Source organism: Sinorhizobium prairiense, assembly GCF_029201645.2.
Taxonomy (GTDB): domain Bacteria; phylum Pseudomonadota; class Alphaproteobacteria; order Rhizobiales; family Rhizobiaceae; genus Sinorhizobium; species Sinorhizobium meliloti_A.
On the sequence record NZ_CP104133.1, the window covers coordinates 57672 to 283956 of the forward strand.

Below are 226285 nucleotides of genomic sequence, written 5' to 3' on the forward strand. Positions count from 1 at the left end.
GACCTGCTGGTGGGAAAACCTCACCGTGATGTCGGAACGTCGGGCAAGCGCCTCGGAAAAGCGTTGATGCACGTAGTCGCTGAAGATGCCTTTCGGCACGAAAATCTGCCGAAAGCCGGGAATGGCCGCCGGAACGGCTGTTCGGAACTCATCATTGGCGCAAAGCCAGTCGTTGAAATCGTCGGGCTGGCCGGCCGCGACCGACAGGTCGCGCACCCGGCTGTTGAGGATCTCGCAGCGCTGCGCCGCGGAAAAGGCCTGGCCGCCGCTGATCGATGGATGCGGGTCGTACATGGTGAGGTGAAAAGTTCCCCGCATCGACTTCATCAGCGCGATCGCCATCATGATGCCGGAAAATCCACGGCCGACGATCGCAATTTCCGGCTGCGAGGACGAGGCGGCCGCCGCTGACCTGCCGGCAAACAATCCACGAACGGTCATGTGAGCTCCTTTCGCGAGCTGGCTGTCGCTCCGTGGTCGGGGCAACTCTTAAGCAGGACTTCGAGACACACAAAAGCTCTGGTGAATTTCACGGGCTCGTATACCGCTCGCCCGTCGGGATTTTCCGGAACGACGCGCCAGCCAAGAACGCCTTGCGCCGCCTCCCTCCCGCTTCAAGCGAAATAAAACTCCGGTCGAATACCGCCTAATGCGCGCAATGACCGCTGCAGGACTTCCAGTTCTTGCATGTTGTACCCTCAAATCGGCTCCGACGTAAGAAACATGCAGCAGCGTTTCGGCCTGACGGTCATCCTTTTCGGAAGTAGTCTATAATTTTTGTATTCTATTGCAAATGCACCCCACGGCAAGCTATTTTTCTAAAGGTAACCGCAACAGCGCGCCGTCGTCACGGACAACCCATTGATTCTACCTGGGAAATTTTCATTCCAAAGCGATTCCCCTACCGGGCGTCCACCTGCGCGACCGCCTCCGGGAGGGACTGGAAGAAAATAGCGCCTGCTCCATACTAAAGGGCGGCGGCAATGCTCCACGGAGGGACAAGGATGGGGAACATCTCGCAATTCGCCGGAAAGACCAAGCCGACGCCGCACCGCATCGAGAGCGAGGAAGAGGCCCTGGCGATTGCAAGGGAGCTCGCACTCCGGTTCTCCGACCGCGCCATCGAGCGCGACCTGGAGCGCGTCCTTCCTCACGACGAACTCGACCAGTTGGCCCAATCGGGACTGCTGGCGATCAGCATTCCATCGGAATACGAGGGCATCGACGTCTCCAACGTCGTGCTTGCCGAGATAACCGCGATCCTAGCGGAGGCCGACAGCTCCATTGGTCAGATCCCGCAAGGCCACTTTTACGTCCTCGAGGCGCTGCGTCAGCATGCCACCGAAGAACAGAAGCGGTTCTTCTTCGGGCGCGCCATGGCAGGCGACCGCTTCGGCAGCGCACTTTCGGAAAGCGGCGACGACAAAACCCGGATCACCGGGAATGGCGCCGGGTACCGGATCAACGGCCGGAAGCAAAATTCCACGGGCGCTCTCTTCGCCGACTGGCTCGCCATCTCCGCGCTCGATCCCGCCGACCGCATGACCATGTCGTTCGTTCCGCGCGCGATGGACGGCGTCCGGATCATCGACGACTGGGACAGTTTCGGGCAGCGCGTCACCGGCAGCGGCACCGTGGTCCTTGAGGACGTTCATGTGGATCTCGGTTCTGTCGTGCCGCATCACCGCGGCTTCGAGCGACCGAATACGATCGGTTCCGTCGGCGAGATCATCCATGCCGGCGTCGATCTCGGTATCGCGCGGGCGGCGTTCCGAGAGACCCTCGATCTCGTCCGAAACGCGGCAGCAGCCAAGAGCGATGTGCTGGAGCGGGCATCGGAGGATGCTTTGACGATCGCAAGGGTCGGCGAAGTCGCAATACGCATCGAGGCCGCCACCGCGCTCATCGAGCATGCCGGTCGCAAGGTCGATACCGCTCAGGTCGATCCGACCGAGGAACACGCGGTCGAAGCCAGCCTCTCGGTTACCGCCGCCAAGGTCCTTGCCGCCGCGGCCGCGCTGGAGGCAGCCAATGCGCTTTTCGATCTCGCCGGCTCCGCCTCTGCGAAAGTTGCGCTCAATCTCGACCGTTATTGGCGGAACGCCCGCGCTCACACGCTGCAGGACCCGGTGCGCTGGAAACATCACCTTGTCGGCAACTACCACCTGAAGGGCGTAAAGCCGCGCAGCGGATCACTGTGAGGATGAACGCTCGCATTGATGAGGAACGGACGTACACCTAAGTCTGCCGCGGGGGGACCGCACCCTCCGCGCTCAGCCCGCTTCGCTGAGAAGCGGCGCTACGGCGGCCTCTCTCTCGCTTGCTGCAAATTGCGCGAGCGTCATGTTGTCGAGAATGTCGGCCACGGCATCGCGCACGACGATCATCGAACGGCGCACGTGACAGGTTTCCGGGTCCGAACAGTCATCGCAGACTTCATAGGCGGTGCGGCTCGCACAACGGATCGGCGCCAGCGGCCCGTCAAGCGTGCGGATCACCTGACCGACGCGGATCTCGGATGCGGGCCGCGCCAGCGCGTAGCCGCCGCCGGGGCCTTTCTTCGAGCGAAGAAAGCCGGCATTCCTGAGTTCGAGCATGATCGTGTCGAGAAACTTCTTCGGCAAGTTGTTGCGAACGGCGATTTCCGTGATGAAAGCCGTTTCGCCCGGCTGAAGCTGGGCAAGATCGACCATCGCCTTCAAACCGTACTTTCCTTTTTTTGTCAGCATGAGAACATCGCTTTCGAGACGGATCGCGGCAAACGAGAAAAGAACGCGATCTTCATCCGCGACCGCGCCCCAGACACATCGATCCCGACGACGCGGATCGTCCAATTCTCGCAGAGCCAAGTGCCGTTTCCCAGCCTGCCGAGCCAATCTGCCACGGCTCGCCAACTTCGGCATACTAGGATTCAGTTATAGATCAAGCCTAATTTGGCGGCAAGGAAATCAATTCACCTGCTACATAGATTTACTCTATTAGAGCGGTAGATGGCATCAAAAAACGCCGCAGTGCGAAACGAATCGTGAGTTCTTTTGCTGCCGCCGGAGCTCTCAGCGCCTTTTGCGTGCCTTCGACTCGAAAGGATTCTCCGACGCGCGGAAATGCACGCGGATCGGCACGCCCGGCAGGTCGAAGTCGTTTCGCAAGCCGTTGATGAGGTAGCGGGTGTAGGACTCCGGCACCGCCTCGGGCCGTGTACAGGAAATCATGAAACCCGGTGGCCGCGCCTTGACCTGCGTCATGTATTTGAGCTTGAGGCGGCGGCCCGAGACGGCCGGCGGGGGATGCTGCACCTGCTGCGTTTCCAGCCACCGGTTGAGGCGCGCCGTGGAGATGCGCCGGTTCCAGACCTTGTCCGTTTCGATGATGGCCTGCATCAGCCGGTCGAGGCCGTAGCCGGTGTGCCCGGAAATCGGCACTGCACGGATGCCGCGCGCCTGCGGCAACAGCCGCTCGGTCTTTTCGCGCAAATCTACAAGCAGTGCCTGCCAGTTCTCGACCAGATCCCATTTGTTGAAGGCAAGCACGGCTGCACGCCCCTCGCGCAGCACCAGATCGACGATCTGCAGGTCCTGCTTCTCGAAAGGGATCGTGGCGTCGAAGACGATGACGACGGTCTCGGCGAAGCGGATCGCCCGCAGCGCATCCGCAACCGAAAGCTTTTCGAGCTTCTCCTGAACCTTCGCCTTGCGGCGCATGCCGGCCGTATCGAACATCTTTATGGTGCGGCCGCGCCAGTCCCATTCGACAGAGATGGAGTCGCGGGTAATGCCCGCCTCCGGCCCCGTCAGCAGCCGGTCTTCGCCAAGGAACCGGTTGATCAGAGTCGATTTTCCGGCATTCGGCCGGCCCACGATCGCCACCCGAAGCGGCTTGGTCTCGTCATAGGCGGGCTCGACCTCCTCGTCCTCGGTACCTTCACCGGCAACGGGGCGGATATCCACATTCGTCTCGGCAACGTCTTCCGCCGGCGGGAACGCCCTCTCCTCGCCGAGTGCGGCGACGATCGCGTCACGCAGGTCGAGCATGCCCTGGCCGTGTTCGGCCGAGATCGGGCAGGGTTCGCCGAGGCCGAGCGTGAAGGCGTCGTAGAAACCGCCTTCGGAGCCCCGGGCCTCGGACTTGTTGGCGACGACGACGACGGGTTTGCCCCGGCGGCGCAACATTTCGCCGAGCGTTTGATCTGCCGGCGTCAGGCCGGCCTTGGCATCGACGACGAAGAGCGAGAGATCCGCCTCGTCGATGGCCGCCTCCGTCTGCGCCCACATCCGCCCCTGGAGGCTGTCTGGTGACGATTCCTCGAGACCGGCCGTATCGATGATGCGGAACTTGAGGTCGACCAGCTTCGCGTCGCCCGGACGCCGGTCGCGGGTAACCCCCGGCGTATCGTCGACGAGCGCCAGCTTCTTGCCAACCAGGCGGTTGAACAAGGTGGACTTGCCGACATTGGGGCGCCCGATAATGGCGACGGTGAAGGTCATCTTGACATCCGTGCTAAAGCGCCTCGCGTTCAGTGATCACGCGACGCGCTTTAAGTTTCTGTTTTTGTGCATGTCGTTATCCCAAAACCGCTGCGCACTTTTGGGCGACATGCTTTTCTTGTGCATGTCGTCACCCCAAAACCGCTGCGCACTTTTGGGCGACATGCTTTTCTTGTGCATGTCGTTATCCCAAAACCGCTGCGCACTTTTGGGCGACATGCCTGCGTCAGGCCTTGCCTGTCGACGCGATCACATCCAGCAGCATCTGCGCCCGATTCATGATGCCGCGCGGGCTTTGCGCATCGTCGACGATCTGCTGGAACCAGCTCTTCGCCTTGGTATAGTCACCGGCCTTGTAGGCCGAAAGGCCGAGCGCCTCGCGCGCCGAATGACGCATGGCGTTCTGCGGAACGGCCAGTTGCTCGACCTCAGAGGACACCTGCTCGTAGGTTCCTGCGTCGATAAGCAGATAGGCCGCACGCAGCCGCGCCGCATCGCGAAGCGCGGCCGGAATACGCGTATCCCTGCCGATTTCGGAGAACGCCGCGACTGCCGCATCCGTTTCACCCTTTTGCGCCTGCAGCGTCGCAACGCGCAACTGCGCCAGAACCGGATAGGATCCGTAACCGTCCTTTTCGAGCTCGCTCAGAGCGGCGAGCGCCTCGTCCGACTTGTTCTCCCGGGCAAGGTTGAGCGCCGCGAGGAAGGTGTCGCCCGATTGCGACGAGGAGGCCTCCTGCCAATAATCGTATCCGACCTTGCCGACGGTGCCGAGCACGATCAGAACGGCAATCCCGATGATGATACCGCCGAAGCGCGTCCAGACGGCCTTCATCTGGTCCGAACGGAGTTCGTCATTGACCTCGCGGATAAAGCTGTCGTCCTGGTTTACCATGTCCCGTCCCGGCCGCCCGGCCCTGATGTGAAGAAGTTGGCGCGTTCTACCCGATTTTACGCCTGATGTAAGGGGGAGATCGACATTTAGAGAACGACCGGCTGAACGCCTATCAGAAGTTCATGCAGCTTCCAGACGAAGAGCACAAAGGCGACGAGGCCGATAAGAACCGCCAATACGTCGTTGCGCGTCGATTTAAACACGGGAAGCACCTTCTCACCGGCGCGCTCGCGCCGTTTCAACGAGATGCGCAGGATCACCGCCCAGACGAGAAAGGAACCGAAAAGCAGGACCGAGGACGTCTCGCCATTCGCAAGGAGGTGCGCCAGCGCCCATATCTTGATCGAGAGGACCTGCGGATGCTTGAGCGCGACGGCGATGCGGCCCGCCGGCAGGAAGCCGGCGGCAAGCACGATGAAGGCGACGAGCATCAGCAGAAGGGCGATATGGCGCAGGAATATCGGCGGATCGTAGAGCATGCCCGTTTCGCCACGCGCCTGACCAAAACCGTAGATGATCAGACAGAGGCCGACGAGGCTGACGATCGTATAGAGCGCCATCCAAGTGCCCTTGCCGCGGCTTTCGATAATGCCGGCACGAAAGCCGGGCGCAACCACGCGGACGAGGTGCATGCCGAGAAATATGATGATGCCGAGAACGAGTATGGCCATGGGTCACCGCTTGTTCGAGAATGTCGGACCGCTACAGCGCCGAGCTTTGCCGATCCACCTGACTACGCACTACCTTCGATAGCGCCTGTTTTCCAGCCCAATCAAAGGATTGCCGCAATTTCCGGACAACTGCGACGAAACCAAACGTCACAGTTGAAACATGATTCGTATTTTCCTGGCTTTATCACTCGCTCTTTTTCCCGCTCTCGCCCTCGCCGATCCGCCGCCGGCACCCCCGTCGCCGGACGGCAAACAGCTCGTCGTCATCTCCTTCGACGGCGCGCACGACAATGCGCTTTGGGAGAAAAGCCTTGCCATGGCAAGGCGAACGGGAGCGCATTTCACCTATTTCCTCTCCTGCACCTTCCTGATGACGAAGGCCGACGGGAAGCAGATCTACCGGGCGCCCGGACAGAAGCAGGGACGTTCGAATGTCGGCTTCGCACAGAGCCGCGAAGAAATCGCGATCCGCGTCGGCCATATCTGGCAGGCGCATCGCGATGGCCACGACCTCGGCAGCCACGCCTGCGGCCATTTCGACGGCAAAGGCTGGAGCAAGGCCGATTGGGAGCGGGAGTTTTCAGCGTTCCGCGCGGCGCTCGCCGAAGCCTGGAAGAGGGCCGGCAAGCCGGAAGCCGAGCCGGAAGGCTGGGCCGATTTCGCGAAGAACGGCATAAAGGGCTTTCGCGCCCCCTACCTGTCACTCAGCGACGGCCTGGTGCCTGCACTCGAAGCGTTCGGTTTCAGCTATGATGCGAGCCTCGTCACCAAAGGGCCCGGCTGGCCCAGCTTCGCCGACGGTCTGCCGCGCTTCGGCCTGCCGCTCATTCCCGAAGGCCCTTCCCACCGGCCGGTCATCGGCATGGACTACAATCTCTTCGTCCGCCATTCGATGGGAGTCGAGAACAGAAAGGACAGCGTCCGCTTCGAGGAGCGGACGCTTGCGGCGTTCCGCAATGCCTTCTGGAAGGAATATGAAGGCGAGCGGATCCCTCTTCAGCTCGGCTTCCACTTCGTCGAGATGAACGGCGGCGCCTATTGGCGGGCGCTCGATCGCTTTCTCTCGGAGACCTGCAACAAGCCGGACGTCGCCTGCGTCAGCTATGCCGAGGCGTTGCCGATTATCGAGGCTGCAAGAAAGAAGGCGGATCGCTCCGCCTTCTGATGCCCGCTGTTACAGAGCCAGCTCTTCCTTACCGCCAGCGTCGATGAACTGCCGGTCGATCTCCGGCAGCGGTTCGTCGACCAACACCGAACTCGAAGGCTTTAAGACGTTTGTAGATCGACAGGAGCTCGACGATGGTCGTCCAGGAGCCGACCAGGTATTGGAAGGACTTCCGAACCTGCCCAAAAACGTTCAACACCTGATTCATAACGCCGAGCGTGAGTTTTCCCGCCACGATCGCAGGTATCAGCACGAGCGTGCCGAATATGTTGTCGGCCTGCAGGTAGAAAATGCGCGCGATATTGAAGTACATATAATGGAAGTAGAGGCGGAAATAGTTGCGCCTGACATTGTCGAAAAGCTGCGCGAGCGTTATCGGGTCGGCGCGGTCCTCATGATCCTCGCCATAGACGAGTTCCTTCCGGTATGCCGCTTCGACGCGCTGATTGCGAAATTCGAGGCCCGGAAGCTTGATACCCACCACGGCGAGGAAGACCGTTCCAAACAGCGACCAGGAGACGGCGGCCCAGACGAGCGCATGCGGTATTTCGCCGACGACCGGCAGCACGTTTACCTGCTCGGAAAACCTGAAGAGAACCGGGAGAAAGGCGATCAAGGTCATAACTGAGCTCACCAGGCCGACGCCCAGCCTTTCCATCGTGCTGGAAAATCGCATCGTGTCTTCCTGTACACGCTGCGAAGCGCCTTCGACTTGGCGCAGCCTCGGCCAGTGCGAGACATAGTATTCGTTCATCGCGGTACGCCAGCGAAAGATGTAGTGGCTGACGAAGAAGAGGTTCAGCACGCCTACGGTCACCGCCAGAAAGGCAATGCCTGAGACGCCGATCATTCCCATGTAGAGTTGTTCGGCAGTGACCGGTGCCGTTCGCGCGAGCGCCTGCTGGATCATATCATAGAACGGGCCGTACCAGGCATTGAAGGCGACACTGACCTGAACCGAAAAGTAGGTGTTGAAGATGATCAGCGCCGTGCCGAGAACGGACCAATACTGCCACCGATGCGGGCTGTAGACGAACCAGAACGCGGCGAATATTCCTACGACCACCGCATAATAGATGTAGAACCAAAGAAAGGGCGTCGACCAGAAGACGGACACCCCGATGATAGGTTCCTGGCCGGGCGGCAGCTGCGGCAAACCGAGATAGGCGCCGATATCCCGTCCGCCGCCATACCATACGAGAACGGCAAGAAGGCTCCAGACGGCGGAAGATATGAAAAACAGCTTCGGCTTGGGAAAGAAGGATTGGAACAAGGGACGGCACTCTCGTTTCGGGGAGGTCAAGGACTTGCCTCCTGATGCGCCGAAACTAGGGCAAATCACATTGCGCAACAATTACGGAATGCGAATGTTACTGTTATTTCATGTGGCTGCCGACGCTGCCTGCCCGGCTTAGTGAGGACCCGTCATCGTGCCAGGGCTTCACTTATCCGGCGCAATTCGGCGAGGACGACGATCCCGCAGATCATGAGAACGACGGCGGCGACCAGGGTCGGCAAAGCGTAGCTTCCGGTGCGCTCGGCAAGCCAGCCGGCGACCAGCGGCCCGACGATCTGGCCGACCCCGAAGGCAGCGGTCATGAAGGCGAGGGCCCGGCGCGGACTTTCGGGGGCGAGTTGTCGTCCGATCTGAAGTCCATAGGCCGTGACCATCATGAAGGTGGCGCCCAGCATCAGCCCGCCGACGAGCGGCGCAAAGGGGGAAGGCAACGAAACCGTCAGAATGAGGCCTGCCGCCTCGACCAGCAATCCGGCCGCATAGACCCCGGCCAATCCGAGACGCGGCAAGGCGAAGCGCCAGAGATAAACCGACAGGGCGGCGCTCACTCCGGTGATCAGCCAGGAAAGAAACTCGATGCTGTGGTCGCCGCTCGCGTCGCGGGCCATGGCGACGAGGAACGTGGCAGTGATCACGTAGCCGAACCCGAAAAGGCCGTAGGTCAGCGTCATCGTCATGAGCGGCCGAGATCGGACGAGCCGCGCCTCCGGTGGACCGCCGATGGCGGCGTGACGGCTCGACGGCAGCATCGCGGCCACCAGAACCGTACCCGCCAGCGCGACCAGACCGCCAGCGAACCAGTCGGCCTGCGACTTCGAAAGATCCGCGACGCCTGCGAGCGGCGCGATCCAGACCACGACGGAGGAAAGCGCGATGCCGAAACCGACGCCGCCGAAATGCACCGAAGGCACGTGCTCGGATCTGGCGGCGAGCCCCTGCCCCAGCACTATCCCCGAGATGAAGATCATCGCAAAGGCGCTCGCCAGACCCGCAAGAAAGCGGATGATGGAATAGGCGAGCACCGAGGATGTAAGTCCCATGGCGGCAAGCAGCACGGTCGTCGCGACGAGAGCCGCGAGACCGACCCCGCGCTCGCGGCCGTGCGCCCAGCCATAGCCGGCAAGCACCGCGCCTGCGAGATATCCGATGAAATTCGCCGAGGCGACCAGGCCTGCATCAGCAGGAGAAAGGCCGGTGTCGATCATCATCGCCGGCAGGATGGGCGTATAGGAGAACCGGCCGAAGCCCATGGCCACCGCCATGGCGACCGCACCGGCGATCGCGGTCGCTGCGAGACTTCCGCTCGAGCCGCTGCCGGCGGACTCGAAGCCGCTCGGCTCTGTCGAGTGCCTGGGCGCCGGTTCGCTACGGTCCTGCCGTCTCTGGAGAGTGCTCATGCCCCCTTATTGCATCGCAGCAAGAGAGCGGCAAATCATTATAATTGAACGGTTCATTGATGGAATCGAATGATCTGCGCTGAGAAAACCGGGAGCGGGTGTGATACCCCCTCTGCCCTGCCGGGCAGAGGGGGTGAGCCTTCCTAAGTTGCCTAACCCGGCAGCGTCACGACCAGCGGCCCGCTGCGGGTGACGACCACCGTATGCTCATATTGTACAGTCGGTGCGCGCGGTTCGCTGTAGAGGGTCCAGTCGTCGTTGCCTCCTTCAGCCCATTGCGCGCCCATCGACAGGAAGGGTTCGACCGTGAAGACCATGCCCTCGGTCATCCGCCGCCGCTCGGACGGGTCCGGCCAGGTTGCAATTTCGCTCGGTTCCTCGTGCAGCGACCGGCCGATGCCGTGGCTCGCCAGATTGGCGACGAGGGAGTAGCGGTTCTTGCGCGCGAACTCGCCGATCGAATTGCCGATCGCGGCAAGCGACTGGCCTGGCTTGACCTGTTTCAAACCTACCCACATCGCCCGCTTGCCATCGCGGCAGAGCCGGTCGATCTCGGTCTTGACCGGCGGCACGGGAAAGGACGCCCCCGTATCGGCGAAGAGCCCGCCCTTTTCGGCGGAAACGTCGATATTGACGAGATCGCCCGGCTGGATCACCCGGGGGCCCGGTATGCCGTGGGCGATCTCCTCGTTGACGCTGATGCAGGTCGCGCCGGGGAAATCGTAGCAAAGCTCGGGTGCCGAACGGGCGCCCGCCTCCTCCAGCACCTTGCGGCCGATCGCGTCGAGCTCGGCCGTGGTAATGCCGGGTTCCAGCGCCTCGCCCATCGCCTGTAGCGCATTGGCGCAAATCCGGCCGATTTCCTTCAGCCTTTCGAGGTCTTCGTCGTTGTTGAGGGTCATGGATGTCTCGCTTTCGCGGCCACATTTAGCGCTACGCCGCCGCATATGCCAGTGCCGACGGAAGCGGCCGGCTTAGGAAGCGCGCTCCTCCGCCAGCATCTCGCGTACCAGAGGCGCGACCTTGGTGCCGTAAAGTTCGATGCCGTGCAGGATCCGATCATGCGGCATCGGGCCGATCGCCATCTGCAGCAGGAAGCGGTCGTTTCCGAAGAGCTTCCGATGCGCAACGATCTTCCTGGCAACGGTTTCCGGATCGCCGAGGAAGAGATTGCCCGTCGGGCCGATCGCCTGATCGAAATGGGCTCGGCTGGTCGGCCCCCAGCCGCGTTCGCGTCCGATGCGGTTCATCACCTCGGCCTGCGGCCCATAGAACTGATCTGCAGCTTCTTGCGTGCTATCGGCGATGAAGCCGTGGACGTTGATGCTCGTCTTCAGCTTCGACGGATCCTGCCCCGAACGGCGCGCAGCTTCGCGGTAAAGCTGGAAGAGCGGCGCAAACCGTGCCGGTTCGCCGCCGATGATAGCAAGCGCCATCGGCACGCCGAGCGCACCGGCACGCGCAACCGACTGCGGCGTTCCGCCGACCGCAATCCAGAGCGGCAGCGGGTCCTGCAGCGGGCGCGGATAAACGCCCCGATCATTGATCGGAGATCTCAGCGCACCCGACCAGGTGACCCTTTCACGATCGCGCAGCGCCAAAAGGAGATCGAGCTTTTCGGCGAAAAGCTGGTCGTAATCGTCCAGCGACTGGCCGAAGAGCGGGAATGATTCGATGAAGGAGCCACGTCCGGCCATGATCTCGGCGCGTCCGTTCGACAGGAGGTCGAGGGTGGCGAATTGCTGGAAGACGCGGACGGGATCGTCGGAGCTCAACACCGTGACCGCGCTCGTCAGCCGGATGCGGCTGGTGCGTGCGGCAGCCGCCGCGAGGATCACCGCCGGTGCCGACGCCGCATAGTCGGGCCGGTGATGCTCGCCGAGGCCGAAAACGTCGAGGCCCACCTGATCGGCAAGCTCGATCTCCTCCAGGAGATCCGCCAGACGCCGGCGCCCCTCGGCTCCCTTGTCGGCTGCATTTGGATCGACATCGGCGAATGTATAGAGTCCGAGTTCCATGACTGACTTCCTGCGAGGTCTGCGCGCGATGAGGAAAAGTGAGTGAGGCTCCCCGCCCGCATTCCGCGCCTCAACTTATTGGATCTAGCGTGAGGCTAGAGATAATCGGCGCAGGACCAGGTCGCAAATGCACCTTTGGGAAACGCACTGTTTCCCGCTGAGGTCCGCTGGAGTCAGGCGCTCTTCGGCTTCTTCTGCGAACGGGCGCTTGTGCGTGCTGATGTGTTCAGCGCCACCGCGGCACGAACGAGCGCGATGAACGCCTCTTCATCGATCTTCTCGCCCTGACGGAAATCGATGGCACGCCGCGTATTGCCTTCCAGGCTGGAGTTGAAAAGGCCCGAAGGGTCTTCCAGCGAGGCACCTTTGGCAAAGGTCGTCTTCACGACCGCCTTGTAGACTTCGCCGGTGCAGATTATCCCGGCGTGTTCCCACACGGGGACCCCTCTCCACTTCACTTCCTCGATCACTTCCGGGTCGGCCTGCTGGATGAGTTTCCGGATCCTGGCGAGCGTCTCGCCGCGCCAATCGTCAAGCGCATCGATTTTCGCATCTATCAGTTTGGAGGGAGACGCTTCGTTCGAACCGCTCGTCCTGTTCTCCATGGCCGTCACTTTCCTGATGGTTGTGGCTTACATACGTTCGCCGGGCAATCGGCTGGCTTGCCTTACCCAAGCGGAGAATTGAGCTTCGTCGAGTTGCCCCTCGTAAACATCGAGGTAGCGGACTTCCGGATATTTGGACTTGCCGGGCGGGACAGGATCGAGCGCCGCGCCGCGGAAGAACGTCACCTTGATGTATTTGGTGAAGCAGTGGAAGCTGAGAAACCAGAGATTGTCCTCGACACCGTAGAAAGGCGAGTTCCACTTGACCGCCTTGTGCACGCCGGGAACGGCCTCAACAATCAGAGCATCGAGGCGCCGCCCGACATCGCTCTTCCAGCCCGGCATCGCCGCGATGTAGGCCTGCACGGGAGCATCGCCATAGCCCTTCGCGATCTGGGGATTGCCGCCCGAAAGCAGGGTCGGCCGTCCAGAGGCCGGCTCGGCGGCGGCCTTCTTCGCAACATTCCTGCTCTTCCCGGGCGTCTTGCCGACCATCGTCTTCACCTCATTGCGCCGCGGGCCGGCCGCTGCGCCTCCTCGCGGCATAGGGTAGCACGAACATATAGAGGCCGGTGAACAGCAGCAGGAAGAGCGGCAGCAACGGGGAATAGACCACCCATGCAGGAGGTTCTCCCAATCCCATGGCCGCGAAGTTGGCGATGACGGTTACCGTGAAGACGATAGACAACCACCGGTGGATCTGACGTATCCAGGCGTTCCAATCCATTGAATGATCTCCCATTGACATGAAGCGAGCGAGCCCCGATCGGCCCGACGGTCGGGTTTCAGTTCATACCCGCGAGAACGCGCTCCAGATTTTCGAAGAACTGCTGCCACCCGGCCCTGGCGCCGCCATAGGCCTGTCGCTGATCCGGCCGGAATCCAACCTGCTCCATGCGCAGCTGGGTTCCCGTGCTTGTCGGGACGAGGGTGAAGGTCACCACGCTCTTCAAGTCGTAGGCCGGATCCTCATGGGCGAAATTCCAGGCGTAGCTCAGCCTTTTGTTCGGCTCCACGACGAGGACCTCGCAGTCCAGCACGCCACCCCACTCGCCGCGCAGGTTGAAACGGTGCCCGACGACAGGACTGAAGTCGTTCTTCATCAGCCACTCCTCCATCAGGTGTGGTTGGGTGAGCGCGCGCCAGATCTTCTCCGGCGGATGAGCGATCTCCCGCTCGACGACGACGGAACGTGTTTCGCTCGACGTTTCGTTCATTGGTCCATCCTTTTCAGTAGGTCTTCGAGATCGTCGAAGCGGCTCTGCCAGAAACCGGCCATCTCACGCGTCCAATCGACCAGCGGAGCGAGCGCACCGAGTTGCGCGCTATAAAAGGTGTGGCGGCCTTCGTGGCGGTCGCGCACCAATCCAGCCTGCTTCAGGACGCCGAGGTGTTTGGAGACGACCGGCTGCGAGACACCGGCGCGAGCCGTCAGAGCCCCGACCGTCCTCTCCCCTTCCCGGCACAGCCGCTCGAAGAGAGCCCGCCGCGTGGGATCGGCAAGCGTTTTGAAGAGCATGTCGTGCGCGTCGGACATCTGGGATATATACCCGGTTGGCTATGGGTTAATCTATAGCCAATGAGCTATGGATGAGTCAAGGCGTTCGTTCGAGACTTTACCCAGCTTACCGCGGAGCACTGGAAGCAATACCCTGATAGCGATGCGTTGAATGTTATCGATATCCTACCCCCTGCCCTGCCGGGCAGAGGGGGTGCCGCCTTCGCATCGTAGACAGACAGCGGCCTATTCAAGCCGCAATCAACGTCCGCTTGACCGCGCTGCGCCAGCCCTTGAGCTTCACCTTGCGCGTGGCCTCGTCCATATCCGGTTCGAAACGGCGGTCGCGGGCCCAGGACTTGGCGAACGCTTCCTGGTTCGGCCAGACGCCGGCGCGGCTGCCCGCAAGCCAGGCGACGCCAAGCGCCGTGGTTTCGAGAATGACCGGGCGGTCGACCGGAGCGTCGAGCAGATCCGAAAGGCGCTGCATCGTCCAGTCGGAGGCGACCATGCCGCCATCGACGCGCAGGACCGTATCATTGCCGTTGCGGCGCCAATCCTTGTGCATGGCCTCCAGCAGGTCGCGGGTCTGGTAGCAGACCGCCTCGAGTGCCGCCCGCGCGAACTCTGCCGGGCCGGTATTGCGCGTCATGCCGAAGATCGCGCCCCGCGCATCCGGATCCCAATGGGGCGCTCCGAGGCCGGTGAAGGCCGGCACGAGATAGACCTCCTGCGAGGGATCGGCGCTTTCGGCAAGCGAGCCCGTATCGGGGGCCGCCTTGATCACCTTGAGCCCGTCGCGCAGCCACTGGACCGCAGCACCGGCCACGAAGATCGAGCCTTCGAGCGCGTAGGTCGTTTCGCCGTCGAGGCGGTAGGCAATGGTGGTCAGGAGACGGTTCTTCGAGCGGACCATGTCCTTGCCGGTGTTGAGCAAGGCGAAGCAGCCCGTACCATAAGTCGATTTCAGCATGCCCGGCTTGAAACAGGCCTGACCGATCGTTGCCGCCTGCTGGTCGCCGGCAACGCCGAGGATCGGGATCGCGGCGCCGAAGAGGGAGGGCTCCGTGACGCCGAAGTCGGCCGCGCAGTCCTTCACTTCGGGCAGCATCTCCTTCGGCACGCGCAGAATGTCGGTGAGCTCCTCGTCCCAGGCATTCTCGGCGATATTGTATAAGAGGGTACGCGAGGCATTCGTCGCGTCGGTGCAGAAGCACTTGCCGCCCGTCAGCCGCCAGATCAGGAAGGTGTCGATGGTGCCGAAGCAGAGTTCGCCCCTGGCGGCGCGCGCCTGCGCGCCCTTGACATTGGAAAGCAGCCAGTTGAGCTTCGTTCCCGAAAAATAGGGATCGAGCAGCAGGCCGGTCTTCTTGACGAAGGTCTTTTCCAGTCCCTTCTTCTTGAGCTTGTCGCAGAAGGCGGCAGTACGGCGATCCTGCCACACGATGGCATTGTGTATCGGCTTGCCGGTCTCGCGATCCCAGACGACCACAGTCTCCCGCTGATTGGTGATGCCGATCGCGGCAATATCGTTCGCGGTGATGCCGGCCTTCTGGATCGCTTCCTTGACCGTGCTGACGACCGTCTGCCAGATCTCCTCCGGGTCGTGCTCCACCCAGCCCGATTTCGGAAAGTGCTGCTTGAACTCTTTCTGCCCGACGCCTGCGATTTTCTGGTTGCCGTCGAAAACGATCGCGCGCGTCGACGTCGTGCCCTGATCGATCGCGAGAATAAATCCGCCCATATGCCCCTCCTCGGCACGCGATTGAAAAGGCCGACCGGAATGCGAGCGGAAGCCCGCATACGCTTTCCTTATACCGCCCCCTCGCCCTTCCTCGAGGGCGACATTCGAAAGACTTCAATACGATAGAAAAACGAATGTCAAACGAAAACAAAACGCAACTTTTGCCAAGTGCTCCCGGGGACAGGGACTCTGCTTTGCGGGGCGGAAAAACACAATTGTCACTGCCGCGCATTTGCGCGTAGGCTGATGCTGTTGCGTCGCAATAACCTGTGCGGCATCAGGACGGAGAGAGCGGGAATGACCAGAACTGCGGTGATAACGGGTTCCACGAGCGGCATCGGATTGGCGATCGCCCGGACCCTGGCAAAGACCGGCGCCAATATCGTCCTGAACGGCTTCGGTGCGCCGGACGAGATCCGGACCGTCACGGACGAAGTCGCAAGCCTGAGTTCCGGTACGGTGCTTCATCACCCGGCCGACATGACCAAGCCCTCCGAAATTGCCGACATGATGGCGACTGTTGCCGATCGCTTCGGCGGCGCCGATATCCTCGTCAACAATGCCGGCGTGCAGTTCGTCGAAAAGATCGAGGATTTTCCAGTCGAGCAATGGGACCGGATCATCGCCGTCAACCTCTCCTCCTCTTTTCACACTATTCGCGCCGCCATTCCGCCGATGAAGACAAAAGGCTGGGGCCGGATCATCAATATCGCGTCCGCACACGGGCTCGTGGCCTCCCCCTTCAAGTCCGCCTATGTCGCCGCCAAGCATGGTATCATGGGGTTGACGAAGACCGTGGCGCTGGAGGTGGCGGAGAACGGCATCAGTGTGAACTCGATCTGCCCCGGCTACGTTCTGACGCCGCTCGTCGAAAAGCAGATACCGGATCAGGCGAGAACGCGCGGCATCACCGAGGAGCAGGTGATCAATGAGGTGATGCTCAAGGGACAGCCGACGAAAAAGTTCATCACCGTCGAACAGGTTGCCTCCCTGGCGCTTTATCTTGCAAGCGACGATGCCGCCCAGATCACCGGCACGCATGTCTCGATGGATGGCGGCTGGACGGCGCAGTAATCGACGGCTGAGGGACAAGGAAGTGGCATGGCACAGGCATCCGACAGCATCCGCTTCATCCTGAACGACACCGAGATCGCCCTTTCCGACGTGGCGCCGACAGCGACGCTGCTCGATTTTCTGAGGCTGGAGCGGCGCCTCACCGGCACCAAGGAAGGCTGCGCGGAGGGCGATTGCGGCGCCTGTACGGTGCTCATCGGCCGGCTTTCCAGGGATGGCAGCGGAGCCGAAAACCTCGTCTATGAAAGCGTCAACGCCTGCATCCGCTTCACAGGATCGCTGAATGCCACGCATGTGGTGACGGTCGAGCACCTGGCCGCCGCAGACGGCACGCTTCATCCGGTGCAGCAGGCACTGGTGGATTTTCACGGTTCCCAATGCGGCTTCTGCACTCCGGGGATCGTGATGTCGCTTTACGGGCTCTGGCTTACCACTGAAAAACCAAGCCGCGGGGCGATAGAAAAGGCGCTGCAGGGCAATCTCTGTCGCTGTACCGGCTACGAACCGATCGTGCGCGCGGCGGAAGCCGCGGCGGCGGAGCGCCCGGCCGTTCTCTTCGACCCGATCACCCGCACGCGGGAAGCGGTTACGGCGCGCCTCCAGGCGCTGGGGCAAACGGAGAGGATCGTCGTCCGCAGCGGCGCGGACTGTCTGATCGTACCCGTGGATGCCGCGGATCTTGCAGGCGTTCTCTCGGATCATCCGAGCGCGACGATCGTCGCCGGCTGCACCGATGTCGGGCTCTGGGTGACGAAGCAGATGCGCACCCTCAATCCGGTGGTCTTCATCAACGGCATCGCCGAACTGCAGCGGGTCGAAAGCTCGAAAGCAGGCCTGACGATCGGTGCAGGCGTAAGCTATACGGCGGCGCACGAGGCCCTTTCCTCAGCCTATCCGTCCTTCGGCCGGCTGCTCGACCGCATCGGCGGCGACCAGGTGCGCAACATGGGCACGATCGGCGGCAATATCGCCAACGGCTCGCCGATCGGCGACAGCCCGCCGCCCCTGATCGTTCTCGGCGCGACGGTTACCCTGCGCTCGAAGGACGGTCGGCGCACGCTTCCGCTCGAGGATTTCTTCATCGCCTATGGCAAGCAGGATCGCAGGCCCGGAGAATTCGTCGAGAGCCTCTTCGTCCCGGCTCTGCCCGCGGACGAGCGTTTTGCCGCCTACAAGATCTCGAAGCGCCGCGACGAAGATATTTCCGCCCTACTCGGCGCCTTCCGTATCTCGTTCGACGGCGAGCGGGTGAAAGCCGCACGAATAGCCTTCGGTGGCATGGCGGCAACGCCGAAGCGGGCGAAAACCGTCGAAGCCGCCCTTGTCAGTCAGCCATGGAACGAGGAGACGATCCGCAAGGCGCAAGCCGCCTTCGAGACCGATTACCAGCCGATCACCGATTGGCGCGCCACCGGCGCCTATCGCATGTTGGCGGCGAAAAACCTGCTGATGCGCTTTTTCCTCGAGAGCATGGGGGAAACGGTGCAGCTTCAGCGGTTCGAGGAGGTGGCATGAGTACCCGTCGCAATATCGGCGAGTCGAAATTGCCCCTCACCGGTTGTTGGGAATGGCTGCCCACCCTAATTCTCTCCCCACTGGCGGGGAGAGCGGACGAGGGCGGCGCGGCAACGTCCCTTCTCCCCGTCAAAACGGTGAGAAGGTGGCCGGCAGGCCGGATGAGGGGCCTCTCCATGCATGGGAGCTCGCGGCATGGATAAGTCCACCCTCGAAGTCCGCACCATCACCGGCCCGATGCACTCACCGCTCCGTCACGATAGCGCCCACAAGCATGTGGCGGGCACCGCCGATTATATCGACGACATGCCGGAACCCGCCGGCACGCTGCATGGCGCGCTCGGCCTCACGGACCGGGCGCATGCGGAAATCCTGGAGATGGACCTCTCCGACGTCGCGGCGGTGCCCGGCGTCGTTTGCGTGATCACCGCCAGGGACATGCCGCATTCCAACGACATCAGCCCCACCCATCTGCACGACGAGCCGGTGCTAGCCGACGGGCGGGTGGAGTTCCATGGCCAGCCGGCCTTCGCGGTCATCGCCGAAACGCGCGACATCGCCCGTCGCGCCGCGCGGCTCGCCAGGATCACCTATCGTGACTTCCTGCCGGCGATCGATGTCATCGATGCCGTGGCAACCGGCGGCGAACTGGTGACCCCCCCGCTGACACTCGAGCGCGGCGACGCCGAAGGCGAGCTGGAGCGCGCGCCCCGCCGCATCCAGGGGCACATGCGAATCGGTGGCCAGGAGCACTTCTATCTGGAAGGCCATATCGCGCTCGCTATTCCCGGCGAGGATGACGAAATGACAGTCTGGGTGTCGACGCAGCATCCGAGCGAAGTCCAGCGTATGGTCGCGCAAGTGCTTGGCGTTCCATCCAACGCCGTCACGGTGAATGTCCGCCGCATGGGCGGCGGCTTCGGCGGCAAGGAGACGCAGGGCAACCAGTTTGCGGCACTCGCTGCCGTCGCCGCGCGTAAGCTTCGCCGCGCCGTCAAGTTCCGCCCGGACCGGGACGACGACATGACCGCCACCGGCAAGCGGCACGATTTTCTGGTCGATTACGATGTCGGCTTCGACGAGGAGGGACGCATCCAGGCGGTCCAGGCGAATTATGCCGCGCGATGCGGCTTCTCCGCCGATCTCTCCGGCCCGGTCACCGACCGCGCCCTTTTCCATGCGGACAACGCCTACTTCTATCCGCATGTGAAGCTCACCTCGCAACCGCTTAAGACCAACACGGTCTCCAACACTGCCTTTCGCGGCTTCGGCGGGCCGCAGGGCATGCTCGGCGGCGAGCGGATAATCGAGGAGATCGCTTACGCCCTCGGGAAGGACCCGCTCGAAATCCGCAAACTGAACTTCTATGGCGACGCGCATTCCGGCCGCAACGTCACGCCCTATCACCAGAAGATCGAAGACAACATCATCGGCCGGATCGTCGATGAGCTGGAAGCGAGCGCCGACTATCAGGCGCGCCGGGCGGCAATCATCGAGTTCAACAGAACGAGCCGCGTGATCCGCAAGGGGATTGCATTGACGCCGGTGAAATTCGGCATCTCCTTCACCCTCACCCATCTGAACCAGGCCGGCGCCCTCGTCCACATCTACACGGACGGTTCGGTCCACCTGAACCACGGCGGCACCGAAATGGGCCAGGGCGTCTATACGAAAGTGGCGCAGGTGCTTGCAGACAGTTTCCAGATAGACATCGACCGGGTGAAGATAACCGCGACGACGACCGGCAAGGTGCCGAATACGTCTGCGACCGCCGCCTCCTCCGGCTCCGACCTCAACGGCATGGCTGCCTTCGATGCGGCGCGTCAGATCAAGGAGCGGCTCGTCGCCTTTGCGGCCGAGCGCTGGCAGACGACGGCCGAAAACGTCAGCTTCATCGCCAATCATGTCAGGATCGGTGACGAGCTCGTGCCGTTTGCACAGTTCGTGCAGGAGGCCTACGGTGCACGTGTCCAGCTCTCCGCCGCCGGCTTCTATGCGACGCCTGGCATCCACTGGGACAGGGCCGCCGGCCGCGGCACACCCTTCTACTACTTTGCCTATGGCGCGGCCGTTTCCGAGGTCTCAATCGATACGCTGACAGGCGAATACATGGTCGATCGCGTCGACGTGCTGCATGACGTGGGCCGTTCACTCAATCCGGCGATCGATCTCGGCCAGATCGAGGGCGGCTTCGTCCAGGGGATGGGCTGGCTCACGACGGAAGAGCTCTGGTGGGACGAGAAGGGACGGCTGAGGACGCATGCGCCCTCGACCTACAAGATACCCCTTGCCTCGGATCGGCCGAAGATCTTCAACGTGCGCCTCGCCGAATGGTCGGAAAACGCGGAAAAGACGATCGGCAGGTCGAAGGCCGTGGGAGAGCCGCCCCTCATGCTGCCGATCTCGGTGGTCGAGGCCCTGTCGATGGCCGTCGCCAGCGTCGCCGACTATCGCGAGTGCCCCCGGCTCGATACGCCGGCAACGCCCGAGCGTGTCCTGATGGCGGTGGAGCGGCTTAGAGGGACCTGAACCGCCTCGAGGATATTCCCCCTATCGCAGGATTTCATCGTCTATCCGCGGTTCGCGACCATCCATGAAGCCCAAATCTCTCTTCATGTAATCGGATGTCGATTCCAGATCGAGTCGCGCGCTGCGCCCTCGCACCCGCCGCAGGGCTGATGCGGCAAGCCGCATCGCCCCGTTCAACGAGAGGAGCGGTTTTCTTTCAGTATATTCCAATGTATCGCAAGACATCTGAGCACCCTTTGCAAGCGGTGAAGTTGACTTGCAGGATGCCGGGAAAGATGCTCGAATTCCAATCGAACATCCGTCTGTATGCATCAAGAGACCTTATCCATGAAGATGTCGAAGCAGTTCCCGCTGAATGCGCTGAGGGTCTTCGAAGCCGCCGCCCGGCTCGGCAGCTTCACCAAGGCCGGCAACGAGCTCGGCATGACCCAGACGGCCGTCAGCTACCAGATCAAACTCATCGAAGAGAGCGTCGGCGAGCCGCTGTTCTTGAGGCGTCCCCGCCAGATCGCACTGACCGAAGTCGGCCAACGCCTGGCGCCGAAGGTGACGGAAGCCTTCGAACTGATGCAGGAGGCGGTCGCCTCCGCGCGCGGCGATGCAGCGTCGGCCCTGCTCATCAGTTCGACTGCGACCTTCGCCTCGCAATGGCTCGCCCGCCATATCGGCACCTTCCAGCTCGCCCAGCCGAACATGGCCGTTCGGCTGTCGGCGAATGATGCGATGATCGACTTCACCAAGGAGGCAGTGGACGTGGCAATCCGGTCCGGGTTGGGCGTTTGGCCGGGTCTCGTCAGCCATCGGCTGATGAAAGTGGAATTTACGCCGATGCTCAGTCCCGCGCTCGCCGCGACGATCGGCGGCGTGAATGAACCGCGCGACCTCCTGAAGCTGCGCATCATCGACCCTCAGGACCGCTGGTGGCCGCAGTGGTTTCGCGCTGCCGGCGTCCACGACGCGGACCTCGACGGTCGGGTTCCGACACGGCTCGGCGCCCAGTCCTTCGAAGCAGGCGCCGCGATCGCCGGGCAAGGCGTTGCGATCCTCACTCCTCAATTCTATACCGATGACGTCGCGCTCGGTCGGCTTTATCAACCCTTCGATTTGCGCGGCAGCGATGGCCACGACTATTGGCTGGTCTATCCGCATGCTCGACGCAATGTCCCGAAGATCCGCAATTTTCGCGACTGGATTCTTTCAGAGTTCAATCAGGATTGCGGCGCCTGAACCTGCAGAGTGGATTGCCGAGAACGCCCCTTTCCCGTTTCGGCTTTTTCTCGCAAGCTGCGTCAACGGAGAGAAAAGGGACCCCGAATGTATGAATTCGCCATTGCCTGGGAATGGCTGGCCTTCGCCGTCCGCTGGCTGCATGTCGTCACCGCCATCGCCTGGATCGGCTCGTCCTTCTATTTCATCGCGCTCGATCTCGGTCTCGTAAAACGCGATCATCTGCCTCCGGGCGCCTATGGCGAGGAGTGGCAGGTCCATGGCGGGGGGTTCTATCGCATCCAGAAATATCTGGTGGCGCCGGCCGCCATGCCGGAGCACCTCACCTGGTTCAAGTGGGAGTCTTACGCGACCTGGCTCTCGGGCTTCGCCATGCTCTGCATCGTCTATTACGGCGGCGCCGACCTCTTCCTCATAGACCGGCATGTCCTGGACATTTCGGCCACCACCGCGATCCTGATCTCGCTGGCCTCGCTCGGTCTCGGCTGGGTCTTCTATGACCTTCTCTGCAAATCGCCGATCGGGAAGAGCACCTGGGGACTGATGGCGCTGCTCTATCTGGTCCTGGTCGCCATGGCCTGGGGCTATACCCAGGTCTTCACCGGCCGCGCCGCTTTCCTGCATCTCGGCGCCTTCACCGCCACCATCATGTCGGCCAACGTCTTCCTGATCATCATCCCCAACCAGAAGATCGTGGTCGCCGACCTGATCGCCGGCCGCATGCCGGATCCACGGCTCGGCGCGCAGGCGAAGCAGCGCTCGCTGCACAACAACTACCTGACGCTCCCCGTCATCTTCTTCATGCTCTCGAACCACTATCCGCTCGCCTTCGCTACGGCCTTCAACTGGATCATCGCGGCGCTCGTCTTCCTGATGGGCGTGACGATCCGTCATTGGTTCAACACCACGCATGCGCGCAAGGGCAAGCCGACCTGGACCTGGCTCGTCACCACACTCCTGTTCATCCTGATCATGTGGCTCTCGACGGCGCCGAAAATACTGACGGGAGAAGAGCGAGCCGAGACGGCACCGGCCTTCAGGCGCTTTGCGGAAAACGCGCATTTCCCCGCAGTCCGGGAAACGATCTCGACCCGCTGCAGCATGTGCCACGCGGCCGATCCGGTCTATGAAGGAATCGTTCGGGCTCCCAACGGCGTCATGCTCGAAAGCGACGCCGAAATTGCTGCCCGTGCGCGGGAAATCTATATCCAGGCGGGACGCAGCCATGCCATGCCGCCCGGCAACATAAGCGACATGACGGTGGAAGAGCGCAGGTTGGTGACGGCCTGGTTCGAAAGCGCCGTCGGGGAGACACGATGACATCCACCCTCATTCGCGGCCGCCTGCTGAGCTTCCATCGCGAACCTCAAGGCATCGAAGACAGTGCTGCCTATGCTTACGAAAGCGACGGCGCCCTTCTCGTCGAGAACGGCGTGATCATGGCATCCGGCGCCTATGCAGCGGTCAAGGCGGCAGCACCCGAGGATGTCCGCGAGCTCGATCACCGCCCGCATCTGATCGTGCCGGGGCTCATAGACACGCATCTGCATTTTCCGCAGATGCAGGTAATGGCTTCTTACGCGGCCGATCTGCTCGAATGGCTGAACACCTACACCTTTCCCGAGGAATGCCGCTTCGTCGAAACGGCGCATGCGGAGCGGATCGCCCGCCATTTCTTCGACGAGATGATCCGCCACGGCACGACGACGGCGACGGCCTACTGTTCGGTGCACAAGACCTCCGCCGACGCCTTCTTCGCCGAGAGCCTGAAGCGCGGCATGTGCATGGTTGCCGGCAAGGTGATGATGGACCGCAATGCGCCTCAGGGCCTGCTCGACACGCCGGAAATGAGTTATGACGAGACCCGCGCCGTCATCGCCGACTGGCATGGCAAGGGCCGCAACCATGTGGCGATCACCCCCCGTTTCGCCATCACCTCGACGCCGGAGCAGATGGAGGTCGCAAAATCGCTCGTCGGCGAGTTTCCCGACCTGCATGTGCAGACGCATCTCTCGGAGAACCGCGACGAAATCGCCTTTACCTCGCAACTCTTTCCGGAGGCGACCGACTATACCGACGTCTACGCCCGCTATGGTCTGCTGGGACCGAAAAGCCTGTTCGGTCATTGCATCCACCTCTCCGAGCGCGAGGCGGATGCGATGAGCGAGACCGGCTCGGTGGCCGTCTTCTGCCCGACCTCCAATCTCTTCCTCGGTTCCGGCCTGTTTCCGCTGCGGGCGCTGAAGCGCCGCCAAAAACCGGTGCGCGTTTCCGTCGCCTCGGACATCGGCGGCGGTACCAGCTACTCGATGCTGAAGACGCTCGACGAGGCCTACAAGATCCTGCAGTTGCAGGGCGAAAGGCTGAACCCCTTCGACAGCTTCTACATGATGACCCGCGGCAATGCCGAGGCACTGTCTCTCGCCAACCGCATCGGCACGCTCGAGCCCGGATCCGATGCGGACCTTACGGTGCTCGACATGGCGGCGACGCCCGCAATGGCGCTCAGGGCCGAAGTGGTCAATTCGCTGGCCGACGAACTCTTTCTGCTGCAGACGATGGGCGACGACCGCGCCGTGGTCGAGACCTACGTCGCCGGAAGGCCTTGCAAATCGGCCCTTCGCGCAGATTGAGCAGCCCTGAAAACAAGAGGTAAGAATTTTTGACCTCTTGTTTTCTGCATCTATTACAAGTCCTCCGAAATCATGGTAAGGGCTCGCCTGTCATTCACTCGATGAGGCCGATCCATGACGCAGATTCTCGAAATACGGGACCTCAAGGCCCTGGCCAGACGGCGCGTGCCGAAGCTTTTCTTCGATTATGCGGACAGCGGCGCATGGACGGAGGGAACCTACCGCGCCAACGAGGAGGATTTCGCCGGGATCAAGCTGCGTCAGCGGGTGCTGGTCGACATGTCCGACCGGTCGCTCGAAACGACGATGATCGGGCAGAAGGTCTCGATGCCGGTCGCGCTCGCGCCCACCGGCCTGACGGGCATGCAGCATGCCGACGGCGAGATGCTGGCGGCCCAGGCGGCCGAGGCTTTCGGCGTCCCGTTCACGCTGTCGACCATGAGCATCTGCTCGATCGAGGACGTTGCCTCGGTGACGACGAAGCCGTTCTGGTTCCAGCTCTATGTCATGCGCGAGCGCGAATTCGTCCTCAATCTGATCGACCGGGCCAAGGCCGCGAAGTGTTCCGCGCTGGTCCTGACGCTCGACCTGCAGATCCTCGGCCAGCGCCACAAGGACCTTCGCAACGGCCTGTCCGCGCCGCCGCGACTGACGCCGAAACACCTCTGGATGATGGCGACGCGGCCCGGCTGGTGCATGAAGATGCTCGGCACCAACCGCCGTACCTTCCGCAACATTCTCGGCCACGCCAAGAGCGTAACCGACCTCTCCTCGCTTCAGGCCTGGACGAACGAGCAGTTCGACCCGCAGCTTTCCTGGAAGGACGTCGAGTGGATCAAGGAGCGCTGGGGCGGTCCGCTGATCCTCAAGGGCATTCTCGATCCGGAAGACGCGAAAATGGCGGCTAAGACCGGCGCCGACGCGATCATTGTCTCGAACCATGGCGGCCGTCAGCTCGACGGCGCGCATTCCTCGATCAGCATGTTGCCGCGCATCGTCGACGCCGTCGGCGGCCAGATCGAGGTACACCTCGACGGCGGCATTCGTTCCGGCCAGGACGTCCTGAAGGCGATCGCGCTCGGTGCGAAAGGCACCTATATCGGCCGCCCGTTCCTCTACGGCCTCGGCGCGCTCGGCAAGGAAGGCGTCACGCTCGCGCTCGACATCATCCGCAAGGAGATGGATACGACCATGGCGCTCTGCGGCAAACGCCGCATCACGGAGGTCGGCCGCGACATCATCGCCGAGTAGCACGCGCAGGAAGCGTGTAGCGGTTTCCGTCGGGAGTGCGTAGCTTCAAAGACTTCAGGGCGGAACCGCACGATCAGCAAACGACCGAGGCAAGCATTTCGCTGATCTGAACGAGCTCCCCTGTCGGCTGGGCCAAAGTCCCTCGGGAGGCGCCTGACGTCTCCACCCCTGCCGCAATACGCTCACTTATCGCGTCAAGGCCGCGCCATCGTGATGGAGCAAACGATCGTCAGCGGTGGCTCCCGGCGTGAAACCGCCTAATGCCTTTACATCCGCCCCTCAGGCTGGCGGCGCATCGCGGGACGCTGAAGCCCGCGTGATCGAGAACGAGGTCCGATCGCGAAGGCAACCTATCCTGGAGGATAGATTTCCCCCCTCCGAGAGTTCTTATATTTTCCCCTGCATCACACAACGCGCGAACAACCAAAGCACCGCGACATTGCTCGCGACATTGGGGATATCATGGGCAGTAGGACTGGCAGTGTCGGCCATCACATGCGGATGCCCATCGATCCTGCAATTGTTGGCGGGGTCATATGTGAGCACCGTCAGTCGACGAGCGCGCAGTCATGAGCGCGCCTTACTCCCGCAATTCCCGCGAGAGCGAAGCGAATGCTCCAACCCGGGCGACCGCGGACGGCATGCGGGTTGCCGATCACGCACCTGCAACTGAGATGTCGCGCGTTCTGCGGACAGCCCCTATTCATCTTGCGGCGGATTCCTCCGGCGGTGCAATTGCCCATTGGAATCATGGCCCCTTGCATGACGTCGTCGAGCCCATGACCGACCACGTCATCATGGCTTACAACGGCACGGTGCAGCGCATGGAACGACGGTCAGGAAGATCGGTCGAGAGTGGCACGTTTCGTCGTGGGGTTGTGATAATCATCCCGGCCGGGTCGAGCTCCCGCTGGGATATTCCAAAGCCGGTCGATGTCGTTCAGCTCTATCTCCCTCACACGACACTGACACGCATTGCCGAGGCAGCCGATACTTTCACGCCGACCGATCTTCTGGAGCGAACGGCGCATCCGGACCCCATTACGTCTCGGTTGCTCCTGAGCGCAGCCGATGTCCTGGAAGGCAATAGGGCACTGGATACACTTTTCAGGCAACAGCTAACTGATCTTCTGGCCACACGCCTGCTGGCTGCGCATACCGGCAAGGCGCCGAGCTATCAACCAGCGCTCGGCGGCCTGGCGCCGAATGTGCTGCGCCGGGCCATCGAACGATTGCGGTCCGATGCCGATGCGGACGTCTCCCTCGCAGCCCTCGCAGCTGATTCCGGGCTGTCACGTTTTCATTTCTGTCGCGCGTTCAAGGAAAGCACCGGGCTCTCCCCGCACAACTGGCTGCGTCAATATCGGCTTGAGCAGGCCATAAACATGCTGCGCAATCCAGCAAATTCGGTGGCTTCGATCGCGGCCGCCCTCGGTTACGCCTCGCAAACTGCATTCGCGGCTGCGTTCCGTAAATTGACCGGCGAAACACCGACCGATTGGCGGCGCAGCCACGCTGACGGTTAAGTTCCTCTCGTCTTCGTTTCCGAAACCGTTCGTTATTCTTCGATGCACTCGGCTCGACCGCGTGATTACTATGTCCGCACGCCCCCGTTTTTCCTGCGCGCCCAGTTTCGGCCACTCTTTCGAAAGCTGACCGATAAGGGACCGGGCGATGTGCGTCGGCGCAATCGCTAAACCGCAATTGCGCTTTAACGGCGCCAATCCCTCTGGCGCAGCCGCAGTCCTGCTTCGCTAAACCATCATTGCGCCCAAGCCAAATAATCCTGGCGACACGGGATGGTCTGGGCTCGGACTGCGGGTCGATCGCGTGCGGCGACCTGTAGCGGCCAGCATGGCCGATTTTAGCCACTGCCCCTTCACTTCGATGGGCGGCGTAAAACAAATATGTGCAAAGGATCAATACAATGGCCTCCATTACAACCAGCGACGGCGTTCAGATTTTCTACAAGGATTGGGGACCGAAGTCCGCGCAACCCATCGTCTTTCACCATGGCTGGCCCCTCAGCTCTGACGATTGGGATAATCAAATGCTCTTCTTCCTCGGTAAGGGCTTTCGCGTGATCGCTCACGATCGCCGCGGTCATGGCCGATCGAGCCAGGCGAGCGAGGGCCACGACATGGATCACTACGTCTCCGACGTCGCCGCACTGATCGACCACCTCGATCTTCGTAACGCGGTCCATGTCGGTCACTCGACCGGCGGTGGTGAAGCCGCGCGGTATGTCGCGCGCTATGGCAAGAACCGCGTTGCCAAACTCGTTATGATTGCGGCAGTGCCGCCCCTGATGCTGAAGACCGCCGCCAATCCCGGCGGTTTACCGCTCGAAGTATTCGACGGACTACGCAGCCAACTGGCCGCCAATCGTTCACAGTTCTATCGAGATTTTCCGAGTGGCCCATTCTACGGCTACAACCGCCCGGGTGCCGAGCCTTCGCAGGCGGTCATCGCAAATTGGTGGCGTCAGGGCATGATGGGCGGCGCCAAAGCGCATTACGAAGGTATCAAGGCATTCTCGGAGACGGATTTCACCGAAGACCTGAAGAGCATCTCCGTACCGACATTGGTGTTGCATGGCGATGACGACCAGATCGTTCCGATCGGCACCTCCTCTCTATTGTCGGCGAAGCTGATCAAGGCCGCGACACTGAAGATTTACGAGAAGCTGCCGCATGGGGTGTGCACGACCCATGCAGATATCGTCAACGCCGACATACTGGCCTTCGTCACGGCCTGAGCAACGTCACTTCAACAACCCGCGCTGCGTCAACCGTCTCCCATTCGGAGCGGCAACGGTGGCGCGCAAACCCCAGGACACGGAGTAGACATTATGAGACTTGTGATTGTAGGCGCCGGTTTCGCCGGCATGTACGCTGCACTTTCCGCAGCCCGTCTGCGCGATATCGAAGGCGTCTCGGCCGAAGAGCTTGAAATCGCGCTGGTATCCCCGGAACCGACGCTTGTCATCCGCCCACGGCTTTACGAGCCGAATCCCGAGACCCTGACGGCGCCTTTGCAGAATGTATTTGACGCCGTCGATATCGCCTACGTGCAGGGTAGTGTCGAAGCGGTTGATACGAAGGCCTGCACCGTAGAGGTCGTCAACGCCGCGGGAGAACGAAAGTCCCTTCAGTATCATCGCCTTGTGCTCGCAACCGGCAGCCGGCTGTTCCGCCCGAATATTCCGGGCCTCGCCGAATACGCCTTCAGCATCGACAATGTCGATGACGCCATTGCCCTCGATCGCCATCTCCACGAGCTTGCTAAGCTGCCGGCCTCGGCCGCGCGTGACACCATCGTCGTTGCCGGCGCCGGGTTCACAGGTATCGAGGCGGCGACCGAGATGCCTTCGCGGCTGCGGACCCTATTCGACAAAACCGCCAATCCGCGCGTCATCATCATCGACCGCAGCAGCGCGGTCGCCCCCGACATGGGTGAAGGCCCTCGCCCGATCATTGAGGAAGCGCTGCGCAGCCTCGGCGTGGAGACGCGGCTCAACGCTGGAGTTTCGTCGCTCGACAAGTCCGGCGTGACGCTGAGTACTGGCGAGCATATCGAAACCATGACCGTGATTTGGGCGGCAGGCATGCGGGCCAATCCGATTACCACTAAAATTCCCGGCGAACGTGACAAGTTCGACCGGCTACTGGTCGACGGCTGCTTGCGTGTACCGTCCGTGCCAGGCGTCTTCGCCACCGGGGATGCCGCGCGCGCTGCTTGCGACGACTGCGGCAACTACGCACTGATGTCGTGCCAGCACGCCACACGCATGGGCGCCTTCGCGGGCAACAATGCCGCTGCCGAACTGTTAGGCGTACCGGCACGGCAATACCATCAGAAAGCCTATGTCACCTGCCTTGACCTCGGCGATGCCGGGGCCCTCTTTACCCGGGGTTGGGATCGAAAGGTGGAGATGGTCGGCGAGAAAGCGAAGGCGACAAAGCAGGAGATCAACACCGTCTGGATCTATCCGCCGAAGCCCGAGCGTGCCGCTGCACTGGCTTCTGCCGATCCGGAGCGTGTGACGAACCTCTGATTGCGAGCTGCGCTCTGAGCAAGAGCGCAGCTTTCCACATTCGGCCCTGCTCGTGAGGCACCCCGTCGGTTCATGGATAAGCTTCTGTGGCCGATCGGGGAGCATCTCGTGGATGCGATTCCAGCTTTGCGTGCATCACCGGCATCTCTATCCGTGGCTGCACCTACAACCATCGACATCGCAGGCAGGCCAGGGTTCGCGGCGAGACCTTCACTCCGCTCAAACTGGCCATATTGACGCGTTTGACAGCCCACAATCCCCCGACCGCTTTTTGCAGGTCGCACCGATGCTCACCAAACGGGCCATCCGCAGGGCGCATTTGCCGCGACGGCCTCCGAACATCAGTGACCCGCGTAATTCGGTTAGACTTCCTGTACCAGGGCAAGCGAGATCGCTACAACTGGCTACGATCTTATGAGCCGGTGACCCGGACCGGCCGGGATGATTGATCGTCGATCGGTGAAGGCATGAAGGCAAGGCTTTCAGCCGGTATAGCGAGCGAAAGCCCGTTCGCTCCGCATCGGTCATGAAGGAGGTCGATGATCTCATTCTTGGCAGGAGTTCGGATTGCCACGTTGTCCACGCGGAATTGAAGTTCTATTTCGATGGCGATGGCATCGATTGCTTTCAGGGCAGCGACCGGCGGCGGGCTCTTGTTGATGAGGACACTGGATTGCAGCACAGACCGCATGATTTCCTCGACGACGCGCGGTCTTTGCGTTGCAGCGACGCGCACACGGAGCGTGATCAGGTGGGTCTCGTCGGGGCGGCTGAGATTTGTCATGCCCTGCTTTGCCAAGACGCTGTTCGGTAGCACGACGACATTGTGGGTAGCGGTCAACAGGTTGGTGGAGCGCCAGTTGGTTTCGATGACGCGTCCTTCGGTTCCGTCGGTCAACTCAATCCAGTCCCCTATCGCATAGGCTCTGCCGAGTGTCAGCGCGATGCCGGAGAAGACATCGCTGAGCGTATTTTGTAACGCAAGGCCGAAGATAACGGCGATGACGCCGGAGGTCGTGACCAAGGTGCCGACCGGCATGCCGAAGACGAAGCCTACAACGGAAAGCGCCACACCAAGATAGATGGTGGCAATGGCCATATCCTGGATGAGGTGTGCTTCCCGCGGCCTGCGGTTCAATCTGACGTAGATCTGGATGAAACCGATGACGGCCCAGGCGAGATGGGTCCACCACAGGATTCTGGCCGATTTTGAAAGCAGCGCTTCAATGCCCTGCAAATAGACGCCATCAGGCCGATACGGAGCGATACCCCCAAGGTAAAGCGCCGCGCTCATGGCGCTGAAGAATAGAATCTGGACGATCAGACGGTCCGTCGGTCGGGTGACGCCCTGGATGTGCCAGACGACAATCCCGGCAACTCCCAGAAAGTTGACCAGGACAAGCGGTACGGCGTTGTCATCACCAAACATGGCACAGATCACCGATTGTGGTTGGATCAAAGATCAGGCCGGGCGCCAACAGTGGAGGCCCGGCCTGATGGTCTATTCCTTGATCGGGAAGGTCAGTTCCGTTTCAGCGGTATCGACCACAAAGACGGCGAGCAGCTTTGCCGGCTTGGTCTTGCTGACGTTTTCGCTGATTCCGTGGCGATCGCCTGGCAATTCCGAAAAACTTTCACCCGCGCTATAGACAGTGACGGGACCGTCATTGACCTGACTGCGGATCGCGCCCTCGAGAACGGTAGCGTAAATGAAGGCGGATACTGGATGCGTATGGCCCTCCGAAAAGCCGCCCGGATCGTATTCGACGAGAACGCCCTTCACGCTCTTGCCAGGAACGTTCGGCAATTCATGCTCATAGACGAGCGTAACCTTCGCGCCCTCATCGCCACCTGGCGAATCATGTGCGAGCGCCGCACCTGAGAGAAGAGCCGCCAAGGCGACGGCAAAATGCAATGTCTTGATCATGTCTTCCATCCTTTCGTGACTGGGGCACCGGGCTGCTCAATAGACCGCCAGTGCGCCGATCGTTACTTGCTGCGCGTCGTCGCAAACCACTCATCGAAACCGATGCGGCCGACGCGAGGGTGCTTGTCGGAGACGAGTGAACCCTCTTCCAGCTTTGCCCCAAAATACCGGGCATCCGGATCTGCGATGACGGTGCGGGAATCTCCGATCGCCTTGAGATAGCGCGCGGCAAAATCGCAAAGACGAGCGTGCTCGGGCCCGCAGATTTCGATGATGCCGTTCGCCGGCGCGGCAACGGCCGCCTCCGTCACGAAATCGGCGACGTCTTCGGACGCTATCGGCTGCAACGAACCCGTCGACAGGCGAGCAGTGCCGTTGACCGTGCCCGCCTCGGCGATACCGCCGAGAAACTCCATGAACTGTGTGGACCGCACGATCGTATAGGGTATGCCGGCTGCCCGAATGATCTTTTCCTGAGCAATCTTGGCTCGAAGATAGCCACTTTCCGGCAACCGATCTGCGCCGACGATGGAGAGCGCGACATGGTGCTTTACGCCGGCTGCCAATTCCGCCGCCATCAGGTTCTTGCCCGCTTTCTGAAAGAATTCGAGCACGGCGTTGTCCTCGAAGGATGGGGAGTTCGCGAGGTCGATAACCACCTCTGTATGCTTCAGTGCCTCCGCCAAGCCCTCGCCGGTCAGGGTATTGACGCCGGTTTTCGGGGCAGCGGCAATGACCTCATGCCCTTTCTTGCGCAGGCGCTCTGCAGTCTTCGAACCGATCAGGCCGGTTCCGCCGATGATAACGATTTTCATAAGAGGCTCCATTTGCGAGCGCCTATACGGTGCGCGTCGTTCGACAGGGGAATTTGAGAAAGCCCGATGCGTCAGGGATTTGAAGGCCGCGCTGAACACGGCCTTCAAAGTTGCACGTCTGGTTCGACCTCAATTCCACAAGCGGTCAGTAGTCCCAGAAGACCGGCACCCAACGAAAGGCCTCGCCATCGACCGCGACATGGCCAACGGAAGGAAACGGCATATGTGTTGCCACCAGCAGTTCGCCGGTGGCCGCCAGCTCCTGCAAAAGCCGGACGCGAACGCGAGCCGCCTCCTCGGGGTCGTGTTCGAAACCGTTGTGCCAGTCGGGGTGGTCGAATCCGACCGCGAACACGGCGTCGCCGGCAAACATGAGACGGTCCTTGCCCGATGCCACGCGGACCACGCTGTGTCCGGGGGTATGCCCGCCGGTGCGAGACACGACCACGCCCGGCGCCACCTCATGCTCATCCTCGAACAGCCGCAGGTGACTCTGATAATCTTTGACGAACCGCTTGGCGGCCGCCCGAAGCGCGTCCGGGAACCCCTCCGGCATCACCGCGTGTGTGAAATCGGGCGACTCCCAGAACTTAACCTCGGCAGCGGCAACGTGGATCCGCAGATCCGGATTCAGCTGCTCCTTCACCCCGTCGACCAGCAGTCCGCCAACATGATCCATGTGCATGTGGGTCAGTACCACGTCGGTTACGGATGCGAGGTCGATGCCGGCGGCCGCCAGCCGCTTCATCAACTGCCCAGCACGCGGCAAGTTCAAATCGGGGTCGAGTTCCAGGCCAGCATCGATGAGAATGGTCTGCTCGCCGCTACGGACCACGACGACGTTCAGCGCCCAGTCGAACGCGTCCTGCGGCAGAAACATGTCGCCCAACCAGGCGGCACGGGCGGCCGGCTCGGCGTTATGGCCCAGCATCGCGGTTGGAAGAGGTAGCACACCATCGCTGATCACCAGGACTTCAATCTCGCCGATTTGTACGGCGTAGCGTGACGGCACCAGTTCCTCGGATGCGGACCTACCGATATGTGAGGCGCTCTCCAGTTTCACGCTTGCCTCCTGAGTATTGCTGCTCATCTGGTTCATCTTTGAACGCTCCTCTGTTCTATGTCGTGGATGGCTTCCGCCTCGTGGGTGGGAAGCGGAGTGAAAGTCGATCGCGACACACTCAATGCCGGCGTGTCCTCTTTGATCTATCGAAAGCGAGCTACGGCTGCGCCAGAACGATTGCTGCCGCTGTAGAGCTATTGCTGCTGTCGCATCCGCATGCGGCGATCGCCCGGTGTCGCGCTCGGTCGAATTCCTGTGCGCGATAAATGTCCGGCGATGATCATTGGGATCGTCATTCGCGTAGCGCTCGGCTGCTTTGCCGGCACATGACAAGGCATCACTCGTCTGGCGACCTGGTGCCTGGGCCTTTCCCATAGCCTTCGTGATCAACGTCGCGGAGCTCGTTGAGGCTCGGCGCTATTTCCCAAGGAGCGCCCAACCATGGATTTCCGCAAGTTGCGGCCGCACGGCTGCCAGACTAGGGTGCGCGCAACCGCCAGCACCAAACTCGAAGCTGACTCGCCCTGACGCTGGTGATCTTATGTTTCATTTGTTTGTCGGAGCAGCCGATGATGCTCATCTGGCCGTATCGTCCCCACCCCCGGCATCTGGGTCTCTTTGTCGTAGCCTACGTCCTGGGCTGCGGCTTTGCGCACGCCCTGGCAATCGTCCCTGGAACCGGGATCTCCTTTTGGGCTCCTAGCGGGCTCTTCATTGCCACGCTCGCTCTTGTCCAACGGCAGAGCTGGCCGTGGTGGCTTCTAGCGGGATGTTTCGCCGAGATGCTAAGCAATGTCCTGTGGTTCCACAGCCCGTTCCCTGCCGCCACGCTGATATATGTCGGCAATGCCCTGGAGGCAGTCATCGGTGCCTCGCTGGTCAATTGGGCCTTAAAGAAATCGATGCGGTTGGAAACCTTGCGGGAGGTTCTCGCTTTCATCGTGCTGGGTGCTGGAATTGCACCGGTGGTGAGCGCCACCGTCGGAAGTGCGACACTCGCCTGGTTCGGCATATTGTCGCAAACCTTCACCGGCGCTTGGCCGCTCTGGTGGATTGGAGACGCCACCGGCGTCTTGATCGTTGCACCGCTGACATTCATCGTAATCCAGAACCGGCGCGACAAGACCGAGCTTTCGGCCGCGCGTTTGGCGGAAGCCTGCGTTCTTGCGCTGATTTTTCTTGGAGTCGCCGCCCTCTCGCTCGGTGGCTACTTACCCTTTGCATACATCATCATGCCGCCGCTTCTTTGGGCCGCGGTGCGCTTCGAACTCGAGGGTGCGGTCGTCGCCCTGGTCCTCCTCACACTGATCACGGCGATATTCACGATATCCGGAACCAGTCCGTTTGCCGGCGACGACGAGACCCAGCGCCACAAGCAGTTCATGCTACAGCTTTTCTTGGCAGTTTCGGCCGTTTCAGCGCTTATCGTCGCCGCCATATCCCGCCAGCATCAACTGGCATTGTCGAATCTGCAACAAAGCGTGGCTGCTTTGCGGGAGAGAGAGCGGGAACTCTCTCAGATCGTGAACATGGTCCCAGTTCATATCCGGCGGCTGACCCCCGAAGGCGAGCCAACGTTCTTCAATAAGCGTCTTACCGATTTTTTCGGCCTTGACCTGCAACAGTTGCAAAAGCCGAATGCAAGCGGGCTGGTGACGGCCGTGCAAACCCTCGTCCATCCCGATGATGCCGATAGGTTGCTGCAAGCCGTTCGCCGGTCCATGGCTACGGGCGAACCGTACTCCATAAAATATCGCATGCGGCGCGCGGACGGCGCCTATCGGTGGGTCGATGGCAGGGCCGAACCTTTGCGGGATGAAAGCGGAACCGTCTTGCAATGGTTTGCAATCTCTATCGACATCGATGATGAGGTCCGAATGCAAGAGGCGCTCAAGCAGAGCGAGCGTCGCTACCGCGAACTCTTCCACTATATGCCCATCGGTCTTGCCCAGATAGATGCAGGCAAGCTTATCCCGATGTTCAAGGAATTGCGGGCACAGGGCGTCGTCAGTCTCGAAACTTACATCGACGAGAACCCCGAATTCCTCAGCCACGCGCTGGAAGCGCTGGAGGTCGAAGAGGCCAACCAGCATGTCGTCGACATGTTCCGCGCAAAAAGCGCGGAAGAAATGGGCGGCTCGATCACTCGCTACTGGCAGCCGTCCCTTGCCACCATCCGCCGCTCCATCGAAGCACGCTATCGCGGCGAAGAGGTCTTCCAGGAAGAAACCAGAGTGGCGCGAATGGACGGCAGCGTCATGGACGTCGTTTTCGCCACCGCTCGGCCCGGCGCCATTGCCGACAAGAGCCTCGTCGGCTTTATCGACATCACAGAGCGCAAGAGGGCCGAAGAGGCTCTGCGCACGCGCGAGCGGGAATTCTCGCTGCTTGTGAACATGGTTCCCAGCTATCTCTGGCGGTTGACGCCCGACGGTGTCCCGAACTTTCTAAACCAGCGACTGATCGACTTTCTGGGCCCGGACGTCGTTAACGCGAATGTTGAAGGCGTTCATCCTCTGGCTGCCATCATTGGGGCTGTCGTGCATCCAGACGACGAAACGCGCATGAGAAAGGCGCTGTTTCACAGCGTTGCGACCGGCGAACGATTCTCCATGAAGTATCGACTGCGACGCGCCGATGGCGTCTATCGTTGGGTGGAGGGGAGCGCTGAGCCGATGCGCGATGAGGAGGGACGTATCCTCCAGTGGTACGGCCTCTCGCACGATATAGACGATATTATGCAGGTAGAAGAAGCGCTGCGGAACAGCAAGCAGCAGCTGGAGCAGATGATCGAGGCCATGCCCTTCAGCACCTTGAGCTTCGCGCCAACGGGCGAACTGACCTATGTCAGCAAGCGATATCAGGATCAGGCTGGCGCGCCGGGGGCGCAGATCAAGGACTTCGATGCACTGGCCCGGGAAGTGGCTCACCCCGATGACTTTCCAACAATGTTTGCACGCGCAAGGAACGGCTTTGCGACCGGCCAACCCTTCGTCAATCGGTTTCGTCGGCGCCTGAAGGACGGCAACTATCGCTGGATTGAGGCGCGCGCTCAGCCTTTGCGCAATGCGCACGGCGCAATCGTACAGTGGTACTTTGCTTCAATCGACATCGAAGAGGAGATGCGCGCACAGGAGGCATTGCGCGAGAGGGAACGTTTCCTCTGGCAACTGGTGGAAACCCTGCCGGCCATGATCGATTGCGCTGCGCCAAACGGCGAGCCGGTCTATCGAAACCAGCAACTCCGTGATTTCCTTGGTTACGAGCTTGAAGAACTCGACGGAAGGGCGAAATCCCGACTGGATGCAACGTTCGATGCCGGCGTTCATCCGGATGACCTTGCGGGCGTCAAGGAGCAGTATGCGCTTTCGTTGGAAAGCGGAGAACCTTATCGCAGAAAACATCGTCTGCGGCGTTTCGATGGCGAATATCGCTGGATCGAGATGCGCGCGGCGCCGATGCGCGACGATAAAGGCGCCATCGTGCAATGGAATGTTATTTGTCTGGATGTCGAGCGAGAGGTTCGGATGCAGGAAGAATTGCGACTGGCACAAGAACGGCTTGCGCGCGCCGGCCAGGCAGCGAGCCTTGCCGAGCTGTCGGCTTCCATCGCACATGAAGTAAACCAACCCTTGGCGGCGATCGTCGCCAATTCGCACGCATGCTACCGATGGCTTTCGGCAGACCCCGTCAACATCGAACGCGCCAAGATCACGACCGAACGTGTGATCCGCGACGCCAAGTCAGCGGCGGACGTCGTCAGCCGGATTCGAGCCCTCTTCAAGCAGTCGGTGGAGAATAGAAGCATTCTGGTTCTTTCGGACGTTATCTCGGAAGCGTCTAGTCTGGTCGCCGCCGAAGCCTTGCGCCGTCGCATCCGGCTCAACATCGACGTGGAACCCAACCTTTCGCCGGTTACAGTCGACCGGATCCAGGTACAGCAGGTGCTCGTCAATCTCATTCGCAACGGCATGGAAGCAATGGATCCCATTGAGGACAACAAAACTGTTTATGTGCGCATGCATGAAATGGACGACGAGGTGCGGATCGAAATAGGCGACAACGGAAACGGGATCGCGTTTCCCGAGCGCATTTTCGAGCCATTCTTCACGACGAAGGAAAATGGAATGGGCATGGGTCTCGCCATCAGTCGCTCGATCGTCGAAGCACACGGCGGACGTCTATGGACGGAAAAAAACGAGCCGCGCGGCGCAAGGTTCGTTTTCACCTTACCAGTTGTAGCGAAGGGGGCGACATGACGAGGGAGTATGTGCTTTCCTTGTCTACGACGCGGCAGCATCAATGGGCGCTCGGCGAGCTCCTGGAGCGTACGATGCGGAAGGCATTCTAAACATGCACAAAACAAGACCGATGATCGCGGTTGTCGACGACGATCCAAGGCTGCTTGACTCACTGGAGGAGCTTCTGGAATCCGCTGGATATACCGCCCGTTGCTTTGATTCGGCGAGCGGCCTGCTCGATCACGGACTTTCGAGTCTGGACCTGCTCATAACCGACATCGGGATGCCCCGCATGAATGGCTTCGAACTTCGTGACCGGGTGAAGAGTGCCTATCCGGAGTTGCCGGTATTCCTGACTACAGGTCGCCACGAAATCGCTGACCAGGATCGCGTCCAGGGCGTTAACGGCTTTTTCCGTAAGCCCTTCGACGCTCCTGACCTGCTGGTCGCTGTCAGCAAGGCGTTGCAAAAATCGAGAGATAGAGGGTGACATGAGACTTGGCCAGTCGGCTGGAACATCAGCCCTCCTGTTGCCACAAGGCAAAGAAAGTTCAGCCGAATCAACTGTCGTCGTCGTCGATGACGATGCAGCCGTGCGAGAGGGTTTGTCCGAGTTGATCCTCTCGGCGGGCTTTCAGCCCGCCAGTTTCGCCTCGAACTCAGGAACTGCTGAACGCCGTCGACATATTGGATGGCCCGGGCTGCCTGATTCTCGACGTCCACATGCCAGGAGAAAGCGGGCTCGATCTCCAGCACCACCTGGCCGAGCGCGGCATTGCCAAGCCCATCATTTTCCTCACCGGTCGCGGCGACATTCCGACTACGGTTCGAGCGATGAAGGATGGCGCAGTGGATTTCCTCACCAAGCCCGTGTCGGACCGGACGTTGCTCGATGCGGTCATAGCCGCTATCGCGTTGGATCAGAGCCAGCGAACGGTAGCGGTCGTGGTCAAGCGCAATGTTGAACGTTTGAACACACTGACGCGACGCGAGCGGGAAGTCCTACGCGAGGTGGTGACGCGCGGACGCCTCAACAAGCAAATTGCTTTCGACCTTGGCATCAGCGAGGCCACGGTCAAGCTGCATCGTGCCAACGTAATGCGTAAGATGGAGGTCCGTTCCATTGCCGAACTGATCAGGGTATGGGAAACCTTGCCCCCGACGGTGCGCGAGAGGGCGGAAGCAGGGGCTTGACCACCCGACACCGCTGCTCAGATGACGGCGATGGCTTTTGCCTCCCGGGCGATAAAATCGCAGACTAGTTTTACCCGCGACGGCACCGTGCCTCCAAAGGCGTGCAGGGCACTAAACGGAGCGCTGGGGAACGAAAAACCTGTCGCGAGTGCAACAAGCCTGCCTCCTTCCAGGTCTTTCGCTACGAGACACCGCAAAAGATAGGCCGCTCCGAGCCCACTAAGCGCAGCCTGAATGAGTGCGGTTCCTGAGTCGCAATCGACGCGCCCCGAGGGTATGAAGCTCGTCCCATCCGGCAGACGCATTGGCTGAGTGATACCGCCCAGAACATAGCGGGCGAAGGGCAGAGCTGCCAGCGCTTCGGCGCTCGCAGGATTTCCCCAGGTTTCAAGGAAGGTCGGAGACCCGACAATCGTCATCGGCAGGTCAGCCAGGTGACGAACCATATAATCCCCCGGAGCGGAATTCCCGACGCGCAACGCAACATCGTAGTCCTCCCTGATCAGATCGACAAACCGGTCTGTCAGGCCGACTTCGATATGCAGGTTCGGATAGTCGGCTGCGAAACTTCCGAAGAGACGAGGCAGCAGTAGAGGGGCCATTTCGTTCGGCATGCTGATGCGCAAGCGGCCGGAGGGTCCGATGTCTGATCTGATCGCCTCTTCACTTGCCCCCAAATCCCGCAACAGCGGCGCAACGCGCTCGAACAACAACTGACCATCCTGGGTAAGCATCAGGGCGCGCGTGGAGCGCAGGAAGAGCCGGGTACCGATTTTCTTTTCCAGGCGTGCAACCCCTTTCGACACCGCCGACGGTGTTGTTCGCAGGTCGCGGGCCGCAGCGCTGAACGATCCGGCCTCTACCGTCCGCACAAAAGCCATCAGCCCGGAAATTTCGTTGAGAAGGTTCGGCAATTGCGCCTCCGCGGCACATTTCATGTGCCCGCCCATGATCTAATTATCTCGGGCGGCACCGTTTATCTGGTTTCTCGTCGAAAGGAGATAAACAATGCACCACCTCAAAGACAAGGTCGCCGTGATCACCGGCGGTAACAGCGGGATCGGCAAGGCAACTGCTCAGCTGTTCGCGAAAGAAGGGGCGAAGGTCATCATTACCGGACGGCGCCAGGATGTTGTAGATCGGGCCGTACAGGAAATCGGTCCGTCGGCCATCGGCTTCGTGGGCGACGCGGCCGACCGTGCCGATCATCGCAGGCTGGCGGACACCGTGAAGAGCCGCTTCGGCGGACTGGACATCTACATGGCCAATGCTGCGGTCATCAATCTCACTCCCTCCGTGGACGTAACTCCGGAAGACTATGACCGGCATTTCGCAATCAATACGCGCGGCGTATTTTTCGGCGTGCAGACGATGGCCCCTTTGATTCGCGACGGCGGAAGCATCATCGTCACAAGCTCGCTCGCGGCCACGAAAATTCTTCCGGATCACACCGTCTATGCCGGTTCAAAGGCAGCAACCGCCGCCTTTGCTAAGAACTGGGCGCTCGAATTCAGGTCGCGCAGGATTCGCGTAAACATCCTGAGCCCGGGACCGGTCGAAACCGAAATCCTCGCCAAACTGGGCGTATCGGAGGCCGAGCGGCCGGCTTTCGAAGAAAGCATGGCTTCCTTGATCCCCGCCGGCCGGCTTGGTCGACCGGAGGAGTTGGCGCGCGCCGCTCTTTTCCTAGCCTCCGATGCGGGAAGCTTTGTCAATGGGGTCGAGCTTCATGTCGATGGCGGCATGGCCCTGACTTGAGATGCGGCCCACGAGGGGTTGGCCCCTCCATCGGCCAGCCGCATTTCTCGTAGTGCTGTGCCACTCAGCAGCCATCGTGGGCTGCTTTGCGGCTTGCAAAGGCATGGGCGTCGTAGTCTTCGTCCGTCATGTCCTGCCGGCGACCTTTCCGCCGACGCGTTATCAACTGCCGCGATAGGTGGAATAGCCGTAAGGCGAGAGCAGCAGCGGCACGTGGTAATGGCTGTCGGCATCTGCAATGCCGAAGCGAAGGGGAACGAGCTCGAGAAAGGCGGGATCCGGAAGCGTCACGCCGGTTGACCTTAAATAGTCACCGGCATGGAAGACCAGTTCGTAGGTGCCGGTCGCAAACCCGCCCCCCGTCATGAGCGGCTCGTCGACGCGGCCGTCACTATTGGTATGGACCGTACGGATCAGGTGCCGCGCATCGCCTTCGAGCCGGTAGAGATCGATCTTCAGTCCGTGGGCGGGTCTGCCGAGCGCGGTGTCGAGAACATGGGTCGTCAGGCGGCCTGACTTGCTCATCACGTTCACCCTTTGGATGGATCGGGAATGACGAAAGCCTCGTCGTAATGGAACTCTTCCAGGTTGTTGCCCGGCCCCTCGCGGTCGACGACGATGAACTCGCTGACGGCGCCCACTGACATCAACGGATGATGCCAGACATTGCGGCCGTAATTGACACCCTGCCTGCCATTCGCGAGGAAGACTCTCGGCCGGCCGGGACGGTCGCCTTCATCCTCGGCGACCACAACCAGCCACGGCCGGTCCCGGAGAGGCGAAAAGCTCTGGCTGCCGAGCGGGTGGCGCTCCATCATCGTCACGGAATAGGGAAATGCCCGGGGCTGCCCGCGAAAGATGTTGATGATGACGCCGGCGCCCTCTCCCGCCGCATCGACACGTGCGAGCGCGTGAAACCGCTCGGTATTGCCGCCGTTGATGAAGCGCATCGAGGCCGGGTCGGCCTCGATTATGCTGCCGAACGGCGCGAAAGCCTCCCTGGTCAGAGGCTCGATCGAAAGCATATGCGACATCAGCCTGCCGTTCCGGCTCTCTGTGCGCTGGCGCCCGAAGGCTCGGACGCTGAACGCGTCATCCCCGTCGCGCGGTCGGACAGATCAGGAATGGTGTCAGGCATTGTCGTCTCCCGGAAGCATGGATCGGAGCCGCAGGCGGGCGATCCGCTCCACCTCGGCACAGGCCGTTTCAAATTCCTCTTCCTTGGAATTGTCAATGCGCCTCTCGAAAGCGGCGAGGATGTCTTCCTTGGTCAGCCCCTTCACCGCGATGATGAAAGGAAAGCCGAATTTCCTGGTGTAGGTCGTGTTCAGCCCGGTGAAGCGCGCATGCTCTTCGGCGGAGAGCCGGTCGAGACCGGCAGACGCCTGCTCGGCTTTCGAATCGGCCGTGAGTTCGCCGGCCACCGCAAGCTTGCCTGCGAGATCGGGATGTGCCCGCAATACCCGAAGTCGTTCGGCCGGGGAAGCCGCGCGGAATGCGTTGCAGAGCGCCGAATGGACATTGCCTGCGGTCAAGCCGGAGGAAGCCGCACGATCATAGGCGCGTTCCGCCACCCAGGGCGAGTGCTCGAAGATGCCGCCGAAGCGCCGGATGAAATCATCGCGCCCCGACATCAGCGCGTACCGTTGGGTTTGTGATGTTCGTACCAGTGGCGCGCGATGTCGATGCGGCGCGGCACCCAGACCTTGTCGTGGGACATCACATAGTCGATGAAGCGCGCGAGCGCCGCAGCGCGACCGGGACGCCCGACCAGGCGGCAGTGCAGGCCGATATTCATCATTTTCGGGCTGCCTTCCTTACCCTCCGCATAGAGCACGTCGAACGTGTCCTTGAGATAGGTGAAGAACTGGTCGCCGGAGTTGAAACCCTGATTGGTCGCGAAACGCATGTCGTTGGCGTCGAGCGTATAGGGAATGATGAGATGCGGATTGCCCGGCGTCAGTCCGGGGACCCAATAGGGAAGCTCGTCGGCATAGGAGTCGCAGGAATAGAGGAAGCCGCCCTCCTCCAGTACGAGCTTGAGCGTGTTTGCCGAGGGCTTGCCCTGATAGATGCCGAGCGGACGCTCGCCGGTCAGTTCGGTGTGCAGCCGCACGACCTCGCGGATGTGCTGGCGCTCGATGTCTTCGGGAACGTCCTTGTATTCGAGCCAGCGCAGGCCGTGGCTGGCGATCTCCCAGCCGGCCTCCTTCATGGCGGCGACGGCTTCCGGATTGCGTGCCATGGCAAGCGTCACGCCATAGACCGTCAGCGTCACGCCCCGGCTCGTGAACATCCTCCACAACCGCCAGAAGCCGGCGCGGGCGCCATATTCGTAGATCGACTCCATATTGAGGTTTCGCTGTCCAGCCCATGGCTGAGCGCCGACGATCTCCGACAGCAGACATTCGGACGCCGGATCGCCGTCGAGGATGCAGCTTTCGCCGCCCTCCTCATAGTTCAGCACGAACTGCACGGCGATATTGGCGTCGCCCGGCCAACGCACCTCAGGCGGCCTGCGTCCATAGCCGACGAGGTCGCGCGGATAGGAATTCTCGGACATGATTTCACCCTTCGACTTTTCCGGAACGGTAGCATCCCGCACCGGATTGTCGAGATGGGAAAAATGGCGATTCCGAAGTTACGGCCTGCCGGGAAGCGAGGCGGTCAGCGCGACCGGCGGCGTGGCCCGAGTGTCGGGGCCGGGGCGCTGCCCGATCGACAGTCCTGCCTTGGCGCGCGGGCGCGCGGAAATCTTTCCAAGCGGATGCTGCGAATGCACGCGCATCGGCGCTCCGGGCTCGTGCTCGATGAACAGAGCGAGGCTGCCGATCAGGAGCGGTTCGGTCAGCAGCGGTTCGAACAATCCGCGCAAGGGTGCCTCAACCCGCCGCCCCACATCGGCGTTGAGGGGGCCGGTCAGCGGCATGTGGAAACGATATTCGTCCATCACATGGGGATCGCCCCAGCGATGCAGATTGGTGAATTGCGGAGCCGTGAGCCTGTCCGGGTCCGCCCGCTCGATATCGTCCTCACTCAGCGGAGCGCGGAACCGGTCCAGCGCCTGCAGGACGCGAGCGGCGAGCAGATGCATCGACTGGCTGGGCACCTCCGGCATCAACCCCCAGCACTGGCTGAGGCGTGCAACCTCCAGCCGCTCGATTTGAAACGGCGTCTCCCCGCTCGTGAAGAGCATCATCGCCTTGAGCAATTGCGCTTCGTCCATATCCGGCTTCAGGCGGAAGGGCGCCATGATCATCGCATGAAAGCCGAAGCGGCGTGGAACGGCCGTGTAGAAGGCCATCTCCGAAACGGCGAGGCCGGCAATCGACGGCAGTTCCACGGCCTCCCCGGAATAGACGCTGCGGCCGAGCCAGCTGGCAGCCGCCGCAGAAAGCGGGTCTCCCATCGGCGGGGTGAAACAGATCGCATAGCGCATGGCGCAAGCTCCGGAAGTCCGTGAAGGCGGAATGGCCCGCATCCCGTTCGAGGTCCAATGGCGGCGTGTTAAGTGATTTGCGTGACAGATTGACGAATTTGGCCGGCCGTAACGGGGTCGTGAAGCCTGCCTCGCCTATCGCAATGCCGCGATATGGTGCGCACAGTGGAACGTTTCAGGAAGCGCGACGGCTGGACGGCCGGCAATCTCGTCGACCACGGATCGCGCCAGAGCATGCGCCAATCCGAAGCTCACCTTGAAGCCGCCCGTCAGCACGAAGACCCTTTCGTGATCGGGGTGACGGCCGACCATGGGTTCGCGCCCCGTAGATCTGGGGCGCAGGCCCGCCCAGCGCTCGACCACCGGGGCGCCGCGCAATGCGGGTGCAAGAGCCGTTGCGCGGGCAAGCAGTGCATCGAGCTGGCCATCGGTGGAAAAGGGTTCCTCGAACCGGTTCTCGCTCGTGCTGCCGACCGCCACGTGGCCGCTTTCATGCGGGACGACATAGAGACTGTCGGCAAAGATGATGGGCAAGGCCGGATCGATGTCGGCGCGAAGCAGCGCGGCCTGTCCTTTGACCGCACCGCCGCTCGGCGCCCGCCGCGGCTGGGTCAAACGGTCGATGAAGGAGAAGCTTTCGACGCCCGCGGCGAGGATCAGGCGCTCAAAGGTCAAATCGCGCCCGTCGGCTAGCGCAAGCCGGCCGACCGCCGGGTCGAGCGAGACGACTTCCGCCCCTTCCTCGCATCGGACATGCGGAAACTGGTCCAAGGCAGCCCGCAGCATCGCAAGCAGGCTGCGCGGCGCCAACCGGGCGGCCAGCGTGTCATTGACGACACCGAAGGGCGCCGCATCGGCGGCCGGCCAACCGACTGCGTCGGCATCGCGGACTTGCCAATGGAACGGGCGTGCCGGAGTATGCCAGTTCTGCGCCGCATCCCGCTCGCGACCAAGGGCGATCTCCCGCAGATGCGGCTTACCGAGGGGCATGACACGGCCGCAGCGACGATAGCCTGCCGAGAGGCCCGTGGCTGTTTCAAGCTCGGCAATCTCGCCTTCGAGCGACACCAGGGCATCGAACTGGAACTGCTTCTTGTCGTTCCACCGGTCGGGCATATGCGGCATGAGCGCGCCGAGGAGACCGCCACTCGCGCCGGAACCTATCAGCCTGCGCTCGAGGAGCCGCGTCGCGAACCCGGCGCGGGCGGCCATCACGGCGGCCCAGAGCCCCATGACGCCGCCGCCCACGATCAAAACTTCGCACATCGATTGACCTTCCCGGGCCGGAGAATTATCGGGTTCACCATGACAGGAACCGATCCCGGCCAGAGCCCTTCACCCTCGCGGCAAAACCTCGAATGGCACGAGGGCGATATGCCCTATTCGAAGGAATTTGGCGATCACTTTTATTGCCGCACCGACGGACGGCTCGAATGCGGCCACGTCTTTCTTGCCGGCAACCGGCTGCCGGAACGCTGGCAGGCGGGCGGCCCGTTCACGATCGGCGAACTCGGCTTCGGCACGGGGCTCAATTTCTGCGAAACCTGGCGCCGCTGGAAACAATCGCCGGCCGCGGCCAGGAGCCTCCATTTCGTTTCCTTCGAGCGCTTTCCCATGCAAGCGGTGGAGATCGGCCGGGCGCTGGCGCATTGGCCGGAAATCGACGAAGAGCGGCAGGCGCTCGTTGTCAATTGGCCCACGAACCCGGCCGGCCAGATCGACATCGCATTCAGCGAAGAGGTTCGGCTTACGGTGGTGATCGGCACGGCGTTCGACGGCGTGTCAGCCTCCCCTCCGGACTTCGACGCCTGGTATCTCGACGGTTTCGCACCCTCTCGCAATCCGGACATGTGGTCGGAAGAACTCATGCGGCTGGTGTTCGACAGGACCGTCTCAGGCGGCAGCTTCGCGACCTATGCCGCAGCCGGCTTCGTCCGCCGCAACCTGGCGGCGGCGGGTTTCACCGTCGAACGTCGTCCCGGCTTTGCCGGCAAGCGGGAGATGCTGCGCGGCGACAAAGCCTGATTGCCCGAATCCGGACGTGCTTATCCGGGGAAGACTACGGACTTGACTGTCGCGATCAACTGATCGGTCGGAACCGCGACGCAATTGCGGTCGATTTCGGCAAGGGTCTTTTCCTTGACCTGGTGCGAGAGCAGCTTCCTCAGGTCGCCGAGCGTCCTGGGTGCCGCGCAGATCACGAGATTTTCGAAGGCCTGGTCGTGGGCATAGTGTTCGAGCTTCCCGGCGATCTCCACGGCGAAGCGATGTTGCTCCTCACGTACGGGGTCGCTGCTATACTCCATCGCCGAACGGCCGTGACCGACGGACGAATGGCTGCGTCCGGGTTTGTCGGCCATGATGTCCTGGCGACGCTTGGTCTCGATTTGAAATGTCTCCTCCTCCGGCTGCTGCCTGCCATCCTTCAGCAGGTTGACGTCCTTCACGATGCGCGCCGTGTTTCCATCGGCTGTCAAAATCCAGATCCGGTTCCGCACTATTGTCTCCCCGTGTAGATGGCAGATAGGTTGGCGAGGTTCACGGACAGAACGGCTGAGGCCGCGTCAGGTTCCTTGCCGCCGAATATCTGCGCATGCCGTGTCGCGCGGCCCGCTCGCATCACCAGCCCGTCAGCAGCCGACAATCGGCGAGGTCAAGCGGCTAGATTGTACGCTCAGGCCCTTCTTCTGCAAGGGGAACATAGGTGACGTGCTGCTTCTTTGCCGGCTGTCGCCGCGGATGCCGGCGTGTGGTCCATGCCCTTTCGCCGGGGGCGACGTTTCGCCTGCCGGCGCGACGAGACGGCATGCTTTCGCAGCTGCGAAAAGATGCAGCTTGACTTTCCGGCGCAAAACAACGATCTAAGGCCTGCGTCACCTTCCGGCCGCCGCGTGAGCGCGCCCTCGGCATCACTTCGAAGCCGTGAAGAAGGAAAAGCGCGAAACATCGCCGCCCTCCGCGGCAGCACAGGCGCCTGACGATTTTCTATTAACCCACAAGTTCCCAATTCACGCGGGGTTCTTGACGCCAGATGACACCGGAACCGCATCCTGCTGTTCCGGCGAGAGCGTTTGGCGCCCCGAAAGGTATATGCATTGACCACTTTCAAAGAGCTTGGCCTCTCCGAGCACATTGTGGCGACACTCTCCGCCAATGGTTTCGAAAAGCCGACGCCCATCCAGGCTCAAGCCATTCCGCTGGTCCTGAAAGACCATGACCTCATCGGCCTTGCGCAGACGGGCACCGGCAAGACCGCTGCATTCGGCCTGCCGATGATCGAAAAGCTCGTCGCCGACGGCAGACGTCCCGATCCGCGCAACATCCGCGCGCTCGTGCTTGCCCCCACGCGCGAACTGGTGAATCAGATCGCGACCAACCTGAAGCTTTTCGTGAAGAAGAGCCCGCTCAAGATCGGCCTCGTCGTCGGCGGCGTTTCGATCAACAAGCAGACCGAACAGCTCGCCCGTGGCGTCGACATTCTCGTCGCGACCCCTGGCCGCCTGCTCGACCTCGTTTCGCGCAAGGCGGTGACGCTGACCCAGGCTCGCTATCTCGTTCTCGACGAGGCCGACCAGATGCTTGACCTCGGCTTCATCCATGACCTGCGCAAGATTTCCAAGCTGGTGCCGAAGAACCGTCAGACGCTGCTCTTCTCCGCAACCATGCCCAAGCTGATTGCCGAGCTTGCCGGCGAATACCTGACCGACCCGGTCAAGGTCGAAGTCTCGCCTCCGGGCAAAGCCGCCGACAAGGTCGAACAATATGTGCATTTCGTCCCCGGCAAGGACCTGAAGACGACGATCCTGAAGCAGACGCTGACTGCCAATCCCGATGGGCTGTCGCTGATTTTCAGCCGCACCAAGCATGGCGCCGAGAAGCTGATGAAGCATCTCGACCATGTCGGCTTCAAGGCCGCCTCGATCCATGGCAACAAGAGCCAGGGTCAGCGGGAGCGTGCGCTGAAGGCATTCCGCGACGGTGAGATCCGCGTGCTCGTGGCGACGGACGTGGCCGCCCGCGGGATCGACATTCCGGGCGTCACCCACGTCTACAACTACGACCTGCCGGAAGTGCCCGACGCCTATGTGCACCGTATCGGCCGTACGGCCCGCAACGGCCGCGACGGCATCGCGATCGCCTTCTGCGCGCCGGACGAAATCCGCCTGCTCCGTGACATCGAAAAGCTGATGGGCATCCAGATCGCTGTCGCCAGCGGCGAAGCGCCCGCCGACCAGGCCCGCCCCTCCAAGGGCCGTGGCGGCCGCGGCAACGGTCAGCCTCGCGGCAATGGCGCAGGACAGCGCCAGGGCGGACCTCGCCGCGATCGGCCGCAGCGCCAGGCGGCAGCGGGCGGATTCGCCGGCGACGACCTGCTGCGCGACGAGCGCTCGCACGAGCGCCGCGACCAGCGCGCTGCCGGGCATGGACCGGCGGACGGAAGGCCGGAAGGCCACCGCAATCACAAGGCGCAGAAGCACCATGGGCGGCCCGGACCACAGCAGGCCGGCCGCCGCGGAAGCGAACAGTCCGGCGAACGCAATGGCGGCGGCAATCGACCGCAGCGTGCCGACGGTCGCGGCCATCAGCGCTAGAGCACTTCGAGGATAAGTGCGTAGCGTCAAAGACTTAGAATGTTTGGTGCTTCAATGCATTGAACGCTCTTAGGCGCCAAGCGTCGTCGAAACGGCGGGTAGATCCCCGCCGTTTCGACACCCTGCATCACCTGCGCCGGTCAGCCCTTGGGCCTGACGGACTGGTAGATCGCGCTGGTGCCGTCCCTGCTCACTGCGAACACGTCATAGGATGCGCGCGGGTCGTCTCCCATGCCCAGCGATCCGACGGGCATGCCCGGGACCGCGATGCCGGCAATGTCCGGACGCTCGGCGAGAAGCCTTTCGACGGCATCGAGCGGCACGTGGCCCTCCACGTAATAACCGCCGACCACGGCCGTATGGCAACCCTGCATCTCATCGGGGATCGCATGGCGCTGCTTGATCGCAGACAGGTCTTCGACGTCCTCGATCTTTACCTGGAAGCCGGCTCCCTTCATCGCCGCGGCCCACTCATGGCAGCAGCCGCAATTGGGGTCCTTGTAGACGACCATTTCACGCCCGGCTGCCAAGGCCGGTCCGATCATCCAAACCGACGCGGTCGCGGCCGCGGAAATCAGAAACGCTCTTCTTCTCATCGCTGCTCTCCATTGTACGCGTGTTGTGCGGCATTGAAATGGTCCGCTTTCGTCGATGCACCCGGTGAGGGCAGCCGCCGGCCCTTCACGACGCCATAAACGGCCGGAATGACCACCAAGGTGAGGATCGTCGAGGATACCATTCCGCCGATCATCGGGACAGCGATCCGCTGCATGACCTCCGACCCGGACCCGGCCGGACCCGTTCGACCGCCCCGACCATGAGTTGCGGCCGACGATACCGGGCGGTGCGATCGACAGGGCTTCGAGTGCACCCCGTCATCGAGTTCGTCAAACCGCCTGCGCTTCCTTTGCGCTGTCGCTCGCGGCTGTTCCGTTGGCCGGCTTGCGGTTGGTGAGATAGACCCCTGTGACAGCAATTACCGTGCCGATGATCATCGGCCAGGTCAGCGCTTCTCCGAAGAACAGAGCCGCCTCGCCGGCGGCGAGCGGCGGCACCAGATAAATGAGCGATGCCGCGCGCGATACCTGCCCGCGCCGAATGAGATAGAGCAGGAGTGCGATCGCTCCCATCGAGAGGCCCAGCACCGACCAGGCGAGCGCCGCGACAAGTTCGATATTCCAGGTGACCCGCAGGTCCTCGAGCATGAGCGCCAGAGGGATGGTCACGAGGAGCGCTCCCACGTATTGCAACGCTGCAATCGATCGGATGTCGCCAGTCTGCAGGTACCGTTTCTGATAGAGCGTCCCGTAGGTGACGGCGGCCATGCCGAGAACGTTGACGGCCAGCGGCAGCAGGTGGATCGGCGTTGCGGCCGAGTCGATCGCCAGCATTTTCGGCGCAACCGCAAGCGCGATGCCGCAAAAGCCGAGGATAAGGCCCAGCTTCTGCTGGCCCGCCAGCTTCTCGCCGATCAGCCAAGGCGCGACCGCAGCCGTCATCAGGGGTTGCAAGCCGGCAATGATGCCAGAGATCGCCGCGGGCACACCCTGCCCGATCGCCCACCAGACGGCACCGAGATAGAGGCCGTGGAGGAAGACGCCGGACACGACGGCATGGCCGATCGCCGTCGCCGAGCGCGGCCAGCGCGCGCCGCTCAGAAGACAGAAGCCGATGAAGAGCAGAATGGCGAAGCTATAGCGCAGCGCCAGGAAGGTCAGCGGATCGGCGAAGATGGCCGCATATTTTGCAACGACCCAGCCTGTCGACCAGAGCAGCACGAAGATGGCCGGGGCCAGGCGGGCGAGCATGAAATCGTTCCTGAGCAAATGGATAGGGGACGATCCGGGCAGGATCGCCGCTGCCGCGATAGAGCGGCAACAGCGCCCGGTCAAAGGAATTTTTCTGATCGATACTATCAGCGAATCGGAATGGCCGCTCCACAACCTGCTGAACGCGTTTTCGCGAATACCATGGGCCTAAAATCCGGGCATCAGCCTGTTTTTTCTGCGCAGCCCGAAGTCCGGGCTGTGCGTGCCGCCGCCCCGGTTTTCGCCCGGAAACGCTGAAAACGGCCGCGCCGCCACCCGCCAAATTCTTCGATCGCAAATGTGCACGCTTCTTGCATTGCACTCTGCGTTGTATTCAAATGGTCGAAAATAAGGGGATCACGCCTTTGGTATTTGACGAAATGATCAATGCGGACAGCAGTCCGCGCCAGCCATATTCGACCTATCATCAATGGTATGCCAGTCAGGACAGAAACCGGCTCATCGCGAAATCGAAGGAAGCCGAAAAGATTTTTCGTAAGACGGGCATCACCTTCGCAGTCTACGGACACGCGGACTCCTCCGAGAAACTGATCCCCTTCGATCTCATACCCCGCATCATCTCCGGGCGCGAATGGCGCCGGCTCGCCCAAGGCATCGAACAGCGCGTCATCGCGCTCAACGCTTTTCTCGACGACATCTATCACAAGCAGGAGATCATCCGCGCCGGTCGCATCCCGCGCGAACTGATCGAGAAGAACGACACCTTCCTCCCGCAGATGATCGGCTTCCGGCCGCCGGGCGGCGTCTACACCCATATCGTCGGTACCGACATCGTACGCACCGGCGAAGACCAGTACTATGTTCTGGAGGACAATGCCCGCACGCCCTCCGGTGTCAGCTACATGCTGGAAAACCGCGAAACCATGATGCAGATGTTTCCGGAGCTGTTTCACCAGAACCGCGTGCGGCCGGTGGAGAACTATCCCAATCTGCTTCGCCAGAGCCTTTCCTCGCTCGCCCCGGCCGGCTGCGAGGGCAAGCCGCGCGTTGCCGTCCTCACGCCCGGCATCTACAACTCGGCCTTCTACGAGCACGCGTTCCTGGCGGATATGATGGGCGTCGAACTGGTGGAGGGCTCGGACCTGCGCGTCATCGACGGCAGGGTAAAGATGCGCACGACGCGCGGCTACGAGGCGATCGACGTACTTTACCGGCGCGTCGACGACGATTTCCTGGACCCCCTCACCTTCCGCCCGGATTCCGCCCTCGGGATACCGGGGATCATGGATGTCTATCGCGCCGGCAACATCACCATCGCCAATGCCCCCGGCACCGGCATTTCCGACGACAAGGCGATCTATTCCTACATGCCGGAAATCGTCGAGTTCTATACCGGCCGCAAACCCCTGCTCGAGAACGTGCCCACCTGGCGCTGCTCGGAACCGGAGAGCCTCAAATACGTACTCGAGCATCTCGCCGAGCTCGTCGTCAAGGAGGTTCACGGCTCCGGCGGCTATGGCATGCTCGTCGGCCCGACCGCGACAAAAAAGGAATGTGCAGCCTTTGCCGAGAAGCTCAAATCCCGCCCCGGCAACTACATCGCCCAGCCGACATTGTCGCTCTCGACGGTGCCCATCATGGTCAAAAAGGGCATTGCGCCGCGCCACGTCGATCTGCGTCCCTATGTGCTCGTCTCCGACAAGGTTCAGATCATTCCGGGCGGCCTGACCCGCGTGGCCCTGAAAGAAGGCTCCCTGGTGGTGAATTCCAGCCAGGGCGGTGGGACCAAGGATACCTGGGTGCTGGAGGACTGAGGCATGCTGGGAAGAACTGCGAACGGCCTCTACTGGATGTTCCGCTATATCGAGCGCGCGGAAAACAGCGCCCGCCTCATCGATGCCGGATTGCGCATGTCGCTCACGCGCAGCGAAGCGGCCGAGGACGACTGGGACGGGGTGTTGCAAAGCGCGGACGTGCGAGACCTCTATGACCAGATCCACGAAGGATTGACCAGCGGCGACGCGATCGACTTCCTCCTGCGTGACCGCGCCAACCCGTCAAGCGTGATGTCGTGCATCGAGGCCGGGCGCAACAACGCCCGCATGGTCCGCACGGCGCTCACGCGCGAGACATGGGAAGCGATCAACGAATGCTGGATCGAAATGAAGGGGATCCTCGCCAGGAGGGCGAAGACCACCGACATGCCGGAGATCATCGACACGATCAAGCGGCGGGCCGGGCTTATCCGGGGCGCCTTCCACGGCACGATGCTCAGGAACGAGATCTTCAACTTCTCTCGCATCGGCACCTTCATCGAGAGGGCCGACAACACCGCACGCATCCTCGACGTCAAATATTACGTGCTTCTGCCGGCGGTCTCCGCGGTCGGATCGTCCATGGACAACGTCCAATGGGAATCGATCCTGCGCTCGGTCTCCGCACACCGCTCCTATGGCTGGGTCTATGACGCCGAACTCAGGCCCGCAGATATTGCCGACTTCCTGATCGCAAACGGCCGCATGCCGCGCTCGCTGGCCTATTGCTACGACAAGCTCGTCTCCAATCTCGGTTATCTCGCGCGCGAATACGGCGAGCGTCACGCGGCCCACGAGACCGCCGAACAGACGCTCGGCTTGCTGCGCAGCCAGTCGATCGCGGAAATCATGGATCAGGGGCTACACCAATATCTCAAGGAGTTCATCAGCCAGAACAATCGCCTCGGCCGGGAAATCTCAGATGGTTACCGGTTCTATCAATGAGCTTCAGGGGGCGTAGATGTATCTGAAAATCAGCCACACGACCGAGTATCATTACGACCAACCGGTACAATACGCATTGCAGCGACTGCGCCTCACGCCGGTGAATCTGCCGGGCCAGACGGTGCGGAACTGGGAGACGCTTGTGGACGGGGCCGCCATCGAGGTGAGCTATGACGACCAGTTCGGCAACCGCACGCATCTCGTCAGCGTCGACGCCGATCGAACGACCCTTTGCGTAGAGGCGAGAGGCGAGGTCGAAACGGAAGACCGGGCCGGCGTATTCGGCGCTCACCAGTCCTATGTACCGCTGTGGCTCTACGCCCGCGAAACCCCGCTGACCAAGCCGGGCAAGCGGATCCGCGAGCTCGCGAAAGCCGCCGGAGGCGCCACTGAACTCGAGCGCCTGCACGCGCTTATGGCGATCATTCACGAGACCGTACGCTACGAACCGGGCGAGACCCAGGTCGGGACCTCCGCCGAGGAGGCGCTGGAGCGCGGCAAGGGCGTATGCCAGGATCATGCCCATATCCTGATCTCCGCCGCGCGCACCCTTGGCCTGCCCGCACGCTACGTCTCCGGCTATCTCATGATGGAGGATCATCCGCAGCAGACCGCAAGCCACGCCTGGGCCGACGTGCACATTGCCGGCCTTGGCTGGGTCGGGTTCGATCCCGCCAACAAGGTCTGCCCGGACGACCGCTATGTCCGCATCGCCTCGGGACTATGTTACCGCGATGCTTCGCCGGTGTCGGGACTGGTGCACGGTACAGGCACCGAGACCCTGAAGGTGGCCGTGACCGTCGAGCAGCAAGGACAGAGCCAAGCTCAGAATTGAAGCGGCCCTTAGAGCACTTCCGGGAGAAGTGTGTAACGGGTTTTCCGTCCGCAAGTGCGTCGATTAAAATGGGTAGAGCATTTCAGTGTTTCCATTGAAATGCTCTGTTGTGGAAGAGGTTGGATCATTTCACGTTTCATTGAAAGCGTGAAAGGATCCAGGCAGGCCTTCAGCTCCACTTACCGCGATGCAGTCGACTGCAGGATCCGGCAAAGAGCGACCAGTCCCCGGTCATAGCCGCCACTGACGACATCACGGCAGCGCTTCAGTACCGTGCGCCGCTCGTTGGGGGACATGGCGTTGAAAGCTGCGATCGGGGTCTGGCCGGGGCGCCTATCCCGCCCGCGCCCCCACCGGCGCCCGGTCCGCCACCGCTGCCGCCGTTGCCGGGTCCACCTCCGCCGCCCGCGCTGCCGCCGCCAAGACCGAGGCCAACATCCAATCCGGCTCCGCTTCCGCCGCCGGCATTCGCACTCACATTGGCGTTGAGACCGCGGCTGCCTCCGAGCGAAACGTCCGCATCGGCGTCGATGCCGTTGCCGCCGCCGACATTTGCGCTGACAGTGCTGTTGAGGCCGCGGCTGCCGCCCGCATTTGCATTGGCATTGGCGCTGATGCCGCGGCTGCCGCCGACGGATGCCGTGGCCGAAGTATTGACCCCGCGCGATCCTCCGACGGACGCATCGACGTCGGCGCTGACACCTCTGGATCCGCCAAGCGATGCGCCGACATTGGCGTTGACGCCCCGCGAACCTCCGAGAGACACTCCGACGTTCAGGCCACCATTGCCTCCGACGCTTTGGGCAAAGCCGGGAGTACTGGGAATAAAGGTCAGACTCGTCATGAGACCGACAGAGAGAACGAAGGCTTTCTTCCGCATGTTCACTTCCTCTTGCAACGGAAAGCGATTGCCCGATTGAGGATAATTCCGAACACGCGAATAAGTTTCACGAACAGGCGGAGGCGCACAACTTGTCGAGGCGGCGCAGTGTGCAACCGCCCCGTCCGGTGATGAGGTCGCGGCGGAGATTCGTACCCGAACGCTCCGCCGCGGTTCATCGCATCAGTGGCTGTCGCGCTCGACCACCGATCCACGCGCGCCGACAAGGAAGTCCAGATCGGCGCCGGAATCCGCCTGCATCACGGTCTTGAGATAGAGGCCGCCATAGCCGCCCGTGAGCGGTTTTACCGGCGATACCCAGGCCGCACGGCGTCGTGCAAGTTCCTCGTCGGAAACATGGAGATGCAGCGTGCGGTTCGGGATGTCGACCTCGATCATGTCGCCATTCTCGACGAGCGCCAGGGGTCCGCCTTCCGCAGCCTCCGGCGCGGTATGAAGGATGACGGTGCCGTAGGCCGTACCCGACATGCGCGCATCCGAAATGCGGATCATGTCGGTGATCCCCTTCTTCAATACCTTCGGCGGCAGGCCCATATTGCCGACCTCGGCCATGCCCGGATAGCCCTTGGGACCGCAATATTTCAGCACCATGATGCAGGTCTCGTCGATGTCGAGATCCTCACGGTTGATGCGTGCGTGATAATCCTCGATGCTTTCGAATACGACCGCACGGCCCTTGTGCTGCATAAGGTGCGGCGAGGCGGCCGAAGGTTTCAGAACAGCACCGCGCGGCGCCAGATTGCCGCGCAGCACGGCGATGCCGCCCGATTTCGTCAGCGCCTTTTCCCGCGGCAGGATCACGTCCTCGTTGTAGTTCACGACGGCCTTGACGTCGTTCCAGATCGTGTCGCCGCTGACGGTGATGGCATCGTTGTGCAGGAGGCCCATCTCTGCGACCGCCTTGATCACGACCGGCAGACCGCCGGCATAATAGAACTCCTCCATCAGATATTTGCCGGAGGGCTGCAGGTTAACGATGGTCGGCACATCGCGGCCGAGCCTGTCCCAATCGTCCAGCGAAAGATCGACGCCGACACGGCCCGCAAGCGCGAGCAGATGCAGCACCGCATTGGTCGAGCCGCCGACGGCGCCGTTGACGCGGATGGCGTTCTCGAAGGCCTCCTTGGTCAGGATGTCGGAGGGCTTCAGGTCCTCCTTGACCATCTCGACGATGCGGCGGCCGGTAAGCTGCGAAATCACCCGGCGGCGCGCATCGACCGCGGGAATGGCCGCATTGCCCGAAAGCGTCATGCCGAGCGCTTCGGCCATCGACGCCATGGTCGAGGCCGTGCCCATGGTCATACAGCTTCCCGCGGAACGGGCCATGCCCTGCTCGGCGTCCATGAACTCCTCCAGCGACATCTCGCCGGACTTCACCATTTCGGAAAACTGCCAGATCGCCGTGCCGGACCCGACGTCCTTGCCGCGCCACTTTCCATTGAGCATGGGACCGCCGGATACGACGATCGCCGGAATGTCGACGCTGGCCGCACCCATCAACAGGCTGGGCGTGGTCTTGTCGCAGCCGCCGAGCAGGACGACGCCATCGACCGGATTGCCGCGGATCGATTCCTCGACGTCCATCGCCGCCAGGTTGCGGAACATCATCGCCGTCGGGCGCAACGTGCTTTCACCGGTCGAGAAGACCGGGAATTCCACCGGGAAGCCCCCCGCCTCGTAAACCCCGCGCTTCACACGCTCGGCGAGGTCGCGCAGATGCGCGTTGCACGGCGTGAGCTCGGACCAGGTGTTGCAGATGCCGATGATCGGCCGCCCGTCGAAGGTGTCGGCGGGAAGCCCCTGGTTCTTCATCCAGGAGCGATGCATGATGGCATTCTTGCCAGTACCGCCGAACCACTCCTGCGAACGGAGCTTGCGCGGCCACTCAGCTTTCTTCTTCATTTCTTCCTTCCTTGCGCCCTGCGCGGGCTGGACATGCCGGCTTTACGCCCGGTTTCTTCAGGCAAGCGTGTAGGCTGTCTTGACGTTGGTGTAGAACTCTGCGGCGTATTTGCCCTGCTCGCGCGGGCCGTAGGAGGAAGCCTTGCGGCCGCCGAACGGCACGTGGAAATCGACGCCCGCCGTCGGCAGGTTGACCATCACCATGCCGGCCTCGGCATTGCGCTTGAAGTGCGTCGCATGCTTCAGGCTGGTGGTGGCGATGCCCGAAGACAGGCCGAACGGCGTGTCGTTGGCAACAGTGAGCGCCTCGTCGTAATCCTTGACGCGGATGACGGCCGCGACCGGCCCGAAGATTTCCTCGCGCGAGATGCGCATCTGGTTGGTCGCCTCGGTGAACAGCGCCGGCTGCAGATAGAAGCCGGGCGTGTCGCGCGAGATCACCTCGCCGCCGAAGGCGAGCTTGGCGCCCTCCTGCTTGCCGATCGCGATATAGTCGGTGTCCTGGTTGAGCTGGCTCTGATCGACCACGGGACCGATATGGGTGCCGGCCTTCAGCGCGTCGTCGACGACGAGACCCTTGATCCGCTCGCCCATGGCGGCGACGAACCGGTCATGGATCCCCTCGGTGACGATGATCCGCGAGGAGGCGGTGCAGCGCTGGCCGGTCGAGAAGAAGGCGGAGTTGACCGCCGCTTCTACGGCGACGGACAGATCGGCATCGTCGAGTACGACGAACGGGTTCTTGCCGCCCATCTCCAGCTGGTACTTGCGGTTATGTTCGACCGAGGCGACGGCCACCCGCTTCCCGGTCGCGGTCGAGCCGGTGAAGGTGATGGCGTTGACGTCGGGGCTGTCGAGCATTGCCTGGCCGACGACGGAGCCCTTGCCCATGACGAGGTTCAGGACGCCCTTCGGCAGACCCGCGCGATGGAGGATATCGACGATCGCCCACGAACAGCCCGGTACCAGCTCTGCCGGCTTGAAGACGACGGTGTTGCCGTAAGCCAGCGCCGGGGCGATCTTCCAGGCGGGAATGGCGATCGGGAAGTTCCAGGGCGTGATGATGCCGACGACGCCGACCGGGTCGCGGGTGATCTCGACGCCGATCCCCGGCCGGACCGACGGGACGACCTCACCCGCAAGACGCAGGGTTTCCCCGGCGAAGAACTCGAAGATCTGGCCGGCGCGCACGGTCTCTCCGATACCTTCTGCGAGCGTCTTGCCCTCTTCTCGCGAGAGGAGGCGCCCGAGCTCGTCCTTGCGCGCCAGGATCTCGTCGGCGGTCTTCTTCAGGATCGCATGGCGTTCGAGAATGCCGGAGTGCGACCAGGCGGGAAAGGCGGCCTTGGCCGCGGCGATCGCGGCTTTCGCGTCTTCGGCGCTGGCGCGGGCATATTCGCCGACGACATCATCGGTGTTCGACGGATTGATGTTCGCAACGCCGTCTCCGCCGACCCATTCGCCGGCGATCAGGTTCTGGTGAAGTGTCATGGGCTTCAGCCTCCTTGTCTTCTTGCCGCAAGCGGCCGCGGTCACTGCCTCGCGCTTGCCATTGGAGATATGTCAGAGCTGGTGGACAGCGACCTCTTCCTCCGCCGCGATTGCCAGCGGATTGCGCAGTGGCAGGCCGAATTCCTTGGCTTCGATCTCGAATACGTCTCCCTCCTCCGTGCGGATGCCGTCGCCGAAAGAAAGAGTCGCCGTGCCGAACATGTGGACGTGGATGTCTCCCGGTGCACGGAAGAGGCCGTACTTGAAATGGTGATATTCGAGATTGGCGAAGCTGTGCGACATGTTCGCCTCACCGGAAAGGAAAGGCTTCTCCCACAGCACCTTGCCGCCCCGGAGAATGCGCGATGCCCCGCGAACATCCTCTGGAGCCGCGCCGACGCGGATTTCCGGCCCGAAGCTCGCCTGCCTGAGCTTCGAATGTGCGAGCCACAGATAATTGACCCGCTCGGTCTTGTGATCTGAGAACTCGTTGGCAACCGCAAAGCCGAGCCGGAAGGGGACGCCCTTGTCGGAGATCACATAGATGCCGGCCATTTCGGGCTCTTCGCCGCCATCCTCGGCAAAGGACGGAGACACGAGCGGCTCGCCGGGCGCCACAGCCGTTGTCCCGTTGCCCTTGTAGAACCATTCCGGCTGCACGCCCTTCTCACCGGACTTCGGCTTGCCGCCTTCGAGCCCCATGCGGAACATCTTCATCGAGTTGGTCAGCGTTTCCTCGGCGGCTTCCGTCGCCTTCTTGTGCATCGCGTCGCGAGTTGCAGCGGAGCCAAGATGCGTGAGCCCGGTCCCCGTCAGATGCAGATGGGCGGGATCGGGATGCGTGATCGGGGAAAGCAGCCGCCCCTGGGAATAGGCTTCCTCGAGATCGATCGTTTCGCCAAGGCCCTTGGCGTCGACGACGTCCCTGAGGCTCCTGCCGCTATTGGCCGCTTCCATCGCCAGAGCATAGACGCTCTCCGCTCCCCTGACGGCACGCGCCGTCTCGCCCGGGGCCCGCACGGCGACGATAACCGAACCGTCTTCTTTCCTGACCTGAGAAATCAGCACGTTCTGTCCTTCCTGATGAATTGGCTCCCACAATGCCTTCCCTTGCGGAAAAGCAACGCTTCGCCCGAGAGTGGCTTACGCCACCCGGTTACGGCAAACATGCCGCGTTTTTCTGTTGCGATCATCGGGGCCGAGCGGAAGCCGGTCAGCCCTTGCCCTTGTTCTTGTTGTAAACGTCGAAGAACACGGCTGCGAGCAGCACGAGGCCCTTGATCAATTGCTGGTAGTCGATGCCGATGCCCATGATGGACATGCCGTTGTTCATCACGCCCATGATGAAAGCGCCGATCACCGCACCGGTGATCTTGCCGACGCCACCCGAGGCGGACGCCCCGCCGATGAAGCAGGCCGCGATCACGTCGAGTTCGAAGCCGACGCCGGCTTTCGGGGTCGCCGAATTCAGACGCGCGGTGATGATCATGCCGGCAAGCGCCGCGAGCGCGCCCATGTTCACGAAGGCGTAGAAGGTCAGCCGCTCGGTATTGATGCCGGAGAGCTTGGTCGCCTTCTCGTTGCCACCCATCGCGTATATCCGCCGGCCGATCGTCGAGCGCGTGGTGACGAAGGTGTAGACGGCGATCAGCACGCCCATGACGACCAGGACGTTGGGCAGGCCCCGATAGGTCGAAAGCTGGAAGCCGAGGAACAGGGCCACCAGGCTGATGACCGCCATCTGGATCGCGAAGAAGGCGAACGGCTCGTTCTCCGTGCCGTGCTGGTCGTTGATCCGGCGGTTGCGAATCCCGGCAAAGACCGCATAGCCGACGAGCAACAGCACGGCGACCAGCGCGACCATGTTCTTGATCGTCTCCGGGCTCGGGTTGAGGAAATAAAGGAAGTCGGGAACGAATCCGGTCGAGAGAATCTGGAAATCCTTCGGAAATGGTCCGATCGGGCGGCCGCCGAGGACCACATAGGTCATTCCCCGGAACACCAGCATGCCGGCGAGCGTGACGATGAAGGACGGGATCTTCTGATAGGCGACCCAGTAGCCCTGCGCCGCGCCCATGATGCCGCCGACGATCAGGCAGGCGGGAATGACCACGAAGGCAGGCAAGCCCCATTTGACGAGCATGATCGCCGAAATCGCGCCGATGAAGGCCACGATGGAGCCGACCGACAGATCGATGTGCCCGGCAACGATGATCAACAGCATGCCCAGCGCCATGATGACGATGAACGAGTTCTGCAGCACCAGGTTCGTGATGTTGACGGGCCTGAAGAGGACGCCGTTGGTGACGAACTGGAAGAACAGCATGATGATGACGAGCGCGACCAGCAGGCCGTATTCGCGAATGTTGTTCCTGAGGTAGTCACCGATCGACGGTTTGGTGGTTTCGGTGCTCGTATCGGCGACCATTAGTGTTTCTCCCCTGAACGCATGATGGCGCGCATGATCGATTCCTGGCTTGCTTCCTCCTTTGAAAGCTCGGCCACCATGCGCCCCTCGTTCATGACATAGATGCGATCGCAGGTCCCGAGCAGCTCCGGCATCTCCGACGAGATCATCAGGATGCCTTTGCCCTCGGCCGCGAGCTGGTTGATGATGGTGTAGATCTCATACTTCGCGCCGATATCGATACCGCGCGTCGGCTCATCGAGTATGAGGACTTCGGGGTTGGTGAACAGCCACTTGGACAGGACGACCTTCTGCTGGTTCCCGCCGGAGAGGTTGACCGTCTCCTGATAGATCGAATGGGAACGGATGCGGAGCTTCGAGCGATACTCGGCGGCGACCTTGCGTTCCTTGCGCTCGTCGATGACGCCGTTCGATGCGACCGCGTGCAGGTTGGCGAGCGTGGTGTTGTGCATGATGTTGTTGATCAGCACGAGGCCGAGCTGCTTGCGGTCCTCCGTTACATAGGCAAGACCGGCCTTGATGGCCTTGGGAATCGTGCTCACGTCCACCGGCCGGCCATGCATCGTCACCTCGCCGGTGATCTTGTGGCCCCAGGACTTGCCGAAGAGGCTCATCGCCGTCTCGGTGCGTCCGGCGCCCATCAGTCCGGCGATGCCGACGACCTCGCCGGCGCGGACCTTGAAGCTGACGTCGTGCAGAAACTGCCGGTCGCGGTGATGCTGATGATAGACGTTCCAGTTCTTCACCTCGAGCAGCGTGTCGCCGATCTTCGGTTCGCGGGGCGGATAGCGGTCTTCCATGGCCCGGCCGACCATGCCGTTGATGATCCGGTCCTCGCTGATGTCTTCCTTATGACAGTCGAGCGTCTCTACCGTTCCGCCGTCCCGCAGGATGGTGATCTGATCGGCAACCTTCTTAATCTCGTTGAGCTTGTGAGAGATGATGATCGACGTCATGCCCTGGCTGCGGAACTCCATAAGCAGCTTCAAAAGCGCGTCGGAGTCGTTTTCGTTGAGGGATGCGGTCGGCTCGTCGAGGATCAGCAGGCGAACTTTCTTCGAAAGCGCCTTGGCAATCTCCACCAGCTGCTGCTTGCCGACGCCGATGTCGGTGATCAGCGTTGCGGGAGACTCGTTCAGGCCCACTTTCTTCAAGAGTTCCTGGGTGCGGGCAAAGGTCTGCGGCCAGTGAATGACGCCCTTTTCGGCCACCTCGTTGCCGAGAAAGATGTTCTCGGCGATCGAAAGCAGCGGAACGAGCGCCAGTTCCTGATGGATGATGATGATGCCGAGCTCTTCGCTGTCCGAGATCGTGCTGAACCGGCGAAGCTCGCCGTCGTAATGGATCTCGCCCTCATAGGTACCGGCCGGATAGACGCCGCTCAGCACCTTCATCAAGGTCGACTTGCCGGCGCCGTTTTCCCCGACAAGCGCGTGGATCTCGCCTTCGCGGACCTTGAACGAGACATTGTCCAGGGCCTTGACGCCCGGAAACGTCTTCGTGATGCCCCGCATTTCAAGAATGATATTGTCCATACTCAGCCATTCCAGCTGCAGTCGGAGAGACTGCAGGCGCTCTCCCGTGCTGCGCGGTTCTTTCGACCGGCTCCGATACGAAATAAAACCACGCGGCGGGCCAAAGTGCTACAGCGACATTGCGACGAGACGCATGCCGCCTGGATTAAGAGGGTGCGCGAGCGTGTCGCGCACCCTCCCGGTTCGCCGCATCAGTTGTTGAGCTGATCTTCCGTGTAGTAGCCGGAACCGACGAGAACCTCCTTGGCATTGGACTTGTCGACGGAAACGGGCTTCAGGAGATAGGACGGAACGACCTTGACGCCGTTTTCATAGGTCTTCGTGTCGTTGACCTCCGGCTCCTTGCCATCCATGATCGCGTTGACCATGTTGACGGTGACCTTGGCGAGTTCACGGGTGTCCTTGAAGACCGTGGAATACTGTTCGCCGGCGAGGATCGACTTGACCGACGGCAGTTCGGCGTCCTGACCGGTGACGATCGGCATCGGCATGTCGCCGGAGCCGTAACCGACGCCCTTCAGAGCCGAGATGATGCCGATCGACAGACCGTCATAGGGCGACAGAACGCCATCGACCTTCGCGTCCGTATAGGCGGACGACAGAAGATTTTCCATGCGGGCCTGGGCCACGGCGCCATCCCAGCGCAGCGTGCCGACCTGGTCCATGCCCATCTGACCGGACTTGACGACGATCTTGCCGCTGTCGATCAGAGGCTGCAGAACGGACATCGCGCCGTCGTAGAAGAAGAAGGCGTTGTTGTCGTCCGGCGAGCCGCCGAAAAGTTCGATGTTCTTCGGCTCGGTGGCACTGTCGAGTTTCAGGCCTTCGACGAGCGAGGTCGCCTGCAGCACGCCGACCTGGAAGTTGTCGAAGGTGGCGTAATAGTCGACATTGCCGGAATCGCGGATCAGGCGGTCATAGGCGATGACCTTGACGCCGGCATCGGCCGCCTTCTGCAGGATGTCGGAGAGCGTCGTGCCGTCGATGGCGCCAATGACGAGAACCTTCGCGCCCTTGGTCACCATGTTCTCGATTTGCGCCAACTGGTTCGGAATGTCATCGTCGGCGAACTGCAGGTCCGGCGTATAGCCGGCTTCCTTGAACAGCTTCTCCATGGTCTCGCCGTCGGAGATCCAGCGCGTCGACGTCTTGGTCGGCATGGAGATGCCGACCATGCCCTTTTCCTGGGCGACTGCCGGCGCGGCGAAGCCGGCGACCGTGATCGCCGCAGCCGCGAGAAGCGAAGTAAAGAATTTCATCAGATCTCTCCCTGAGTGTTGAACCGGCAGGCACGGGGCCTCCGTCTATGCGCAGCGACCACCGTCGCGAGCGTGACCCCCGGCGGTGGTTCAAGATAAAGGAAGCCCTCCCCGTCTTATCATACTCCCGCATGCGCTGGCGCATATGCTGGGAAACTGGAATCAATTGCCATAACTGTCAAATACAATATCGCTTTGCATGCATACCAAAATTGATATATCGCTCTAAAAGAGTGTGATTTTTGAAACTCTTGAAAACGGAACCCAATGCGATGCTCGATGGCAGGCAGAATGCAGCCGGGCTTACGGGAGAACTGCTGGAGACGGGGCTTTTCCGCTCCGGCTTGAAGATCAACCACTTGCGGCTCATCCTGGCGATCGACGACCATCGGCGCATCAGCGCCGCGGCCGACTCGCTTGGGATTTCGCAGCCGGCGGCCTCACGCATGCTCGCGGAGATCGAAGCGATCGTGAAGGCGCCGATATGCGAGCGCGTGGCGCGCGGCGTCGAACTGACCCGCTACGGCGAGGCCCTGGCACGCCGGGCCCGCACCATCTTCCTCGAGTTGCGCGAGGCTGCGCGCGAGATCAACGAGCTGAAGACCGGCAGCGGCGGGTCGGTTTCGCTCGGATCGGTCACCGGCCCGGGGCTCAATCTCGCAGTGCCGGCGATCCGCCAGGTGTCGACGGCCTATCCCGGCATCGAGATCAACGTTCAGATCGACAACAGCAACGTGCTGACGCGGGAGCTTCTGGCGGCGCGGCACGATTTCATCGTCGGGCGGATCCCCGACGACCTCAATCCGCGGCTGTTCAACCTGGTCGAAATCGGTTTCGAGGAGGTCTGCCTCATCGTCCGGGAGGGCCACCCGCTGTTGGACAAGGCGTCGGCCGGCGCCCACGACCTCCCGGGCTACGACTGGGTGTTCCAGCCGCCCGGTACACTGCTTCGACGCGCGGTCGAAGACAGTTTCGCTTCCGCCGGCGTCCGGCTTCCGGCGACGGTCATCAATACTTCATCGACCATCCTGACGCTGTCGATCGTTCGGAACACCAATGCGATCGCTCCCGTTGCGCTCGACGTCGCCAGGCTGGTCGCGGGCAACGGCACGGAAGCCGGCGAGATCCGGATTTTGCCGACCGAATTTGCGATCCGCATCAAACCCTATGGGCTGATCACCGCCGAAGGTCGGGCCCTCCCCCGAGCGCAAAGCTGCTTTACGATCTGATCCTGAAGCAGAGCAGGGCGTGATCAGGTCCGCATAATCTTGATATCGCAAGCTCCGGCCAACTCAGTGCCTGCCCGGAGAGACTTGATGTTCGGCATGTCGGTATTCCACTCGGTGCTCGAGCGCCTCAAGGCCGAGCAGGACGACGGGCTGTCGGACGAGGCCAGCGACGGATGGCGGGGCACCGCCATCGGCGCGGCGCCGGGCTTCGTTGCCGAAAACGCGGCCCACACCTGGGCATCCCGCAGCGCGGTGGAGCAGGCCTATCGCGCAGTGGCGGCGGAGGAACGATCCGAACCGTTCTCCATGCCCGATCATCTGAAGCGCACAGGCCTTGCGGAGGTCGCCTCCGAGCTCTCGCTGGGCGAAACGGAAACGGCGCTGACGCTCGCCGCCAAGCGGAGGCGTTTCGCCGCAGCGAATCATCCCGACAGGCTGCCGGTGGAAGCGCGGCTCAATGCGACCTTGCGCATGAAGCTTGCTAACATGCTCATCGACGAGGCTTTGAGGCGGATCGAAGGACGGAAGGTGACTGGATAAGCGTCAGTTCGTTCCGTCGGTGGTGTCGCCGGCGGCTTCGCCTTTGCTCTGGCTCTCCTCCTTCGGCCGGTAAAAGAGGAGAAGGGACGCGCCCGCATAGGCGGTCACGACCATAAAGATCGTCCCCCACATCACCTGCCCGCCGTAGAATTCCACCGCCGTCCACACGGCGCAGAACACGATGATCAGCAGCCGGATCCACAAGGGACGATAGAAGGGGTGATCCGGATCGATGAATTTGATCATCCTGGTTCCTCTGGGAGACTTGATATCGAATTCATCTACTGCACATTTCCGCAATGAGAGCAAATGCAGCAAAAGCGCGCAGAGATCTGCCGTTCGCGGCGCAGAACGAAGCGGACGATTTCCGCATTTCCGCTGCTCGTAACAGAGCGGCACTTCAAATCGTTGGCAAACAGGCCTATAAGCTAGACAGGCTAGCTAGGTTGGAGCAAAATAATGGATTGGCAGCTGCAGGACGCGAAGAACCACTTCTCGAAAGTGGTGCAGAAGGCGCGCAACGAAGGGCCGCAGATCGTCACGCTGCGTGGCGAGCGCACGGCCGTGGTGCTGTCCGCCCGCGACTATGACGCTCTGCGCGCCGGCCGGCCGACCCTGGTCGACGATCTGCTTGGCGGTCCCCCTTGGGACGATGAGCTCGCCGAAGCCATCGAAGCGCGCGCCAAAACGCCGAGTCGCGGCGTGGCCTTCTGATGTATCTGGTTGACACCAACATCGTTTCGGAGGCGCGACGCGGCACGCCTCAGGCGCTGTCCTGGTTGCGTTCCGTCGATCCGCTCAGCATCCAACTGAGTGCACTGACCCTCGGCGAGATCATGCGCGGCATCGCACTGAAACAGAAGTCGGATCCGAAGGCTGCCGCTCACCTCACCGAATGGCTGCGCAAGCTGCGCCACGACCATGGCGACCGCATCCTTCCGGTGACCGACCAGATCGCCGTCGAATGGGGCCGCATCGCCGCGATTCGGTCGCGTGGCGATATTGACGGGCTCCTCGCCGCGACCGCGATCGTCCACGATCTGATCCTCGTCACGCGCAACGTCAGGGATTTTGAAGACACGGGCGCGTCAGTGATCAATCCTTGGGAGACACCGGCGTGAGCGGCTCGGGGCCGCCCGCAACCGTCAGAAGCCGGTTTCTCCCGGCCGCGCCTCTTTCGCTCGATCAGGCCCGGGGTGAGGACTTGGGGCCGGACCGGTGAACCGACCGCGGTTGACACTTGACGGCGCCAAGCCGATTGGAATAAATATTCCGCATAGGCAATAATTAGCCGTTTCATTCCAGTTCCTCCGCGGATGGCCCGCGACGCCTTTGCGCGATGAGCGTCAATCATCGTGTGCCAACCCGGTCGCGCACCGGAATTCAAGGACGACAGTGATGACAGTGAGATTTGGTCTTCTGGGCGCCGGGCGTATCGGCAAGGTTCATGCGAAAGCCGTCAGCGGCAATGCCGATGCCCGCCTCGTCGCGGTGGCGGATGCCTTTCCGGCCGCCGCGGACGCGATCGCCGGCGCCTATGGCTGCGAAGTCCGGACGATCGATGCGATCGAAGCCGCCGGCGACATCGACGCCGTGGTGATCTGCACGCCGACGGATACCCATGCCGATCTGATCGAGCGCTTCGCCCGCGCCGGCAAGGCAATCTTCTGCGAGAAGCCGATCGATCTCGACGTCCAGCGCGTCAAGGGCTGCCTGAAGGTCGTATCCGAGACCAAGGCCAAGCTGATGGTCGGCTTCAACCGTCGTTTCGACCCGCATTTCATGGCCGTACGCAAGGCGATCGACGACGGGCGCATCGGCGAGGTCGAAATGGTGACGATCACCTCGCGCGATCCCGGTGCGCCGCCGGTCGACTACATCAAGCGTTCGGGCGGGATCTTCCGGGACATGACGATCCATGATTTCGACATGGCGCGTTTCCTGCTGGGCGAGGAGCCCGTTTCCGTCACCGCGACTGCGGCCGTGCTCGTCGACAAGGCGATCGGCGAAGCCGGCGACTATGACAGCGTCTCGGTCATCCTGCAGACGGCATCCGGCAAGCAGGCGATCATCTCGAACTCGCGCCGCGCCACCTATGGTTACGACCAGCGTATCGAGGTTCACGGCTCCAAGGGCGCCGTCGCTGCTGAAAACCAGCGCCCCGTTTCGATCGAGATCGCGACCGGCGAAGGCTACACGCGCCCGCCGCTGCACGATTTCTTCATGACGCGCTACACGGAAGCCTACGCCAACGAGATCGAAAGCTTCATCGCCGCAATAGAAAAAGGCGCCGAGATCGCCCCGTCGGGCAAGGACGGCCTTGCCGCGCTGGCGCTCGCCGATGCGGCGGTCCGCTCCGTTGAGGAAAAGCGCCAGATCAGCATCGCCTGACGACCTGCCGCCCTATTGAAAAGACAGGCCGGGCAGTGCCCGGCCTTTTTTCGTCTCATCGCGCTTCAGGCTCCCATCCGATGCGGCACCGTGGAGGATGATGAGGCCGCGTGCACGCTCGGTGCCAGCCCGGGTCGGCCGGTCAGAAAACCCTGGATATGCCGGCAACCCTCGTCGACGATGATCTGTCTCTGCCGCTCCGTTTCGACGCCTTCGGTGACGACCGGAAGGTTGAGGCTGTGGCCGAGCGCGATGATCGCGCGGATTATGGCATGGGCCGCCGGGTCCTTGTCGAGCGAGGCGGTGAAGCTGCAGTCGATCTTGAGCTTGTCGAATGGAAACGTCTGGAGATTGCTGAGCGAGGAGTGCCCGGTGCCGAAGTCGTCCATCACGATCCTGACGCCAAGGAGGCGCAGCCGGACGAGAGTTGCGAGGACGTCGTCGCGGTTATGCATCAGCGCGGCTTCGGTGATTTCCAGTTCGAGCCGCCTCGGTTGCAGCCCCGTCCGCAGCAGAATGGATTCGATCCGGTCGAAAAGGTTCGGGAGGAGGAATTGCACCGGTGAGACATTGACCGAGACCGGCAGCGGCTGGCGCCAGCGCACCGCCTCCATGCAGGCCTCTTCCAGCACCCATTCGCCGATCTGAATGATCGAGCCGCTCTCTTCGGCAATCGGAATGAACACATTCGGGCCGACGAGACCGCTATCGGGATGGCGCCAGCGCAACAGCGCCTCGTAACCGACGATCCGGTCGTCCCGCACATCGACAAGCGGCTGATATTCGAGGAAGAGCTGCCGCCTGACGACCGCATGCCTCAAATCGTTCTCGATCTGCCGGCGCGTGCGCACGGCTTCGTCCATTTCGGCGTCGAAGAAGCAGGCGATACCCTTGCCGGTCTGCTTGGCCCGATAAAGCGCCGTATCGGCATTGCCGTAGAGCCGCTCCGCAGTGGTCCCGTCGCCCGGACAGATCGCTACGCCGATGCTGACCCCGACCGCCATCGGATCGCGCCGCGTATCCATCTCTTCCGAAAAGAGCTTGAGGATACGGTCCGCCAAGAGTTCGCGCGGCTTCCGGCTGCGCCGCTCCGCTCTGGACGATGGCGAACTCGTCGCCGCCCAGTCGCGCGATCGTGTCGGCCTCTCCTGCCGCCGCCCGGAGGATGTCGGCCACCTTCCTGAGGATACGGTCGCCTTCCCCGTGGCCGAAAATGTCGTTCACGGCCTTGAAGCGATCGAGGTCGAGACACAGGACCGCCAGCGCTTCATTGTGGTGGACGGCGGCGGCCAGGGCCTGTTTCAGGCGGTGGTCAAAGGAGCTTCGATTGGAAAGATCCGTCAGCGCATCGTGGTGAGCGAGGTGTTCGATCGTCCGTTCGGCATCCTTGCGCGCCGTCAGATCCCGCACGAAGATCACGTCGCATTGCCGGCCCTTGTATTCGATCGTTCGGCAGACCCTTTCGACGGGCACGTATCCGCCGTCCGCGTGAAGGAGCTCTCCCTCGCTTGCCCCCTCTCCGGCCCCAAGGTCTTGCGCGCTCCGTCTTCCGGGCGCATCGGCGAACAGCTCCCGCCGCTGCCTGCCGATGAGCTCGGCGGGCTTTCGACCACAGAGAGTGACGAACCGTTCGTTGACTTCGATGACCTCGCCGCCGCGAAGGATCACCATGCCCTCCAGCGAGGCGTTGGCGAGCCCCTTGAGGTCCGTCAGGTGCCTGTCGACGAAGAGAGCGCCGAAGGCCATGAGAATGAGCGTGGTTGATGCGGCGATGACGCCCCCCGCGAGCCAGAGCGGATCGAAGACGTCCGTTGCCGCGACGCTCGGGTCGGGGATCAGGACGACGCCGCTCATCGACGTGAAGTGCAGGACGCATATCGCCACCACCAGGAGCAGGATGGATGCGGCAAGCCCGCGCACGCCGCGCAGCGCCTGAAACGAATGGAAGGCGAGCGCGGCGATCGACGTGCCGAGAAGAACGGCGGCGAAACTCGTTTCCGGATCGAATGCGACCCGTCCCTGGACCTCGATGGCACGCATGCCGGTCACGTGCATGGCGGCGATTCCGAGCCCGAGCAGCAAACCGCCGACGGCCGGAGCATGGCGTGAGCCTCCGGCCAGGCCGACCGAGAAGGCAACCCAGGACGTCGCGATCGCGACCGCAATGGAAAAGCTCGTGCCTCCGGCCTCATAGGCGATGGGGATTGCCCCGTCATAGGCGAGCATCGCGATGAAATGCGTCGACCATACGCCGATGCCGCAGGCAAAGGCGCAGACTGCAATCCAGAGGCGCCGCTGACTGCCTGCGCTGCGCCGGGCGCGCTCGAGAAGCAGCATCGTCGCAACGCTGCCGGCCAGACAGACGACCGTCGCCACCACGATCAGGCGCCAGTCATGATCATCGCGTATGCATGCAATCACTGAAAACATCGCCGTCCCCCACGCCGAAGACAGCTTGGCAACGAGACTCTAAATAACCGTAAATTGAAGACTGCGCAGCACTCGCGTCAGCCGGAATTCTGCGACGCCGAGCCGGCAGACCCGCCGCCTCACGGATGTCCTGCTGCTGCAATGTCGCCGTCGATCGCGCCGAGCGCCCGATCGATATGACCGTCGAAAACGAGCCGCTGCTCGTCCGGGACCACCCTTATCTGCGGCATGCCCTGCAGGCGGACCTGCAGTGATTGCGCGAGGCCCTCCTCCAGTCCCTTCTCCAGAAGATCGAAATAGCGCGTGCCCGGCCCCGTCACGAAGATCGGCATCGGCTCATAGAGACTGAGCATCCGCGAAATGCCGTTGCCGAGCGCCAAGCCGGCCTGGCGGAAGGCATAGCCGGCCATCCGGTTTCCCTGGCGCGCGCTCGCGGCGATCTTGTCCATCTCCGAAGGCGGAACGAACTTCGCCGGTATGGTGTCGGAGGGCACCTCGAAAGCCGTGCGCAGTATCCCGTAGAAGCCCGCTGCCGCCTCGATGCAGCCATAGCTGCCGCAGCGGCAAAGCCCCGCGGACGGCTGATGCAGCATATGACCGAAATTCGGCGCCGAGACATCGAGCTCGCCGGACCTGCCCCTTCTGGCAAGCCCGAGGCCGATGCTGTGGCCGAGCGAAACGGCCGCTAGCGCATGGAAGCCGCTCTCGCTTTCCTCTTCTCTTACCGCGAGGGCGTGCGCCACCAGCAGCGAACTCGTTGCTGAGCATGATCCTCGCGCGCCAGGCGGGCCGGAGCAGTTCCACGAAGTCGAGTTGCTCGCTGCCGAAAACCGGCGACCAGATGAGCCGCGCGCCGTCGCCGGCCACGAGCCCCTTGCTGCTGATCGAAATGGCAAGCACCTCGTCCTTCGAGATATTCGAGCGGACGAGCAGGCGTTCGAGCGCTGCTGCCAGAACCTCCCCGAAAACGGCGGTGCCGCGAAGGTCGTGGCTGCGCGGATCCTCGAAACGGTCGAGCAGGATGCCGCCATAGTCCGCAAGCGAATATTGCACGACGTCGGAGGAAATGCGCACGACGATCACGTAACCGCAGCCGCGTCTCGGCTCGAAGAGAACCCGCGGGCGGCCGCGGCCGACCTGGACGTGCTGCTCGGTCTTGGCGATGATCCCGGACCGCTCCAACTCAGCGGTGATGACGGAGATCGTCGCCGAGGCAAGACCCGTCTGTGCCGCAATCTCCGTGTGGGAGAGTGATCCTTTACGGCGGAGCGCCGAGAGAACGAGGGCGCTGTTCTGCTGACGCACAAGCTCGGTGCTGGATTTGGTCAGCATCGTTTACCCTTGCAGCGCCGCGCGCCGGATGAGGCGCTCAAAGGGCGCTGTCGCTCTTCAGGGTGCCGCATGTTCAATCCCTGAACCTGCGCGATCAATTGAAACATGCATCAGCGGTAGCGGGTCCCTCGAAGACATGCCCTTCCCAAAACATCCGGCGGCCTACAAGACAAGGCGCATTTCCATGATTACGCAGCCATTTCAACGTGCTGCGGCAATGATTCACACGCTGCGGCGGCCTTGTTGACAGCTTGCGGAAACTCTGACATTTATTTTCTCGACTGTCGAGAAAAAACGCGGCGACGCGATAGCGACAGCATCTGGAGGCTCGTCGGGGATGCGTGCGGGAGGTTCGTGCGCGCGGCCGGGCCATTTGGGAGGATAGGATGAAATCCATTTTGAAGCTGTTGGCGGGGGCTGCCATCATAACGTCCATGCATTCCGCGGCGATCGCCAAGGATCTGGTCATCGGCGTTTCCTGGTCCAATTTCCAGGAAGAGCGCTGGAAAACCGACGAGGCAGCCATCAAGGCCGCGCTCGAAGCTTCCGGCGACAAATATATCTCGGCCGACGCGCAGTCTTCCGCCGCCAAGCAGCTCACCGACATCGAGTCGCTGATCGCCCAGGGCGCCAACGCGCTCATCGTGCTTGCGCAGGACTCCGACGCTATCGGCCCGGCGATCGAGAAGGCAGCCGCCGAGGGAATTCCGGTCGTCGGCTATGATCGCCTGATCGAAAATCCCGACGCCTTCTACATCACCTTCGACAACAAGGAAGTCGGCCGCCTTCAGGCGCGCGAGGTATTCAAGCAGAAGCCGGAAGGCAACTTCGTCTTCATCAAAGGCTCCTCCGCCGATCCGAATGCCGATTTCCTCTTCTCCGGGCAGCTGGAAGTCCTGAAGGAGGCGATCGACGCGGGCAAGATCAAAAACGTCGGCGAAGCCTATACCGACGGCTGGAAGCCGGAGAACGCCCAGAAGAACATGGAGCAGTTCCTGACCGCCAACGACAACAAGGTCGACGCGGTCGTGGCCTCCAACGACGGCACTGCCGGCGGCGCGATCGCGGCACTCGACGCCCAGGGCCTTGCCGGCTCGGTTCCGGTTTCCGGCCAGGATGCCGACAAGGCAGCGCTGAACCGCGTGGCGCTCGGCACGCAGACGGTTTCGGTCTGGAAGGACTCCCGCGAGCTCGGCAAGAAGGCAGCCGAAATCGCCGTGGCGCTTGCCGGCGGCAAAACCATGGACGAAGTCGAAGGCGTACAGACCTTCAACGGCGGGCCGAAGGGCGTCGCCATGAAGTCCGTCTTTCTCGCGCCGCTGGCGATCACCAAGGACAATCTGAACGTCGTCATCGACGCCGGCTGGATTTCCAAGGAAGAAGCCTGCCAGGGCGCCAAGAGCGACGTTGCTGCCTGCAAATAACCGCAACGACATGGCCGATCTCTGGTCTTCAAGAGCGCCGCAACGCACACCGTTGCGGCGCTCTTGCAAGGTGCGAAGCGGACCGAACGACATCGACAGATAAGTGGGGGATGGCATGGCCATGGCCGACATCACAAAAGCCAACCAGACAGGGGCCGATCAGATACCGGGCACGCAAGCCGGCCGCGCCCGCACAACGGACGAAAACCCGGTGAAACGCTTCTTCCGTGCCACCGAAATCGATACCCGGCTGCTCGGCATGGTCGGCGCGTTGGTCATCATATGGCTCGGTTTCCAGGTGATGACCGGCGGACTGTTCGACGGCCTGTTCCTCAAGCCGCGCAACCTGTGGAACCTGACCGTCCAGACCTCGTCCGTCGCCGTCATGGCGACCGGCATGGTGCTGGTCATCGTCACCCGCAACATCGACCTCTCGGTCGGCTCCGTGCTCGGCTTCTGCGGCATGATCATGGGCGTCCTGCAGGCGCAGGTCCTGCCGCAATATCTCGGGCTCGGCCATCCCGCCATCTGGGCGATCACCCTTGCCTGCGGCATCGCGGTCGGCGGCGCCATCGGCGCGCTTCACGGATCGATCGTCGCCTTCCTCAACGTTCCCGCCTTCATCGTGACGCTCGGCGGCCTGCTGGTCTGGCGCGGCGCCACCTGGTTCGTGACAAGCGGCCAGACGGTTGCCCCGATGGACGCCACCTTCCGTCTCATGGGTGGCGGCACCGAGGGCTCCATTGGCGCGACGGCCAGCTGGATCGTCGGCTTTCTCGCCTGTATCGCCATCGTCGGCGCCATTTTGAATTCGCGCAAGCAGCGCAAGCGCTTCGGCTTCCCGCTGCGCCCCGTCTGGGCCGAGTATTTCCTGGCAATCCTCGGCTGCGCTCTGGTGCTTGGCGCCGTTGCCGTGGCCAACCATTATTACTGGCCGGTGAATATCGCCCGCAGATATGCCGATGCGAACGGCATCGCCTGGCCGGACGGCGGCCTGCAGATCTCGCACGGCATCGCCATTCCCGTTTTGGTGGCGATCGTCGTCGGTATCGTCATGACCTTCATCGCCACCCGCCTGCGTTTCGGCCGCTACGTCTTCGCGCTCGGCGGCAACCCCGAAGCGGCCGAGCTCGCCGGCATCAAGACGCGCTGGGTCACCGTCAAGATCTTCACGCTGATGGGCGTGCTCTGCGCCATTGCGGCGGCCATCTCGACGGCGCGCCTCAACGCCGCGACCAATGCCCAGGGCGAACTCGACGAGCTCTATACGATCGCTGCCGCCGTCATCGGCGGGACCTCGCTCGCCGGCGGCGTCGGCACCATTGCCGGCGCGATGATCGGCGCGCTCGTCATGCAATCCCTGCAGTCGGGCATGGTCCTTCTGGGAATCGATACACCCTTCCAGCGCATCGTCGTCGGCGTCGTGCTCGTCACCGCCGTCTGGCTCGACACCGTCTACCGCGCCCGCGCAAAATAATCAGGAGTTCGAACATGACTGAACAACGCACTCCGCTCGTGGAAATGAAGAACATTTCCATCTCCTTCGGCGGCATCCATGCGGTGGACGATGCCTCCGTCGACCTCTATCCGGGCGAAGTGGTCGCCCTCCTCGGCCATAACGGCGCCGGCAAGTCGACGCTCATCAAGATTCTCTCCGGCGCCTACAAGCGCGATGCCGGCGAGATCCTGATCAACGGCGAACCGGCCGAGATCAACAATCCGCGCGACGCCAAGAAATACGGCATCGAGACGATCTACCAGACGCTCGCCGTCGCCGACAACGTCGACGCTGCCGCCAATCTCTATCTCGGCCGCGAACTGCGCACCCCCTGGGGCACGCTCGACGACGTGGCGATGGAAGCCAAGGCCCGCGAAGTGATGGGCCGGCTCAACCCCAACTTCCAGCGCTTCAAGGAACCGGTGAAGGCGCTCTCCGGCGGCCAGCGGCAATCGGTGGCGATCGCCCGCGCCATCCTCTTCGACGCCCGCATCCTGATCATGGACGAGCCGACCGCGGCACTCGGGCCGCAGGAAACCGCGCAGGTCGGCGACCTCATCAAGCAATTGAAGCGCGAGGGCATCGGCATCTTCCTGATCAGCCACGACATCCACGACGTCTTCGACCTCGCCGATCGCGTCTCCGTCATGAAGAACGGCCAGGTCGTCGGCCACGCCCGCACCGAGGACGTGACCAAGGACGAGGTGCTCGGCATGATCATCATGGGCAAGGTACCCCCCAAGGCCACCCCCGGCCCCGGCGCCATGCAGATGGCGTGAGGCGGTACAAACCCGCCAATGCCGCGTCGACGGGCGCGGCATTTTCTTCGCAAAAGCCGCCTCCCCCAGGCACCAAACGCAAATTTCCGCTGCAAACCCCGTCAATCACCATTGAAGCGGCGCGCAAGCTAGGCTAAGAACCGCTCACAGCCTGCTTCGGCGGCCCTGCCGCCAAACGGATGCACCCGTAGCTCAGCTGGATAGAGTGTTGGATTCCGATTCCAAAGGTCACAGGTTCGAATCCTGTCGGGTGCGCCATTTCCATAGGAAAAATCCAATAAAATCAATGCGTTTCGCCCTTTAACTGGCATTTTGCTACCTTTTCCGCCTGTCGTTTGCTACGTTTTTGCCCCTTCAAAAGCGGCGAAACGGCAGCGCCTTGGAAAAACATTCCACCATTGCGTTTCTGCAAGAATAGAGAATTTGATTTCAGTTTCAAATTCCAAGTATATCTCCGCTTTTCAAAATACCTCACTCCGCGGGTGCGTAGTCGGCATACGCATCTCATTTCATCAGCATTATCGAAGCGGCATCGGTGCGGGATTACCCTGCAATGATGAGCCGGGGCATTGAGATCTTGGAGACGATCAAGAAACCCGACATTGCCGAAATTGCAGCTATCGGCGGTGCCATCGAACCGCCCCGCGCTCGACATGCTCCAACTGTTTGACATCTACGTTGATCTGTCCGGGGACAAGTTCCTTGGCTTGGACAAGCGGGCACGCGACAAGAGAGTGAACCGATACAAGGCAGCGGCTACCGATTTCGTCGCCATCATGGGTGAAATCGATGTCGTCCAGATGGTTCCCAAGCAAGCATTCGAGTTCGCCGCAAATCTCACAAACCGCGTTGCAAACGAAGAAATCGAGCTTGAGACGGCACAGAAGAAGCTTCAGTTCATCAACATGTTCGTCCGCAAGGTTTTTCGCTCGCACTACCCCACCAAAACCAATCCGTCGAAGATGCGAAGATTGAAAGCAATGGTGCTGTCGAGACCGGTAAGCGCCGCTCGTTCACCGAAGCTGAAGTCCTCGCGTTCAATGACAAGCTGGCAGAGTCGGACGCCAATGACCAGTTGGTCGCGATCCTTGCGATTTCCGAATGCACCGGGGCAAGCATGAAGAAATTTGCTTGCTCACGGAATCCGACTTCCACATAGATGGTGTGGACCATCCGTTCATCACTATCGGACCAAACAAACACCGTAAATTTGTGAAGACCGGAAAATCCAGACACCGAGATTTGCCGTTGCTCGGAAAGGCGCTTGAAGCCGCCAAGAAATACGCCAAGGCTTTCCCCGGTATGCCCGTCCCGGTGGTGCTGAAGCTCTTTCAGCGGCGGCAAACAAGCTAATCAAGCCTGTGGCACCGGGGGCAACCACCTACTCATTCCGCCACCGCATGGCGGACCTTCTGCGCAACTCCGGATGCGTGGACACGATGAAGAATTCTCTGCTGGGCCACCATTCACCGGGAAGAGCATGCGATACGGCGACGGATTCGACATGCCTAACAAGCACAAGGCATTGAAGAAGGCGCTTGCCCTTGCAGAGAAGAAACAGAAGCACGTGAAGAATCAAACCCCTAACCGACAACCAAATATGCCCGAAGCGAAATAAAGCGGCTTAATGTCGCCCTACCCTACATCATGAAAGAACGGCATATTCCCATTGAGGAATATGCAGAATTGCAAGGATACAACTACAAAACATTACCCACGAATAAGAAGGCGCGAACCGAATTTCTGGCGCAGCAGAAGCGGCTTATTAAGCTGCTCAAAAGCAAGGGATTCGTCGAAGCAGCGTTGATCCACGGGAGAAAGCGAAAGCAGCTGCAAGACCAGCTAAACGATGATTTGGCACTGTTGGCTGATTGAAGTCCCTTGGCGAAGCTCTTGAAGGGCAGCCATGAGGCGCTTGAACCCGCTTAAGACGAAACCCCGGCACCCGACGACCGGGGTTTTTGTCTAGTCCGTGACTAGCGCGACCAGCTTCCGTTCCACGACGCAAGCTTCGACGAGAGTGGTTTCGTCATTAAGAACACGAAGTAGCGTTTGCTGATCGGGCATTTTCATCTCGCACCGATATACTGCCATCGCAGCAAGTTCGCCTTCGTCGGGATCATTCTCAATGAAGTCGCGACGTTGCTCCAAAGCGGCAGCTTGGCATTGTTCAAGCGTCTCTGTGAAATAGAGTAAATCGTCATTGCCCGGAGAAATCTGGTACGCGTACAGAGTGGCTGTTTCCATCTTTGGGATACTCCCTTTCAAGAATCACCCGCGCAGGTATAGTCCAATCCTCGAGGTTTGAAATTGTCGAATCCTACAAACCGGGTTGGGGAAAGAATGAACCGTCTCGTGGTTTGGCTATGGATTGCGCTCGCTACCGCGGCGAATGCACAAGCAAAAGTCGGTGCGGACTATTCCGGCAGTTACCTATGCAAGACCACAGCGAGCGGCGGTCCTTGTTCGTGGCAACGATGGCGTTTGGCAAGCGACGACGTCCAACGTTGTGGATGATGCCTATGTGATCTCTTGTCTCGTCGACGATCGACGGACTGGCGCCAGACGGTTTGGAGAACTGGGATAGTGACCTCTAAACTTGCTCTGGGCACGCCCCGAAAATGAGCGGCAGCCTTCCGCGCTACCCGCTCCGACAAATCGACGAAGCAGACCGTCCGCCGACTCAGCCTTGAACCATCCGTGATCGCGGCACGATGGGGGGCGGTTGTACTTGGAAGAAACGCGGTGGATCTCGCCACTAAGGGCAGTCAGCTGAGGTCTATCGACGCCAGAAATAACTGGGAACCATCCACGGAGGGCCTCGCCCCGTTCGTGTTCTAACGGTCGAGGCCCCAAACGTCCGGATTTCGTGCGAAGTACTCGATCAGCATTTCTACGAGGACACGGACTTTCCGGGCGGGGTGCTGACCCGGGGGCCGGACGACATACGCGCCTGCCGAAGGTGGGGGTAGCGCCTCATGACCGGGACGAGCGCGCCGGAGGCCACATACTGGTGTGTGATGCAATCGGGGAGCCAGGCGATGCCGAGTCCTGCCGCCGCGGCAGCGGCAAGCGCCGTAGCGTTGTCGGCCTTGAACCTGCCCTGCGGCTGAACCGTGACAACCCTGCTGCCATCCATGAACTGCCAGGTTTCCGTTCCCTGCATGAGGGCCTGATGGTTGACCAGTTGCTCAGGCGTCTCAGGTGAACCGTGCGCTTCGATATAGGCCGGGCTTGCGACAAGCTTTCCATAGATCGGTCCGACGCGCTTCGCGATGAGGTTGGAGTCCTGAAGGTAACCAACCCGGATCGCGCAATCGAAACCTTCGGAGATGAGATCGACGAAGCGATCGCTGTAGGAGGTATGGATGTGCAGCTGCGGGTGTTGTTGCGCCATTTCCGCAAGCACGGGGGCGAAGTGGGTCGGGCCGAAAGAAAGCGGCATGGCAACCCTCAGGCGGCCACGCAACTCACCGGTAGGGAGGATCGTTTCCCTGGCCGCATCGATCTCGGCGCTGGCTCGGGCCGCATGGTCTCTGAACGTCACTCCCGCTTCTGTAAGCGCGGCGCCGCGGGTCGTTCGTGCAAGAAGCTGGACCCCAAGCTCCGCTTCAATCCGAATGAGCCGCCGACTGACGATCGATTTGGAGACGCCGAGCCGGCGCGCGGCAGCCGATACGCCCCCGGCATCGGCCACTGCGACGAATGTCTGCAGATCCTCGATATCCAATCCGGCGTTCCTCGTTTCGCGACACAGCTTGTCTGACTATGGCACTATCGCACCACCAAAAGGAACAGCAAATTGAGTTCCAGGCAACGTCGCCCGCTGGCGCATGTCTCCCGTGAAACCCGTTGCCGTCCATAGCGGCAGAGAAAGGAAGTCTTGATGACCCCTCGTAACGGCCTTGATTCGCTTCTTCGTCCCGAAGACTCGGTCCTCGTTCTGATCGACCACCAGCCCTATCAGCTCACAAACGTGAACAGCCACGAACCGCAGATGGTGGTCAACAATGCGGCGGCTCTGGCGAAGGCCGCCAAGGCCTTCGCCGTGCCCACGATTCTGACGAGCGTGATCGCTGATCGGGGCGGCCGCATCTTCCCCCAGATCACTGACGTGTTTCCCGGCCAAGAAGTGATCGATCGGACGTTCATCAACACCTGGGAGGATGAGAAGGTCGTGGACGCGGTCAAGGCCACCGGACGCAAGCAGCTCATCATCGCGGGCCTGTGGACCGAAATATGCGTTGCGATGCCGACGATCCAGGCGCTCGGCGAAGGTTGGGACGTGACGGTCGTCACCGATGCGTCCGGCGGCACTTCGGTCGAGGCCCATGAGGTCGCCATCCAGCGCATGATCATGGCTGGCGCGAACATGATGACGTGGCTGTCGGTGGCTGCGGAATGGCAGCGCGACTGGGCCCGCACGGAGCATGCCGCCGAGCTTTCGGAGGTGCTCGTGCAGCATGCCGCCGGCAGCGGCATCGCCTTCCTGTGGGAGCAGCAACTGCTCAACACGCCGGTACCACGGGACGCGGGCTGATCCGAGCGGGGATGACGAGAATCTTGACCGGCGCTTTGTGAGCCGATCGTTTGTCGAGCCTCGTCATCCCCATTCTGCTGGGCTGCGTAAATCTTCAGAGAGATTTGCCCCGTACCGGAACAAAGCGGAATGCGATTCGGTTGACTCCCCGGATATACAGGGAGTTAGCCATGGCAGTCTCGGCACGAGCCCAATGGAAGGGCTATCTCCGATTTGGTGAAGTCACTGCGCCGGTGGCGCTGTACACCGCCACGTCGACCTCCGACCGGATCGCCTTCCACACGGTCAACCGCGAAACCGGAAACCGGGTACGGCGCGAGTTCGTCGACAGTGTCTCCGGCAAGCCGGTGGAAAAGGAAGATCAGGTCAAGGGCTACGAGATCGGCGACGAGCGATATGTGGTGCTCGAGCCGGAGGAAGTCGCCTCCGCCGTTCCGGAGAGCGACAAGACGTTGCGGGTCCAGGCGTTCATTACCTGCGACGACGTCGACAAGGTCTATTTCGACAAGCCCTATTATCTGACACCCGACAAGATGGGCACCGACGCATTTGCCTTGCTTCGCGAAGGCATGCGCAAGAAGAAGGTCGCCGCAATCGCCCAAACGGTCCTTTTCCGCCGCATGCGCACCGTTCTGCTTCGACCGCATGACAAGGGACTGATCGCTACGACCCTGAACTTCGACTACGAGGTCCGGAGCGCCAAGGAGGCGTTCAAGGAGATTCCGGACATCAAGATCGAGGGTGAGATGCTCAACCTTGCCAAGCACATCATCGGCATGAAGAAGGGCACCTTCTCGGCCGAAGAATTTGACGATCGCTACGAGGCTGCGCTCGCCGAACTGATCAAAGCCAAGCTCGAGGGCAAGTCGCTGCCGAAACGCGCACCGCCGAAGGTCTCGAAAGCCAATGATCTGCTTGAGGCGCTCCGCCAGAGCGCCGGGATGAAAAAGCCGCCGGCGGCATCGAAGAAGCGCGCGAGCAAGGAAAGCGCGGCAAAGGCCAAGGCGAAACCGGCTGCAAAGAGCGCGCCCGCCCAGCGCCGCCGCGCGAGCTAGAGCAGAATGAGGAAAGTGTGCGCGATTTTCCGCCCGCATCCCGCTCTACTGTTGGAACCGGTCACGTACATGTTTTCAGGTCGAACCGGCCTAAAAACATCATGATCCAGGGAGGTGAACGATGGCGCCGCCACGTCCATATTGGAAAGGCTACCTGAAACTCTCGCTCGTCACCTGCCCCGTTTCGATGATGCCGGCGACCAGCGAGTCCGAAAAGGTCCGCTTCCACACGCTCAACCGCAAGTCCAACAACCGTGTCGTCTCCCGGTACGTCGATGCGGTGACCGGCAAAGAGGTCGACGAAGACGACGAGGTGAAAGGTTACGAGCGCGGCGAAAACGACTTCCTGGTGATCGAGGACGAAGAACTTGAGAGCGTCGCGCTCGAAAGCGCCAGGACGATCGACATCGAGAAGTTCGTTCCGCGCGAGGCGATAGAATGGATCTGGCTGGAGAAGCCTCACTACCTTACGCCCTCGGACGAGGTCGGCCACGAAGCTTTCAGCGTCATCCGCGACGCCATGGTAGCCGAGAAGGTCGCCGGCATTTCACGGCTCGTGATCGGCCGCCGCGAACGCGCCGTGATGCTGGAACCGTGCGGCAAAGGCATCGTCGTGTGGACCCTTCGCTATGGCGACGAGGTGCGAAAGCCGGAGACTTATTTCGCCGATATTGGCGATGGGGATGACGATCCGAAGCTGATGAGCCTCGTCACCTCGCTGATCGAAGAACGCAGCAAGCCATGGAACCCGGATATGGTCAGCGATCCCGTTCAGGAAAAGCTGCTCGAAATCATAGAAAGCAAGCGGAAGTCGGCCAAGAAGGTAGCCAAGCCGAAAGGCAAGGAGGGAGAGCCGGTCCATGCCGGGAACGTCATCGACCTCATGGCGGCGCTCAAGGGAAGCCTCGAGAAAAAGAAACCCGGGGGCAAGAAGTCTTAACAGGCGAGCGGCCTGCGTTGCCGGAGCGATCCGGGTACCCCGGAGGTGGCAACAACGGTTCATCCAATATCGCCGGGTCGTCAACCAGTTTGGCCTGCGCTCTGTGGCGCGGTTATCACGGCGGTCGCAGCCATCCGTGCGGCGGCTATCGCAAGTGTAGCCTTGCCGATATGGTGGGTATAATTGAACGGTTTTCTTCGTATTGTTCCAGAAAGTTGGAAAGTGTCGAATCCAGGAACTCCGACCTTCGAGCAGCTCCGCGTCTTTCTGGCGGTAGTCGATAGCGGAAGCTTTGCCGGGGCCGCGCGCAAGCTCAACCGTGCAGTCTCGGTCATAACCTACGGGGTGGCCAATCTCGAAGCGCAGCTTGGCCTTGAGCTGTTCGAGCGCAAGGGCACGCGCAAACCGCAACTCACGGCCGCGGGGCGCGCAGTGCTCGCCGAAGCGCGCGGCCTCGCCGAGGGCATCGAGGGCCTGCGCGCCAAGGTCAAGGCGCTGCATGACGGCCTGGAAGCAGAAGTGGATATGGCCGTCGACGTGATGCTGCCGACGGAGCGGCTGGGAAAGGTGCTGCGAGCCTTCGCCGAAGCCTTTCCGACGGTATCGCTGCGACTGCATGTCGAGGCGCTCGGAGGGGTGACTGCGGCAGTACTGGACCACAAGGCGATGATCGGCATTTCCGGTCCCTTGGCGACCGGCGTTCGAGGCGTGGAGTGCATCGCGGCAGGCTCCGTATCAATGGTCCCGGTCGCGGCACCCCATCACCCGCTCGGGCGCATGGAGCGGATAGCACCGGGCGATGCCCGCGATCATGTCCAACTTGTGCTGACGGACCGTTCCCCTTTTACCGCAGGCCGGGACTTTTTCGTGCACAGCCCGCGTACATGGCGGCTGGCGGATCTTGGCGTGAAGCATGCGCTGCTGCGCGAGGGAATCGGCTGGGGAAACATGCCTCTTCCACTCATACGACCCGATCTGGCAAGCGGCGCGTTGCTCCGGCTTTCCATGCCGGATCACAGGGGTGGCATCTACCGGTTCGGCGGCATCTGGCGCCGGGATACCCCGCCGGGACCGGCCGCGGCGTGGCTGCTGAACCAGTTCGTGATACTCGGAGCCGCTGACATCGAGGAAGCCGGACTTTCCGACATTTAGAGCACTTCCGGGAGAAGTGTTCCCGTCCGGTGTGGTCTCGGGTGAAGATTACAACGGTCTCAGCAGATGACGCACGATCGGCGGGTGATCACCGATATGAAAGGCGTTGAGCGTCTGCTGGTCGATCTGATCGGCATGGGTGACGCGGGCGTGCTGGCGCTGATGCTCCAGCCAGCTTTCGACCACGAAGCTCTCGACAACCCGCCCGGGCTCGGCAACGTCTTCCCACACATCCCAGCGGATCGCTCCGTCGCGTTGCCGTACCGATCGGAAGCGACGCAGGGCCGCGACGAACTCGGCCGTCCTCTCGGGTGCAATCCGATACTCGATCTCGACCAGAACTGGCCCGCGATCGCCGGCGGGCTGAACCGAGACCACGGGTTCAGCCCAGTGGTGCGAGGGCGCCAAGTCGGCGCCCGCATCCCTGGGAAGACGCCAGATCGCCGCGAGAACGAGTGCCGCCGCCTGGCCGATGGCCGCGATGGTGAGCGCCGTCGTGACATCGGTTCGTGCGGCGACCGAGCCCCACAGGACACTGCCGCCCGTCATGGCTCCCTGGAAGACGAGAAGATAGACAGCAAGCGCGCGCGCTTTCACCCAGCCGGGCGAGGCCATCTGCGCGGCGACGTTGAGCGAAGTCAGCATGGCGATCCATGCAAGGCCGGCAATCGCCATGACGGCGCCCGCCGCCCAGGCGTTCGACGTGATGGCCAGCAACAGGGTGGCGAGAGCGAAGAGCAGCGTCGCGCCGATGGAGAGCGTGTTGGCAGGAACATGCCGGCGCAGCTTCTTGAGCAGCAACGCCCCGACAACCGCTCCGGCACCCATGCAGCCGAGCAGGGCGCCATATCCGGCTGCGTCGAGCCCCAGACCGCGCCGCGCGACCAGCGGCAGCATGGCCCACAGCGCGCTGCTGAAGACAAAGAAGCCGACGGCGCGGACGAGCACCAGACGAAGTGCCGGCGCATGCCGGGCATAGCGATATCCGGCCTTCAGCGCGCCGACGAAGTGCTCCGGCGGCAGGGAGCGCGAGTCGGCCGGACGCTTCCATCTGACGAGCACGACGAGCACCGCAATGACCGATAGGGCATTGAGCGCAAAGACAGCGGCGGTTCCGGCCACGGCAACGATCACACCACCGAGCGCCGGGCCGATCGCGCGGGCGATATTGATCCCAAGGCTGTTGAGTGCGACAGCATCCGGCAGCGTGGGCTGATCAACCAGTTCCGGTACAATCGCCTGGAAGACAGGCGCGGTAAGGGCGGCGGATATCCCTAGCACCAATGTGGCGGCCAGCAACACATAGGGGGTCGTCAGGTCCTGCCAGGTCAGCCCGGCCAGGACTGCCGCGGCAACCAGGCCGAGCGTCTGGCTCGCCAGCAGCATGCGACGTCGGTCGACAGTATCGGCCAGCGCGCCCGCCGGCAGCGCGAGCAGGAACATCGGCAAGGTGGTCGCTGCCTGCACGAGCGCAACCAGCAGAGGACTCGGCGACAGCGAGGTCATCAGCCAGCCGGCGCCGACATCGTGCATCCAGGTGCCGATGTTGGAAACGATGGTTGCGATCCACAGCGCCCGGAAAACCGGAAAGCTCAGCGGCCCGGCCTTACTTGCCGCGGCAGATTGGTGTGCAGTCATGTCAGCTCCGTCCGATGGCTGGAAATGGCAATCGATATGAGTTCCCCGATCAACCAACATGCTCGAGGAGCGTATTGACCTGTCACCGTCACACTGCCCAACAGCCGCAGCCCAATGCACCCCAGAACGTTCTGGAATCGGCCGTGGGAACACTGGCGCCCAGCGCGGCGGCGTGGTCGTGGCCATGCACGGCACAGCCGTTCGCGCATCCGCAGCGCAGCGACAACTTGGCGCGCGCCTCCGGCGTCTTATGGTAGCCGCCGAAGGTGCTGACCGGCGACCAGTCGGGCATCGGTTTAGGAAGCTCCGGCGCAAGCGGGGTGTATTCGCCGTCGCCATGCACAACCTTACCGCCGAGAAGAGTGAGCACTGACCGCAGATGCACGATGTCGTCATCCGGCACAGCGAAATAGTCGTCGGAGAGTACAGCCAAATCGGCAAGTTGCCCGACCTTTATCTGGCCTTTCTTGCCTTGCTCGCCGGAGAACCAGGTGTTGGCCTCGGTCCAGAGCCGAAGCGCGGTCTCGCGGTCGAGGCGATTGGCTTGCGGATAAAGACGCAGACCGCCGACGGTCTTTGACGTCACCAGCCAGGAGAGCGACACCCAGGGATTGTAGCTCGCAACCCGCGTCGCGTCGGTTCCGGCGCCCACGGGAATCCCTGCCTGCATCATTCTCCGGATCGGCGGCGTGCGTTCGGCCGCCTTCGCGCCATAGCGCTCGACGAAATACTCGCCCTGATAGGCCATGCGATGCTGCACGGCGATGCCACCGCCAAGCGCGGCGATGCGGTCGATATTGCGATCGCTGATCGTCTCGGCATGATCGAAGAACCAGTTGATGCCGGTGAACGGGATGTCCCGATTCACCTTCTCGAAGACATCGAGCGCGCGGCCGATCGTCTCGTCATAGGTGGCATGGAGCCTCCACGGCCAGCGGTTCTCCGCCAGCAGGCGAATGACCGGCTCGAGGTCAGCCTCCATATTCGGTGGCATCTCCGGCCGCTCGACGCGGAAATCCTCGAAGTCGGCCGCTGAGTAAACCAGCATCTCGCCGGCACCGTTATGCCGGTAACTGTCATCTCCCTTACCCGGTGAGACTTGCTTCACCCATGAGGAGAAATCGGCGAGTTCCTGCTTGGGCTTCTGCGTGAAGAGATTGTAGCTGATGCGGACAGTAAGCTGGCCGTCGCGGTGCAGCCTCTCAACGATCTCATAGTCATCGGGGTAGTTCTGGAAGCCCCCGCCGGCGTCGATTACGCTGGTGACGCCAAGCGCATTGATCTCGCGCATGAAGTGGCGGGTCGAGTTGAGCTGGTATTCGGGCGGCAGCTTCGGCCCCTTGGCGAGCGTCGAATAGAGGATCGTCGCGTTCGGCTGAGCGAGCAGAAGGCCGGTCGGATTGCCGGCCGTATCGCGCAGGATCTCGCCGCCGGGTGGATTGGGCGTATCCTTCGTGTAGCCGACAACGCGCAGCGCTGCCGCATTCAACAGCGCCCGGTCGTAGAGGTGGAGGATGAAAACCGGCGTATCCGGCGCGGCTGCGTTCAATTCGCCGATGGTCGGCAGACGCTTCTCCGCGAATTGGTGTTCGGTAAAACCTCCCACGACACGCACCCATTGCGGTGCAGGCGTCCGGTCGACCTGCTCCTTGAGCATCGCCATCGCCTCAGCGAGGCTGGGCACGCCATCCCAGCGCAGCTCCATATTGTAGTTCAACCCACCACGGATGACGTGCGTGTGGCTGTCGATCAACCCCGGAATGACGCGGCGCCCTTTCACGTCGATGATGATTGCATCGGGTGCCGCAGCCCGCGCCTCGGCTTCGGAACCGACCGCCAGGAAACGCCCGTTGCGGATTGCTATGGCCATGGCGGACGGGTTTTGACGATCGAGCGTGGTCACCTTGGCGTTGACGAGGACCAGGTCATTATTGGGCATGGGAGTCTCCTTGGCATAGGCTCGGAATGGCGAGGAGAGCGCCGCCGCGGCGACGCCGGCGATGGTCTGGCGACGGGTGAAGCTCATGAGTTCTTCTCCCGATTGTGAGGCATCGGCCCGAGCACGTGCTCCGCGCACCGGGTCTTGACGAACGAAGTCACGTCCTGACCGGCGAAGGCACGCTTGGCGATCGGTAGCATCTGCTCGCCGAGCAGCATGCCGAACAAACCGACGAGGGCGACGACGGGCGGCGCCGGCGAGCGGACGCCGAGCAGACTATAGACTACGCCCACCAGCAGGCCGGCGCCGAGCGAGAGCAGGTAGATCTTCATGCGGTCTCTCCTTCCCTGCGTTTGGATCGATTCCGGGATGGCTCCGCCCGCCCTCGGAAGGCTGCGCGCGCTTTCCGAGGACCACGGTCGGCCTGCCGCCGGATTGCGGCGCTGAGGATCGCCTTCCTCATTCCGCTCTAGCCGTGACCGTCCTCGGAGGCACCGAACATGGCCTTGGCATAGGTGATCCCGATGCCATAGGCGCCGCCCCACTTCTTCGCGATGCCGGTCGTGAGCTCGTAGGTGTCGGCCCGGGCCCAGTCGCGCTGCAATTCGAGAAGGTATTGCACCGAGGTCACCGGGCGGGCCCCGGCCTGGACCATGCGCTCCACCGCACGCTCGTGGGCCTCGGCCGAAACATCGCCGCAGGCATCGGTGATCACATAGACTTCAAAGCCTTGGTCGAGCGCCGATAGCGTCGGACCGACGATGCAAACAGACGTCCACAGGCCGGCGAACACGATCCGATCCTTGCCGATACGGTTCACCTCCTCGATGACGGCCGCATCCTCCCAGGTGTTCATCGAGGTACGGTCAAGAAGCCGCTGGCCGGGAAAGGCGTCCGTGACTTCCGCAAACATCGGTCCCGAGAAGCTCTTTTCGGCGACGGTCGTGAGGATGGTGGGCACCTCGAAGCCGGCTGCCGCGCGGGAAATGAGCGCCGCATTGTTGCGGAGCAGTTCCGGCGCGATGGACTTGGTCGCAAACGCCATCTGCGACTGGTAGTCGATAAGGACGAGCGCATGATCGGTCGGGGACAGCAACGTCTTGCCGGGCGTCGTGGTGGCGGTGATGCTCATCGTAGATCTCCTGCTTTCAACTCGTTTCGGCCGACCCGAATTCTTCAGGGGCGGGACCGTGATCCATGCTTTACAAAGGGACGGAGCCCGCATGTAGTTGTATAATTTCTCTGCATTCGTTCTAGAAAATTGAAAAGCAGCATCAGCAGGAACAAATCGGAAAGCGTTTCAGTTAGTTCGGTTGCTGGACTCTCGGCGGCTTTGAGCTTCTTCAGATGTATCAGCACGTCGACCCAGCAAGGGAGACCATATGGCCGACTCCCTCGACCACGCACCGGCTCGAGCGAACAATCTGCCGCAGTTTCTGGCGCTGGCCATTGGAGCAATCGGCGTCGTCTACGGCGATATCGGGACCAGTCCTCTTTACGCCTTCCGCGAGGCGCTGCGCCCTTTTGGGGCGGGTGGCGTCGGGCGAGAAGAGGTTATCGGTCTCGTGTCGTTGGTGATCTGGACGCTTACAGCCATCGTCACCATCAAATACGTGCTCTTCCTGCTTCGTGCCGATAACGATGGTGAGGGCGGCACTCTGTCCTTGCTTGCCCTGTTGCTGAAGAAAGGAAGCGGGTATCCGGTCATGATGTTTTTTGCCGGCGTTCTCGGTGCCGCTTTATTCATCGGCGACGCGATGATCACGCCTGCGCTGTCGGTGCTCTCGGCCGTCGAAGGCGTGAAGCTCGTGACGCCGGCACTCGACGACTACGTGCTGGCGATCGCCATTGTGATAATCCTGCTGCTTTTTGCCGTCCAGTCACGCGGAACCGGGGCTGTCTCGATATTTTTCGGTCCAATCACCCTGATTTGGTTTCTCGTCATGGCGGCCGCAGGGATTGCGCATATAGGCGACGATCTGGCGATCCTTTCAGCTTTCAACCCCCTCAACGCGGTCGGTTTCTTATGGGATGCCGGTCTCGTGGGCTTTATCGTGCTCGGCGCCATCTTCCTTACCGTAACAGGCGCTGAGGCGCTTTATGCCGATCTGGGCCACTTCGGGCGGCGGCCCATCCAGTCGGCCTGGTTTACGGTCGTGTTCCCCGCCCTTGCGTTGAACTATCTCGGACAAGGCGCGCTGGTGTTGTCCCATCCGGATGCCATCTCGAACCCGTTTTTCCTGATGTTCCCGAACTGGGCCTTGTTGCCGATGGTGGTTCTTGCAACTGCCGCAACGATCATCGCCAGCCAGTCCGTGATCACCGGAGCCTTTTCTCTCATACGGCAAGCAATCCACCTCGGCTTCCTCCCGCGGTTCGAGATCTGCTATACCTCGGAAACCCAGACCGGTCAGATATATCTACCTCTGGTCAACACCACCCTCCTCATCGGCGTGCTCGCCCTCATGCTGGTGTTCGGCAGTTCCGAGGCTCTTGCTCCGGCCTACGGCGTATCCATTACCGGCGCGATGGTGATTGACACGATTCTGGCCTTCGAGTTCGTGCGGCGCCAATGGGGCTGGTCCGCCTCGGCGGCTACAGCGGTTCTGCTTCCCTTGTTCAGCCTTGAACTGATCTTTCTTGGCGCCAACCTGTTCAAGGTTCATCACGGCGGATACGTGCCTATCCTCATTGCCGGCGCCTTGATCACGATGATGTGGACCTGGCGAAAGGGTATCGGCCTGCTGCGCGAGAAGACTGCTCGTCAGGACATTCCGCTCAACCAGTTCATAACCATGGTTGAACGAAAGTCCGAGCATGCTCCTGTCGACGTGCCCGGAACTGCGATCTTCCTGACAGCCACACCGGAGACGACACCGGCTGTTTTGCTGCACAACATCAAGCACAATCACGTGCTGCACAGGCATAACGTCATCCTGACCATCAGGACGGCCAAAGTCCCCTACGTACCGGAGAAAGAGCGCTACACAATTACAAAGCTGTCTGACCGGTTCAGTCTTTTGGAGCTGAGATTCGGCTTCATGGACGATCAGAATGTCTCAAAAGCCCTGGCGCGCTGTCGAAAGGAAGGATTCAAGTTCGACATAATGTCGACGTCCATCTATCTCGGCCGGCGTAAACTTATAGCGGATTCTCAATCAGGATTGCCGCAGTGGCAGGACAGGCTCTTCATCGCCATGGCCGACTCGGCGATTGATCCAACCGAGTACTTCCATCTGCCCGCAAATCGCGTGGTCGAGCTGGGAGAGCAAGTCATCATTTAAGGCCTCGAGAGAATCTGAAGTTTATGACGGCTGCACTGCGCAGGTCTGTCGACGCGCGCGTGATGTGTGCCGCCTTGGCAACCTCTTCTCACAGGTCTAGATTAGCCCGCGGCGAGGGAGGCCCTGATGACATCAAGCTTCAACGTGCATGATGCAGCCGGCTATGAGCAGCTCATGGGCCGCTGGAGCCGGAAGCTTGCGCCGAAATTCATAGATTTTGCCGGTGTCGCCGATGGCGAGAAGGTGCTGGATGTCGGCTGCGGAACCGGCAGTCTCACCTTCGCGCTCGCCGACGCCGCCAGGCTCGAAGAGATCGCCGCGATCGACTATTCGCCCGTCTTCGTGGAGGAGGCGATCCGGCGCAACACCGATCCGCGCATAAAGATAAGAGAAGCGGATGCCTGCGTCCTGCCGTTCGAAGACCGGACCTTCGACCGCGCCTTCGCCCTTCTCGTGCTCCACTTCGTGCCCGAAGCAGGCAAGGCCGTGGCCGAGATGCGCCGCGTGGTGCGTCCCGGCGGCGTCGTCGCGGCGGCGGTGTGGGACCATCTCGGCGGAATGCCCGGCATGCGCATGATGGTCGACACGGTGGCGGCGCTCGGCGAAGGCGGGCGCGCGCTTCGCGCCCGCTACTGCTCCCAGCCGATGATGCAGCCGGGAGAAATGAAGCGGACATTTGTCGAGCAGGGTCTCGCAAACGTCATGGAAACCGAGCTGATGATCCGCATGGATTACCGGAACTTCGACGATTACTGGGCGCCGATCGGCGCGGGCGAAGGGCCGCTCGGAAAATATGTGGCAACGCTCGATGCGGAAGAGCGGGCACGCACCCGTGCCGCCGTGCGCGACGCCTACGAAGCCGGACGGCCCGACGGTCCGCGCTCATTTGCGAACGTCGCCTGGGCCTGCCGGGGCACAGTTCCGTGATCGAGCCGCTCGCGATCGCGTGCACCGACATTCTCAGCCGGTCCGCCTGGCCAGCATAGGCACTAAACTAAGGCCTGTTGAGATTCTGGCCACCCGCGGCGGCTTGTTTGATTTCCTCATTCCTGTGCTTGTCACAGGAATCCAGCCAGACCAAGTCCTTGGGCTGAAAGAACGCTTCCCGCGCCGCAGACGCGGCGCTGCTCTCATCCCTGTGACGAGCACAGGGATGAGGGTGAGGGGAGATTGCAGTCCTCCGATACGTTACCCACAGCGCCGCGCGTCTTGTGAGACGCGCAAAGGTCGCTGTAGCACTTTGAGCTGCTCAACAGGCCTTAATGCAGAACAGGCGGCGCTTGACGCCGGAACAGTGCGATCAGCGAGATACCGTGCTGCAAAAGAAGTTCCGCGGCCGGCAAATCCATTGTCGCGACGTCTTCGGCGCAACCGCTGATAATTCTGGCGAGACTGATCGAGTTTGCTGCAAACCGATCATCGCCGATTTCCTGTGCCTCGTCCGCGGTGGCTTCAAGTGCGTCCGCGACAAGGGTCATCAGGTTTGCGCGCTCGCGAGGCGTCATCTCATTCAGGGTCTTGGCAGAATCCCGCATTGCTGGCTCCTTTGGTCGTTAAGGCGGCCTCCGCAGGCGCGGCCGGTCGGCCGGGCGGACGTATGCCACGTTTATTGTTGGAGTACGGGTCGAAGCTTTCATTGCATAAATCGGTATCAGGCACGGCGAATGCAAGGAATGGCTACTATGCGGCTACCGCATGCCCGGGTTGATACCGGCAACCGCGGACGGAATGTCGCGTGAACAAGGGCGGTCATTGTCCACGTCTTTGGAGCGGGACGAGGCGAACTATGTGCGGTTTTCCGCCCGTATGCCGCCCTGCTTACTAGAATCGATTACGATTTTATGCCGATCCGACCTGCAATCATAGGGACTAAGAGGCCCCTCCCCGCTCCAACCACGCCTTCAGCGCAACCGCATTGTTGTGCGCCTCGTCACGCGCGGCATAAAGCAGCGTCAGCGGCCCCTCTTTCCATCGTTCGCGCAACTCCGCTACCGCCGCCTGCGCGGCCCCGCTCTCGAGCTCCTCCGCATAGGCGACGCAGAACGCATCCCAATCCTGCGGCTTCCCATGAAACCGCTTGCGCAGCGCGTCGCTCGGCGCGATGTCCTTGAGCCAGAGGTCGATGCCGGCCTTTTCCTTGGCGACGCCGCGCGGCCAGAGCCGGTCGACGAGGATGCGCGTACCGTCGGACGCGCCGGGCGCCTGGTAGACACGCTTCAACTGGAGTGATGCCATAGGGTCCCCACGATGCGTGCCGGGGCGGCCGCAACCGTCCCGGGGAGGAAAACTGCTTTCATCCAGCGTAGCGGAGCCTTGCTAATCGTGGAAGAAGCCCTGTATCTCTTCCGGCGTGACCTTGCCGTCGCGGTTGATATCGACCTTGTCGAAAACCCGCTTGTGGATGGTGCTGATCTCCTCGAAGGAAAGGGCGCCGTCATTGTCCGCATCGGTGATGGCGAACATGATTTTCATCATCTGACGGTGCATCGTCTGCCGGTGCATCATCATGCCCCGCATCCGGTCGCGGTGCCGCATCCGGTCGCCGCGCTTCCCGTCGCCACGTATCATGTCCTCGCGCATCATGTCTGGTTGATCGCCTTGGGTGACGCTTCCACCGCCCCCCTGATCGCCGGGTTGCATGTCGGGTTCAATGCCCTGGTCCTGGGCCGGCATTTCTCCTGCGGGCGGAATTGGAGCGGGTGCCTGGGCGGCAGTGGCCGTTGCGGCGCTGATGGCCATGATGGCGGCAAGGGCCGTCACGGTCGGAAATTTCATCAGTGACATGTGAGCTCCTCCTCGAGTTGCACGTCGGTGTGCGGTAGCGGCTGCATTGTCCTCAGACGGCGCGGCGGCTTCGCCGCGGTCATAAAACAGCCGCCCCATCGCCTGCTAACCGCAAGGGCGTGGAGAGGTTCCGACACGGGCCGCCCTTCTTTCGGAGCCGGGCAAAAGCGCCTTACACCTCAGTGCCATCACGAACGGCGCGCCAGGCAGCGATGATCGCCCCGGCGGTCCTCTCGCCGGCGCGGTCGTCCGTCAGCCAGGAGATGACCGAGAGCCGCATCACCTTGCGGCCGCGCCAGACCGCGCCGCCGGCGAACAGGATGCCGTCGGCCTGCAGCCTGGCGATCGTCGCCTGGGTCATCCGGTCGCCTTCATCGCCCGGCCTCGCCGCTTCGAAACGTACCAGGATCTGATTGAGGACCACCTCGTTCAGGACGTTTATGCGCTCTTCGCCGCTCAGCCGCTCGGCGATGGCGCGGGCGACGCGGCAATGCCGGTCGACCATGGCGGCGATGCCTTCGCGTCCCAGATGCTTGATCATCGCCCAGGTGGCAAAACCGCGGGCTCGGCGCGACAGTTCGGGCACGAAATGGCTCGGGTCCCGCTCGCCCTCGGTGGTCGGCGGCAGGTAGCTCGCGGCGATCGTCATCGCCCGGCGATGGGCTTCCTGATCGCGGATGATGGCATATCCGCAGTCATAGGGCGTCTGCAGCCATTTGTGGCCATCGGTCGCCCAGGAATGTGCTTCTTCGATCCCGTCGGTGAGCCCGCGCTTTCCGGGAGCGGCGCGCGCCCAGAGGCCGAAGGCGCCGTCGACATGAACCCAGGCGCCCAGGCGCCGGGCAATCGGCATGATGCCGGCGAAGTCGTCGAAGGCACCGGTATTGATCTGTCCTGCCTGCAGTATCGCAATGCAGGGTCCGGCGACCTGCGCCGCTGCCTCGGCGAAAGCCGGTCCGGTGATGCGACCCATGTCGTCGGTCCGGACGCGCAGCACGCGGTCGTGCCCGAAGCCCAGGAACTGCAGCGCCGAAAAGACCGTCGCATGCGCGTCGTCGCCGATCAGCACCGCGACCGGCGGCGCGCCGAAGAGGCCCTGCGCCTCGACATCCCATCCGGCCTGCCGCAGCACCTCTCCGCGCGCTGCGGCGAGGCAGATGAAATTGGCAAGCGTCGCCCCGGTCGCAAAGCCGACGGAACTCTCCCGCGGGAGATCGAGAAGATCGAGCAGCCAGTTGGCCGCGATTGCCTCGGCGGCGGCTGCGGCCGGCGCCGCGTGATGGTTGCCGGCATTCTGTCCCCAGGCGCTCGTCATCCAGTCGGCCGCAACCCCGACCGGATGCGAACCGCCGATGACCCAGCCGAAGAAGCGTGGCCCCGTCATCGCGTGAAGCCCCGGCTCCGCTTTCGCGGCAAGCTCTTCGATCACTACGGTACCGGCGCTTCCCCGTTCCGGCAGAGCTTCCCGAAACATCTTCAATGCGGCCGGATACGATTGCTCCGGCCGCTGCGGCAGCTCCGTAATTTTCTCGCGGAAACGCGCGGCGTGCTCCGCCGCGCGTTGAAGAATTTCGAGGGTCGTTTGCTCCTTCATGAACTGCCTCCAGGCGTTGCCTTACGAACGAGGCCACCCGCTTCAGGCCGCCCCGCGTTCCTCTATCGGCCGAACGTTCTGGTTCATCCGGAAGAGGTTGAGCGGGTCGTAATGCCGCTTGACCTCGACGAGCCGGCCATAGTTCGCGCCGTAGGCCGCCTCGACCCGGTCCATCTCGTCTTCAGGCATGAAATTGACGTAGGCCGTGCCGGCGGCATAGGGCTTTGCTGCCTCGAAGAGATGCCGCGCCCAGTCGATGCAGGCCTGGTCCATCGCCGCGTCCCGCCATCGGCCGTGCACGTTCATGACGAAGTGCGAGTTGCGCTGCGGGAAAGCGGTTTCCTCTGCCGCAACGCGGCCGGCGGCGCCGCCGACATGGGCGATGAATACCTCGCATTCCGGGCCCGGCAACTGACGGATCGATTCGGTGAGAATGCCGATCGCCTGATCGGAAAGCTCCATGAAGTCGTGGCTCTTCCAGTAGTTGCGGGCACCCGGAGCGAGTAAGGGGTCGAAAGCCTGCTGCCAGCCGACGAAGGGATGCGGCGATACCACGTCGGCGATCGGATTGCCGATCGCCCGCAGCTCCGCCACCGCCTTCTCGCCCGCCTCGAGATCGCCGCAATAGCACATGGCGAGCACGACGACCTCCTTGCCGTGCCATTCGGCCGGTATGAAGGGCAGCGGCGGCGCCTGGCGCATCACCACCCAGCAGGTGAGTTCGTCCGGCGCATTTTCGAGGGCCTGCCTGTATTGCTGCAGCACGCTTTCGGCTTCGGCAAAGGGATGGACGACGAGCCCGGAGAGCACGTCGGGGCCGAGTTCGTGCAGGCGGAATTCGAACGCCGTCACGACTCCGAAATTGCCGCCGCCGCCCCTGATGCCCCAGAATAGGTCGCGGTGCTCGGTGGGGCTCGCGCGCACCAGTTCGCCGTTGGCCGTGACCACATCGGCCGATAGCAGGTTGTCGATCGTCAATCCGAATTTGCGCGTGATCCAGCCGAACCCGCCGCCGAGCGTCAGGCCGGCAATACCGGTCGTCGAGTTGATGCCGGTCGGCAATGCAAGACGGAAGGCCTGCGTCTCCACGTCGAGATCGGCAAGCGTCGCCCCCGGCTCGACCCAGGCCGTCTTCGTTGTCGCATCGACCCGCACCGATTTCATCGGCGTGAGGTCGATCACCATGCCGCCGTCGCAGACTGCGTTGCCGGCGATGTTGTGACCGCCGCCGCGCACCGCGACGAGCAATCGGTTCTCCGCCGCGAAGCGCACCGCATTGACGACGTCGGCCGCTCCGGCGCATTGCACGATCAGCCCGGGCCTTCTGTCGATCATGCCGTTCCAGATCGTGCGCGCCTCGTCATAGGCGGCGTCGGTCGCAATCAGGACGCGCCCGCGAAGGCGCGCGGCAAAGGCCTCGATTGCCGCGGCGCTGATCATTGTTATTCCGTTTTGCAGATTGATGAGGCTCATGTCGTTCATGATTCGCTCCTCCCGCGGTGAACCATTGCCCCCAGCGGCGGGCATTCTGCGCCTTTGCCCTACACCCGGCAAGCAGACCCGCGGTCGCCGCCCCTAGTCCTTTGGGGTTAGCTTGCAGGGCGCCAACACGGCTTCCCGCCAGCGCGATTCTTGCAATCGCAGCTAAAATGCTCCAATGAACCGCCGGCGCGGCAATCCGCGAAATGGCGGTCGAAGGCAGTATGGAGAGGGAAGTCGTGGGCATGAAGGTGGTCATTCTCGCCGGCGGATACGGCACCCGCATTTCGGAGGAGAGCCACCTCAGGCCGAAGCCAATGATCGAGATCGGCGGGCGCCCGATCCTCTGGCACATCATGAAGATCTACAGCCATTACGGCTTTTCGGATTTCGTGATCTGCCTCGGCTATCGCGGCTACATGATCAAGGAGTACTTCTCCAACTACATCCTGCATTCCTCCGACGTCACCTTCGACATGACGACGGGCGAGACAGCCTATCACACGAAGAGTGCAGAACCCTGGCGGGTGACGCTGGTCGATACGGGACCGGAGTCCATGACCGGCGGCCGCTTGAAACGTGTCGCCGGCTATCTCGGCGAGACCTTCTGCCTGACCTATGGCGACGGCGTCGCCGATGTCGATATCCGCGCGCTCACCGAATTCCATTTGCGTCACGGCCGCGAGGCGACCGTGACGAGCGTGGTGCCGCCGGGGCGCTATGGTGCGCTCGCCACCGAAGCCGGGCAGGTCATGAGCTTTACCGAGAAACCGGCCGGCGACAACGGCCGCATCAATGGCGGTTTTTTCGTTCTTAATCGCTCCGTGCTCGACCGCATCGCGGGAGATCACGTCCCCTTCGAAAGCGCGCCGCTCGAGGGCCTGGCGCGCGACGGGCAGCTGATGGCTTTCCCGCATGAAGGTTTCTGGCGCCCGATGGACACGCTGCGCGACAAGACCCAGCTCGAAGAGCTCTGGCAGCAGAACCGCGCGCCCTGGAAAGTCTGGGCATGAGCCGTCTCCCTGATCCGGGATTCTGGGCGGGAAAGCGCGTCCTGCTGACCGGCCATACGGGCTTCAAGGGAAGCTGGGCGGGTGTGTGGCTCCAGGAGATGGGCGCGCATGTGACCGGCTATGCACTTCCGCCCGCCTCTCGGCCGTCGCTCCACGACCTGTTGCATCCGAACGGAGCACCGGGCGGTCAATTCGGCGACATTCGCGACGGTGAAGCGCTCGCGACGATCGCACGCAAGAGCGAGCCGGAGATCGTCCTGCACATGGCGGCGCAGCCGCTGGTCCGCGAAAGCTATGCGGAGCCCGCCGAGACTTTCGACGTCAATGTCATGGGCACGGTCCGGCTGCTCGAAGCGGTCCGTGCGGCGCCTTCCGTGAAGGCCGTCCTCGTCGTGACGACCGACAAGGTCTATCGCAACGACGAGAGCGGGCGGCATTTCCGGGAGAGCGATACGCTTGGCGGGCATGACCCCTATTCGGGCTCCAAGGCAGCCTGCGAGCTTGCCGTCGCAACCTGGCGCAGCGCCTACCTTAAGGAGCGCCGCATTCGTGTCGCCACGGCACGAGGCGGCAATGTGATCGGCGGCGGCGACTTTTCCGACGACCGGCTCGTGCCGGACGTCGTGCGCGCCGCCCTTTCCGGCTCGCGGCTCAATATTCGCAGCCCGCTCGCGACGCGTCCCTGGCAGCACGTGCTTGATTGTCTCAACGGCTATTTTCTCTTTGCCGAGGCACTCTACAAGGGCGAAAGCGATGTCGATGCGCTGAATTTCGGCCCCTCGCCATCCGAGCCGGCAATCCCCGTGCGCGACGTGGCGAACGCCGTGCAGGCCGCGATGGGGCTCGACCCCGAATGGGACGACGTCTCGGCGCTCGAGCAACCGCGCGAGATGCAGACGCTCGGCCTCGATCCGGCTCTCGCCGGCGAGAGCCTCGCATGGCGCCCGCGCCTCGCCCAGAAGCAGGCGATCGAATGGACCGCGCGCTGGTACGACGGCTGGCGCCGCGGCGAAGCTGCGCGTCAACTCACGCTCGACCAGATAGAAGCATTCACGAAAGGCCTTTGATCCACGATGTCCCACTCCTGCCGCTTCTGCTCGACCCCGCTTGAAACCGTCGTGGCCGACCTCGGGGCGACACCCTGGTCCAACTCGTTTCTCGAGCCGACCGAGGAGGCGATCGCCCGGGAGAAGGCTTTTCCGCTGAAGGTGATGGTCTGTTCCGAATGCCTGCTCGTCCAGACGACCGAGACGGTCCCGGCGGACGAAATCTTCAACGCCGACTACCACTATCTCTCGTCATTCTCGACGAGCTGGCTCGACCATGCGCGCCGTTATTCAGAGGCGATGACCGAACGCTTCGCTCTCGACGGCAGCTCGCAGGTGGTGGAAGTCGCGTCGAACGACGGCTACCTGCTGCAATATTTCGCGGCCAAGCAAATTCCCGTGCTCGGCGTCGAGCCGGCGGCCAATGCCGCGAGGATCGCCGAAGGCCGCAACGTGCCGACCCATGTCGCCTTCTTCGGCCGTGACACGGCCAACGCGCTCGTCGCCCGCGGCATCCGCGCCGATCTCACCGCCGCCAACAATGTTCTCGCCCATGTGCCGGATATCGCGGATTTCGTCAGCGGCTTTGCGATCCTCCTGAAGCCGGACGGCGTCGCTACCTTCGAGTTTCCGCACCTCCTGCGGCTGATCGAAGGCATCCAATTCGACACGATCTATCACGAGCACTATTCCTACCTCTCGCTCGCGGCCGTCGAACGTATCTTCGCCGCTTGCGGGCTGGAGGTCTTCGATGTCGAGGAACTGCCGACCCATGGAGGCTCGCTGCGCGTTTACGCCCAGGCGGTGTCCGGAAACAGACCGGCGACCGCGAAGCTCGCCGAAGTGCGGGCCGAGGAGGAAAGCGCCGGACTCACGCAGATGCCCACCTACGCCGCCTTCGGGCGGCGCATCGCCGCGGTCTGCGATGGATTCCGCGCGTTTCTCGCGCAGGCCAGAAGCGAAAACAAGCGCGTAGCGGCCTACGGCGCTGCAGCAAAGGGCAACACCTTCCTGAACGTCTGCGGGGTCACCGCGTCGGATATCGACTTCATCGTGGACCGCAACGATCTGAAGCAGGGCAAGCTCTCGCCCGGCAGCCACATTCCGATCTACGATCCCGCCAGGATCGAGGCTGAAAAACCCGACTATATTGTCATCCTGCCCTGGAACCTGACCGACGAGATAGTCGCCGCCCACGCCTATATCCGCTGCTGGGGTGGCCGCTTCGTGGTCGCCATTCCGGAAGTGCGGGTGATCTAGTCTAAGGCTTGTCGGGATTCATTTTGAGTTTATGACGGCTGCCGCGAGATGGATAGTGGCGTTGAAGCTCTGGTCGGTTTTGTCGGCGCGCATGGCGATGCGCTTGAATTCATTGAGTACCGACCGTGCGCCACTGCATGTGTCCATTGATCGTAGCCGATCAATGGACACAAACATGCAGCAGCTCAAAGTGCTACAGCGACCTTTGCGCGTCTCATAAGACGCGCGGCGCTGTAGGAAACGTATCGGAGGACTGCAACCTCTCCTCCCCTCATCCCTGTGCTCGTCACAGGGATGAGAGCAGCGCCGCGTCCGCGGCGCGGGAAGCGTTCTTTCAGCCCAAGGACTTGGCCTGGCTGGATTCCTGTGACAAGCACAGGAATGAGGAAGCTAAACAAGCGGCCGCGGGTATTCGATCTCAACCGACTTAGGAAGGTCAGTGCGGTTTTCCGCCCGCATCCCGCTCTAACCTCTTGAATCGATCACGATGGCTTAGGTCGATCCTAGATCAGACACTTGCAGGCGGGGCGATCTCCCTCAAAAGGGAAGCGGACCTGTCAAAGCCTCTTCAGGAAGCCATCCGGCGCAACGGTCACCATCAACTTGTTCTGAACCGACCGGTCGATCTCGAACTCAGGATGCGATTTCAGATACTCATGCACGGCGGTCTTCGGATTGTCGCCCACGTCCCAGGGGCGGTCGTCGAAGAATCCCGCGGGCATGTCTTCGACGAGAGTGTCGAAGACCACGCAATAGCAGCCGGCCGTCACCATCGGCGCATAGGCTTCGAGTTCGGCGAGCACATGCGCATGGGTATGCATGGAATCGAGGCATACCATGACGCGGCTGTAGCCGACCGACGCCTCACGCACCTGCGCGACGATGTCCGGATCGATGGACGATCCCTCGAACATCTGGATGCGGCTCGCCATCGGATGGCTCTCGATCGCCGCGCGGTTGTGGGCGCGGATGTCGATGTCGATACCGATGACCTTGCGCTTGGACCGGCCGGGGTCGAATGAAACGCCCGCCTCGATCGCATCGCACATGTCGAGCATGGCGAGCAGCGAGGCGCTCATGATCACCGAGCCTCCATGCGCGATCCCGGTCTCGATCACCAGATCGGGCCGCGTCGCCCAGATCAGTTCCTGCATCGCCAGGATATCCTGCGGATACTGAATGATCGGGCGCCCCAGCCAATCGAAATTATAGACGTAACGCTTCGCCATAGAAGCTTCGCGCCACTGGTTCGACAGCGCCTGGAAATCGCCGTCACGGCCGTAGCCGTCGATCGCGGCCGCCCGCTCGGTGCGGAATTGTTCGATAGGGTCCATGTCAGATCCTGCTTCTTCTGGAGGGCCGCGGGTGGCAACCGGTATCCGGCTCTCCCTCGCCCAGGATTTCTGCGATGCGCTCTAGCACAGGTGCTGCAGCAAAAGCGAACTCGTCCTTCGACCTGTCGACGGAGATCGATGCGAATGAACCTGTCGGCGCACCGTCGTCCACAGCTACGGAGCATTTCGTCCGGGATTGGATGGCTGCGCACCACTCGGCGTGGCTCGTCTGACGGCCGCTTGCGACGTTGTAGACGGAATTGCGGCCCTCCTGCGCGATCCGCAAGAGGAGGTCCACGGCATCGTCGATCCAGATATAGTCCTTGCTCGAATCGAGCGCGGTTTGGAGCTGGATATGGCCGCTGCCCGCCTCGCGGCACAGCGCGCCGAGGAACGTGTCCGACTTCGCCTCGTCAGGCCCGACGACGTTCGACAAGCGCGCGATCCGCACCTTCTCGCGGCCGGAGGCGAGGCAGATCGCTTCCCCCGTCAACTTGGAGAGATTGTAGAGATCCGAAGGATCGAGAGGCGAGACCGACAGCCGGGCTTCCTCGCGTGTATCCTCGCTGCCGGCATAGACTCGAGTGGACGAGAGATAGAGAAAGGACGAAAACGCGTTCTCACGCAGGAGCTTCGCTGCGAGCGAGACATGCGCTTCGATCGTGTCGAATGGCCGAGTGCGGAAATCGGCCGTAAGGCCGATGGCATAGATGACATGGCCGAGGTCCTCGCCGGAGGCCGGCATGTCGGCGCGGGAAGGAACACGCACCTCGGCACCCCGTTCGCGCAATCGGCGGACGAGATTGCGCCCGATGAAACCGGAGCCGCCGAAAACCGTGAACATCACGATCGCACCCCCAGGCGCCTCAGCGGATTGCCGCCGCAGACGGTGTAGGCTTCGACCTCGCCGCGCACGATGGACCCGGCAGCGATGACACAGCCCTTGCGCAACAGGGCGCCGTCGAGGATCACCGAATTCGCCCCGATCCAGACATCCTCCTCGACCACGATGCCGCCGCGGCTCGGCAGGAAGCCCTGTTCCCGGATCAGGCGATCCCGGTCGCCATAGGCGTGATTGACCGGAGCGAAGGTACAATTGGCCGCGATCAAGACATTGTCGGCGATGCTTATGCCGTTACCGGTATAGAAGACGCAGCCGCTGTTGACGTAACAGAAGCGGCCGATCGTGAGGTCGCCGGTGCCGCCCGCCGGTTTGATCTTGACGAAGCTGTCGATGACCGATGCGTCTCCGACGACAATCCGTGTGCCCCGCACGGAATCCTCGATATCGCAGAGGGGGCTGATCTTAGCCGAGGGATGCACCTCGATCATGATGACTCCGATATTTCGAGAGCGGGATGAGGAAAGTGTGTGCGGTTTTCCGCCCGCACCCCGCTCCAGCCTTTGCGCATCTGATGAGACGCTCGGCGCGATAGAGGGTTGTCTCGGTGTCCTCTTTTCCAGTTAGCGCTTGCCGCGTCAACGCCGGATCGTGCAAGAAGCATCGGTCGGGAACGCTGTATCGAGGAATTCATGTCGCGCTTCAATCGTCTCTCCACGTCTCTCGCCGGCCTCACGGTCGTCGAGCGCAAGCAAACCGGCGACGAACGCGGCTTTTTCTCACGCTTCTTCTGCCGGGACGAATTGCGCGATTTCGGCGCTGACGGAACGATCGCGCAGATCAACCACACCCTGACGCGAGCAAAGGGCACGATCCGTGGCATGCACTTCCAGCGGCCACCCCATGACGAGGCGAAGTTCGTCTCGTGCCTGGCCGGCACCGTATTCGATGTCGCCGTCGACATCAGGCCGGATTCGCCCACTTATCTGCAATGGCACGGGGAAATCCTGAGCGCGGAGAATGCCCGCTCGATGATGATCCCCGGCGGCTTTGCCCATGGCTTTCAGACGCTGAGCGAGGATTGCGAACTCGTCTATCTGCACGACAAGCCCTATGCGCCCGAAGCGGAAGGCGGGCTCAATCCGCTCGACCCGCACCTCGCCATTTCCTGGCCGCTCGAAGTGGCGCAGATGTCGGAGCGCGACCGTGCCTTTGCCTTCATCTCCGCTTGAGGCGGCACTTCACCCGAAGGCGAGGGAGTCGTCGACGATGATGACCGGCCGCCCGCGAGAACAGGCTTCGACGCGCGCCTCGACGCGATAGACCGTTTTCAGCATGTCGGCGGTGACGACGGCATGGGTCGGGCCGCTGGCCACGACCGATCCCCCGCTGATCACGATCGTATCCTCGCAATAGCGCAGCGCGTGGTTCAGGTCGTGCAGGGCGATCAGCACCGCCATGCCGGATTGAGCGGCGAGCCGCTTCATGAAGCCGAGCACCTCGATCTGGCGGAAGAGATCGAGCGCCGAGGTCGGTTCGTCCATCAGCAGGACCTCGGGCTTGCGCACCAGCGCCTGCGCGATGGAGACGAGCTGGCGCTGTCCTCCGGAAAGTTCACCAAGGCCGCGAAAGGCGAGATCCTCGATCTTGAGCGCCGCAAGCACGTGGTCGATTTCCGCCAGTTCGCCGTCCTTGACCTTCCAGCCCGAACCCTGTTTGGCGGAAAGCAGCACCGACTCGTAGACCGTCAGGACGGCATTGGCGCCGGTATCCTGCGGCATGTAGCAGATTGCTTCCGCGCCCTTGGCCGTATCGGAAAGATGGACGAGGCCCGGACCGGCGGCAAGGCCGGCGATCCGCTTGAACAGCGTCGACTTCCCGGCCGCGTTCGGACCGATGACGGCGGTGAGTTGCCCGCCCCTCAATGTGCCTGTGTTGATGTCGGAAAGGACCACACGCCGGCCATAGGTGGCGCCGACATCCTTGAGGGCGAGGCTTACCATGCGCGCTTCCTGTTGGTGAAAATCAGCACGAAGAAGAAGGGTACGCCGACGAGCGCGGTGATGATGCCGATCGGCAGCACCGCTCCGGGAATGATCATCTTGCTGACCACCGACGTTACGGAGAGCAGCAGCGCGCCGCAAAGGACGGAGGCCGGCAGGAAGAACCGCTGGTCTTCGCCGACGAGCATGCGGGCGATATGCGGTCCGACGAGACCGACGAAACCGATCGTTCCGACGAAGGACACCGGGATCGCCGCGAGCAGGCTGACGGTCAGCATCGTTTCGAGCCTGAGGCGGCGGACATTGATGCCGAAGCTCGCCGCCTTGTCGTCGCCGAGCCGGAGCGCCGTCAGCGCCCAGGCGCGGCGTGCGAAGACCGGCACCGCGACGAGCAGTACGGCGGCCGTGACCCAGACCTTCGGCCATGTCGCTTTGGTGAGACTGCCCATCGTCCAGAACACGACCGCCGCAAGCGCCTGTTCTGAAGCAAGATATTCGAGCAGCGACAGCGCCGCGTTGAAGGTGAAGACGAGTGCGATGCCCAGAAGGACGATCGTTTCGACGGTGACCCCGCGCATGGTGGAGGCGAAATGGATGAAGAGCGCCGCTATCATAGCCATCAGGAAGGCATTGAGCGGCACCATGTACTGAACGGCGACCGGGAAGACGGCAACGCCCGCGACGAGGCCGAGCGCCGCGCCAAAGCCGGCCGCGGCCGAGATGCCCAGCGTGAACGGACTTGCCAGCGGATTGGCCAGGATCGTCTGCATCTGCGCGCCGGCGAGAGAGAGCGAGGCGCCGACCGTCACGGCCATCAGCGCGATGGGCATGCGTATGTCCCAGATCACGACGCGAAGCTGATCGGTTACCGTCTCGGCATGAAACAGGGCCGTCAGAACGTCCGAAAGGGAATAATTGGCCGGGCCGAGCGCCATGTCGACGGCGACGGAGATGAACAGCGCGGCGACGAGTCCCGACAGCATGAAGAGCCGGCGAAAGACGAGAGCGCGGTACCGACCGCGCCCTTCGATGCCTGCGGTCTCCTCGGCGATAGCGGCCATCATTTCTCTCCGTCGGTGAGCGACACGAAATAGCCCGGCCGATAGGCAACCGGAAGGAATTTCTCATGGAATTCACGGAAGGTCCGGTCCGGATCGATATCCGCAAAAAGGTCCGGATGGAACCATTTGGCGAATTGCTGGATCGGCACGAACTCATAGGGCGCGCCATAGAACTGGTGCCAGGCGGCATAGACCCTGCCGGCCCTCACCGCTTCGAGGCTCGCAAAAGCCGGCCGCTGCATCAGGCCCTTCAGCCGCTCCCGTGCCGCCGCTGGATCGGCGCCGCGTCCGACGCTCACGAACTGGTTCAGGTCCGACTCGGCCGACCAGTTGCTGCCGGTGACGATCACATGCTCGGGATTCGCGACGACGAGCTGCTCGGGATTGAGATCGCCGAACGTGGTCGTGAATACGTCGGATCCGATATTGTGACCGCCGGCCTTTTCGACCATCTCGCCGAAATTCGCCGGGCCGAAGGTCCGACAGCATGGCGTCTCGCCCGTTATTCCGGGCGAGCGCTCGATGAAGACCGTGGGGCGGTCGACCGCTCCGGCGTTGGCCAGCCGCTCGCTCACGACAGCGATCTGGGCGCGCCGGTACTCGATGAACTCGTCCGCCCGTGTCTCCGCGCCGAAGAGCTGGCCCAGAATCCGGATGGATTTCTCACTGTTCTTCGACGGGTCCACCCGGAAGTCGAGATAGACCACGGCTATGCCCGCGGCTGCCGCCTTTTCGATGAAGCCCGACTCCTCGACTGCTTCTTCGGCTTCGAGATTGAGCGTCAGCACATCGGGCTTCAGCGCGATTGCCGCCTCCAGGCTGAAATCACCGCTCGGGATGTAACCGAAACGCGGCAGCTTTTCGATTTCCGGAAAGCGCTCGAGGTAACCCGCATACGAGTTCCGGATCCTTCTTGATCAGGTCGTCGCGCCAGCCGACGATCGTATCGAAGACTGATTCGCGCTTCAGTGCCGCCGCGATGTGAATCTGGCGCGCCTCTCCCAGCAATATCCGTTTTGCCGGGAGATCGAGTTCGATCTTTCGTCCGGTAACGTCGGTGATTTCCGCCGCGGTCACCGGCGCCGCGGCAATTGCGACGGCGGCAAGCGCAAGAAGAGCCTTCCTCAGTATCGGCATCGGAACCTCGCGAACGGGAAATCGGAAGGCTGACGCCTTCCGAACTTGGAGCCTTACTTCAGGGAGACGAAGTAGCCGCTCTTGTAGGGCAATGGCAGGAAGCGCTCGTGCAGTTCCTTGAACGTCGCCTCCGGATCGAGATCCTTGAACAGATCCGGATGCAGCCACTTCGCTATCTGCTGTATGGCCACGAACTGGTAGGGGTTGTTGTAGAACTGATGCCAGATGGCATGGACATTGCCGTCCTTGACCGCCTTCACACCGGTGAAGGCAGGACGGGTGGTGAGGGCTTCGAGCTTGCGCTGCGCCTCCTTCTCGTCAGCGCCGTAGCCGACACCGACCCAGGCACCGCCAGGAACGTAACCCTCCCAGTTGCCGCCCGTGATGATGATCTGGTCGGGGTTGGACGCGATGACCTGCTCCGGATTGACGGTGCCGAAGGTGCCGGGAATGATGTCCTTCGCCATGTTCACGCCGCCTGCGAGCTCGACCATCTTGCCGAAGTTCTCGTTGCCGAACGACATGCAGCAGTCATCCGAATAGCCCCCGGCGCGCTCCATGAACACGAGCGGCTTCTTCGGATCGGCCTTTGCGAGGGTATCGGTCACCTTGGCGATGCTGTCGGCACGGAACTTGATGAATTCCTCGGCCTTTGCCTCCTCGCCGAACAGCTTGCCGATAAGGCGCATGCTCGGTTCGGTGTTCTCCATCGGCTTTTCGCGGAAATCGACATAGACGAGCGGAATACCGACTTTTTCGAGCTTCTCGATGTAGCCCGCTTCCTCGGTTGCGGTCTTTGCGTCGATATTCATCAGCATGACGTCCGGCTTCAGCGCCACCGCCTGCTCAACGTCGAAGGTGCCGTCCTTCATGCCGCCGAAGGTCGGCAGCTTGGCAATCTCGGGGTACTTCGCGAGAAAGGCGGCGTATGTCTCGGGATCCGCCTTGGTGAGGTCGTCGCGCCAGCCGACGACCCGCTTGAACGGCTCGTCCTTGTCGAGAGCGCCGACAAAGTAGATCTGGCGCCCCTCTCCGAGGATCACATGCTCGACCGGCACATTGACTTCGACCTCGCGACCGGTGACATCGGTTACCTTGATGGCGTCGGCGAACGCGGCGCTCGAAACAAGCGTGCAGAAACCCGCGGCGGCAGCGGCCACCATGTTGAAAACCTTCATCGTTCCCTGCTCCTTCGAAATTCGGTGCCTTCTAATATTTCATGACTTTACCAGTCAACATATATCTTTTAGAACGCTTCCAAACAGACGATACCAGGACTGAAAATGAGCGACGTGGCAACGCGGCCCAATTATGATCTTCGCGACGAAATCAAAGCCTATTGGTCGCAACGTGCGGCCACTTTCGATCTCTCTCCCGGCCACGAGATTTTTTCCGAGGAGGAACGCGCCGCCTGGCATCGGCTCATCCTGCGCCATCTCGGCGAGGGTGCCGGTCGCTCGGCGCTCGATCTTGCGAGCGGGACCGGAGTGGTCTCGCACCTTCTCGACGATCTCGGCTTCCGGGTGGCGGGTATCGACTGGGCCGAGCCGATGCTGGAACGCGCGCGGCAAAAAGCGAAGAGCCGCGGACGCGATATTTCCTTCCGCATTGGCGACGCGGAAAATACCATGGAGCCGGACGACCATTATGACGTCGTCGTGAACCGGCATCTCGTTTGGACGCTGGTGGACCCGGCCGCAGCCTTCAGGGAATGGCTTCGCGTCCTCAAGCCCGGCGGCAGGCTTCTCGTCGTCGACGGTGATTTCGTCAATTCGACCCGGCTCGAGCGGTTCTTTTCGTCGCTCAACGCCTGGGGGCAGCGTGTCGGCCTTCTCGGGCCCGAGGCGCCATCACAGCCGCGCGAGATGCTGGAAACGCATCGAAGCATTCTTGCCCGCGTCCACTTCTCGCAAGGAGCGCGCGCCGAGGCCGTCGTCGAATTGCTGCGGGTCGCCGGTTTCGCCGACATCACGGTCGATACCGATCTCGGAGAGATACACCGGATGCAGGCAAAGAACTGGAATCTGTTCAAGGGCCTTGCGCGCAGAAGCCAGCACCGCTTTGCGATCCGCGCAAGCAAACCCCTGGCCTGATGCCGCCCTACTGAAAGGCTGCGCGCGGCGGCGGGCCAATTCAGCACTCTTGAGCTTCGACGTGTCGGTGCTCTATCTCTCCGGGAAGCTGCACTGCCATCGTGGTTCAGCAGCTGGTGCCGACCCCACGTGAGTGGAGTTGCAATTGGATAGGCCCGTACGATGTCGACAGATCTCAATCTCAATCTCCTACGGTCGTTTTTCATGATCGCCGAAGAGCGAAGTCTCACGCGGGCAGCGGCCCGGCTGAACATGAGCCAGCCATCGGTCAGTCAGGCGCTGCAACGACTGGAGGAGCAGTTGGCCTGTCAGCTCGTCCTTCGCGGCAGCCGGAAGTTCGAGCTGACGGCCCGGGGCAGAAAATCTACGAGGAATGCGGTGAGATCTTCCGTGCCGTCGAGCGGATTGGCCAGCTCACGCAGGAAAGAACCGCCGAAGAGTTCGGCGAGGTGCGCATCCAGATCATCTCGAACCTCGAGTCCCGCTCATAAACGAAGCATTGCGTCTCTACCATCAGCGCTATCCCTCCGTAACCTGGGTGATGGAGGTCCAGAACAGCCAGGACACGGTCAAGCGGATTCAGACGGAGAAATGCGGAATAGGATTATGTCTCCTGTCGCGCCCCGTCTTCAGCCTGAATTGTCAGTTGCTGTTCCGCGAAGAATTCAGCGTCTATTGCGGCGCTGAGCATCCCCTCTTCGGCCGCAAGGAGGTGGAGAAGAGGGAATTGCGGCAGGAATCCTTTGTTTCCTTTACTTGCGCCACCGAAGGCATGGGTCTCGAGCCGATGGCGGTCCTCAGCCAAAGCCTCGGTCTCGGCGAACGGATCAGCGGGCAAAGCCCAAATCTCGAGGAGGTGAGACGCATGATCGTCGCCGGCCTCGGGATCGGAATTCTCCCGTTGACGGCCGTTCACGACGAAGTCGCGAGCGGACTTCTCTGGCCGCTCGAAATCAAGGGTTATCCGCTCGGCGCGGACGTGTTTCTGGTGACGCACCCGGAAGGTGACTATTCCCGCGCCGAGCAACATTTCATCGACCTGATGCAGGAGCTACGTTCGCTCTACCCGGAAATGCACTGAGGGCGTCCCGGCGGAAAGCCGGTACGCAATCTTCCTGGAAGTGCTCCGATCGATCAGCGGTCGGCGCGCGCCACGACCGCGTGCAACAGGACATTGAGGCCCGGCGCAAGATCGTCGCGGTCGCAGTCTTCCTCGTTGTTGTGGGTGATGCCGCCCTTGCAGGGCGTGAAGATCATTGCCGTCGGGCAATGTCGCGCGAGGAAATAGGCATCATGGCCGGCCTGGGACTGGATGTCACGCCAGTCGTAGCCCATCCGGACCGCTTCAGCCCGGATTCCATCCACCATCGCGTGATCGAAGATGTCCCCGCCCCAAAACCACTCGTCCTCTATCACCGCGTCGCAGCCGGCGCGGGCGGCGCTTTCGAAGACGGCACGGCGCATCTTTTCACCCATTACGCGCGCGGTCGCCGCATCGGGATGGCGAACGTCGCAGATCGCTTGGGCCGTGTCGGAGAGGATGCCCGGTTTGTTCGGCCACGCCGCCAGCCGGGCGCCTGTCGCCTTGCCGTCGCCGACGGCAAAGTCCCAGCCGATGTCATCCACGGCAGTCAGCCAGCGTGCGCCCGCGATCAGCGCATTGCGGCGCAGGTCCATCGGCGTCGGGCCGGTATGCGCCGTCTTGCCCGTAAAGCGCACCCTCATCCCGTAGCTCGGATATCCGCCCGTCACCACTCCGATATCGCGTTTCTCGAGGTCGAGGATCGGCCCTTGCTCGATATGCAGTTCGTAATAGGCATCGATCTCACCGGCACGACAGGGCTTGTTTCCGTTGTAACCGATGCGCTCGAGCTCGGCGCCAAAACGCGCTCCGTCGTCGGAGACGAGCTCTTTGACCCAGTCCCCGTCATAGGCCCCGACGAAGCAGCCGGATGCGACCATAGGCGGCGAGAAGCGCGCTCCCTCCTCATTCGTCCAATTGACGACGACGATCGGACGGCGGGTGACATGACCGACGTCGTTCAGCGTACGGATCACCTCTAGTCCGGAAAGAACGCCGGCAATCCCATCGAAGCGACCACCGTTGATCTGGGTATCGAGATGGCTGCCGATCAGCACCGGCGGCAGCGACGGGTCGCTTCCTTCGCGCCGCCCGAAGATGTTGCCGAGTTCATCGATCTCGACGCTCAGCCCTGCATCACGACACCAGTTGACGAACAGGTCGCGCATTCTGCGATCATCGTCCGTCAGCGTGAGGCGGGCGAGACCGCCCGGCCGCCCCTGGCCGATTTCGGCGGAAGTCTCGATGGTCGACCAGAAGCGATCGATGTTGGCACGGGTGTTCGATGCGAACGACATGGTTCACCTTTCAAATGCAATTGCGGACGAAGCGGCTCACATTCCGAGCGACATCAGTGTCATCAGCCCCGGGAAGAGAATGAGGAGGAACATGATGAGCGCCATGACGCCGATGAACGGCAGCAGGTAGCGGAAGGACGCCGACATCGGAATGCCACCGGTGCGGCACGCGGCCATCAGGTCGATGCCGAGTGGCGGTGTGTTGGCGCCGATCGCCAGGTTGATGGTCAGCAGTACGCCGAAATAGACCGGATCGATCTCGAAGACCCGCAGCACCGGCAGGAAAACGGGCGCAAGGATGAGAATGATGGCGATCGATTCCATGAAAGTGCCAAGGACCAGGACCGCGACCATCATCAGTATGAGAGCGACCGTGGCGCTCTCGGTCGCGCCGGTGATGGCATTGACGACGAGCTGCGGAACCTGCTCGACCGTCAGGATCCAGCCGAAGACTGAGGCGGCCGCGATGACGATGAGGATGGAACCGGTCATTTCCGTCGTTTCGCGCAAGAGGTTGAAGACCTTGGCGAGCGTCAGCTGGCGATAGACGAAAGCCCCGACGAGCAGCGCATAGGCGACGCCGATGCCCGCCGCCTCCGTCGGCGTGAAGATGCCGAAGCGGATGCCGCCGACGATGATGACCGGCGCGAGCAGGGCAAGCACGGATTCGCGCAGAGCGGTGCCCAGCCGAGTCCAACTGAACGGTTCCCCGCCCTTCCAACCGTTTTTGCGGGAAATCCACCACGCGACGACCATCAGCCCGAGACCGAGCAGAATACCTGGACCGATGGAGTGGATGAAAAGCTGCCCGATCGATGTTCCGGTCGCCGTTCCGTAGACGATCAGGACAATAGACGGCGGAATGACCGTGCCAAGCGAACCGGCGCAGCCGAGACCTGCGGCGGAGAAGCCCGGATCGTAGCCGCGCTCCTTCATGGCCGGCAGCAGCATGGAACCGATCGCCACCACGTCAGCGACACCCGATCCCGAGAGCGAGCCGAACATCATGCAGGCGGCAATCATCACGATGGCGAGACCACCCGTCCGCTGTCCCACGACAGCCGCGCAGAGATTGACGATCCTCGGGGCGAGCCCCCCATGCACCATCAGCAAACCGGCAAGCAGGAAAAGCGGGATTGCAAGCAGCGTGAAGCTGTCGATCCCCGCGACCATGCGCTGCGCGACCACCATCAGCGGCAAGACATCGCCGACCAGCAGATAAGCGACCGAGGAAAGCGCAAGCGCAATCGCGATCGGTGCATCGATCAGGAGCAAAAGAATGAAGACGGCAAAGAGGACGAGAAGGGCAAGGCTCATTTGCGCAGTTCCGCGGCAACGAGGGCACCGAGGGCGGTGGCGCCGGTGACCGGCAGCGCGAGATAGACGAGCCCGGCGGGCCAGCTCAGGACCGTGGTTTCATGCGACCATGTCAGCACCGTTATCTTCCATCCGGACCAGATGACGACGACCAGGAACAGGAGGGATGCCAGACGCGCGAGTACGGCCAGGAAGGAACGGAACCGGCCGGGCGCAACGAGCAGGTCCGTCAGGCCGGCGCAAAGATGCGTGTTGCGGACGAAGGCGGAAACCGCACCGATGAACGTCACCCAGACCAAGAGAAGACGCGGGATCTCCTCCGACCAGCGCGGTGTGAAGGAAAGGGCATAACGGCAAATGACGACGTAGACGATGATGGCGGTGAAGGTGGCGATGGCCAGGCCGCCCGCCGCGCGGGCTACGTTGTCTATGGCATTGGAAATCCGCGGACGCGGTATCGATGCGTCTTGCATGGAAGCCTCGCTGGTGTGGACGGACGGACATGGCCCGGCGATGGGAAACGTCCTGCCCGCAACCGGCGGGCAGGACGACCGCATCACTTGCGGTAGCTGTCCATGACTTCAAGCAGCTCGGGACCGAAGACGTCCTTCTCGCTCTCCCAGATCGGCTTCAGGGCGTCGACGAAGGCAGCCTTGTCCACCTCGTTGAACTGCATGCCTTTCGATTTCAGCTTTTCGATCAGCGCGACCTCGTTATCGGCAACCATCTGGCGCTGGGCGTTGCCCCACTTGACGGCCGCTTCCTTCACGATGGCCTGGTCCTCGGGGGAAACCTGCGCCCAGGTCATGCTCGACACCGTCAGGCATGCGGCGCCCCAGATGTGGCCGGTCATCGAAACGTATTTCTGTACTTCGTAGAACGACGAGGCATCGATGATCGAGAGCGGATTTTCCTGGGCGTCGAACACGCCCTGCTGCAGGGCCGAGTATAGCTCGCCGAAGGCCAGCGGCGCCGGCTGCGCGCCGAGACGTTCGAACGTCGCCAGCCGGACCTTGTCCGGGGTTACGCGGATCTTGATGCCGGCGAGATCTGCCGGCTTGACGATCGGATGCTTGTTGTTGGTGATGTTGCGGAAGCCGTTTTCCCACCAGGCGAGAACCTCGATGCCTTTCGGCCGAAGCAGATCGGCAAGCGCTGTGCCGAGCTTGCCGTCGAGCGCGGCAAAAGCCTGTTCGCGACTGGTCCAGGCATAGGGCATTTCGATGATGCCGAACTTCGGTTCGACGAACTGGAAGGAGCCGCTGCCGATCAGGCCGCCCTGGATGGTGCCGATCTGCATGCCCTCGATGACTTCCTTCTCCGTGCCGAGTTGGCCGGAGGGGAAGATCTCGATCTTGACGCGGCCTTCCGTCTTCTCCGAGACCTCCTTGGCGAAGTCCGTCGAGGCCTTGTGCCAGCTATGGGTGTCGGCAAGCACGTGGCCGAGACGGATCGTTGTTTCGGCTATGGCAGCCGTATGAGCGGAAAGTCCGACGATGCCAGCGATCACGGTGGCGGCAAGACCGCGGGAAATTTTCGAAATGCCCAGTTTCATAGCGCCCTCATTTGTTGCGTTTATTCTGGGCATATTAGGCGGGCATGATGCCCGCAACGCAAATAGCCGGACCCAATGACAAACATTGAGTCCGCTTATGGGAGTGGCTGCGATTTCCTGTGAGAAAAGATCGCATCACTCCACGGTGGCGATACATTCGATCTCGATATCGAAATGCGTCCAAGGCTTGATCGCCACACAACTGCGGGCCGGAAAGCCGCCCGGAAAATACGCGCGATAGACCGCATTCATCTCCGCCGCCAAATCGTTATCGGTGATAAAGACGAGCGATTTGAAGACATTGTCGAGCGAGGAGCCAGCATGGCGGAGGGTGAACGAGAGCGCGTCCATGCAGGCGCGCGTCTGGATGGTCATGTCTCCCCTGACGATCTCGCCTGTGTTCAGGTCGATCGGCGGCATCCCGCACGTATAGAGAAGACCGCCGACGCGGGTCAACGCGGAGGTCGGCGCGCCCAGTCTTCGGATTGCTTCGGAAATCACAGGGATTTCAATAATTTCGTGCTTCATGTCGCATGACCCTTTTATCGGCGCAGATCGTACCGGTTATGTGGGAGATACTGTTTGCGCCACGTTTCGAGCAATGTATAGCCGTAGCGTATATTGCGTTCCAAGCCCCTGCATCTTGTTCCGCATGCCCCGGAGGGAGCCACAAAGCTGCCGCCTAATGGTCAGCAAATTGCCCCGTCGTCGCCGCACCGAGCACTTCCGGGGCGTACATGCTCCACGAGTCGCTTGCGTCGTTTCGACGGCGGAGCGAACGAGCAAGGCGGTATTGCTGCCGATCAAGTCATGCACGTCATGGAGGACAGAACATGATTACTCGCTATACACTCGTTGCATCGCTGACCGTTGCAGCCTCCAGCTTAATGCTTCTCAGCCCGGCTTCGGCGCTGGAAATCGCGCAGGCGCAACAGGCGCAGCCGACACAGACCCAACCCGACGCCGGCGGCACAGGCGCCCCGATCAGCGATCAGAAGATCGAGGCCTTTGCAGTGGCCTATCTTCAGGTCGACAAGGTACGGCAGGAGTACTCTACGAAAATCGGGGCTACCACCGACGAGGCCGCGAAGGCGAAGCTGCAGAACGAAGCCAGTCAGGAAATGGTCAAGGCGGTAGAGACCGCGCCGAACATGTCGGTGGAGGAGTATACGACGATCCTCAAGGCTGCGCAGAGTGATCCGGCGCTTGCCCAGAAGGTTCAGGAAAAGCTCCAGACGTCCACGCCGCAGCAGCCGCAGCAGCAATAAGCACGGCTTCGACACTTTGAGCAGCTCCGAGAAGATCGCGTGGCGATTTTCTGTCCGGAGTTGCGCATTTCAAAGACTTAGATCGTTTCACCATTGCGTGAAACGATCCGAGCTCTTCAGCTGACGAGCCAGAACAGTGCCGCGGCTATCAGAACGAACAGTCCAACAGCGGCTAGGAAACGCAGCGTGCCGGCGTTCGTATTGTCGCCGAGCACCCGATTCCAGTATTCGCCGCCAGTGGCGTCGTTCGCTTCGGCGCCCGCTTCGGTCGGCGTATTCGTAAGCGTCATCGCGACCTTTCCGTCGCCTCCACTAAGATTGCGCGGATGCGGCTGTGGCGGGTCGGGGCGCGCCCGATCCACCTCGCCGAGATAGGGCGCACCGCTTCCAGCATCGCCGGCATCGGCGACGTGATCGTCGGGCTCCGCGGCACCGCCGGGAGCGAGACCAGTCCGGATCGGCATGCTTTCCTGTTTCCCTGCCATAGTTGGCCTCCCTTGTGCAAAATGAGAAAGGGGGCGCCATCGCGCCCCCATCCGTGCTCAACTGCCGGACCGTTCAGCCGCTTCGGTTGGACTGGTTGTGGGATCCACCGGGTTCGGTCACGCCCTTCAGGCCGGTGCCGGCCATTTGCGGCTGTTCACGGGCCGCGTCGGCAAGCGAAACGATCCCGACCAGCTGCTTGTCATGGTTCACCACGGGCAGCCGTCGAACCTGGATGTCGCCCATGTTGCGCGCGACATCGTCCACCTCATCGTCGTCGAAGCAATATTTCACGTCCGTGGTCATGATGTCGGCCACCCGTGCCTGCGGGTCCATCCCATCGGCAACACCGCGCACGACGATGTCTCTGTCCGTTATCATGCCGATCAGGCGGTCATCGTCTCCGACCGGCATGAAGCCGATATCGTTTTCCGCCATCTGCCGCGCAACAGCCGTTATGGTGTCGTTGGGGCTTGCAAGATGAACGTCTCTTGTCATGATCTCCGATACACGCATTTGTTTTCTCCTTCACGTTTCGCCGGCGGCTTCATCGGCTGCCCGGGAAGGCTCGAGCCGCCGTTACGGCCGCTCAGCGCCCGCCGTCCGGGCGGGCCGCCGGATTTCCTTCGGGCGAAGCGGGCGCCCCAGCCCCCGCCGCGGTCTGCTTTTCGCGCCGCCTGCTGCCGTTGGCCGGGCCCCCGCTCTCCGGCGCGGGGCCGTCTCTCTGCGTTTCCGAACCCTGTATTTCCGGTCCCTGCATTTCTCTGGCGGCCTGCTCCCAGTGGCGCTGATGCTGCCCGTCCGGCCGGCCCTCCTGCTCCCAGATCGCATAGGCTCTGCGCCTGATAAGCTCTTCGCGTTCGTTGTCCGTGTCCCTTCGCTCGTCCATGTCCCTTACCTCGCCGCTGGACTTCGTTGATGGCGAGTTTCAAACGGCGCGACCGTCCATTTGTTCCGCCCGCGGCGCCATCCGCGCGGGACCTTCAAATGTGCTTTGGCGGCTCCGGATTTTCGTCCGGATTCAGGGACCGGAATTTCATCCGGAAGGCGGTCCGGATCGGGCTCCTCGATCGGCGGCTCGGGATACCATGGCGGCAAGTCCGGCGGCGGCGGCTCCGGTACTGGCTCCGGCTGACGCGGGTTCGGCATTTTCGTCTCCCTTAGTATGCGGGGGCGACACCCCTCTTCGGGGACAATCCCGACCGTGCGGGATTGTTCCGCCGGCGGCGCAGGGAACGGGGAGAAGCGCGGAACCCTTTGGGCCGATCGCGGGTTTGGCCCAACATCAGCAAGAGCAAAAGCCAGGAGAGAGCCCATGCCCAGACATCCGGACTATGGCAGATACGATCCTTACGGCCGTCGCGATTGGGCCCGCCGCGACTGGGAGAACGAGCGCCAGCGCGACCCTTACACCTATGGGTCCGAGCGCCGCGGTCGGGCGCGCAGCCGCTTCGACGAAGATGTGGAGCCGCGTGGCGCCGACTACGAGAGCTCGATGAACTGGCCGACCGGGAGCTACCGCGGCGGCGAACGCGAACGCTGGAGCGACGACGACTACGATCGTAGGGGCCGCGAGCGCTATTTCAGGGATTATCACGGCCCCGGTTATGGCTATCGCGGCGAGGGCCGTTACCGCGGCTACGGAGGTTACGGCGAAACGCGCGATTATCGTCACGACCGCGATTTTTTCGACCGCGCCAGCGACGAGGTCGCTTCCTGGTTCGGTGACGATGATGCCGAACGCAGGCGGGAAATGGACCGGCACCGCGGCAAGGGCCCGAAAGGCTACAGGCGCACCGACGGCCGCATCCAGGAAGATGTCAGCGACCGCCTGAGTGACGACGGCGCTCTCGACGCCTCCAACATCGAAGTGAGCGTGTCGAACGGCGAAGTACAGCTCAATGGTTCGGTGAGCTCCAAATGGGCGAAGCGCCGCGCCGAGGACTGTGCAGAAAATGTATCTGGAGTCACGAATGTGCAAAACAATCTGCGCATCGAGACGGCGGATACCGGCACTATTCAGCAGAACCCGAACCTCACCGATCTGAGTTGAGGCGATTGCGGGCGTGCGAGCCGAGGGTCGTTTGATCGCCTCGTCCCTGCTCGTCACAGGGATGAGGCGGAGAGATTTCAGTCCTCGGAAAAGTTTCCTACAGCGCCGCGCGTCTTAGCTGCTGCATGCTTTTGTTGTTCGGCTACGATCAATAGCGCACGGTCGGCACCATGAATCTAAACAGCCCTTAGTTGGAAGATCGTCGCTGCTCCGGGGCAGATCTTGCCTGCCGCGCCCTCGAGTGCGCCGAGCGCCGAAGAAAACTCAGCAAGCGTTGTTCCTCCACACGCAGTTCGCTGTCCGAGCGCCCGCGCGCCTGAAGCTGTCGCGCGGAGATCGAGGCCGACTTGTCGGCGAGAGCGAGCGCATCCGGATGAATGTAGCTGCTCCGGCTGATGGCGGGCGTGTTGTGAAGAACGGACGCAGCCGCTTCGCTCATCTGTTTGATCGTCGGCCACTCACCCTGTTCGATCGCGGTGCGAGCGGCCGTGAAAGCCGCGAGAGTGCCGCCCCAGGTCCGGAATGTCTTTGCAGATACCGCTGTTCCGGCCACCTCTGAAAGGTATCGGTTGAGCCGGCCGGAATCGACCGGCCGCAGGGCGTCGTTTTCATCCTTCCAGACGAAAAGCTGTCTGCCCGGCAGATCCGCGATCTCTTCGAGCAACCGCTGCAATTTGGGGCGGCGCAGCAGCCGCTGGACGCGCTTGCCGCCCTTGCCGATGAATTTCAGCTCTATGAAGCCGTCGCCCAGCCTGAGATGCCGCTTCAAAAGCGTCGTGGCACCATAGCTCCCATTGGCCTGCACGTAAGCCTGGTTGCCGGTGCGCAGATGGGCTTCGTCCAGCAGCGCGACCAGCGCGGCGAGCACGGTTTGCATGTTTTCCACGTCACCCTGCATGTGGCGCCGTATGGTGCGGCGTATCCTGGGCAACGCCTTGCCGAATTCCACCAGTTGCGCGAATTTGTCGGCGCTCCTGAGAGCCTGCCACGCGCTGTGATAGCGGTACTGTTTTCGTCCGCGTGCATCATAGCCCGTGGCCTGCAGATGCCCCCGTTCTTCGAGGCAGATCCAGACGTCTTCATAGGCAGGCGGCAGGCCCAGCGCCGCTATGCGGCTTTTGATCGACGGATCGGTAACGATCGAGCCGTCCGGCATTCGGTAGACAAACCCCTTGCCACGCCTTTGCCGCCGGATGCCCGGCTCGCTGTCGCTGACATAGACGAGCCCGGTTTCCTCGGGCACGAGACCGGCCGCCGCCAAGTTCCGCGGGCCATCCACGATCACGCAAGGCGGAGGTTCGAGCACGTCGACCATCGTTGCTCTAGCCATTGCCTCCCTCCTGCGGGACGAAGGCGACGACGCTCTGCGCCGGGATAGTGTCGCGATCCGCGCTGGCGAACGTGCCGAACGGTTCTTCGGCTGCCGTGTCGAGCACGCGTTGCCAGCGCCTGCTTCCGTTTCCGCGGGGAAGGGCTATCTCGCAATCACCGCCTGCATTGAGCACGAGGACGATCTCGCCGGCCGGCGAAGCTTCGCCCTGCCCGACGCGGCATATATAGGCGCAAATCAGGCGGAGCTCGGCGTCGTGCCAGGCATCCTCGTCCATGGGACTGCCATCCGCCTTGTACCAGGCGATTTCGACCCGTCCATTCTCGTCGGGCTCTCCGTCGAGGAATCGCTCCTGCCGCAAGACAGGATGGTCCTTGCGGAAGGCGAGGAGCTTGCGGCAGAAATCCACGAAGCTATCCTCCGCTCCGCTCCAATCGAGCCAGCCGATCTCGTTATCCTGGCAATAGGCGTTGTTGTTGCCCTGCTGGCTGTTTCCCAGCTCGTCGCCGCCGAGCACCATCGGCACGCCCTGGCTGATCATCAGGGTGGCGAGCATGGCCGCCCGCCGCCGTTTGCGCGCCTCGATGATCTCCCCGTTGTCGGTCGGGCCCTCGGCGCCCATGTTGTCGGAATGATTGTCGGAGTGACCGTCCCGGTTCTCCTCGCCGTTCGCCTCGTTGTGCTTTTCGCCGTAGGAGACCGTGTCCATCAGGGTGAAGCCGTCATGGGCGCTCACCAGGTTGATCGACGAGGTCGCGGCACGGTCCGAGTGCCTGAACTGCACGGGCGAACCGAGAATGCGCTCGGCAAGCACCGGAACCATGCCGCCGTCTCCCTTCCAGAAGCGCCGGACGTCGTCGCGGAACCGGTCGTTCCATTCGCGGAACGGCGGTGGGAAGCCGCCGAGCTGATAGCCGCCCTCGCCGACGTCCCAGGGTTCGGCGATCAGCTTCACACCCGCCAGGATAGGATCCTGCCGGATCGCGTCGAAGAAGCCGCCTTCGCGATCGAACTCCATGTATTCGCGGCCGAGCGTGCTTGCGAGATCGAAGCGGAAGCCGTCGATATGCATCACGCCCACCCAGTAACGCAGGCTGTCGAGGACCATGCGCAGCACCAGGGGATGGGCAACGTTGAGCGTGTTGCCGGTACCGGTCGTGTCGTAGGTGTGGCGCGGCTCGTCCGGCGACTGGCGGTAATAGCTGAAATTGTCGAGCCCGCGGAAGCTCAAGGTCGGGCCCCGTTCCGAGCCCTCGGCCGTATGGTTGTAGACGACATCCATCAAAACCTCGATGCCGACGGAATGAAACCGCTTCACCATCGTCTTGAATTCTGTAAAGCGGTCGCCCTTGAGATAGCGCTCGTGCGGCGCGAAGAATCCGAGCGTCTGATATCCCCAATAGTTTCTGAGATTCCGCTCCACCAGGTAACGGTCGTCGAGGAAATATTGCACCGGCATCAATTCGATCGCCGAAACGCCGAGCTTCGTCAGGTGCTCGATGATCGGATCGCTCGCCATGCCCAGGAACGTGCCACGCAGCTCGTCCGGCACGCCGGGATGCGTCATGGTCATGCCGCGGACATGCGTCTCGTAGATGATCGTTTCCGTCCAGGGACGGCGGATCGCTTCTTCGCCCGCCCAGTCGAAAGTCGGGTCCTGAACGACGCCCTTCACCATGAAGGGGGCGCTGTCGCGCTCGTCGAAGGAAAGATCGCCCTCGGGGCTGCCGATCGTGTATCCGAAGAGCGCATCGTCCCAGATGAGCTCACCCGCGACCAGCTTGGCGTAGGGATCGAGCAGCAGCTTGTTCGGATTGAAGCGGTGACCATTGTGCGGATCGTAAGGTCCGTGGGCGCGGTAGCCGTAGAGGGTGCCGGGACCGATACCCTCGATGTAACCGGACCAGATGTCGCCCTCGCGCTTCGGCAGCGGCATGCGCGCCGTTTCCTCGCGCCCGTCCGGGGAAAACAGGCAGAGCTCGATCTTCTCCGCATGCGCCGAGAAAACCGCAAAATGGGTCCCTTGCCCGGTGTATTCTGCACCGAGTTCAGGTTTTATGAAATCGAGTTCGGAAAAAGTCAGGTTCATTCAGTCGCGCCCTCTACCGCCTTGCCCGGCAGCTTTGATGCAACGCAACGGGCAGGCATTTGTTCCTGTTCCCGGACGAGTGCCGGGGAACTTTCCCCGCCCTTGGCCAGTTCCTCGCCTTTCATCTCGAGGGACATATCGATGCCGGCGAGTTCGACACGTGCACATTTCAGAAACAGCTGGGGCGCGAATTTCATCGACGGCGACACATGCCGGTTTCGTTTGTGGGCACCCGACGAGCGGGACGTCGATCTGGTTCTCGGCGGGGCCGCGCATAAGATGCAGTCACTCGATGGCGGCTGGTTCGAAATCACGCTGGAGGCGAAGGCGGGGGAGCGCTATTGCTTCCGCCTTGCCGACGGCACCGAGGTCGCCGATCCCGCCTCCTCGGCACAGGAGCGGGAAGCTTCCGGTAGGTCGATCGTCGTCGATCACGCCGCCTATGAATGGCAGGCTTCCTCCTGGCGCGGCAGGCCCTGGGAGGAGACGGTCATTTCGGAGTTGCATGTCGGCTGCTTCACGCCGGAGGGCACCTTCCGCGCTGCAATCGAGCGCTTGCCGCATCTGGCCGGGGCCGGAATCACCGCGATCGAGATCATGCCCGTCGCGCAATTCCCCGGTGTGCGGGGCTGGGGTTACGACGGCGTGCTGCACTATGCTCCGCATAATGCCTACGGCAAGCCGGATGACCTGAAGGCGCTCGTGGATGCGGCCCATTCGCTCGGTCTGACGGTCCTGCTCGATGTCGTTTACAACCACTTCGGGCCGGAGGGAAATTACCTTTCCCGCTATGCGAGCCGCTTCTTCAATAAGGATCGCCCGACACCGTGGGGAGCGTCGATCGCCTTCGAGGAGGAAGCGGTCCGGCGCTACTTCATCGAGAACGCGCTCTACTGGCTCGGCGAATTCCGTTTCGACGGATTGCGTCTCGATGCGACCGAACAGATCCGCGATACGACCCGGCCGCATTTTCTCCTCGCGCTGGAGCACGAGGTTCGGGAAACGTTCGCCGAGCGCCAGATCCACCTGGTGCTGGAAGACGCTCACCGCCGAAGAAGCCTTCTGCAGCGCGACGCGAGCGGCACGCGCATGCTCTTCGATGCGGGATGGAACGACGATCTTCACAATGCTCTCCACGTCGTGGCGACCGGCGAAACCAAGGGCCACTATCGCCCCTTCGCCGACGAGCCCTGGGGCAAGATCCGCAGCGCGTTGGCCGATGGCTTCGCCGTGCCGGCAAAGGATGACAATTTCTCTCCTGAGGGGAGCCGAGCCCGCGTGCCGCCGCAAGGCCGCGTAAATTTCCTGCAGAACCACGACCAGATCGGCAACCGCGCCTTCGGCGAACGTCTCGCCTCGCTCCTCCAGGAGGACAGGCTGCGCGTTTTGGCGGCGATGCACATGCTGACGCCGCAAATCCCTCTCCTGTTCATGGGTGAAGAATACGGCGAGACGCAGCCCTTCTGTTTCTTCGCCGACTACCAGGGGGAAATAGCCGAGGCTATCCGGCTGGGACGCCGGGACGAAGCCGAAAATTTCGGCGGCCTTCCAGAGGGCAAGACGATGGATGATCTGCCCGATCCGCTTGACCCGGCCGTCTTTGCCGGCTCAAAGCTGCGTTGGAGCCGCGCGACAAGCCCTGCCGGCGAGCGATATCTTGCCTATATGCGCGACCTCGCCGGGATAAGGCAGCGGCACATCGTGCCGCTGATCGCCGGCACCGCCGTACCGGATTGCCGTGCATACGAGACCAAGGACGGCATCATCGCCGTCGACTGGCAGTTCGGGGAGGCTTGCCTGGAACTGCGCGTCAATCTTTTGCAGGAGACACAGGCCGTTCCCGCAATACGCGGTCAGCCGATCTTCACGAGCGACACGTCCGGGAGCGAGACCGTCGACGGCAGCGAGTTGGCCGGTCCAGGCATCGCCGTCGCCATTGCGCGGTGACACGCCATCGGCAGACAGGGGAACATGCCTTGAGCCTCACGGTTAGACGCCGCGGCGAGTATAAAGGGGAGCGCCTCGAGGAACGATGCCGAAACAGCCTGCGAAGCTTGGACCGGCCCTTGCCGGCGAACACGCCGAGGCAAAGACGATTGCCTCTCTGCGGCGGCAGGCGGAGGGTTGCGAGCGCTGCGACCTCTACAAGAACGCCACCCAACTGGTCTTCGGCGAGGGCCCGGTCGACGCCCGTGTCGTGCTCGTCGGCGAACAGCCCGGCGACCGCGAGGACCTTGCCGGGCGCCCCTTCGTCGGACCCGCCGGGCGCGTCCTGGACGAATGCCTGCACGAAGCCGGCATCGATCGGTCGGAGTGCTATCTCACCAATGCCGTCAAACACTTCAAATTCGAACAGCGCGGCAAGCGCCGGCTGCATTCGCGGCCGAATGCCGGTGAGATTCAGGCCTGCGCCTGGTGGCTCGGCGCCGAACTCGATGAGCTCCGCCCCGAAATCGTCGTCGCGCTCGGGGCCACGGCGCTGATGTCCCTGCTCGGGCGAAGCGTGGGTGTCACCAGAAACCGCGGCGAGCTTCTGACGGCGCCCGGGGGCTTCTCCGTTCTCGTGACCATCCACCCCTCTTATCTTCTGAGAATCCGAGGCAGATCCGACCCCGAAGCGGAACGCGCCCGGTTTGTCGACGATCTCGCCAAGGTCAAGGCTCGCACCGGTTGACGGTCAGGACTGCCGGTCGAGTTCCGGATAGTGGCGGAAGACGCCGGATTCGTTGAAGGCGAGCCGCCGCTCCGAGGCCAGATAGCTCAGAATTCTCGGGCGTGCACGAACGGCATCATGCAAGGCGACCAGTCCGGGAATGTTTGCCTCATAGGCATCCATCGCCTTGGGAAAGGCATAGCGGAGGCCTTCGATCACCTGGAAAAGCGAAAGATCGACGTAGCTCAACCGGTCCGAGACCATATGGCTCGGCCCCTTGGGGTTCTGTGTGAGCACGCGTTCGAAATAGCCGAGATACTTCGGCAGGCGCTCGGAGAGGAAATCGGCCGACCGCCTTAGCGCTTCGGGCTTTTGGTCCTCGAAATAGAGAGACAGGCCGATCGGATGATGCGTGTCGTGAATCTCCGCAACGAAATCGGTGATCGTCAGCTGCAGACCATTGGTGAGGGTTCGAAGTCCCTCGTCCTCGGCAACAAGCCCGAGCCTCGGCCCGAGATAAAAAAGGATGTTGGCGACGTGGCTTATGACGAGGTCGCCATCGACGAGGAACGGGGGAGCGAAGGGAGCGGCGGCCTCACCGGGCTCCTTCATAAGCTTCAGCATTTCATTCGTGCCGTCCGGCTGGCGGGCAATGTCGACGTAATCCGCGCCGGCCTCCTCCAGCGCGAGGCGCACGAATTCACCGCGGCCGGGAATGCCGTCCCAGTAATAGAGCTTGTATGGCATGAAAGGTCCCCTTCTTTGCCAGCATTCATCTTTGTTCGCGGCCGGAGTCTTTTCTGAGCACGATTGAAGGAAACATACAGCCGCGCCATTCGTTCCGGTTCGGCAGGGAACGGAACATCCCTGCGCCGAGGAGAAAACCAATGAAAATCGAAGAGCTCATGTTCGCCGAAAGCGGCGGCGTACCGAACAACCCGCGCCTGCCGGTCCTGGTCTATCGTCAAGCGGTCGACGTTACCGAAAATGGAGCCGCACGGATAGAGGAACGCTTCCGGGCCAATGGTTGGCGCGGCCTGTGGCGCAACGGCGTCTTTGCCCATCACCATTACCATTGCGGTGCGCACGAGGTTCTCGGAATCGCGGAAGGCCGGGCACGGCTGCTGATCGGAGGGCCGGAGGGACAGGAGGTCGAGGTCGCAGCCGGCGACGTCATCCTCCTCCCGGCGGGTACGGGCCACCGCCGGAACGAGGCTAGCGTGGATTTCCTGGTCGTCGGCGGCTATCCGCCCGGTCAGGATGCCGAGATCCAGAGCGGCGCCGCGACCGCGGATGACCGCAAGGCAATCGCCTCGGTGCCGCTGCCGAGCCTGGACCCCATTCTCGGCGCAGAAGGACCTGCGGTCACCGTGTGGCAGTCCGCCATGAATGCGGGGCGCGGTCTCGGCGAAGCACAGGGCCACTGATCACTCGCCGCAGTCGTCAGCGCAGCCAGACCGGGAGATCGGCGGCGGTGCGGCAGCCCGCTGCCCGCTCTTTCAATCCCAGTTTTTCCCAGGCGAATTTCTGGGCAGCGATCTGTGCCATTTCCTTGGTCTCGTAGATGTCCGGCAGGACGTATGCCTTACGGCCACACGACAGGAGCGCCCTGTGGCTCAGCAGATCGTAGTGAAGCTCGAGGTATTCTTCGGAATGCATGGAACCCTCCCAAGTGGCGATAAGGAAAACGGCAGCCGTCGCGGGAAGTTCCATGCTGCCCGCCGATTGCTGCGACGGTCAGCGCTGCCGACGGAACATAGACGTCGCTTTCGAGTTGATGACGCTTACGGGAGTTCAGTCATGAGCACGAACAAACATGGAGAACCGCGCCCGGGGGCTGATGCGCGCCCGCTCGACCCACCGAGCGTCGACGAGCCGATCGACGCATGGGGGCGAGATCGGAAGAGCGCGCCGGGGGTCGGGAACCAACTCGACGAACTACGCGAGCGCATCGCCCGGCTACAATCCGAAATCGACGCCATCGCGACCGAGACCCACACGGCCGTAGGCACGGTGCCCGGAGGCGACAGGCTCGAAACAGCAAAAGACGTGGTTGCTGAAAAGCGCGACGAGATCAATCGACTGACCGCGCGTCTCGAAGAGATCGAGCAGACACTTGGCGGTAACGCCTAGTTTGCCGGACCTAAAACACGGTCATCCATACGCCGCGCCAGAAGAGCGAATCCGGGTCATCAAGGCGCTCGCATTCGTCGGTCGAAGGCTTCCGGATTTTTGCAGGCGCCAGCTCGATGCCGGTAAGAGGAGGCACAGGGCGCCCTTCGCGCTCTGTCGCGGGTTCCGGTTTCTTGATCGTAAGCATCGCGAGATCCTTTCCGCCGTAAAGGCATTCCGGCCTCAAGTGCTCCTTCCGCTTCCTCTTCCGAGGTCCGACTTCGGCTCAGTCCCGGTTAATGAATTTACAGAAGCGGCTGGGTTGTCCGTCGTCAGTCATGTCCTGATGGAGGAAGGCCAGATTCTCGTCGTCGAAGATCTTGAAGAATTCGTCCCAGGAAATCTTCTCCAGCGTGTCTTCCGGTTTGCCGAAATCAACGCGAAGCAGACCACCACCGCCTTCGGTCGCGCCCTTCACGCGCGCCGGCTGCCCCTTGCGGGCTTCTATCCAATTGCGGATCGTGTCGTGGTCGATCGTAGTCATCGCAGCGGTCATCGGAAACTCCATCAACTGGCATGCCGGCGGCGCCTCCGTATCCGAAGCGCCATCCTCAGCGGCAGCGAAAGCGGTGTGCGCTCAACGCGCCCCAGCTGTGTAAATCGATCGCTGCGCTTATTGTTCCGCCTCAGCGCCGTGCGCGGTCGCTTGGCTCCGCGGCGGTTGCCTCGTCGTCGTGCGGTTCCCAGCCGAATATGCTGCGCCCGCCGAAACGCGCGGAGTCCCTGAATTCGCCCGCGACGATCTCCTTGAGGTCGGGACCGGTGACGTAGCGCTCCAGCCGGCGCGATTGCTCGTCGAGCCGCTTCAGAGCCGCAAGCTCTTCTTCGCGCCCGAGGCGGCCCTTGCTGACCGCGGACTTCATGATCCTGATCGTCTCGTCGTAGACTTTCAACGGCACGGGGAACGGATGGCGGTCCTTGCCGCCATGGGCGAGCGAAAAGCGGGCAGGGTCCGAGAACCTGCAAGGCGTCCCGTGGACCACCTCCGCGACCATCGCCAGCGCCTTGACCGTCCGCGCGCCCACGCCCGGCACCAGCAGCAGGTCCTTGAAATCCGCCGGACCACGGTCGGCGGCGGCGGCGAAGTTGCCGTGAAGGCGCCGGAGATTGACATCGCTTTCGCGTACATCGTGATGGGCAGGCATGAAGAGATGCGGCAGCATCGGCTGTGCCGGCGAGGCCACAGGAACCCCGGGAGACTCGATCCGGGCGACCTCGCGCAAGAGCCCGTCGGGCCCGAATGACTGGAGGAGATCGAGCTGCGCAGTCCTCGATGCGGCGGCGCGGCGGTCGGCCAGATTGACGATCTCGCCCTGTTCTCTGCCTTCGATCGCGCTATGCGGCGCGTCGACGAAGCTTGTCAGGCCCTCCGAGAGCCAGTGATAGCGCCTCGCCTGCCGGCGGTCGCCGTTCATGCCCTGCTGGACGACCACCCACCTGGCATCGTCCGTGACGACGAAACCGTGCAGGTAGAGATCGAAGCCGTCCTGAACGGCCGCACTGTCGACCTTGGCGACGAGGCGGCTCGCTTCTGCCAATGCGCCGCCATCGAAACCGACACGATCGCCGATCGATATGAGTTCGCCCGGCGTCTTGCGGGAGTGCTGGCCGCGGCCGCCGCAGACATGGATGCCCAACTCGCCGGCAAGCGGGGTAAGACCGCGTTTCAACGCACCGATGACGCTCGTGGTGATACCGGAGGAATGCCAGTCCATGCCCATGACGGCACCGAAGGACTGGAACCAGAACGGATGCGCAAGCCGCCTAAGAAACTCGTCGCGTCCATAGTGATGAACCACCGCTTCGGTGACCAGCGCGCCGAGGCGCGTCATACGGTCGCCGAGCCATCGCGGCACGCGGCCGCCATGCAGCGGGAGATCCGCATTGCCTGCTCTTTGAGCCATAGTGTTTCCGTTCTGCGTCCCGACCGACAGGGCGCGTCGCCATCAGGCGCCGCGCCGATCCACTTAACATAGTGGAAATTGGAGCACGAAGCGAAAAACGCAGGCACGAGGACGCGCCGCGCACGATGACAACCTTGAGAACGAGTGCGAACCCAAGCCGTCGGAGGACGACGCCGCGGATCGAAGGCAATCCGCCAGCCGGAGGCGATGGGAGCACCGCAGTGCGAGCGGTTAAGCCTTCGCACTGCGGCCCGCCTCCTCCGGCGGCCGCCTTCGATCACGACCCTCGATATGCCGTCGCCTGCCCTAGCCGACAAACATCTGGCGCAACCGAGCAAACAGGCCTGGCTGTTTCTCGACAAGCATTGCGCGGATGTGGCGGGCGGCCGTCGATGCGCTGACCGTCGCGCCGAAATGGCAATAGCAGATGACCTTATGTAATTGCTCGTCGCTCAGCTCGAAAAACCGCCTGGCTTCGCCGTAGCTGTCGTTCTCCATCCCGGCGGTCCGGAAGACCGGATCCTCGAAGGCGACGGAGATCGGCGAACCGTCGCCGCGCATGGCCGCGCGGACTCTCGCCGGCTGATACTCTGTCTCGTGCAGCGTCGAAAGGCGTCTGTGAGGATCACGTTCCAGGAGTTCCGCCCAACGCTCAAGGCGCTCCTTGCGCGATAACGTCCGTCGCGGCAGGTCCTGCTTGACCTCGGCGACGCCCTGTAACTGCTCGATTGCTTGGTGCTTCATTGCGACCTCCTACTCTTACGATAGTTGGTCCCCCAATTTCCACCTCGTAGGCCTTATCAGCGTGACTCCAACCGGTCGGGAAGTCCAATCACGAAAATAGATCATGCCAAATTTGGCGCATGGCGTCGCACGCGGCGGCGCTCGTCACCCCTTGACGGCGCCGGACGTCAGCCCCGCGACGATCTTGCGCTGGAAGATCAGGACGAGAACGAGCAGCGGCAGCGTCACCGTGACCGACGCGGCCATGATCTGGCCGAACGGATATTCATAGCGGCTGCTACCCGTCAGAAGGCCGATCGCGACCGGAACCGTCCGGTTCTCGTCGGTCAGGATGAAGGTGAGCGCGAAGAGGAATTCGTTCCATGCGAGGATGAACGACAGCAGACCGGTGCTGGCAATCGCAGGCCCCATCAGAGGCAGCAGCACATGGGTGAGAATGCGCAGGCGCGAACAGCCGTCGATGAGCGCCGCCTCCTCCAATTCGTTCGGCAGGTCTCGGATGAAGCTCGTCAGGATCCATGTCGTAAAGGGCAAAGTGAGAATGAGATAGGAAACGATCAGGGCCGACGGCCGGTTGTAGAGCCCGAGCCATCCGATCACCTCGAACATTCCCGAAAGCACCACCACTTGCGGGAAGACCGAGATCATGAGAACGGCGATCAGAACGATGCGGCCCGGAGGAAAATGCAGGCGGCCGAGCGCGTAAGCTGCAAGAATGCCGATGACGAGGGAGATCGCCGTGCTGACAAGCGCGACCACGCCGGAATTGACGAGCGCGCCCATGAATACCGGATTGTCGAACAATTGCCTGTAGTTGCTGAAATCGAGCGCCGGCAGCAGAGTGAACTGGTAAAGCGCCTGCCCCGTCTTGGTCGAGGAGACGATCGCCCAGTAGTAGGGAAACAGCATGTAGACGAGGACGGCCGCCACGCCGGCATAGAGTCCGGCCGTCTTGACGCGGCGCAAGGTCCGGTACGTCGCGTTCGAATAGCGTCTCGTCGTGGCTGCGCTCACCGTCATCGATACCCCCTCAGCCCGTCGCCCGATCGAGGCGCAAAAGCCCGACGATGACGATGGCGATCAGCCCGATGATCATGAACACCCAGGTGGAAGCAGCGGCTCCAAGGCCGAGGTCCTGAAAGCTGATGAGCTGGTCGCGCGCATAGATCGACATCGTCATCGTGTTCTCGTTGTTGGCCGCAAGCACGTAGCTCAGATCGAACATGCGGAGCGCGTCGAGCGCGCGGAAGAGTATCGCGACGCCGATCGCCGGCGTCGCGAGCGGCAAGGTTATGGACCAGAAGCGTTTCCAGTGCGGCACGCCGGAAACGTCCGCTGCCTCGTAGATTTCCTCGGGGATCAGTTGCAGGCCGGCGAGAATGAGGAGCACCATGAAGGGCGTCGTCACCCAGACGTCGATGAAGATCACCGTCCCGAGGATCAGCGAAGGATCGGCTGTCCAGGCGACGCCCTTTTCGACGAGTCCCAACGCGACCAGGAACTTGTTGATCAGGCCGAACTGATCGTTGAGCATCCATTCCCAGATCCGGGCCGAGACGACCATCGGCATCGCCCAGGGAATGAGGATCGCCGCCCGCACGATGCCGCGGCCGGGAAAAGCGCGGTGAAGGAGCAAGGCGATCGCAAGTCCGAGAAGCGTCTCCGACCCGACGGATACCAGCGTGAAGACGAGCGTGTTCCTGACCGCGCCCCAGAACACCGGGTCTTCTGCAACTTCCACGAAATTCTCGAAACCCACGAATCCGTAATCCGAAGGGGCATCGAGATAAGCGTCGGTGAAGGAGAAAAAAATGCTGCGGGCGAGCGGCCATATCGCCACCGCCACCAGCGTCAGCAGCAACGGGAGCAGGAATATCCATGCGGTGCGGCGTTGCTGCCGCTCCATCCGGCGGGCGGCGTTCACGACGAGGCTCCAAGGGCCAATGGAACGCTCGCGCGGTGATCGATGCGCCGGCCATCCTCTCCGAAGAGATAGAGACTTTCCGGTTGCCAGCTCAGTCCGACGGGGTCGCCGGGGGCGACTTGCGGTGGACTTCCCGTCGAACGAACCGTCCAGACCAGCGTCTCGGTGAGCCGCACATAGCAGACATATTCATAGCCGAGGTCCTCGATCCGCTCGAAGGTTCCGCGGATCGCGCCTTTCGTGTCGGCACCGACAAGCTTCAAAGCCTCCGGCCGCAAGCCGATTTCCGCAGGCCTTCCTTCGGCCGCGAGATATTCCGCGGCGTAGGCGAAGCCGCCTGCCCCCCTCAGAACCGTAGCGGCGGAGCCGGTCGCTTCGAGCGGGGCGAAATTCATTCTCGGGCTTCCGAGGAAGCCGGCAACGAAGCGATTTTCCGGCCGGTCGTAAAGCTCGCGCGGCCGCCCCACCTGCTCGATCTGCCCGTGGTTTAGAATGACGATCCGGTCGGCGAGCGTCATCGCTTCCGTCTGGTCGTGGGTGACATAGATCATCGTCGTCTTGACGTCGGCGTGCAGCTTGGCGATCTCGAAGCGCATTTCCATGCGCAGGTCCGCGTCGAGATTGGAAAGCGGCTCGTCGAAGAGGAAGACTTCCGGTTGGCCGACCAGCGCCCGGCCGATCGCCACGCGTTGCCGCTGACCGCCGGAAAGCTGGCGCGGCCGACGCTCGAGCAGGTGACCGATCTTCAGCATGTCCGCGACCCTGGCGACACGGCGACGGATTTCATCCTTGCCGAGCCGCGCCGTTTCCAACGCAAAGCCGATGTTTCGCGCCACATTCATATGCGGGTAGAGCGCGTATGATTGGAAGACGAAGGCCAGTCCACGTTTGGACGCCGGCACGTCCGTCACTTGGTCGCCGCCGATAAACACGTCGCCGCCGGAAACCGGCACGAGCCCGGCGATCAGTCGCAGAAGCGTCGACTTCCCGCAACCGGATGGGCCGACGAAGACGACGAACTCCCGTCCTCGATCTCGAGATCGATGGAGCGGATCACGTCATAGGTGCCGAAGGTCTTGCTGACGTTCTTCAGGGAGACCGAAGCCATTCCATTTCCCTTCCAGGCCTTTCGCGGCAGCGCGTGGAACGCAGCCGGTTTCGATGAGGCGCCCCCGGCCGGGCCGAGGGCGAGCTCTCGTCATTTCGCCTTCACGTCGCGCTCGAGGCGGCGCTCGAGGTCGGCGAGTTCCTTGGCGACATCGTCCTTGCCGGAGATGATGTCGTGTACGGCCCGGTAGAAGGTGCGGGAAACGCGGTTATAGTTCTTGCCTGTCGCAGCCGACGGACGTGCGACCGATTCCTCGAAGGCGGTCTTTGCCATGCCCAGGAAGGGGATCTTAGCCAGCACATCGGCGTCCTCGTAGAGCGCCTCGACGGTCGGATTGTAGCCGCCTTCGATCGCACGCATCTTCTGGTCTTCCGCGCCGACCATATAGCGCAGCAGCTCCGCGGCAAGCTCCGGCTTCTTGGAATATTTGGAGACGCCGAGATAGGCCGTGCCGAGCGCGCCGCTCGACTTCTGCCCTTCCGCACCGACGGGAAGCGCGCTCACTCCGACCTTGCCGACGAGCTTGCCACCCTCGGCCTGCGACGTTCCCCAAACATAGGGCCAGTTGCGGTGGAAGACGGCATTACCGCTCTCGAAGAGGGCACGTGAGTTTTCCTCGTCATAGTTCAAGACCCCCTCGGGCGAGATCGTACCGATCCAGCCGCGGGCACGGGTGAGCGCAGCCTCCGTCTGCGGATTGTTGATCGTCACCTCGCCGTCGTCGGAAAGAATGGTGCCGCCGCCGGCGGAAGCGATCCACTCCAGAGCATCGCATGTCAGGCCCTCATAGCTCCTGCCCTGCCAGGAATAGCCCCAGATGTCCGGGCTGCCGGCCTTGCGCTCCGCGTCCTGGATCTCCTTGGCTGTCGCCGTCAGCTCATCCCAGGTCTTCGGCGGCTGCTTGCCGTATTTCTCCAGAAGGTCCTTGCGGTAGAACATGAGGCCCGTATCGATATAGAAGGGCATCGACAGGAGCTTGCCGTCGAGGCGCGCCGCATCCGCGGCAGAGGCGAAATGCGCCTTCACCTCGTTCTCGGGTACGAGAGAGGTCAGATCGAGGAGATGATCCTTGAACATGCCGAGCCAGATGACGTCGATATAGAGGACGTCCATGTCGGACGACTGGGCCGCGAACAATTGCTGATAGATCGGAATGGCGTCGTCGAGATTCTGCGGCATCCGGTTGAGCTTCACCTCGTGCCCGGTGTCTTTCGTCCATTTCTGGACGGCCTTCTCGCAAAGTTCGTAATCGGTCGCCGAACAGAACATCGACACGGTGTCCGCCTTTGCCGGAAAGGCCGATGCGACGGCAAAAACGGTCATGCCTGCGAGTGTTTTCAACATATGCTTCATGTTCGTTCCCTCATTTGTTCGCTTGTGAACGCAAGCTATATCGCGGCCTCCCGCCGCCGATATTTCGTCAGATCCTCTTTGAAAGGCAGGTTGCGGCCGCCATATCCCGTCACGGCCAGCGAGCCGCAGATCACGCCGAGCTCGATCGCGCCGCCGATGTCGGGCTCGGTCAGGAGCCCGTGAACGAAGCCGGCGTTGAAACTGTCGCCTGCGCCCGTCGTATCGAAAACCTCGACGGCAAGCGCCGGCACGCGGGTCGTCCGGCCCTTGGAGGAAGCGATCGCTCCGTCCGCTCCGCACTTGATCACGACGGTCGGGCAGAAGCGGGCGATCGACGACAGCGCACGCTCCACGTCCTCCTCGCCCGTCAGCGCCTTCGCTTCCGATGCGTTCGGCAGAAAGACGTCGATCAGTCCCAGCATGTCCTCCATTCCGGGCGTCGAGAGCCGATAGTCGACATGCTGGCAGTCCGAACAGACGGTGATCCCGAGTTCGCGCGCGGCCTCGATCAGCCGCCGTCTTTCATTGTCGAGCGAAAACCCCTGCAGAAGCAGTATGCGCGGCCTGATCCGCGCCAGATCCTCCGGCGTCGGCAACGGGTCCGGCTCTTCGGCATAGCTGATGAAGCCGCGGTCATGCGCGAAAGAAAAGGCTGCACTCACGCGGCGCAGCGGCCTGTCGATATGGATGAAGAGGTGATCGTCGATATTCTCGCGGCGTGCTTCCTCGAGGATCATGCGGCTGAAGATATCGTTGCCGAACTGGCACCACCACCCGGCACTCGTTCCAAGCCGCGCGAATGCCAGCGCCGTCGAATAGGCGGCACCCGGCACCCACTCGAATTCCTCCGCCCAGAGATCGGCGCTGATCTTCGGCACCTCCGGGAGGCCACGGAAGATCAGGTCGAAGTAGTATTCTCCGACCACCATGACGTCATTGCGCGAACCGGGGCCGGCGCCGATCACGACCATTCCCCTGCGAACTCGGCGTGTGCCGCCAGATACTCATCGACGAGAGGCACGGCGCGCGAATAGGAAAGCACAAGGGGGTGAGCCATGAGCGCCTGGACCGCAAGATCGCGGCTGCGTTCCCTGATTGCCCGCACGGCCAGCCGTTCGTAGCGCTTCACATTGTGGACGAGCTGTGACTGCGCTTCCGGCATCGCACCGATCTTCAGCGGCCGGATACCTTCCCCGTCGACCACGCAGCTCACCTCGACGACATCGTCGTCCCGCAAGCCTTCGATGGCGCCTTCGTTGCGCACGTTGAGGCCGGTATAGCAGGGTTTGCCGGTCTCAAGCGCATCGACCAGATTGAGCGCGACGCCGGCATAGCCCTCGCCCTCCTCTCCCGTCTCCGCGGCGGCAAGGCCTTCGACCAGCCGGTCGGCCTCTTCCATGCTGGGGGCGTCCGTCAGCGCATAATGCATATAGGTGGCGTTGCGGCGCCGCTCGTAAGCGTAATAGGCGGCGAGCGCCGCATCGGCGCCGGTATTCAGATCCATCGCGCTAAGCCGCGTGATCAGCGCTGCGTTCAGGTCCTTGACCTCCTCGCCGCGCGTGCGTGCATCGGCCTTGAGCGCCTCGACCGCCTTCTCCGCATAATAGTAGTAGTAGAGATATTCGTTGATCCAGTTGCGCTGGCTTCTGATGAGACTCGCATCGAACATGCGCTGCGAGGTGGAGCGAAGAAAGCCGTCGTCATCGAGCAGCGGCTGAAGGACTTCCTTGCCGTCAATCGTCGCGCGCCTGGTAAAGGACAGATGGTTGAGCCCATAGACCTCGCAGCGCACGTCGTTCTGCTGCACCTTGTGCCAGTGCGCCAGCGCCTCCTGCGCACCGTTCGCCCCGTCACAGATGCCGACGGTACGATGATAGCCCTCGTTCTGCAGCGCCTGAGTCACGAGCCCCGCCGGATTGGTGAAGTTGAACAGCCACGCATCGGGACTGACCTTCTTCAGGATCTCGGCATATTTCAGAATGACCGGAATGCTGCGGAGGGCCATGGCGAACCCGCCGGGACCGGTGGTTTCCTGACCAAGCACCCCGTGGGCCAGGGCGATGCGCTCGTCCTTGATACGCCCATCCTCGTTGCCGGGGCGAACCGTCGTCACCACATAGGCCGCGCCGTCGAGCGCGCGTTCTGCGTCGGCCGCCATGGTGATCCGGACCGGGGACTGCATACGCCGCGCCAGTTCCTGGCTTATACGCCCGAAAAGCTCGAGTTTGCGCTCGTTGATATCCTGCAGGCAGATCTCGGTCAGGCCGCTTCTCTCCGCGCGCCTCAGCGCCGAACCGACAAAAAGGGGTGCCCGGACTCCGCCGCCGCCGATCAAGGTCAGTTTCATTCTTTACTCCGCCGTTCCGATCGTGGTATCGCTACTGGATATAACCAGTTATGTCAATTCGGACGGAAGCCGTTTTCCCGGTTTCCACTGCCGATCGCCGGACTAGTCAGCGGCGCCTGCCGGCGATCCGAAAAGGCGCTTGGTACTTGTCTTCGGTCCGGACAGGTGCAATGCAAAAGAACATCCGGAAACCGGCGGCTGAAACAAGAGAGCATGGCACGACAAGCGAACCTACCGGACGAAAGCCCCATCGATCGCAACCATCCGGATGCGCTTTACGCGCAGCTTCGAAATCTTCTGAAAGGCATGATCGAGCGGCGCGAGCTGTCGGTGAACGATAAGCTCCCTTCCGAGCGGGAGCTGGTGGCCGCCTACGGCGTCAGCCGCATCACCGTGCGCCAGGCGATCAAGGAACTCGAAAATCTCGGCTACCTGCAGACGCGGCCCGGAAAGGGCATCTACGTCACAGCGCCCGCGCCGTTTTACGAACTGGAAGTCGTTCGCAGCTTCACCCAGACGGCCCATGCAAACAATCGCAAGCCCGGCATGCGGCTCCTCAGGGCAGAGATCGTCGGGGCCGATCCGGAGGTCGCAAGACCGCTTTCGCTGCCGACCGGCGCCGAAGTGGTCTTTCTGGAGAGGCTGCGCCTTCTCGACGATTTACCGGTGGTCGTGCAGCGGGACTGGTTCTCCGCCTCGCTCGCGCCCGGCATTCTCGACATCGACTGGACGGTCGAGAACAGGTCGCTTTACGGCGAATTCGAGAACCGCTACGGCATCGTCCCGACGCGCGGACAATCGACCTTGAGCGCGCGGCTTGCATCCGACCTGGAGGCGTCCCTGCTCCAACTCGAGCGGCCGGCGGCCGTCCTGACGCTCGATCAGATCGCCTATGACAATCACAACCGTACCGTCAATATCAGCGCGGCAGCCTATCATCCGACGCGCTATCCGCTTTCGCTGAGGCAGTCGCACCGGCGCTTCTAGCCAGAGCACTTCCGGGAAACGTCCAATACCGCCCGGCGCCGGTCTCAATCTTCCCGGAAGGCATGCCGCATCTGGTCGGTAAGGGGCTTGGTCAGATAGGAGATCACCGTCCGGTCGGCGATCTTGATGAACACCTCGGCCGGCATGCCCGGATAGAGCGAAAGGCCCTTCAGCTTGGCGAGGCTCTCCGCTTTCGGCCGGATGCGCAGCGGGTAGTAGCTGGCGCCGGTGCGCTCGTCCGTGACAAGATCAGGAGCGACGGTCACGACTTCGGCTTCGACCTCCGGCGTAGTGCGCTGGTTGAAGGCGCTGAAGCGGATTTCAACCGGCTGGCCGACACGGATCTGGTCGATGTCGTGGGTCGCTACCTTCGCCTCGACCGTCAGGTCCTCGGCCTCGGGCACGACAAGCATCAGCGTTTCGCCCGGATTGACGACGCCGTTGACGGTATGGATCGCCAGTTGGTAAATGCGCCCGGGAAGCGGCGCGGTGATATCGAGGCGGCGCAGCTGGTCGGTCGCGGCGGTGCGGCGCTCCTCATATTCGGCGATCTTCGCCTCGACGTCCGTCAGTTCCTTCGATATCTCGCTGCGCCGGTCCTCGTCCAGCTGCAGGATCTGCAGGTCGATCTCGCTCGACTTGCCGCGGGCCTGGGCCCGGGCGGCAATATGCCTGCCGCGCCCACCCTCCAGCTCCGCCCGCTGGCGCTTCAGCGTCGTTACCCGCTGCATAGGCACGAGCCCCTGGCCGAAAAGCGAATCGACTCCGGTCAGCTCCTCCGCAATCAGCTTCAGCGCCTCCTCGATCGCGTTCAGCTGCACAGTGAGCCCCTCGACCTCATCGGCGAGCTGCGCCTTTCGCGATTCGAGCTGTCCCTTCATGCCGGAAAGCGCCGACCGGCGGCTGTCAAAGAGCCGCTGTTCGCCCTCTATGAGCTTCGCCGCCGCCGTGCCGGGGATGAACTCGGCAAGATCCTCCTCGATTTCGAAGGATGCGGCGCCGATCCGCTCCGCCTGCAGCCGGGCGCGTCGGGCGTAGAACTGCGCCAGCGTGCTCTCGATGATCGCCAGATTGGCACGCACGGTGGTACCGTCCAGGCGGATCAGCACCTGGCCCGCTTCGACCCGATCGCCTTCCTTGACCAGGAGTTCGCCGACGATGCCACCGGTCAGATGCTGGACTTTCTTGACGTTATCGTCGACGATCACGACGCCGCCGGCAACGATGGCGCTCGAAAGCTCCGTCGTCGCGGCCCAGCCGCCGACACCGGCAACGAGCGCAAGCGCAAGGACCGAGACGCCGATCAAATGGCGGGAGAGCGACCGGCGTGCAGTCGGCCTCTGCTGCTGGATCCAGCCCCTCATTGCTTCGCCTCCTGCCCTTCTGTAACGACTTTCAGGGCATTCTGTCGCTCCACCTGTTGCGGGCGAAGCACCTGGCCGAGAACCTGCTCCTTCGGCCCGAAGGCCTGCATGCGACCCTCGTTCATCATCAGCACGAGATCGACACTTGCAAGCGCGCTCGGCCGATGGGCGACGACGATGACGATGCCGCCGCGGCTGCGCACGCTCATGATCGCTTCGCTGAGCGCCTGCTCGCCCTCCGCATCGAGGTTGGAATTCGGCTCGTCGAGAACGACGAGGAAGGGATCGCCGTAAAGGGCCCTCGCCAGAGCCACCCGTTGACGCTGGCCGGCCGAAAGCGTCATGCCGCCATCGCCGATCTCGGTGTCATAGCCGTTCGGCAGGCGCAGGATCAGATCGTTGACACGCGCCGCCTTCGCGGCGGCGACGATCGCCTCCGATGTCGCGTCTTCCGCAAAGCGGCAGATGTTCTGCGCGATCGTCCCGGCGAACAGTTCCACGTCCTGCGGCAGGTATCCGACATGTTTGCCGAGCGCGTCGCTGTCCCACTGGTCGAGCGCCGCGCCGTCGAGCCGAACGGAACCGCGATAGGCGGGCCAGATTCCGAGGATGGCGCGCGCCAAAGACGATTTTCCCGAGGCGCTCGGGCCGATCACGCCGACGGCGCCGCCGGCACGGACGGTGAAGTTCACATCCGAGACGATGAGGCGCTGTGCCGCGGGCGGACCGCTTGCCAGCCCCTCGACCGTGAGGCGTTCGCGCGGGTCCGGAAGCTGGAGCGGCGCGTCGGCCTCCGGCAGGGCTTTGAGCAATTCCTTGAGACGCTGCCAGCTCTGACGTGCCGCGACAAGACCGCGCCAGTTGCCGATCGCAAGTTCCACGGGCGCAAGAGCCCGGGCCGTCAGGATCGAGCCGGCGATAATGATGCCGGGCGAAGCTTCGCCGCGGATCACCAGAACGGCGCCGGCCGCCAGAACGCCGGATTGCAGCGCCATGCGGAAGACCTTCGACAACGCGCCATAGCCGTTGCCGATGTCGGACGTACGCCGGTTCTCGTCGCGGAATTCCGTATTGCGGCGCTCCCACAGCCCGGTGAGCCGCGCGGACATGCCCATGGCATGCACCACTTCGGCATTGCGCTGGGAGGCCTGAGCGAAGGCGTTGCGCAGCCCTCCGGCTTCGGACGCTTTCTTGGCAGGCGCCTGCGTGCCGCGGTTGGTGAGATAGGTGAGCAACGTCAGGATCAACCCGCCGATGATCGCGATCAACCCGATGACCGGGTGAAAAAGAAAGCAAATCGCGATGTAGAAAGGCAGCCAGGGCAGGTCGAAGAGCGCGGCCGGACCGACGCCCGACAGGAAAGACCGGACCTGATCGAAGTCGCGCAGCGCCTGGAGGCCGTCTCCCTGCATTCTGAGCTTCAACGGCGCCTTCACGATTGCGCGGTAAATGCGTCCATTCAGGCTCTCGTCGAGGGCGCCGGCGATGCGCACCAGCATCCGCCCGCGGATGAGCTCGAAGGCTCCCTGAAAGGCATAAAGCAACAGCGCGAGGAGAGAGAGGGCAATCAACGACGGAATGCTGCGGCTCGGCAGGATCCGGTCGTAGACTTCGAGCATGAAGAACGAACCGGTGAGATAGAGAAGATTGACGAGCGCGCTGGCGATGCCGACGCCGATAAAGGCCGCCCGGCAATCGCGAAGTGCCGCGGCTGGATCGGCATTCCTGCCCTTGGATGTAGCCATGAACTCAGGCACCGGCTGATATCTCGCTATCGGGTTTCAGGTGCATGCGGCTCCTTTTCTCTTCATCCGCCGCCGAACACCGGAGACCGGCCATCCGCATCGACGCTTTTTTGTCCCGTTGTCTGGATCGTGCCGGCTCATACTTCCAAAGCTCGCAAGGAAGAGTTGTTCCCGAAAATATAATGATGTACGCCAAACTTGCTTAATTGACTACCGGTCACTGCGAATGCGCTTGCCGCCGGCATTCGCGCCATCACTCCATCGAAGCTGCGGCCTCGGCCAGAGGGGCGGACACGGTCGGAGGGATAGGCTCGGCCGTCGCTGCCAGAGAGCTTCCCTCGATGCTGCCGCCCCTTCCCCATGTCGCGGCAAGGCTCATCAGTTCCTCCATTTCCCGCCGGAGGCGATGCCATGCGAGAATCTCGTCCGCGTGCGTCTCATTGGTGCGCGGATCATAGAAGCGGCCTATCTCGTCGCCGGCGCTCCTGCGGGCGGCCTCGAGCCGCCCCTTCAAGGCGCCCGCCTCCTCCTTCAGCGAAAAATACCGGCGCATTACCGCAATCAGGGCAAGATCGTTCGGACTGGCGTTCACAAGCATTCCTCCGCGCAATTTCTTCAGCCCGACGGCGCGCAGGGACTCGCGGCCGGCAGGGCCGGCCCCAATTGCCCAAGACTTTGGCACTTTTCCGGCAAGGCAGGAGAAAATGCGGCGCACGAAAAAGAACGACCCGGCGGAATATCCGCCGGGTCGTTCCTCATCCTGATGAGACCTTTCGGCCGGATGTATCCAATGACCCGCGCTTGGCTCAGGCCTCGAGGCGTCTGCGCCCGCGCGTGTCGCCCTCGACCTGCTCCATTTCCCGCCTGTTGTGCCGGATCGAAGACCAGAGCGAAAGACCTATGAGGCCCGCCCCGCCGAGGCCGGTAATGACTTCGGGAATGTGGATCAGCGTCTGGAAGTACATGACCACGGAAAGGATCAGGATAGCGTAGAAGGCGCCGTGCTCCAGGTAACGGTATTCACTGAGCGTGCCCTTCTCGACCAGCATGATCGTCATGGAGCGGACATACATCGCCCCGATGCCGAGCCCGATGGCGATGATGAAAAGGTTCTGGGTCAAAGCGAAAGCGCCGATCACTCCGTCGAAGGAGAAGCTGGCGTCGAGCACTTCCAGATAAAGGAAAGCCCCGAAGCCCCCCTTCGCCGCAGCGCTCATCGTCTGCTGCGAGGCGTCGAGCAGACCGCCGACCACCTCGACGGCCAGGAAGGTGAGGAGGCCGTAAACGCAGGCATGAACGAAGACTACGGCTTCTTCCGCTTCGAGCAGCCTCGAAAAGCCGAGTATGAGCGCCAGCACGAAGGCAATTTCGACGCCTTTGATGGTCGCAAAGCGCGCCATCCGGCTCTCCAGCCATGCAATCCAGTGCACGTCCTTCTCATGATCGAAGAAATAGGTGAGACCGACCATCATCAGGAATGTACCGCCGAATGCGGCGATCGGCAGATGCGCCTCGTGCATGATCCGGGAATATTCCTCGGGCCGGGCCGCTGCGAGAATGACGGCATCGATCGGACCGATACCCGCGGCGATGACCACGATCAGCAGCGGAAAGACGATGCGCATCCCGAAAACGGCGATGAGGATGCCCCAGGTCAGGAAGCGTTGCTGCCAGACGGGGGTCATGTCCTTGAGCTTGTTGGCATTGACGATGGCGTTGTCGAAGGACAACGAGATTTCCAGGACGGCAAGCACGGTGCAGATAAAGAACACCGTCATCATTCCGCCGATGGTGCCGGTCGACTGCCAGCCGAGCCATCCGCCAAGCAGAAGCCCGGCAGCCGTAACGATGAACGCCCATTTGAAATAACCGAGGGCGGTTGTCTGTGTGCTGGATCCGGTCATGGGCGAACCTCCCCTCCACGCGCTGTGGAAGCGTGGGCGAAAGGGAGATTTCCAGAGGCAAAAAAACGCACAGCCGTATGGGCACATGCGTGAGGCATGAGATCAGTTTTCATGGTAGCTATATCCGCCGGCGTGACTTGCTGGCGGTACCGACATCACGAGAGCGCCGTAAACTCTCGCCAGAGGGGCCCGGCACCAATGTTCATCCCGCATTCCGATGTCCAAGAGCGGGACGTCTCTTACTTAGCAATGCCGCGCCTTGCGTCAAGGGGCAGGCGCGTGCTCGCAGCGGAACCAAAAGCCCGTTTCCCAAGTTTCATTTCCAACCGGCAACAACCCCGCGAGGCTAGCGTCATGCATTGTTTCTGGTGGGATAAGAGTGTCGAATTGGAACTCGGAACCGAGGGCAAATATCGCGACGTGAAAAGCACGCGCGAGGCCGTAGAATGCCTGTTGCAGCGATGGCCGCGTCGGGATGGACCGGCGCTGGCCGCAGCCAAGCGCGTATGCCTCCAGGTTCTGGATGGCAAGGTAAAGACCGAAAGGGCCCGCAGGGCCTTTATAAAGGCAGCGGAAGAGGCACATATTTCGATCCGCAGCCATTAGACCAGAACAATTTAGATTCCAACGCGTCGAAAGACGCGGTCGATCAAGTTTCGGAGTGGGACGCGGGAGGCGCCGTGCTGGCGGCCTTCGGATTGGGCGAGGAAGAACGATGTACGAGATTCCATGGAGCAAGCCCGTCAATATCAACATGCTCGACGGTGCCGCACGGTTGTCGGCCCGCTCGACGCGATGCACTGCCTCCAAAGCGAATGGCCGGTGCGGGACGGCGCCTATTACGGCTGCGCCATCCGTGCATGCAATGCGGCGCTCAAGCGCAGAAAGAGGCCGGAAGATGCGCGGGCTGCCTTCATCGCCGCTTTGCGGGAGGCCTTTCTGACGGTCGTGCCGCTGCAGGAGGAAGGTCATGGACCCCGGCCCTTGGAATGAATGCGTCCCCGTGCGGATGCCCGATGATCCGCAGATCCACATGGTGTCGAACACCCGACAGGCGGTCGAATTGCTGACGAAGCGGTGGCCGGTCAGCCACGGCCAGGCTTACCAGGCGGCAATCGACATCTGCATGGCGGTGCTCGAACGCGAATCCCCCGCTTATGTCGCGCGGGCGGCCTTCGTCGCTGCCGCCAAAGAGGCGCAGGTCAATATCGTAAGCTGACCGATACATGCGCGGGAGGACACCGCATGCGGCTTCCCGCGCGCACCCACGATTCAAGGTGCCTACGAAGCGTTGCGCGCCTGACGGAGCTTGGCGTCGGGTGGGAACTCTTCGCCTGCTCGCGTGTTGATCAGCGGATCAACAAACGTGGGATATCCGATGCCAAAGGCCAATGGTTTCAGCAGGTTTGCAAGTGCGGTGGCGGAGTATGCCGGGCGCCCCGCCGTCTTTGTCCTCGCCCTTGTATTGATAGCCGTATGGGCCCTCACAGGCCCGATCTTCGGTTTTTCCCAGACGTGGCAACTCGTCGTCAATACCGGCACGACGATTGTCACCTTCCTGATGGTCTTCGTCCTTCAGAACACGCAGAACCGGGACGGCCGAGCGCTTCAGACGAAGCTCGACGAGCTCATTCTGACGAGCTCGGCTGAGAACAGTTACGTAGGCATTGAGAGGCTCGACGAGAAAGAGCTGAAACGCCTGGGCGAGATACTCCAGCAGCACGCCCACGACGAAGACGATCATACGCTTCGGGAAAAGGTCGCGAACGTTCTCAGCCGGCGGCCGCCGACCCGGAGCTAGGCGTCGGAACCAAAACACACCGCATCCGTTTGCCTGACGAATGGCGGGCGACCGCAGAACCCAATGCGGCATGGAAGCGCCGCAGCGAACGAGGAGGTGCCGTATGCATCTTGTAGGTACACAAGTGATCCCCGAACAGGGCGGGAAAGCCGGCTTCACGGTCGAATTCGTCGGCGACGGCGGTGAGATCGTTTCGGTCTCGATGCGCAACGACGCGGCCGCAAACCTCAACCGGCTCAACGCCATCGAAAAGGCGCAAGCCGTCATGCGTGAGCTCGCGTCCGCCGATTGCAGCGCGATCGAGGAGTCCCAGGAGACCTCGAAAATCCACCGCAGCGCACGTGGCGCGAAAGACACGGATGAAATGGAAAGGCAGCTCGACGAGGGCCTCGAGGACACATTCCCCGCCAGCGATCCGGTATCCGTTACGGTTTCCACGATCCCGACCGACCGCGCGAAGAACGGCCAGCCATGAACCAGTCCTCGCCCGTCGCCTTGATCACCGGTGCCGGGTCCGGCATCGGCCGAGCCACCGCGTTTGCGCTTGCCGCAGACGGCGTGAAGGTCGGAGCGCTGGGACGCACCCGCATGGAGGTGGAGGAAGTCGCCGATGAGATCGTCGGTTCCGGCGGCCAGGCGATCGCGCTGGAGGCGGATATCTCCGACGAGCTGCAGATGCGCAACGCAGTCAGAGATCTTGTGCTCAAGTTCGGTCATCTGGACATCGTCGTCGCCAATGCCGGCATCAACGGCGTCTGGGCGCCGATCGATGACCTGAAGCCTTTCGAATGGGACGAGACGATCGCCGTCAACCTGCGCGGCACGTTCCTCACCCTGCATTTGACGGTTCCCTACCTGAAACAGCGCGGGGGCGGCGCCATCGTGGTCGTTTCGTCGATCAATGGCACCCGGACCTTCACGACACCGGGTGCCACGGCCTACACCGCCACGAAGGCGGCACAGGTCGCGATCGTTCAGCAATTGGCGCTGGAGCTCGGCAAGCACCGCATCCGGGTCAACGCCGTTTGCCCCGGCGAGATCGAGACGAACATCAACGACAACACCAAGCTGCGCCACGAAGCGGAAACGGCAATTCCCGTCGAATGGCCGGAGGGGCAGGTGCCTATCACCGACGGGCAACCGGGGCGCAGCGAAGACGTGGCGGAGCTTATCCGCTTCCTCGTCTCCGAGCGTGCGCGCCACGTGACCGGAAGCCCCGTCTGGATCGACGGCGGCCAGGGCCTGCTGCGATAGTCCCTCCCCTCGTCACAGATCATGATCGACAAGAATGCGTTCCGCGCTCGCTCGCCGGCCGTCTTTCCTGGTCTCGCCTGAGATGCGTTCCCCTCGCGACACTTCGACACGCAAAGCCGCACAGGAAAGGGCCCCGCCCGGGGCGGCGGGGCCCACTATTTTGTTCGTTATTATTGAGGAGCGCGTGGATCCGTAGGGGCTTTGCGGAGAGGGAACTTGATTCCACGCGGTCCGACTATCAAACCGTGCAGCGATGCGTTTGTTCCCTTCGCACCGGATAATGTTGTCGCTTCCGGGTTTTCCCGGACGATACCGCCAGAGGGCAAGCGATGGCGGGCGAATGAATCGTTAACCATCTAGCCGATAGACGTGGCTGGTGATGAACGTAGGGTGATTCGATGGCAGCTGAGTTTGGTGAACGAGCCATGGTCCGGGGCGGCGAAGTGGTCGCGTTTCCTTTGGCGGCACGCGCAGGCGATGTCGACCGCTGCGCACGCGAACTCGACCGGATACACGGGCCCGCTGCCGTCGACTACTGGAAGAGCGAGTGCCGAAAGCTCGCCGAGCAGCTTTCCGCACTCGGTCTACGCGAGGACGATATCCGAAACGAGGTCCTCGCGTTCCAGGCGGAAGTCCAGATTGCTATCGCCGAACGCTATCAGGAGCCTGCGGCCCGGAACCGCTCCGACAGCCGCCCATGATGCCTCAATCCTTGTAACGCCGGATAAATCACCCGGTCCAGCTATGTACGCTGAACTGTGCTTCCTCGGCGGCCTTTATGAAGGCGGCACGTGCGACATCGGGCTCGTCATCGCCGTCGATCACGCGCTCGCATGCTGCGAAGGCCTCGCGCTTTGCGTCTCCGTCGGCAACCGGCCAGTGATTTTTGAGGCAGAGGAAAGCGTCGCGGGTGCTCTGTACCCGTAGGACGCGGTTCTCACCGGCCTCCAGAATCACCGCCTCGCTCCAGAGGCGATCCTGCGTCAGCATGTCGACATTCCTTCAAGTTGGTTATCGACGGGCGCGGGCCGGTTGATTCCCTCGAGAACGAGACCGCCGAGTTCCGGATTGACCCGGCTGATGTCCGCAAGAGCCACGATGCCGGCCGCGTGTCGCTTCCCATTGACGACGACGAGGCGCCGGATTCGCAGGTCGTGCATCTTCTGGGCGGCAAGCAGGAGGCTGTCGTCCTCCTCGCAGGATTCGGCAGCGACTGTCATGAACTCGAACACAGCCGTCGAACTGGACAGCCCCTGCGCGACGACGGAGGTGACGATATCCCGATCGGTGACGATCCCGAGGATCGTTCCGACACCCGGCGTTTCCACCGGCACCGCGCCAACCCCTGTCTCGGCCATGAGCCGGGCGACGGACTGCGCCGTATCGGTGGGAGAAACGGTGAAAACCTGCCGAGACATTACGTCCCGAACACGGACCATCTTGTCCTCATGGCCGGCCATCGATGAGACTCCTCCCATTGATCGAGGCCGGAATTGCCACTTCATCTGCCGTCGACTTCTTTGGAGTGAGGTCGACACGGTAAGGGCCAATGACCTGAGGTTGCCAGGTATTCCGCCCCGATTTCTTCGGATTTGGATTTTCAGGCGGCCGGGCAAATTTCGGACGCTTCTGTTTCAGTCGAACGCGCACGATACGCTCCCTTCTCTTGCGTGGACATGCGGGGGCTGAAAACGCAGCCTTTCGATTAACGCACGAAGGTAGAAGGGGTTCCGGTCTAATTGCCCCGGCAGGCGTGTCAAGGCGGCTGAGGGTCCAGATCCGTCCGGTCCCTCGCGTCCTGCAGCATGGAAGCGATTTCCGTCGTCATCGCGTTCTGCCTGGCAAAGGCTTCCGAGGGTACGACGCCGGGATCTTCCTCGTGATCCTGAACGATCGGGACCTCTTCCAGGGCGCGGTTGACTTCCGCCCAGACGTCCTTGTGGCGGTAAAGCGCGGATAGGACGGCAACAAGGATTTCTCTGTGCGCCGCCAGGCGAAACTCGATGCTTCGATTTTCCATGTATTGCCCTCAAGGGCTTGCGTGGCGGCGCATGCCGCCACGCTCGTGATTCAGGGACAGGAGCCGCACCAGGCAGACTTGCGCATGCATGCTGCGCACATCCAGCGCCGCGTCTCCGTCAGACGCGCAATGCTACTCCAAGACTTCCACGACCGTGTGCGTCTTCGGATTTACCACGACACGCTTTTCGTTGACGATCGCATAGGCAAAATCGGGCTGGTCCGGGATCGTGTGGATCTCCACCGTTTCCGGAATCGGTTGCCCGACGACAATCTCGCCTTCATAGGTGATAGAAGGCGTCTTCTGCTCCATCACATAGGTTCTTACTTCGCCGGGCAGGACGACTGTCGTCTGCGCGACGGCCGATGAACCGATCAAAAGCAGTGCAGCAGTCATAGATGCAAATCTCTTCATGGCGTTCTCCTTCCACTCAACTGGATGTCCCTAGACCACTCAAACTGGTGATGTCGCTTTTGGTTCCCGTGTCGAGCGGCGGAGATCTCTCCCGGTGTAGGCCGCGCGATCAGATGCCGCATTGAGCGTGTCGGGGAAATATCCCCCGGCTCTCAGGAACCAAAGGGCCGGAAAGGCATTTCCCAACGTCACCTAGAGAAATCTTCATAGGCAGAAGGGCAATATTCGACATGCCTGCTATCGGCGGTCACGCATCGCAACAATCACCGCTGCTTGAGGAGCAAGTCGTCGATCTGATTCCCGCTCTGCGGGCGTTCGCTCGAACGTTCACGTCAGCGTCGTTTGAGGCCGACGACCTCGTTCAGGAGACATTGTTCCGGGCGTTGAGAAGCATCGAGCAGTTCGAGCCCGGTACGAGCCTCAAGTCCTGGCTGTTCACGATCATGCGAAATGCATTTCGTACGCAGTACAAGATCCGCACGCGGGAAAGCCCGGGGAGCACCAATTGCGCCGAATTGCCGATTCCAACGGCGCCGTCGCAGGAGTGGTCCGTCCTCAACGGCGAGCTGCGCAGCGCGCTTGGGGCTCTTTCACCGGAGCACCGCGAGGTCCTCGTGCTCGTTGCCGGATTCGGCATGAGCTATAAGGAAGCCGCTGACATATGCGACTGCGCGATCGGTACGATCAAGAGCCGGCTCAGCCGGGCACGTGACGAACTGACGGCGCAAATGCACGGCAATCCGCTGAACTGAGCGGACGAGCGGCTCAACGAGAGCAAACCGGCTTCCGGTCAGCGCTTGCGCTCGTCAAGGGCTTTTTGCAACTCCCGCGCCAGTTCGAGAAGTCGCTCCGGGACTGCTTCCTTGCGCATCTTCTGGACGAGCGACGCAATCCGCTCATCAACGGCTTTTTCCGCGTCCGCATCCGCGGAAACCCTGCTATCGTCCATTCGCCCGTCCTTAACCACGACCCGGATCCTGCTACAGAATATTGTTCCCGCTTGGCGCTGTACATCATCAAAACGGCGGGCGTGAAAGGGCTACAGCCATGGTGAGCTGAAACATTCTTCCGACCGTGAGGGCAAACCGGGACTTTTATACCTCGGCCCGAATACCGTTTACCGGCGCGTTCCGCAAGCGCAATGCGCTTTCAGCATGCGCGGTTACTTGTCCGAGACGTGTTCCTTCTTTCCCTTGCGCTTGGTTGAGGCCATTTCCTCGAGTTCCTTCTCGGTCATGGACTCTTCCATGCCCCTGGAGGCGCCCTTGAGTTCGCTCTTCTTCTTTCGCCTCGTTTGGCGGCAAGGGCCGCGCCGGCAGCCTTCTGCTGCGCCTTCGACTTTGCAGGCATGGCTCCTTTCTCCTTTCGGTGCATGGCACTCACCGCAATGCACGGAGTTCGCTCCCGCACCGCGTCGCTGCCGGAACCGGCGAGACTCGATTATGTTCCCCCGCTCGAGCCAGCTTTACGGTTCTGATCGGCAAGCCGAAACAATGACGGAAGCTCGGGGCGCGCATGGCGGGACGGAAACGAAGGGGCTTTCCGAGCCTCTCGCCTTCGCTCTATTCGTTGTCGATCTCGAGCTTCTTGCTGAAGACCAGCGCGAGGACCGTGCAAAGAGCGCCGGAGAGAAGATAGTAGCCCGCGAAGGCGAGCCCGAAGCGGCTGGTCAGCCCCAGCGCCACCAGCGGCGCAAAGCCTGCGCCGATCAGCCAGGACAGGTCCGAGGTGAGCGCCGCCCCCGTATAGCGGTACGCCTTGCCGAAGCGCGACGCGACGGCTCCGGCGGCCTGGCCGAAGGAGAGGCCGAGGATCGTGAAACCGACGATCACGAAGACGTCGCGACCGGTGGCGCCAGCCTGGAGCAGCATCGGGGCGACGAAGCTGAAAATCGCGATCAGGACCGCGCAAATTCCGAGGTGATTGCGGCGGCCGATGCGATCGGCAATCAGCCCGGAAGCGACGATGGCGAGGATGCCGCAGACCGCGCCGAGAAACTGCACCATCAGGAACGAACTTGCGCCGTGATCCGTGTAGATTTCCACCCAGCTGAGCGGAAACACGGTCACCAGATGGAAGAGGGCGAAGCTTGCAAGCGGGACGAAGGCGCCGATGAGGACGTTGCCTCCATTTACCCTGAGCACTTCCGTGACCCGGGCCGCCTGAAGCTCGTGCATGTCGAGCAGCGTTCCGAATTCCTTCGTCATGACGAGCCGCAGGCGCGTGAACAGCGCGACGACGTTGATCGCAAAGGCTACGAAGAACGGGTAGCGCCAACCCCAGGCGAGAAAGTCCGCCTCGGAAATCGAAACGAGAAAATAGGCGAAGAGGGCGCTGGCGAGCATGAAACCAAGGGGCGCGCCGAGCTGCGGAATCATCGCGTACCAGCCGCGATGGTGCTGCGGCGCGTTCAGAGCGAGAAGCGAGGCGAGCCCGTCCCAGGCGCCGCCAAGCGCAAATCCCTGACCGAGACGAAAGACGGCAAGCAGCGCGATGGACCAGGCGCCGAGCGTCTCATAGCCCGGCAAGAAGGCGATAGAGGCCGTCGAACCGCCGAGGAGGAAAAGCGCGATCGTCAGCTTGACGCCTCGGCCGTAAGTGCGGTCGATGGCCATGAAGACCAGCGAACCGACCGGCCTTGCAACGAAGGCAAGTGAAAAAATCGCGAAGGAGTAGAGCGTCGCCGTCAACCGATCCGGAGCGAAAGGAAAGAAGAGCTGGGGAAAGACGACCACGGAGGCAATGCCATAGACGAAGAAGTCGAAGAATTCCGCTGCCCGGCCGATAACGACGCCGATGGCGATATTGCCGGCAGATACGGAGGTGTCGTCGTGAATGCGCCGCGCGTCGCGCTCCATCGAAGAGGACGACGGTCCCAGGGACTGTTGCATTGCACTGCTCATCAAACGCCTCCCGCGCTCGCACGGGGGCTAGGAACATGCGGTGTTCCGCCGCACCCGCTCGTACTCTCAAGGTGAGAGCGCAAGGCCCCCTTGGAGGGATCTTGACCAATCAACCGCTCATATCAAGGGGAGAAACGCGAAATTATGCGTTTCACGTCCTCGCTACCTGCAAGCGGCGGAAGATGCTGCGTCGCAAAACGACTGCGGCGGATTGCTGCAGTGCGACCATCGACCTCATACCTTTCCCGCCCACTCTACTTTAGTCGCAGAGCCGTCGAAACAAATAGAGCTTCGAGCCGTGCCAGAACTGTTGAAGTTTTCCCGCCGCCTCGCCGTTTTGCCGCTGTTCTTCGTGATGGCGGGATGCGACATGGTGGTGATGTCGCCGTCCGGCGATATCGCTGCGCAGCAACGCGATCTGATCGTCATATCGACGATCCTCATGCTGCTGATCATCGTCCCGGTCGTTTTCTTGACGCTTTTCTTCGCCTGGCGGTATCGGCGGTCCAACACGAACGCCACCTACGATCCGGAGTGGCACCACTCGACGGCGCTCGAGGTGGTGATCTGGTCGGCACCGCTTGCGATCATCATCGCGCTCGGGGCGGTCACCTGGATCAGCACGCACAAGCTCGACCCCTATCGGCCGCTCGACCGGCTGGATGCGGAAAGGGCGATACCCGCGGACGCCAGACCGCTGACCGTCGAAGTCGTGGCGCTCGACTGGAAATGGCTGTTTTTCTATCCCGACCTCGGAGTCGCGACCGTCAACGAGCTCGCAGCGCCCGTCGACGTTCCGATCCGCTTCAAGATCACCGCCTCCTCGGTGATGAACTCCTTCTATATTCCGGCGCTTGCCGGCCAGATCTATGCGATGCCGGGCATGGAAACGAAGCTCCACGCGGTGATCAACAAGCCGGGCGAATATGAAGGCTTCTCGGCCAATTACAGTGGCGACGGCTTCTCCCACATGCGTTTCAAGTTCCACGGGCTCGACCGGCAGGGCTTCGACGACTGGGTGGCGCGGGTGAAGGCGCAGGGGACCGCGCTCAACCGCGACGCCTATCTGAAGCTCGAAAAGCCGAGCGAAAGGGAGCCGGTCCGCTATTACGCCGCGGTCGAGGACGGCTTGTATCGGGCAATCCTCAACCTATGCGTCGCACCCGGCAAGATGTGCATGGAGGAGATGATGCACATCGACATGATGGGGGGCGCCGGCAAGGAGAGCGCCGAGAACCGGGAAAAGCTGGAATACGACAACAGGCATTCCCTTGCGGAAGGAGCGCCGGCCGCAACGCACCCGGCGACGGGCACACCCGCGCGCAGCCAGCACGAGCCGCAGGGCACCGGCGCAGAGGAGCCGATGCAGCACGATATGCCCATGGGGGGACACGAGGGACACTCGATGCCGGGCATGAACCATGAGAGCGATCCGGCACCGCCGCAGCTCAACCATTGAACACGGCGCGTTGCGCCAACGATTGAACAGGTTTCCCATGTTCTCCGATCCAGATTTTCTGAAGCTCATCTTCGGCCGGCTTACCCTCGACGCGATCCCTTATCACGAGCCGATCCTCGTCGTGACCTTTCTCGCCGTCGCGCTCGGCGGCATCGCGCTGATCGGGCTCATCACCTATTACCGCTTCTGGGGGACGCTCTGGCGCGACTGGCTGACGAGCGTCGACCACAAGAAGATCGGCATCATGTACATCATCCTCGCGCTGGTGATGCTGCTGCGCGGATTTTCCGACGCGATCATGATGCGGCTGCAGCAGGCGATGGCCTTCGGCGGCTCGGAAGGCTACCTGCCGCCGCATCATTATGACCAGGTCTTCACCGCACACGGCGTCATAATGATCTTCTTCATGGCGATGCCCTTCGTCACGGGGCTGATGAACTTCGTCGTGCCGCTGCAGATCGGCGCGCGCGACGTCTCCTTCCCCTTCCTCAACAATTTCAGCTTCTGGATGACGACGGCCGGCGCGATCATCATCATGCTCTCGCTCTTCGTCGGCGAGTTCGCGCGGACCGGATGGCTTGCCTATCCGCCGCTGTCGGGCGCGGACTACAGCCCCGGCGTCGGGGTCGACTATTACATCTGGGGCCTGCAGATCGCCGGCATCGGAACGACGCTGTCGGGGATAAACCTCATCGCCACCATCGTGAAGATGCGCGCCCCGGGATGACGATGATGAAGATGCCGGTCTTCACCTGGACCTCGCTCTGCACCAACGTGCTGATCGTCGCCACCTTCCCGGTGCTGACCGCGACGCTGGCGCTGCTTACGCTCGATCGGTATGCCGGCACGAACTTCTTCACCAACGACCTCGGCGGCAATCCGATGATGTATGTCAACCTCATCTGGATCTGGGGCCATCCGGAGGTCTACATCCTCATCCTGCCGGCCTTCGGCATTTTCTCGGAAGTCGTCGCGACCTTCTGCGGCAAGCGGCTCTTCGGCTATGCCTCGATGGTCTATGCGACGGTCGTCATCACCATCCTCTCCTACATCGTCTGGCTGCACCACTTCTTCACCATGGGCTCGGGTGCGAGCGTCAACGCGTTCTTCGGAATCACGACGATGATCATCTCGATCCCGACCGGAGCGAAGATGTTCAACTGGCTCTTCACCATGTATCGCGGCCGCATCCGCTACGAGGTGCCGATGCTCTGGACCATCGGTTTCATGGTGACCTTCGTGCTCGGCGGCATGACCGGCGTTCTGCTTGCGGTTCCGCCTGCCGATTTCGTGCTGCACAATTCGCTGTTCCTCATCGCCCACTTTCACAATGTCATCATAGGCGGCGTCGTCTTCGGGCTGATGGCAGGCGTCGTCTACTGGTTCCCGAAGGCTTTCGGATTCAGGCTCGATCCGTTCTGGGGCAAGATGTCCTTCTGGTTCTGGCTGACCGGCTTCTACTTCGCCTTCATGCCGCTCTACGTGCTCGGGCTCATGGGGGTCACGCGCCGCGTCAGCCAGTTCGAGGATCCCTCTCTGCAGATCTGGTTCGTCATCGCGGCCTTCGGCGCCTTCCTGATCGCGCTCGGCATCCTGTCGATGCTGATCCAGCTCGTCGTCAGTTTCGTGCGGAGCGAAGAACTGCGCGACACGACCGGCGACCCCTGGGACGGGCGCACGCTCGAATGGTCGACCGCCTCGCCACCACCGGATTACAACTTCGCCTTCACTCCGCTCGTCCACGATCAGGACTCCTGGTGGGACATGAAAAAGCGCGGCCACAGCCGGCCGCTTGCAGGCTTCAAGCCGATCCACATGCCGAAGAACACCGGCACAGGCGTCATCCTCGGGGCGATCAGCGTCGTCTTCGCCTTCGCCATGGTCTGGTACATGTGGTGGCTGGTGATCCTCTCCTTCGTCGCCATGGTGGTGATCGCCGTCGGTCACACCTTCAACTATGACCGCGACTTCCACATTCCCGCAAACGTCGTCGCCGACACAGAGGGCAAGCGCACAGAAGTGCTTGCCGCCGAGGTGCAAGCATGACCGAGTTCCGTACCGAAAGCGCGCTTGATGCGGACGAGGCGCCGACCTTCTACCTGACGGAGGAACACCACCCCGAAGGAAGCACGATGCTCGGCTTCTGGCTCTATCTGATGAGCGACTGCCTGATCTTCGCGGTTCTCTTCGCCACCCATGCGGTTCTCGGCCGAAACTATGCCGCAGGCCCCTCGCCCGCCGATCTCTTCGACCTGCCGCTCGTCGCGGTGAACACGTCGATGCTGCTTTTTTCCTCGATCACCTACGGCTTCGCCATGCTGGCGATGGAACGTTACGAGAAAAAAGCGACGCTCGCCTGGATGGCAGTCACCGCGCTCTTCGGCATCGCCTTCGTCGGGCTCGAGCTCTACGAATTCGCGCATCTGATCCATGAGGGCGCCGGACCGCAGCGCAGCGCCTTCCTGTCCTCCTTCTTCACGCTCGTCGGCACGCACGGCCTGCACGTGACAGCCGGCATCGTCTGGATGTTCGTGCTCATGGCGCAAGTCGCAAAACGCGGGCTGATCCCGGAAAACAAGCGCCGCCTCATGTGCCTTTCGATGTTCTGGCACTTCCTCGACGTCGTCTGGATCGGCGTCTTTTCCTTCGTCTATCTGATGGGAGTTCTCGGATGAGTACGCACGCACCTTCGCACGAGGACGCTTTCGAGGCCCATCATGGCCACAGCCATGGTCACGACGCGGGACACGGAACGCTGAAGAGTTACGTGACCGGCTTCGTCCTCTCCGTCGTCCTGACCGCGATCCCCTTCTGGCTGGTGATGGCCGACGTTCTCGACAGCGCCGTCCTCACCGCCGCGATCATCATGGCTCTCGGCGCCGTCCAGATCGTCGTCCACATGATCTTCTTCCTGCACATGAACACCCGCTCTGAAGGCGGCTGGACGATGATGGCGCTGATCTTCACGATCCTTCTCGTCGCCATCGCGCTTTCCGGCTCGCTCTGGGTCATGCATCACCTGAACACGAACATGATGCCGATGAGCCCGGAAATGATGAAAAACATGCCGTGAGTCGGAGCTTCGCCCCTCACCGGACCTTCTCCCCGCTTGCGGGGAGAAGGCGCCGGGAGGCGGATGAGGGGCGCCAGCAGATCGAATTCAAAGACAAGCTTGCAATGGTAGACGTCGAAGCCGCATCAAGACAGCACTCCCGGCTCTCGCTTGCGATCCTCAGCATCCTCGGCCTCCTGCTCATCGCGGCTTTTTCTGCGCTCGGCACGTGGCAGCTCAAGCGCCTCTCCTGGAAGCTCGACCTGATCGCCCGGGTCGAGGAGCGCGTCCGGGCGGCACCCGTGCCTGTGCCGCCCCGCAGCGACTGGCCAAACGTCACCGCCGCGCGAGACGAATACCGGCACGTCACTCTCCAGGGCCGCTTCCTCCATGAGAAGGAAACGCTGGTCTATGCCGCAACCGAGCGCGGTGCCGGCTATTGGGTCGTAACGCCGCTTGCGGCGGCCGATGGGACGACCGTGCTCGTGAACCGCGGCTTCGTTCCGACGGAGAGGCGTGAGGCATCGACGCGGCGGGAAGGCCAGATCGAGGGCGAGGCGAAGGTCATCGGCCTCATGCGCATGGACGAGCCGAACGGTTCACTCCTTCAGTCGAACAAGGCCGGGGAAAACCGTTGGTATTCGCGCGACGTGGGCGCGATCGCTGCGGCGCGCGGCCTCTCCGAGGTCGCGCCCTACTTCGTCGACGCGGATGCTGTCCCCAATCGCGGCGGGCTTCCCGTCGGAGGCCTGACGCGCGTCGTCTTCCCGAACAATCACCTCGTTTATGCCGTCACATGGTACGGTCTCGCGGCCATGACGGCAGGCATGCTGGTGATTTTGTGGAGGACGGCGAGGAGATCGGCCCCGGCGCGGCGTAACGGCCGCGCCGGCCAAGACATCAATTCGCGGAGTTGAGGGTCATCGATGTGCCCGCGGCCGCGACATTGAGACCGAGCTGGCCGGTGACGCTGACCGTCTGGAGGTGGATAGAGCCGGAGGTGCCGCCGACGAGGACGTTGGCGCCCACACCCGCACCGAGCGTCGCCTCGGCGCTCGCGCCCTTATAGATACCGCTCAAAGAACCATGGTGGTAGCCTGCCGTCGGCGCGAACACGGCCCAGATCAACCGGCTGCGCATCGTGAAACCCACGTCGATCCCGAGTTTGCGAATTTCTCCCGTGTAGCGATCCTCGATCACGTCGCCGCCCAGCGACCGGAAAGCGCACTCGACCTCTTTGGACGAACCGAGCACGTAGCCGGCGCCGCCGCCGATGTCGCATTCCAGATAGCCTATCTTCACGCCGCCGCGCGCGTCCTGCACCGCCGGCGGCGGCGCCGGCTCCTGATAGGTCAGATCGGCGGCATTGGCGCCCGCGGCGGCAGACGCGATCGTGACCGCGAAAAACGCCTTGGCGAGAGTCTTTTTCATGCATCTTCTCCTTTTCGGCTCATGGTCGGCAGAAACCCCGGCCGATCGTCCGAAACAAATTCAGTAATGTCAGCCGCACGGAAAGCTATCGTGCCGCTATGCCTGCCACTCAGGCGGGCTCACGTTTTCGTTGCATTGAGACGATTCGGAGGCAGGCTCGACAACAACTTACTTTTGCGCAGAAGTGTTGCCTTTCGGCCAAAGCCTGAAGCGCGACGCCTCGAATGGATTTGCCACGCGCATCAGCCGCCGTTGACGAGATTGAGGATGAGCTGGTGAACATTGCCGCCGTCGCTGAGCTCGGCCCTGTCGAAGTCGCGGCTCTTCTGTCTTTGCGTGCGGGAGATTTCGCCGAGCCGCTTCGTCATTTCGGATTTGATCTTGCGGCATTGGGGATCGTCGGCAACGGTGAGGCCCACGGTGGCGGCCTCGATGGCGCTCACCATCTCCTTGATGAAGTCGCCATGGACCAGCTCATGCTTTCTCACGCCGGCGATGAAGGTCTGCCAGTGGGCCTCAATATTGGCCGGCAGCTTTCCGGCAAGTTTCGGCAGCGTATAGGTGATGGTGAGCTTCGGCAGCGCCGACGCCAATACGCAGGCCCCGTCTCGCTCCTCATATTTCCGCCTCCAGGTGAGCTTGAAGCTCGTATGGGCGATCGCGCGCCCGAGGCCGCCCACCTGCGGTCCTCGTTCGCCGATGGAAGCATAGAGCTCCGGCCCGGACTGACCGGTGATCGCGTAAGTCTCTGTCTTTTCGACCGCCCGCCATTCCCCCGGGCGGCCGCCGGCATCAGCAGAAGACAGGCCAACAGAAAACAAGTTCGACGGCCCGCCAAGCCAACCCCCACGAAAACCTTCATTGAATGCGGGCGCAACCTAACGGGGATGGGTCCGGCTTTCAATCGTCCCGATCTGCCCCTGCGCGGCAGCTGCCGGTCAGACGCTGCTCAACAGGAGACTGGTCTCGCTGTTGGCCACGCCGTCGATCATTCGCACCTCGCGCAGGATCCGGTCGAATTCGGAGAGATTAGCTGCCCGTATGTTGGCGACCAGATCCCAGTTGCCGTTGGTGGTGTGCAGCGTATAAATCTCGGGCATGCCGCGCAGTTTGCGAACAACCTGCGTCGTCGACTTCCCCACAACCTCGATCATCATCACCGCATGAACCGTGTTGAGGTCGTAGTCTTCCCTGACGCGCACCGTGAACCCGAGAAGCGTCCCGGTCTCCAGCAGGCGATCCAGGCGATTTTGCACGGTGCCACGCGCCACGCCCAGCGCGTCGGAAAGTTTGGAAAGAGATGCCCGGCCGTCGGCGCGCAGATGCGCAATGATCCGGCGGTCCAGATCATCCGGGGTGTATTTTGCAACGACTGAATCGCCAACCGCTGTTCTGCTCATATTGCACAATCCGACTGGAAAAATCGCTCAATTCGGTGCCGAAATTAGCACATGTTTGCGCTTTCGACCAGCGCACGCAATCGCTACCCTGTCCTGGAGTACAGCAAGCCGCCAAGAGGAATCCCCATGTTCTCCCCGCTTCCTTCAGCCAAGGCCATGGTGCCCTTCGTCAGCGTCGACAACATGATGCGCCTCGTGCATCACCTCGGTGTGGAAACGGTTCTGGCGGAACTCACGGATGCCATCGAGGCGGATTTCCGCCGCTGGGAAAGTTTCGACAAGACGCCGCGCGTCGCCAGCCACTCGCGCGACGGCGTGATCGAGCTGATGCCGACCTCGGACGGCAGGATCTACAGTTTCAAATATGTCAACGGTCACCCGAAGAACACCGCCGAGGGGCTGCAGACGGTGACCGCATTCGGGCTGCTCGCCGAGGTTTCGACGGGCTATCCGGCACTGCTGACCGAGATGACGATACTGACGGCGCTCAGAACTGCCGCAACCTCGGGAATGGCTGCCCGGCACCTGGCGCCGAAGAATGCACGCACCATGGCTATGATCGGCAACGGCGCGCAGGCCGAGTTCCAGGCCCTGGCGATGAAGGCCGTCTGCGGCATCGACACCATCCGCCTTTACGATATCGACCCGCGAGCAACGGAAAAGGCCGCCCGCAACCTCGACGGTTCCGGGCTCAGGATCGTGTCCTGCAGATCCGCCCAGGAAGCGATCGAAGGCGCCGAGATCATCACCACCTGTACGGCTGATAAGCAGTTCGCCACGATTCTCACCGATAACATGGTCGGCGCCGGCGTCCACATCAACGCAATCGGCGGCGATTGCCCCGGCAAGACGGAATTGCATCGCGATATCCTGAAGCGCTCGGACGTCTTCGTCGAATATCCGCCGCAGACCCGGATCGAGGGCGAAATCCAGCAGATGGCACCCGATTTTCCCGTGACCGAATTCTGGAAGGTCGTCACGGGCGAGGCGCAGGGCCGGCGCGACGCCCGCCAGATCACCCTCTTCGACAGTGTCGGCTTCGCGATCGAGGATTTCTCTGCGCTCCGCTACGTCCGCGATCGCCTCCCCGGAACCGACTTCTATCAGAACCTCGACATGATCGCCGACCCGGATGACCCGCGCGACCTGTTCGGTATGCTGCTGCGGGCAAAAGAGAGCGAAGAAGCCGTCTAAGCCCTGTCGAGGTTCGGGCCACCCGCCGCGATTGTTTGATTTCCTCATCCCTGTGCTCGTTGTTTAGCCCGGACACAGGGACGAGTGCGGAGAGAGTGTGGTCCCTCGGCGCGCTTCATTGCGTCACAGGTTGACTATCCTTCGCATGTTCGCAAGCGAATGTTGTCGTAGCCGCACATCCCGGTCCCTCATTCCTGTGCTTGTCACAGGGATCCAGCCAGACCAAGTCCTTGGGCTGGAAAGGCCTTTCCGCGCCGCAGACGCGGCGCTGCTGGATCCCTGTGACGAGCACAGGGATGAGGTGGAGAGGGTGTGGTCACTCGGCGCGTTTCATAAACCGTGAAGACAACGAGGCGGCGCGCGTCCCTGTGATGAGGGCGGAGAGGGTGCGGTCACTCGGCGCGCTTTCATAAACCGTGAAGATAGCGAGGCGGCGCGGAATGCCCCAAGTCACGCCCGTATACAGCGTCCCGCTTCGCTTCGATGCGAGAATGTAGTAGCCGCACATCCCCCGGTCCCTCATTCCTGTGCTTGTCACAGGAATCCAGCCAGACCAAGTCCTTGGGCTGAAAGAACGCTTCCCGCGCCGCAGACGCGGCGCTGCTGGATCCCTGTGACGAGCACAGGGAGGGTGTGGTCACTCGGCGCGTTTCATAAACCGTGAAGACAACGAGGCGGCGCGCGTCCCTGTGATGAGGGCGGAGAGGGTGCGGTCACTCGGCGCGCTTTCATAAACCGTGAAGATAGCGAGGCGGCGCGGAATGCCCCAAGTCACGCCCGTATACAGCGTCCCGTTTCGCTTCGATGCGAGAATGTAGTAGCCGCACATCCCCCGGTCCCTCATTCCTGTGCTTGTCACAGGAATCCAGCCAGACCAAGTCCTTGGGCTGAAAGAACGCTTCCCGCGCCGCAGACGCGGCGCTGCTCTCATCCCTGTGACGAGCACGATGAGGACGGAGAGGGTGCGGTTCCTCGGCGCGATTCATTGCGTCACAGGTTGACCTTCCCCGCCCGGGCGGCACCGCTTCACCGCGCCTGCAGACGCAACATCGCCTTTCGAGCATCCTCGACGAGCGCATGGCCGGGATGACGGCGGATGAAGCGCTCGTAGGCCTCCACCGTATTTTCCGCCCGTGCGGCCTCGAACTCCGATCGCACGGCCCGCTCGTAGTCGGGTGGCTTCTGCATATCCGCTCCGCTTGGCTTCATCGCGCCTTGCGCCATGGCCGGAGACATTGCCGTCAATCCCAGCACAAGCAACTGCGCAATTTTGCGAAATGTCACGAACCGCTCCTTTTACGGCATCCCTACGATAATAGTAGCCAATGTCGCTGATAATTGCTAATCAGAACATACAACAATAGCGGGAATTTCGCATGAGCGGCGCCGGAAAGTCTCTTAAGTTCGTCAAAGCAACCGGAAACAGCGTCGTTGATTCGTTGCTGACAGGAGACGCATGGATCGGTACAATAACCTATGCATTCCCGACATGGCGCGGAAGCTACGGCTACGGGTTCGATAAATACTACGGGTTTACTTCGATATCGGCGGCACAGGCGAAAACAGCGCTTTTCGCCATGGAGCAATCCTACGGTTCGGCGGCCAATGACGGCTTTTCGGTCGAAGGATTCACCAATGCCAGCTTCAAGGCGGGAAGCGCCAGCACCGCGACGATCCGGTTCGCGCAATCGTGGCTGCCGGACACCGCCTATGCTTACCTGCCGGCGCTCGATGCCTCCGGCGGCGACATTTGGTTCGGCACGGCCTATGCCGGCACGGCGGACGACTACCGCAAGCCGATTGCGGGCAATTACGCATGGCACACGCTCCTGCACGAGCTCGGCCACGCACTCGGCCTGAAGCACGGCCATGAAGGTGACGTCTACGGCGCCTCGCCCGCACGATACGACTCGATCGAATATTCGATCATGACCTATCGCGGCTATATCGGCGCCGACGAGGGCTACTATTACGAGCAGTTCGGCGCGCCGCAGACCTTCATGATGGCCGACATCGCCGCGCTTCAGGAAATGTACGGCGCCGATTTCACGACCGATGCCGGCAATACGGTGTATAAGTGGACGCCGGGCGGCGGCACCACTTTCGTGAACGGCGGGGCCGGGATTTCGCCCGGCGCGAACCGCATCTTCGCAACCATCTGGGACGGCGGCGGCAACGACACCTACGATTTGAGCGCCTATACCAACGCCCTCAAGATCGATCTCAGGCCGGGCAGCGCTTCGACCTTCAGCATCGACCAGCTGGCCTGGCTCGGCGGCGGCCCGAATGGCGGCTTTGCCGCCGGCAACATTTTCAATGCGCTGCTTTACCATGGCGATGCGCGCTCACTGATCGAAAACGTCAAGGGAGGTTCGTCCGGCGACTCGATCATGGGCAACCAGGCAGCCAATGTGCTGTGGGGTTACGGGGGCAATGACAGGCTGAACGGAGACACGGGCAACGACACGCTCTATGGCGGCTCCGGTTCCGACAGAATCTACGGCGGAAAAGGCAACGACAAGCTCTACGGGGAATCCGGCAACGACCTGCTCTATGCCGCCGCGGGCGCGGATCGTCTGAACGGGGGCAGCGGTAGCGACAGCTTCACTTTCAAGGCGCTCTCGGATTCGACGGTGGCAAAGTCCGGGCGCGACACCATTTTCGATTTTACGGCAAAGTCCAACAGGATCGATCTCTCTGCGATCGATGCCAATACGTCCTCCGCCGGCGATCAGGCGTTTGGCTTCGTCGGAAGCGCCGCCTTCAGCGGCAAGAAGGGTGAGCTACGCTACGTCCGCGATGTCTCCGACACCTATATCTACGGCGACGTGAACGGCGACAGGAAGGCGGATTTCGCGATACACCTGGATGATGCCGTCACCCTCCAGAAGGGCTATTTCGTCCTCTAGACCGCCTGAACCGGCTGGACACACACGCACCCACCCCTTGCAGCATCGCATATTACAATCGAAAGCAAGTGACTGCGCAACCGCAGGGGCGCGGCACCGCAGGAGTTCGACACGACGCCTGCGGCCGGCGTCGACAGGCCTCGGAGTATCCCATCGGCCCGATTTGCAGTGACAAACCCGCTTCCCTATTTGCCGCAGCCCCGCTAGCATGAGAAAGAGAAGCAATTTCAAGTTGCGCCGCTCGAAGTGTAGGGGTGGCTTGAGCCGAGATAGATGGTGTGATCCACGCGACGCGTGCGGGGTCCGCTTGACGGGAGCATTGCATGCGTGTTTCGAGAATTCTGGCTGCCGGTCTGACTTGCGGACTGCTCGCCGTCAGCGTCATGGCGGGAAATGCGCAGGCGCAACAGCCGCCTCCCTCGGTTACCGTCGCGCCGGCCGCGGTCATGGACCTGCGCGAAAGCGTCGGCCTGACCGGCAAGGTCGTCGCTGTTCAAAAGGTGGACATCCGCGCCCGCGTGTCCGGATTCCTCGAGAAGGTCAATTTCGAGGATGGGCAGAAGGTCTCGGCGGGAACAGTCCTTTACCAGGTGGAAGACGGTGCCTATCGCGCCGCGCTGCAGGAGATCGACGGTTCGATCGCGGCAGCGGAGGCTCAACGGGACCTCGCCGTTCTCGAACGTGACCGTGCCCAGCGGTTGATCTCCACCAATACCGTCGCGCAGGCGACGCTCGACACTGCGAATGCGCAACTGAAAAAGGCCGAGGCCGATATACTGCGCCTCAAGGGCAGTAAGCAGAATGCCGAGCTCAATCTTTCCTACACGAAGATCCTCGCGCCGTTCGATGGCGTCGTCGGCCTGACCAGCGTCGATGTCGGCGCCCTGGTCACGCCGGACAGCGGAGCGCTCGTGACGCTGACGCGTCTCGACCCGATCTATGTCGAGTTTCCCGTCGCGACATCCCTTTATTTCTCCTACCGCGAGCGCGTCGAAAAGGGTGAGATGTCCGGCGGCGCCAATGTCAGCATCACGCTTCCGAACGGTACCGATTACCCGGAGAAAGGCACAATAGACTTCGTCGCGAGCACGGTCTCGCAAGCGACCGACACCGTTACGGTTCGCGCCGAGTTTCCCAATCCCCGTGGGACGCTTCTCGACGGGACGCTCGTCAGGGTCGTTCTCGAGCAGTCCGATCGGCAGGACGTGCTGGCCGTACCGCAACAGGCGGTCCAGCGCGACCAGCAGGGCGCCTTTGTCATGGTGGTCGACGCCAACTCCAAGGTCGAGCTTCGCCGCGTCGACGTCAGCCGCTCCAGCCGCGGCCAGGCCGTCGTCGCCAAGGGACTGAAGGAGGGAGAAAACGTCATAACCGAGGGTGTGGGCAAGGTTCGGCCGGGCATCGTGGTGGACGCCGTCGCCGCAACCACGACGGTGGCTGAGCCATGATCTCCGGGATCTTCATCGATCGTCCGCGCTTTGCCGCGGTCATTTCCATCGTGCTCACGCTCGCGGGGCTGATCGCCCTTACGAGGCTGCCGATTGCACAGTTCCCCGATATCGTCCCGCCGCAGGTCAGCGTGACCGCGAGCTATCCCGGCGCAGGCGCCGACGTGGTCGAGGCCACCGTCGCTCAGCCGTTGGAAAGCAAGGTCGTCGGCGTCGACAACATGCTCTACATGAAATCGACGAGCGGCGCCGACGGGACCTACTCGCTGACGGTGACCTTTGCCGTCGGCACCGATCCGGATATCGCCACCGTCAACGTGCAGAACCGCGTCGCGCTTGCCGAGCCGGTGCTGCCGGCCGAAGTCAAGCAGAGCGGCGTCAGCGTCAAGAAGCAGTCATCCTCACTCATGCAGGTGATCGCCATCCACGGCGAGAATGACGAGTTCGACAATCTGTTCCTCTCGAACTACGCCACGATCAACGTGCTCGACACGATCAAGCGCGTGCCGGGGGTCGGCGACGCGACGCTCTTCGGTGCCCAGGACTATTCGATGCGGATTGTCCTCGACATCGATCGGCTGACCAATCTGGGGCTGACGCCGACGGATGTGGTCAACGCCCTGAAGACCCAGAACGTCCAGGCGGCGATCGGCCGCATCGGCGCGCAGCCGATGACCGACGATCCGCTGTTCCAGCTGAACATACAGACGCAGGGCCGGCTCACCGATCCCGCCCAGTTCGAGGACGTCGTGCTTCGGGCAGAGGCGGACGGGTCCTTCGTGCGCATCCGCGACGTCGCGCGCGTCGAACTGGGTTCTGTGACCTCCGACTCCACCGCCCGCATCAACGGCAAGCCCGTGGCGATGATCGGCACCTATCAGGCGCCGGGCGCCAATGCGCTCGCCGCCACGGAGGGCGTGCAGCAGGCGATGGAGCGCCTGGCCCAGGCCTTCCCGGAGGGGCTCACCTATACGGTCTCCTACGACACGTCCGATTTCGTCGAGGCGAGCGTGGAGAATGTCGAGCACACCCTGTTCGAAGCCTTCGCACTCGTCATCGTCGTCGTCTTCCTCTTTCTCGGCAATTGGCGCGCGACACTGATTCCGCTCATCGCCGTCCCGGTGGCGCTCGTCGGCACCTTCGCCGTGATCCTGGCGATGGGCTTTTCGCTCAACACGGTTTCGCTTCTGGCGCTGGTGCTCGCCATCGGCATCGTCGTCGACGATGCGATCGTGGTGGTGGAAAACGTCGAGCGCGTCATGGAGGAAAACCCCGGCATGAGCGCGGCGCAGGCCGCGCGCCTCGCCATGGGAGAAATCACCGGGGCGATCGTCGCCATCACGCTCGTGCTGCTTTCGGTGTTCGTACCGGTGGCATTCATTCCTGGCCTGAGCGGGCAGCTCTTCCAGCAGTTCGCCGTCGCCGTATCGGTGTCGATGGTCATTTCCGCGATCAACGCACTGACCCTCAGCCCGGCCCTCTGCGCGATCCTCCTGAAGCCCCATCACGGGCCGAAGCGCGGCGTCCTTGGATGGATTTCCCGGGGTATCGACCGTACCCGCAACGGCTATGCGCATGTCGCAGGCGGCATTGCGCGCAGGGCCGTCATCGGCTTGGTCCTCCTTGCCGTTGCGATCGGCGCCAGTGGCTGGCTGTTCCGGGTCGTGCCGACCGGGTTCCTCCCCAGCGAGGATCAAGGCGCCTTCTTTGCCGAAATCCGCCTTCCGGAAGGTGCCTCCTTCAACAGGACCGACGCCGTGGTGCGCGAGGTCGAAACAATGCTCGGCGAAATCGAGGGCGTGGCGAACGTCACGACCGTCACCGGCTACAGCTTCCTCGACGGAATCGCCAAATCCAGCAGCGCGTTCGCGATCGTGACCATGAAGCCCTTCGCCGAACGCCAGAGCGAAAGCGCATCTGTCAATGCCGCGATCGGCACGGTGATGGCCAAGGGTGCGGCAATCCGCAATGCCCAGGTTTTCGCCTTCAACCTGCCGCCCATTATCGGTCTCGGCACCGGCTCCGGCTTCGAGTATCAGCTGCTTGACCTCCAGGGCCGATCGCCGGCCGAGCTTGCCGCGACGGCAGGCGGATTGATGGTGGCCGCCAACCAGAACCCGCAGCTCGGACCTACATTCAGCACCTATTCGGCGAGCTCGCCGCAGCTTTATCTGGATCTCGACCGCGATCGCCTGCAGGCGCTCGGGGTCTCTGTGAGCGATCTTTTCGCGACGCTGCAGGGCACGCTCGGATCCTATTACGTCAACGACTTCAATCTTTTCGGCCGGAGCTGGAAAGTCACCATGCAGGCGGCCGAAGCGGATCGCGATGCGGTCGACGACATCTCCCGGCTGCATGTACGCAATGCCGCGGGCGATATGGTCCCGGTGGCCTCGGTCGCGCGCGTGGACTACATCGTCGGGCCGCAATCGATCGTGCGGTACAACAATTACCGCTCCATCACGCTCAACGGCCAGCCGGCCCCGGGCGTCTCCTCGGGTGAGGCGCTGGCCGCAATGGAACAGGTCTCCGCCGCCACGCTGCCGCCGGGCTACAGCTTCGAGTGGACGGGGACGGCACTGCAGGAACTCGAAGCCGCGGGCCAGACGACGGTGATCCTCGCACTGGCCCTGTTCTTCGCCTACCTCTTCCTCGTGGCTCTTTACGAAAGCTGGACGATCCCCATACCGGTTCTGCTTTCGGTCTCCGTCGGCGTAGCAGGCGCTCTCGTCGCCGTGCTGCTGGCAGGGCTCTCCTTCGACATCTATGCCCAGATCGGCCTCGTCGTGCTGATCGCGCTCGCGTCCAAGAACGCGATCCTGATCGTCGAATTCGCCAAGTTCCAGCGGGAGAAGGGGGTGCCGATCGTCGATGCCGCCGTGGAGGGCGCGCGCACCCGTTTCCGTGCGGTGATGATGACCAGCTTTGCCTTCATCATGGGGCTGATCCCGCTCGTCACGGCCGAAGGCGCCGGCATGCTCAGCCGCCGTGCCGTCGGCACGGGGGTTGCCGGGGGCATGCTCGCCGCATCGCTCCTCGGAATTTTCATCATTCCCGCGCTCTATGTCGTATTCCAGTGGCTGCGCGAGAGGGGGCACAAGCTCGCCGGCCTGTCGTCACACACGGCAGGCGATGCGGCAGAAGATGCCAGGAACTGAGAGGGAGCCGAACCGGCTCAGCCCGCCGGACACGACCGGGGCGCTGCCGGCTGAGCCTACATCTCCACCAGAAAATAGGGAGTGGGCCCATAGGGCGTGTCGTTCGAGAGGCGGAAGGCGACGCGCCCGCTGCCGCTGTCGACGGGCGGATAGACGGTGCCGTCCAGGCCTACCGGTGACACGCTCCATCTGGCAGCGGTTCGTGCCAGTTCGAGATCGACATAGCCCTTCCGGATTCTCGCCGGCAGCGCGCCAAAATCCTCGATCACCTTCTCTTCGCTGTCGCGAAAGACCATGCCGGTGTTCTGCGCATCGGTTGCAAAGATCAAAAGCAGGCGCCGGCTTTCGGAAAGCGTGCCTTGAGCGTCGATAGCCGAAAGCGCCACGAGACCGTTGCCGTCCGCCTGTCCGATGCGCATGAGACCGAGATCGATCGGTTCACGCAGAGAGGAGAAGGCTGCCGCTTCCGTAGCGGGCGTAGAAACACGGAGCTGCCCTGCCCGGCGGTCGAGCAGGACCTGACCTGTATCGCTTTCGTAAAATCCGCTTGTGGTATCGGTGCGATTTTCAGTCGCGAGAATGTGTTCGTCGCGGAGTGCGGCAAGGATTGTTCCGAGCTCCCGGTCGCGTGGTTGCGTGACACCGCTTTCTCCACCGGACGGGTCTGCCCGCAGCAGGCCGATGCGCCCGACCAGCGCCAGATCGGTCAATCGCTCCGGCTCGCGGGCCTGCATGTCCTCGCCGAGATCCTCCTCGCCGCGAACTGAGAAGGGGATCGTGATGGCGGAGGTCGTCACGTCGCCGCGACGAAAGACGAGTGCGCTGAGCGTCTCGCCGGCGCGCGCCACGGGATCGAGCGCAATCGCATAGGGAAGCATCGCCTTTTTGTGCGGAAAGGGTTCGCCATAGGCGAGCGCGATCGGCCCGTGGCCGTGACGGCAAATCACGTCCCAGCCCTGGAGTGCGGCGTAGGCCGGCATTGTCAGGCCGGCCTCGTAGCGATAGCGGTTCCAGAAGAGATGGTCATATTCGCTGACGATGAATGGCTTTCCTAGCCACCGCGCCGCGGCAATCATGCGCATGTAGCTGGCGCCGTCTGCAAGCGAACTTGCCTGCGTCAAAGCGCTTCCCGCAGAATAGCCCCCAACCCAATCGTGATAGGTGTTCATGGTCACGGCGTCGAGATCGCGCCGGCTGAGCGCCGTCTGCACCGTCGGCCAATTGTTGTAGGTGCTGATCAGGCCGCGATAGCCCAAATCGCGCAGGACCTGGCTCATGCGTGCGGCGGAGGCGCGCTCGGTTTCGACGAAGAAGGCCTGGAGATCGCGCATCCGCGGACCGTCTGCGTAGCGCTTGGCGGGAAGCCTCACCGATGCCGTTTCGACCCGCTCGTCGGCACCGAGATCTCCCCAGGCGCTCGCGAGCGCTTCCGTCGTGCCGTAGCGTGCCGAAAGCCAGCGGTTGAATGGTTCCGCCAGCGCCTCGTCATAGGCGGGCTTTTCGGGCCGCTCACGCACGACGCTGTCGAACTCCATGCCGTTTTCATTGGCAAGGATCACCAATGCGAGCGCGTCGTCGCGAATGGTCGCCGTCCCCGTATAGGGATTGACGCTCGCGAGAAACGTCTCCTGCAGCTTGCTCCAGTGTGCAACGGCCTCTTCGTCGAGATGCAGCCGGAGCTTGAGATCGCCGTTTGCGTCCCATCGGTCGTCGTGGCCGCCGTAGGCGCCGCGCGGAGACGAAAGTCCATCGATGATCCAGTAGATGCCGTTGCGCTTCAGCGCCGCCAGCAGGTAATGGACACGATCCAGCGTCTCCGGATCGAAATCGAAATCCTTCTGCCTGCCGAACATAAGGCTGGCATCGACGAAATGGAGCCGGGCGATGTTGTATCCGTGCATCGCAAGCTGGCGGGCGTAGCGCTCGGCGCCGTCGTGGTCCGGAAAGCCGCCGGAAGCCGGACTCCAGGCGAGCGACGCGCATAGCATTCTGACCGGCTGTTCCGGCGCCCTGGCAAAGGCCAGCCGGCCATCCGGACCTGCAACGAGGCGGCTGTCCGCGTCGATCGAAGCGTTCGGCAGCAAGGACGAGAAATCGAGCGGACTGCCGGCGCGGACTTCGAGCGAGACCTCGCGAACCGGCACCCATTCAGAGGCACTTGCGGCCGGGGACAGCCACGTGCAAAGCAGCGCCGCCGCGAGGGATGGCCTCCTCATGCCGTCTTTCCGAGAACCGGTTCACGGGGAGAGGACTCCCCGAGAGGGGCCTTTGCGAGGATCGTGCTTTCGATCGGTTCGGCAGGCAGCCGCCGGCTTCGCAGGAAGCCGACAGGAAGGGCTGCCGCATGGAAGAACCAGGCGACGACCGTATAGAGGCCCATGCTGAGGCCGCCCTTTCGGAAGCTGACGGCGAGAACGGCGGCCGCGAAACTCGCGCAGACGGCGGCGAGGGCCATGAGCGTATCGGGCAGCAGCAGGATCAGGCCGAGGCAGGCGAGCCACCAGAGATAGACGAGAGCCCAGAGTTTCAGCTCCGGCAGTTCCCGCAACAGCTGAAAGAAATAGGGCTTGCCGAGAGAAGCGCGCAGAAGCTCGCCTATCCCGTAGAGATATTTGGTCTTCCAGCGTCGAACGAGCAGCCGGTAGGAATTGACCGTGTGGCCGAAGTGCTGGACGAAACGGCGGTCGAGCCGGTAAAGCCCCCAGCCGGCACTTCTGAGGCGAATGCCGAGATCGAACTCCTCGTAGCCGTGCAGGTTGCGGTCCGAGAGGTAGCCGACGTCCTCGACGGCTGTGCGCCTGTAGAGCCCGCCGCCGTTCATGCGATCGATCGGACCCGTCCGGTTCTCGGGCGCATTGCGGCTGACGCGGCGCGCGAATTCTAGGTTCGAGATGTGCATTTCCTCCACATGTCCGGTAACGCCCGCCATGGCCGGATTGTCGGCCAGGAAGCGGACGGCGTCTTGGAGGAAGGCAGCGTCGAGCAGCATGTCGCCGTCGATGAGACAGACGTAATCGTGGCGGGAATGCTGGAAGCCGAGCTGCGGGCCGATGCCGCAGCTCGGTCGCGCGGGCGGGGCGATCTGGGCGATGATGACGGGATACTGCGAGGCGATCTCGACCGTGCGGTCGCAGGAGCCGCTGTCGGCGATGATGACCTCGCCGCCCATGTCCTGAAGCGCTGCGAGCGCGCTCTCGACGGTTGCGGCAATCCGCTTCTCTTCATTCAATGTCTTGATGATGATGGATATGGTCAAGAGAGCCCCAAAATCGCGCGGCGAAGGTCTATCCGCGGTGGTTTGCGCTTTGGTTCATGCCCGCGATTTTCGGCTGAAACCGGTGCCAAAGGCGGACGAGCAGCCAGCCGGCGCCGACACCGCAGCCCGCCCCCGCCATTTTGACCGAAAGGTCGATCAACCTTGCATGGCGGTCGGCGGCGAGCATCTGCGTGAGTTCGAGCCCGATTGCCGCCGCGAGCATAGCCGCCAGAACGGCAAGCACTTGCCGGGGATAGGCGATCGCGAACATGAGACCCGTCAGCCCGAATGCTCCGAACCGTTCAAGCTGCACCGAGCTGCCCATGTGCGGGCGCAGGTCGAGCGGAGAAAGGGTCGAATAGGCAATGACGCCAAGAAGCAGCCACGCAAGTACCGATGCGATGCGCCTGACATTCATTTCGTCACCGCCCGGTAGACGTCGAGCGTCTTCAGTGCCACGCTCGACCAGCTATAGACGGTTTCGACGCGCTCGGTCTGCGCGAGCACCTCTTGTTCGTCGGGGGGATTGGCGATCTTTTTGGCGATGGCAGACGAAAGCGCGTCGACGTTCCCCAGCGGAAAATAATCGTCGGCGGGCAGGCCGAGCTGCCGGTTGGCAACGATGTCGCTTGCCAGAACCGGGAGACCATGGGCCATCGCCTCCAGAAGCGCGATCGGCATGCCTTCATGGCTCGACGGCAGCACGAAGAGCGCCGCATTGGCGAAGAGTTCCGCCAGGTGATCGCCAGTCTGGAACCCCGTCAGGACGACGCCCGGCACGCGGCTGGCCAGCGCCCGTACTTCCTCTTCGTAGGCGCCCGCGAATTCCGCACCGCCCGCAAGCACGAGATCGAATCCGCTATTTTCAAGTTTTGCATATGCCTGGATGAGATCGATCTGCCGCTTCTCCGGAACAAGCCGCGCCGCAAGCAGGATATAGCGCCGTCGCAACAGACGGAATTCGCCGAGAATGCCGGTTTCGCCGCTGGGGCGCGAAACGGTGACGCCATTCGGCACCAAAGACACCGGTACGCGATAGCGTTCGCCCATCGTATCGGCGATATCCCTGGAGATTGCGATGCGGCCTTGCGCGAGCCGCATGCCCATGCGTTCACCCGCTCGCAATATCCTCCTGGCGAAAGCCCCCCATTTCTGTCGGTCGTAGTCGTAGCCGTGGTGGGTCACGACGACGTTCAGGCGCATCAGCCGGGCGAGCGGTACCAGGAGCGCCGGGCCGACGGCGTGGATGTGCAGGATATCCGGGCGCCGCAGCGCCGCATAGCATACACCGAGGAAGGTATGGACGATGGCCTCGAGCGCCATCATACGTGGAGACCAGAGGGGAGTGACGCGAATTCCGTTCCAGGATTGCGGCGCGGGAACCGGAAGATAGCGCCGGCGTCCGACGACCTCGACATCCCAACCATGCGCGACCAGCCTGCCTGCGAGCATCTCCACGTGCTTTTCGACGCCGCCCTGAACGTTCGGAATGCCACGAAGCCCGAGCATCATCACGCGGCGGCGCTCTATCGGCAGTGCACGATAAGCGCTTGCAGGCATGCTCGCGGTCGCCCCGCCCGGCATTGCCGACGCATCCGGCCCTGCCGAAGGTCGATCTCGGGAAACCCCCGATCTTCTGCTCATGGTTGTTGCGCCCCAGCGATAACCCAATTCGCATCTTTTACGAGCAGAAGACTTACCATCCCGGTAAGACGGTCATTAGATTCGTAGAGGTCTGACCGAAAATCAGACGGTGATGGGCGAGCGTTGCGAATGTGCTCGTCACAGGAATGAGGATCGGAGGAGAAGCCTCAGGCCACGCCGATCGCCCCATAAAGCTCGAGCGTCCTCTCGCGGTAGGCGGCGGCGGAGAATTCGCTCGCGACCCAGGACCGGGCGGCCGCCCCCATGCGGGCGCGTTCCGTCAGCGAAAGTGCCGCCATTTCGCACAGGGCTCTGGCGAGGTCCCCGGCGTCCCCCGGAGCCGCAAGCAGACCGGTCTCGCCTTCCCTGACCATTTCCGGAATGCCGCCGATCGCCGCGCCGATCACCGGGCGCCGAAGCGCGTAGGTTTCGAGCACGCTGATCGGCGCGTTTTCGTACCATTCCGACGGCAGCACGAGCGCGCGGGACTCGCCGATCAACTTGTGCAGCTTCTCGCCCGAGAGATAGCCGGCGAAAGTCACGTCCGCCTTGAGCTCGGCCGCGAGGCGGCGAAGTGTTTGCTCCTCCGGACCGGTGCCGGCGATGACCAGCCGCTGGTTCGACAAAGCCGCCGCTTTGATCAGGGTCGTGAGGCCCTTTTCCGGCGCCAACCGGCCGGCAAAGGCGAAATAATCGCCCTCCTGCCAAGCACCGGAAAGAGCCGTGACATCGACGAAATTGGCGATATGAACCATCTTCTCGCGCGGCCAGCCCCATTCGGCGAGCTTTTCCAGATAGAAGCGGCTTGGCACGACCAGCCGGTCCACCTTGTCGCGGTAGAGCCCGAGCAAGCGGTGCAGCACCGTTTCCGCGAGCACCACCGCGCTCAGAGGGGCCGAACCCTTCACGCAGCGATGACGCAGGACATTGTAGACCCTGCCGCCGCGACAGTCCTCGCATACCCTGCCGTCCCGCAGCATCTTGTAGGAGGGGCAGGCGAGCTTCAGGTCGTGGACCGTCATCACCACCGGAATGCCGGCGGCTTTCAGGGTCGAGAAGATCGCCGGCGACAGGTGATGATAGACATTGTGCGCGTGGGCGACCGAAGGGCGGGCGCGTTTTATGAGCCGGCCGAGATTGCGCTGCGCCTCGAGCGAATAGATGACGCTCGCCGCCTGGACGGCCTTCCGCAGGAGACCGCTTCGGCGGCCGTATTCTATCTCCGAGACGAAATAATCCGACCAGGGCGAGGATTCGTTGAGATCATGCTGCATGGCGAAGGGAACGATGTCCCAGCCGATTTCGCCGAACATGCTCATATGGTCGAAGAAGACCGCCTCCGCTCCGCCGCGGCGGTAGAAATAGTTGTTGATCGCAAGAAGGCGCTTCCCGGTCACCAGAGCCTCCTTACCAGCCGATCCGGTCAGCGGCGCTGTCGACGGGAAGGATGCAGCATCCCTTTTCGGCGGCGTAGCGGACCAGATGATCGAAGGTGTCGGGGGTGCAGCCGTAGTTCGTGGGCCGCGGGGCGATGTCGTGAGTGAAGAAGACCAGCCAGCCGGGACGCTCGGCGACATCGTCTATCCAGCGCGTCAGCGCGCGCGCCCCATCCTCCGGCTGGCGTATCTCGACGCCCTTGAGCATCATCGGGTCGACGACACCGCGGTTGATGTCCTCGCCCCCTGCCCGGCACGTTCGGTAGCGGCGGCGGAGCTCGGCCCGTGCCAACGGCCAGGCAGCGTTGTAGGGGAAAGCAAAATTCGATGCAGCCGGAGAAACGCCGACCTGCTTCAGGTACTCGGCATTGCGGTCGAGATCGGTGCCAAGGCCGGCAATGTCACGCAATCTTCGGTGAGCGAAGGTGTGGCAGCCGATCTCGTGTCCGCGGGCGAGCAACTCGGTGCACCCTTCGGGCGTGATCAGCCTTCGATCCGGCTCCACCTGTCCGGCTAGCCCGCCCGCTATATAGAAGGTGCCGCGGGCTCCATACTTCTCGAGGATGGCTGCGCCCGCGCCAAGTGCGCTGTCGGGGACATCGTCGAAGGTGAAGGAGACGAGCGGGACCTCCGTCTCCAACCGACGCCGGGCTCCCGCCAGCTTCCAGATCGCCCGGTTCGCCAGCCTGTCGACGAGCGGACCGAGCCCGCTCAGCTTCTCAAGCATGCGCTACCCTCCCCTGACGAACGCGTGCAGGAGCAGCCGCCAGTTCCGCGTTCGACTGCAACGACAGTCCATAGAGCGCGACCATGAATGTGAACCACAGAAGGCTCCCGCCCTCGAAGAAGAGACTTTCGAGACCGGCGTTGAAGATCGTGTAGAGCCATGTGCGGACGAACAGCCTCGTCAGATGCGAATGCTCGCGCTCCGGAGCGATGCGGGCGATCTTTCTAAGCGGCAGGAAAAGGATCCAGATCAGGGTCAGGGCGAGGCCCGGGAAGCCCGTCATCAGGGCAATGTCGAGATAGGAATTGTGACCGTTGGCGGCAGCGACGGCCCAGGTCTCGACCGAGCCGCCGCTATAGACCAGTTCTTCCGTCTGCCAGAAGGCCTTGAAGCCATAGCCCGTGAGAGGCTGTTCGGCGAGCGCGCCGAAGGCGAAACGCCAGATATCGGCGCGATTGGTAAAGGTCGCATCGATGCCGAGCCCGCTGATGAACTCGCCGAGCGGGGAGAAGACGGCGGACCCCACCGCGAAGAGATTGAAAAGACCGACGCCGCCGACGGCAATCGGGAGGCGGAGAAAGCGCACCTTCTCGAATATGAGCGCGAGCAGCAGAATGGCCGGCAGCATCGCGGTCGACGTCTTACCCCCGGTATTGAGGAGGAAGACGAAGGACAGCGCGACGATGACGATCCCGGCAAACCTCGACCAGACGTTCATGACGTAAAGGCCGATGAAGGCTGCGATCACCATGGCAGCCGCGGCGCTGTTCTTGTGGGGAAAGTGGCCGCGCCACAGGCCGGCATTCATCGGCTCGCGCAGTTCTGACGCCTGATGGATCGCGAGCAACGGCTTGAAGACGATGCCGTAGTAGGCGACCGCGAGCATGATGAGGATGCCGATGCCGAGCATCTTGGCGAAGTGGCGTTCGGAAGCGGGCAACAACAGGTAGACGCTGGCATTGACGGTAACCATCAACGCGAGGATCGCACCCTTGATGCCGAGCATCGGATGCGCCGACAACAGCGAAACAAAGATGAACCAGGAAAGGAGAACCGCCAGCAGCGCGCGCGGCTGCAGGATCGTTTGCCGCAAAGGGTGGACCAGGCCGTAGCCCAGCATTCCGGTAAAAAGCAGGAGCGAGATGATCTGGTTCAGCCGGTTGGAATTGCCGGCGGAAGGGTCCAGCACCGCCTCGCCCGTCAGATCCACGAATGGATTGATGGAGATCCAGAAGAACAGGAAGATCGCCATGAACAGCACGGTACCGACACGCGCCTTTACCGCATTCGTCGGCTCGACCTCTCCGTAGCCCGCGCGATCCATCTCCCGGGCTCCTCAGGCGGCCACGTGGGTCTTGCCGCGAAGGAATTTCCAGAGGCCGAGGGCAAGTGCCGCGGCAATGCCGATTGCGAGACCCAGAACGGCGCCGCCGATCAGCAGGATCAAGGTACGCGGGGGCCAGCTTCGCGCATTGGGCGGCAGGGCACGCGAGATGACGCGAATATTCGTGGTGTCGATCTGCTGGCGTTCGGTGATCTGCTGCGCGCGTGCCAGATGGGTTTCGTAGATCGCCGCCTTGCTGCGCGCGTCGCGTTCGAGGTCACGAAGCTGCACCTGGGCCTGGTTATCGGTGAAGACGTTCGACTTTTCGTCATCCGCCTTGCCGCGGAGCGCATCGAGCGCCTTTTGCTCCCGGTCGAAGTCGGCCTTCGCGCGCTCCAGAATGCGGCGGGCTTCATCCTTCATCGCCGCTTCCAGCGCCGTGCGCTCCGAGCGCGCGGCAACGAGCCGCGGATGCCGCTCGCCATAAGTGAGCTGCATGGAGCCGATCTGCTGCTGCAAGGCATTATACTGCTGGCGCAGATTGGTCATGTTTGCCGACTCGAACACCGAGGCGCTGGCGGTCTGGCCCTCGGCAACGGCCGCACTCATCTGCCTGTAACGCGTTTCCGCCTGGATGAAACGCTGCTGACCGTCGAGAACCTGGGTGTTGAGCTCACTCGAAAGCTGATTGCTGACGAGCTCGCCATTGGTGGATTGCAGGCCGTTCTCACGCCGGAAATCCTCGACCCTCTTCTCCGCTTCGGTGACGTTGCGCCGCAGCTCATCGAGTCGTTCGTTCAGGTTCTGCGCCACCCGGCCGGCGCTCTCGGCGGCCGACTGAAAGAGTTCCGCCTCGAATGCCTCGACGATCGCGTCCGAAAGGGCGATTGCCTTGGCCGGTTCTTCGCTCCACACCTTCAGGATCACGACGAAGGAACGTTCCTCCCGGCGCGCCTCGACCCTCTCGGACAGAGCGCGCATGGCCGCCAGTTCCTTGTCCGCCTTGGCGTCCCGCGGGGCAATGAGCGTCTTCATCCAGTCGAGGAATGTCGGCCTGACGAATTCGGGATCGTCCGCAAGCCGCAGCTCGTCGATGACTCGTTGGAGGACGTTGCGCGAGGTCAGTATCCGGAGCTTGCTTTCGACCTCCAGCAACTGCGCGTCGCGCTGAGGATTGGTCGTGAAGACGTCGTCGCTGACGACGTTGAGATTGGAAGGATCCACCACGAGATCGGTATAGACCGTGTATCGCGGCGTCGCCGCCACGGCATAGGCAAAGGCGGCGGCAACCGAGAGGACGAGCGCGAGCACGACCCAGCGGGCGCCGTTGCGCAGCCACGCGATGAGGTCATTAACCCCGATGCTGCCCAGGAGGTGGAGTTGCGGGAAGAAATCCGCGACGGAGGAAGGCTGCTCCTCAAGAGCGCGCGCCTGATGGGCGGGGACGGGAATATCCACCACGCGGGCGGAGGTGCTATCCAATGGTTCCGCTGGAGCCTCTTCGCGAGCGGCCTCTTCCGTTACCGCGGGCACTAGGTCGAGCAACGACCCTCCGCCCGCGCGAAGGCGCTGATGTGGCCTTTCCAGGCGTAATCCCAGTCCCTCGGGCTCGCTGCGCCGATACATCCGCTTTCCCCATCCCCTCGGAGCCACCAAGGTGCTTATTGCCGTATAAGCAATTCCCCATGCGGATTTAGGGCCTGCAGGGTGAATATTCGGTTAAGCGGAACTGTTTCGGACGGTAACCTTTTGGGCAGGCCAATGCTCCTCTACGGGCACTGGTTCGTTTCCGCTGGGGAACTTCGACCTGCTTCCACAGTTTCTGTAGAATGCCCGACCTGACCAGCTATGCCGCGTTTCTGGGCGCCGTGCTTGCCTATCAATTGTCCGGAGTCGGCCCGGACATGATGCTTGTCATCAGCCGCGGCATCGGCCAGGGCCGACGGGCTGCGCTTGCAACCGCTATCGGATGCGTCGCGGCGGGCTTCGTCCAGATACCCTTGCTTGCCATGGGCCTTGCCACGGTCGTGGCGTCCTCGCCGCTCCTCTACAAGGCCATGCAATTTATCGGAGCGGCCTATCTGATTTATGTCGGGGTGCGTTTCTTGACGACCAGCAGTAAGACCTTCCTGCGCGAAGCGCCGGGCCGCACCACGTCTCCATCGCTTCTCGCCCCCTTCAGGCAGGGTGTGATCTGCAATCTGACGAATCCGACGTCGCTTTCCTTTATGCTCGCGATCCTTCCGCAGTTCGTGGCACCGTCCGCCGGATCGCCGGCCCTGCAATTCTTCATCCTCGGAGTTACGATGAAAGCCACCGGGCTGCTGGTCCTTGGTGCGGTGGCCCTCACCTCAGGCACATTCAGCAATTGGTTGTCGCACAGCAGTGCCTTTGTGGCGTGGCAGCAGCGCATTGCGGGCAGCATCATGATCGCGCTTGGCATACGGTTGCTGCTTTCTCCAGTCGCGCCCGCCCTTCACCGATGATCAGGACCGGCTGGAGCACTTCCGGGTAAAGCGTAATTCCTCAAGAGCACTCTTAGAAGTCGATCAGTTTCTGAACAGCTTCCTCTACCCGTACATTGTCACGAGGTCCAAGCGGCAAAATCGGCCGCGGGGGCAATGCCTGAAACAGTCCGAGGATGCTCCCGATAGCGTACATCACGCGGAAACTGCCGAACTCCTTGAACAGTGCCCATAAGGGTTGAAATGCGGTGTCGATCCGATGCGCTTCCGCACGATCGCCCCCTTTCGCCGCCCGAGTGAGTTTCGTTGCAGCCACGGGCAAAAGCCCGCCCGCGACACTGAACCACGCATCAGCACCGGACAGGAGCGCACCTGCTGCGCCCCAATCGCCGCTATAGCCGATAGCAAAAGCTGCAGACGTGTTCGCACGGAGTCGAGCGATCTCACCCGCGAAATCTCCGTCGGCAGGCAACGGCATCTTCACTGCGGCAATATTCGGCACCTGCGAGAGCCGTGTGATCAGTTCCTCGCTGAAAACGAACCTGGTCGTGCCCGGATTATTGTAGATGCAGAGCGGCAAGTCGGAAACGCCGGCAACGGCAACGAAATGCTGATAAACTTCCTCCTCAGTCAGAGGCGTGTAGGATACGGGAGCCAGGAGAAGTCCATCTGCCCCGGCTTCCTTCGCGTCGCGCGCGAGCGCCTGAGCCTCGTCGGTCCTGAGTGCGCCGACGCCGACGATGAGGGGAACTTTGCCTCCCACGCATTCGACAGCGATCTCCACTGCCCGTCGCCGTTCACCGCGCGAGAGAAATGCGTAAGCCCCTGTGCTGCCGAGCAATCCAATCGAGTCCGCGCGTGCTAGTCGGATACGCTCGAGCAGTCGCGACAGCGCCTCTTCCGAAACCTTGCCGCCCACATCGGCGGGTGTGGGCGGGAACGCTGACAGGCCATCAAATAAAGCCGCAGGTGCCATCGTCATTTCCCATCGACTGCGTCATAGCAGGCCTCGCTCATATAACCGCGAATGATCGCCGGCAAGACATGCAACCAAAAATCCGTCGGCAGCCGGCTCCGGGTCACTCGTAGGCGTGTTGCCGCCCGCTGCAGTCAACGATAAATTGCCATCAATGAAGAAAGGAAGCCGCATGGCGAACGTGACGATCCGCAACCTCGATGACGGGCTCAAGAAGCGCCTGCGCATTCGCGCCGCCGAGCATGGGCGTTCGATGGAGGACGAAGCGCGGGATATCCTTCGCGCCGCGCTTTCGACTACCGAATACCGACCGGCCAATCTCGCTACAGTAATCCGCATCCGAATGGCGCCGCTCGCAGGCGTCATGCTTGACCTTCCGCAGCGCGAGCCCATCCGCTACGCACCGGATTTCTCCGAGTGATTATCTCGATACCAATGTGCCGTCGGAGCTGTTGGCAGCCACCCTCTCCGTCGCGGTAGAGGCTGGCTCGCCTCCGTGGCAACCCGTAATGTCGCGGATCTCGCCGACACCGGTGTAACTATCATCAATCCCTGGGATCATCGGCCTTGAAATTTCAACCGGGCTAAAAATCCGTCAGCAGCCGGCTCCAGGTCTCCGAGGCGAGGCCGCCGATATAGATGTCGTTGCGCTCTGCCGCTTCCTTGAGGTCCGCATGGCGGGTCACCATGCAGAAGTAGCCGCGGTGCCGGAATGACAGCCATCGCTGGCGCGAGATAGCGTTCATCAGGAACGGCTGAGCCATGCCGACCGCCACGGCATAGCCTTCCGCATCGAGCTGCGCGAACATCGCCGCGGCGACGTCGCGCTCACGCCCCTCCTCGCAGACGAGATTGAGCACCGTGGCCGCGGCATCCTGCTTGCCGAAGAAAAGAAAGGCGCCAATCGTGCGACCGTCCGGCAGAACGACTTTCCTGCACTGGAGCGTCCCGAGGTTGCGGTTCATCGAAGCGACGCGCACGAGCCAGTCGAATTCGGCTGGCGACCAGGCCGGGCGGATCGCAAAGCGTTCCAGCATCGGGCTCGCGCATTGGAGGAACTCCTCGACGCCCGCTGCCTCGCTCCTGCATTCGCCCTCGGCCTTCGGCCGCATGGAGGGCCGCAACCGGCGCAGTGCACGGTCAATCGGCCTGAGGACGCCGACGAGAACACGCGAGCGCGCGATTGGGAAGTGACGGCCCGCAAGGATCGCCGCCGCGGTCAACGGCAGAAACGAGCGCTGCCATTCGAGGCTCTGGATCGGCAGGACGATGCCGCCTCCCGCAACCCAATGGTCGGCGCTGACCGGCGACGCATTGTCGGAGAAGCACATGTCCTGGCGAGCCGCCCGCATGGTGCGCGCAAGACGTGCCGCTCCAACGGCGCCGGCCTTGCCATCCGCCATGAAGGCACAGAGAAGGCGGGCCATGGTCGGGCGGCCATTGACCATGAACGCCATCGGTACCGAGAGTATGGCGCTGTCTATGCCGTTAGCACCGTTCTCGTGCACGACGCTGCCGAGTTCCGGAGAATAGTGAGGGCTGCCGAAGAAGACGGTCTGCAGATACCGTCCGAGGTCATCGTCGGATGCCTGATCGTGCCTTCGGAAAATCCTGTTGAAAAGCCGTCCGACCGCCGGAACGTCGTCGCGCGCCATGGGCCGCGTACCGCGGCGCTGCCCTGCATCGGCCGGCACGCTCTCGGATACGCGTAGTTCATTCGCCTCCATCGTCATATGGCGCCCGCTCCAAGAGTGAGCGCAGCCTGGCGGCGGTCGCGCCGCACCAAGTGCAGGAACAGGCTCCAGGAGGCGACGACCATCGCGATTTCGATTGCGTAGAAGGATAGGAAAGTTCCCATCGGCGGGGCGTACCAGCTTGCCCATGCGGCAAGGCCGGCACCGGCGATGCTGCCGAGCCCCATGACGGTCGCGCGGGCGGCGTGTGCGCCGGAGGCACCGAGCGCCTCGACCGCGACGGACCACATCGCGAGCGGCACCACGACCCAGCAGAGGCTTCTGACGAAGCCGACCAGCGAGAGATAGTCCTTGCCGAAGAGGTAGGGCAGGACCGGCGCCAGAACGAAAACGGTGACGGCCGCAGCCAGGCTGATGACGATTGCGGCAGCGAGCACCCGGCGCACCCGATGGAGGGCGTGGTGAAGCCCCGCCGCCGTCGCCCTCGCCGAACCCGGGTAGATGAGCCGGTTGAGCGCTTCCACCGAAAGATAGCTGCTCTCCAGCATGCGGCGAGCGACACTGTAGCTTGCGACGACCTCGGCGGTGGTGACGAGGCTCAGGACAAGCAGGTCGGCATTCTGGCGCAGCGCACGCAGGATGAAGGGAATGCTGAAGTAAAGGCCTTGCGGGAGTTCCTCCCGCACGATGCGGTAGCGCGGCGCACCGAGTTCCCGGATTGCCCGCATACACAAGAGCGCCACGAGGACATGGCACAGAAACTGCCACACCGCCCAGGATGCGACGCTGGTGACGCCGAAGGCGATGCAGGCAAGTGCCGCCGCAACCGTGCGCGCCGCCGCAAAACCGACGACGACCTTGTTGGCGGAGGCAAAATCCGTGTGAGCGATAAAGATCTGCTCGGTGAGCACGATGACCCGGACCAGCAGGATATTGGTGACGAGCATCAGCGTGATCACGGCGACGTTCGTCACGCGGTCCGGCGAAAGGGTGAAGAAGAACGGCAGGACCACCGCTCCCAGCAGGACCAGGGCTGCCCCGCTCGCCACCGTCAGGATGACATTGTGCCCGAGCATCTGCGGGTAGATCGCGCGGTCGCGCGCGACCCGGCGCACCAGGCATTCCATCGCCCCGAGCCCGCAGAGATGGACGGCTATATTGGCGACCGCAGTAATTGCGACGAACACGCTGAACTCGTGGACGCCGAGCCAGCGGGCAAGGATGGCAAAGGTAAGGAGTTGCGCCGCAGAACCGAGAACCAGACTGCCGCCGGAGGCGAGATAGGACATGACCATCGGCAGGAATGGTCTGTCACCGCGCTGTTCCGTTACACCTTCCGAGACCATCCGTTCTGCCTTGACAAATCGACTTAAAGGCCGGCACCGGGCTGCGAAACGCACCCCTCGCCGATTGAGGCGCACACTAGCGAGGATAAGTGATTGGCCGGTTAACATAAGCTTTGTGGCGCCATGTGTTGTCGGACGCCCTGCATTTCAGCTTCCGTTTACCTGCACGCGCTAGTGTGCGCCGGACCGACATCCCATCCGATAACCGAAGGAGCCTTCGTGCTGCAGGGCGACAATCATCTTGACGGCCGGACCGAGGGTCGCGCGCCACGGCTCGTACGATTCATGGGCGTCGACCTCGAACTGGCGCCGGACGTGCTTGTGCCGAGGGAGGAGACGGAACTCCTCGGGCGGAACGCCGCAGCGATCCTGATCGAGCGCGCCGGACCGGCGACCGTGATCGACATGTGCTGCGGATCCGGGAATCTCGCTCTGGGGATCGCCGCGGAGGTACCGCTCGCGCGTGTCTGGGCTGCAGACCTCACCGACAGCACGGTCGCGCTTGCGAGGCGCAATGTCGAGCGCCTCTCGCTTGGAGACCGCGTCGTCATCCGCCAGGGCGACCTGTTCGCGGCCCTCGCGGGAGAGGACCTCGCGGGCGCCGTCGACATGATCGTCTGCAACCCGCCCTATATCTCGACATCCCGCCTGGAAGGCGACAGCGCGCATCTTCTCGCAAGCGAGCCGCGAGAGGCGTTCGACGGTGGGCCCTACGGCATATCCATCCATCAGCGGCTGATCCGCGAAGCCGCCGCCTTCCTCAAGCCGGGCGGCTGGCTTCTCTTCGAGTTCGGAGAGGGACAGGATCGCCAGGCCACGGCGCTTCTCGCCCGGACGAAGGCCTATGAGGCAGTGACATTCGCCGAGGACTCGGCCGGAAAGCCGCGAGTCGCACTGGCGCGCAGGCTGGGCGGTGCAGCGGCAGCCGCCGCGGCTGACGGGGCGGACAGATGAGCGACATCCGTTCGCTCGCAGCCGAGGATATTCCGGCTGTCGCGCGGCTCTTCCAGAAGGTCTTCCGCAACAGCGCGGAGGAGCCGCCGCCTGCGTTCATCGAATATCTTCGGCAACTCTATATCGATGCCCCGGGAAACGACCCGGAAATACGCCCGCTCGTGTATAGCAACGATGACGGCCGGATTTCCGGCTTCGTCGGAGCGAACACTCTGGCCATGACGTATCGCGGCAGGGCATTGCGCGCCGCCATCTGCGGCTCGCTGATGGTCGACGGCCGCGAAAGCGATCCGATGGCCGGCGCGCGGCTGCTGAAAGCGTTCCTTGCAGGACCGCAGGACCTTTCCTTCAGCGAAACGGCGAGCGAAGTTTCGACGCAGATGTGGACGAAGCTGCGGGAGTCGTGCTGCCGCAATACAGCCTCGACTGGATACGCGTCATCCGGCCCGCATCCTTCGGCGTCGATCTCGTCGCGAGCCGGTTCGGTCCCGCCCGCGCACTCCGGCCGCTGGCTCATGCATTCGATCGCCGCCATCGCGGAAAGTTGCGACGCGGCGAGCTGCGCTGGTCGGGCGTGCCCGAGGCCGCCACCCAAGGACCGCTGCAGGTCGCCGACATCGACCGGCATGGCTTCGCCGAGCTCTTCGCCCCCTTGACCAGGCAGTTTGCCGTGCAGCCGGCCTGGACCGAGGGCCAGCTAGACCATATCCTCGAAGACGCGGAGAAGAAGCCGGAATTCGGCGAGCCGGTGCTTGCGGCCGTCAGAACGCGAAGTGGTGCGCCCGTCGGAGCGTTTTTCTACCACCTGCAGCCCGGCGGAACTGCCAGGGTTCTCCAGGTCCTCGCCCAGCCGGGACAGGCCGGGCCGATCCTCGACTGCCTGATAGAGCACGCGGCCGCGCGCGGAGCCGCTGCGGTTCGCGGTCGAACCCAGCCGGCGCTGCTTGAGGCCATGATGGGCCGCCGTATCGGCTTCGTCCATGCCGCCTCGACCGTCGTCCACTCCCGCGAGGAGGAACTCGTCGACGCTTTCCGTCACGCACGAGGGTTCATCAACGGCCTGGCGGGGAACACTGGAGCCGGCTGATCGGCGGGACGTTCAACCGGATCTAAAGCACTTCCAAGAAGGCGCAGAGTGGTCTTGCGTCCGGGAATGCGCCGTTCGAAGTGCTCTAAATCACGATGATTTCAGGCCGGGTCGGCCTAAAATCATCAAACAACCGCGGCGGGTATGCCGGATCTGAACAGCCCTAGACCTGAAGCTGCTCGGCGAGAGGCTTTTGATAGACGACGATCGGGGCGTGATAGGGTACACGCTTGTAAAGATCGATGACGTCCTGGTTCACCAGCCGAACGCACCCTGACGAAACTGCCTTGCCGATCGATTTCCATTCCGGCGTGCCGTGCAGACGGTACAGCGTGTCCTGCCCGTTCTGGAAGATGTAGAGCGCACGGGCACCCAAGGGATTGTCTATGCCGGGGGCCATGCCGCCATTTTCGACGGAGTATTTTTCGAGTTCCGGCCGGCGGGCGATCATATCGGCCGGAGGCTTCCACCGGGGCCAGGGCTGGCGCCAGTGTATGATCCCTTCGCCCTGCCAGGCGAAGCCCTCGCGCCCAATTCCGACGCCGTAGCGCATCGCCGTTCCGCCGGGCTCGATGAGGTAGAGGAACCGCCCGGGCGTGTCTACGACGACCGTCCCCGCCGGTTCGCCGGTGGGGTCCGACACCCGCTGGCGCAAATATTTCGGATCCATCTCCCTATAGGGAACTGCCGGAATGAAATGTCCGCCATCTTCGACGGCAGCATATCTGGCTTCCAGTTCGGCATCGCTCGCCAGCCCGATCGGGCGGCTCACCAGACGCGGCACGGGGGCGCGCTGCGCTTGCGGCGCAGAGGTCGAGCACCCCGCGACGGCTGCCGTTGCGGAAATCGCTCCCAGAAGAAGCGTGCGTCGTCGTAATTGAATTTTGCTAAACATCTCAAGCAGGTACGAAGAGAGAAAAGGGGTCGCGTGTAGACGTGTAACCGACTCGCCTGGATTGCCAAACTCACGGCCAATCACATGTTCGATATCTGCAGCATCGCGCGGAGGGTCGTCGGAGGTTTAGAAGTGGCGAAGTCGGCAGCCCGCCAGCCGGAGGGGTGAGGTGTGTGCGGTTTTGCGCCCGCATTCCGCGCTATTCCTGGATTTGATCACGTTTATGCTTCTAGCCGACCCGACCTGAAAGCATCGTGCCTAGGAATGCAGCTGCCGCGATCCCGCAGATCTGCGTATGGCGGCCGGCAGCGGCGCGGGCTGGCCGCAATAGACCGGGTACAGCGTCGGCTCGGACAGAAGGAAGCCCTGCACATGCGTGGCGCCGGCCTTTTTGACGGCTTCGAGCTGTCCGTAGGTCTCGATGCCGTCGACGACCACTGTCGGCGCAACGCAGGAAGCGAGCCCCACCAAGTGATGGAGGAACCCCTTGCCCCCGCCCTGGCCCTCGCTCTGGCCGCGGCCGATGAAGAATGCGTCCAGTTTCACGATGTCGACGGGAACGGATAACAGCGATTCCGGCGTCGAGTGACCCGTTCCGAAACTGTCCAGGGCGATTCTGTAGCCCAGTTCGCGCGCGCCTTCGATGAACTCCGCCGCCATCGGCAGGGTGGCCAGCGGCAGGCACTCCGTTATCTCGAGAACCAGGCGCGAGGCCATTTCCCGATTTCGCGAAAGCAGATCGTAGAGTTCCGACCAAGTGTTCTCGTCGAGAATGTTCCCGGCCGAGATATCGCAACCCAACACGCCTGACGGATTGCAGTCGAGCCACTCGAATGCGAGACCGAGCATGTATCGATCGAATGACGCAACGCGTCCCGACGCTTCGAGAAAAGCCGTGAATTCCTCGCTCGTCCTGACCGCTCCGTCACGTTCTACGAGTCTGCCTAGGCATTCCGAATAGAGCACCTCGCCCGTATCGCCGACCGCATTGACCTGTTGCAGCGAGAAGCCTATCCGTCCCTCCCGCATCGCTTGGGTCACGGCGCCGACGACACGGTCGAATCTTCTCAGATGTTCCATGCGGCGACGCGCCTCGCTCGGTCAGTCTTCGATCACGACGTCCTCATCGGGCGCCGTGTCGAGAAGGTGCTCACGAATATCGTCTATCTTCCCGACGGACGATCCGACGCCAAGCGTTTCCTTGACGTCCTCAAGTGTCGCATCCGTCACTTCGCCGCCATTCGTGAAGCTTGCAATCGCCTCGCGCAGCGCTTCATCGCTGAGAGCCGGATCGGTCGGGATGACGTCCGAGCCGAACTCCGCCTCGAACTCGGCATAGGCGATCGCATAGGCGGAGATTGCCGCCATTCGCGGATCGTTCGAGTTCAGGTAGGCGTGATAGTTCCGGCCGAGCGAGCTCAGCTTTGCCGTTTCGGCCTGCGGATTCTTGGGCTTCGGCGTCGGGACAGCCGTTTCCGTCACCTTGGCCTTTACTACCTTACCGGACTTCCCGGATTTGCCGTGCGCCGCTTTTCCGGACTTCCTACCGTGCTTGAACAGGTCTTGGAGGAAGCGCGGCGTGCCCGCGCGCTCGCCGCCCGATCTGCCCAAATCGGATCGGGCCTTCGCGTGGCTTCCGCTATTGCCGTGGCTTCCGCTCTTGCCGTGGCCGCCGCCATTGCCGTGGCCCCCGCCATTGCCGCCGCCATTGCCGTTGCCGCCGCCACCATTGCCGCCACCGTTGCCATTGCCGCCCTTGGCGAATGCGATGTCCGACATGCCGGGTGCAAGGCCCGCCAGGGGAGCGCCTGCGAGCGCCAGCGCAATAAGACCTCGTCCGACGAATTTGGAAATAGGCATGAGGGCCTCCTATCGAAAGTCGCGGCCGTTGTTGCTGCGGCCGATTTTCTGCTTCAATTGATTAAGCGATAGCGTGCAACTGGTGCGGGTTCCACCGCCGCCGGACCAATGCGCCGGTTGATTGGACTTAGGTCCGTGGGCTCGGTCGTCAAAAGTCCCAAGATGCGCTATGACCAAGGGGTAAGGGATGGCGCGCGTTGACCGGCCGGCCGGAAATGCTAATTTGGCGGTTGCAAAGAACGCAGCAGTGCCGGCGACGAATTGAGCGGGCCATCGTGAGATCTCTCGTGCACGTCGACGCCCTCATCAGACGGTGGAACTCTCAGCCGCTGGCGAAGCAGTTCCTCATTATCGGTGGCTCTGTAGCCGCCGCGGCGATGCTCGTCGTCGGCGCCTTCGTGACGAGCCTTATAGAGGACGCCGTGACGCGCAACTCCGCGGCCACCACGGCGCTCTATGTCGACAGCGTGATTGCGCCGCTTCTGCCCGACATGCAAACGACGCAGGTGCTCGACGATTCGGTGGCGCGTGCGCTTGACGAAACGCTTGGGCAGGGCGCTTTGGGTGATCGGCTTGCTTCATTTCGCCTCTGGCGTGCCGACGGCACGGTTCTCTATTCGAGCGACAAGGCCATGGTCGGTCAGAAGTATGAGCTGGGTCCGGAGCTGACGGCAGCATTCGACGGCGGCATGGTCGCTCGTTTCATGCCTCTCGACGAGGCCGACGGCGAGACGGAGCGCCTTTCGAGCAGTCCTCTCCTGGAGATCTACAATCCCCTTCTCCAACCCTGGTCCGGCGAGGTGGTCGCCGTCTCGGAATTCCACGAGATTGCCGACGAATTCGAGCAGAGCCTCAATCGGGCGAGGCTTCACACGTGGCTCGCCGTTGCCGGCTTCACGCTCGCCTTCTTCATCGCCCTTTCGGCCATCGTCCTGCGCGGCAGCAGAACGATAGAGAAGCAGCGCCATGCGCTTGCGCAGCGCGTCGACGAGCTTTCGGCGCTGCTTGCGCAGAACGAGACACTGCGCGGGCGCCTGCGCCAAGCCTCCCAGCGAGCGACCGCGCTGAACGAGACCCTGTTGCGGCGGATCGGCGCCGATCTGCATGACGGGCCGGCGCAACTCGTGGCCTATGCTTCGCTGCGACTGGACAGCAACAAGCTTGTCAGCCCCACGACGCCCGCCGAACTGCGCGAGCGTGAGATCGCCGCCATCAAGGGCAGCCTCGACGAGGCGATGAACGAGATCAGAACGCTGTGCAGCGGGCTGGTCCTGCCGCAGATAGAGACCGCCGGCCTGAGGAAAATTCTGGAGCGCTGCGTCCACGCCCATGAACAACGAACGGGAACCACCGTGGAGTTGTCGATGACCGACCCGCCCGAGCGCCTTTCGGCATCGGCGAAGATCTGCATATACCGTTTCGTGCAGGAAGCGCTTAACAATGCCTACCGTCACGGCGGCGGCATCGCGCAGCGCGTGACGCAGAGCACGAAGGGTGACAAGGTTACCGTCGAGGTTGCAGACGGCGGGCCGGGCTTCGACCCCAAAGACGTACGGCCGACGAGCCTCGGTCTCGCGGGCCTTAAAGGCCGGGTCGAGAGCCTCGGCGGAACATTCGAGATCAACCCCAACGCGCCCGGCACGATTGTCCGGATGTCGATCGGTTTTGAGGAAACGGAGCAGGCATGATGACGGGAATTCGAGTAGCCGTGGTCGATGACCACCCCTTGTTCAGGGAGGGTGTGACACGGAGCCTGTCGGAAATCGACGGGTTCGAGGTCGTTGCCGAAGGCGGGTCGCGGGACGAGGCGATCGCGATCGCGCAAAATTTCAACCCTGATGTGATGCTGCTCGACATCTCCATGCCGGGCGGCGGGCTGAACGCCATTCCGGCGATCCTGAGCGTCGCGCCCTCACAAAGGATCGTCATGCTGACCGTTTCCGAGGCGAATGACGACGTCGCTGCAGCTCTCAAGGAGGGCGCGAAGGGTTACATTCTCAAGGGGATCGGTGCGAGGGCGCTGGCGGACGTCATCCGCACCGTCGCCTCAGGCGAGAGCTATGTCGCCCCCACCCTTTCCGCCAAGCTGCTGACGGGCCAGCTGGCCAATCCCGCACCGGCCAAATCCAACCTCGTTGCCGAGCTGACGCGGCGCGAACAGGAGGTCCTGCACCTCGTCGCCTCGGGAATGAGCAACAAGCAGATTGCCCGAAAGCTCGATCTGCACGAGAAAACGGTGAAACATCACATGACGCAGATCATGGCGAAGCTCGACGTCGCCAACCGGACGGAGGCCGCCATGGTGCTGCGCGACGCGCTCGACTGGCGTCCGGTCAGTCAATGAAGGAGAGAAGCCGTCTCCGGTCGGCCGACGTCGCCCGCCGGTTGACAATAGTGCGCCCGCGCGAATCCTTCATGATGTAACGGGCGTCTTCGATCACCTCGCTGATGCCGTCCCGGTGACGTACGCGCAGGATGGAGCCGCCCCCTTCCACGGACGTCGTTGCTCTTCCGCTTGCCCGGCCGGAATTCGAATTGCCGCCGCCCTTACCGTTTCCGCCGCCGCCCCCGTTTCCACCGCCATTGCCACCGCCTCGTCCGCCGCCGTTGCCACCGCCTCGTCCGCCGCCGCCGCCACCGCCACGCCCGCCGCCGCTACCACCGCCCTTGGCGAGAGCGGATTGCGGTTCCAGTTCGATGCCTGAGCCCGACAGCGCGATTTTGTAAGGCGATACGGCGACGGGAAGGCCGACCGAAACCCAGCACAGTGCTGCAAGAAAGTTTCGACGCGTGACCATCACGCTCCTCCTGAAGAGTTTTTACCGGGATGCGCCTGATCGCGGTCTCGCGAATGCCTTGACGCTATCACCGATCGTCGGCGTCGTCGCCGACCCGACAACAGTCCACCGGGAAAGCCCGACATTCGCTTTCGCCGGCTGTTGCGCCATCTTTGGTCACGGCTTGACCGGTGCGTCAACTGCAATCGGGGTGTCTCAGACGTTTCGCTTTCGCCGGTCGGACGATCGTCCGATGTGATTCGGACGAAAGTCCGACGACGGGGCGCGGTGGCCAGGCGAAAGCCGTACTGCAGCCTCCCGAACGAGAGGCTGCAGGAAGGGATATCCATCCGGTTGCCATTCGCGCAACCTGGCCGGACCATGGTGCCGCTGCGGCCGGCTCAGGCCGCCCGCACGCCCGCCTTCATCGGTATCTCGATGTCGACTTCGAGCGTGGTGACGTGCTCGCCGCGTTCCATCGTGACGTTAACCTTGTCGCGGTCGACCTGGACATGCTTGGCGATGACCGCGAGAATTTCTTCCCGGAGCACCGCAACGAGGTCCGACTGGCCGACCGACGCCCGCTCATGCGCCAGCAGCACCTGCAGGCGCTCGCGCGCCGTCGGCGCCGAGGTCTGCTTGCTGAAGAAACGGAAAATGCTCATGCTGCCCTCCGTCCGAATATCTTGCCCAGGAAGCCGCGCTTCTCGCCGGGAATGGTCATCGGCACCGTTTCCCCCGCAAGGCGGCGCGCGGCATCCAGATAGGCGCGTGCCGGAGCGCTGCTGCTGTCGGCGAGCGTCACCGGGGCACCGAGGTTGGAAGCCTTGAGAACGTCCATGCTTTCAGGAACGATTCCGATGAGCGGGATCGACAGGATCTCGAGAACGTCATCGACCTTGAGCATGTCGCCGCGCTCGGCGCGGACGGCGTCGTAGCGCGTCAGCAGCAGGTGCTTCTCGACCCGCTCTCCGCGCTCTGCCCTTTCGGTCTTGGCATCGAGCAGGCCGATGATGCGATCGGAGTCGCGGACCGATGAGACTTCCGGATTGGTGACGATGACGGCGAGGTCGGCGTGGCGCATCGCGAGCGTCGCGCCGCGCTCAATCCCGGCCGGGCTGTCGCAAATGATCCAGTCGAAGTGTTTCTTGAGCTCTTCCATCACCCGCTCGACGCCCTCGGGGGTCAGGCTGTCCTTGTCGCGGGTCTGCGATGCCGGCAGCAGGAAGAGGGTGTCGAGTTGTTTGTCGCGGATCAGCGCCTGCGGCAGCTTCGCGTCGCCCTGGATCACGTTGACGAGGTCGTAGACGACCCGGCGCTCGGCGCCCATGACGAGGTCGAGATTGCGCAGCCCGACGTCAAAATCGACGACGACCGTTTTCTCGTTGCGCTGCGCCAGCGCCGCACCCAGTGCGGCGGTTGACGTCGTCTTGCCGACGCCGCCCTTTCCAGATGTAACTACAACTACTTTCGCCATCTTCCCGCTCCTGTTGTCAGAGCGGGAGGAAAACTGTGAGCGGTTTCCGCCCGCATCCCCGCTCTAATTCTATAAATCAGCCGGCGACCGGCTCAGTTCAGTCTTTCTGCCATGATCGAATCGCCTTCCAGCCACAGCTGGACCGACTGCCCGCGCAGATTGGGGGCCATGTCCTCGGCCGTCTTGTAGACGCCGTCGATTGCCAGCAGTTCCGCTTCGAGCCGGCGGCAGAAGATGCGCGCAGACGCGTTTCCGACCGAGCCTGCCAGCGCCCGCCCTCGGAGCGTCCCGTAGATATGGACTGAACCTCCTGCGACGATCTCCGCGCCGGATGCGACGGAGCCGACCACCGTCACGTCGCCTTCCGGGAAGATGACCGACTGTCCGGACCGAACCGGTTCCCGGACGATGATCGATGCCGTCGCCCGAACCGGCTGAACGTCCTCCGACGTAATCGGCGCAGCGGCCTTTCCCCTGCCGGCCTTCGGCGGATCGGCCGGATCGGCCTCGGGTACTTCGAAATCGGGAGCCGGCCGGCCGCCCTTCATGGCAGGCGGCATCCCCGGCTCGAAAAGCGAGGGACGTCCGCCTTCGATCCCCATGACCCTGACATTGCGCTGGCCGAGCTCGTCGAGCAGGCTCTTCAACTGTTTCCGGTCGATCTCGAGATCTGCCACATCGAGCACCACCGGGCGCCCCAGGAAGAAGCCCGCCGAACGCGAAGCGAGGTCATCGAGCCGGCCAAGCCACCAGTCGAGCGGCAGTTCCGGGGAAAGCACCAGCGCCAGGAAGGAGCGGCCCTTGATGCGGATCGAGCGAGCGTCTGTTAGCACTTTGGTCATCTTCGTTAATTTTTGGTTGCCAAGATGTAGGCGAGCCATGGTTAACAAACAGTTAACCGGGCCTCCTTCTTTGCCTGATCTTCGGTCCGTTTCGCCCCTGCACGACGGGAAGTTTCCGTCACGCGCGAGCCCGTCTGTCCAAGATGAGACTCGACGGAACCGGCGACCAGTTCTAGGCAGCATGGTGACGAGGGGAGCTTGCACAGGGCTGACGAAGGCGGGATGCCCATGCGGGAAGAATTGACCGCTGCCCCGTAAACGGGGGAGAGAGACCCTGCGAACCTCTCCCCCGCACTTCTCAGGGTTTGCCTCCAGATCAATCCGGATGCCTTGCCCTGGCCTGGATGAAGGCGTCTATGTCCCAGATGGGAAATTCCTCCTCCGCCTCCGGAAGGCCGATATCGCGGCGCATCCGATTCGACAGGTGAGAGATCTGGTTTTGCGCCTGATGGCGCCTCCATGCGGCCGACATCAGTGCCCGTGCGGTCTTCCAGACGCCGAATTTACGGTAAAGCTCATCGGCCGCCGCCGCGAGGGGTTCGACAACTATTGCTTGTGGTTCACGCATGACTGTCCGTCCCGGCGCGGTGATGCAGCCAGGTCCTTTCGAGGATCAAAAGACGTGCGGATGCGGAACGCAACAATGCGAACAATTGTCCCGTCAGCCGGTCACGTCAGTTAAAAGGGAGGCGCCAAATGGCGGAGATGCGGGCTTGTGAGCCTCAGATCAGTAGCGGCTGAAGCCAGATGCGCGTCGCATCGAAGGCACGATAGCCGTTCCGCCACAGAGGCGCACAAACACGAGATTGGAATTCATCTTACGCCTCCTCTGATTTGAATTGCGGATGAGGTGATCCTCGCACGAGACAGGCCGATCGGCAAGCACTCAATTTCGAATTGCAATCGGCGCTTCATCCCTGTTGCGGGAATACAACAGTCTTCGCATGAGAAGGCGCATCCGTGCGGCAAGGCACGTCGTTCAACTGCATCTATTATTGCTTGGCGAGACTCATGTTACGCTAACGGCGCATCTCCGGTTGAACGCATGGCGGCCGATTCTCTACTCGCCGTCGTGCAGTCGATCGAAGATGATCGTCAGCAGCGGAGAAAACACCATGAACCGCAACGTTATCATTGGCATTATCGTGCTCGCGATTATCATTCTCGCGGTCATATTCTTCATGCCAGGGACGGCTGAAACGCCCCCGGCGACTGAAACGACTCCCCCGGCGACGACGGAGCCCGCGCCCACAGAACCGGCACCGGCACCGACGACACCTGCACCCTCTCAATAAAGCCGGCCGATCGCACGCCCCGTTTAAGGACGGGGCGTGCGATCGGATTCTTACTCGATCTCCTCGACCGGCTGCACCAGCTGCGGCCCGAGATGCAGGTAGCGCGTGGCCTTGCGCTTGGCGGCAATATCCGCCCAGACGCGCTCGACCTGAGCCGCGCCCAGATTTGCTGCGCGTCCGACCTCGTCGGCGCTGAGCCCGTTGTTGAGGCCGAAGAGGCACAGATCCATTCGGTCATAAGGCAGCGAGAAATAGAACTCTTCCTGCGTCTGCTCGAGCGAATAGGTGTCGGTGGTCGGCGGCCGGCGCCGGATTTCCTCGGGAACGCCGAGATAACCGGCAAGCGCATAGACCTGCGACTTGTAAAGATGGGCGATCGGCTTGACGTCCGCCGCGCCATCGCCGTTCTTGACGAAGAAGCCCTGATCGTATTCCAGCCTGTTCGGCGTGCCGAGCACGGCAAAGTTCAGCCGGTCGGCATGGTAGTATTCGATCTGCTTGCGGGTGCGCTGCTTCATGTTCGTCGCGGCGACGATCCCGAGATAGACGGAAGGCGGCATGCGCAGCTTCGTCTGCTTCCCCTCGGGGTCCTGCACCACGAGCGAGGAAATGTTGTAGCCGTTGCCTTCGAGCGCATTGGCGATGACGATCTTCGACGCCCAGCCCGGCCCGTAATCGGGGACGAGTTCGCGAATGAAGGCGTCACGCCGCCGATAGCAGCCCATGGCGTCGAGCGTCGGTCCGATGTCCTCGACCACCGCCTCGACACCGAACGTCTCGGCGACCAGCCGGCCGAGGTGCAGGCTTTCCGGATCGGAATCGTTTTCCGGCATGAAGAGACAGAAGACGTTCTTCGCACCGACGGCGCGCACGGCCAGCGCGACCGAGACGCTCGAATCGATGCCGCCGGAAAGGCCGAGGACGAGGCCGCGTTTGCGCAGGCTGCGCAACTGGGCCCGCAATCCGGCAACTATACGTTCGGCTTCCGCAGCTTCGTCGATTTTCAGCGTGTCGGCCGAGAAGACGAGCCTGTTCTGGTCCGGTCGGATATTCATTCTGCGGGCTCCAATGTTTCGGCCGCAAGGCGGCGGCTGACTTTTCCTGTATCCGTCTTCGGCAATTCGGTGCGGAATTCGACGATCTTCGGCACCATGAAATCCTCGAGATGGCGGCTGCAATGACGGATGATGTCCTTCTCCGTCAGCGTCGGGTCCGACAGCACGACGAGAGCGCCGATCGCGGCCCCAAGCACCGGATCGGGAACACCGATGACCACGGCCTCGGCAATTCCGGGATGCGCATGCAGCACGGTCTCGACCTCCTTGGGCGCGACCTTTTCGCCGCGCGTCTTGATGATGTCGTCCTTGCGGCCGACGAAATAGAGGAAACCCTCCTCGTCGGTACGGAACAGGTCACCGGTGTGAAGCACCTTTTCCCATGGATTAGGGCCGGGGCGGAGCATGCGCTCGGTCGCGGCGTCATTGCGCCAGTAGCCCTGCATCACATGCGGGCCGCGAATGACCAGTTCGCCGGCTACACCGGGCGGCACCCGGTTCCCCTCGTCATCGACCACGAAGGCTTCGGTGTTCGGTATCGCGATCCCGACGGAACCCGGCCGCCGGTCGAGCTCTTCCGGCGGCAGATAGGTGCAGCGCTTGCATTCCGTCAGTCCGTACATGGAATAGAGCCGGGCGCCCGGGAAAAGCTCTCTCAGGCGGGCGATATGCGCCGGCGGCAGTGCTGCCGCGGTATTGGAGAGAAAACGAAGGCTCGGCAGGAAGCCGGGTTCGAGGTCACGCATCTGCAGGATCATTGCCGCCATGGTCGGCACCAGCGGGAAGCCGGTAACCCCTTCGGTCCGGATACGGTCGAAGATCGCCTGCGGGAAGGCGAATGACTTTTCGAGTACGAGCGTCGCGCCGAGCCGGATCGCCATCAGCAGCTGATAGAGCCCGTAGTCGAAGGCGAGCGGCAGCACGTTCAGGATGATGTCGTCAGGCGTGTTCTGGAGATAGGAGGTGATCGACTCCGAAGCCGCATCGATATTGCGATGCGTCATCATCACGCCCTTGGGACGGCCCGTCGAGCCCGAGGTATAGATCAGCATGCCGAGGTCGACGTCGATGCCGCCGTGGCGGACGGGCGCAGGCGCAACCGTCAGGCATTCCTCAAAGGAAGCGGCACCGTCCGGTATGCGGCCCCCCGGACCCGCGGTCGAAGCGACGAATGGCGCATGGCCCCGAGCAAGCGCCAGCGCCTCGGCAACGACCGGCATCAGCTTGGCCTGCGTCAGGATAGCCGCCGCCTTGCAATCGGCGACGATATAGGCAAGCTTGTCCGCCTTGGTCGAAGCATTGATCGGGCTGAAGGTCGCACCGGCCTTGAGGATCGCGAAGATCGCGACGGCCGCCTCCCAGCAATTGTCCATGAAGACGAGAACCCGGTCGTTCCGCTTCACGCCGCTTTCGGCAAGAGCGGCGGCGAGGCGGCTCGAAAGATCGTCGAGTTCGGCATAGCCCAGCCGCCGGCGATCGGTGACCAGCGCCGTCTTTGCCCCGTTTGCCGCGGCGTTCCTGATGAGGAATTGCTCGAACCGCATGATGGTGATGCCCCCGCCCTTCGCCGCTTACGCCGAGACCGGCACGGCGGCTTTCGCTTCGATGAACGCCGAAATCCGCGCGAGCGAGTTGAGATTTTGCGGGACGATGTCGGCATCGGCCATCACGATCCCGAAATCGTCTTCGATGAAGGCGACCAGTTCCAGAACGCCGGTCGAATCGATGATGTCGTTCTCGATCAGCGAAGCGTCGTCGGCGAGTTCGTATGCGCTGTCGCCGAAGAGAAAGTTCTCGATGACGAATGCCTTGACCTTGTCCTTAATCGCTTGGGTCATTTCACTATCCTTTTCTCCAAGGGTTTTTACGCGGCCTCAGCCTTGCGAAGGCTGGTGCCGGTGAATGTCTGCAGCCAGAGTTGCGTCGAGAGGACGCCGACGAAGGCCGCGTTGTCGCGGAAACCGGAGGCCGGGCGCGACTGGCATTTCTCGTAGAGTTTCGTTACCGCTTTGGCGTTGAAGAGCCCACCGGCGGCGACCGCGTCCTCGCTCATGGCCGACCGCACATAGTCGAGTTCGCCCGCGCCGCTGAAGGAGTGGCTGTCCGGAGCGCGATAGGGCTGCTTCGTCCGCCGGCCGATCGCCGGCGGCAGCAGATCTTTCGTCGCTTCGCGCAGGATATGCTTCTCGACGAGCCCTCTGAGTTTCATGTCCGGCGGCAGCTTTGCGGCGAATTCGACGAGGCGGTGGTCGAGGAACGGGAAACGGCCCTCGATCCCATGCGCCATCGCCATGCGGTCGCCCTGGCTCGAGAGAATATATCCGGGCAGCAGGAAGCGGCTTTCGAGATACTGGGCCTGATGCAGCGGATGCCAGCGGCCAAAGGCGGCGGGGAGCCGACTGACCAACTCTTCCGCCGCATCATAACCCTTGAGTTCGGCACGCAGGTCCGAAGAGAAGAACATCTTGGTTGCCGCCGTGCCCTTGAGGCGTGGCCGATGCGAAAAGAGCGGGTCGTCGAGGGCCACGTCGCCGGCGCCGAAAAAGGCGGCGAGATACTCGGCCGATTGCTGCTGCAAACCGGGCAGATAGGGGTAGAGCTTGCGGAAGAGGTGCGGCCTGAGGCGCGAGCCAGGTTGCCGGCCGCAGAAGCGGCGAACGCGCGCTTCCTTGAAGATGTCATAACCGGCGAACACCTCGTCGGCGCCCTCGCCCGTCAGCACCACTTTCAGACCCGCTTCCCGCACCAGGCCGGACAATTTGTAGAGCGGTGCGGGCGCAGTGCGGATGATCGGCTTCTCCGTAAAGCGGATGACATCGGGAAAGTCCCTGGCGATGTCGCCGGCGCGGCATGCGACAGCCCTGTGCTCGGTTCCGAGTGCCGCTGCCATCTCCTCCTGGAATGCGCTTTCGTCATGCTCCGCGCTGTCGAAGGTGACGGAGAAGGTGCGCAAGCCTTGGGACGTCATCCCGGCCGCCAACGCCGAGATTATCGACGAATCGAGGCCGCCGGAAAGATAGGCGCCGACGGGCACATCGGCCCGCATGCGGATCCGCGTCGCGTCCGTCAGGAGCGCGCGCAGTTCGTCCGCAGCGCGGCTTTCCTCCGCGTAGGCAGAGCGCTCGTCGCGGTCCGGATAATCGAGCTGCCAATAGGGCCGTGTCGTGATGCCGTTCTGATCGGCGATCATCAGATGCCCGGGCTCGAGCTCGTGGATGTCACGGAAGGGTGTGCGCGGCGCGATCGGCGCCCACAGGGTGAATATCTGGTCGAGCGCGATCGGGTCGATCTCTGCGGAGACCCCCGGAACTTCGAGGAGCGCCTTGACCTCGGATGCGAAATAGAGCGTGCCGCCTTTCAACGTGTGGAAGAGTGGACGCACACCCATGCGGTCGCGCGCGAGCACCATCCGGCGCCGGCGTGCGTCCCAGATCGCAAAGGCGAAGTCGCCGTTGAGGAGGGAAAGACAATCCGCGCCCATCTCTTCGTAAAGATGGAGGATCACCTCCGTATCGCTGGAGGTGCGGAAACGGCGGCCCCTGGCGCGCAGGTCATCGCGCAACTCCACATAGTTGAAGATTTCGCCGTTGAAGGCGATCGTCAGCTCGCCGCTCGGGTCGGACATCGGCTGCTGGCCGTCCCCAAGCCCCACAATCGACAGCCGGACATGACCGAGGCCCACACCCGGCACGGTGAAGATCCCACGCTCGTCCGGCCCGCGGTGGCCGATCGCGGCCGTCATCCTCTCGAGAAGGGGCTTACCGTCCCGTATTGAACCAAGATACCCGCCGAGTCCGCACATGCCTATTCGCTCTCACGCCCGCAATGACACCCTAAATATAGACTGAATACCGGCGAGAATAGTTAATCAGCGGGGCTTTTTTCAATAATGGTAAATTGTCTTCTTGGCCTCGATAATAATCACTGCATCCCTTCCCGCATAATATTCACATTTACTTTGATACGTTTTTATGCTTATTTTACTAAAATGGGATGCATCAACAAATCATCCAATCTTAACGGATGGATAACGGGACCGCGCGCCACCCAGGTTCTTTCACATTGCAGGCCTCGAGGCGTGGAACCGCGCAGTTTCCATTTTGTTAAGAAAAAGCGTCCAATCTTAACGTTTGAGCTGCACATCTCGGAGCACATGATGAGCTACGATTGGACCGGCGAGCGGACACGTCGGATGAAGATGATGAGATATGCGATCGCCATTGCCCTCGCCCTTGGGCTTATCGCCGGCGCGGCATCCTGGACGCTGCAGACCATCTAGGCCTGAGCGAGCGCCACTGCATGTTTCTATTGATCGTAGCCGATCAAAGGACAAAAACATGCAGTACCTCAAAGTGCTACAGCGACTTTTCGGCAATCTCTCCTTCGTTCTCATCCCTGTGCTTGTCACAGGGATGAGAACAGGCCGCGTCTGCTGCGCGGGAAGAGTTGTTTCAGCCCAAGGACTTGGTCTGGCTGGATTCCTGTGACAAGCACAGGAATGAGGGACCGGGGATGTGCGACTGCTACAGCTTTCACTTGCGAATATGCGGGGGATGATCAACCTGTGACGCAATGAAACCCGCCGAGGGGTTGCACCCTCTCTACCCTCATCCCTGTGCTCGTCACAGGGATCCAGCAGCGCCGCGTCTGCGGCGCGGGAATCGTTCTTTCAGCCCAAGGACCTGGTCTGGCTGCATTCCTGTTACAAACACAGGAATGAGGCGGTCAAACCGCGGCGGGTGGACCGAATCTCAACAGGACTTAGGCCGTCGCGCATTCGGCTTGCCCGGCAGGCAAACGCGCCCGATACATCTTTTCTAACTCGAATTGAGTAAACGCTAAACCTTGACGCGAGCGCGCCCCGGGAGTGAAATCCGGGTTGAGGCGTATGCCTTGAGGCCGCCCGCCGAATGCTATTGAGGAGGCGGCCTCACCAGTTTCGAGGGGACGATAGGTGGACCCCGCCGCATAACCGATCAGCAGCAGCGCGGGTTCACCTATCGGGTCAGGCCAGTTCGAGGCATACCAGGACGCTATATTTTCACGTTTTGCATAATGGCGCGGGAACAAAGCAGTTCCTTGCGTGTTCTTCGACGCAGCCGCGTGGAGGGTCGAATGCAGAGAAAATTCATGCCGACGGACGTATTCCTGCGCCTCGAGAAGGAATGGCAGCACATGCGCCATGCAAAGCACAATCTCGAGATCGAGGCCGTTCCTGCGAACGATCAGCGCATCGACGGTATCAATGAACTGGAGCCATCCACGATTCCGCGGAATGCGCATAGGAGCTAGTCCGCTTCGTCCCCCAGATTACCGATCATCGCGTTCCACTATCGACGATCCGAAATTCCGCCATATCGGGCAGCACAACCGCGCCCGCCGAAACACACCCCGCGGTCCGCCGGGAATTCAGGCTCGGCGGCCAGAATTCACCGTGCTCGGGGCCGGTCCTCTCGATCCTTTCCCGGTCTTTAACTGCACCGCGCTCACGACTTCGTGGCTGCAGAGTAGCGCCGCAGGGGTTATTATCCCGCCCCATGAGCCACAGGCTCGAGAGTTTCGGGCCGAAGGGAGCGAGCGATGACCTTCACGCGGCGCGCAGTCGTCCAGGGGCTGGGCATAGGTATGTCGCTGCCGCTCATGCCGCGGGCGCGGGGCCAGGCTGCCGACCTCACGACGCGCGTCATACCGAAGAGCGAAGAAGCGCTGCCGCTGGTCGGCCTCGGCACCTGGATCACTTTCAACGTCGGAGACGACCCCGTCCTGATGGACGAATGTGCCGCCGTGATCGCTGCCTTCTTCGAAGGCGGCGGTCGCATGATCGATTCCTCGCCGATGTACGGATCCTCCCAGCCGACCATCGGCTACGGCCTCCGTAAGCTCGGACATCCGAAGCGGCTCTTCTCGGCGGAAAAGGTCTGGATATCGGATCCCGGCGACGGCGCGGCCCAGATCGAGGCATCGAAGGAATACTGGGGCGTCGAGAAATTCGATCTCATGCAGGTTCACAATCTCGTCTCCTGGGAAGAGCACCTGCCCGCGCTCTTCGACATGAAGGCGGCAGGCCGGCTGCGCTATGTCGGCATCACCACCTCGGAGGGGCGCAGGCACCGTGAGATCGAGCAGGTCATGGCGACCCGGCCGATCGATTTCGTCCAGGTCACCTACAATATCCTCGACCGCGAGGCGGAGGAGCGCATCTTGCCGCTGGCGCAGGAGAAGGGCATTGCCGTGATCGTCAACCGGCCGTTCCGACAGGGCGATCTGATCCGGCAGGTCGAAGACGAACCGTTGCCGTCTTGGATTGCCGAGACCGGCGCCCGCAGCTGGGCGCAGTTTCTCCTGAAGTTCATCATTTCGCATCCGGCGGTCACCTGCGCAATCCCCGCGACCACGCGCGTCGACCATGTACGGGAGAACCTGGAGGCTGCGAGAGGCATCCTGCCCGACGAGAAGCTGCGCCGCCGCATGGCCGCCTATGTGGAGGCGCTGTGAAGCACGATCCTGTCGCACGTGATATGGATTTGACGTGATGTCGGACTGGGGGACCTACACGCTCGCGGATTTCCTGATGTTTTCGCCGCGCGTCTATTTCCGCCTTGTCGAACGCTACAATCAGGGACTTCTGGCCGCTTCAGCCGGTCTTCGTCGCGGGCGCGCTTGCCATCCTTTTCGCCACTGCGACGGACGGACGGCGCGCCCGCGCCGCGGCCATGGCGACGATCGCCCTGGCCTGGCTCTTCTGCGCGTGGCAATTTCTCTGGCTGCGTTACTCCACCATAAACTGGGCGATGTCCTATGCGACGGCGGCCTTCATGCTGCAGGCCGGTCTGCTGCTTCTCGCGGTCCGGTGGACGCAAGGCGGCGTATTGCCCGCGAACAGCCTGCGCCGCCGTGGCGGCATCGGCCTGATGGTCTTCGGCTCGCTCGGCTATCCTTTCGGCCCGCTGCTTGCCGGCCGCGCGCCCGCCTCGGCCGAAACCTTCGGGGCAATGCCGGACCCGACCGTTGCCGTGACCCTCGGCGCCCTTCTGGCGCTCATGCCGCAGAAGCTGTGGCTGCTTCTGCCCATTCCGGTCCTCTGGTGCGTCTTCAGCGCGCTCACCCTTCTGGCCATGGAGGATGCAGGCGCCTGGGTGCCATTCGCGGTGATCGTCGCGACATTTGTCCTCCTCGTCGTCAGACGTTGACGGGAGCTCACTCCTTCACCGCTCCCGTCATCGACGAGACGTAATAATCGACGAAGAAGGAGTAGAGAATGACCACTGGCAGCGAACCGAAGAGTGCGCCCGCCATCAGTGCGCCCCATTCGAAGACGTCGCCGCGCACCAGTTCCGTCAGCACGCCGACCGGTACTGTCTTGTTTTCCGAAGACTGGATGAATGTCAGCGCGTAGATGAACTCGTTCCACGAGAGCGTGAAGGCGAAGATGCCGGCCGATATCAGGCCCGGCACGGCGAGCGGCAGGATGATCTTGACCAGAATCTGCCAGCGCGTGGCTCCGTCCACCAGCGCGCTTTCTTCCAGTTCGAAGGGGATCGAGCGGAAATAGCCCATCAGGAGCCATGTGCAGAACGGTATGAGGAACGTCGGATAGGTGAAGATCAGCGCCAGCTTGGAATCGTAGATGCCGAATTTGAAGACGATGAAGGCGAGCGGAATGAACAGGATCGACGGCGGCACCAGATAGGCGAGGAAGATCAGCAGCCCGACGGGCCGCGCGCCGGTGAAGCGCACCCGCTCGATCGCATAGGCCGCGAAAACCGATGCGGCCAGCGACAGGATGGTCGAGCCTACGGCCACCAGCATCGTGTTCCAGAGCCAGCCCGGATAGGAGGTCTCGAAGAGCAGATACTTGATGTGGTCGAGCGTCGGACGGACCACCCAGAAAGGGCTGTAATTGTTGTAGTCGGTCAGCTGCGCGTTCGGCTTCACCGCCGTGATCGCCATCCAGTAGAAGGGGAAGAGCAATACGAAGACGAAGACCGCCATCGGCAGGTAAAGCACGACGATCCGCCGCGGCAGGCGGTTCAGGTAGCTCATCCCCTCGGCCGTGTCGGTGAGGACCTCGTCGTCGGTTCGTGTGGTCGTGTTCATTTTGTCCTCCCGCTCAATCCTGGCCGCCCTGCTGCCATTTGCGGCGTTGCAGACCGAAGAAGCTGAACATGATGGCGGCAAGCAGGAAGGGGATCATGGCGACGGCGATCGCCGCCCCCTCCCCGAGCTGCCCGCCCGGAATGCCGCGCTGGAACGAGAGCGTCGCCATCAGGTGGGTTGCATTGACCGGCCCGCCCTTGGTCAGCACGTAGATCAGCTGGAAATCGGTGAAGGTGAAGAGCACCGAGAAGGTCATGACGACCGCGATGATCGGGGTCAGCATCGGCAGGGTTACATAGCGGAAACGCTGCCAGCTGGTGGCGCCGTCGAGCGAGGCTGCCTCCTGCAGCGAAGCCGGGATCGTCTGCAGGCCGGCCAGAAGCGAGATCGCCACGAAGGGAATGCCGCGCCAGACATTGGCGGCGATGACGGAAGCGCGCGCGTTGTTCGGGTCGCCCAGGAAGTTGATCGGCCCGTCGATGATCCCGAGCTGCATCAGCGACCAGGAGATGATGGAAAACTGCGAATCGTAGATCCACCAGAAGGCGAGCGCCGAAAGCACCGTCGGCACGACCCAGGGCAGGAGCACGATCGCGCGGAAGAAGGACTTGAAAGGCAGGTTTTCGTTCAGCAGCAGCGCCAGCCAGAGCCCGAGCACGAATTTCAGGATCGACGCCACGAAGGTGTAGAGCAGCGTGTTGTAGACCGAGAGCCAGAAGACCGAATCCCGGGCCAGGAACTCGTAATTCTCGATCCCGATGAAGACGCCGTCGCGGCCTATGCGTGTGTCGGTGAAGCCGAGCCAGACGCCCAGCCCGAGCGGATAGGTCAGAAAGCAGATCAGAAAGACGGCTGCCGGCAGCATGAACAGGAAGCCGAGCACATTGTTGTTCTGCATCAGCGAAGCCGTGGTGGATGGCTTTCCGGACGGCGTTATGGAGGACATCGGGCTTCTCCGGCTGGAGGAACGGATCTCGAGGCATTTGCCGGCAGCGTTTGCTGCCGGCTTGAGGCGGCCCGTGGGCCGCGGGAGGTCAGACGCGATAATAGCGGTTCGCCCGCCGTTCGGCCTCGATGATGGCGTCTTCCGGCGTTGCCTGGCCGGTGACCGCACTGGCGAACATGTCGACCAGGACGTAGTCGGCCATTACGCCCGCCGAGGCATAGCCGAGCGGTCCGGCGTAGCCGTTCGGCCGCAGCGTCTCCGAGGCGCGCGCATATGGCGCGTGGATCGGGTCCGAGGTCCAGACCGGGTTGTCGGCAAAGGCCTTCAGCGGCTGGCAGCAATAGGCGCTCGATCCCTCGATCCAGGCGTTCATCTGGTCGGCTTCCATCATGAACTTGAGATAGGCCTTGGCGGCCTCGGGATACTTGCTGTGCTTGAAGAGCAGGATCGAGCTCGTCTGGTGGAGTTCGACGCTCTGGCCGACCGGACCGACGGGGAAGTTGGTCGTGCGGATGTCGGCCGCAAGCTCCGCAAGGGCCGCGTCCTTCTTGGCCGCATAGTAGAGCGAGACGCCGTTTGCCGTCAGCGATACCTGGCCCGCAAGGAAGGCGCGGTTGTTGTTGATGTCGAGCCAGCTTTCGGTGCCCGGGATGAAGGTCTCGTATAGCGACTTTGCGTAGTTGACCGCTGCGAGCGTCTCCGGGCTGTTGATCGTGACCTTGCCGCTCTCGTCGACCATCTTGCCGCCATGGCTCCACAGCAGCCAATGGGCGTAGTTGTTGCCGTCGCCAACCGCTTTGCCGTGGGGGAAACCGGCCGGGGTTCCCTTGGCCTTGAGGGCCTTGCAGAGTTCGAGAAAGCCGGCCGTGTCCTTCGGGAATTCACTGAAGCCGGCCGCCTTCATGTGGCTCTCGCGGTAGCAGACGGCGTTGCCGATCGCGGCCAGCGGCATGGCGATGAACTGGCCGTCGCGGCTCGCATACCCCTTCAGGCCGTCGTACCATCCTCCATATTTGTTGCCGAGATAGTCGGCGAGCTCCGTCAGGTCGACGAGCTTGTCGGGATATTGATGTGCGTCGTCGAACCAGCACATCACCATATCAGGACCGGAGCCGACATTGGCGGCAACCGCCGCCTTCGGCCGGATGTCCTCCCAGCTTTCCTTGTCGATGCGGACTTCGACGCCCGTGGCTTCCGTGAACTTCTTGGTGTTGGCGATCCAGGCGTCTTCATCGCCCTTGACGAAGGGCGTCCATCTGAGAAGCCTGAGGCTTGCCCCCTCCTCCGGCTTGTAGCTCGGCTCGGCCTGCGCGAACGACGGGCGGATGCCCAGACCCGCAACGCCGGCGAGTGCGGCGGAGGTTGCGAGAAAATCACGTCTCTTTATCGGCATGCTACTCCTCCTCAAAATGCGGGAGCGTCTTCCTCCGGCATTCACCGTCCCGCTTGGCGAATGCGGCTTGAGCGATGCCGGCCATTGCCTGGCATCTTTATGGGCCACGAAGGCTCCTCCCTTCGTCAGCGACGTCAGCCGACCAGCCGCCGTCCCGTTCCGGCGTCGAACAAGTGCACATGCGCGGCATCGATCGCGAGATGGATCGTTTCGCCGGGCTTGGCATTCACCCTCTCGCGGAAAACACAGGTCACATGGTGCCCACCGAGCCTTGCGATCAGCTGCGTCTCATAGCCGGTCGGCTCGATTACCGCGATTTCGGCCGGCAGCCCGTTCGGGTCGAGCGCCATGTATTCGGGCCTGAGACCGTAGACGAGATCGCGCCCTTGGGCCGCTGCCGCCGGCTGCGTCACGGGCAGAGCCGTTCCGTCGGCGGTGAGGAAGGCATTCGGATTGCCCGGATCGAGGCGGCCCTTGAGCATGTTCATCGCAGGCGAGCCGATGAAACCGGCCACGAAGAGATTGGCGGGGTTGTCGTAGAGCTCGAGCGGTGCGCCGATCTGCTCGACGATGCCGTCATGCATGACGACGATCTTGTCGGCCATGGTCATCGCCTCGATCTGGTCGTGCGTCACGTAGACGGTCGTGGTTTTCAGCCGCTGATGCAATTCCTTGATCTCGGCGCGCATGGCGACGCGCAGCTTCGCGTCGAGGTTGGAAAGCGGTTCGTCGAAGAGAAATACCTGCGGGTCGCGCACGATCGCCCGCCCCATGGCGACGCGCTGTCGCTGACCGCCGGAAAGCTGACGCGGATAACGGTCCAGCAGCTTCGAAAGGCCGAGGATTTCGGCCGCCACGCCGACGCGCTTGTCGATTTCGGATTTGGGTCTGCTTGCCAGCATCAGGGAGAAGGCCATGTTGTCGGCGACAGTCATATGCGGATAGAGCGCATAGTTCTGGAACACCATGGCGATGTCGCGGTCCTTCGGCGGCAATCGGTTGACCACCTGATTGCCGATGCGAATTTCGCCCGCGGTGATGTTTTCGAGACCCGCCAGCATCCGCAGCAAGGTGGATTTGCCGCAACCGGAAGGGCCGACGAGAATGACGAACTCGCCATCCTCGATCTCGATGTTCACGCCCTTGATGACAGGGAAAGCACCGAAGGACTTCCGAACATCGACAAAATCCACGCCTGCCATTTGCGTTCCTCCCAGAACTGATCTTTACCCTTGCGGCCGCCAAATTCATCGTTTGCGCGATCGCGCCAGGCTGAAAACCTCTTTATCCGCGGCCGACCAGCGGCATCCTGGTCGCCATCACGGTCATCGTTAGAACATTGGCCGAGAGCGGCAGGCTCGCCATGTAGACGACCGCCTCGGCGATGTGCTCGATCGGTATCGTCGGCTCCGCCGCAACCTCGCCATTGGCCTGCAGCACGCCGGTGCTCATCCGCGCCGTCATGTCGGTCGCAGCATTGCCTATGTCGATCTGACCGCAGGCGATGTCGTGCATCCGGCCATCGAGCGCCGTCGATTTCGTGAGGCCGGTAATGGCGTGCTTGGTCGCGGTATAGGGCGCCGAATTGGGCCGCGGCGTCTGCGCGGAAATCGAGCCGTTGTTGATGATCCGGCCGCCCCGCGGCGTTTGCGCCTTCATCAGCCGGAAGGCATGTTGCGTACACAGAAAGGCGCCCGTCAGGTTCGCCGCGACGATACCGTTCCACTGTTCGAAGGTCACATCTTCGAGTGGCACGGGCGGCACGTTGGAGCCGGCATTGTTGACGAGGAGGTCCAGCCGGCCGAAATCCGCCCGGACGGCGGCGAAGAGAGCCGCGACCTGATCCGGATCGCCGACGTCGCAGACGACCGCGCGGACGATATTGCCGGTCCCCCCGCCTATTTCGCCGGCCGCAGCCTCGAGAACATCCGGACGGCGGCCGGTGATGACGACGCTGTAGCCTTCCGCACTCAAGGCCTGGGCTATGCCCCGGCCGACACCGGTCCCGCCGCCCGTGACCAGCGCGATCCTGCCCTCGCCCGATCCCTTCGCCTGGGCCATCTCAGATCCTTCCTCCGAGTTCGTCTTCGATATGGATGCGGATGATCTCGTCGAAATTGCTTTCGGCCGTAAAGCCGAGTTCTCGGGCACGGCGGGCATCGAAGTCGGTCGCCCAGCCGGAGACGATCGTGCGGATCACCGGGTCCGGTTCGCGGCGGATGAGGCCCACGGCCTTCCGGCCGGCAATGCGGCCGAGCGCCTCTATCTCCTCGCCGACCAGCGCCGAAAGCCCCGGCATGGTGAGGTTTCGCCGCGGTCCGATGATATCGGTATCCATTCGCGCCGCATGGATGAAGAAGCCCACGGCCGAGCGCGGGCTCGCGAACCAATGCCGGACATTCTCGTCCACCGGCAGGATAGCCTCCTGGCCGACGAGCGGCTCGCGCAGGATGTTGGAAAAGAAGCCGGATGCGGCCTTGTTCGGCTTTCCGGGCCGTATGCAGATGGTCGGTAGCCGAATGCCGATACCGTCGAAGAAGCCGCGGCGGGTATAATCGGCGAGCAGCAGCTCGCAGATCGCCTTTTGCGTCCCGTAACTGGTGAGCGGCGTCGTGAAGAACTCGTCGCCGATCTTTTCCGGGAACGGCTGGCCGAAGACGGCGATAGAGGAGGCGAAGAGGACGCGCGGGAGGTAGCGCTCGCGCTGTCCCTCGCGGCGGATCGCCTCGAAGAGCGCACGCGTGCCGTCGAGATTGACCAGGTAGCCTTTGTCGAAGTCGGCCTCCGCCTCTCCCGAGACGATCGCCGCGAGGTGGAAGATCACGTCGGGCCGCGACGAGATCAGGCGCTCTGCGCTGCCCTCGGTGGACAGGTCGATGGCAAGCGTCGTCGCAAGCGACGAAAGCGCCGGAGGCACGGGCGGCTCAGCCACGTCAGCCAACGTCAGGCTGGCGATCTCGCGTCCCAGAGATCCGGGCTCCGCGGCCAGCCTTTCGACCAGCTTCCGGCCGATCATGCCGGCGGCACCTATGACCATTACATGCATATTCGGCGAACCTCCTCCTGTTCAGCCACCCGGTCGGTCCTGCTCAGCTTGACTTTCTGTTCGTTCCGTCTGCCTCCTCGTCCGCCAGCAGAGCCTTCGTCGTCTCATAGATCCGGATCAGATGATGGTGAAAGGCGGCAACGACGGCCGCCCGGTCATGCCGCCTCAAGGCGGCGACGATGTCGCTGTGATCCTTGTAGCTCGCTTCGATTGCTCCCGGCCGTGACATGGCGCTGCGCCGGTAGTCCATCATATAGGTGTAAAGGTCGGTGACAAAATCGGAGAGCAGCGGATTGCCGCAGGCCCGGTAGATCGCCACGTGGAACTCGCGGTCGCAGATCAGAAAGCGCATCGCGTCGTCACCGCAGATCTTCTGCGCATCGAGAAGGCTGTCAAGCTTGCGCAGCGCCTCTTCGTCGATGTTTTCGGCCGCGTCGCCGACCACCTTCAACTCGATATGGAGTCTTGCGGCGTGAACGTCCTCGAGATCGTAGCTGTCGATCGCGTTCGGTGAAGCGATCGTCACCGTGACATGGCTGAGATCGACATTCCCGACGCGGGTTCGGCTTCCTTGCGACACCTCTACCACACCGCGCGCCGCCAGCGTCTGGATTGCGCCGCGCACGGTCTCGCGGCTCACATGGAGCACGCTCGCAAGCTCGCGTTCGCCCGGCAGCACGTCGCCGGGCCTCAGCATGTTGGTCGCAACCAGCACCATAAGCTTGTCGGCGATGAGGTCGCGCGCGGTACGGCGCTCGAGGCTCTTCCCGACTTTCGGCATATGCGTGAGGATTGGACTTCCGTTCACCGCGGCCTCCCAACTGATCCACTGGTTGGTCCAGCAGATCAGTATGACGAATAGAGGGCTTATCGGAAGGTGCGGTCAAGACAGGTTCGTTGCGGCAGCGCACCAATAATGCACGGCTCGTTGTGCGGTGCCGTGGGACCGGACACGCTCGGCCTGCCCCTCATCCGCCTGCCGGCACCTTCTCCCCGCAAGCGGGGCGAAGGGACTAGCCGGCCAGCTTAGTGGCCCCAAGCATTTTTCAGGGCAGGTCCCCTCTCCCCGCCGGCGGGGAGAGGGCTGGGTGAGGGGCAAAATGCGGATCCAGACCGGTTGAGACTAGACGCAGGGAGGCACTCTATCCGTGATCATGTCCCTCATGGTCGCCGAGCGACGGCAGGTCGAGGCTGAAGGTTTTGGCAAGATCGGCGACTTGCTGCGGGCTGAGATAGCGGGGATTGAGGTTGCGCAGCAGCAGGTAGAGCTTCGCGGTCTCTTCCAGTTCCTCCGTCGCAAAGACCGCGGCCTCCAGACTGTCGCCGGCGACGACGGGACCGTGATTGGAAAGCAGCACGGAGGAATATTTGCCCGCAAGCCCGCGGATCGCATCGGCGACGGCCGGGTCTCCGGGGCGGTAATAGGGCACGAGCGCAGTCTCCCCGACCCGCATGAGGTAATAGGGCGTCATCGGCGGAAGGGCCGCTTGCGGATCGATCTCCGGCAGCATCGTCAGCGCGACCGCGTGGGTCGAATGGAGATGCACGATGGCGCGGGCGCTGCCGCGCGTCTCGTAGAGGGCGGAATGAAGCGGGATCTCCTTGGTCGGCTTGTCACCCGAGACAAGCCGGCCGCCGGCATCGAGGCGCGAAATACGCCCCGGATCGAGGAAGCCGAGCGAGGCATTGGTGGGCGTCACCAGCCAGCCGCCGTCATCGAGTCTCATCGATATGTTTCCGGAAGAGCCGGGGGTCAGGCCCCGCTCGAAGAGGGACCGGCCGTAGCGGCAGATTTCCTCGCGAAGACGCGTTTCGGACATTGGTGGTCCTTTCGTTCAGGCTGTATCGCCTTCGATCAGTTCAAATCCAAGATCGGCGATGTGAGACGGGTGATCGTTGATGACCAACTCGGCCGCCAGCTTTCCCGTCGCGACGCGGGGCGTGCGAATGGTCGTCAGAGGCTGCGGCGTGGCCTGGCCGATATCGAGGCCGTTATGGCCGAAAAGGGCGAGCCTGGTTGGGACGGAAATGGCGCGTGCAAGACAATGAAAATATCCGCCGAGCGCCATGTCGTCGTTCGAGAAATAGACCGCATCGAGTTCCGGCGCCCTTCGAAGAAGCTGATCGAGCCCCGCCCGACCGCTCCCAACCGAAGAAGCGCCCGGACGGATTTCCCGATCCACAAGGGCGACGCCGGCCAGGTTCAGCGCTTCACGGAAGCCGTCGAAGCGTTTGCGGGCGCGTGTGTCGCGGTCGAGATCGTGGCCGACATAGCCGATCCGGCGATAACCGCGCTTCAACAGGAATTCGGCGCTCGCCCGACCCGCCTCACGATTGGAAAAGCCGACCGCCAGGTCTATGGCGCTCCCGTCGATGTCGAGCAGTTCGACGACGCGACAGCCGCTCGCCCGCAGCATCTTGAGCGTGCCTTCCGTATGCTCGAAGCCGGCAAGCATCACCGCCGTCGGCCGCCAGGCGAGCATGGCGGCGACGAGGGCCTCCTCGCGCTCCGGCTCATAGTCCGTCACGGAAAAGACGGCCTGATAGCGATTTTCCTCCAGAACGGCGCCTGCACCCCGCAGCACGTCCGGGAACACGATGTTGGTGAGCGACGGGATGACGAAGGCAACGAGCCGGGACCCGGCCGAGGCCAAGGTTCCGGCAATCCGGTTCGGCACGTAGCCAAGCCGCTCGACCGCATCCAACACGCGCTCGCGGGCCTTGCCGGAGAACGAGCCGTGATTGCGCAGCACGCGGGAAACCGTGCTCTCACCCACGCCCGCGGCTTCCGCCACCTCTGCGAGCGTTACGGGTGTCTGCTGCTTGAAGTCCGTCGCCACTTCGCGCCTGTTCCAGTTTGACGAGACCGTTCACGGCTCTCATCGACTTCATAGGCGGAATTTTTTGGCAGCGCTACCAATTTTGGTTGGCAGCGCTGCCAAAAATCCCTAGAATGAGTGACCGGCAACTGGAGGAGACGAAATGGCATCGAAGATCGCAGTGCTCGGGCTCGGCTCGATGGGCTTCGGTATGGCGTGCTCGTTGAAAAGCGCGGGCCTCGACGTGTTTGGCTACGACGTTGCCCCGCCCGCAGTGGAACGTTTCGTCGCCGAAGGCGGTCGCGGAGCCGGCACGCCAGGCGAAGCCGTGACGGGCGCCGACATCGTCGTTTCGGTCGTCGTGAGCGGCGCGCAGACCGAAGCCGTTCTGTTCGGCCGGGACGGCGTTGCAGACGCGATGAAGCCCGGCGCCGTTTTCATATCGTCCGCGACCATGGATCCGGCGATCGCGCGCGACCTGGCGCAGCGGCTCGAAGGACTCGGGCTTCACTATCTCGACGCGCCGATCTCAGGCGGCGCGGCAAAGGCATCGAAGGGCGAACTGACGATCATGGCTTCGGGCTCGCCGCAGGCCTTCGCCGCCGCCCGACCGGCCCTCGACGCCATGGCCGCCAAGGTTTACGAACTCGGCGAGACTGCCGGGACCGGCGCCGCCTTCAAGATGATCAACCAGCTTCTCGCCGGCGTGCACATCGCGGCCGCCTGCGAGGCGATCGCCTTCGCGGCGAAACAGGGGCTGGACCTCGACAAAGTATACGAGGTGATCACCGCCTCGGCCGGCAATTCCTGGATGTTCGAGAACCGCATCCCGCATGTGCTGGCGGGAGATTACGCCCCGCTGAGCGCCATCGAGATTTTTGTGAAGGACCTCGGCATCGTCCAGGATATGGCGCGCGCGGAGCGCTATCCGGTGCCGCTCGTGGCGGCCGCACTGCAGATGTATCTTGCAGCCTCGGGCGCAGGCATGGGGCGCGACGACGATTCCTCCCTCGCGCGGCTCTACGCTCAGCTCTCCGGGGCCACGTTGCCCGGCACGAATAATCCCTAAGGAAGACGCGCATGCCCGTTTTTGCCGCCAATCTGACGATGATGTTCACCGAGTGGCCGTTCCTCGACCGCTTCGACGCGGCCGCCGACGCCGGGTTCGCCGCCGTCGAGTACCTTTTTCCCTACGAGGTGCCGCCGGAAGCGATCGCCGAACGGCTTGCCCGCAACAGGCTCGAGCAGGCGCTGTTCAACCTGCCGCCGGGCGATTGGGCAGCCGGCGAGCGCGGCATCGCCGCCCTGCCCGGCCGCTTCGACGGGTTGAAATCGGATGTCGACAAGGCGCTCGACTACGCGGCGGCGACCGGCGCCAAGCGCCTGCACCTGATGGCTGGTCTTGCTGATCCGCGCGACCCGGAGGCCGCATCCCGTTACCGCCGCTCGGTCGCCTACGCCGCCGGGCGCCTGGCCGACGAAGGCATCGATCTCCTCGTCGAACCGATCAACGGGCGCAACATGCCGGGATATTTCCTCAACGATTTCGGGACCGCCGAGTGGCTCATCGCCGAACTGGCGCTCCCCAACCTGAAGCTGCAATTCGACATCTATCACCGGCAGATCCTGCACGGCGACGTCGCAATGGCGCTCCGCCATCTGATGCCGGTCACCGGCCACATCCAGATCGCCAGCGTACCCTCGCGGCACGAGCCCGATGGCGAGGAGCTGAACTATCGCTACCTCTTTGATGAAATCGACCGGCTCGGCTATGGCGGCTTCGTCGGTTGCGAATATAACCCGCGCGGCCGGACGCTGGACGGCCTCGGCTGGTTCAAACCCTTTCGACGGAGCTGACCCATGACAATCCTGCTCGGATCGATCGCCGACGACTACACGGGCGCCTCCGATCTCGCAAATACCCTGACGAAGAACGGGCTTCGCACCGTGCAGACGGTCGGCATTCCCGATCCGTCGCTCGCCCTGCCCGACGTCGATGCAGTGGTCGTTTCCCTGAAGATCCGGTCGGTCGCAGCGGAGGAGGCCGTGGCCGCCGCCCTCGCGGCCGAAAGCTGGCTGCGCGGCCGAGGCGCCGCCCACGTCCTCTACAAGATCTGCTCCACCTTCGATTCGACGGATCTCGGCAATATCGGGCCGGTGACCGAAGCGCTTCTGAGCGTCTCCGGCGGCGACTTCGCCCTCGTTACGCCGGCCTTTCCGGAAACGGGGCGAACCGTCTATCTCGGCCATCTTTTCGTCAACGGCCAGCCGCTCGACGAAAGCCCGTTGAAAGACCACCCGCTCAACCCGATGCGCGATGCCAATCTGGTGCGGGTGCTCACCCGCCAGTCGCGCGGCAAGGCCGGCCTCATCGACCTGCCGACCGTCACGCGCGGAGCCGATGCGGTAAAGGCGCGGCTCGATCGGTTACGCGCCGAAGGCGCCGCCGCGGCTATCGCGGATGCCGTCTTCGAACGCGATCTCGAAACGCTCGGCGAAGCGGCGCTCGAGATGCCCGTCTCCACCGGCGCGTCCGGCCTGGGTCTCGGCCTCGCTCGCGCGCTTCTGCGCTCCGGCCGCGCTTCGGCAAGCGACGGGGAAAGCGACGCCATCCGCCCCGTCGGCGGTCTTGCCGCGGTGGTCGCAGGCAGTTGTTCGGCGACAACGCTGAAGCAGCTCGACGCGGCGGAACGCCATATGCCGGTGCTGCGGCTCGACACGGAAAAGCTCCTCGCCGGATCGGACGAGATTTCCGCAGCCGTCGCCTGGGCCGGGGAACGGATTGCCCAAGGCCCCGTCGCCATCGCTGCAAGTGCCGCGCCCGAGGTCGTTTCGCGTCTGCAGGCGCGCTACGGGCGAGAGGCATCCGGGCACGCGATCGAAACGGCAACCGCCGCGATCGCCGGCGAACTGGTGGAGCGCGGCGTGAGACGCCTCGTCGTCGCCGGCGGAGAGACCTCCGGCGCGACCGTCGACAGGCTCGGCATTCCGGCTTTCCTGATCGGTCCGGAGATCGCGCCCGGCGTCCCCGTGCTGAGGACGATCGGCACTGCCGGAAACGACATGTTGCTGGCGCTGAAATCGGGCAACTTCGGCAGCGAGGATTTCTTCGCCACGGCACTGTCGATGATGCGGTAGAGGGAAGGCGGGCGGTCCCCCTCGTCCGCCGCCCGCCCGCTGCACGCTTCCTCAAATCGGACCGAGTAGAGCATGCAGACTTTGCGTTTGCCGCAGCGCGTCCGCGCGACGGCTCTTACAGGCCGTTGTCCTTCAGGATCTGCGCGGCGTTTTCCTTGGTCACCTTCATCGTGTCGAGCGTGACGGTCTTTTCGACCTTTTCCCCTTCAGGAACTTCACCGCCTGGCGCAGACCCTCTGCTCCCGGCGTCGCATAGAGGAAGGTCGCGGTGAGTTCGCCGTTGTCGACCCAGGTCACGCCTTCGTTCGGGAGCGCGTCGATGCCGATGAACTTCATTTCCTTCTCACGACCTGCGTCCTTCGCCGCCAGATAGGCGCCATAGGCCATCGGATCGTTGTGGCCGTATACGAGATCGATCTTCTCGTTGTTGCGCAGCGCCGTCGCCATGATGTTGTAGGCCTGGTCCTGCTTCCAGTCGCCGGATTGCTGATCGAGCAGGTTCTTGATGCCGGGCTCCTTGTCGGTGAACTCGTGGAAGCCGTCGTGGCGGTCGTGCGCCGGCTGGGTGCCCATGCCGCCCCATATCTCGACGATATTGCCCTGAGCCTTGCCCTTTCCGCCGAGAAGCTCGACCGCATATTCGCCGGCCGCGCGGCCGATCAGTTTGTTGTCGCCGCCGACGAACTGGGTGTACTGGTCGGTCTCGACGTTTCGGTCGAGAACGAAGACCGGGATCTTGGCATCGATCGCCTGCTGCACCACGCCGGTGAGCCCTGCGGACTCTTTCGGCGACACGAGCAAGGCATCCACCTCCTGGCGAATGAGGTTCTCGACGTCTGCCACCTGCTTTTCCGTCCTGTCCTCACCGTCGGTTATGATCAGCTCGACGTCCGGATGCTTTGCCGCCTCGGCGATGATGTCCTTGTTGAACTGCGCACGCCACGGTTCGATCGTCGTCGCCTGGCTGAAGCCGATGCGAAACTTCTTGTCCTGGGCCAGGGCGTCGTGCGCCGGCATGAGCACGGTCGTCGCGGCGAGAACGGCGGCGACCGCCGTCAGTTTGATGATGTCACGGCGTTTCATTTCTTCTTTCCTCCCATTGTCATGGATAACGTCTCTCCCGACGTCCGCTCCTCGGCGGACGTATCTCCTCGAGTCGGGCGCCGGCTTGCGCCCGGCAGCCGCAATTGCGCGAGAAGGTCGTAGGCATTGCGCTCCTGAACGAGCACCGTGCCGATGATGATCACGCCCTTCAGCACCAGCTGAAGATTGGAATTGATGTTGTGGAGCTGCAGGATATTGGAGAGCAGGCCGAAGATCAGGACGCCGCAGAACGTCCCGGCAAGGCTCCCGCGCCCTCCCATCAGGCTCGTCCCGCCGATGACCACTGCCGCGATCGCATCCAGTTCGAGGCCCGCGCCAGCGTCCGGCTTGCCCTGCCGGTACTGGGCCACATAGAGGACCGCGGCGATGCCCGCGAGAAGACCCGATACCGCATAGGTGACGATCTTCACCCGGCCCGCATTGATGCCGGAAAGGCGCGCCGCCTCCTCGTTTCCGCCGATCGCATAGACATAGCGGCCGAAGGGGGTGAACCGCAGCACCGCGCCGTAGAGAAGAATCGCGACGATGAAGAATATGCCGGGCATCGGCACGATGCCGAAGACGAGCTGCCGCAGCATATCAAAATCGGCGGTCGCATTGCTGCCGGTATAGACCGGCAGAACGGCGTTGTTCTGCCCGGCGGTGAGCCGGGCGATGCCGAGCGCCGTGACCATCATGGCAAGCGTGACGATGAAGGGCTGCAATCGTCCGACCACGATGATCGCGCCATTGACCGCGCCGAACATGAGTCCGACCGCCGGCGCCACGAGCAGAACGCCGAGCACGCCGAATTTCGTCTGCATCTGAGGCAGAAGGAAACTTAGAACCAGGGCACAGAGGACGATGCCGGCTGCGGCGGGCAGAACGGTACCGCGGGTCCGGTCAAGCCGGATGTCGCGGACATGTGTCACGCCCGCCCGTGATTTCTCGATATTCAGGAAGACGAAGCGTACTGCCGCCGCACCGCCGACCAGAACGGCAAGCCCGACGGACGGCAGCCCCAGATAGAGGGCGGCAGTGTCCCCGGGAACGGTCAGGAGCATCGCGCAGACGACGGTGCAGACCGCCATCAGCGAGCCGACCGAAAGGTCTATGCCGCCGGTCAGAATGACGGCCGTCATGCCGGTGGCGATCAGCCCGGTGGTCGATACCTGCCGCAACACGTCGAGGAGATTGCCGGAGGAGAGAAAGATGTTTCTGCCCGACGACGTTACCGGCGAGGACAGGACTCCGATCAGGAAGATGGCGATCAGCCCCCAATAGAGTTTCGTACGGGAGAGAGCCCTCAGGAAATTCATGCAACCGCCCTTCCGCGTGCGCTCCGCGGGGCGGCGAGCTGCATGATGCGCTCCTCGCTCGCCTCCTCCCGGGAGACGAGCCCGGTCTGCCGTCCCTCGGCCATCACCAGAATGCGGTCGGCGAGGAGCAAAAGCTCGGGCAGTTCGGAACTGACCACCACGATCGCCAGCCCGTCGCCGGCGAGCTTGAAGATGAGATCGTAGATCTCGCGCTTCGCACCGACGTCGATGCCGCGCGTCGGCTCGTCGAGAAGAAGGACACGCGGACCGGTCGCCAGCCACTTGCCGATGACGACCTTCTGCTGGTTGCCGCCGGACAGGGTTCCGGCCGCCTGGTCGGTGCTCGCGCAGCGCACGCCGAGCGCATCGACTGCCCCTTTTGCGAGCGCACGCTCGCCTTCGAAGGAGCGCAGCCCGAATCGGGCGAGCCTTCCAACAAGCGGCAGGGCCACATTGTCTCTGATCGATTCGTGAAGATGCAGCCCCTTCGCCTTGCGGTCCTCCGTCACCAGAGCAAAACCGAGGCGGCGAGCATCGCGTGGCGAGCGGATATCGACGGCGATGCCGTCCAGCCGGATATCACCGCCGCGAAGGCCTTCATTCGATGCAAAAATTGTCTCCAGGATTTCCGTGCGCCCCGCGCCGAGCAAGCCGCCGATGCCGAGGATCTCGCCGGCGCGAACGTCGAAGCTCACGCCCTTCAGCACGTCGCGCCAGCCGTGGCGTCCGGGCACGGCAAGCGACAGGTCCCTTACCGAAAGGACGGGCTCGCCCCCGCCGTTGCCCCGGTCGGCCGGGTGCGCGTCGAGGAGGTTGCGGCCCACCATTGCGGCGATGATCGTATTCTCGTCCAGTCCGGCCATCGGCCGGGTCCAGACATGCCGGCCGTCGCGGAAGACGGTGACCCGGTCGCTGAGCTGCATGACCTCGTCGATCCGGTGCGAAATATAGATGATGCCGACGCCGTCGGCTGCGAGTTGCCGCATGATCTTGAAGAGGCGCCGACACTCGCCGGGTGAAAGCGCCGAGGTCGGTTCGTCCATGATCAGAATGCGCGCTTCGACGGAGAGGGCCTTCGCGATCTCGACGAGCTGCTGTTCGCCCACCCGCAACTGCCCGACGCGCGCCTCCGGGTCGAGTTCGATGCCGAGACGGTTCAACAGCCCTCGTGCGGCCTCCAGGCTCGCCTTGCGATCCACGAAAAGACCGGCGATCACCCGTTCGCGGCCGAGAAAGATGTTGTCGGCGACGCCGAGTTCGGGGACGAGGTTGAGTTCCTGATGGATGATGGCGATCCCGGCCGCCTCGGCATCGCGCACATTGGAGAAGCGGGCGGTTTCTCCATCGACGCGGAAGGTGCCCTCGTAGTCCGGGTAGACGCCGGACAGGACCTTCATCAGCGTCGACTTGCCGGCGCCATTCTCGCCCATGAGCGCATGGATTTCGCCCGCGCGCAAGTCGAAGCGCACATCCTTGAGCGCCGCGACGCCGCCGAACGATTTCGAAACCGCTTCGGCCGCCAGAACTGGCCGGCCGGATTCTTTGGTGACCGAATCACGGGGGATAGCATCGCGCATGATATTGGCAGCCTCCCTACCGCCGACATCTGACGCTCTATTCGCCTATTTCCTGCAGCCTATTCTAAACGTTTCGACACTGTCAAGCAGGCCGTTCCGGGCTTGATTGCCTAATTGCAGCAATTCAAATACAGTTTCGCGAGCAAATCATCAAAACGTTTCGGAAGAAATGCAGCAGCGACGAAATTCACGGAAATCCGGTGCACCGACCATGCTCGACGTTGCCAAGGCGGCGCATGTCTCTGTGGCGACGGTCTCGGCCGTGATCAACGGCTCGGCCCCGGTCAGTCCGGAATTGCGCAGCCGCATCGAGCAGGCGATCGGCCTCATAGGCTACAAGCGCAACGCGATCGCCCGCAGTCTCAAGCTCGGCACGACCCGCACCGTAGGCCTGATGGTTGCCGATATCACCAATCCGTTCTTCACCGATGTCGTGGCAGTGATCCAGGACGTGCTGCATCGGGCCGGCTACGCCGTGATGCTCTGCTGCAATGACGAGGACGTTGCCTTGCAGGACGAGCAGATCGCCGTGTTGATCGACCGGAGCGTGGACGGCCTGATCATCGCGCCGGCCGGAGACGACGAAACGCTGAAGCGCATGATCGCTAGCGCCAATCTTCCAACCGTGCTGATCGACAGGCTTTGCGACGGCATCGACACCGATGCGGTCGTGCTCGACAATCGTCGCGCGGTTCAGGATGCAACGGTCTATATGCTCGGCCTCGGCCATCGGCGCATCGGCTATATTTCGGGCTCGCTCGACACTTCGACCGGACGGGAGCGTCTTGCCGGCTATCGGGCAGCGTTGGAGGCGGCGGGCCTCCCCTGCGAGGAGGACCTGATCCGGATCGGCAATTTTCGGGAGAAGGACGCCTACACCGCGGCGATCCAGCTGCTGACAAGTCCCGAGCGGCCAACGGCAATTTTCTCCGCCAACAACCTGATGGTCATCGGGGTGATGAAGGCGATCCGGGACATGGGCTTTCGCTGCCCGGACGACGTTTCGGTCGCAAGCTTCGACGATTTTCCCTGGGCCGACGTCTTCCAGCCGCATCTGACGACGATCGCCCAGCCAGTCCAGGCGATCGGCGAACAGGCGGCGCAGCTCGTGCTCGACCGCCTTTCCGGCGCTAGCCCGGAAGCGCCGCGCCGGCTCGTGCTTCAGGGAAGACTGGTCATTCGCGACTCCTGCCGGCCGGCCGGCAGCCTGGCGCCGCGCGCGATCGCGTGACCCAATTTTCGCAAAAGGATCGCGCTATCGGGGCTTCAGTCGTCGTGCAAGGCGCGAGCGATCGGCGGGCCGAAATTCAAATCGCGGAACCTTGCCGCAAAGCCCGCGCGCTCCGGCGAACAGGCCGTGACGCCGGCCTCGGCATCAGCGGCGGAAAAGGGACAGAGCCGCGCCATCTGCCAGCGTTCCTCGCCAAAGCGGAATTGCACCCGCACCGCATCGCCATGCCGCGTCAGCCGCACCTCCAGTGGGTCCGAAGGCGCCCTTGCGTGCAACGGAATGACCGACCAGTCCGATACGCCGCGTGTCACGACCACGCTGAAATGCATCAGCCCGTCAGTATATTCGATACCGCATTTGATCCAGTTCTGTTCGTCGAGCCGCAGCATCAGACCGGCCTGGTCATAAAGCTGCTCATACTGGCCGACGATCGTCGCCGACGCGGTGAAATCGCCTGAAACCGGACGAAGATAGGCATGTCCGCTGTCGCGCACGAAGCCGTAAAAGGTTTCGCGCCAGAAATCCGTCTTGGCGTCGGTCTTGAGCGACAGATCGCGTTCGTCGCCCTCCCAGCTTGCCGGCTCGTTCAGCCAGCGATACGCGCTTGCCATTCTGTCCCTCCATCCGTCCCAGTGTTTTAATTGCTCGGCAGCTGTCGCGCGGCCCACTCGCTCTTCGGGATCGCCTTGCCGATCGCGAAGCTGAAGGAAGTGACCGATGTCGTCTCGGGGCTCACTTCGCATTCGAAGTCGATGGCGTACCATGTCGACCGGCTGCGGAAGGCGCCGCCATCGGCGTTCAGGCCTGTCGGCGAGATGAAGCCCCCCGAAGGGCCGAAGGGAACGAGCATGTCCGGAAAGGCGCCGGGCATTTCACGCCGCACCTGCTCGAGCGCTTCGATGCTGCAGAGCTGCACGATCCGCTTCTTCGGCGGCAGCCTGCCGATCGCCTGTTTCACGCGGGGGTCCGACAGGGCGTTTTCAGAATAGAGTTCCTTCGCCTGGACGAGCTGGTTCGACTGGCGTTCGGCCATGGCCTCGGCCGGCTTTTGCGCCGGGTCCGCCCTTGCTTCCTCCAGAACCGGTTTCTCCTGGGGAACAGCTGCAGCCGGCGGCGTGGCTGCGGCATCGGCCGCCTCTTTCGCTGCGCTCCGGGCATCGACGCGCAATTCCGCAAGCGCGGTCCTGCTTTCCGCCGGCTTTTCGCTGGCGGTGTTTTCCTTTTTTGCCGGGGCAGGGCGCGAGGCCTCCGGCGTCTCGCTCGGCGTTTCGGTCTTCTTCGGCGCGGCCGGAGGCAATTCGGGCCGAGGCGGCTTTTCCGTTTCGACCGGCGCTGCGGCCGACTCGAATGCCTCAGGCTGAGGACGCGTTTGCTCGCTCTTGGCCACGTTCGGCTTTTGCTCGGGCTTTTCCGCACTCTTCGGCTGCGCAACGAGCTCGACGCTGACGCTTTGCTCCTTTGCCGGCGCAGACAATTCCGGCAGCCGAACCAGCAGCAAGAAGGCGAGCGCCAGGTGCAGGGCGAGTGAGGTCGGCATGCCCCAACCGGTTTCCCCCACATTTTCCTGGCGAAGTGCTGCATTGCTCAAAGATCACGGACTCGGAAGCACCGAACCTAAGAGTTCGAGCGCCCCGCAACAAGTGCGGGACGCACGTCGGTCAAGCGTATTCGACCTGATAAGGCTTTTCGAAGAAATGCTCCTCGAGATTGCACCCGCTGCCGCCGCGGTCGATGACGACGAATTCGGAGGTCGAACGAAGCGGCGTCAGAATTCCGTGCCAGACATTTTGCGCGATGTTGACCCCCTGGCCCGGCGCGGTCTCGAAGGCGATCGGCTCGCCGGGTTCCCCGCCTTCGTCGGGCGCGACGACCACGAGAAAGGGATTTCCCGTCAGCGGGATGAAAGCCTGGCTTCCGAGCGGATGCCGTTCCACCATCTTCAGCGTCAGGGGGATCTCGTAGGGCTCGCCCTTCAAGAGGCTGACCAGCGTTCGGGCTTCCGGGCCGCTCGTCTCCACCTTCGCAAGGTCGTGATAGCGGATGCATTTGCCGGCGTTGATCGGAAAGCTCTTCGCATCGTCAGGCTCGATGACGTCGCCGAAGGGCGCGAACTCGCCGTGCGAAAGCGGGCGGATCGGTAGAGGTATCATGGTCTTTCCTCCCTGGTTGACCAATTGCCTTTGGGTGCCGGCACCGATCACTGGATCAGCACCGCCCTGAAGTCATTGACGTTCGTGCCCGTCGGCCCCGGCTTGAAAAGGTCTCCAAGCGCATCGAAGGCCACCCAGCTGTCGTTCTTCTGAAGCAGCGCGGCGGCATCCAGGCGCCGCGCCAGCAGGCGCGCGATCGTCGTATGATCGGCGAAGGCGCCGGCATTGTCCTCGGATCCGTCGATGCCGTCGGTATCTGCGGCGAGCGCCGAGATCCCGCCGATACCGTCGATGCCGAGCGCCAGCGACAGCAGGAACTCGCTGTTGCGCCCGCCGCGACCTTCGCCCCGGACCGTCACCGTCGTTTCGCCGCCGGAAAGGATGAGGGCGGGCTTCGGAAAGGGGCGGCCGCGCAGCGCCGTCTCGCGCGCGATAGCCGCATGAACGAGCCCGACATCGCGTGCCTCCCCTTCGATCGCATCGGAAAGAATGACGGCCTCTATGCCCGCGGCCTGGGCCTTGGATGCCGCGGCCTCCAGCGAGGCGCCTGCCGAAGCGATCAGCCGCACCTCGTTGCGGGCAAAGCGCGGATCGGAAGGTCTCGGTGCATCCGCCGCAGCGCTCGCTAGCCAGCGCATGACCTTTTCCGGCAAGGCGAGGCGATAGCGCTCGACGATCTTCAGGGCGTCGTCGCGGCTGGCTGCGTCGGCGACCGTCGGGCCGGATGCGACCAGCGCCGCGTCGTCGCCGGGAATATCGGAGATGACGAGAGAGACGACCCTGGCCGGATGGGCCGCAGCGGCAAGGCGGCCGCCCTTGATCAAGGAAACATGTTTCCGCACCGCGTTCATCGCTCTGATCGGCGCGCCTGACGCAAGAAGCGCTCGATTGACGGCGATTTCATCCTCGAGCGAAAGCCCCGGTGGTGGTGCGGGCAGGAGCGCCGAACCGCCGCCGCAGATCAGTGCCACGACCAGGTCATCCCCGGTCAGGCCGCTGACCGCCGCGAGGAGCCGCTTCGATGCCTTCAGCCCGCCCTCGTCCGGCAAGGGATGGGAGGCTTCGAGCACCTCGATCTGCCGGCAATGCGCGCCGAAACCGTAGCGCGTGACGACCACGCCGCTGAGCGGCCCCTCCCAGGCGCATTCGAACGCCCGGGCCATCTGAGCGGCGCCTTTGCCGGCTCCGATGACGACCGTTCGCCCCTTCGGCCGCTCCGGCAGATTTGTGGCGATGACGCGTTCCGGATCAGCGGCGGACACCGCAGAGGCGAACAGGCTCTCCAGGAATTGACGCGGGTTGGCGATGGCGGCCATTGTTCCTCCCGTTAAGAAATACGCGGGCGGCGGCTCCTCCTTCCGCCGCCCGGATGCATGATCTCCCCGACGGATGAGGCCGTCGGCCGATCATGCGCGTCCTCGATCGCGACTTAGGCGACCTCGTGGTTCGCCATCCGCTCGAGCGCCCGCACGAGCCCGGAGTGGTCGAGCCCGCTGTCGCCATTGGCGGCGCAATTGTTGAAGAGCTCCTGGGTTGCCGCCGTGTTCGGCAGCGAGATGCCGAGGCTTTTCGCTCCCTGCAGTGCGAGGTTCAGGTCCTTCTGGTGCAGCGAGATGCGGAAGCCAGGCTCGAAGGTACGCTTGATCATCCGATCGCCATGGACCTCGAGAATGCGCGACGATGCGAAGCCGCCCATCAGCGCCTCGCGTACACGGGCCGGATCGGCTCCTGCCTTGGACGCGAAGACCAGCGCCTCGGAGACTGCCTCGATGGTCAGCGCCACGATGATCTGGTTTGCGACCTTGGTGACCTGACCGTCGCCGCAATCGCCGACCAGCGTGATGTTCTTGCCCATCAGCTTGAAGAGCGGCAGGGCGCGTTCGAAGGAGCTCGGCTTGCCACCGGCCATGATGCTGAGAGAGGCGTTCTTGGCGCCGACCTCGCCTCCGGAAACCGGGGCGTCGATATATTCGGCACCGGTTTCGCGTACCTTCTTGGCGAACTCCTTCGTTTCGATCGGCGAGATGGAGCTCATGTCGATGACGAGCTTGCCCTCGCCCAGGCCGTAATAGACGCCATTCTCACCGAACAGGACATCCTTCACTTCCGGCGTATCCGGCAGCATCAGGATGATCGTGTCGACCGTTTCCGCGAGCGCCTTCGGCGTTTCGACGATTTCCAGCCCGTTGTCGACGAGCTCCTGGCGCGGCGGGATGGCGAATTTGGACGTGATGATCTTGTGACCGGCATCCTGAAGGTGGCGCGCCATCGGCGTGCCCATGATACCCAGTCCAATGAAACCGATAGATGCCATCGTGCTTAGCTCCTGATTTGGATGATGTCTGCGGATTGTTTGCGCCGGCGCTCGGTGCCGAGCCACCCAAGTCCTTCCGCGGTGGTCTTCAGCGGCTTGTATTCGCACCCGATCCAGCCGTCGTAGCCGGCTGCTTCCAGCGCGTCGAAGACGAAGGGGTAGTTGATCTCGCCGGTCCCCGGCTCGTTGCGTCCGGGATTGTCCGCAAGCTGTATATGCGCGATCTTTTCGCGGTAGCGCCTGTAGGTGCCGACGAGTTCGCCTTCGGTGCGCTGCTGGTGGTAGAGGTCGTACTGGACAAAGAGGTTGTCGCTCCCCACCTCCTCGATGATCGACGCCGCCTGCCCGACCGTGTTGAGATAGAAGCCGGGAATATCGAAGCGGTTGATCGGTTCGATCAGGAGGCGGATGCCGCACTTGCCGAGTTCGGCCGCCGCAAGCTTCAGATTGGCGACGAGGGTCGTGCGCAGCACGCTGTCGGGCACACCGTCCGGGGCAATCCCCACGAGGCAATTGACCTGACGGCAGCCGAGCGCGGTCGCATAGTCGATGGCCGTGGCGACCCCCTTGCGGAATTCGTCGATCCGATCCGGCAGGATCGCGATGCCTCGTTCGCCGCCGGCCCAGTTGCCGGCCGGCAGGTTGTGCAGCACTTGCGTCAGGCCGTGGCGGTCGAGTTCGCCGCGCAGCGCCCCCTTCTCGAATTCGTAGGGGAAGAGATATTCCACGCCTTCGAACCCGGCATTGGCGGCCAGTGCGAAACGGTCGAGGAACGGCGCCTCGTTGAACAGCATCGTCAGGTTCGCAGCAAATCTCGGCATGCGATCACTCCTCAGTGGTAGCGGGATGCGGGCGGAACCGCGCAGGACGTTCTTCAATCGAGAAGGGCGGCAATCGCGGTCGGGGCATCCTCGCCGCGCTCGGCGAGTTCCTCGAACTCGACGACCGCGTTGATGTCCGCCCCCATGGCGATATTGGTGACGCGCTCCAGGATGAATTCGATGACGACGGGCACCTGGTGCTCTTCCATCAGCGCCTGCGCCCGATCGAAGGCGTCGGCGAATTCATTCGGGCTCCTGACGCGGATTGCCTTGCAGCCGAGCCCCTCGGCAACCGCCACATGGTCGACCCCGTAACCCTTCTCCGCGTCGCCGTCGGCATTGATGTTGTCGAAGGCCAGACTGACCTCGAAATCCATGTTGAAGCCGCGTTGGGCCTGACGGATCAGCCCGAGATAGGAATTGTTCACGACGACATGCAGGTAAGGCAGCTTGTGCTGGGCGCCGACCGCGAGCTCCTCGATCAGGAACTGGAAATCGTAATCGCCGGAAAGCGCAACGATTTTCCGGTTCGGATCGGCGGCCCGCACGCCGAGTGCTGCCGGCAGCGTCCAACCGAGCGGACCGGCCTGGCCGCAATTGATCCAGTTGCGCGGCTTGTAGACGTGCAGGAATTGCGCGCCGGCAATCTGGCTCAAGCCGATGGTCGAGACGTAGCAGGTGTCGCGGCCGAAAGTCTTGTTCATCTCCTCGTAGACACGCTGGGGTTTCAGCGGGGTCTGATCGAAATGGGTCTTGCGCAGCATCGTCCGCTTGCGCTCGCGGCACTCCTCGGCCCAGGCCGACCAGTCGCGCAGCTTGCCGGCAGTCTTCCATTCGGTTGCGACGTCGAGGAAGAGCTTGAGCGCGGCGCCTGCGTCGGAGACGATGCCGAAATCGGGCGCGAAGACGCGGCCGATCTGCGTCGGCTCGATATCGACATGGATGAACTTGCGGCCCTCCGTATAGGTCGGGACGTTACCGGTGTGGCGGTTTGCCCAGCGATTGCCTATGCCGAAGACGAAATCGGAGGCGAGCAGCGTCGCATTGCCGTAACGGTGCGAGGTCTGCAGGCCGCACATGCCGGCCATCAGCGGATGGTCGTCCGGGATGACGCCCCAGCCCATCAGTGTCGGAACGACCGGAACGCCGGTGATCTCGGCGAATTCGGTCAGGAGATCCGAAGCGTCCGCATTGATGATGCCGCCGCCGGCGACGATCAGCGGCCGCTCTGCCTCATTGAGCATGGCGAGCGCCTTTTCGGCCTGCGCACGGGTGGCGGAAGGCTTGTAGGCGGAAAGCGGCTCGTAGGTCTCCGGATCGAATTCGATCTCGGCAAGCTGGACGTCGACCGGCAGGTCGATGAGGACCGGCCCCGGCCGACCCGAGCGCATCAGGTGGAAGGCCTTCTGGAAGACGAAGGGGACGAGCGCCGGCTCCATGACGGTGACCGCCCATTTGGTGACCGGCGCCGCGATTTTCGCGATGTCGACCGCCTGGAAATCCTCCTTGTCGAGACGCGCACGCGGCGCCTGCCCGGTGATGCACAGGATCGGGATCGAATCCGCGGATGCCGAGTAGAGACCGGTGATCATGTCCGTGCCGGCCGGGCCCGAGGTGCCTATGCAGACACCGATATTGCCGTGCTTGGCGCGGGTATAGCCCTCCGCCATGTGCGAAGCCCCCTCGACGTGGCGAGCGAGGATGTGACGGATCGATCCGCGCGCCCTGAGGGCCGAATAGAATGGATTGATCGCCGCGCCGGGTACGCCGAAGGCGCAATCAATCCCTTCTTTTTCCAGAACATAAACCGCTGCATCGACTGCGCGCATCTTGGCCATGGGAACTCCTCCTGTTTGATTGGAAGGTAAATCCATGCTGCACCTATTTCAACGCGTTTATGGAAATCATTCCCATCATATGGAAATAAAGATTTTCAACAAATAGGAGAAAATCGGATGCAATGGCTGTAGAGCATGATCTCAGGCGGCAACTGATTTGGAGACTGGCATGGAGGCGAACGGCAGGGGAAAGAGAGGGCGCAAGGCGGGAGAGAACGCCGCGCCGGCTTCCGTTCAGGTGCTGGATAGGAGCCTGTCCCTGCTCGCGATCATCGCCGAAGGGGACGGCTCGACCTTGACCGCGCTTTCGGAGCGCTCAGGCATGGCACCTTCGACCGTGCACCGGCTGCTGACGTCGCTCGCTCAGCACGGGATGGTGGCGAACGACGCCGAGGCCGGCACGTGGACCGTCGGCGTCAAGGCTTTCGAGATAGGCAACGCCTTCCTGCGCTTCCGCAAGCTCGGCACGATCAGCCGTCCTTTCCTGAAGCGGCTCATGGACGAAAGCGGCGAGACGGCGAATATCGGCATTGAGGAAGACGGCGACGTCGTTTTCATTTCCCAGGTCGAAAGCCACGCGCCGATGCGCGCCTTCTTCCGTCCCGGGCGGCGGGGCCCGATCCACGCTTCCGGCATCGGCAAGGCCATTCTCTCGACTTGGTCCGATACGGAGATCGCCAAGACTTTGAGCGGCAGAACGCTGCCCTGCTTTACCGGTCGGACGCTCGCCACGCTGCAGGACCTGATCCGCAATGTTCAGGAGATCCGCTTCCGCGGCTGGTCGGTCGATGACGAAGAGCACACGCTCGGCATGCGCTGCATCGCAGCCCCGCTCTTCAACGAGTACGGCGAGGCGATCGGCGGCATCTCGATCTCCGGCCCCACCGTCCGTATCGACGACGAGAGACTCGGCATCCTCGGCCCCGCCGTGCGCCGCACGGCGGACGAATTGACGCGCGCGATCGGCGGGCATAGGCCGGAGGAAGGCTGAAGGCGCTCCGCATCCAGTTGGTCTGGTGCGCCATGCTTCGAAGGCCTATCCGCGGCGGATGCCGCAGGCAGAACGCGGAAGCGGAATCGAGGGCAAGCGGCTCGACCTCGACCTATCTCACCCCGGCATCGATCCTTTTGCCCGGCGAGCCTTGCGCTGCTTCCAGAAAGGCTGCGATGACGGGTCCGGGTTCGGCCGGCTGATGACGTACACGTCGGCTTCCGGCGCCGGGTCGGCGAGCGGCCGGTAGACGACCCCCGGTCGCGAAAGAGTCCTTATGCATTCCGGGACGAGTGCGACGCCGAGCCCCGCGGCAACGAGGCTGGTGAGGGAATAGGATTCCACGACCTCGTTCGTGATATCAGGTACGAATCCCGCCGCCACGCAGCAATCATGCAGGTAGCGGGCAAAGCGGGAGTCCGCGAGCCGCAGGAAGACGAAACTTTCCTGCCGCAGGTCGCCGAGCGCGATTTTCCCGAAATCCGCCAGGCGATGGTGCTCGGGCAAGGCGATACCCACCTTCTCATGCCAGGCGACATTCGCGACGAGATCCGGATGGTTCCGAGGCCTGCGCACGAAACTGAGGTCGGTGCGATGGGAGAGCAAGGCCGCCTCCTGCGCCTCGGGGTCCATTTCATGGATACGGACGAACACGCCGGGCCACGCATCCCGGAACCGCGCGATCAGGTTGGACAACGGCCCCAGCAGCACCGAGCCGGTCGTCGCAATGTTCAGCGCTCCTACCTGCCCGGAACCGATGGCGCGCGCCTGGCGGGTCGCATGCTCCACCTGGCCGAGAATCATCCGGGCGTGTTCGAGAAAGTCGGCGCCCGCCTCGGTCAGCTCGACATTGCGGCTGGAACGCTCGAACAGCCGCGTGCCGACTTCCGACTCCAGATCCCTGATCTGCTGGCTCAAAGGCGGCTGGGAGATGTTGAGGCTCCTCGCCGCCGCCGTGAAACTGGCGGCCTCGGCGACAGCAACGAAATAGCGCAGGTGACGTAGCTCCATCGCGAAGTCCTATCGATACATCATTCCTCTGGATCGAGTGGAACAATATATTGGACGTATCGCGGATCAAGCCTGTAAAGTCCTGGTAGAGAGGCGGAAGAACCCGTTTCACCTGGCATTCGATGGGATTCACATGCAGAAGAACTACTATTTTCCGGAAGGCGGCCACCCGCCTCAGACCAGCCTGCTTTCCGACCGCGCCATCTTCACCGAGGCCTATGCGGTCATTCCGAAGGGCGTCATGCGCGACATCGTGACGAGCTATCTGCCCTTCTGGACCAATACACGGCTCTGGGTGCTGTCGCGCCCGCTTTCCGGCTTCGCCGAGACCTTCTCGCAATATATCATGGAAGTCGGCCCCTCCGGCGGCAGCAATCGGCCGGAGACGGATCCCCGCGCCGAGGCCGTGCTGTTCGTGGTGGACGGCGAGTTCCATCTGACGCTCGGCGATGAGACGCATTTGATGCAGTCCGGCGGCTATGCCTTCATTCCGCC

General features: G+C 62.6%; 204 protein-coding genes, 1 tRNA gene and 21 pseudogenes (2 of these 226 only partly in view). 85 read left to right on the forward strand and 141 right to left on the reverse strand.

Annotated features, from left to right (window positions below):
• Positions 1-441, reverse strand: the beginning of a protein-coding gene (locus N0Q91_RS23585) for an FAD/NAD(P)-binding protein (RefSeq protein WP_275599245.1). Its footprint begins 963 nt before the window's first position; 441 of the gene's 1404 nt are visible here — the first part of the coding sequence; it begins with the start codon at positions 439-441; its stop codon lies beyond the left edge, outside the window.
• 563 nt (positions 442-1004) lie between these two features.
• On the opposite strand from N0Q91_RS23585, the gene N0Q91_RS23590 reads away from it, so the two are divergent.
• Positions 1005-2201 carry an SfnB family sulfur acquisition oxidoreductase gene (locus tag N0Q91_RS23590; protein ID WP_275599246.1) on the forward strand — a complete coding sequence of 399 codons (1197 nt, stop codon included), beginning with the start codon at positions 1005-1007 and terminating at the stop codon, positions 2199-2201.
• 72 nt (positions 2202-2273) lie between these two features.
• Here N0Q91_RS23590 and N0Q91_RS23595 read toward each other — a convergent pair whose 3' ends face one another.
• From N0Q91_RS23595 to N0Q91_RS23615, 5 genes are all read right to left on the reverse strand, one after another.
• Positions 2274-2729: an RrF2 family transcriptional regulator gene (locus N0Q91_RS23595; RefSeq protein WP_033047739.1), complete on the reverse strand. Its 456-nt coding sequence runs from the start codon at positions 2727-2729 to the stop codon at positions 2274-2276.
• A 324-nt stretch (positions 2730-3053) separates the two neighbouring features.
• The gene (der, locus tag N0Q91_RS23600) at positions 3054-4484 is read right to left on the reverse strand and encodes a ribosome biogenesis GTPase Der (RefSeq protein WP_275599247.1); all 1431 of its coding nucleotides are present in this window, start codon (positions 4482-4484) and stop codon (positions 3054-3056) included.
• Positions 4485-4520: 36 nt separating this feature from the next.
• On the reverse strand, positions 4521-4664 hold the full coding sequence (locus N0Q91_RS23605) for a hypothetical protein (RefSeq protein WP_275599248.1): 144 nt from the start codon (positions 4662-4664) through the stop codon (positions 4521-4523).
• A 46-nt stretch (positions 4665-4710) separates the two neighbouring features.
• Positions 4711-5379: a tetratricopeptide repeat protein gene (locus tag N0Q91_RS23610; RefSeq protein ID WP_275599249.1), complete on the reverse strand. Its 669-nt coding sequence runs from the start codon at positions 5377-5379 to the stop codon at positions 4711-4713.
• 86 nt (positions 5380-5465) lie between these two features.
• Positions 5466-6050 carry an NnrU family protein gene (locus N0Q91_RS23615; protein WP_275599250.1) on the reverse strand — a complete coding sequence of 195 codons (585 nt, stop codon included), beginning with the start codon at positions 6048-6050 and terminating at the stop codon, positions 5466-5468.
• 160 nt (positions 6051-6210) lie between these two features.
• On the opposite strand from N0Q91_RS23615, the gene N0Q91_RS23620 reads away from it, so the two are divergent.
• Positions 6211-7215, forward strand: coding sequence for a polysaccharide deacetylase family protein (locus N0Q91_RS23620; RefSeq protein ID WP_275599251.1), 1005 nt, complete (start codon positions 6211-6213; stop codon positions 7213-7215).
• A 9-nt stretch (positions 7216-7224) separates the two neighbouring features.
• On the opposite strand, the pseudogene bacA reads toward N0Q91_RS23620, so the two are convergent.
• The 10 genes and pseudogenes from bacA to glpK all read right to left on the reverse strand — a co-directional run bounded on the left by bacA (position 7225) and on the right by glpK (position 15774).
• A pseudogene (gene bacA, locus N0Q91_RS23625) lies at positions 7225-8488 on the reverse strand (bacteroid development protein BacA).
• A gap of 152 nt (positions 8489-8640) precedes the next feature.
• Positions 8641-9909, reverse strand: a complete 1269-nt coding sequence (locus N0Q91_RS23630) for an MFS transporter (RefSeq protein WP_275599252.1) — start codon at positions 9907-9909, stop codon at positions 8641-8643.
• Positions 9910-10061: 152 nt separating this feature from the next.
• On the reverse strand, positions 10062-10811 hold the full coding sequence (gene map / locus N0Q91_RS23635) for a type I methionyl aminopeptidase (protein WP_100670113.1): 750 nt from the start codon (positions 10809-10811) through the stop codon (positions 10062-10064).
• Between the two features lie 72 nt (positions 10812-10883).
• Positions 10884-11927: an LLM class flavin-dependent oxidoreductase gene (locus tag N0Q91_RS23640; protein WP_100670112.1), complete on the reverse strand. Its 1044-nt coding sequence runs from the start codon at positions 11925-11927 to the stop codon at positions 10884-10886.
• A 173-nt stretch (positions 11928-12100) separates the two neighbouring features.
• Entirely contained in the window at positions 12101-12532 is a 432-nt protein-coding gene (locus tag N0Q91_RS23645) for a DUF1801 domain-containing protein (protein WP_198516615.1), read from the reverse strand.
• Between the two features lie 27 nt (positions 12533-12559).
• On the reverse strand, positions 12560-13027 hold the full coding sequence (locus N0Q91_RS23650; protein WP_275599253.1) for a DUF1801 domain-containing protein: 468 nt from the start codon (positions 13025-13027) through the stop codon (positions 12560-12562).
• Between the two features lie 10 nt (positions 13028-13037).
• A complete protein-coding gene (locus tag N0Q91_RS23655; protein ID WP_275599254.1) occupies positions 13038-13259 on the reverse strand; it encodes a hypothetical protein in 222 nt (73 codons plus the stop codon).
• A gap of 58 nt (positions 13260-13317) precedes the next feature.
• Positions 13318-13749, reverse strand: coding sequence for an SRPBCC family protein (locus N0Q91_RS23660; RefSeq protein ID WP_018098334.1), 432 nt, complete (start codon positions 13747-13749; stop codon positions 13318-13320).
• Positions 13746-14069: an ArsR/SmtB family transcription factor gene (locus N0Q91_RS23665; protein ID WP_275599255.1), complete on the reverse strand. Its 324-nt coding sequence runs from the start codon at positions 14067-14069 to the stop codon at positions 13746-13748. The genes N0Q91_RS23660 and N0Q91_RS23665 overlap by 4 nt, the downstream gene beginning before the upstream one ends.
• A 211-nt stretch (positions 14070-14280) precedes the next feature.
• Complete coding sequence (gene glpK / locus N0Q91_RS23670; protein WP_275599256.1) at positions 14281-15774, reverse strand: glycerol kinase GlpK; 1494 nt, start codon at positions 15772-15774, stop codon at positions 14281-14283.
• Between the two features lie 297 nt (positions 15775-16071).
• On the opposite strand from glpK, the gene N0Q91_RS23675 reads away from it, so the two are divergent.
• The 10 genes from N0Q91_RS23675 (at position 16072) to N0Q91_RS23720 (ending at position 30060) form a co-directional block, all read left to right on the forward strand.
• On the forward strand, positions 16072-16848 hold the full coding sequence (locus tag N0Q91_RS23675; RefSeq protein WP_275599257.1) for a 3-hydroxybutyrate dehydrogenase: 777 nt from the start codon (positions 16072-16074) through the stop codon (positions 16846-16848).
• Positions 16849-16875: 27 nt separating this feature from the next.
• Complete coding sequence (xdhA, locus tag N0Q91_RS23680; RefSeq protein WP_275599258.1) at positions 16876-18363, forward strand: xanthine dehydrogenase small subunit; 1488 nt, start codon at positions 16876-16878, stop codon at positions 18361-18363.
• A gap of 195 nt (positions 18364-18558) precedes the next feature.
• Positions 18559-20892, forward strand: a complete 2334-nt coding sequence (gene xdhB, locus N0Q91_RS23685; RefSeq protein ID WP_275599259.1) for a xanthine dehydrogenase molybdopterin binding subunit — start codon at positions 18559-18561, stop codon at positions 20890-20892.
• 327 nt (positions 20893-21219) lie between these two features.
• A complete protein-coding gene (locus N0Q91_RS23690; protein ID WP_275599260.1) occupies positions 21220-22119 on the forward strand; it encodes a LysR substrate-binding domain-containing protein in 900 nt (299 codons plus the stop codon).
• A gap of 87 nt (positions 22120-22206) precedes the next feature.
• Positions 22207-23439, forward strand: a complete 1233-nt coding sequence (locus N0Q91_RS23695; RefSeq protein WP_275599261.1) for a urate hydroxylase PuuD — start codon at positions 22207-22209, stop codon at positions 23437-23439.
• Complete coding sequence (guaD, locus tag N0Q91_RS23700; protein WP_275599262.1) at positions 23436-24752, forward strand: guanine deaminase; 1317 nt, start codon at positions 23436-23438, stop codon at positions 24750-24752. The genes N0Q91_RS23695 and guaD overlap by 4 nt, the downstream gene beginning before the upstream one ends.
• Before the next feature lie 114 nt (positions 24753-24866).
• Positions 24867-26003, forward strand: a complete 1137-nt coding sequence (locus tag N0Q91_RS23705; RefSeq protein WP_275599263.1) for an alpha-hydroxy acid oxidase — start codon at positions 24867-24869, stop codon at positions 26001-26003.
• A 569-nt stretch (positions 26004-26572) separates the two neighbouring features.
• Complete coding sequence (locus tag N0Q91_RS23710) at positions 26573-27529, forward strand: helix-turn-helix domain-containing protein (RefSeq protein WP_275599264.1); 957 nt, start codon at positions 26573-26575, stop codon at positions 27527-27529.
• 401 nt (positions 27530-27930) lie between these two features.
• Positions 27931-28761, forward strand: coding sequence for an alpha/beta fold hydrolase (locus N0Q91_RS23715; protein WP_275599265.1), 831 nt, complete (start codon positions 27931-27933; stop codon positions 28759-28761).
• Between the two features lie 93 nt (positions 28762-28854).
• Positions 28855-30060 carry an NAD(P)/FAD-dependent oxidoreductase gene (locus N0Q91_RS23720; protein ID WP_275599266.1) on the forward strand — a complete coding sequence of 402 codons (1206 nt, stop codon included), beginning with the start codon at positions 28855-28857 and terminating at the stop codon, positions 30058-30060.
• Between the two features lie 412 nt (positions 30061-30472).
• Here N0Q91_RS23720 and N0Q91_RS23725 read toward each other — a convergent pair whose 3' ends face one another.
• From N0Q91_RS23725 to N0Q91_RS23740, 4 genes are all read right to left on the reverse strand, one after another.
• Positions 30473-31489, reverse strand: a complete 1017-nt coding sequence (locus N0Q91_RS23725) for a mechanosensitive ion channel family protein (protein WP_100670096.1) — start codon at positions 31487-31489, stop codon at positions 30473-30475.
• A gap of 72 nt (positions 31490-31561) precedes the next feature.
• Positions 31562-31987, reverse strand: a complete 426-nt coding sequence (locus tag N0Q91_RS23730) for a cupin domain-containing protein (RefSeq protein ID WP_100670095.1) — start codon at positions 31985-31987, stop codon at positions 31562-31564.
• Between the two features lie 62 nt (positions 31988-32049).
• Positions 32050-32802, reverse strand: coding sequence for an SDR family oxidoreductase (locus N0Q91_RS23735; RefSeq protein WP_100670094.1), 753 nt, complete (start codon positions 32800-32802; stop codon positions 32050-32052).
• Positions 32803-32947: 145 nt separating this feature from the next.
• The gene (locus N0Q91_RS23740) at positions 32948-33901 is read right to left on the reverse strand and encodes an MBL fold metallo-hydrolase (RefSeq protein ID WP_275599267.1); all 954 of its coding nucleotides are present in this window, start codon (positions 33899-33901) and stop codon (positions 32948-32950) included.
• Between the two features lie 533 nt (positions 33902-34434).
• Here N0Q91_RS23740 and N0Q91_RS23745 point away from each other — a divergent pair.
• The 3 genes and pseudogenes from N0Q91_RS23745 to N0Q91_RS23755 all read left to right on the forward strand — a co-directional run bounded on the left by N0Q91_RS23745 (position 34435) and on the right by N0Q91_RS23755 (position 39300).
• Positions 34435-38124: an MASE1 domain-containing protein gene (locus N0Q91_RS23745; RefSeq protein ID WP_275599268.1), complete on the forward strand. Its 3690-nt coding sequence runs from the start codon at positions 34435-34437 to the stop codon at positions 38122-38124.
• Between the two features lie 94 nt (positions 38125-38218).
• Positions 38219-38596 (forward strand): response regulator, encoded by a 378-nt coding sequence (locus tag N0Q91_RS23750; RefSeq protein WP_100670091.1) that lies wholly within the window; start codon positions 38219-38221, stop codon positions 38594-38596.
• A gap of 1 nt (position 38597) precedes the next feature.
• A pseudogene (locus tag N0Q91_RS23755) lies at positions 38598-39300 on the forward strand (response regulator transcription factor).
• A gap of 17 nt (positions 39301-39317) precedes the next feature.
• Here the strand turns inward: N0Q91_RS23755 and N0Q91_RS23760 are convergent.
• A complete protein-coding gene (locus N0Q91_RS23760; protein ID WP_275599269.1) occupies positions 39318-40250 on the reverse strand; it encodes a LysR family transcriptional regulator in 933 nt (310 codons plus the stop codon).
• A 58-nt stretch (positions 40251-40308) separates the two neighbouring features.
• On the opposite strand from N0Q91_RS23760, the gene N0Q91_RS23765 reads away from it, so the two are divergent.
• Positions 40309-41058 (forward strand): SDR family NAD(P)-dependent oxidoreductase, encoded by a 750-nt coding sequence (locus N0Q91_RS23765; protein ID WP_275599270.1) that lies wholly within the window; start codon positions 40309-40311, stop codon positions 41056-41058.
• A 162-nt stretch (positions 41059-41220) separates the two neighbouring features.
• Here the strand turns inward: N0Q91_RS23765 and uraH are convergent, their stop codons facing one another.
• From uraH to N0Q91_RS23795, 6 genes are all read right to left on the reverse strand, one after another.
• Positions 41221-41583 (reverse strand): hydroxyisourate hydrolase, encoded by a 363-nt coding sequence (gene uraH / locus N0Q91_RS23770; RefSeq protein ID WP_018098324.1) that lies wholly within the window; start codon positions 41581-41583, stop codon positions 41221-41223.
• A gap of 5 nt (positions 41584-41588) precedes the next feature.
• Positions 41589-42092: an ureidoglycolate lyase gene (locus N0Q91_RS23775; RefSeq protein ID WP_100670087.1), complete on the reverse strand. Its 504-nt coding sequence runs from the start codon at positions 42090-42092 to the stop codon at positions 41589-41591.
• Positions 42093-42188: 96 nt separating this feature from the next.
• Entirely contained in the window at positions 42189-42692 is a 504-nt protein-coding gene (gene uraD / locus N0Q91_RS23780; RefSeq protein ID WP_018098322.1) for a 2-oxo-4-hydroxy-4-carboxy-5-ureidoimidazoline decarboxylase, read from the reverse strand.
• Complete coding sequence (puuE, locus tag N0Q91_RS23785; protein WP_100670085.1) at positions 42692-43621, reverse strand: allantoinase PuuE; 930 nt, start codon at positions 43619-43621, stop codon at positions 42692-42694. Before puuE ends, uraD begins: the two co-directional genes overlap by 1 nt.
• Before the next feature lie 78 nt (positions 43622-43699).
• Positions 43700-44497 (reverse strand): DUF1045 domain-containing protein, encoded by a 798-nt coding sequence (locus N0Q91_RS23790; RefSeq protein ID WP_100670084.1) that lies wholly within the window; start codon positions 44495-44497, stop codon positions 43700-43702.
• 135 nt (positions 44498-44632) lie between these two features.
• The gene (locus N0Q91_RS23795; protein ID WP_275599271.1) at positions 44633-45763 is read right to left on the reverse strand and encodes an NAD(P)/FAD-dependent oxidoreductase; all 1131 of its coding nucleotides are present in this window, start codon (positions 45761-45763) and stop codon (positions 44633-44635) included.
• Between the two features lie 39 nt (positions 45764-45802).
• Here N0Q91_RS23795 and mnmC2 point away from each other — a divergent pair, with 39 nt between their 5' ends.
• Positions 45803-46522 carry a tRNA (5-methylaminomethyl-2-thiouridine)(34)-methyltransferase MnmC2 gene (gene mnmC2, locus N0Q91_RS23800; protein WP_275599272.1) on the forward strand — a complete coding sequence of 240 codons (720 nt, stop codon included), beginning with the start codon at positions 45803-45805 and terminating at the stop codon, positions 46520-46522.
• Positions 46523-46542: 20 nt separating this feature from the next.
• Here mnmC2 and N0Q91_RS23805 read toward each other — a convergent pair whose 3' ends face one another.
• A complete protein-coding gene (locus tag N0Q91_RS23805; protein ID WP_018098317.1) occupies positions 46543-46995 on the reverse strand; it encodes a host attachment protein in 453 nt (150 codons plus the stop codon).
• Positions 46996-47592: 597 nt separating this feature from the next.
• Here N0Q91_RS23805 and N0Q91_RS23810 point away from each other — a divergent pair.
• Positions 47593-49089, forward strand: coding sequence for a DEAD/DEAH box helicase (locus tag N0Q91_RS23810; RefSeq protein WP_275599273.1), 1497 nt, complete (start codon positions 47593-47595; stop codon positions 49087-49089).
• Positions 49090-49229: 140 nt separating this feature from the next.
• Here N0Q91_RS23810 and N0Q91_RS23815 read toward each other — a convergent pair whose 3' ends face one another.
• The 3 genes and pseudogenes from N0Q91_RS23815 to N0Q91_RS23825 form a co-directional block, all read right to left on the reverse strand.
• Positions 49230-49685, reverse strand: a complete 456-nt coding sequence (locus N0Q91_RS23815; protein WP_275599274.1) for a DUF411 domain-containing protein — start codon at positions 49683-49685, stop codon at positions 49230-49232.
• A pseudogene (locus N0Q91_RS23820) lies at positions 49682-49879 on the reverse strand (efflux RND transporter permease subunit); the annotation flags it as partial. The pseudogene N0Q91_RS23820 and the gene N0Q91_RS23815, both read right to left, overlap by 4 nt.
• Before the next feature lie 97 nt (positions 49880-49976).
• Positions 49977-50897: a DMT family transporter gene (locus N0Q91_RS23825; RefSeq protein WP_275599275.1), complete on the reverse strand. Its 921-nt coding sequence runs from the start codon at positions 50895-50897 to the stop codon at positions 49977-49979.
• Here N0Q91_RS23825 and N0Q91_RS23830 point away from each other — a divergent pair.
• The 4 genes from N0Q91_RS23830 to N0Q91_RS23845 all read left to right on the forward strand — a co-directional run bounded on the left by N0Q91_RS23830 (position 50896) and on the right by N0Q91_RS23845 (position 54452).
• A complete protein-coding gene (locus tag N0Q91_RS23830) occupies positions 50896-51069 on the forward strand; it encodes a hypothetical protein (RefSeq protein WP_275599276.1) in 174 nt (57 codons plus the stop codon). The genes N0Q91_RS23825 and N0Q91_RS23830 overlap by 2 nt on opposite strands.
• A gap of 208 nt (positions 51070-51277) precedes the next feature.
• Entirely contained in the window at positions 51278-52672 is a 1395-nt protein-coding gene (locus tag N0Q91_RS23835) for a circularly permuted type 2 ATP-grasp protein (RefSeq protein ID WP_018098310.1), read from the forward strand.
• Positions 52673-52675: 3 nt separating this feature from the next.
• The gene (locus N0Q91_RS23840; RefSeq protein ID WP_275599277.1) at positions 52676-53617 is read left to right on the forward strand and encodes an alpha-E domain-containing protein; all 942 of its coding nucleotides are present in this window, start codon (positions 52676-52678) and stop codon (positions 53615-53617) included.
• 16 nt (positions 53618-53633) lie between these two features.
• Positions 53634-54452, forward strand: coding sequence for a transglutaminase family protein (locus N0Q91_RS23845; RefSeq protein ID WP_100670077.1), 819 nt, complete (start codon positions 53634-53636; stop codon positions 54450-54452).
• Positions 54453-54631: 179 nt separating this feature from the next.
• Here the strand turns inward: N0Q91_RS23845 and N0Q91_RS23850 are convergent.
• From N0Q91_RS23850 to chvE, 7 genes and pseudogenes are all read right to left on the reverse strand, one after another.
• Positions 54632-55332, reverse strand: a pseudogene (locus tag N0Q91_RS23850) (hypothetical protein).
• Between the two features lie 183 nt (positions 55333-55515).
• Positions 55516-57255, reverse strand: coding sequence for an L-arabinonate dehydratase (gene araD / locus N0Q91_RS23855; RefSeq protein ID WP_018098306.1), 1740 nt, complete (start codon positions 57253-57255; stop codon positions 55516-55518).
• Positions 57256-57312: 57 nt separating this feature from the next.
• Entirely contained in the window at positions 57313-58746 is a 1434-nt protein-coding gene (locus tag N0Q91_RS23860) for an aldehyde dehydrogenase family protein (protein WP_100670075.1), read from the reverse strand.
• 72 nt (positions 58747-58818) lie between these two features.
• Positions 58819-59814 (reverse strand): AraD1 family protein, encoded by a 996-nt coding sequence (gene araD1, locus N0Q91_RS23865; RefSeq protein ID WP_275599278.1) that lies wholly within the window; start codon positions 59812-59814, stop codon positions 58819-58821.
• Between the two features lie 145 nt (positions 59815-59959).
• Positions 59960-61174, reverse strand: a complete 1215-nt coding sequence (mmsB, locus tag N0Q91_RS23870; protein ID WP_100670074.1) for a multiple monosaccharide ABC transporter permease — start codon at positions 61172-61174, stop codon at positions 59960-59962.
• Positions 61174-62709 (reverse strand): multiple monosaccharide ABC transporter ATP-binding protein, encoded by a 1536-nt coding sequence (mmsA, locus tag N0Q91_RS23875; protein ID WP_100670073.1) that lies wholly within the window; start codon positions 62707-62709, stop codon positions 61174-61176. Before mmsA ends, mmsB begins: the two co-directional genes overlap by 1 nt.
• A 191-nt stretch (positions 62710-62900) precedes the next feature.
• Positions 62901-63968 carry a multiple monosaccharide ABC transporter substrate-binding protein gene (gene chvE, locus N0Q91_RS23880; protein ID WP_100670072.1) on the reverse strand — a complete coding sequence of 356 codons (1068 nt, stop codon included), beginning with the start codon at positions 63966-63968 and terminating at the stop codon, positions 62901-62903.
• A gap of 272 nt (positions 63969-64240) precedes the next feature.
• Between chvE and N0Q91_RS23885 the strand changes: the two are divergent.
• Positions 64241-65220, forward strand: a pseudogene (locus tag N0Q91_RS23885) (LysR substrate-binding domain-containing protein).
• Positions 65221-65284: 64 nt separating this feature from the next.
• Positions 65285-65737, forward strand: a complete 453-nt coding sequence (locus N0Q91_RS23890; protein WP_275599279.1) for a hypothetical protein — start codon at positions 65285-65287, stop codon at positions 65735-65737.
• Positions 65738-65740: 3 nt separating this feature from the next.
• On the opposite strand, the gene N0Q91_RS23895 is transcribed toward N0Q91_RS23890, so the two are convergent.
• Entirely contained in the window at positions 65741-65983 is a 243-nt protein-coding gene (locus tag N0Q91_RS23895) for a hypothetical protein (RefSeq protein WP_026168958.1), read from the reverse strand.
• 213 nt (positions 65984-66196) lie between these two features.
• Between N0Q91_RS23895 and N0Q91_RS23900 the strand changes: the two genes are divergently transcribed.
• The 3 genes from N0Q91_RS23900 to iolG all read left to right on the forward strand — a co-directional run bounded on the left by N0Q91_RS23900 (position 66197) and on the right by iolG (position 68128).
• Complete coding sequence (locus tag N0Q91_RS23900) at positions 66197-66451, forward strand: type II toxin-antitoxin system Phd/YefM family antitoxin (protein WP_275599280.1); 255 nt, start codon at positions 66197-66199, stop codon at positions 66449-66451.
• Complete coding sequence (locus N0Q91_RS23905) at positions 66451-66858, forward strand: type II toxin-antitoxin system VapC family toxin (protein ID WP_275599281.1); 408 nt, start codon at positions 66451-66453, stop codon at positions 66856-66858. Before N0Q91_RS23900 ends, N0Q91_RS23905 begins: the two co-directional genes overlap by 1 nt.
• Positions 66859-67135: 277 nt before the next feature.
• Positions 67136-68128: an inositol 2-dehydrogenase gene (iolG, locus tag N0Q91_RS23910; protein ID WP_275599282.1), complete on the forward strand. Its 993-nt coding sequence runs from the start codon at positions 67136-67138 to the stop codon at positions 68126-68128.
• A 65-nt stretch (positions 68129-68193) separates the two neighbouring features.
• Here iolG and N0Q91_RS23915 read toward each other — a convergent pair.
• Together N0Q91_RS23915 and N0Q91_RS23920 are read right to left on the reverse strand one after the other, a co-directional pair.
• Positions 68194-70558, reverse strand: a pseudogene (locus tag N0Q91_RS23915) (putative bifunctional diguanylate cyclase/phosphodiesterase).
• Between the two features lie 119 nt (positions 70559-70677).
• Positions 70678-71890, reverse strand: a pseudogene (locus N0Q91_RS23920) (ROK family transcriptional regulator).
• Positions 71891-72276: 386 nt separating this feature from the next.
• Between N0Q91_RS23920 and xylF the strand changes: the two are divergent.
• The 7 genes from xylF to N0Q91_RS23955 all read left to right on the forward strand — a co-directional run bounded on the left by xylF (position 72277) and on the right by N0Q91_RS23955 (position 77466).
• Positions 72277-73314, forward strand: coding sequence for a D-xylose ABC transporter substrate-binding protein (gene xylF, locus N0Q91_RS23925; protein WP_100670065.1), 1038 nt, complete (start codon positions 72277-72279; stop codon positions 73312-73314).
• 115 nt (positions 73315-73429) lie between these two features.
• Entirely contained in the window at positions 73430-74791 is a 1362-nt protein-coding gene (locus tag N0Q91_RS23930) for a sugar ABC transporter permease (RefSeq protein WP_080636707.1), read from the forward strand.
• A 14-nt stretch (positions 74792-74805) separates the two neighbouring features.
• Entirely contained in the window at positions 74806-75591 is a 786-nt protein-coding gene (locus tag N0Q91_RS23935; protein ID WP_275599283.1) for an ATP-binding cassette domain-containing protein, read from the forward strand.
• A gap of 181 nt (positions 75592-75772) precedes the next feature.
• Positions 75773-75849: transfer RNA gene (locus tag N0Q91_RS23940), tRNA-Arg, on the forward strand.
• A gap of 344 nt (positions 75850-76193) precedes the next feature.
• Positions 76194-76712 carry a hypothetical protein gene (locus tag N0Q91_RS23945; RefSeq protein WP_275599284.1) on the forward strand — a complete coding sequence of 173 codons (519 nt, stop codon included), beginning with the start codon at positions 76194-76196 and terminating at the stop codon, positions 76710-76712.
• 10 nt (positions 76713-76722) lie between these two features.
• Positions 76723-76944, forward strand: coding sequence for a hypothetical protein (locus tag N0Q91_RS23950; protein ID WP_275599285.1), 222 nt, complete (start codon positions 76723-76725; stop codon positions 76942-76944).
• A gap of 294 nt (positions 76945-77238) precedes the next feature.
• Complete coding sequence (locus N0Q91_RS23955) at positions 77239-77466, forward strand: hypothetical protein (RefSeq protein ID WP_275599286.1); 228 nt, start codon at positions 77239-77241, stop codon at positions 77464-77466.
• A gap of 90 nt (positions 77467-77556) precedes the next feature.
• On the opposite strand, the gene N0Q91_RS23960 is transcribed toward N0Q91_RS23955, so the two are convergent.
• Positions 77557-77838, reverse strand: a complete 282-nt coding sequence (locus N0Q91_RS23960) for a hypothetical protein (RefSeq protein WP_275599287.1) — start codon at positions 77836-77838, stop codon at positions 77557-77559.
• Positions 77839-78428: 590 nt separating this feature from the next.
• Positions 78429-79321, reverse strand: a pseudogene (locus N0Q91_RS23965) (LysR family transcriptional regulator).
• 156 nt (positions 79322-79477) lie between these two features.
• On the opposite strand from N0Q91_RS23965, the gene N0Q91_RS23970 reads away from it, so the two are divergent.
• The 4 genes from N0Q91_RS23970 (at position 79478) to N0Q91_RS23985 (ending at position 83278) form a co-directional block, all read left to right on the forward strand.
• The gene (locus tag N0Q91_RS23970; protein ID WP_100671585.1) at positions 79478-80131 is read left to right on the forward strand and encodes a hydrolase; all 654 of its coding nucleotides are present in this window, start codon (positions 79478-79480) and stop codon (positions 80129-80131) included.
• Positions 80132-80301: 170 nt separating this feature from the next.
• A complete protein-coding gene (gene ku, locus N0Q91_RS23975; protein ID WP_275599288.1) occupies positions 80302-81186 on the forward strand; it encodes a non-homologous end joining protein Ku in 885 nt (294 codons plus the stop codon).
• A 121-nt stretch (positions 81187-81307) separates the two neighbouring features.
• Complete coding sequence (ku, locus tag N0Q91_RS23980; RefSeq protein ID WP_275599289.1) at positions 81308-82126, forward strand: non-homologous end joining protein Ku; 819 nt, start codon at positions 81308-81310, stop codon at positions 82124-82126.
• 222 nt (positions 82127-82348) lie between these two features.
• Entirely contained in the window at positions 82349-83278 is a 930-nt protein-coding gene (locus tag N0Q91_RS23985) for a LysR family transcriptional regulator (RefSeq protein WP_275599290.1), read from the forward strand.
• A 48-nt stretch (positions 83279-83326) separates the two neighbouring features.
• Here the strand turns inward: N0Q91_RS23985 and N0Q91_RS23990 are convergent, their stop codons facing one another.
• From N0Q91_RS23990 to N0Q91_RS24005, 4 genes are all read right to left on the reverse strand, one after another.
• Positions 83327-84916 carry an MFS transporter gene (locus N0Q91_RS23990; RefSeq protein ID WP_275599291.1) on the reverse strand — a complete coding sequence of 530 codons (1590 nt, stop codon included), beginning with the start codon at positions 84914-84916 and terminating at the stop codon, positions 83327-83329.
• Between the two features lie 88 nt (positions 84917-85004).
• Positions 85005-86942 carry an amidohydrolase gene (locus N0Q91_RS23995; protein WP_100671580.1) on the reverse strand — a complete coding sequence of 646 codons (1938 nt, stop codon included), beginning with the start codon at positions 86940-86942 and terminating at the stop codon, positions 85005-85007.
• A complete protein-coding gene (locus tag N0Q91_RS24000) occupies positions 86939-87187 on the reverse strand; it encodes a XapX domain-containing protein (protein WP_275599292.1) in 249 nt (82 codons plus the stop codon). Before N0Q91_RS24000 ends, N0Q91_RS23995 begins: the two co-directional genes overlap by 4 nt.
• Positions 87188-87324: 137 nt before the next feature.
• On the reverse strand, positions 87325-87987 hold the full coding sequence (locus N0Q91_RS24005; protein WP_275599293.1) for a hydrolase: 663 nt from the start codon (positions 87985-87987) through the stop codon (positions 87325-87327).
• A 250-nt stretch (positions 87988-88237) separates the two neighbouring features.
• Between N0Q91_RS24005 and N0Q91_RS24010 the strand changes: the two genes are divergently transcribed.
• Entirely contained in the window at positions 88238-90139 is a 1902-nt protein-coding gene (locus tag N0Q91_RS24010; protein WP_275599294.1) for a potassium transporter Kup, read from the forward strand.
• 126 nt (positions 90140-90265) lie between these two features.
• Complete coding sequence (locus tag N0Q91_RS24015; protein ID WP_275599295.1) at positions 90266-91066, forward strand: class I SAM-dependent methyltransferase; 801 nt, start codon at positions 90266-90268, stop codon at positions 91064-91066.
• Positions 91067-91398: 332 nt separating this feature from the next.
• Here N0Q91_RS24015 and N0Q91_RS24020 read toward each other — a convergent pair whose 3' ends face one another.
• From N0Q91_RS24020 to N0Q91_RS24040, 5 genes are all read right to left on the reverse strand, one after another.
• Complete coding sequence (locus N0Q91_RS24020) at positions 91399-91674, reverse strand: hypothetical protein (RefSeq protein ID WP_018098276.1); 276 nt, start codon at positions 91672-91674, stop codon at positions 91399-91401.
• A 334-nt stretch (positions 91675-92008) separates the two neighbouring features.
• Positions 92009-92374, reverse strand: a complete 366-nt coding sequence (locus tag N0Q91_RS24025; RefSeq protein ID WP_100671573.1) for a DUF488 domain-containing protein — start codon at positions 92372-92374, stop codon at positions 92009-92011.
• A gap of 81 nt (positions 92375-92455) precedes the next feature.
• On the reverse strand, positions 92456-92923 hold the full coding sequence (locus tag N0Q91_RS24030; RefSeq protein ID WP_275599296.1) for an EF-hand domain-containing protein: 468 nt from the start codon (positions 92921-92923) through the stop codon (positions 92456-92458).
• Positions 92924-93095: 172 nt separating this feature from the next.
• Positions 93096-94517, reverse strand: coding sequence for a pyridoxal phosphate-dependent decarboxylase family protein (locus N0Q91_RS24035; RefSeq protein WP_275599297.1), 1422 nt, complete (start codon positions 94515-94517; stop codon positions 93096-93098).
• A gap of 42 nt (positions 94518-94559) precedes the next feature.
• A complete protein-coding gene (locus N0Q91_RS24040) occupies positions 94560-95999 on the reverse strand; it encodes an FAD-binding oxidoreductase (protein WP_275599298.1) in 1440 nt (479 codons plus the stop codon).
• A gap of 242 nt (positions 96000-96241) precedes the next feature.
• On the opposite strand from N0Q91_RS24040, the gene rfbF reads away from it, so the two are divergent.
• From rfbF to N0Q91_RS24055, 3 genes are read left to right on the forward strand one after another with little or no spacing between them, the layout of a single operon-like run.
• On the forward strand, positions 96242-97009 hold the full coding sequence (gene rfbF, locus N0Q91_RS24045; protein ID WP_026168955.1) for a glucose-1-phosphate cytidylyltransferase: 768 nt from the start codon (positions 96242-96244) through the stop codon (positions 97007-97009).
• Entirely contained in the window at positions 97006-98076 is a 1071-nt protein-coding gene (gene rfbG / locus N0Q91_RS24050) for a CDP-glucose 4,6-dehydratase (protein ID WP_275599299.1), read from the forward strand. The genes rfbF and rfbG overlap by 4 nt, the downstream gene beginning before the upstream one ends.
• A gap of 6 nt (positions 98077-98082) precedes the next feature.
• The gene (locus N0Q91_RS24055) at positions 98083-99315 is read left to right on the forward strand and encodes a class I SAM-dependent methyltransferase (protein ID WP_275599300.1); all 1233 of its coding nucleotides are present in this window, start codon (positions 98083-98085) and stop codon (positions 99313-99315) included.
• Between the two features lie 557 nt (positions 99316-99872).
• Here the strand turns inward: N0Q91_RS24055 and N0Q91_RS24060 are convergent.
• Genes N0Q91_RS24060 through N0Q91_RS24070 form a run of 3 tightly spaced genes read right to left on the reverse strand, consistent with a single transcriptional unit; the run spans position 99873 to position 101981 of the window.
• Positions 99873-100649, reverse strand: coding sequence for a cephalosporin hydroxylase family protein (locus N0Q91_RS24060; protein ID WP_102761731.1), 777 nt, complete (start codon positions 100647-100649; stop codon positions 99873-99875).
• A 1-nt stretch (position 100650) separates the two neighbouring features.
• Positions 100651-101493: an NAD-dependent epimerase/dehydratase family protein gene (locus N0Q91_RS24065; RefSeq protein WP_275600143.1), complete on the reverse strand. Its 843-nt coding sequence runs from the start codon at positions 101491-101493 to the stop codon at positions 100651-100653.
• The gene (locus N0Q91_RS24070) at positions 101493-101981 is read right to left on the reverse strand and encodes an acyltransferase (RefSeq protein ID WP_275599301.1); all 489 of its coding nucleotides are present in this window, start codon (positions 101979-101981) and stop codon (positions 101493-101495) included. The genes N0Q91_RS24065 and N0Q91_RS24070 overlap by 1 nt, the downstream gene beginning before the upstream one ends.
• 201 nt (positions 101982-102182) lie before the next feature.
• On the opposite strand from N0Q91_RS24070, the gene rfbC reads away from it, so the two are divergent.
• The gene (rfbC, locus tag N0Q91_RS24075; RefSeq protein ID WP_275599302.1) at positions 102183-102722 is read left to right on the forward strand and encodes a dTDP-4-dehydrorhamnose 3,5-epimerase; all 540 of its coding nucleotides are present in this window, start codon (positions 102183-102185) and stop codon (positions 102720-102722) included.
• A 9-nt stretch (positions 102723-102731) separates the two neighbouring features.
• Here rfbC and N0Q91_RS24080 read toward each other — a convergent pair whose 3' ends face one another.
• From N0Q91_RS24080 to N0Q91_RS24095, 4 genes and pseudogenes are all read right to left on the reverse strand, one after another.
• Complete coding sequence (locus N0Q91_RS24080) at positions 102732-103493, reverse strand: ABC transporter ATP-binding protein (protein WP_275599303.1); 762 nt, start codon at positions 103491-103493, stop codon at positions 102732-102734.
• Complete coding sequence (locus N0Q91_RS24085; protein ID WP_033047834.1) at positions 103487-104557, reverse strand: FecCD family ABC transporter permease; 1071 nt, start codon at positions 104555-104557, stop codon at positions 103487-103489. The genes N0Q91_RS24080 and N0Q91_RS24085 overlap by 7 nt, the downstream gene beginning before the upstream one ends.
• Positions 104554-105691, reverse strand: a pseudogene (locus N0Q91_RS24090) (ABC transporter substrate-binding protein). The gene N0Q91_RS24085 and the pseudogene N0Q91_RS24090 overlap by 4 nt, the downstream one beginning before the upstream one ends.
• A 53-nt stretch (positions 105692-105744) precedes the next feature.
• On the reverse strand, positions 105745-106869 hold the full coding sequence (locus N0Q91_RS24095) for an ABC transporter substrate-binding protein (protein WP_275599304.1): 1125 nt from the start codon (positions 106867-106869) through the stop codon (positions 105745-105747).
• 105 nt (positions 106870-106974) lie between these two features.
• Here N0Q91_RS24095 and N0Q91_RS24100 point away from each other — a divergent pair, with 105 nt between their 5' ends.
• Together N0Q91_RS24100 and N0Q91_RS24105 are read left to right on the forward strand one after the other, a co-directional pair.
• A complete protein-coding gene (locus tag N0Q91_RS24100; RefSeq protein WP_275599305.1) occupies positions 106975-107784 on the forward strand; it encodes a class I SAM-dependent methyltransferase in 810 nt (269 codons plus the stop codon).
• Positions 107785-107946: 162 nt separating this feature from the next.
• Positions 107947-108865, forward strand: a pseudogene (locus tag N0Q91_RS24105) (LysR family transcriptional regulator).
• Positions 108866-108918: 53 nt separating this feature from the next.
• Here N0Q91_RS24105 and N0Q91_RS24110 read toward each other — a convergent pair.
• The 5 genes from N0Q91_RS24110 to N0Q91_RS24130 form a co-directional block, all read right to left on the reverse strand.
• On the reverse strand, positions 108919-110163 hold the full coding sequence (locus N0Q91_RS24110) for a Zn-dependent hydrolase (RefSeq protein ID WP_275599307.1): 1245 nt from the start codon (positions 110161-110163) through the stop codon (positions 108919-108921).
• A 36-nt stretch (positions 110164-110199) separates the two neighbouring features.
• Positions 110200-111480, reverse strand: a complete 1281-nt coding sequence (locus tag N0Q91_RS24115; RefSeq protein WP_275599308.1) for a TRAP transporter large permease — start codon at positions 111478-111480, stop codon at positions 110200-110202.
• Positions 111477-111953 (reverse strand): TRAP transporter small permease, encoded by a 477-nt coding sequence (locus N0Q91_RS24120; protein WP_275599309.1) that lies wholly within the window; start codon positions 111951-111953, stop codon positions 111477-111479. The genes N0Q91_RS24115 and N0Q91_RS24120 overlap by 4 nt, the downstream gene beginning before the upstream one ends.
• An 83-nt stretch (positions 111954-112036) precedes the next feature.
• On the reverse strand, positions 112037-113035 hold the full coding sequence (locus N0Q91_RS24125) for a TRAP transporter substrate-binding protein (RefSeq protein WP_275599310.1): 999 nt from the start codon (positions 113033-113035) through the stop codon (positions 112037-112039).
• A gap of 135 nt (positions 113036-113170) precedes the next feature.
• A complete protein-coding gene (locus N0Q91_RS24130) occupies positions 113171-113563 on the reverse strand; it encodes a RidA family protein (RefSeq protein WP_018098999.1) in 393 nt (130 codons plus the stop codon).
• 305 nt (positions 113564-113868) lie between these two features.
• Here N0Q91_RS24130 and N0Q91_RS24135 point away from each other — a divergent pair, with 305 nt between their 5' ends.
• Positions 113869-114303: a DUF4168 domain-containing protein gene (locus N0Q91_RS24135; RefSeq protein ID WP_100671545.1), complete on the forward strand. Its 435-nt coding sequence runs from the start codon at positions 113869-113871 to the stop codon at positions 114301-114303.
• Positions 114304-114419: 116 nt separating this feature from the next.
• On the opposite strand, the gene N0Q91_RS24140 is transcribed toward N0Q91_RS24135, so the two are convergent.
• From N0Q91_RS24140 to N0Q91_RS24150, 3 genes are all read right to left on the reverse strand, one after another.
• The gene (locus tag N0Q91_RS24140; RefSeq protein ID WP_275599311.1) at positions 114420-114788 is read right to left on the reverse strand and encodes a hypothetical protein; all 369 of its coding nucleotides are present in this window, start codon (positions 114786-114788) and stop codon (positions 114420-114422) included.
• Positions 114789-114861: 73 nt separating this feature from the next.
• Positions 114862-115302 carry a CBS domain-containing protein gene (locus N0Q91_RS24145; protein ID WP_010976090.1) on the reverse strand — a complete coding sequence of 147 codons (441 nt, stop codon included), beginning with the start codon at positions 115300-115302 and terminating at the stop codon, positions 114862-114864.
• A 73-nt stretch (positions 115303-115375) separates the two neighbouring features.
• Entirely contained in the window at positions 115376-115675 is a 300-nt protein-coding gene (locus N0Q91_RS24150; protein ID WP_275599312.1) for a DUF2934 domain-containing protein, read from the reverse strand.
• Between the two features lie 426 nt (positions 115676-116101).
• Between N0Q91_RS24150 and N0Q91_RS24155 the strand changes: the two genes are divergently transcribed.
• Positions 116102-116839 carry a BON domain-containing protein gene (locus tag N0Q91_RS24155; protein WP_275599313.1) on the forward strand — a complete coding sequence of 246 codons (738 nt, stop codon included), beginning with the start codon at positions 116102-116104 and terminating at the stop codon, positions 116837-116839.
• Between the two features lie 187 nt (positions 116840-117026).
• On the opposite strand, the gene N0Q91_RS24160 is transcribed toward N0Q91_RS24155, so the two are convergent.
• Together N0Q91_RS24160 and glgX are read right to left on the reverse strand one after the other, a co-directional pair.
• Positions 117027-118169, reverse strand: coding sequence for a DNA topoisomerase IB (locus tag N0Q91_RS24160; protein WP_275599314.1), 1143 nt, complete (start codon positions 118167-118169; stop codon positions 117027-117029).
• A complete protein-coding gene (gene glgX, locus N0Q91_RS24165; protein ID WP_275599315.1) occupies positions 118162-120258 on the reverse strand; it encodes a glycogen debranching protein GlgX in 2097 nt (698 codons plus the stop codon). Before glgX ends, N0Q91_RS24160 begins: the two co-directional genes overlap by 8 nt.
• A gap of 141 nt (positions 120259-120399) precedes the next feature.
• Between glgX and treZ the strand changes: the two genes are divergently transcribed.
• Entirely contained in the window at positions 120400-122205 is a 1806-nt protein-coding gene (treZ, locus tag N0Q91_RS24170) for a malto-oligosyltrehalose trehalohydrolase (protein ID WP_275599316.1), read from the forward strand.
• An 85-nt stretch (positions 122206-122290) separates the two neighbouring features.
• The gene (locus N0Q91_RS24175; protein ID WP_275599317.1) at positions 122291-122932 is read left to right on the forward strand and encodes a UdgX family uracil-DNA binding protein; all 642 of its coding nucleotides are present in this window, start codon (positions 122291-122293) and stop codon (positions 122930-122932) included.
• A gap of 3 nt (positions 122933-122935) precedes the next feature.
• Here the strand turns inward: N0Q91_RS24175 and N0Q91_RS24180 are convergent, their stop codons facing one another.
• Positions 122936-123658 carry a glutathione S-transferase gene (locus tag N0Q91_RS24180; protein ID WP_275599318.1) on the reverse strand — a complete coding sequence of 241 codons (723 nt, stop codon included), beginning with the start codon at positions 123656-123658 and terminating at the stop codon, positions 122936-122938.
• A gap of 140 nt (positions 123659-123798) precedes the next feature.
• Between N0Q91_RS24180 and N0Q91_RS24185 the strand changes: the two genes are divergently transcribed.
• Positions 123799-124338 (forward strand): cupin domain-containing protein, encoded by a 540-nt coding sequence (locus N0Q91_RS24185; RefSeq protein WP_275599319.1) that lies wholly within the window; start codon positions 123799-123801, stop codon positions 124336-124338.
• A 16-nt stretch (positions 124339-124354) separates the two neighbouring features.
• Here N0Q91_RS24185 and N0Q91_RS24190 read toward each other — a convergent pair whose 3' ends face one another.
• Complete coding sequence (locus N0Q91_RS24190) at positions 124355-124570, reverse strand: hypothetical protein (RefSeq protein ID WP_026169042.1); 216 nt, start codon at positions 124568-124570, stop codon at positions 124355-124357.
• A 141-nt stretch (positions 124571-124711) separates the two neighbouring features.
• Between N0Q91_RS24190 and N0Q91_RS24195 the strand changes: the two genes are divergently transcribed.
• Positions 124712-125044: a hypothetical protein gene (locus N0Q91_RS24195; RefSeq protein WP_275599320.1), complete on the forward strand. Its 333-nt coding sequence runs from the start codon at positions 124712-124714 to the stop codon at positions 125042-125044.
• A 265-nt stretch (positions 125045-125309) separates the two neighbouring features.
• Here the strand turns inward: N0Q91_RS24195 and N0Q91_RS24200 are convergent, their stop codons facing one another.
• The 9 genes and pseudogenes from N0Q91_RS24200 to N0Q91_RS24240 form a co-directional block, all read right to left on the reverse strand.
• Positions 125310-125579, reverse strand: a complete 270-nt coding sequence (locus N0Q91_RS24200) for a hypothetical protein (RefSeq protein WP_086017526.1) — start codon at positions 125577-125579, stop codon at positions 125310-125312.
• A 130-nt stretch (positions 125580-125709) separates the two neighbouring features.
• Positions 125710-126987, reverse strand: coding sequence for a DUF763 domain-containing protein (locus tag N0Q91_RS24205; protein ID WP_275599321.1), 1278 nt, complete (start codon positions 126985-126987; stop codon positions 125710-125712).
• 306 nt (positions 126988-127293) lie between these two features.
• Positions 127294-127731 carry a hypothetical protein gene (locus tag N0Q91_RS24210; RefSeq protein WP_018099016.1) on the reverse strand — a complete coding sequence of 146 codons (438 nt, stop codon included), beginning with the start codon at positions 127729-127731 and terminating at the stop codon, positions 127294-127296.
• A 144-nt stretch (positions 127732-127875) separates the two neighbouring features.
• Positions 127876-128751 carry a carbohydrate ABC transporter permease gene (locus tag N0Q91_RS24215; RefSeq protein WP_275599322.1) on the reverse strand — a complete coding sequence of 292 codons (876 nt, stop codon included), beginning with the start codon at positions 128749-128751 and terminating at the stop codon, positions 127876-127878.
• Positions 128752-128761: 10 nt separating this feature from the next.
• The gene (locus tag N0Q91_RS24220; protein ID WP_275599323.1) at positions 128762-129655 is read right to left on the reverse strand and encodes a carbohydrate ABC transporter permease; all 894 of its coding nucleotides are present in this window, start codon (positions 129653-129655) and stop codon (positions 128762-128764) included.
• Positions 129652-130763 (reverse strand): annotated as a pseudogene (locus N0Q91_RS24225) (ABC transporter ATP-binding protein). Before N0Q91_RS24225 ends, N0Q91_RS24220 begins: the two are co-directional and overlap by 4 nt.
• A gap of 90 nt (positions 130764-130853) precedes the next feature.
• A complete protein-coding gene (locus N0Q91_RS24230; RefSeq protein ID WP_275599324.1) occupies positions 130854-132116 on the reverse strand; it encodes an ABC transporter substrate-binding protein in 1263 nt (420 codons plus the stop codon).
• Between the two features lie 35 nt (positions 132117-132151).
• On the reverse strand, positions 132152-133087 hold the full coding sequence (locus tag N0Q91_RS24235) for a carbohydrate kinase family protein (protein ID WP_275599325.1): 936 nt from the start codon (positions 133085-133087) through the stop codon (positions 132152-132154).
• On the reverse strand, positions 133078-134463 hold the full coding sequence (locus tag N0Q91_RS24240; RefSeq protein ID WP_275599326.1) for a 6-phospho-beta-glucosidase: 1386 nt from the start codon (positions 134461-134463) through the stop codon (positions 133078-133080). The genes N0Q91_RS24235 and N0Q91_RS24240 overlap by 10 nt, the downstream gene beginning before the upstream one ends.
• Positions 134464-134676: 213 nt before the next feature.
• Here N0Q91_RS24240 and N0Q91_RS24245 point away from each other — a divergent pair, with 213 nt between their 5' ends.
• The gene (locus N0Q91_RS24245; protein ID WP_275599327.1) at positions 134677-135450 is read left to right on the forward strand and encodes a GntR family transcriptional regulator; all 774 of its coding nucleotides are present in this window, start codon (positions 134677-134679) and stop codon (positions 135448-135450) included.
• 44 nt (positions 135451-135494) lie between these two features.
• Here the strand turns inward: N0Q91_RS24245 and N0Q91_RS24250 are convergent, their stop codons facing one another.
• The 4 genes from N0Q91_RS24250 to N0Q91_RS24265 all read right to left on the reverse strand — a co-directional run bounded on the left by N0Q91_RS24250 (position 135495) and on the right by N0Q91_RS24265 (position 140463).
• A complete protein-coding gene (locus tag N0Q91_RS24250; protein ID WP_275599328.1) occupies positions 135495-136814 on the reverse strand; it encodes an HlyD family type I secretion periplasmic adaptor subunit in 1320 nt (439 codons plus the stop codon).
• The gene (locus tag N0Q91_RS24255; protein WP_275599329.1) at positions 136811-138559 is read right to left on the reverse strand and encodes a type I secretion system permease/ATPase; all 1749 of its coding nucleotides are present in this window, start codon (positions 138557-138559) and stop codon (positions 136811-136813) included. Before N0Q91_RS24255 ends, N0Q91_RS24250 begins: the two co-directional genes overlap by 4 nt.
• Positions 138560-138812: 253 nt before the next feature.
• Positions 138813-139157, reverse strand: a complete 345-nt coding sequence (locus N0Q91_RS24260; RefSeq protein WP_275599330.1) for a hypothetical protein — start codon at positions 139155-139157, stop codon at positions 138813-138815.
• Between the two features lie 208 nt (positions 139158-139365).
• Positions 139366-140463 (reverse strand): DUF475 domain-containing protein, encoded by a 1098-nt coding sequence (locus N0Q91_RS24265; RefSeq protein WP_275599331.1) that lies wholly within the window; start codon positions 140461-140463, stop codon positions 139366-139368.
• 354 nt (positions 140464-140817) lie between these two features.
• On the opposite strand from N0Q91_RS24265, the gene N0Q91_RS24270 reads away from it, so the two are divergent.
• The 7 genes and pseudogenes from N0Q91_RS24270 to N0Q91_RS24300 all read left to right on the forward strand — a co-directional run bounded on the left by N0Q91_RS24270 (position 140818) and on the right by N0Q91_RS24300 (position 144219).
• Positions 140818-141069 (forward strand): DUF982 domain-containing protein, encoded by a 252-nt coding sequence (locus N0Q91_RS24270; protein ID WP_275599729.1) that lies wholly within the window; start codon positions 140818-140820, stop codon positions 141067-141069.
• A gap of 109 nt (positions 141070-141178) precedes the next feature.
• Positions 141179-141456 (forward strand): annotated as a pseudogene (locus N0Q91_RS24275) (DUF982 domain-containing protein).
• On the forward strand, positions 141434-141682 hold the full coding sequence (locus N0Q91_RS24280) for a DUF982 domain-containing protein (protein ID WP_013850416.1): 249 nt from the start codon (positions 141434-141436) through the stop codon (positions 141680-141682). Before N0Q91_RS24275 ends, N0Q91_RS24280 begins: the two are co-directional and overlap by 23 nt.
• A gap of 159 nt (positions 141683-141841) precedes the next feature.
• Entirely contained in the window at positions 141842-142264 is a 423-nt protein-coding gene (locus N0Q91_RS24285; RefSeq protein WP_275599332.1) for a low affinity iron permease family protein, read from the forward strand.
• Between the two features lie 103 nt (positions 142265-142367).
• Positions 142368-142739, forward strand: a complete 372-nt coding sequence (locus N0Q91_RS24290; protein ID WP_198516676.1) for a hypothetical protein — start codon at positions 142368-142370, stop codon at positions 142737-142739.
• Complete coding sequence (locus N0Q91_RS24295) at positions 142736-143518, forward strand: SDR family oxidoreductase (RefSeq protein ID WP_100671497.1); 783 nt, start codon at positions 142736-142738, stop codon at positions 143516-143518. The genes N0Q91_RS24290 and N0Q91_RS24295 overlap by 4 nt, the downstream gene beginning before the upstream one ends.
• Positions 143519-143916: 398 nt before the next feature.
• Complete coding sequence (locus N0Q91_RS24300; protein WP_100671495.1) at positions 143917-144219, forward strand: DUF6074 family protein; 303 nt, start codon at positions 143917-143919, stop codon at positions 144217-144219.
• Between the two features lie 28 nt (positions 144220-144247).
• Here N0Q91_RS24300 and N0Q91_RS24305 read toward each other — a convergent pair whose 3' ends face one another.
• The 4 genes from N0Q91_RS24305 to N0Q91_RS24320 all read right to left on the reverse strand — a co-directional run bounded on the left by N0Q91_RS24305 (position 144248) and on the right by N0Q91_RS24320 (position 145952).
• A complete protein-coding gene (locus tag N0Q91_RS24305; RefSeq protein WP_018099031.1) occupies positions 144248-144508 on the reverse strand; it encodes a DUF982 domain-containing protein in 261 nt (86 codons plus the stop codon).
• The gene (locus N0Q91_RS24310) at positions 144502-144978 is read right to left on the reverse strand and encodes a CBS domain-containing protein (protein WP_018099032.1); all 477 of its coding nucleotides are present in this window, start codon (positions 144976-144978) and stop codon (positions 144502-144504) included. The genes N0Q91_RS24305 and N0Q91_RS24310 overlap by 7 nt, the downstream gene beginning before the upstream one ends.
• A 296-nt stretch (positions 144979-145274) precedes the next feature.
• The gene (locus tag N0Q91_RS24315) at positions 145275-145538 is read right to left on the reverse strand and encodes a hypothetical protein (protein WP_275599333.1); all 264 of its coding nucleotides are present in this window, start codon (positions 145536-145538) and stop codon (positions 145275-145277) included.
• A 132-nt stretch (positions 145539-145670) separates the two neighbouring features.
• Positions 145671-145952 (reverse strand): DUF1236 domain-containing protein, encoded by a 282-nt coding sequence (locus N0Q91_RS24320; protein WP_100671487.1) that lies wholly within the window; start codon positions 145950-145952, stop codon positions 145671-145673.
• A gap of 230 nt (positions 145953-146182) precedes the next feature.
• Between N0Q91_RS24320 and N0Q91_RS24325 the strand changes: the two genes are divergently transcribed.
• A complete protein-coding gene (locus N0Q91_RS24325; protein WP_018099035.1) occupies positions 146183-146704 on the forward strand; it encodes a sigma-70 family RNA polymerase sigma factor in 522 nt (173 codons plus the stop codon).
• 38 nt (positions 146705-146742) lie between these two features.
• Here N0Q91_RS24325 and N0Q91_RS24330 read toward each other — a convergent pair whose 3' ends face one another.
• The 3 genes and pseudogenes from N0Q91_RS24330 to N0Q91_RS24340 form a co-directional block, all read right to left on the reverse strand.
• On the reverse strand, positions 146743-146901 hold the full coding sequence (locus N0Q91_RS24330; RefSeq protein WP_018099036.1) for a hypothetical protein: 159 nt from the start codon (positions 146899-146901) through the stop codon (positions 146743-146745).
• Positions 146902-147114: 213 nt separating this feature from the next.
• Positions 147115-147326, reverse strand: a pseudogene (locus N0Q91_RS24335) (DUF3008 family protein).
• A gap of 188 nt (positions 147327-147514) precedes the next feature.
• On the reverse strand, positions 147515-148855 hold the full coding sequence (locus N0Q91_RS24340) for an MFS transporter (RefSeq protein ID WP_275599334.1): 1341 nt from the start codon (positions 148853-148855) through the stop codon (positions 147515-147517).
• A gap of 298 nt (positions 148856-149153) precedes the next feature.
• Between N0Q91_RS24340 and cyoA the strand changes: the two genes are divergently transcribed.
• From cyoA to N0Q91_RS24365, 5 genes and pseudogenes are all read left to right on the forward strand, one after another.
• Entirely contained in the window at positions 149154-150314 is a 1161-nt protein-coding gene (gene cyoA / locus N0Q91_RS24345) for a ubiquinol oxidase subunit II (RefSeq protein ID WP_275599335.1), read from the forward strand.
• Between the two features lie 37 nt (positions 150315-150351).
• Positions 150352-152360, forward strand: a pseudogene (gene cyoB, locus N0Q91_RS24350) (cytochrome o ubiquinol oxidase subunit I).
• The gene (gene cyoC / locus N0Q91_RS24355) at positions 152357-152989 is read left to right on the forward strand and encodes a cytochrome o ubiquinol oxidase subunit III (RefSeq protein WP_102764532.1); all 633 of its coding nucleotides are present in this window, start codon (positions 152357-152359) and stop codon (positions 152987-152989) included. Before cyoB ends, cyoC begins: the two are co-directional and overlap by 4 nt.
• Positions 152986-153387: a cytochrome o ubiquinol oxidase subunit IV gene (cyoD, locus tag N0Q91_RS24360; RefSeq protein ID WP_100671475.1), complete on the forward strand. Its 402-nt coding sequence runs from the start codon at positions 152986-152988 to the stop codon at positions 153385-153387. The genes cyoC and cyoD overlap by 4 nt, the downstream gene beginning before the upstream one ends.
• 104 nt (positions 153388-153491) lie before the next feature.
• The gene (locus tag N0Q91_RS24365) at positions 153492-154283 is read left to right on the forward strand and encodes an SURF1 family protein (RefSeq protein ID WP_100671620.1); all 792 of its coding nucleotides are present in this window, start codon (positions 153492-153494) and stop codon (positions 154281-154283) included.
• On the opposite strand, the gene N0Q91_RS24370 is transcribed toward N0Q91_RS24365, so the two are convergent.
• The 3 genes and pseudogenes from N0Q91_RS24370 to N0Q91_RS24380 form a co-directional block, all read right to left on the reverse strand.
• Positions 154267-154797 (reverse strand): DUF992 domain-containing protein, encoded by a 531-nt coding sequence (locus N0Q91_RS24370; protein WP_275599336.1) that lies wholly within the window; start codon positions 154795-154797, stop codon positions 154267-154269. The two genes, N0Q91_RS24365 and N0Q91_RS24370, sit on opposite strands and share 17 nt — an antisense overlap.
• Before the next feature lie 242 nt (positions 154798-155039).
• Positions 155040-155659, reverse strand: a pseudogene (locus N0Q91_RS24375) (DUF922 domain-containing Zn-dependent protease).
• Between the two features lie 76 nt (positions 155660-155735).
• Positions 155736-156197, reverse strand: coding sequence for an Lrp/AsnC family transcriptional regulator (locus N0Q91_RS24380; RefSeq protein ID WP_018099044.1), 462 nt, complete (start codon positions 156195-156197; stop codon positions 155736-155738).
• A gap of 126 nt (positions 156198-156323) precedes the next feature.
• On the opposite strand from N0Q91_RS24380, the gene ocd reads away from it, so the two are divergent.
• Complete coding sequence (ocd, locus tag N0Q91_RS24385) at positions 156324-157391, forward strand: ornithine cyclodeaminase (RefSeq protein ID WP_275599337.1); 1068 nt, start codon at positions 156324-156326, stop codon at positions 157389-157391.
• A 316-nt stretch (positions 157392-157707) separates the two neighbouring features.
• Here the strand turns inward: ocd and N0Q91_RS24390 are convergent, their stop codons facing one another.
• From N0Q91_RS24390 to N0Q91_RS24400, 3 genes and pseudogenes are all read right to left on the reverse strand, one after another.
• Positions 157708-157899: a hypothetical protein gene (locus N0Q91_RS24390; RefSeq protein ID WP_375341928.1), complete on the reverse strand. Its 192-nt coding sequence runs from the start codon at positions 157897-157899 to the stop codon at positions 157708-157710.
• Between the two features lie 240 nt (positions 157900-158139).
• Positions 158140-158220 (reverse strand): annotated as a pseudogene (locus tag N0Q91_RS24395) (GIY-YIG nuclease family protein); the annotation flags it as partial.
• 197 nt (positions 158221-158417) lie between these two features.
• Positions 158418-158675 carry a hypothetical protein gene (locus N0Q91_RS24400; protein ID WP_275599338.1) on the reverse strand — a complete coding sequence of 86 codons (258 nt, stop codon included), beginning with the start codon at positions 158673-158675 and terminating at the stop codon, positions 158418-158420.
• Positions 158676-158767: 92 nt separating this feature from the next.
• On the opposite strand from N0Q91_RS24400, the gene N0Q91_RS24405 reads away from it, so the two are divergent.
• The 3 genes from N0Q91_RS24405 (at position 158768) to N0Q91_RS24415 (ending at position 164906) form a co-directional block, all read left to right on the forward strand.
• Positions 158768-160300 (forward strand): M10 family metallopeptidase, encoded by a 1533-nt coding sequence (locus N0Q91_RS24405; protein ID WP_275599339.1) that lies wholly within the window; start codon positions 158768-158770, stop codon positions 160298-160300.
• Between the two features lie 323 nt (positions 160301-160623).
• Complete coding sequence (locus N0Q91_RS24410; RefSeq protein WP_275599340.1) at positions 160624-161748, forward strand: efflux RND transporter periplasmic adaptor subunit; 1125 nt, start codon at positions 160624-160626, stop codon at positions 161746-161748.
• Complete coding sequence (locus N0Q91_RS24415) at positions 161745-164906, forward strand: efflux RND transporter permease subunit (RefSeq protein WP_275599341.1); 3162 nt, start codon at positions 161745-161747, stop codon at positions 164904-164906. The genes N0Q91_RS24410 and N0Q91_RS24415 overlap by 4 nt, the downstream gene beginning before the upstream one ends.
• A gap of 56 nt (positions 164907-164962) precedes the next feature.
• Here N0Q91_RS24415 and N0Q91_RS24420 read toward each other — a convergent pair whose 3' ends face one another.
• The 8 genes from N0Q91_RS24420 to N0Q91_RS24455 form a co-directional block, all read right to left on the reverse strand.
• On the reverse strand, positions 164963-167122 hold the full coding sequence (locus N0Q91_RS24420; protein WP_275599342.1) for a glycoside hydrolase: 2160 nt from the start codon (positions 167120-167122) through the stop codon (positions 164963-164965).
• Positions 167119-168162 (reverse strand): glycosyltransferase family 2 protein, encoded by a 1044-nt coding sequence (locus N0Q91_RS24425; protein ID WP_275599343.1) that lies wholly within the window; start codon positions 168160-168162, stop codon positions 167119-167121. Before N0Q91_RS24425 ends, N0Q91_RS24420 begins: the two co-directional genes overlap by 4 nt.
• A gap of 28 nt (positions 168163-168190) precedes the next feature.
• A complete protein-coding gene (locus N0Q91_RS24430) occupies positions 168191-168580 on the reverse strand; it encodes a VanZ family protein (RefSeq protein ID WP_275599344.1) in 390 nt (129 codons plus the stop codon).
• Complete coding sequence (locus tag N0Q91_RS24435; protein WP_275599345.1) at positions 168577-169746, reverse strand: glycosyltransferase family 4 protein; 1170 nt, start codon at positions 169744-169746, stop codon at positions 168577-168579. The genes N0Q91_RS24430 and N0Q91_RS24435 overlap by 4 nt, the downstream gene beginning before the upstream one ends.
• A gap of 227 nt (positions 169747-169973) precedes the next feature.
• Positions 169974-171203, reverse strand: coding sequence for a glycosyltransferase family 4 protein (locus N0Q91_RS24440; protein ID WP_275599346.1), 1230 nt, complete (start codon positions 171201-171203; stop codon positions 169974-169976).
• Between the two features lie 10 nt (positions 171204-171213).
• A complete protein-coding gene (locus N0Q91_RS24445) occupies positions 171214-171969 on the reverse strand; it encodes a polysaccharide deacetylase family protein (RefSeq protein WP_275599347.1) in 756 nt (251 codons plus the stop codon).
• On the reverse strand, positions 171962-173293 hold the full coding sequence (locus tag N0Q91_RS24450) for an O-antigen ligase family protein (protein WP_275599348.1): 1332 nt from the start codon (positions 173291-173293) through the stop codon (positions 171962-171964). Before N0Q91_RS24450 ends, N0Q91_RS24445 begins: the two co-directional genes overlap by 8 nt.
• A gap of 12 nt (positions 173294-173305) precedes the next feature.
• Complete coding sequence (locus N0Q91_RS24455) at positions 173306-174919, reverse strand: GumC family protein (protein WP_275599349.1); 1614 nt, start codon at positions 174917-174919, stop codon at positions 173306-173308.
• Positions 174920-175122: 203 nt separating this feature from the next.
• Here N0Q91_RS24455 and N0Q91_RS24460 point away from each other — a divergent pair, with 203 nt between their 5' ends.
• Positions 175123-175779 carry a LysE family translocator gene (locus N0Q91_RS24460; protein WP_275599350.1) on the forward strand — a complete coding sequence of 219 codons (657 nt, stop codon included), beginning with the start codon at positions 175123-175125 and terminating at the stop codon, positions 175777-175779.
• Positions 175780-175831: 52 nt separating this feature from the next.
• Here N0Q91_RS24460 and N0Q91_RS24465 read toward each other — a convergent pair whose 3' ends face one another.
• A complete protein-coding gene (locus N0Q91_RS24465; protein WP_275599351.1) occupies positions 175832-176734 on the reverse strand; it encodes a dihydrodipicolinate synthase family protein in 903 nt (300 codons plus the stop codon).
• Positions 176735-176906: 172 nt separating this feature from the next.
• Between N0Q91_RS24465 and N0Q91_RS24470 the strand changes: the two genes are divergently transcribed.
• Positions 176907-177155: a FitA-like ribbon-helix-helix domain-containing protein gene (locus tag N0Q91_RS24470; RefSeq protein ID WP_275599352.1), complete on the forward strand. Its 249-nt coding sequence runs from the start codon at positions 176907-176909 to the stop codon at positions 177153-177155.
• A gap of 163 nt (positions 177156-177318) precedes the next feature.
• Here the strand turns inward: N0Q91_RS24470 and N0Q91_RS24475 are convergent, their stop codons facing one another.
• A complete protein-coding gene (locus tag N0Q91_RS24475) occupies positions 177319-178467 on the reverse strand; it encodes a GNAT family N-acetyltransferase (protein ID WP_275599353.1) in 1149 nt (382 codons plus the stop codon).
• Positions 178464-179774, reverse strand: coding sequence for a lipopolysaccharide biosynthesis protein (locus N0Q91_RS24480; protein WP_275599354.1), 1311 nt, complete (start codon positions 179772-179774; stop codon positions 178464-178466). Before N0Q91_RS24480 ends, N0Q91_RS24475 begins: the two co-directional genes overlap by 4 nt.
• Before the next feature lie 219 nt (positions 179775-179993).
• On the opposite strand from N0Q91_RS24480, the gene N0Q91_RS24485 reads away from it, so the two are divergent.
• Complete coding sequence (locus N0Q91_RS24485; protein WP_275599355.1) at positions 179994-180728, forward strand: N5-glutamine methyltransferase family protein; 735 nt, start codon at positions 179994-179996, stop codon at positions 180726-180728.
• A pseudogene (locus N0Q91_RS24490) lies at positions 180725-181841 on the forward strand (hypothetical protein). The gene N0Q91_RS24485 and the pseudogene N0Q91_RS24490 overlap by 4 nt, the downstream one beginning before the upstream one ends.
• Before the next feature lie 137 nt (positions 181842-181978).
• Here the strand turns inward: N0Q91_RS24490 and N0Q91_RS24495 are convergent.
• The 3 genes from N0Q91_RS24495 to N0Q91_RS24505 form a co-directional block, all read right to left on the reverse strand.
• The gene (locus N0Q91_RS24495; protein WP_275599356.1) at positions 181979-182710 is read right to left on the reverse strand and encodes a L,D-transpeptidase; all 732 of its coding nucleotides are present in this window, start codon (positions 182708-182710) and stop codon (positions 181979-181981) included.
• Positions 182711-182968: 258 nt separating this feature from the next.
• Positions 182969-183790, reverse strand: coding sequence for an EAL domain-containing protein (locus N0Q91_RS24500; protein WP_275599357.1), 822 nt, complete (start codon positions 183788-183790; stop codon positions 182969-182971).
• Positions 183791-183811: 21 nt separating this feature from the next.
• Entirely contained in the window at positions 183812-184570 is a 759-nt protein-coding gene (locus tag N0Q91_RS24505) for a hypothetical protein (RefSeq protein WP_275599358.1), read from the reverse strand.
• A gap of 275 nt (positions 184571-184845) precedes the next feature.
• On the opposite strand from N0Q91_RS24505, the gene N0Q91_RS24510 reads away from it, so the two are divergent.
• Positions 184846-186258, forward strand: a complete 1413-nt coding sequence (locus N0Q91_RS24510) for a sensor histidine kinase (RefSeq protein ID WP_275599359.1) — start codon at positions 184846-184848, stop codon at positions 186256-186258.
• The gene (locus tag N0Q91_RS24515) at positions 186255-186914 is read left to right on the forward strand and encodes a LuxR C-terminal-related transcriptional regulator (RefSeq protein ID WP_102761671.1); all 660 of its coding nucleotides are present in this window, start codon (positions 186255-186257) and stop codon (positions 186912-186914) included. Before N0Q91_RS24510 ends, N0Q91_RS24515 begins: the two co-directional genes overlap by 4 nt.
• Here N0Q91_RS24515 and N0Q91_RS24520 read toward each other — a convergent pair.
• From N0Q91_RS24520 to asnB, 9 genes are all read right to left on the reverse strand, one after another.
• Positions 186904-187368, reverse strand: a complete 465-nt coding sequence (locus N0Q91_RS24520; protein WP_275599360.1) for a hypothetical protein — start codon at positions 187366-187368, stop codon at positions 186904-186906. The genes N0Q91_RS24515 and N0Q91_RS24520 overlap by 11 nt on opposite strands.
• Before the next feature lie 380 nt (positions 187369-187748).
• The gene (gene minE, locus N0Q91_RS24525; protein WP_003526351.1) at positions 187749-188012 is read right to left on the reverse strand and encodes a cell division topological specificity factor MinE; all 264 of its coding nucleotides are present in this window, start codon (positions 188010-188012) and stop codon (positions 187749-187751) included.
• Positions 188009-188824: a septum site-determining protein MinD gene (gene minD / locus N0Q91_RS24530; protein ID WP_275599361.1), complete on the reverse strand. Its 816-nt coding sequence runs from the start codon at positions 188822-188824 to the stop codon at positions 188009-188011. The genes minE and minD overlap by 4 nt, the downstream gene beginning before the upstream one ends.
• Positions 188825-188916: 92 nt before the next feature.
• Positions 188917-189666, reverse strand: a complete 750-nt coding sequence (minC, locus tag N0Q91_RS24535; RefSeq protein ID WP_275599362.1) for a septum site-determining protein MinC — start codon at positions 189664-189666, stop codon at positions 188917-188919.
• A gap of 316 nt (positions 189667-189982) precedes the next feature.
• Positions 189983-190234: a YjiS-like domain-containing protein gene (locus N0Q91_RS24540; protein ID WP_275599363.1), complete on the reverse strand. Its 252-nt coding sequence runs from the start codon at positions 190232-190234 to the stop codon at positions 189983-189985.
• Positions 190235-191011: 777 nt separating this feature from the next.
• The gene (gene nadE / locus N0Q91_RS24545; RefSeq protein ID WP_275599364.1) at positions 191012-192016 is read right to left on the reverse strand and encodes an NAD(+) synthase; all 1005 of its coding nucleotides are present in this window, start codon (positions 192014-192016) and stop codon (positions 191012-191014) included.
• Complete coding sequence (locus N0Q91_RS24550) at positions 192013-193560, reverse strand: class I adenylate-forming enzyme family protein (RefSeq protein WP_275599365.1); 1548 nt, start codon at positions 193558-193560, stop codon at positions 192013-192015. Before N0Q91_RS24550 ends, nadE begins: the two co-directional genes overlap by 4 nt.
• A gap of 27 nt (positions 193561-193587) precedes the next feature.
• Entirely contained in the window at positions 193588-193854 is a 267-nt protein-coding gene (locus N0Q91_RS24555; RefSeq protein ID WP_275599366.1) for an acyl carrier protein, read from the reverse strand.
• A 26-nt stretch (positions 193855-193880) separates the two neighbouring features.
• The gene (asnB, locus tag N0Q91_RS24560; RefSeq protein ID WP_275599367.1) at positions 193881-195818 is read right to left on the reverse strand and encodes an asparagine synthase (glutamine-hydrolyzing); all 1938 of its coding nucleotides are present in this window, start codon (positions 195816-195818) and stop codon (positions 193881-193883) included.
• Positions 195819-196172: 354 nt separating this feature from the next.
• On the opposite strand from asnB, the gene N0Q91_RS24565 reads away from it, so the two are divergent.
• Complete coding sequence (locus N0Q91_RS24565; protein ID WP_013850378.1) at positions 196173-196295, forward strand: hypothetical protein; 123 nt, start codon at positions 196173-196175, stop codon at positions 196293-196295.
• Positions 196296-196777: 482 nt separating this feature from the next.
• On the opposite strand, the gene N0Q91_RS24570 is transcribed toward N0Q91_RS24565, so the two are convergent.
• Entirely contained in the window at positions 196778-197299 is a 522-nt protein-coding gene (locus N0Q91_RS24570; protein ID WP_275599368.1) for a hypothetical protein, read from the reverse strand.
• A gap of 297 nt (positions 197300-197596) precedes the next feature.
• On the opposite strand from N0Q91_RS24570, the gene N0Q91_RS24575 reads away from it, so the two are divergent.
• Positions 197597-198511: an aldo/keto reductase gene (locus N0Q91_RS24575; protein ID WP_275599369.1), complete on the forward strand. Its 915-nt coding sequence runs from the start codon at positions 197597-197599 to the stop codon at positions 198509-198511.
• A gap of 37 nt (positions 198512-198548) precedes the next feature.
• A pseudogene (locus N0Q91_RS24580) lies at positions 198549-199206 on the forward strand (DUF6064 family protein).
• 7 nt (positions 199207-199213) lie between these two features.
• Here the strand turns inward: N0Q91_RS24580 and N0Q91_RS24585 are convergent.
• From N0Q91_RS24585 to N0Q91_RS24625, 9 genes are all read right to left on the reverse strand, one after another.
• Positions 199214-200113, reverse strand: a complete 900-nt coding sequence (locus tag N0Q91_RS24585; protein WP_003526374.1) for a carbohydrate ABC transporter permease — start codon at positions 200111-200113, stop codon at positions 199214-199216.
• A gap of 13 nt (positions 200114-200126) precedes the next feature.
• Entirely contained in the window at positions 200127-201059 is a 933-nt protein-coding gene (locus tag N0Q91_RS24590; RefSeq protein ID WP_010976183.1) for a carbohydrate ABC transporter permease, read from the reverse strand.
• 88 nt (positions 201060-201147) lie between these two features.
• Positions 201148-202452 (reverse strand): ABC transporter substrate-binding protein, encoded by a 1305-nt coding sequence (locus N0Q91_RS24595; RefSeq protein ID WP_018096271.1) that lies wholly within the window; start codon positions 202450-202452, stop codon positions 201148-201150.
• A 134-nt stretch (positions 202453-202586) separates the two neighbouring features.
• Positions 202587-203654, reverse strand: a complete 1068-nt coding sequence (locus N0Q91_RS24600; protein WP_275599370.1) for an ABC transporter ATP-binding protein — start codon at positions 203652-203654, stop codon at positions 202587-202589.
• An 82-nt stretch (positions 203655-203736) separates the two neighbouring features.
• Positions 203737-204513, reverse strand: coding sequence for an SDR family oxidoreductase (locus N0Q91_RS24605; RefSeq protein WP_275599371.1), 777 nt, complete (start codon positions 204511-204513; stop codon positions 203737-203739).
• A 1-nt stretch (position 204514) separates the two neighbouring features.
• Positions 204515-205498, reverse strand: a complete 984-nt coding sequence (denD, locus tag N0Q91_RS24610) for a D-erythronate dehydrogenase (RefSeq protein ID WP_275599372.1) — start codon at positions 205496-205498, stop codon at positions 204515-204517.
• A gap of 43 nt (positions 205499-205541) precedes the next feature.
• Positions 205542-206306, reverse strand: coding sequence for a FadR/GntR family transcriptional regulator (locus N0Q91_RS24615; RefSeq protein ID WP_018096267.1), 765 nt, complete (start codon positions 206304-206306; stop codon positions 205542-205544).
• Between the two features lie 334 nt (positions 206307-206640).
• On the reverse strand, positions 206641-207318 hold the full coding sequence (gene otnC / locus N0Q91_RS24620; RefSeq protein WP_275599373.1) for a 3-oxo-tetronate 4-phosphate decarboxylase: 678 nt from the start codon (positions 207316-207318) through the stop codon (positions 206641-206643).
• 15 nt (positions 207319-207333) lie between these two features.
• Positions 207334-208338 carry a LacI family DNA-binding transcriptional regulator gene (locus tag N0Q91_RS24625; protein ID WP_275599374.1) on the reverse strand — a complete coding sequence of 335 codons (1005 nt, stop codon included), beginning with the start codon at positions 208336-208338 and terminating at the stop codon, positions 207334-207336.
• Between the two features lie 142 nt (positions 208339-208480).
• Here N0Q91_RS24625 and ltnD point away from each other — a divergent pair, with 142 nt between their 5' ends.
• From ltnD to otnK, 3 genes are read left to right on the forward strand one after another with little or no spacing between them, the layout of a single operon-like run.
• Positions 208481-209386, forward strand: a complete 906-nt coding sequence (gene ltnD / locus N0Q91_RS24630) for an L-threonate dehydrogenase (RefSeq protein ID WP_275599375.1) — start codon at positions 208481-208483, stop codon at positions 209384-209386.
• Positions 209387-209397: 11 nt separating this feature from the next.
• Positions 209398-210174, forward strand: a complete 777-nt coding sequence (gene otnI / locus N0Q91_RS24635) for a 2-oxo-tetronate isomerase (protein ID WP_102763632.1) — start codon at positions 209398-209400, stop codon at positions 210172-210174.
• Between the two features lie 3 nt (positions 210175-210177).
• Positions 210178-211455, forward strand: a complete 1278-nt coding sequence (otnK, locus tag N0Q91_RS24640; RefSeq protein ID WP_275599376.1) for a 3-oxo-tetronate kinase — start codon at positions 210178-210180, stop codon at positions 211453-211455.
• Between the two features lie 115 nt (positions 211456-211570).
• Here the strand turns inward: otnK and N0Q91_RS24645 are convergent.
• The 3 genes and pseudogenes from N0Q91_RS24645 to N0Q91_RS24655 all read right to left on the reverse strand — a co-directional run bounded on the left by N0Q91_RS24645 (position 211571) and on the right by N0Q91_RS24655 (position 215434).
• Positions 211571-212538: pseudogene (locus tag N0Q91_RS24645) on the reverse strand (substrate-binding domain-containing protein).
• Positions 212535-213857: an ABC transporter permease gene (locus N0Q91_RS24650; RefSeq protein ID WP_275599377.1), complete on the reverse strand. Its 1323-nt coding sequence runs from the start codon at positions 213855-213857 to the stop codon at positions 212535-212537. Before N0Q91_RS24650 ends, N0Q91_RS24645 begins: the two are co-directional and overlap by 4 nt.
• On the reverse strand, positions 213854-215434 hold the full coding sequence (locus N0Q91_RS24655) for a sugar ABC transporter ATP-binding protein (RefSeq protein ID WP_275599378.1): 1581 nt from the start codon (positions 215432-215434) through the stop codon (positions 213854-213856). Before N0Q91_RS24655 ends, N0Q91_RS24650 begins: the two co-directional genes overlap by 4 nt.
• A gap of 211 nt (positions 215435-215645) precedes the next feature.
• On the opposite strand from N0Q91_RS24655, the gene N0Q91_RS24660 reads away from it, so the two are divergent.
• On the forward strand, positions 215646-216665 hold the full coding sequence (locus N0Q91_RS24660; RefSeq protein WP_275599379.1) for a LacI family DNA-binding transcriptional regulator: 1020 nt from the start codon (positions 215646-215648) through the stop codon (positions 216663-216665).
• 35 nt (positions 216666-216700) lie between these two features.
• On the opposite strand, the gene N0Q91_RS24665 is transcribed toward N0Q91_RS24660, so the two are convergent.
• The 7 genes from N0Q91_RS24665 to gcl all read right to left on the reverse strand — a co-directional run bounded on the left by N0Q91_RS24665 (position 216701) and on the right by gcl (position 223788).
• The gene (locus N0Q91_RS24665; protein WP_018096252.1) at positions 216701-217276 is read right to left on the reverse strand and encodes a DUF1349 domain-containing protein; all 576 of its coding nucleotides are present in this window, start codon (positions 217274-217276) and stop codon (positions 216701-216703) included.
• A gap of 26 nt (positions 217277-217302) precedes the next feature.
• Positions 217303-218202 (reverse strand): DUF930 domain-containing protein, encoded by a 900-nt coding sequence (locus N0Q91_RS24670; protein ID WP_275599380.1) that lies wholly within the window; start codon positions 218200-218202, stop codon positions 217303-217305.
• 121 nt (positions 218203-218323) lie between these two features.
• Positions 218324-218815: an ureidoglycolate lyase gene (locus N0Q91_RS24675; protein WP_275599381.1), complete on the reverse strand. Its 492-nt coding sequence runs from the start codon at positions 218813-218815 to the stop codon at positions 218324-218326.
• Between the two features lie 47 nt (positions 218816-218862).
• Positions 218863-220131 (reverse strand): glycerate kinase type-2 family protein, encoded by a 1269-nt coding sequence (locus tag N0Q91_RS24680; protein WP_275599382.1) that lies wholly within the window; start codon positions 220129-220131, stop codon positions 218863-218865.
• 113 nt (positions 220132-220244) lie between these two features.
• On the reverse strand, positions 220245-221129 hold the full coding sequence (locus N0Q91_RS24685; protein WP_275599383.1) for a 2-hydroxy-3-oxopropionate reductase: 885 nt from the start codon (positions 221127-221129) through the stop codon (positions 220245-220247).
• Between the two features lie 5 nt (positions 221130-221134).
• Entirely contained in the window at positions 221135-221950 is an 816-nt protein-coding gene (hyi, locus tag N0Q91_RS24690; RefSeq protein WP_275599384.1) for a hydroxypyruvate isomerase, read from the reverse strand.
• A 53-nt stretch (positions 221951-222003) separates the two neighbouring features.
• Positions 222004-223788 carry a glyoxylate carboligase gene (gene gcl, locus N0Q91_RS24695; protein ID WP_275599385.1) on the reverse strand — a complete coding sequence of 595 codons (1785 nt, stop codon included), beginning with the start codon at positions 223786-223788 and terminating at the stop codon, positions 222004-222006.
• 169 nt (positions 223789-223957) lie between these two features.
• Between gcl and N0Q91_RS24700 the strand changes: the two genes are divergently transcribed.
• Complete coding sequence (locus tag N0Q91_RS24700; protein ID WP_018096245.1) at positions 223958-224779, forward strand: IclR family transcriptional regulator; 822 nt, start codon at positions 223958-223960, stop codon at positions 224777-224779.
• 112 nt (positions 224780-224891) lie between these two features.
• Here the strand turns inward: N0Q91_RS24700 and N0Q91_RS24705 are convergent.
• Positions 224892-225790 (reverse strand): annotated as a pseudogene (locus N0Q91_RS24705) (LysR substrate-binding domain-containing protein).
• 133 nt (positions 225791-225923) lie between these two features.
• On the opposite strand from N0Q91_RS24705, the pseudogene N0Q91_RS24710 reads away from it, so the two are divergent.
• Positions 225924-226285 (forward strand): annotated as a pseudogene (locus N0Q91_RS24710) (bifunctional allantoicase/(S)-ureidoglycine aminohydrolase); it runs 474 nt beyond the window's last position.

Bases quoted from the DNA above. Each gene is read 5' to 3' on its own strand.
- N0Q91_RS23745 (WP_275599268.1), top strand. From the start codon at position 34,435: ATGATGCTCATCTGGCCGTATCGTCCCCACCCCCGGCATCTGGGTCTC.
- N0Q91_RS24280 (WP_013850416.1), top strand. From the start codon at position 141,434: ATGGACCCCGGCCCTTGGAATGAATGCGTCCCCGTGCGGATGCCCGAT.
- N0Q91_RS23640 (WP_100670112.1), bottom strand. From the start codon at position 11,927: ATGGAACTCGGACTCTATACATTCGCCGATGTCGATCCAAATGCAGCC.
- N0Q91_RS24495 (WP_275599356.1), bottom strand. From the start codon at position 182,710: ATGTTTAGCAAAATTCAATTACGACGACGCACGCTTCTTCTGGGAGCG.
- N0Q91_RS24700 (WP_018096245.1), top strand. From the start codon at position 223,958: ATGGAGGCGAACGGCAGGGGAAAGAGAGGGCGCAAGGCGGGAGAGAAC.
- N0Q91_RS24025 (WP_100671573.1), bottom strand. From the start codon at position 92,374: ATGGCATCACTCCAGTTGAAGCGTGTCTACCAGGCGCCCGGCGCGTCC.
- N0Q91_RS23650 (WP_275599253.1), bottom strand. From the start codon at position 13,027: ATGGTCGGCAAGACGCCCGGGAAGAGCAGGAATGTTGCGAAGAAGGCC.
- N0Q91_RS24065 (WP_275600143.1), bottom strand. From the start codon at position 101,493: ATGTTCACGGTTTTCGGCGGCTCCGGTTTCATCGGGCGCAATCTCGTC.
- N0Q91_RS24410 (WP_275599340.1), top strand. From the start codon at position 160,624: ATGCGTGTTTCGAGAATTCTGGCTGCCGGTCTGACTTGCGGACTGCTC.
- N0Q91_RS24590 (WP_010976183.1), bottom strand. From the start codon at position 201,059: ATGTCCTCCATAACGCCGTCCGGAAAGCCATCCACCACGGCTTCGCTG.
- N0Q91_RS24150 (WP_275599312.1), bottom strand. From the start codon at position 115,675: ATGGACGAGCGAAGGGACACGGACAACGAACGCGAAGAGCTTATCAGG.
- N0Q91_RS24370 (WP_275599336.1), bottom strand. From the start codon at position 154,797: ATGAAAAAGACTCTCGCCAAGGCGTTTTTCGCGGTCACGATCGCGTCT.
- N0Q91_RS23825 (WP_275599275.1), bottom strand. From the start codon at position 50,897: ATGCTCGCCCGCCTGGCCCCGGCCATCTTCGTGCTGCTCTGGTCGACA.
- N0Q91_RS23695 (WP_275599261.1), top strand. From the start codon at position 22,207: ATGTATGAATTCGCCATTGCCTGGGAATGGCTGGCCTTCGCCGTCCGC.
- N0Q91_RS23605 (WP_275599248.1), bottom strand. From the start codon at position 4,664: ATGCACAAGAAAAGCATGTCGCCCAAAAGTGCGCAGCGGTTTTGGGGT.
- N0Q91_RS23715 (WP_275599265.1), top strand. From the start codon at position 27,931: ATGGCCTCCATTACAACCAGCGACGGCGTTCAGATTTTCTACAAGGAT.
- N0Q91_RS24570 (WP_275599368.1), bottom strand. From the start codon at position 197,299: ATGCGCATTCCGCGGAATCGTGGATGGCTCCAGTTCATTGATACCGTC.
- minD (WP_275599361.1), bottom strand. From the start codon at position 188,824: ATGGCGAAAGTAGTTGTAGTTACATCTGGAAAGGGCGGCGTCGGCAAG.
- mmsA (WP_100670073.1), bottom strand. From the start codon at position 62,709: ATGGACAATATCATTCTTGAAATGCGGGGCATCACGAAGACGTTTCCG.
- N0Q91_RS24215 (WP_275599322.1), bottom strand. From the start codon at position 128,751: ATGACGGTGAGCGCAGCCACGACGAGACGCTATTCGAACGCGACGTAC.
- N0Q91_RS24660 (WP_275599379.1), top strand. From the start codon at position 215,646: ATGCTCGACGTTGCCAAGGCGGCGCATGTCTCTGTGGCGACGGTCTCG.
- N0Q91_RS24415 (WP_275599341.1), top strand. From the start codon at position 161,745: ATGATCTCCGGGATCTTCATCGATCGTCCGCGCTTTGCCGCGGTCATT.
- N0Q91_RS24500 (WP_275599357.1), bottom strand. From the start codon at position 183,790: ATGGAACATCTGAGAAGATTCGACCGTGTCGTCGGCGCCGTGACCCAA.
- ku (WP_275599289.1), top strand. From the start codon at position 81,308: ATGGCGCCGCCACGTCCATATTGGAAAGGCTACCTGAAACTCTCGCTC.
- xdhA (WP_275599258.1), top strand. From the start codon at position 16,876: ATGGCACAGGCATCCGACAGCATCCGCTTCATCCTGAACGACACCGAG.
- N0Q91_RS23610 (WP_275599249.1), bottom strand. From the start codon at position 5,379: ATGGTAAACCAGGACGACAGCTTTATCCGCGAGGTCAATGACGAACTC.
- N0Q91_RS23630 (WP_275599252.1), bottom strand. From the start codon at position 9,909: ATGAGCACTCTCCAGAGACGGCAGGACCGTAGCGAACCGGCGCCCAGG.
- N0Q91_RS24080 (WP_275599303.1), bottom strand. From the start codon at position 103,493: ATGGTAAGCCTCGCCCTCAAGGATGTCGGCGCCACCTATGGCCGGCGT.
- N0Q91_RS24595 (WP_018096271.1), bottom strand. From the start codon at position 202,452: ATGCCGATAAAGAGACGTGATTTTCTCGCAACCTCCGCCGCACTCGCC.
- N0Q91_RS24250 (WP_275599328.1), bottom strand. From the start codon at position 136,814: ATGAGGGGCTGGATCCAGCAGCAGAGGCCGACTGCACGCCGGTCGCTC.
- N0Q91_RS24665 (WP_018096252.1), bottom strand. From the start codon at position 217,276: ATGGCAAGCGCGTATCGCTGGCTGAACGAGCCGGCAAGCTGGGAGGGC.
- N0Q91_RS24685 (WP_275599383.1), bottom strand. From the start codon at position 221,129: ATGGCATCTATCGGTTTCATTGGACTGGGTATCATGGGCACGCCGATG.
- otnC (WP_275599373.1), bottom strand. From the start codon at position 207,318: ATGTCCGAAACGCGTCTTCGCGAGGAAATCTGCCGCTACGGCCGGTCC.
- N0Q91_RS24145 (WP_010976090.1), bottom strand. From the start codon at position 115,302: ATGCGTGTATCGGAGATCATGACAAGAGACGTTCATCTTGCAAGCCCC.
- N0Q91_RS24320 (WP_100671487.1), bottom strand. From the start codon at position 145,952: ATGAAGAGATTTGCATCTATGACTGCTGCACTGCTTTTGATCGGTTCA.
- rfbG (WP_275599299.1), top strand. From the start codon at position 97,006: ATGAGCCGTCTCCCTGATCCGGGATTCTGGGCGGGAAAGCGCGTCCTG.
- N0Q91_RS24315 (WP_275599333.1), bottom strand. From the start codon at position 145,538: ATGGAAAATCGAAGCATCGAGTTTCGCCTGGCGGCGCACAGAGAAATC.
- N0Q91_RS24435 (WP_275599345.1), bottom strand. From the start codon at position 169,746: ATGCCGGGCGGGGCGACCGCGAGCATGCCTGCAAGCGCTTATCGTGCA.
- N0Q91_RS24670 (WP_275599380.1), bottom strand. From the start codon at position 218,202: ATGCCGACCTCACTCGCCCTGCACCTGGCGCTCGCCTTCTTGCTGCTG.
- N0Q91_RS24030 (WP_275599296.1), bottom strand. From the start codon at position 92,923: ATGTCACTGATGAAATTTCCGACCGTGACGGCCCTTGCCGCCATCATG.
- N0Q91_RS24130 (WP_018098999.1), bottom strand. From the start codon at position 113,563: ATGAAGCACGAAATTATTGAAATCCCTGTGATTTCCGAAGCAATCCGA.
- N0Q91_RS24470 (WP_275599352.1), top strand. From the start codon at position 176,907: ATGGCGAACGTGACGATCCGCAACCTCGATGACGGGCTCAAGAAGCGC.
- N0Q91_RS24135 (WP_100671545.1), top strand. From the start codon at position 113,869: ATGATTACTCGCTATACACTCGTTGCATCGCTGACCGTTGCAGCCTCC.
- rfbC (WP_275599302.1), top strand. From the start codon at position 102,183: ATGTCGCGCTTCAATCGTCTCTCCACGTCTCTCGCCGGCCTCACGGTC.
- N0Q91_RS24000 (WP_275599292.1), bottom strand. From the start codon at position 87,187: ATGAAGATCTACCTGCTCTCGCTCGGCGCCGGCCTGCTGGTGGGCGTA.
- N0Q91_RS24285 (WP_275599332.1), top strand. From the start codon at position 141,842: ATGCCAAAGGCCAATGGTTTCAGCAGGTTTGCAAGTGCGGTGGCGGAG.
- N0Q91_RS23840 (WP_275599277.1), top strand. From the start codon at position 52,676: ATGCTGGGAAGAACTGCGAACGGCCTCTACTGGATGTTCCGCTATATC.
- nadE (WP_275599364.1), bottom strand. From the start codon at position 192,016: ATGAATATCCGACCGGACCAGAACAGGCTCGTCTTCTCGGCCGACACG.
- N0Q91_RS24430 (WP_275599344.1), bottom strand. From the start codon at position 168,580: ATGAATGTCAGGCGCATCGCATCGGTACTTGCGTGGCTGCTTCTTGGC.
- N0Q91_RS24575 (WP_275599369.1), top strand. From the start codon at position 197,597: ATGACCTTCACGCGGCGCGCAGTCGTCCAGGGGCTGGGCATAGGTATG.
- N0Q91_RS24240 (WP_275599326.1), bottom strand. From the start codon at position 134,463: ATGAAACTGACCTTGATCGGCGGCGGCGGAGTCCGGGCACCCCTTTTT.
- guaD (WP_275599262.1), top strand. From the start codon at position 23,436: ATGACATCCACCCTCATTCGCGGCCGCCTGCTGAGCTTCCATCGCGAA.
- chvE (WP_100670072.1), bottom strand. From the start codon at position 63,968: ATGAAATTCTTTACTTCGCTTCTCGCGGCTGCGGCGATCACGGTCGCC.
- N0Q91_RS23895 (WP_026168958.1), bottom strand. From the start codon at position 65,983: ATGATCAAATTCATCGATCCGGATCACCCCTTCTATCGTCCCTTGTGG.
- denD (WP_275599372.1), bottom strand. From the start codon at position 205,498: ATGCATGTAATGGTCATAGGTGCCGCCGGCATGATCGGCCGGAAGCTG.
- otnI (WP_102763632.1), top strand. From the start codon at position 209,398: ATGCCCGTTTTTGCCGCCAATCTGACGATGATGTTCACCGAGTGGCCG.
- N0Q91_RS23955 (WP_275599286.1), top strand. From the start codon at position 77,239: ATGAAAGAACGGCATATTCCCATTGAGGAATATGCAGAATTGCAAGGA.
- N0Q91_RS23675 (WP_275599257.1), top strand. From the start codon at position 16,072: ATGACCAGAACTGCGGTGATAACGGGTTCCACGAGCGGCATCGGATTG.
- N0Q91_RS23890 (WP_275599279.1), top strand. From the start codon at position 65,285: ATGTTCGGCATGTCGGTATTCCACTCGGTGCTCGAGCGCCTCAAGGCC.
- N0Q91_RS24330 (WP_018099036.1), bottom strand. From the start codon at position 146,901: ATGGACGATAGCAGGGTTTCCGCGGATGCGGACGCGGAAAAAGCCGTT.
- map (WP_100670113.1), bottom strand. From the start codon at position 10,811: ATGACCCTCAACAACGACGAAGACCTCGAAAGGCTGAAGGAAATCGGC.
- xdhB (WP_275599259.1), top strand. From the start codon at position 18,559: ATGGATAAGTCCACCCTCGAAGTCCGCACCATCACCGGCCCGATGCAC.
- N0Q91_RS23760 (WP_275599269.1), bottom strand. From the start codon at position 40,250: ATGGGCGGGCACATGAAATGTGCCGCGGAGGCGCAATTGCCGAACCTT.
- ku (WP_275599288.1), top strand. From the start codon at position 80,302: ATGGCAGTCTCGGCACGAGCCCAATGGAAGGGCTATCTCCGATTTGGT.
- N0Q91_RS24390 (WP_375341928.1), bottom strand. From the start codon at position 157,899: ATGTGCGGCTACTACATTCTCGCATCGAAGCGAAGCGGGACGCTGTAT.
- N0Q91_RS24605 (WP_275599371.1), bottom strand. From the start codon at position 204,513: ATGGCCCAGGCGAAGGGATCGGGCGAGGGCAGGATCGCGCTGGTCACG.
- N0Q91_RS24565 (WP_013850378.1), top strand. From the start codon at position 196,173: ATGAGCTACGATTGGACCGGCGAGCGGACACGTCGGATGAAGATGATG.
- N0Q91_RS24505 (WP_275599358.1), bottom strand. From the start codon at position 184,570: ATGCCTATTTCCAAATTCGTCGGACGAGGTCTTATTGCGCTGGCGCTC.
- N0Q91_RS24585 (WP_003526374.1), bottom strand. From the start codon at position 200,113: ATGAACACGACCACACGAACCGACGACGAGGTCCTCACCGACACGGCC.
- N0Q91_RS23765 (WP_275599270.1), top strand. From the start codon at position 40,309: ATGCACCACCTCAAAGACAAGGTCGCCGTGATCACCGGCGGTAACAGC.
- N0Q91_RS23900 (WP_275599280.1), top strand. From the start codon at position 66,197: ATGGATTGGCAGCTGCAGGACGCGAAGAACCACTTCTCGAAAGTGGTG.
- mnmC2 (WP_275599272.1), top strand. From the start codon at position 45,803: ATGACAGGAACCGATCCCGGCCAGAGCCCTTCACCCTCGCGGCAAAAC.
- N0Q91_RS24100 (WP_275599305.1), top strand. From the start codon at position 106,975: ATGAGCGACGTGGCAACGCGGCCCAATTATGATCTTCGCGACGAAATC.
- N0Q91_RS24155 (WP_275599313.1), top strand. From the start codon at position 116,102: ATGCCCAGACATCCGGACTATGGCAGATACGATCCTTACGGCCGTCGC.
- N0Q91_RS24655 (WP_275599378.1), bottom strand. From the start codon at position 215,434: ATGCGCGATGCTATCCCCCGTGATTCGGTCACCAAAGAATCCGGCCGG.
- N0Q91_RS24650 (WP_275599377.1), bottom strand. From the start codon at position 213,857: ATGAATTTCCTGAGGGCTCTCTCCCGTACGAAACTCTATTGGGGGCTG.
- N0Q91_RS23815 (WP_275599274.1), bottom strand. From the start codon at position 49,685: ATGAGAAGAAGAGCGTTTCTGATTTCCGCGGCCGCGACCGCGTCGGTT.
- N0Q91_RS24055 (WP_275599300.1), top strand. From the start codon at position 98,083: ATGTCCCACTCCTGCCGCTTCTGCTCGACCCCGCTTGAAACCGTCGTG.
- N0Q91_RS23705 (WP_275599263.1), top strand. From the start codon at position 24,867: ATGACGCAGATTCTCGAAATACGGGACCTCAAGGCCCTGGCCAGACGG.
- N0Q91_RS24020 (WP_018098276.1), bottom strand. From the start codon at position 91,674: ATGCGGGATTCTGCCAAGACCCTGAATGAGATGACGCCTCGCGAGCGC.
- N0Q91_RS24305 (WP_018099031.1), bottom strand. From the start codon at position 144,508: ATGCTGACGCAGGATCGCCTCTGGAGCGAGGCGGTGATTCTGGAGGCC.
- N0Q91_RS23620 (WP_275599251.1), top strand. From the start codon at position 6,211: ATGATTCGTATTTTCCTGGCTTTATCACTCGCTCTTTTTCCCGCTCTC.
- cyoC (WP_102764532.1), top strand. From the start codon at position 152,357: ATGACCGAGTTCCGTACCGAAAGCGCGCTTGATGCGGACGAGGCGCCG.
- N0Q91_RS23860 (WP_100670075.1), bottom strand. From the start codon at position 58,746: ATGACACTTCACCAGAACCTGATCGCCGGCGAATGGGTCGGCGGAGAC.
- N0Q91_RS24300 (WP_100671495.1), top strand. From the start codon at position 143,917: ATGGCAGCTGAGTTTGGTGAACGAGCCATGGTCCGGGGCGGCGAAGTG.
- N0Q91_RS24325 (WP_018099035.1), top strand. From the start codon at position 146,183: ATGCCTGCTATCGGCGGTCACGCATCGCAACAATCACCGCTGCTTGAG.
- N0Q91_RS24035 (WP_275599297.1), bottom strand. From the start codon at position 94,517: ATGAAGGAGCAAACGACCCTCGAAATTCTTCAACGCGCGGCGGAGCAC.
- N0Q91_RS24475 (WP_275599353.1), bottom strand. From the start codon at position 178,467: ATGACGATGGAGGCGAATGAACTACGCGTATCCGAGAGCGTGCCGGCC.
- N0Q91_RS24365 (WP_100671620.1), top strand. From the start codon at position 153,492: ATGGTAGACGTCGAAGCCGCATCAAGACAGCACTCCCGGCTCTCGCTT.
- N0Q91_RS23990 (WP_275599291.1), bottom strand. From the start codon at position 84,916: ATGACTGCACACCAATCTGCCGCGGCAAGTAAGGCCGGGCCGCTGAGC.
- N0Q91_RS23775 (WP_100670087.1), bottom strand. From the start codon at position 42,092: ATGTCGCATATGCTTTCGATCGAGCCTCTGACCAGGGAGGCTTTCGCG.
- N0Q91_RS24190 (WP_026169042.1), bottom strand. From the start codon at position 124,570: ATGCATTCCGAAGAATACCTCGAGCTTCACTACGATCTGCTGAGCCAC.
- otnK (WP_275599376.1), top strand. From the start codon at position 210,178: ATGACAATCCTGCTCGGATCGATCGCCGACGACTACACGGGCGCCTCC.
- puuE (WP_100670085.1), bottom strand. From the start codon at position 43,621: ATGTCCGAGAATTCCTATCCGCGCGACCTCGTCGGCTATGGACGCAGG.
- N0Q91_RS23735 (WP_100670094.1), bottom strand. From the start codon at position 32,802: ATGAAAATCGTTATCATCGGCGGAACCGGCCTGATCGGTTCGAAGACT.
- treZ (WP_275599316.1), top strand. From the start codon at position 120,400: ATGCCGGCGAGTTCGACACGTGCACATTTCAGAAACAGCTGGGGCGCG.
- N0Q91_RS23730 (WP_100670095.1), bottom strand. From the start codon at position 31,987: ATGATCAAGACATTGCATTTTGCCGTCGCCTTGGCGGCTCTTCTCTCA.
- N0Q91_RS24380 (WP_018099044.1), bottom strand. From the start codon at position 156,197: ATGAGCAGAACAGCGGTTGGCGATTCAGTCGTTGCAAAATACACCCCG.
- N0Q91_RS24060 (WP_102761731.1), bottom strand. From the start codon at position 100,649: ATGGACCCTATCGAACAATTCCGCACCGAGCGGGCGGCCGCGATCGAC.
- N0Q91_RS23615 (WP_275599250.1), bottom strand. From the start codon at position 6,050: ATGGCCATACTCGTTCTCGGCATCATCATATTTCTCGGCATGCACCTC.
- N0Q91_RS24290 (WP_198516676.1), top strand. From the start codon at position 142,368: ATGCATCTTGTAGGTACACAAGTGATCCCCGAACAGGGCGGGAAAGCC.
- N0Q91_RS23935 (WP_275599283.1), top strand. From the start codon at position 74,806: ATGACTGAACAACGCACTCCGCTCGTGGAAATGAAGAACATTTCCATC.
- N0Q91_RS24185 (WP_275599319.1), top strand. From the start codon at position 123,799: ATGAAAATCGAAGAGCTCATGTTCGCCGAAAGCGGCGGCGTACCGAAC.
- der (WP_275599247.1), bottom strand. From the start codon at position 4,484: ATGACCTTCACCGTCGCCATTATCGGGCGCCCCAATGTCGGCAAGTCC.
- N0Q91_RS24245 (WP_275599327.1), top strand. From the start codon at position 134,677: ATGGCACGACAAGCGAACCTACCGGACGAAAGCCCCATCGATCGCAAC.
- N0Q91_RS24465 (WP_275599351.1), bottom strand. From the start codon at position 176,734: ATGGCACCTGCGGCTTTATTTGATGGCCTGTCAGCGTTCCCGCCCACA.
- N0Q91_RS23740 (WP_275599267.1), bottom strand. From the start codon at position 33,901: ATGAACCAGATGAGCAGCAATACTCAGGAGGCAAGCGTGAAACTGGAG.
- mmsB (WP_100670074.1), bottom strand. From the start codon at position 61,174: ATGGTCGCCGATACGAGCACCGAAACCACCAAACCGTCGATCGGTGAC.
- N0Q91_RS24450 (WP_275599348.1), bottom strand. From the start codon at position 173,293: ATGGATCGCGCGGGCTACGGAGAGGTCGAGCCGACGAATGCGGTAAAG.
- N0Q91_RS24110 (WP_275599307.1), bottom strand. From the start codon at position 110,163: ATGTCGTTCGCATCGAACACCCGTGCCAACATCGATCGCTTCTGGTCG.
- N0Q91_RS23660 (WP_018098334.1), bottom strand. From the start codon at position 13,749: ATGAACGAAACGTCGAGCGAAACACGTTCCGTCGTCGTCGAGCGGGAG.
- N0Q91_RS24125 (WP_275599310.1), bottom strand. From the start codon at position 113,035: ATGAAACTGGGCATTTCGAAAATTTCCCGCGGTCTTGCCGCCACCGTG.
- N0Q91_RS24515 (WP_102761671.1), top strand. From the start codon at position 186,255: ATGATGACGGGAATTCGAGTAGCCGTGGTCGATGACCACCCCTTGTTC.
- gcl (WP_275599385.1), bottom strand. From the start codon at position 223,788: ATGGCCAAGATGCGCGCAGTCGATGCAGCGGTTTATGTTCTGGAAAAA.
- N0Q91_RS23835 (WP_018098310.1), top strand. From the start codon at position 51,278: ATGATCAATGCGGACAGCAGTCCGCGCCAGCCATATTCGACCTATCAT.
- N0Q91_RS24015 (WP_275599295.1), top strand. From the start codon at position 90,266: ATGACATCAAGCTTCAACGTGCATGATGCAGCCGGCTATGAGCAGCTC.
- araD (WP_018098306.1), bottom strand. From the start codon at position 57,255: ATGAAGAAGAAAGCTGAGTGGCCGCGCAAGCTCCGTTCGCAGGAGTGG.
- N0Q91_RS24115 (WP_275599308.1), bottom strand. From the start codon at position 111,480: ATGAGCCTTGCCCTTCTCGTCCTCTTTGCCGTCTTCATTCTTTTGCTC.
- N0Q91_RS24040 (WP_275599298.1), bottom strand. From the start codon at position 95,999: ATGAACGACATGAGCCTCATCAATCTGCAAAACGGAATAACAATGATC.
- ocd (WP_275599337.1), top strand. From the start codon at position 156,324: ATGTTCTCCCCGCTTCCTTCAGCCAAGGCCATGGTGCCCTTCGTCAGC.
- N0Q91_RS24445 (WP_275599347.1), bottom strand. From the start codon at position 171,969: ATGCTTGAGAAGCTGAGCGGGCTCGGTCCGCTCGTCGACAGGCTGGCG.
- N0Q91_RS24405 (WP_275599339.1), top strand. From the start codon at position 158,768: ATGAGCGGCGCCGGAAAGTCTCTTAAGTTCGTCAAAGCAACCGGAAAC.
- minC (WP_275599362.1), bottom strand. From the start codon at position 189,666: ATGACCAAAGTGCTAACAGACGCTCGCTCGATCCGCATCAAGGGCCGC.
- xylF (WP_100670065.1), top strand. From the start codon at position 72,277: ATGAAATCCATTTTGAAGCTGTTGGCGGGGGCTGCCATCATAACGTCC.
- N0Q91_RS23595 (WP_033047739.1), bottom strand. From the start codon at position 2,729: ATGCTGACAAAAAAAGGAAAGTACGGTTTGAAGGCGATGGTCGATCTT.
- N0Q91_RS23845 (WP_100670077.1), top strand. From the start codon at position 53,634: ATGTATCTGAAAATCAGCCACACGACCGAGTATCATTACGACCAACCG.
- N0Q91_RS24195 (WP_275599320.1), top strand. From the start codon at position 124,712: ATGAGCACGAACAAACATGGAGAACCGCGCCCGGGGGCTGATGCGCGC.
- N0Q91_RS23655 (WP_275599254.1), bottom strand. From the start codon at position 13,259: ATGGATTGGAACGCCTGGATACGTCAGATCCACCGGTGGTTGTCTATC.
- N0Q91_RS24680 (WP_275599382.1), bottom strand. From the start codon at position 220,131: ATGGCCGCCATCGCCAACCCGCGTCAATTCCTGGAGAGCCTGTTCGCC.
- N0Q91_RS24200 (WP_086017526.1), bottom strand. From the start codon at position 125,579: ATGACCGCTGCGATGACTACGATCGACCACGACACGATCCGCAATTGG.
- N0Q91_RS23710 (WP_275599264.1), top strand. From the start codon at position 26,573: ATGAGCGCGCCTTACTCCCGCAATTCCCGCGAGAGCGAAGCGAATGCT.
- N0Q91_RS24550 (WP_275599365.1), bottom strand. From the start codon at position 193,560: ATGCGGTTCGAGCAATTCCTCATCAGGAACGCCGCGGCAAACGGGGCA.
- N0Q91_RS24520 (WP_275599360.1), bottom strand. From the start codon at position 187,368: ATGGTCACGCGTCGAAACTTTCTTGCAGCACTGTGCTGGGTTTCGGTC.
- N0Q91_RS24270 (WP_275599729.1), top strand. From the start codon at position 140,818: ATGCATTGTTTCTGGTGGGATAAGAGTGTCGAATTGGAACTCGGAACC.
- iolG (WP_275599282.1), top strand. From the start codon at position 67,136: ATGACAGTGAGATTTGGTCTTCTGGGCGCCGGGCGTATCGGCAAGGTT.
- N0Q91_RS24255 (WP_275599329.1), bottom strand. From the start codon at position 138,559: ATGGCTACATCCAAGGGCAGGAATGCCGATCCAGCCGCGGCACTTCGC.
- N0Q91_RS23720 (WP_275599266.1), top strand. From the start codon at position 28,855: ATGAGACTTGTGATTGTAGGCGCCGGTTTCGCCGGCATGTACGCTGCA.
- N0Q91_RS24140 (WP_275599311.1), bottom strand. From the start codon at position 114,788: ATGGCAGGGAAACAGGAAAGCATGCCGATCCGGACTGGTCTCGCTCCC.
- N0Q91_RS24210 (WP_018099016.1), bottom strand. From the start codon at position 127,731: ATGAAGCACCAAGCAATCGAGCAGTTACAGGGCGTCGCCGAGGTCAAG.
- N0Q91_RS24420 (WP_275599342.1), bottom strand. From the start codon at position 167,122: ATGAGGAGGCCATCCCTCGCGGCGGCGCTGCTTTGCACGTGGCTGTCC.
- N0Q91_RS23790 (WP_100670084.1), bottom strand. From the start codon at position 44,497: ATGCGCTATGCGATCTGTTTCACCCCGCCGATGGGAGACCCGCTTTCT.
- N0Q91_RS23725 (WP_100670096.1), bottom strand. From the start codon at position 31,489: ATGTTTGGTGATGACAACGCCGTACCGCTTGTCCTGGTCAACTTTCTG.
- hyi (WP_275599384.1), bottom strand. From the start codon at position 221,950: ATGCCGAGATTTGCTGCGAACCTGACGATGCTGTTCAACGAGGCGCCG.
- asnB (WP_275599367.1), bottom strand. From the start codon at position 195,818: ATGTGCGGACTCGGCGGGTATCTTGGTTCAATACGGGACGGTAAGCCC.
- N0Q91_RS23960 (WP_275599287.1), bottom strand. From the start codon at position 77,838: ATGGAAACAGCCACTCTGTACGCGTACCAGATTTCTCCGGGCAATGAC.
- N0Q91_RS23645 (WP_198516615.1), bottom strand. From the start codon at position 12,532: ATGGAGAACAGGACGAGCGGTTCGAACGAAGCGTCTCCCTCCAAACTG.
- cyoD (WP_100671475.1), top strand. From the start codon at position 152,986: ATGAGTACGCACGCACCTTCGCACGAGGACGCTTTCGAGGCCCATCAT.
- N0Q91_RS23590 (WP_275599246.1), top strand. From the start codon at position 1,005: ATGGGGAACATCTCGCAATTCGCCGGAAAGACCAAGCCGACGCCGCAC.
- N0Q91_RS24265 (WP_275599331.1), bottom strand. From the start codon at position 140,463: ATGACCGGATCCAGCACACAGACAACCGCCCTCGGTTATTTCAAATGG.
- glpK (WP_275599256.1), bottom strand. From the start codon at position 15,774: ATGGGCGGATTTATTCTCGCGATCGATCAGGGCACGACGTCGACGCGC.
- glgX (WP_275599315.1), bottom strand. From the start codon at position 120,258: ATGAACCTGACTTTTTCCGAACTCGATTTCATAAAACCTGAACTCGGT.
- N0Q91_RS24480 (WP_275599354.1), bottom strand. From the start codon at position 179,774: ATGGTCTCGGAAGGTGTAACGGAACAGCGCGGTGACAGACCATTCCTG.
- N0Q91_RS23690 (WP_275599260.1), top strand. From the start codon at position 21,220: ATGAAGATGTCGAAGCAGTTCCCGCTGAATGCGCTGAGGGTCTTCGAA.
- N0Q91_RS24455 (WP_275599349.1), bottom strand. From the start codon at position 174,919: ATGTATCGGCGCAGCGAGCCCGAGGGACTGGGATTACGCCTGGAAAGG.
- N0Q91_RS24600 (WP_275599370.1), bottom strand. From the start codon at position 203,654: ATGGCAGGCGTGGATTTTGTCGATGTTCGGAAGTCCTTCGGTGCTTTC.
- minE (WP_003526351.1), bottom strand. From the start codon at position 188,012: ATGAGCATTTTCCGTTTCTTCAGCAAGCAGACCTCGGCGCCGACGGCG.
- N0Q91_RS23830 (WP_275599276.1), top strand. From the start codon at position 50,896: ATGAAATCGTTCCTGAGCAAATGGATAGGGGACGATCCGGGCAGGATC.
- N0Q91_RS24230 (WP_275599324.1), bottom strand. From the start codon at position 132,116: ATGAAGCATATGTTGAAAACACTCGCAGGCATGACCGTTTTTGCCGTC.
- N0Q91_RS24205 (WP_275599321.1), bottom strand. From the start codon at position 126,987: ATGGCTCAAAGAGCAGGCAATGCGGATCTCCCGCTGCATGGCGGCCGC.
- N0Q91_RS24675 (WP_275599381.1), bottom strand. From the start codon at position 218,815: ATGATACCTCTACCGATCCGCCCGCTTTCGCACGGCGAGTTCGCGCCC.
- uraD (WP_018098322.1), bottom strand. From the start codon at position 42,692: ATGTCGGGGCGCGATGATTTCATCCGGCGCTTCGGCGGCATCTTCGAG.
- N0Q91_RS24340 (WP_275599334.1), bottom strand. From the start codon at position 148,855: ATGAGCAGTGCAATGCAACAGTCCCTGGGACCGTCGTCCTCTTCGATG.
- N0Q91_RS23795 (WP_275599271.1), bottom strand. From the start codon at position 45,763: ATGTGCGAAGTTTTGATCGTGGGCGGCGGCGTCATGGGGCTCTGGGCC.
- N0Q91_RS24095 (WP_275599304.1), bottom strand. From the start codon at position 106,869: ATGAAGGTTTTCAACATGGTGGCCGCTGCCGCCGCGGGTTTCTGCACG.
- N0Q91_RS24295 (WP_100671497.1), top strand. From the start codon at position 142,736: ATGAACCAGTCCTCGCCCGTCGCCTTGATCACCGGTGCCGGGTCCGGC.
- N0Q91_RS24540 (WP_275599363.1), bottom strand. From the start codon at position 190,234: ATGCGTGAACCACAAGCAATAGTTGTCGAACCCCTCGCGGCGGCGGCC.
- N0Q91_RS24160 (WP_275599314.1), bottom strand. From the start codon at position 118,169: ATGGCTAGAGCAACGATGGTCGACGTGCTCGAACCTCCGCCTTGCGTG.
- N0Q91_RS24175 (WP_275599317.1), top strand. From the start codon at position 122,291: ATGCCGAAACAGCCTGCGAAGCTTGGACCGGCCCTTGCCGGCGAACAC.
- N0Q91_RS23995 (WP_100671580.1), bottom strand. From the start codon at position 86,942: ATGAGCTTCACCCGTCGCCAGACCATCGCCGGCGTCGCCGCGGCGGCG.
- N0Q91_RS24120 (WP_275599309.1), bottom strand. From the start codon at position 111,953: ATGCAAGACGCATCGATACCGCGTCCGCGGATTTCCAATGCCATAGAC.
- N0Q91_RS23970 (WP_100671585.1), top strand. From the start codon at position 79,478: ATGACCCCTCGTAACGGCCTTGATTCGCTTCTTCGTCCCGAAGACTCG.
- N0Q91_RS24005 (WP_275599293.1), bottom strand. From the start codon at position 87,987: ATGAGCATCACCGCCACCACGACGCCCGGCAAGACGTTGCTGTCCCCG.
- uraH (WP_018098324.1), bottom strand. From the start codon at position 41,583: ATGAGCAAGTCAGGCCGCCTGACGACCCATGTTCTCGACACCGCGCTC.
- N0Q91_RS24235 (WP_275599325.1), bottom strand. From the start codon at position 133,087: ATGGTCGTGATCGGCGCCGGCCCCGGTTCGCGCAATGACGTCATGGTG.
- N0Q91_RS24260 (WP_275599330.1), bottom strand. From the start codon at position 139,157: ATGCTTGTGAACGCCAGTCCGAACGATCTTGCCCTGATTGCGGTAATG.
- rfbF (WP_026168955.1), top strand. From the start codon at position 96,242: ATGAAGGTGGTCATTCTCGCCGGCGGATACGGCACCCGCATTTCGGAG.
- N0Q91_RS24085 (WP_033047834.1), bottom strand. From the start codon at position 104,557: ATGATGGCCGCTATCGCCGAGGAGACCGCAGGCATCGAAGGGCGCGGT.
- N0Q91_RS24310 (WP_018099032.1), bottom strand. From the start codon at position 144,978: ATGGCCGGCCATGAGGACAAGATGGTCCGTGTTCGGGACGTAATGTCT.
- N0Q91_RS23665 (WP_275599255.1), bottom strand. From the start codon at position 14,069: ATGTCCGACGCGCACGACATGCTCTTCAAAACGCTTGCCGATCCCACG.
- N0Q91_RS24460 (WP_275599350.1), top strand. From the start codon at position 175,123: ATGCCCGACCTGACCAGCTATGCCGCGTTTCTGGGCGCCGTGCTTGCC.
- N0Q91_RS24555 (WP_275599366.1), bottom strand. From the start codon at position 193,854: ATGACCCAAGCGATTAAGGACAAGGTCAAGGCATTCGTCATCGAGAAC.
- N0Q91_RS23750 (WP_100670091.1), top strand. From the start codon at position 38,219: ATGCACAAAACAAGACCGATGATCGCGGTTGTCGACGACGATCCAAGG.
- N0Q91_RS24070 (WP_275599301.1), bottom strand. From the start codon at position 101,981: ATGATCGAGGTGCATCCCTCGGCTAAGATCAGCCCCCTCTGCGATATC.
- N0Q91_RS24010 (WP_275599294.1), top strand. From the start codon at position 88,238: ATGGCCGACTCCCTCGACCACGCACCGGCTCGAGCGAACAATCTGCCG.
- N0Q91_RS24180 (WP_275599318.1), bottom strand. From the start codon at position 123,658: ATGCCATACAAGCTCTATTACTGGGACGGCATTCCCGGCCGCGGTGAA.
- ltnD (WP_275599375.1), top strand. From the start codon at position 208,481: ATGGCATCGAAGATCGCAGTGCTCGGGCTCGGCTCGATGGGCTTCGGT.
- N0Q91_RS23905 (WP_275599281.1), top strand. From the start codon at position 66,451: ATGTATCTGGTTGACACCAACATCGTTTCGGAGGCGCGACGCGGCACG.
- N0Q91_RS23930 (WP_080636707.1), top strand. From the start codon at position 73,430: ATGGCCATGGCCGACATCACAAAAGCCAACCAGACAGGGGCCGATCAG.